Below are 230686 nucleotides of genomic sequence, written 5' to 3'. Positions count from 1 at the left end.
GAACAGATGCAAGCTGAAGGCGTGAAATTTGAAACAGGCGTTTTTGTTGAGAAAGAGGCAGTTGGTGCTGAAGTTAAGAATTACTCTTCTAAAACAGTATCGCCTGACCAGTTGATGAAAGACTTTGATGCAGTAGTCATTACAGGTGGCGCAGAGCAGCCACGTGACTTACCTGTACCAGGTCGTGAGTTGGCCGGAGTTCACTATGCGTTGGAATTCTTAATTCCTCAAAATAAAGAAAATGCTGGCGATTTTAAAAATGAGATCCGCGCAACAGATAAGCATGTTGTAGTGATTGGTGGTGGTGATACAGGCTCAGATTGTGTTGGAACTTCAAACCGTCATGGCGCTAGCAAGATCACTCAATTCGAATTGCTCCCACAACCTCCAGAACTCGAGAACAAGCCTTTGGTATGGCCTTATTGGCCTACGAAGTTGCGTACTTCCTCCTCGTATGAAGAGGGTTGCGATCGTGATTGGTCGGTTGGAACGAAGCGTTTTGAAGGTAAAAACGGCAAAGTTGAAAAACTGATTGGTTTCCGTTTGGAATGGAAAGACGGGAAAATGTCAGAAGTTCCAAACTCTGAATTTGAGATCAAGGCAGATTTAGTGCTTTTGGCAATGGGCTTTGTATCGCCAGTTCAGCAAGTTCTCAATGCTTTTGGTGTTGAAAAAGACGCGAGAGGTAACGCAAAAGCGACTGTAGAGGGTCAAAATGCCTATCAAACCAACGTTCCAAAGGTTTTTGCTGCGGGCGATATGCGCCGTGGACAGTCTTTGGTGGTTTGGGCAATTCGCGAAGGTCGTCAGTGCGCCCAAGCAGTAGACCAGTATTTAATGGGGTCATCTGTTTTACCCCGATAATATCGGGGATATGAACAGCGATCAGCCAACCTCTTTGGATGTTAATAAACCAGCTGCGGGTGAAGTTGTCGTTTCTATTCAGGACGTCGACTTTTCCTATGCGGCAGGTGAGCGGCAGATTTTGTCGGGACTCAATATGGAGTTTCGACGTGGTCAAGTGGTTGCGGTTATGGGCGGCTCTGGTTGCGGTAAAACTACCATCCTTCGTTTAATCGGCGGTCAATACTCTGCGCAATCAGGAGAAGTGCTTTTTGAAGGGCAAGACATTGGAAAAATGAATACTGACCAGTTGATGGCGGCTCGTCGACGCATGGGCATGTTATTTCAATTTGGCGCTTTGTTTACTGACCTCAGTGTTTTTGAAAATGCGGCATTTCCATTGCGTGAACATACCAACCTCAGTGAAGAGCTATTGCACTCATTAGTATTGATGAAGTTAAATGCTGTGGGCCTACGTGGCGCTCGTGATTTAATGCCATCACAAATTTCAGGTGGTATGGCAAGACGTGTTGCCTTAGCTCGAGCGATTGCATTAGATCCTCCCCTCATCATGTATGACGAGCCTTTTGCCGGCCTTGATCCAATATCACTCGGGATTACTGCGCGCTTGATTCGTGATCTCAGTGATGCTTTGGGTGCTACGAGCTTATTGGTTACACATGATGTAGAGGAAACTTTTGCTATTGCTGATTATGTGTATTTCATTGCAAATGGTCGCATTGGTGCAGAAGGAACCCCCGAAGAGTTAAGCCGCTCAACTGATCCATTTGTTAGACAGTTTTTGGACGCATCACCAGATGGACCCGTGCCATTTCACTATCCAGGAAAAAGCTTGGAAGAAGATTTTGGAATGGGGACAAAGTGATCGTGCTGCGAAAAACCTTCGACCTTATTCTGGATTTATTTGGCGATTTCGGATTCTTTGTGCGTCGCAATTTAAGTAGTCTTGGTTTGGCAGCTAGGATGTTTTTAGCAGTAATTTTGCGCTCCGGATTTTTGCTAAAAAGACCACGTTTAGTAATAGATCAAATTCTATTTGTCGGCAATCATTCATTTGTCATCATTGCCGTATCAGGGTTATTTGTCGGTTTTGTTTTGGGCTTGCAAGGTTACTACACATTGAATCGTTATGGTTCAGAGCAAGCGCTTGGCTTATTGGTTGCCCTCTCCTTAACTCGTGAGTTGGGTCCAGTGATTACCGCTTTACTTTTTGCCGGTAGAGCAGGGACTTCTTTAACAGCAGAAATTGGCTTGATGAAGGCGGGCGAACAATTGACAGCCATGGAAATGATGGCGGTTGATCCACTGGGTCGAGTGATTGCGCCGCGACTTTGGGCGGGTGTTATTTCGATGCCAATTTTGGCAACCATTTTTACGGCAGTCGGTGTTTTGGGTGGTTATCTAGTGGGCATCCCATTAATTGGAGTGGACTCAGGCGCTTTCTGGTCTCAGATGCAGGGTGGTGTTGATTTATTTTCTGATATTGGTAATGGCCTAATCAAAAGTATGGTGTTTGGCGTAGCAGTGACTTTTATCGCTTTGTATCAAGGTTACGAATCTAGACCAACCCCTGAAGGTGTGTCGCAAGCCACTACTCGTACAGTGGTGATCTCCTCTTTATCGGTTTTAGCATTAGATTTCTTGCTAACCGCGATGATGTTCTCAAATTAGAAAGAATAAACTGGGGCTCTTATGAGAAAAAGTGCAATTGATATTTGGGTCGGAATTTTTGTTGCTATAGGTTTATTGGCGGCATTGTTTCTCGCGCTTAAAGTTGGCAATATGAATGCTGTGTCATTTGCGCCAACATACAAAATTTCTGCGCGCTTTGACAACATTGGCGGCCTTAAACCTCGTGCGCCTGTGAAGAGTGCTGGTGTAGTCGTAGGTAGGATTGCCAATATTTCTTTTGATGACAAAACTTACCAAGCAACAGTAGTGATGACTATTGAAGACTCCTATAAGTTTCCAAAAGATTCTTCAGCAAAGATTTTGACATCCGGTTTGTTGGGTGAGCAATATATTGGTCTTGAGGCAGGTGGTTCTGACGATATGCTTAACAATGGTGAAAAGATTTCACAAACACAATCAGCAATTGTTTTGGAAAGTCTAATTAGTCAATTTCTCTATAACAAAGCGGCCGATAGCGGCCAAGAGAAGAGTACGGCTAAATAATGTTTTTTTATTTCAATTTTCTGAATCGGATTAAGCGCTGTGTCCTGCTGTTGATGGCTGCATTACTAGTGGGATGTGCATCAATTCCAGCTGGTGTAGAGCGATCCCCACAAGACCCTTGGGAGCCCTTCAATCGATCTGTATTTGAGTTCAACGAGGGTTTGGATGCATATTTATTGAAGCCAGTTGTTGCAGGTTATCGCTTCATATTGCCTGAATTTGTACGAGAAGGAATTTATAACTTCTTTAGTAACTACAGCGATATCTACACAGCATTATATAACCTGTTGCAAGGCAAGCCAGACTATGCCTTTAATGATTTAATGCGGGTTGCTGTTAATACGACCATGGGTTTGGGTGGCTTATTAGATTTGGCGACTCCAGGCGGACTTGAGAAGCACAAGGAAGATTGGGGTCAAACACTTGGCGTTTGGGGTGTGCCTTCAGGACCATATGTAGTGCTACCTTTTTTTGGACCTAGCAATGTACGCGATACCTTTGGTACCGTAGCTGACCTAGAGTCAGATTACTTGTTTAGGTTATTGCCAAATGTTGCATTGCAAAATAGTCTTACTGGCCTGCGTGTAGTCAATGCCCGCAACACGTATTACGAAGCAGGAGATTTATTGGATGGTGCCGCAATAGATAAGTACGGCTTTATGCGTGACGCCTACATTCAGAGGCGGGCATATCAAATTAATGAGGGTCGTGACGATGAAGAGCCACTCATGCCGGTTTACGAGAATCCATATCAATAAGCATCAACTAATGCAGGTTGAAGCGACTAAAATGAGTCTCAATTTATATAAAGATGGTGAGCAGGAGAAATATGAAAAACTTTAAAAGAATCTGCAGTTTTATTTTGGCAGGTACCTTATTTATTGCCAGCACTGTTTTTGCCCAAACTCCTGATCAATCAATACCTCCTGATGCTTTAATTAAGATGGTTGTTACAGACGTAATGACATCAGTTAAATCTGATCCTGATATTCAAAAGGGAAATATCCCAAAGATTGTGGATTTAGTTGAAAAGAAAATTGTTCCTTATACCGATATGCGTCGCACCACAGAGATGGCGATGGGTCCTAATTGGAAAAAGGCAGCGCCTGAGCAGCAAGCACAGCTTTCCATGGAATTTAAAAATTTATTGCTTCGTACTTATTCTGGCGCTTTAAGCCAATTACGCGATCAGACCGTGCAATTTAAGGCTTTGCGTGCAGCGCCAGACGATAAAGAAGTGGTTGTGAAGACGGTCGTTTTAGGTCGCGGTGACCCGGTACCTCTAGATTACCGTTTAGAAAAAACGGCTAATGGTTGGAAGGTCTACGACATGAACATTATGGGCGTTTGGTTGGTTGAGGCTTACCGCAATCAATTCTCGAACCAAATTAGTCAAAACGGCATTGAGGGCTTGGTGAAGTTTTTGCAAGACCGTAATAAACAATTAGCCACTGCTAAGCCAGGCAATTAATTGCTTGCTATAGAAAATATGCCTTTTCTTTTACCAACTATTGTTACGCAAAAAAATGCTTTGCAGTTACAAAAAGATGGATTGCTGAATTCAGTAAACCTACGATTAATTGATTGCTCAGCGCTGAAAGATTTTGATTCTTCGGTGCTTACAGTCTTATTGGCATGGCAAAAAAAACTCATGGCAGATGGTCAATCCATTTCGATTGAAGGTGCCCCAGAAAAACTAAAGGTCTTAGCTGGCGTTTATGGCGTAGCCGTATTGCTAGGCTTGCAATGACAATGCATTCAGCAATATCGATTCAAAGTATATCGAAGCAGTACGAAGCGCTTCAGGCTTTGGATGATGTTTCTTTAGTCATCGAGCCGGGCGAGTTTTTTGGCTTGCTAGGCCCCAATGGAGCAGGTAAGACCACCTTAATTTCAATTTTGGCTGGCTTAGTGAAGCCCTCCCATGGGCATGCAGCAATTATGGGTGCTGCTGATGTACAGAAGACCTTTCGTGAAGCGCGGCGCATGCTTGGGGTAGTTCCCCAGGAGCTCGTGTTCGATCCATTTTTTACTGTGCGAGAGACTTTGCAGTTTCAGTCTGGTTATTTTGGTATTCGTAATAACGAAGCATGGATCGATGAAATCATGGCCAATCTTGATCTCACTTCTAAGGCGGATAGTAATATGCGCTCTTTATCGGACGGCATGAAGCGCCGTGTCCTAGTTGCTCAGGCCTTGGTTCATTGTCCACCGGTGATTATTTTGGATGAGCCTGCTGCTGGTGTGTTGATGTTGAATTGCGTCAATCACTATGGCACTTTATTAGTCGATTGAATCAAGACGGACACACCATTGTGTTGACTACCCATTACTTGGAAGAGGCCGAAGCTTTATGTCAGCGAATTGCTATGCTTAAGCAAGGTAGGATTGTGGCTCTAGATACCACTGCTAACTTATTAAGTCTTTATGGTTCCGTAAAAAAAGATGGCGAAGGCAAAACTGATTTGGAAGAAGTCTTCGTCAACATCATGTCTGGGGGCGTTCGATGAAGCATGGTCTTAATCGACCTGCTTTGGAGTATGGTAGCGGCTTTCCCACCCTTTTATTTAAGGAAATAAAGCGCTTTTATAAGGTTGCTTTTCAGACAGTCGCAGCACCAGTTCTTACGGCAGTGCTTTATTTAATGATCTTTGGCCATGTGCTAGAGGGTAGAGAAGTTTATGGTCGTTTAAGTTACACAACCTTCTTAATCCCAGGCTTGGTAATGATGAGTGTTTTGCAGAATGCTTTTGCAAATACTTCCTCATCTTTAATTCAGTCAAAAGTCACTGGAAATTTAGTATTTGTTTTATTGGCGCCCTTAAGTCATTTTGAGTTTTATTCAGCTTATATTCTTGCGGCAGTGTTTAGAGGAATTGTTGTCGATCTAGGCGTATTGCTCATTACGATGTGGTTTGCGACACCATCTCTAGAATATCTGTTATGGGTTTTAGTATTCGCCTTCTTAGGCGCTGCAATCTTGGGAAGTCTAGGATTAATAGCGGGTATTTGGGCTGATAAATATGATCAGTTGGCTGCTTTTCAGAACTTCATCATCATGCCTGCAACTATGTTGTCGGGTGTTTTCTACTCTATTCATTCTTTACCATCAGCATGGCAAGTTGTATCCCACTTCAATCCCTTCTTTTATATGATCGATGGCTTTCGTTATGGGTTTCTTTGGTGTTTCGGATAACTCCCCTTGGGGGTAGCTTGGCAATCGTATTCTGTTTTTTTTCATAGCAGTCTCAGCTATTGCTTTGCGCCTGCTACAAAATGGCTATAAGCTCCGTTACTAATTATTCATACTGTGTTTATTAGGAGGCTCAATGCTACCAACCCCAGAACAAATAGAAAGCTACATTAAGCAAGGTATTCAATGTACTCATATTCAGGTTGAGGGCGATGGGCAACATTTTTTTGCAACCATTGTGAGTCCTGAGTTTGAAGGCAAGCGTTTAGTGCAGCGTCACCAATTGGTATATGGAGCTATGGGTGCTCGCATGAAGGTAGAGGTCCACGCCTTATCTATTAAAGCATTTACGCCTGAAGAGTTTGCACAGAATCAAGCAGCATAAGCATTGCATATTTAATTACTAAGATTTAACTGGAATCGTTTCATGGATAAATTACGAATGGTTGGCGGAACCTCGCTTAATGGAGAGGTGATTATTGCTGGCGCTAAAAATGCAGCCTTGCCAATTCTGTGTGCTTGTCTGTTAACTGATCAACCAGTGGTATTACGCAATGTTCCTGACTTGCAAGATGTTCGTACGATGCTCAAGCTTCTGCAAGAGATCGGTGTAACGGTTGATTTTCCTAACGCAGGTGATCGTAGTCACATGGTTTTATGTGCTGCAGTGATTAAAAGCTCAGAAGCTACTTATGAAATGGTGAAGACCATGCGCGCTTCCATTTTAGTTCTTGGGCCACTCTTAGCCAGAATGCATAGCGCTAAGGTTTCATTGCCGGGTGGCTGTGCTATTGGTGCGCGGCCAGTAGACCAGCATATCAAGGGTCTGAAGGCGATGGGCGCCAGCATCAAAATTAAGAGTGGCTATATACAGGCGGATACGAATGCTGAGTCTGGGCGTCTTCAGGGGGCTTCGATTCTGACCGATATGATTACTGTTACCGGCACAGAAAATTTATTGATGGCAGCCACTTTAGCATCTGGAACAACGATTTTAGAAAACGCGGCTCGCGAACCAGAAGTAGGTGATTTGGCAGAATTGCTAGTCAAGATGGGCGCTAAGATTGCTGGTATTGGAACGGATCGACTCGTGATTGATGGGGTTGAAAGACTTCACGGCGCTGAACATTCAGTTATTCCAGATCGTATCGAGGCTGGTACTTTCTTGTGTGCAGTAGCTGCAACTGGTGGTGAGATCACCGTAAAGCATTGTCGTCCTGATACTTTAGAGGCGGTGATCGTCAAGTTAAAAGAAGCGGGTCTTCAGATGGAGATTGGTCCAGATTGGATTAAGGCTTCAATGCAAGATCGTCCAAAAGCAGTTAATTTCCGAACATCTGAATATCCGGCCTTTCCAACCGATATGCAGGCGCAACTCATGACTGTGAATGCAATTGCAATGGGTAGCTCAACGATTACCGAAACCATTTTTGAGAACCGCTTTATGCATGTTCAAGAGCTCAACCGCTTGGGGGCTGACATCGCTATTGAAGGCAATACAGCGATAGCTCAGGGGGTGGAAAAGCTTTCGGGTGCAATTGTGATGGCTACGGATCTGCGGGCTTCGGCTAGCTTAGTGATTGCAGGATTAGCCGCTCAAGGCGAAACCCAAGTGGATCGTATTTACCATTTGGATCGTGGTTATGACCGTATGGAGCAGAAATTAACCCTCTTGGGTGCCAACATCGAGCGCGTGAAGTAAGGCTGATGGATAATTAGTCCATGAAATTGACTTTAGCCCTCTCCAAAGGGCGCATCTTCGAAGAGACCGCAGAAATCTTATCCAAGGTTGGCATCGTGCCGCTGGAAGATCCTGAGAAGTCACGCAAACTCATCATTGAGACTACCAATCCAGATGTGCGCTTAGTTATTGTTCGTGCATCAGATGTGCCTACCTATGTGCAATTTGGTGGGGCAGATTTTGGTGTTGCTGGTTTAGACGTGCTAATGGAAAAGGGTGCTGATGGTTTGTATGTTCCCTATGACTTAGATATTGCAAAGTGTCGTATGTCTGTTGCAGTGCGCGAGGGCTTTGATTACGCTGCTGCAGTAAAGCAGGGCTCGCGCTTAAAAGTAGCAACCAAGTACGTCAATTGTGCACGTGACCACTTTGCCAATAAAGGCGTGCATATCGACACGATTCAGCTTTATGGATCAATGGAACTTGCGCCTTTGATAGGTTTGGCAGATGCGATCGTCGACTTGGTGTCCACTGGAAATACGCTTAAAGCGAATGGTTTGATTGAGGTTGAGCCGATTGCTGATATTAGTGCTCGCTTAGTAGTCAATCAAGCCTCCTACAAACGTAAGCGCGCACAATTGCAGCTTATTTTTGACTTATTGAAATAGGCAAAAGATCGTCCTCACTTTATAAGCCATGTTCTCAGTTCGAATTAAACGCCTCAATAGCAAGGATGTGGACTTCAGAGAAATTCTGTTGTCCAGCCTTTCGTTGCCAACAGCTGATGATGAGGCAATAGATTCTGCGGTCGTTCAGATTCTGGCGGCAGTAAAAAACAAAGGCGATGAAGCGGTTTTAAGTTTTACAAACCAGTTCGATCGTTTGAATGTTGGAAGCGTTTCCGAATTAGAAATTCCTCGCAAAGATTTAGAGCAAGCCTACAGCTCATTATCTTCCGAGCAGAAAAATGCTTTAGATATCTCGGCGCAAAGAGTTCGTGCGTATCACGAGAGACAAAAGATTGAGGTGGGTTGCTATTCTTGGGAATATGAGGAGGCAGACGGTACACGCTTAGGACAAAAAGTCACTGCTTTAGATCGCGTAGGGATATATGTTCCTGGCGGAAAAGCAGCCTACTTATCTTCTGTCTTGATGAATGCGATTCCTGCAAAAGTGGCTGGTGTTGCCGAAGTCATTATGGTCGCGCCTACTCCAGATGGCGCCCGTAATCCATTAGTTTTAGCGGCAGCTTATCTTGCTGGTGTCGATCGTGTCTTCACGATTGGCGGCGCACAAGCGGTTGGAGCATTGGCTTATGGAACTCAAACAATTCCTTCAGTCGACAAAATTGTTGGACCTGGAAACGCATATGTCGCTGCTGCCAAGCGAAGGGTATTTGGCACCGTGGGTATCGATATGATTGCGGGTCCCTCAGAAATTCTAGTTCTCTGTGATGGTTCAAGTAATCCAGATTGGGTTGCGATGGATTTGTTTTCTCAGGCAGAGCATGACGAGCAAGCGCAATCGATTTTGTTATGTCCGAATTCTCTATTTATTGAGCAGGTGCAAGCAAGTATTAATAAGTTACTTCCAGAAATGCTACGAGTAAAGGTCATCGAAGCTTCTTTAAGTAACCGCGCGCTATTGATTCAAGTAGAAGATATGTCGGAAGCTTGTGACATTGCGAATGCGATTGCGGCAGAGCACTTAGAAATTTGCGCCCTTGAGCCACGCAAGTGGGCAGAGAAAATTCGTCATGCTGGTGCCATCTTTATGGGGAACTACACTAGCGAATCACTCGGTGATTATTGTGCTGGTCCAAATCACGTATTACCAACCGCTCGTACTGCACGTTTCTCATCACCCTTGGGTGTATATGGCTTTATTAAGCGTTCTAGCATGATTGAAGTAAGTGAGGCAGGCGCTCAAACGTTGGGGGCTGTTGCTAGCACTTTGGCCCATGGTGAAGGTTTACAAGCTCATGCGCGTGCCGCCGAGATGCGCTTAAAGAAGTAAGCTCAGCTTTACTTCTTTAAAACTTAATTTAAGATTTCTTTTAGGGCGGCGACAAGTTCACCGCTTTGTTCATCTGTACCAATGGTGATGCGTAAAAACTCTTCAATACGTGGTGACTTAAAGTGGCGCACGATGATGCCCAGATCACGTAAGGCTTGATAAAGCTTGGCGCCAGCATGCTGTGGATGACGCGTGAAAATAAAGTTTGCAGTTGAAGGCAAAGTTTCAAAGCCGAATGCATTGAGTTGCTCAATTAATTTTGCGCGCGTTTGAACAACTTTGGCAGATGTTTCCTCAAGATGCGCTTGATCTTCAATTGCTGCAATCGCTCCAGCCTGTGCAAGACGTCCCAGTGGATAGGAATTAAAACTGTTCTTGACTCGCTCTAAACCTTCAATTAAGTCTGGATGGCCTACAGCAAAACCAACACGTAGTCCGGCTAGGGCACGAGATTTAGAAAGTGTATGAACTACCAATAGATTTTCAGGGCATTTGTCGCCGCGCAACAAAGGAATACAAGATTCAGTGCCGTAATCTACGTAAGCTTCATCAATTACAACTACGGAATCTTTATTACACGCTAGTAAAGCTTCTATTTCTGAGCGAGGAATAGATCTGCCAGTAGGGGCATTCGGGTTCGGGAAAATAACTCCACCGTTAGGAGTCTTGTAGTCAGCAGTATTGATTTCAAACTTTTCATTTAAAGGAACAGTTTGATAGTCAATTCCAAAAAGCTTGCAGTAGACCGGATAGAAGCTATAAGTGATATCTGGAAAGTGAATAGGTTTACTTTGTTTTAGAAGACCAGCAAATATATGGGCTAAAACTTCATCTGAACCATTGCCTAAAAAACTTGCTTAGGGCCTACGTTGTGTAGTTTGGCGATTGCCTGCTTAAGGGCTGCGCCCTCTGGATCTGGGTAAAGCCGTAAATTTGCAGTATTTTGACTTTCGATCGCGGCAAGCGCTTTTGTCGAAGGACCATATGGACTTTCATTGGTGTTGAGTTTGATAAGCCGCTGCAATTGCGGTTGCTCCCCTGGAATGTAAGGGGTTAGGGTTTGAACAACAGGGCTCCAAAAACGGCTCATGAGGGTTCTCAGGTCAAAAAACGGGATAAAAGTACAGCAATATCGATATTTATATCTTCTCTAGGAATGATATTATGATGCTCCAATCAACACTTCGCCTCGCGGCGCAATGAAACATGCGGCAAGCCGCCGTTACCCGAAACACTTCGGAAACCAAAATTCAGATTTCCATCAATTTAGATGGTACCGGTAAGGCTGAGCTAGCTTCCGGCGCTCCTTTCCTAGATCATATGTTGGATCAAATTGCCCGTCACGGCATGATCGACCTCAAAGTCGTAGCCAATGGCGATACCCATATTGATGACCATCACACTGTTGAAGATGTGGGAATTACCTTGGGGCAGGCCTTTGCTAAAGCAGTTGGAGATAAAGCAGGCATAACCCGTTATGGACATTCCTATGTTCCTTTGGACGAAACCCTATCGCGTGTCGTGATTGATTTCTCTGGCCGCCCAGGTTTGGAATTTAATGTTCCCTTTACTCGTGCACGCGTTGGAGATTTCGATGTAGATCTCAGCATTGAGTTTTTTCGTGGTTTTGTGAACCACGCAGGAGTGACCTTACATATCGATAATTTGCGTGGTATTAACGCTCATCACCAGATCGAAACCGTGTTCAAGGCCTTTGGACGTGCTTTGCGTATGGCCTTGGCAGTTGATCCTCGTGCTTCTGGTTCCATTCCATCAACCAAAGGCAGCCTCTAATCTAGATCTTCTAGTTGCCCAATAGATATAAAAGCAAAGATAGGCTCAATTTTGGCGCAAACCATTGCGATCGTCGACTATGGAATGGGTAATCTCCGTTCCGTGTTTCAGGCATTTCATCATGTTGCCCCTGATGACAATATATTGATTGCTCATCAGCCAGAAGAAATTCGTTCGGCTGATCGAGTGGTTTTACCTGGTCAAGGAGCAATGCCAGATTGCATGAGGCATTTGACCGAATCGGGATTATTGGAGGCGTTGCTTGAGATATCCAAATCCAAGCCTTTCTTGGGTGTTTGTGTAGGCGAGCAAATGCTGTTTGATCAAAGCTCTGAAGTGCGTGGCAATGGGGTTGATCAATGGACGCTATGTTTGGGCTTACTGCCTGGTGAAGTTCGTCGCTTTGAATTGGCTGGCAAGAAGCAATCTGATGGGTCAGCCTATAAGGTGCCACATATGGGTTGGAATCAAGTACGCCAGGATCGTAAGCACCCCTTGTGGGATGGCATTCCTGACCTAACAAGCTTTTATTTTGTACATAGCTACTTTGTTGTGCCGCAACGCAATGAGGATGTCGTCGGCTCTACTGAATATGGCAATTGGTTTACTTCTGCTGTGGCGCGAAATAATATTTTCGTAACCCAATTTCATCCAGAAAAAAGTGCAGAATACGGATTGAAGCTTTATAAAAATTTTGTTTCTTGGCAACCTTAATATTTTTATCTTTTTGCTATGCTGCTGATTCCCGCAATTGATCTTAAAGACGGCTACTGTGTTCGACTCGAACAAGGTGATATGGATAAAGCCACTGTTTTTTCTGAAGACCCAGGTGCAATGGCGGCGCACTGGATTAGCAAAGGGGCGCGACGTCTACATTTGGTTGATCTGAATGGGGCATTTGCAGGTAAGCTCAAAAATGAGTCTGCGATTAAATCGATTCTGAAGGCAGTGGGGGACGAAATTCCAGTTCAACTCGGTGGCGGTATACGCGATTTCGAGACCATAGAGAGATTATTGGATGATGGCATCAGTACTGTCATTATTGGGACCGCAGCTGTTAAAAATCCAGGTTTTGTGCAAGACGCTTGCACTGCATTTCCAGGGCACGTCATGGTTGGCTTAGATGCGCGTGATGGTAAGGTTGCCACCGATGGTTGGAGCAAAATCATGGGTCATGAAGTGATTGATCTCGCTAAAAAGTTTGAAGACTGGGGTGTAGAGGCGGTTATTTATACCGACATTGGTCGTGATGGGATGCTAAAGGGCGTCAATATTGACGCTACTGTCAAGTTGGCTCAGGCGATACGCATTCCTGTGATTGTGAGTGGTGGGCTGTCAAATAACCAAGATATTGATGCACTATGCAAAGCGGAAGAAGAAGGTGTCATGGGCGTGATTGCTGGTCGCTCTATTTATACTGGAGATCTTGATCTGGCAGCCGCACAAAAATACGCTGATGAGTTGACGCTTAAATATCAAAAGAAAATTATCTAGTGTTAACTAAAAGAATCATTCCTTGTCTTGATGTCACTGCAGGGCGTGTAGTTAAGGGTGTGAACTTTGTAGGTCTGCGTGATGCAGGCGATCCCGTTGAGATTGCTAAACGATATGACACTCAAGGTGCAGACGAGCTGACGTTTTTGGATATTACCGCCACCTCTGACGGCCGCGATCTTATTTTGCACATCATTGAGGATGTTGCATCACAAGTATTCATTCCCTTAACGGTAGGTGGCGGAGTGCGTGCAGTTGCAGACGTGCGTCGATTACTCAATGCTGGTGCAGATAAAGTCAGCATGAATTCCTCTGCGGTAGCTAACCCAGATTTGGTATCGGATGCCGCTGCTTACTATGGCTCGCAGTGCATAGTGGTAGCGATTGATGCAAAACAAACGGATTCTGGAAATTGGGAAGTATTCACCCATGGAGGCAGAACGGCCACTGGAATGGATGTTGTGGAATGGGCTAAAGAGGTCGCCAAACGCGGAACTGGTGAAATTCTACTAACTAGTATGAACCGTGATGGCAGTAAAGATGGCTTTGACTTACCTTTGACCGCAGCAGTCAGTGATGCAGTTTCAGTTCCGGTAATCGCTTCGGGTGGTGTTGGTAACTTACAGCATTTAGTAGACGGCATTACCAAGGGTCATGCAGACGCTGTTTTAGCCGCTAGTATTTTTCACTACGGCGAATACACCGTTGGCCAAGCAAAAGAATACATGGCCGCCCAAGGGATTCCAGTACGTATTTAAGTCTTCAAAGGCTTTTTGGTGCGTTTAGGCTTATTACCTGTAAAGTTTAGGTATGAGCAAATCTCAAAGCGCCCAAAATACCTTTGCCCCTATTCAGAATCTGCAAGCTGGTTCATGGCTTGATACTGTGACTTGGAATGAGCAAGGTCTGGTACCGGTTATTACGCAGGAAGTAGGCAGCGGCCATGTATTGATGATGGCCTGGATGAATCGCGATGCCTTATTAGAAACTTTGCGCCTAGGTGAAGCTGTGTACTGGACTCGATCAAGACAGAAGCTTTGGCACAAAGGTGAAGAGTCTGGTCACGCGCAAAAGGTAAAAGAAATTCGCTTGGACTGTGATGGCGATACGATTCTGCTTTTAGTTGAGCAAAAAGATGGCATCGCATGTCATACAGGCGAACACAGCTGCTTCTTTAAGTGTTGGGACTCTGCTAATGCAGCTTGGATAGATCAGTCAGTTTCAAAAAAATAGAGAACCTAAAGTTTTTTCTTTAAAAGACATAAAATGACTAAATGACTAGTTCTGCCAATAAACCTTCAAATTTAGACTCTGCATTCGCCCATCTGGCTGATGTGGTTGATCAACGTCGCGATGCGTTTAAGGCAGATCAAATAGACCCCAAAACCTCCTATACCGCACTGCTCTTTTCAAAGGGTGACGATGGAATCTTAAAAAAAATTGGTGAAGAGGCGACAGAGGCTGTAATGGCGGCGAAAGATGCGCGCAATTCGAATTTGGCTTCCGAGCAGCAAAAGTTGCTTGTTGGGGAAATGGCTGATTTATGGTTTCACTGCTTAATTGCACTTTCTCAATTTAATTTGCGTCCAGAAGATGTTGTTGCTGAGCTTGATCGTCGCTTGGGAACTTCGGGTATTGAGGAAAAAGCCGCCAGAAAAGCTGCCGGTCAAGAATAATTAAGAGAGAAATATGTCGCACGATCCTAATTGCTTGTTTTGTAAGATTTCTCAAGGCTTAATCCCCTCACAGAAAGTCTATGAGGATGAGGAAATTTATGCTTTTAAAGATATCAACCCAGCAGCCCCTATCCATTTTTTGATGGTTCCCAAAAAGCATATTCCCATGCTGGAGTCTGCGGAAAGCATAGATGCGCCTTTGCTAGGTAGAATGATGGAATTAGCACCCCGTCTTGCCAAAGAGCAAGACTGCCGTCCAGGTAAGGATGGTGGCTTTAGATTGATGGTAAACAATGGTGCAGATGGTGGGCAGGAGGTTTATCACTTGCATTTACATGTGATGGGCGGTCCGCGCCCCTGGAAAAAATAATCCAAGGAGATTAAAGATGGGTTCATTTAGCATTTGGCATTGGTTGATAGTTTTGGTTATTGTGATGTTGGTATTCGGTACCAAAAAATTACGTAACATTGGCCAAGATTTAGGTGGTGCAGTTAAAGGGTTTAAGGACGGCATGAAAACTGGTGAAGAGCCTAAAGAGCAAATTCAGCAAAGCTCTGCTACAGCAGAAAAGACTGTTGATGTTCAAGCTAAAGACGTCAACAAGTCCTAATTGATTGCGTAGATAGAAATTCATGCAGCTTTTAAGCGACTGGTTTAAATGATTGACCTTGGAGTTTTAAAACTAGTACTGATTGCTGTAGTTGCTTTGGTTGTCGTAGGGCCAGAGCGCTTACCTAAAGTTGCGCGTATGGCTGGTAATTTATTTGGTCGAGCGCAACGTTATATGGTTGATGTCAAGTCTGAAGTTAATCGTCAGATGGAAGTCGAAGAGTTTAAAAAGTTTCGAGAAGAAACTGCTGCTACGCTCAAAGGGGTTGAAAATAGTATCGGTTCAACAGTTCAGGAAGCTGGCGCCAATCTCAGTGATCAGGCAGACATTTTTGAGATCAGCTTTGAAAAGCCACCTTTCGATGAAAAAGAAGTGCTCCGTAAATCACAGCGTCAAGGTCGTAATAGCTGGGGCGTGCGCCGTGCTGCACGACCAGTTTGGTTCAAACACTCCGCAGGCATTCGTACTCGCGTGCAATCTGGCGCAGCCAGGATGAAGCGCTTTCATCACAGTGCCAATAAGTAGAAAATAAAACAAAAAGAATATAAATATCTACGCATGACTGAAAACAATTCAACTGAAGATTCCGGATTACAGGAAACTTTTCTATCGCACCTATTTGAATTGCGTGATCGCGTCATTAAGGCCGCGTTGGCAATCATTGTTGTATTCATTTGCTTGGTGTATTGGGCGCCAGATATTTTTCATTTATTTGCGCAGCCACTATTAGAGGCATTACCAGCGGGTGGCAAGATGATCGTCACTGATGTGACAGGTTCCTTTTTTGTGCCCATGAAAGTCACGATGTTAGTGGCATTCATTATTGCTTTGCCCGTAGTGATTTATCAGCTTTGGGCTTTTATAGCCCCCGGTTTGTATCTGCATGAAAGAAAGCTCATCCTGCCCTTGGTAGTCAGTAGCTATACCTTATTCATTATTGGCGTGGCATTTGCCTACTTCTTAGTATTCCCCACGGTATTTAAGTTTATGGCTAGTTACAACGCACCTTTAGGTGCTGAAATGTCTACCGACATTGATAATTATCTGAGCTTTGCCATGACTATCTTTTTGGCATTTGGCATTACTTTTGAGGTACCTGTCGTAGTAGTCGTTTTAGTGCGCATGGGTATGGTGCCCTTAGCCAAGTTGAAGGAGATACGACCCTATGTCATCGTTGGCGCCTTCGTAATTTCTGCTGTTGTCACGCCACCGGATGTGCTCTCGCAATTACTTTTGGCAGTCCCCATGACCTTACTCTACGAGCTAGGGCTATTAATCGCGTGTTTTTATGTGCCAAACAAAGCAGACCGAAGAAGAGTCTGCAGATAATCAATCGACCTCTGCGTCTGCTTAATTTTTAGAAAATGTAGTTGTTAACCAATTGGTGACTCTATCAAAGCGATAGCATCTTTGTCGTAAGTTGCCCTCAAGTTCAATTTCAGAGCCAGCAAATGCTTTGCCAGCAGCAAGAAGCGCTCGTCTTTGTTGAATGGTTTCAATTTGAATGAGTCGTGGCAGTATCTTTGGCAATTCCCAGCGGATATCAATCACTACGCAATGCTCATGCTGCAATTGACCAACTTCGCACAATAGCAACTCTGCTTTGCTGAAATTAAATTGATTGGCAATAATGATGCGATAGCAAAGTAAAAGCCAGTCTTCATCAAGCTTGTGTTCGGCGTGATGATTGAGTGCTTGCTCAGCATATTGGGCTAATTCAAACCATTCATTACTTTTTGGTTCGGGACAACTCTCTAATATTTTGCTGAGCAATTCTTTGGCTTCAATCACACCTTGCTGATGCGCTTGCCAAACCCAATAGGAGGCTTGCAACCCACGAACCTTCTCATCTAATTTTTCACGCTTACGCCAAAGATTGGCCCCTTTACGTAATTGAGCTTCTGCATGACCTAGGTCAGCAGCACGATCAAAGCATCGATCGCTTTCCGCAGCGTTGTATCCAGAGAACTGAGGGCGACGATAAATCTCGCCTAATGCATACCAGGCATCGCGATCACCATCTTTGGCTGCTAACTCTAACCAGTGAGCTGCTTTTTTAAGTGAGGCATTTGATTTAATTCGAGGATCTTCATCTCGATTGTCTAATTGAGCAAGACGTAATCCTAAAGTTAATCTAGCAATGGTCAAGCCAAGCTCAGCCGTCTGAATGAGTGCATCTTCATTCTGTTCTTCAATCCAAACTTTCCACAATGATGTGAGTGCTTCATTTTTCGGTTGCAACTTAATTGATAGCTCTTTTGCTTTAAGGGCAAACGCAGAATTACTCTCTGCAATTTCGCTGAGACATTGCTTCGCTAATTTTTGTAGACCAACTAAATCCAGCTTTGCAATTTTTTCAGAAGTAGAGGTATGTTTCTTAAGCCACTCAGCTAACTGAGATTGCAACTCTTGATTTAGTGGGTTGATTAGTAAATTGACAATCTGCCACTTTGCGGACATGTAGGCGTCTGATTCATCGTCAGACAGCGCAAGCTTCCAAAAGGCATCCCAACCAAAAGCAAAAGCTGGTGAATTGAAGGTTTCAGCAAGTGGGACTGTAGCGATTTGGTGCAGGAGACCATCTAATTCGGGGTTGCTTGAGCATCCTGCCTCAAGCGTTTGATTTGTAAACGATAAATAGGCTTTCTCTAACCAAATCAATGCATTAGCAGGCTGGATAGGGGTTTTAAAGGCGCCTGTTAGGTACGCGTCAGCCAATCTTTGTTGTGCAGAAACATCACCTAAACGTGCTGAACTGAGGATTTTTAAAAATTCGCGGCTTGCCATATGACAATTTTGGTATCTAGAGCCCCAAAAAGACACAAAACAGGGGTCTTGTTGCCGAGATACAACGAAGAAAGCCAAAAAACTACCTTTTGACAAGCAAAAAGAGCTCCTAAATACCCTGACCCCCAGTTTAGCTGGGCAAAAGAAGCAAAATTCACAGGTCCCAGTTTTATTTGGGCATTACTTTTAATTTTTGGAGATTTAAAGAATGAAAAAATCGCTATTAGCAATTGCAGCTATGGGTGCATTTGCATCTGCTGCTCAAGCTCAGTCCAGCGTAACCGTTTACGGTATTTTGGACCTTGGTTATATTGGTTACAACACACGCGTTGCTCAGGGTAACTCTGGTGACAAGGCTGTGAACAAGACTACTGGCAATTCGTTTTCTGCAGGTGGCCAATCTACAAACCGCTTGGGCTTCAAAGGTGCTGAAGATTTAGGTGGCGGCCTGTCAGGTTTCTTCACTATTGAAACTGCTATTACTCCTAACGGTTCAACAGCTGTTAGTACTGGTGCAACCGGTAACCGTCAAACTTTTGTTGGTTTGAAGAAAAACGGTATTGGTCAATTTGCATTAGGTACTCAGTACACTGTTGTTCACAAGGCTGTTGCCGCTACTGATCCAGGCAATGCAAACAACATCTCTGGTAACTTGGTATACCCAGCAGTTTCAGAGGGCACTGGTAACAGCGCTGAAAGTTCAACTGGTGCGGCTTACACAATTCGTACAAACAACCAATTGTCTTTGAACAGCGATACATTTGCTGGTTTCCAAGGCAATGCAATGATTGTTATGAATAACAAAAACCAAAACGAAACAATCGTTACTGCTGCTGGTGTAAGCACTACAACAGGTGGTTTGAATAATCAAAATGGTTGGGGCTTGGGTGTGAATTACACATTCCAGAAGTTCTATGCAACAGCTAACTATCAGGCTTTGACATCCAAGCAGTCTGCTCAAACAACAGCTGCCAATGGTTTACCTACTACTGCTGCTGGCTTCCCACAAGTTGGTTATAGCCTTGGAGCATCTGCACCTGGCGTTAACGTGCAAGATAACCAATGGTATTTAGCTGCGACTTATGACTTCGGCATCTTGAAGGCATATGCTCAATACATTAATCGTAAGGTTTCTGCGCAACAAGCTAACAGCTATTACCTCAGCCGTTCTGCTGAGCAGATTGGTGTTCGTAGCTTCATTACTCCAACTATCGAAGCTTGGGCATCTGGTGGTTTGGGACGTTACATATCATTCGGCTCCAATGCAGCCAACCTCACTGGCTGGCAAATTGGTTCTAACTACTGGTTGAGTAAGCGTACTAACTTGTATGCAATCTATGGTCAAACTGGTACTTCAAATGCATCAGTTCCTACAGGATCATTGACAACTTCAAATGCTAACCCTGTTTCTGGAAACGTAAGCAACTACGCTATTGGCGTACGTCACACTTTCTAATTTAACGCTAGCGTGAGCTAGTTTAATTAGAGTAGACAAAGATGCAAATTAACCCACCGTGTTTACACGGTGGGTTTTTTCTTTTGTATCCATTGAATCAACCACCAATAGGGTTTTAGTAATATCAGCCCATGGATCCCAAAATAGTTCAACTTCTCCAAAAAGCGATTCAAGCAATTCAGGCAAATGAGCTTATTTCAGCATATTCACTTTTAATGCAGGTCTTGCGTATTAAAAAATCAGCCAGACGCACTGCGATTTTTGGGTGTAGTGGCCGCTCTTCAAAAGGATTGGAATGAGGCGCTACGTCTCATGGATTTGGCTATTGAAAGTAATCCTGTTGATGGAGTTGCATATAGTAACCGGGGTAACATTCTTTCCGAGTTAGGGCGTTACGAAGAGGCAGTGGTTTGTTACAACAAGGCCATCACAATCGATCCTTTGTATGCTGAGCCCATGGTAATTTAGGGAATGCGCTCCAAGCTTTGGGGCGTTATGACGATTCAATTGAACATTACAAAAAGCTATAACCTTAGAGCCTAATTATGTAGATGCTTATGCCAATCAAGGAAATGCCTATCAGGCTTTAGGTAGGTATCAAGAGGCCCTAGGTTCATATGAGAAAGCGGTAGAAGTAGACCCCAATTGCTCTCAGGCTTTTTATGGCGTATCCCGCGCCTATTTCTCTTAAGAAAACAATATGATTCTGCATTAGGTTGCTGCATACAAGCTTTAATAACCAAGCCCGGTTACCAGGAGGCCCTCTCTCTAAAGGGTGAAATCTATCTTCAAGTAAAAGACTATCAAAATGCTCTTGCAGCATATGATGAGCTTTTACAACTTAATCCTACTTCATGTGAAGCTTGGATTTTCAAGGGGCATATTTACTCCGAGATGAAGGAATTTTCTCAAGCAAAAAACTCATTTCAGAAAGCTTTTGAAATCAAGCCCGATACAGATTTCTTGTTGGGAACAATCATTCAAAATGATCTTCAAATATGTGACTGGGGGTCTTTGGATTTAGAGATGAGGCAGTTAACTGATGGAATCAAAGATGGAAAGAGGGTCGCGATACCCTATAACTTGATTTCTTTGATAGAAAGCTAATCAGGCGTTCTATTGAGATCTACGTTCAGGCTTTGCAGGGCAAGATTCAGCGAGTGATGCAAGAAAAGCGTCCATCAGGAGGAAAAATTCGACTTGGTTATTTTTCAGCTGATTTTCATAATCATCCTACTGCTTATTTGATAGCAGAATTATTTGAATGTCATGATAAAGATAAATCTGAGTTAATTGCTTTTGTATTTGGAAGAAATACACCAGATGAGATGCGAGCAAGGCTAGAGCGTTCTTTCGATCAATTTGTCGACCTTAGTGGAATGACCGACGAAGAGGCGTCCAAGTTATCTCGAGAGATGCAGATTGACATCGCAATTGATTTAAAGGGTTTTACAAAAGAGGTGCGCCACAAAATTTTTATGTATGGCGCAGCGCCAATACAGGTATCTTATTTAGCCTTTCCCGGAACAATGGGCGTACCTTGTTTTGATTACGTGATAGCCGACCCTATTCTCATTCCTGAGTCATCTCAAGATGGATTTGTTGAGAAGGTAATTTATATGCCCAATAGCTATCAAATAAATGATAGAAACAGAGTCATTTCCCCCCAATATTCCACAAAGAGAAAGCGTTGGACTTCCAGCAAACAGTTTTGTTTTTTGCTCCTTTAACAACAATTACAAAATTACTTCAACTGTCCTAGATGGGTAGGCAAAAATTTTAAGTGCAATTGAGGGTAGTGTTCTTTGGTTATATGGAGATAACCCTTACGCAATAAATAGCTTACTTAATCATCTGCAAGCCCGAAACATTGATCCTCAAAGGGTGGTAATTGCTGGACGTATGGACTCGGCAGATCATTTAGCAAGGTATAAGTTAGGGGATCTATTTCTTGATACACCCAATGCAATGCTCATACCACCGCTAGTGATGCGCTTTGGGCTGGTTTACCAGTTTTAACAATGATAGGTGAGTCATTTGGTGCGAGAGTGGCTGCGAGCTTGCTCAATGCAGTTGGTTTGCCAGATCTTGTCGTAGATTCTCAAGATGAATATATCAAGCTTGCCATTGAGATCGCTAATAATCCCCAAAAACTGAGAGAAATTAAATCTCGTTTAGAAAAGAATTTATCTACTGTTCCTCTATTCAATACCCCACTTTTTACTAAAAATTTAGAATTTGCTTACTTTGAGGCATGCGATCGACATCAAAAGGGGCTCGCGCCAGATCATATTTATGCGAAATAAGCTTCTCTCCCCCACGTTCATAGGCTAATTTTTAGGCTCAGATATTCTTATAAAACTAGCTTTAATGTGGATTAAAGTGAAAAATTCTGCTAAAAATGATGCTAGAGAAGAATCAGCTTCCCAAGGAATTGTAAAAATTTCATTGAATTACCTAGAACCCAAAGTATGAGGCACATTACATTAATATGCGTAATATGAATTCCAAACCTTTTTTATCTGTAGCCCTGAGTTTGTTGGCTGCCCCTTTGTTGCTTATTGGCTCCAATGCGCAAGCGGCTAGTGCCACAATGGATAAGATGAAGTCCTCTGGTGCTGTAACTATGGGTGTTCGCGAGAATCCTCGATTCCGATGTCCTATATCACGGGCGACAGTCGTTTTGATGGCTACCATGTGGAGATTTGTCGCATGATTTTGGGGATATCAAAGATAAGTTGGGTATGAGAGCACCTACGCATTAACTATCAGCCAGTGACTTCTCAAAACCGTGTTCCTTTGGTTCAGAATGGCACAGTTGATATTGAGTGCGGTACCACTACTAATAACGTTAACCGCGCTAAAGATGTTGGCTTTGCTAACACCCTATATGTGGAAGAGGTTCGGATCGCAGTTAAAGCCAATTCTGGAATCAAGTCAATTGCCGATTTAAACGGCAAAAAAGTCGCCACACTACAACAGGCGCTACCTCAGTTCAGTTGCTGCGTAAGCATGAAAAAGGTACTGGAGTGAATTTTGATGAGGTTTTTGGTAAAGACCACGCTGACAGCTTCTTATTACTTGAGTCAGGACGTGTAGATGCTTTTGTAATGGATGGTTCAATCTTGGCGGGTAATATTGCTAATTCTAAAAACCCAAAAGACTATAAGATTGTTGGTGAAGTGCTAAGTGCTGAGCCAATCGCCATTATGGTTAGAAAAGATGACCCTGAATTTAAGGCGGCCGTTAATGCTGCTATTGCCAAAATTGTAGCCAATGGCAAAATGCCAGGTTTATGGAATAAATGGTTTTTATCGCCAATTCCACCAAAAAATATCGTAGTTGGTCTTGAGTTGTCTCCAGCAACTAAAAATGCTTGGGACAATTTGAATGACAAACCTGCGGAAGATTACGACAAGAAATAATCCACTAAAAAGTAAGTACCTTATATGGCATTAGATTTAGGTGTTTTTTGTAAAAGCACCTTGGATGGAGAAGTGGTCGAACACTGCTTCTCCTCAATTTTTGGGCTTGGTCGAAATGCTGATCCTAGTTATCTAGATTGGCTGATGAAGGTTTGGGGATGGACTTTGGCTGTTGCCGGCCTTGCTATTGCATTGATAGTTGGGGCTGTAATGGGTACTTTAAGAACCTTACCCGACAATGGTCGCATTAGGCGCCTTCTGGTTCGGTTTTCAACTGCCTGGGTTGAGTTATTTCGGAATATTCCAGTGCTGGTGCAGGTATTTCTTTGGTATCACGTCATTCCGGCATTTGTGCTTCCCTTAAAGTCCTTTGCCTTCTTATTGGTTAGTTAGCATTGTTCTTGGCTTTTTTACTTCAGCACGAATTGCTCAACAAGTAAGAACGGGTATTCAGTCTCTTCCTAGTGGGCAAAGAGCTGCAGCAACTGCTTTAGGCCTAACTACTGCTCAGACATATCGCTACGTTATTTTGCCGGTGGCATTACGTATTGTGATTCCACCCCTTACCTCTGAGAGTATGAATGTTATTAAAAACTCCTCGGTAGCGTTTGCAGTATCTGTGCCTGAGCTCACATTATTCGCAATGCAGGCACAAGAAGAAACTTCGCATGGAGTGGAAATCTATTTAGCAGTAACTACGCTCTATGCACTTTCTGCATTTGCTGTAAATCGCGTGATGGCTTTCATTGAAAAACGTAGTCGTATACCTGGTTTTATTGCCGCATCGAATGATGCAAGTTTGGCTCATTAAATGGATGCAACATGTTGAGCTTAGATCTAAGTTTTTATAACTGGGAACTCTTCACTAATTACATTCTGAAGGGCTTGCTTTTTAGCGTCCAATTAACTGTTATTGCAACTATTGGCGGGATTGTTGTAGGCACATTTTTGGCGCTCATGAGATTGTCTGGAAAACCTGCTTTGGTATACTCAGCAACGTTCTATGTAAACACCATGCGATCAATACCTTTGGTTATGGTGATTTTGTGGTTTTTCTTATTAATTCCAATGTTGATTGGCAAGCCAATAGGTGCTGACCTATCTGCAACGATTACTTTTATTGTCTTTGAAGCTGCTTTTTTTCTGAGATCGTCAGGGCTGGCATTCAATCTGTACCTAAAGGACAAATTTATGCCGGTGAGGCTCTAGGAATGACCTATGGCCAAAATATGCGCTTAGTTGTTTTGCCGCAAGCCTTTAGAAATATGATCCCAGTGTTTATGACTCAGACCATCATCTTGTTTCAAGACACTTCTTTGGTATATGCAATTGGTGCTTATGACCTGCTCAAAGGTTTTGAGATCGCTGGAAAGAACTATGGACGTCCTATTGAAACCTATATTTTGGTTGCCGCAACATATTTCGTAATTTGTTTTTCACTTTCCAAAGTCGTGCGAACAATTCAGGCAAAAGTTGCCATCATTCGCTAACAATATTGAATACTTCCCTTATAAATATATAGATCATCATGATAGAACTTCAAAATGTTTCTAAGTGGTATGGCATTTTTCAGGTATTAACTGACTGCATAACTACCATTAATAAGGGTGAAGTGGTAATGATTTGCGGTCCTTCGGGATCCGGTAAATCTACTCTTATTAAAATCATTAACGCGTTGGAGCCATTTCGGTCGGGTGAGATTTCCGTTAACGGAAATCGCCTTCGTGACCCTAAAAACGAATTTACCAAAACTACGTTCTCATGTAGGAATGGTGTTTCAGCATTTTGAACTTTTCCCCATTTAAGCATTACTGAAAATTTAACACTTGCTCAAATTAAGGTGTTGGGACGATCAGCTGATGAGGCAAAAACCCATGGTTTGAAATACCTTGAACGAGTGGGATTAGTTGCGCAAAGGGATAAATTTCCCGGTCAATTGTCTGGCGGACAACAACAACGTGTTGCTATTGCGCGCGTATTGAGTATGGATCCGATTGTCATGTTGTTTGATGAGCCAACATCAGCGCTTGATCCTGAGATGGTTGGAGAAGTTCTTGATGTAATGGTAAAGCTTGCCAATGAAGGCATGACGATGTGCTGCGTTACTCATGAAATGGGTTTTGCTCGCAAGGTTAGTAATCGCGTCATCTTTATGGATCATGGACACATTGTTGAGGATTGCACTAAAGACGAATTCTTTGGTAATCCTGATGCCCGCTCTCCAAGAGCAAAAGATTTTTTATCAAAAATATTGGTTGGATAAATAGAGCTAGTACAACTAATTCCTAGTTTTAGGTTTTGGCCTTTTCCCAGCCTGAACCTTTAGTTCCAATTCTTTATCTTTGCGTAAAATTTTGAGCGTAGCTTCATTGCCTGGGCCGATTTGCGCTATTTGATTCAATAGCTGTCTGACATCTTTGGTGCTATTGCCATTGACTGCAATAAGGACGTCTCCAGGTTTTACTCCGCCTCTTGCTGCAGGACCACCTTCCAGTACTCCCGAAATTAGAATGCCAGTAGTAGCTGGGGGCAAACTAAGTGACTCTGAAAGTTCTTTAGAGAGGTTTTAAGGCTCAACTCCAATCCAGCTTCGTGATATACCCCGCCATTACTGATAATGGCCTCCATGACTTGTTTGGCTAAGTTCACCGGTATCGCAAATTCAATACCCACGAGCCCCCTTCTATTATTCGAATAAATTGCAGTATTGATGCCTATGAGATTGCCGCGTGTATCAATCAGGGCGCCGCCAGAATTTCCGGGATTAATTGCAGCATCAGTTTGAATAAAATTTTCAAAAGTATTGATCCAAACATGATCGCGACCCATAGCCGAAACAATTCCTGAGGTGATTGTTTGTCCAATACCAAATGGATTGCCAATTGCTAAAACCACGTCACCAACTTTTACGGATTCAATTTTTCCAAAAGTGATAGGAGTTAGAAGTTGCTTAGGATCTATCTTCAGTACTGTAATATCAGTTTCCGGGTCGCTACCAATAATTTTTGCTTTTAGTTTTCGACCATCCGTAAGTGCAACATCAATATCGTCAGCATCGCTAATAACATGATGATTAGTTAAGATGATTCCTTCTGGGCTCACCAGAACACCTGAGCCAAGACTCGAACTGGGTTCTTCATTGGGCGGCTGTTCGCCAAAAAAGAATTTAAAAAAAGATCTGCTGAATCGGTACCTTTTCTAGTTTTAGGTTTTGAAGCGACTTTACTGGTGAAGATGTTGACTATTGCTGGCATCGATTTTTTTACAGCTTCGTGATAAGAGCCGGGGTTTATTGATGAACTATCGTAGTCACCCTCTTTGATGGTGATGTTGTCCACCAGCGAATGCATGGGCGCATCGGATAGCCATGTTGGTTTGAGTGTGGCCACAATGAACCAAGCTGCTAAAAGAATGGTTACCGCTTGTGTAAATAGCAACCAAAGCCGATTCAACATATTGGTTATTTAATCTCGAGCGACATTATTTTTTTAGACTGTCCCGTATTTCCCGAAGCAAGACGATGTCTTCTGGCGTGGGGGGCGGTGGCGCATCCATTGCCCGCACCTTATTAACAACCTTGACCATTTGAAAAATAACAAAGGCTAGAAGGATAAAGTTAATAGAAATGATAATGAAATTGCCGTAAGCAAAAATTGGAACACCAGCCTTCTTTAGGGCATCAAATGTTCTTGGAATCCCCTCTGGAATACTTCCTAACACTATGAAAAGATTGGTGAAATCGATATGACCCCCAAAGAGAGGAAATAACCGGCATAAACGATGTCATTTACTAGGGAATCGACGGTTTTCCCCAAAGGCCCCGCCAATAATGACGCCGACTACTAAATCGATCACATTGCCCTTTACGGCAAAGTCGCGAAACTCCTTTAAAATGCTCATAAATGCCTTTCTTTCAATTTAGATACAGATTAACCCGAAATTAACCCCATAACTTTCTTGCTTACCCCACTTTTTACTTTAAAATCCTACCTTTAAGCAATTTCCACCCATAAATACCCTTTCTAGGAATTTTGTAAATGAGTGACAAGCTCTGTATGGACAAGGATCGCCGTAATTGGCTGATAGCCACTTCGGCGGTTGGTGGCGTAGGTGCAGCCGCAGCCCTTTACCCTTTTGTGGACAGCTTCGAGCCTTCTGAGCGCGCGAAAGCAGCCGGAGCAGCCGTTGAAATCGATATTGCTGGTATGCAGCCAGACGAGATGAGAATGGTTGAATGGCGCGGTAAGCCGGTATGGGTGGTGCGTCGCACCCCTGAGCAAGTGGCCGAGCTATCCAAGATTGATGGCGAATTAGCTGACCCAGATTCCTTGCATGATCCAGCGCAATTTACGCCTCCTTATGCCCAGAATCAGTGGCGCTCTATTAAGCCTGAGTACTTGGTAGTTGTTGGTATTTGCACCCATTTGGGCTGCTCTCCAACCCCTAAATTTGAAGCCGGTGCTCAGCCATCCTTGCCAAATACTTGGCCAGGTGGCTTCCTTTGCCCATGTCATGGTTCTACATTCGATATGGCAGGCCGTGTATTTAAGAACAAACCAGCCCCAGATAACCTTGAAGTACCGCCACATATATATTTGAGCGATACCAAGATTCTGATCGGCGACGATAAGAAGGCCTAAGGAGAGATAAATGGCATTCCACGAAAAAGAAGTCCCAGCAGACGCTCCAGTTGCACAGAAGGTCCTAGCTTGGGTTGATTCACGTTTCCCGCTCACATCCTCGATTAAAGCCCATTTAACCGAGTATTGTGCTCCTAAAAACCTCAATTTTTGGTACTTTTTTGGTTCCTTGGCGATTGTTGTGTTGGCATTGCAAATTATTACCGGTATTTTCTTGGTAATGAACTACAAGCCTGATGCTGCAAAGGCTTTTGAGTCAGTTGAGTACATCATGCGTGAAGTTCCTTGGGGATGGATGATTCGTTATCTGCATTCCACTGGCGCCTCCATGTTCTTCGTGGTGGTCTATATGCATATGTTCCGTGGTTTGATCTATGGTTCTTATCGCAAGCCACGTGAACTAATTTGGATCTTCGGTTGCGCAATTTTCTTGTGCCTGATGGGCGAAGCATTCTTCGGTTACTTGCTCCCATGGGGTCAAATGTCCTACTGGGGTGCTCAAGTGATCGTGAACTTGTTCTCCGCAATTCCATTTATTGGTCCAGACCTGTCTTTATGGTTGCGTGGTGACTATGTAGTTGGTGATGCAACCCTCAACCGCTTCTTTGCTTTCCATGTGATTGCAATTCCATTGGTGTTGATTGGTTTGGTTGCCGCTCACATCATCGCCTTGCATAAAGTTGGATCAAATAATCCTGATGGCGTTGAAATTAAGGAAAACTTGGACGCGAATGGTCATCCAGTAGATGGCATACCTTTCCATCCTTATTACACCGTTCATGACGTCTTTGGTCTCGGTGTTTTCTTAATGATTTTTGCTTGTATCGTGTTTTTTGCTCCAGAGATGGGCGGTTACTTCCTTGAAGCGAATAACTTCATTCCTGCAAATCCATTGCAAACACCTCCGCACATTGCTCCAGTTTGGTACTTCACGCCGTTCTATTCAATGTTGCGTGCAACCACTACCATCTTCCTATTGCCTTTGTGGATCTTCTTGGCAGTCATCTTGGGAATGTTCGCGAAAAGCACCCAAGACATTAAGGTTAAGGGTGTGTGCGCAGCAATCGCTGTGGTGCTGGCTGGTGGTTTCTATTTGTTTGATGCTAAGTTTTGGGGTGTTGTGATCATGGGTGGTTCAGTTGTGATTATGTTCTTCTTGCCATGGCTTGACAAATCACCTGTGAAATCGATTCGTTATCGCCCACAGTTCCATAAGTATATTTATGGTGTGTTTGTGGTGAGCTTTGTGATTTTGGGTTACTTGGGTATTCAGCCACCATCACCAGTGTTTGAAAAGATTTCTCAGGTATGCACTATTTATTATCTGGGCTTCTTCTTGGCAATGCCGTTTTGGAGCACGCTTGGCACATTCAAGCCTGTTCCAGCACGCGTTACTTTTAAGTCCCATTAATTCAGACACCAAAGAGAAACTAGGAACTAGTATGAAACGAATTCTGCAAACTTTGATGGGCGTCTGCCAAACTGCTGTTTTGGTTGCTGCCCTTGGCTTTGGTGTTGCAGCCAATGCAAATGAGGGTGGCTTTCCTTTAGATAAAGCGCCTGACCGTGTAAGTAGCAATGCTTCATTGCAAAACGGTGCCAAGATATTTGTGAACTATTGCTTAAACTGCCACGCAGCTTCAAGCATGCGTTACAACCGCTTGCGCGATATTGGTTTGACCGACCAACAAATTAAAGACAACCTGATTTTGAATGATGCTAAGGTTGGCGATTTGATGACCATCTCCATGACGCCAAAAGAAGGCAAGGCGTTCTTTGGTAAAAACCCACCAGATCTATCGGTTGAAGCACGTGCTCGAGGCACGGATTGGTTATATACCTACTTCCGTACTTTCTATAAAGACGACACTACTCAAACTGGCTGGAATAACTTGGTATACCCAAGAGTCGGCATGCCGCACGTTCTTTGGCAGCTTCAGGGTGAGCGAGCTGCAAAGTTTGAGGGGCATAAAGATCCTCATGATGAAAGCAGAATGGAAAAAGTTTTCGTTGGCTTTGAGCAGTTAACTCCAGGCACCATGAAGCCACAAGAGTACGACGACAATATCGCCGACTTAGTTGCTTTTATGTCATGGATGGCTGAGCCAGCGCAATTAGAGCGTAAGCGCCTAGGCGTAATCGTGCTCTTATTTTTGGCAATCTTTACCATTTTGGCGTGGCGTTTGAATAAGGCCTATTGGAAAGATATTCACTAATTGGATTTAATGGGCCCTAACGTTAGGGCCCATGTGTGAAAAGATTTAACGCTGTTGTGCGTTTGTTGTATTGAAGTAGAAATTTAAGGAAATAAATTTATGATGGTGTTGTACTCGGGTACTAATTGCCCATTCTCGCAACGCTGCCGTTTGGTGCTTTTTGAAAAAGGCATGGATTTTGAAATCCGTGATGTTGACTTATTTAATAAGCCTGAAGACATTTCAGTAATGAACCCATATGGGCAGGCGCCTATCTTGGTTGAGCGCGATTTAATATTGTATGAATCAAATATCATCAATGAGTACATTGATGAGCGTTTTCCTCATCCACAATTGATGCCGCCTGATCCAGTAGCCCGCGCACGTGCACGCCTCTTCCTTTTTAATTTCGAGAAAGAGTTGTTTGTGCATGTAGCTGCTTTGGAAAATGAAAAAGGCAAAGCCGCAGAAAAAGTTCATGAAAAAGCGCGTTTAGCAATTCGTGATCGCTTAACTCAGCTCGCGCCTATTTTCGTTAAAAATAAGTATATGTTGGGTGATGAGTTCTCCATGTTGGATGTTGCTATTGCGCCATTATTGTGGCGTCTGGAGCGCTATGGCATTGACCTCTCTCGTAATGCTGCGGCCCTCTTGAAATATGCTGAGCGTATTTTTAGTCGCCCTGCTTACATTGAGGCTTTAACTCCCTCTGAGAAGGTAATGCGCCGCTAAGCTTTACTAGCGGTTCTTTGCTCGTCGGCATGTTTGACGTTCCAAGTAACAAACCTTATCTAATCCGTGCTCTACATCAGTGGTGCACGGATTTTGGTTTTACGCCCTTCATAGCAGTTTTTGTGGATGCTAGGGTAGAGGTGCCGATGGAGTTTGTAAAGAACAATGAAATTGTTCTTAATCTATCCTTAGAAGCCTGCCATCAGTTGCAAATAGAGAATGACTGGATCAGCTTTCAAGCAAGATTTGGAGGGGTGCCCAGAAAGATAATGGTCCCCGTAACCCATGTTTTGGCCATTTATGCCAGAGAGAACGGGCAGGGCATGTCTTTCCCATTTGACCCTGCTCAGGCTCGTGATCTTCATGTTGCTGATTCAGATGATGTAGAGTCTGAAAAGCCAAAATCAGGAAGACCATCGTTGAAGATTGTGAAATAGGTTAAAATAAACCCCGTTGCCCCTTTAGCTCATCTGGTAGAGCAACTGATTTGTAATCAGTAGGTGGTCTGTTCGAGTCGGACAAGGGGCACCACCCATCTCTTTGCAGACCTTTGAGGCGCGTTCGTTTTATCCTCCCCCTTTAATAATTTGGTTATAGTAGGTTTGAATTGATGAATCTAGATGCCCAAATATTATTTAAAAATGCATTAGATTGCATCAGTCAAAGCAATTTAGAGGCTGCAGAAGCGCTGCTTAATAAAGCCTTGCTTGCTAACCCTAATAATGACGAAATTTTAAGATTACTGTCAGTGGTTGCGGCTCTTCGATTGGATCATTCCAAGGCCATTGAGTTAATTGACCAAGCTATTCTTGTCGCGCCGGATAATGGAATCGCCCATAGCAATAGGGGAAATGTTCTGCAAGCGCTTGGTCGTTATGAAGATGCAATTTCTAGTTTTGATCAGGCGATTAGTTTGCTTCCCGATTACGCGGAGGCTTATAACAACAAGGGAAATGCCTTGCAAGATCTTAAGCGTTTTGACGAGGCATTAGCTTGGTATGACAAGGCAATTGCTATAGAGCCCAACTATGTTGAAGCTTATTGTAACAAGGGAAACGCTTTGGAGTGGCTTCGCCGCCATAATGAGGCCATGGAAAACTTTGATAAGGCCACATCAATCAATCCTCAGTATACTGACGCCTATTGGCAAAAAGCCATGAATCAATTAGCAGGCGGTAATTTTGAATTGGGGTGGCGAAACTATGAGGCGCGCTGGGTCAAATCAAACCCCGTCATATTTCAATATTCAGATATTGCAAGACTAGAAAACACTGAAAATCTTAACGGGAAGAAAGTATTGGTGTGGGCTGAGCAAGGGCTTGGGGATACGCTTCAATTTTGTAGGTATGTGAAACTCTTATGGGTCAAAGGCGCGCAAGTAACATTGATAGTCCCTCAGGCTCTCATTAGAGTTCTCGATTCTTTACAAGAATTTTGCAGAGTAATTCCAATGGGACAAAACCTTGATGAGAGATTTGAGTTCCAAACACCACTAATGTCTCTCCCCTTGTTATTTAGTACAAATATAGATTCTATTCCGGCAGAGGTCCCTTATCTATTTCCCCCCAGGGTAATTAGTAAATCTATTCAAGACTTAGTTAAGCCATCATCCAACTTAAAAGTTGGCATTGTTTGGAGTGGTGGTTTTAGGGCTATTCATTCTGATGGGCATGCAGACTTTCATCGTCGTAATGTAGAGCTAGAGCAAATTGCGGATTTAAAAGAAATTCAAGGAATTGATTTTTATAGTTTGCAAAAAGGCGATCCGGCTGAATCTGAATTAATCGCAAAGAAGAACGAATTGTGGCCTAGTTTAATTAATTGTGCCCATCTCATACATGATTTTTCTGATACTGCCGCTTTAATTGAGTCTATGGATCTTATTATTTCTGTTGATACATCAACAGCCCATCTTGCGGGTGCGCTCGGTAAGTCCGTTTGGATTTTGAATCGTTATGATTCTTGCTGGCGTTGGTTGCTCGGTCAGGAGCAAAGCCCTTGGTATCCTACGGCCAAAATCTACCAGCAAAAGAATATAGCGAATTGGGCTGAAGTTATAGAGCGCGTTAAAGCTGACTTGTCTGATTTGGCTCAAAAATATTCCAAGACTAGGTAAATTAATTTATTGGAATCAAGAAATACATATTTGATTGTCTTTATCGGATTCTAAGGAGGGGGCTAACCCCTTTAGCTGGTCAACAAGGTATCTCTCGTTTCCGGTAAATATTTAATAGCAATTAGGGCGCTAGTGGCTAAAAAGAGAGTTGGATACCATAGTCCAGCAATGGTGTTGCCCCGGCATTGATTCACCCAAGTAACTATAAAGGGTAGAAGACCGCCAATCCAACCAGCTGCTAAGTTATGCGGGAGTGTTGCAGCACTGTTTCTGGATTTTGCTGGAAAGAACTCTGCTAGAAGTGCAGTTTGTGGCCCAACTACTAACGCTAATATTCCTGATAACCAGACGAGTGTGATGGCAATGATGATTAAAGATGTCCAGTTGCCCGACTTAGCAGCTATTCCTTGCGTTTCCATGAAATAAAATGCAGGCAAAATTGTTATTGCTCCCAATATCAAGCCGCTCAGTACTATTGGTTTTCTGCCAAATTTATCTGATAACCACCCAGCAAAAACAGTTAATGGTAGTAATGCAACAGTAGAAAAGATGCTCAATTGATCAACTAGTGTTGCTGATATTTGCACTGTAGTTTTTAAAAAGATAGATGTATAGACTTGCACGCAAAAAAATAGAACTGCACCACTTGAGGAGACGCAAAGAAAAAGTAAAAACATTCTTTTTCGAATCTCTGGATTTTTAAAGTTGTTCAGCAATTGTGATTCTGTTTGCTGATTATTTTTAATTAACTCTAAAAATACAGGCGTTTCTTCTAATGCCATACGAGCTTTAAAAGCAATCAATAGCAGCACAATAGAAATCCAAAAAGGTACACGCCATCCCCAGGACAAGAATTCTTCCGGCGATAGCGTGCTTCTCAGTAAAGCAATTTGCAGTGTGGAGAAAAGAATGCCAAGTGGACCCATAAGTTGTAGGAAACTAGTTTTAAATCCCCTATGTTCATTTCCGGCATGTTCCGTAAGGTAGACAGCGCTTCCACCGATTTCTCCACCAGCAGAAAGTCCTTGTAGTAGTCGTAGGCATACCAGTAGTGCTGGCGCCCAAATTCCAGCTTGGGCATAGGTGGGCAGAAAGCCAACGCTCACGGTTGCTATGCCCATTAGTGCGATGGTGATCATAAATACGGGCTTTCTGCCAATGCGATCACCCAGGGCTCCAAAAATGGCTGCTCCAAGAGGCCTTACAACCATCCCGACGCCAAAAGTCGCTAAGCTGGCTAAAAGGGCGGTATTTGGGTCGCTTGCATGAAAAAAGAGAGGGGCAAAAACTACGGCCAAGGTAGCAAATGTCAAGAAGTCATACCACTCTAAAAAGGTGCCAAAACAAGCCGCGATAGCGACTTTTCGATAAGAGTGGGTGCTTGAATAATTCATTAAGTTATTGATTATATTGAATTTAATTATTATTTAGGATTAAATTTGTTGCATAGCAACAAATAGTTCTTGATTTGTCATTTTCAATCAGTTATAGTTTCATGGTGCAGTGCAATATTTAAGGTATTTGAAGTTTCTGTTTCTTGAATCGCGCACTTAATTTACTAGTTGTACCACTTAAATTCTGGAGAAATACATGAACCAAGATCAAATCACCGCTAAATTGTCCCAAATTAACAGTAAAGGCCTTGAGGCTACATTTTCATTAAGCGAAGCTGCTTTAGAAAATGCTCAAAAATTGGCTGAGTTGAACTATGCGGCTTCCAAAGATGTTTTAGTAAATACTCAAGATAGCATTCAACAAGTGTTGACAGCTAAGGATCCAAAGCAAGTTACTAAATTGTTTAATGCCGAGACATTGCAATCTGCTGGCAACCAAGCTGTTGCCTACCAAAAGAAAGTAAGCAAAGTATTGCGTGATAGCAATAAAGAATTTGTAAACGTTGTTGATGCAAGTATTGACCAATTGCAAGATGGTTTCCAGGATTGGATTAATACTGTAGCCGCAAATGCTCCTGCAGGTTCTGATGCTTTCTTGTCTTCATTCAAGACTGTATACGGTAGTGCATTGCAAGGCTTTGAGCAATTCCACGCTGTTAGCAGAAGCTTTTGCAACAGCAGAAAAAATTGCTGATCAAGCAATCGAAACTGTTCAAGGTCAAATTGCTCAAGTGAAAAAAGCCGCTACTCCTGCATCACGTAGCCGTAAGTCTGCTTAATTAGAGACTTAACTTAAGTATTACGTTTTAAAAATCCCGCCTGGTGTAAACTGGGCGGGATTTTTATTTATCAAAATTTAGACGAAAGTTACTGAGTTTCTGCTAACTTATTCAAAGTCTGAAGACGATTCTAATAAGGGTGCGGCTATATTTTTATTGGGTTTCACGCCTAGCTCGCGAACCTTCTCAGCAGAACGTATAAGATTCCCTTTGCCTGTTTTTAGCTTGTTAAATGCATCGTGATAGCTAGTTTGTGCTTGATCTAGGCGTTGACCTAATTTTTCCAAGTCATCAACAAATCCTACAAACTTATCGTAGAGGTTGCCACATTGTTTAGCAATTTCTAAAGCATTACGATTTTGATGATCTTGCCGCCACAAGTGGGCAACAGTTCGCAAGGTCGCCATTAACGTACTAGGACAGACCAAAACAATATTTTTTGCCAAAGCTTCTTGATATAGATTCGGAGCGGTTTTCAATGCAAGTAAAAATGCTGGTTCTATCGGAACAAACATTAAGACAAAATCTACTGAGTTGGCGCCATAAAGAGAGCTGTAATTCTTTCCTGAGAGTCCCTGAATATGTTGGCGCAGCGAATGAATATGTGCAGCAAGTTCTTGCTCGGCAATAGCGGGGTCGGTAGTCTCAGCATGACGAGCGTAAGCAGTAATGGACACTTTGCTGTCAACCACTAGACTCTTGCCCTCAGGTAGCTTGATTACTACGTCTGGTTGGAGACGAGAGCCATCGGTTTGAGTATGACTATCTTGAACGACATATTCTTCGCCTTTACGCAAACCAGAAGATTCAAGGATTGATTCCAGTACTAGCTCGCCCCAATTACCTCGTACTTTAGAGTCACCCTTTAATGCTTGCGTTAGTGAACGCGTTTCATCAGACATGCGCAGATTCAGGTTGGCTAATCGCTCAATTTCGCTTTTGAGGGCGTGACGTTCGCGGGCTTCGTTGCCATAAGAGGTATTTACTTGCTCTTTAAATTCGGTGAGCTTGGTTTGCAATGGTTTGAGAAGGGCGTCTAGGTTGGCAGTATTTTGTTCCGTAAAGCGCTTGGATTTATCTTCCAAGATTTCATTAGCTAAATTTTTAAACTGATTCGTAAGTGCTTCTTTAGCTTCATTTAGAGATTCAATTCTTCCAAGCCCTTGTTTGCGTTCAGAGTCTAACTCTGATTCTAGTCTAATTGCATTTTGCAGTGCTTGATCGCGCTCTGTACGAAGACTTTGAGTGAGAGCGATTTCTGTCTGGACCTGCAGCTCTGCACGAGAAAGCGCGGATCGAAGATTTAGTGCGTAAACTAAAAGGCCTGCGCAAATTCCAACTGGCAGGCCAAACAGTAAAAGAGAGCTTAAATCAAAAGTCACAGAAAGCAGGTCAAGATTTATTAAGCTTTAACAAGCTTTTGGAGTTCACCTGACTGAAACATTTCAGTCATGATGTCCGAGCCACCGATAAATTCACCGTTGATATAGAGTTGCGGAATAGTAGGCCAATTGGCATATTCTTTGATACCTTGACGAATTTCAGCATCTTCTAAAACATTAACGGTATGCAGTTTTTCCACACTACTAGCACGCAAAATATTAATTGCGTTGCCTGAGAATCCACACTGTGGAAATTGTGCCGTTCCCTTCATAAACAACACAACAGGGTGGCTGGTAATAATTTCTTTAATTTGGGTTTGGGTATCCATAAATTTTTCCTAGTAAGGCGGTCTTTTTTCAAAGACAGCTGGCAAATTGGTATTGATTGATTTTAAGACTTAATGCGGAAAAAGGTTATTCCCGTCTATTTTTTTGCCAGAAGCTACACGGTAATGACCGGCAAAATCTTGATGGGTTTGGATATCGTGAAAGCCTGCCAGCTTCAAGAGGGTAACTACGGCATCGGACTGATCAAAGCCATGCTCAATGGCAATGAGACCGTTGGAATTGAGATGGCCTAAAGCCCCAGAAATAATGATTTCTATGCAAGACAGACCATTACCTTGGTCAGTAAGGGCTGAAAATGGTTCAAAACGGAGGTCGCCTTGACTTAGATGGGCATCCTGTGCCGCAATATAGGGCGGGTTACTGAGGATGATGTCAAAAGAGGCGTGAGCATCCAAGGGTTCGTACCAGCTCCCCTGAATGAACCGAACACGGGATACCATCTTTAATTGCTGAGCGTTTATTTTGGCAATGTCCAAAGCCTCGGGCGATTGATCGGTGGCAGTCACTATAGCCTGAGGTGCATCATGGGCAATAGCTAGAGCAATTGCACCTGAGCCCGTCCCCAAATCGAGAACAGTTGTTGAATTGCGAATGCGCTTAATTTCGCGTAAGCCGATTTCAACTAGCAACTCAGTTTCAGGACGCGGAATGAGAACGCCAGGGGCAACATAGAGCTCGATATTATGAAATCCTCGCTTGCCAACGAGATAGGCTATCGGCTCCCCAGCCAATCGTCTGGATTCAAGGTTTTGCCAATTCTCCATTGCTTCTGGATGCAATTGCATATTATCCCGCGATAATAGGGCAGAGCGGGGAAGTTGATAATGTTTCTCGAGAATGTAAGCCATGAGAATCTTTGCCTCAGAGGTAGCAAGCGCAGAATGATTTAATAAAGAGCGCAGGCTAAGATTTCCATTCATGGTTTAGTTATCGCCTAGTGCTGCAAGCAACTCCGCTTGATGTTCGGATGCGAGGGCGTTACATAAATCATCTATGTCGCCATCCATCATGGCATCAATCTTGTAGAGGGTCAGGTTGATGCGGTGATCAGTAATGCGTCCCTGTGGAAAGTTATAAGTACGGATGCGATCGCTGCGATCACCAGAGCCAATTAAAGATTTGCGATTCTGCGCTTCTAATTGATGCTTTTCGCGCTCACGGGCATCCATGATGCGAGAAACCAATACTTTCATCGCCTGTTCGCGGTTACGGTGCTGACTGCGATCATCTTGGCATTCAACAACTGTGCCAGTGGGTAAATGGGTGATGCGAACTGCAGAGTCAGTTTTATTAATATGCTGGCCACCAGCGCCAGATGCTCTGAAAGTATCAATACGCAGTTCTGCTGGATTGATTTTGACTGCTTCAAGTTCATCAGCCTCTGGCATCACAGCTACGGTGCAGGCGGAAGTATGAATGCGACCCTGAGTCTCCGTTTGCGGAACTCGTTGTACGCGATGGCCGCCTGATTCAAATTTAAGACGAGAGTAGACTGACTGACCAACAAGACGCAATACAACCTCTTTGTAACCGCCTAAATCAGATTCGGCGGCACTGACGACTTCCACCTTCCAGCCTTGACGTTCGGCGAAGCGGGTATACATTCGCAGGAGATCGCCGGCAAAAAGGGCGCTTTCATCGCCACCGGTCCCCGCACGAATTTCTAGGAAGACGTTTCGTTCATCGTTTTCATCTTTTGGAAGCAATAGCTTTTGTAATGTACCTTCAAGAGCCTCCATGGTGGCTAAAGCCTGTTTTTGCTCATCATCTGCAAAATCCTTCATTTCAGGATCTTTGCGCATTTCTTCTGCCGCTTGAGCATCTGCCTCAGCTTGCTTATACAAACTAAATTGCTCCACTACAGTTGCAATATCAGAATGTTCACGCGTGAGTTTCCGATAAGAATCCATATCTTTAGTGGCTTCTTCGGATGTTAAAAGGGAATTAAGTTCGGCTAAGCGTGTATCGAGGTGGTCTAGCTTAGCTCGCATGCTGGGCTTCATCTAATGGTCTTCTGGCTTTGGATGTGAGGCGAATAATTTAGGTAACAGCTTAATCAAGACGTCGCGCTCGGCACCATTAGAATGTTGCAAAGCATGGAGTGAGCCATGCAGAAATTTATTTGTTAGGCCTTGAGCCATGGCATTTAGTACCTCTTGGGGATCATCCCCACGCATCAGGCGCTTCATTGCACGTTCTAGTTCCAGTTGTCGTAGGCGCTCACCTTGTTGCTGAATATCTTGAATGAGTGGAACAGCATTGCGTGCTTGCATCCAATGCATGAAATTGCCGACGCGATCTTCGATGATGACCTCAGCTTGACTTACTGCTGTCTGACGCAAGTTGGCGCCAGTTTGAATCATGACTCCCAAGTCATCTACTGTGTAGAGATAAATATCATCCAGCCTAGAAATTTCAGGCTCGAAGTCTCTAGGTACTGCCAAATCAATCATCACCATCGGTTTGTGGCGGCGCTGTTTAAGTGCACTTTCTACCATGCCTAAGCCAATGATGGGTAATGATGATGCTGTACTAGAAACAATGATGTCGAATTCATGTAAGCGGCTCGGTAATTCAGAGAGCTTGAATGACTCAGCTTGCACGTCTTGTGCCGAAATAGAATCTGCAAGTTCTTGACCGCGTTCAATGGTGCGATTTGCGATAGCAACATTCTTCGGCTTACGTGCAACAAAATGAGTTGCACACAGGGTAATCATGTCGCCTGCACCAATGAATAAAATTCGCTGATCAGAAATTTTTTCAAAAATGCGTTCTGAGAGACGAACGGAAGCTGCTGCCATTGATATAGAGTGCGCACCAATTTCGGTAGAGCCACGGACCTCTTTAGCAACTGCAAAGGTTTTTTGGAAGAGCTGGTTCAGGTAGGTCCCTAAAACGCCAGCATCATTTGCAGTACGAACCGCATCTTTCATTTGCCCCAGAATTTGGGTTTCACCAATGACCATGGAATCTAATCCACACGCAACTCTAAATGCGTGGCGTACTGCATCAGATTGTGGCAAAGAGTAAATATGTGGCTCAAGGCTGCTTGGAGCTAATTGTTGTGTTTTAGCTAACCAATCAAAAGTAGCTTCATGGAGGAGTCCTGCGGCACTTTCATCATTGGCGGCGCAATAGAGTTCAGTTCGGTTGCAAGTCGATAAAATCGTAGCTTCTGGCAGCCCAGCGTGATTCGCGCCAACCAAATATTGGCGAAGATCGTGTAACGCTTCTTGAAGAAATTCAGGGTCAAAGGCGACTTTTTCCCGAATGGCTACCGGCGCTGTGTGATGATTGATGCCAAGGGTTAACAACTTCATAATGGCGATTATAGATTTGATGGCGGTATTAATGGGGGTATGAATGGGGTTTTTGGCTTTTCTAGTGACTGGGGGTATATCTGGGGTATCGGCTTGGATTTTTTACCCAGGATCATCCAAGGGGTCTAAGCTCGGAAAGGTTTTCATTGCCCTGCTGCTTGGGTTTATGGCTGCCGCTGTCAGCTCCTATTTAGGACAATTTTGGGGTTTTTTCCAGTCAGGTCAAATTCTGGAATGGGCTAGCGCTATTTTTGCGGCGTGCGCGGTGGGCAGTATTTTTGCTGCTTTAGCTAAATAAGTCAGTTTGTGCGTTTTTTACCCACTGAATGGGGGTCAGTTTATGACTCGTTAACCATTTGTTAGTAACCGTGAAGTGTCTACAACTATCCTTTCCTCCAGGCTGTAAAAATGGTTTATCTGTTTTGTAGACCCCCAAGCCAGATGGATGGGAGGATTGCAAAATATATTGATCTATACCGTCTTTTATTAGGGCAAGCTTTGATTGAGCGTGGCCGCCCCATAGTATCCAGACTAAATTGGGTTTTTGCTTCGCGAGAGCGCTGATTAAGAAATCAATGAAGCTCTTCCAGCCTAAATTAGTGTGACTTCCTGCTTTACCCAATTTGACACTTAAAGCCGTGTTAAGAAGTAGCACCCCTTGTTTTGCCCAATGATGCAGATCACCATGGGGCAATTGACCGAAGCCCTCCAAAGCAAGCGCCTTGCTAATGTTCCGTAGCGAGCTTGGAAATGCGCGTGAGTTAATTGCAATATCTGCTGGAATGGAAAAGGCTAGACCTTGCGCTAATCCTGGTGAGTGATACGGATCTTGTCCCAGAATAACCACCTTTACTGAATTTACCGAGCAAAGCTTTAGCGCTTTAAAAAAGTTTTGCGGCTCAGGCCTGACTAAGTTGGGGTCTGAATCTAAAACAAATTGTAAATTTCTTTCTAGTAATTGCCAGTCTGCTGACTCGAAGTAGTCACCTAATAATTCACGCCAATCACTTGGGATATCGTCCTTTGAAAATAGAGGCTTCAATTTCTCTTAAGCTTCTTTCTTAGACTTTAATTTGTATTGAGTTGGCACAGCAATTGTTTGGAGCGATACCATGCGTTCGTGTTCAAGATCATCTCGAAAGAAGGTGATATGAATGTGTGCGTTTTCGGCAAGACTGCCCAGAACTTTATCCCAGCGTGCACTCGTGACGCGCTGACCATCGATACTTACGATGAGATCTCCAGCAGCTTGGGCAATGCCGCCATCGAGTACATGGGTCACCTTGAGCCAGCCATTAGCATCGGTATGCCGCATTCCAAATCGAAGCTTTAATTTCGCTAATGCAGTCTGAGATTTTTCTTCTACAGAGATCAACTTGGTATTAAGCCATTTTTGTAGTGGTATATCTTCAACACCAAAAATGTAGCGTGCCTTGATGTCGCTCCAGATTTTATTAAAACCATTGCCGAGCAATTCAAAAACTAAATCGTCTAGACCATCTTCGGAAAGACCCTCAAAGGTAATCCCATGCTTTTTCCAAAGTAAGCGCATTAAGTCATCTAGAGATTGGTAATTTTTTGTGAATGTGCGGATTTGCAAATCTAATCCCAATGCTAGTAATGCACCTTTACCGTAATAACTGACAACTGCATTGGGAGTGTTTTCATCTATTTGGTAATACTTGGTCCAAGCATCAAAAGAGCTGTCGGCTAAGCTCTGCTTGTGCCGCCCAGGACCGCGTAAGATGGCGCTCCAATTGTCTGCAACCAGATTTAATAAATACGTTTTAAGATCAATTCGCTTGCTTCGTAATAACTGAAGGTCATCGTAGTAGCTGGTGAAGCCCTCAAATACCCAGAGTAAGCGTGTGTGGTTTCGTTTAGATAGGTCTCATAAGGCTGGAATGCTTTTGGTTGTATGCGCTTAACTAGCCATGCATGGAAGTATTCATGGCTACATAGTCCCAGAAACTCCCTATAGGCAGATTCTTCAAAAAGAATATTTTCTTGGGGAATTTGATCTCGTCTACAGAGTAATGCAGTGCTATCACGATGCTCGAGACCACCGTAGCCATTTAAAACAGCATTCGCTAAAAAAAGATATTCCTTAAAAAGAGCTTGCTTCGTTTTTGGTTCAAATAGATTAATAGTGGCTGAGCAAATTGCCTGCAAGTCCTGGGATAAACGTTTGGCATCAACAATATGGTTACATCCTTGAACTGCCATACGGTGAGGTACGCCATCACATTTCCATTGCACTAATTCAAATTCACCCATGGCTACTGGATGATCAAGTAAATCGTCATAATTTTGTGCGAGATAAAAACCAAACCCACGATTATCGGTTTTGGCTGCTCTTAATGTGGTTTGTACGGTCCAGTGATTTGCAAATGCAAGTTCTGGTGGTTGTAATGGCTAGTGAGCAAGACAAATGCTCTTGCCCCTTAACGGCAAAGCACAAACTAGTTGAATTAAAGAACGCACGTTCAGTATCAAGATAAGCTGCACGTACTGAAGAATCAAAAGCGTAAACAGTCGTTAGCATTTCCACAGGACCATTGTTTGGCGGTAAGCGCCACTGGTCATTGTCAATACGTTCGAGGGCTAATTTTTTCTTTTCACCAGAAGTTGAATAAGCCTCAATTGTCTCTATATGCTTACTGAAATCACGAATTAAATAACTGCCTTGAATCCAAGTAGGCATTTGTAGAATCTGACCGCTTGGGTCGGGATTGGCAATATGCAGCTTAACGTGAAAGCGATGGGCGTGAAGATCTGCTGGCCAGACTGTGTATTGAATTGCAGGTAAGTCTGCAGAGCGCATAGTATTTATTTCAGTGAGTTAAATTTTTTCTCGATATCAGTAATTTGTACCGCCCCATGGAATCGACTGCCATCCGTAAAAAATAAGGTAGGAGTTCCAGTGACTCCGTATGTTTTGGCAAAAGCTAAATTCTTATCAAGTGGAGTATTGCACTCACCTTTTCCACTGGGCCCAACGCCATTGACCATCCAATCAATATAGGATTTATAGGGGTCAGATGAGCACCAAATTTGTTTCGACTTTTGCGCAGAATCAGACGATAAAATTGGGATTAAATAAGTGTAGATCGTGACGTTATCTAATTGCTGCAATGATTTTTCTAGGCGCTTGCAATAGCCACAATTTGGGTCTGAAAAAATAGCTAGTTGACGGCTTCCATTGCCGTGTACATTTTTGATGGCATTCGCTGGAGTGAGATCACTCCATTTAATTCGATTTAGGTCGGCTTGTCTTTGTTCGGTAATATTTTTACCAGTAGAGAGATCAATGATTTCACCCCGAATGAGGTACCTTCCAGAAGCGTCGGTATAAAAAATATCGTTACTTACCAATGCTTCATACAGACCAGTGACGGGTGCTGGAGAAACACTTTTTACTTTGGCGTTAGTACCTAACCTCTTTTGTATTTCGGTTTTTACTTGCTGTTCTTGTTGGGCATGCAGTGAACTCATGCAAAATAAACTGGTCCCAATAAATACAATTGCAGTCATCAATTTATTCAAAACCAATTTCTCCCAAAGCGCGTTCAATTAAGCGCTGTTTTATAAAATGGCTTTTATTCACAAGATCTAGTCCCCAGTTGCGAAGTTGGCGCTTTGTATTGCTAGTCGCAGAAAATAATTTCTTTAGCTTATCGGTGACCCATAAGAGTGCGCTGGTATCTCCCTGCCGTTGTCGTTCATAACGTCGTAGCAACACTAGATCATTTGGCTGACGAAAGGATTCTCTCTTGCTCAGAGTATTTAGCAGCACCGCTACATCTCGTAGACCTAGATTCAGGCCTTGACCAGCCAGCGGATGCATGACATGTGCCGCATCTCCGATCAGCACAACTTTCGGAGAGGCTTCAGGACCAATAAAACGCTCGGCGCGAATTTTTCTTAATGGGAAGGCAATTGGAATTGAGTACAGCTTGAGTTCACCTAGCTGTTTCAGAATTGCTCCATTAGCAATAAATGCAAATTGATCTGCCCATTGTGTTTGGCTTAACTTTAATAAATCTGCCGTATTCTCAGGCGAGGTGGACCAAACCATGGAAACTTGTTTTCCAGGTAATGGCAGCATGGCAACAATATCACCACCGGGTAAGAACCATTGAAAAGCGGTCTTTAGATGAGGGTAAGCGCATGACCAATTGGCAACCACAGCACTTTGTGCATAACTCTCTTCGCTGACTGTAATCCCAAGCTCATTGCGAATTGGAGAGTTTGCGCCATCAGCTGCGATGATTAATTTCGCGCTGATTGTTCCGCCGTTTTTTAAATGCAGGGCAGTTTTTTCGGAGTCAACATTAACCTTTTTTACAACATCACTTATACGCTCTAATTTATTTTGAAAACGAGAAGCCTGATCAATGGTGTGCTCAATTAAGTCGGATTCACCAATCCAAGCAAGTTGTGGTGTGCCTGCTTCAAATGCAGACAGATGAAGGTAATCTTCTTTTCCGCCCCTGTCGCCATAGATCCGCATATCTCTGACCGTCTGTAGCCGACCATGATCTATTGCATCCCAAATTTGAAGTTGGGCTAGTAATTTTTGGGTGCTCGGTGAAAACGCGTAAATTCTCTGCCCCCAATGACTGCCCTGCGGACTGGGGATGCTTTGCCCCAAATCAGGGGCAATTTCAATAGTCTGAAGTCCTGACTGAGCAAGCCCCAGGGCACAAGCCTTACCCACAATGCCTCCGCCAACCACTACCACGTCAGCGGTCTTATTTTGGAGGGATGGGGTTAGTGGTCTGAAAGGTAGATTTGTATGAACTTCTGACATAACTCGATGATATCGAAACAAGTGCATTTATAATACAGGCATGTCTTTGAAATGTGGCATCGTTGGCCTGCCTAATGTCGGCAAATCTACCCTCTTTAATGCGCTTACCAAGGCTGGAATCGCAGCAGAAAACTATCCTTTCTGCACGATTGAGCCCAATGTAGGTGTTGTTGAGGTCCCTGACCCTCGTCTAGCCGCATTGGCTGAGATCGTGAAGCCTGAGCGCATCCTGCCGGCAGCTGTTGAGTTTGTCGACATTGCTGGCCTTGTTGCCGGAGCATCAAAAGGTGAGGGTCTTGGCAACCAGTTTTTGGCGAATATTCGCGAAACTGACGCTATTACCCATGTGGTGCGTTGTTTCGAGGATCCAAACGTCATTCACGTTGCAGGAAAAATCGATCCGATTGCGGATATCGGGGTCATTGATACTGAATTGGCCTTATCTGACTTAGCTACGGTCAAGAAAACTTTAAATCGCTCCACTAAAGCAGCTAAGTCTGGTAATGACAAAGAGGCGGCCGCCTTGGTAACTGCTCTGACTAAGATTCAAGCACATTTGGATTCCGCTTTACTAGTTCGTAGCTTAAATCTCAGTGACGATGAAAAGTTATTAATTAAGCCCTTGTGCTTGATTACCGCAAAGCCTGCCATGTATGTTGCAAACGTGAAAGAAGATGGCTTTTCTGACAATCCTCATCTTGAGGCGGTGAAGCAACATGCTGCTAAAGAGAATGCTCCAGTTGTGGCTGTTTGCGCCGCTATTGAGGCAGAAATTGCTGACTTAGATGATGCTGACAAAATTGAGTTTTTGGCAGATTTAGGTATGGATGAGCCAGGCTTAGATCGTGTTATTCGGGCGGGTTATTCCTTGCTGGGCTTGCAGATGTATTTCACCGCAGGAGTTAAAGAAGTTCGGGCATGGACTATCTGCGTAGGTGATACAGCCCCCCAAGCAGCTGGTGTCATTCATACTGACTTTGAGCGTGGCTTTATTCGTGCGCAGACAATTTCTTACGAGGACTTTGTGAAGTTCAAGGGGGAAGCGGGAGCTAAGGAGGCTGGCAAAATGCGCGCAGAAGGTAAGGAATACATCGTCAAGGATGGTGACGTCTTAAACTTCTTATTTAACGTATAAGACGACTCTTCTTAATAAACAAAAAGCCCTTTTCAGGAATTTTTGTTTATTCAATAAGGAATCATCGTAGTGCTTAAGTCGTTTTGACTGCCTCCTCTAAACACTTGGAAAGTTCTTCATAACGTTTCAGGGCCATCTTGGTGGGCAACACTTCTTTTTTGCGACTATCTGCATTCGCTGCCATTTTGATATAGCCCAGGGCGCTAAGATTTTTAAGGCGACCATGCAAGGTTGCTTGCGAGCCTAGCTCTGTGAGTGAAATCAGGTCGCCAACTAAGATAGGTTGATTGGTATGAGCGGAAGAAACTACCTTATCGAGTAAGCCCTCTTCTATGCAATCCAGCTTCTTGCCTGGATTGATTCGATCTAAGGTGTCGATTAAGTTGAGAAACTTAATATGGGAGAATTTTGCGTAATTGGCATAAGTTGTAGTAGCAATCTAATATTAGCTTTTGAGCTAACATCAGTGTATTTCTAATAGTCGCCTTTAGCAATTGACGAGCGTCAATCAAATGTAAACCTCAATAACTCCAATGTCTAAATTACTCACAATTACTTCAGAGTGGCTTATTGGTTGTGTCATTAGTCTGATGGCGTACGCACTTCTTTTTTATTTCAATAACTGGCTAACCAACCAATTGGTATTTAGTTTGGGAGTGAACTGGATTTACTTGCCCGCTGGCTTACGGTTATTTCTTACTTTGATTTTTGGTCTTCCTGGAGCGATCGGAATTGCTGCAGCTTCATTTTTAATTAGCTATTTCGGTGAATTCCCGCACGACTTAACTTTATGTATTGGCATCGGCTTAATTTCTGGATTCGCGCCTTACTTAGCTAGAATTTTTGTCTTGAGTAATCTTCGTATTGAGCCTGATTTAAGTAATCTGAATTTCCCAAAACTGATTGTTTGTATTTTAATTTATGCCTTGCTCTCAGCAGGCCTACATCAGTGGTGGTTCGCTACGATGACTTTAGAGGATACAGGTAGCGTAAGTCACTTTTTAGTGATGTTTGTAGGCGATGTGCTTGGATCGTTGCTACTCATTTCTCTTATTAAATACTGCTTAGATATATTAAAGAGATCTAAGAAAACAGCTCACTGAGCGCCTCGCCTGGATTGGCGGCGCGCATAAATGCCTCGCCCACAAGGAATGCATTTATTTGATTTTTACGCATGAGTTCTACATCTGCACGGTTCAGGATCCCGGACTCAGTTACCAAGGTTTTATTGCTTGGAATCATAGACAGAAGTGAGAGGGTGGTTTGTAGCGTTACCTCAAAGGTTTTAAGATTGCGATTATTGATTCCAAGCAGAGATGTTTTGAGTTCCAGAGCTTGCTCTAATTCTGGAGCATTGTGAACTTCTACAAGAACATCCAGGCCTAATTCGTGGGCGCATGCCTCAAGCTCCTTCATTTGATTCAGTTCTAAACAAGCCACAATTAATAAGATGGCGTCGGCACCAATTGCACGTGCTTCATAGACCTGATAAGGATCTATTGTGAAATCCTTGCGCAATGCTGGGATGTCGCATGCAGAGCGAGCTTGTTGGAGGTAGGCATTACAACCTTGGAAATAATGAACATCGGTTAAAACTGATAAACAAGCAGCACCATGTTTCTCGTAAGCTTTTGCTATCTCGGCAGGTACAAAGTTTTCACGCAAAATTCCTTTGCTTGGACTCGCCTTTTTAATTTCTGTAATGACTCCTGCTTTGCCAGCAGAAATTTTATCTTCAATTGCACGAATAAAGCCTCTTGGCTTTAGGGGGGCATCTTGATTATTGGCTTCTGCCTGCTCGTGTTGATTGGCGAGTGATAAATGCTGCAGGCAGCTAGCAATCTCAATCTTTTTGGTTGCAACAATTTTATCGAGGATATCGCTCATGAATAATGATTTATTTAGATTGAGTTGCTGCAACAAATTCGTCTACTTTATGAAGTGCTGCTCCAGAAGTAATGGCCTCTCTAGCCAACACAATACCGCTAGCAATATCTTTGGCCACACCAGCCACATATAGCGTAGCTCCGGCATTTAGGCAGACGATGTCACTTGCTGGCCCTGGCAGGCCATTGAGAACATCTAACACTATTTTTTTAGACTCCTCAGCATTAGCCACTTTAAAATTATTGGTTGGAGCTGGAGTTAAACCAAAGTCCTGAGGATGAATTTCATATTCATGTACTACGCCATCTTTGAGCTCGCCAACTAGAGTTGGGCCCTCTAGAGAAATCTCATCAAGACCATCGCGGCCGTAGACTACCAAAGCATGTTCCATTCCTAAAGCCTGCAATACCCGTGCCTGAATGCCTACTAGGTCAGGATGAAACACGCCCATCAAAATACGTTTGGCATCAGCAGGATTGGTGAGAGGGCCTAGGATATTAAATATAGTCCTAACGCCTAGCTGTTTACGGATGGGCACTACATTCTTCATCGCCGGGCGATGATTTGGGGCGAACATAAATCCTGCGCCAACAGTTAATATACAGCGAGCTACTTGATCAGCAGAAAGTGCTAGATTGACCCCTAGCGCTTCTAAAACATCGGCGCTCCCTGATTTACTGCTCACACTACGGTTACCATGTTTAGCGATCTTGGCGCCAGCACCCGCAGCAACAAACATCGCAGCTGTTGAGATGTTAAAAGTATGCGCTCCATCTCCACCAGTGCCTACGACGTCAACTAAATGACTGCGGTCATCTACATGTACTGATGTTGCAAATTCACGCATCACTTGTGCGGCAGCAGCAACTTCCCCAACAGTTTCTTTTTTGGTGCGCAATGCTACCAACAAACCGGCAACTAATTCGGGTGCCATTTCACCACTCATGATCAGACGCATCATATCTGTCATTTCGTCATGAAAGAGTTCGCGGTGTTCAATACAACGTTGTAGGGCTTCTTGAGGGGTAATTGGCATATCGTTCGTGATTAAACGGTTTAATTATTTTGCAAAAAATTCTTGAGCAGGGCATGTCCATGCTCGGAAAGAATCGATTCGGGATGAAATTGCACGCCCTCTACAGCAAGTTCGCGATGGCGTACACCCATGATTTCTCCATTGGAAGATGTTGCAGTAACTTCTAGGGAAGGGGGTAATGAGCTTTTCTCAATCGCCAATGAGTGGTAGCGAGTTACCTTGAATGGATCGGGTAAATTTTTAAATACGCCCACACCAGTGTGATGAATGCTATCTGTTTTGCCATGTATCACTTTCTGTGCGCGAATCACCCTGCCGCCGAATGCCTCGCCAATGGCTTGGTGCCCTAAGCAAACACCAAGAATCGGAATTTGACCAGCATAACGCTTGATGGTTTCAACAGAAATGCCAGCCTCAGCAGGACTGCATGGGCCTGGAGAGATGCAGATGCGAGCAGGATTGAGCTTAGCAATGTCCTCTACAGTAATTTCATCATTGCGAAAGACTTTTACCTCTTCACCTAGTTCAGCAAAATACTGTACGAGGTTATAAGTAAACGAGTCATAGTTATCAATCATTAGGAGCATCGAGTCCTCCTTGTACTAGATCGGCTGCGGTCAAAACTGCGCGCGCTTTAGCTTCCGTTTCTTTCCATTCGGCTGTTGGGTCTGAATCTGCTACTACACCAGCCCCAGCTTGAGAATGCAGTACCCCATTGCGGATAACTCCTGTACGAATAGCAATTGCTACATCCATATCTCCTGAAAATGAGAGATAACCGACTGCGCCTCCATATACACCGCGTTTCACAATTTCCATCTCATCGATAATTTCCATTGCCCGAATTTTGGGGGCACCCGATAAAGTTCCCGCTGGAAATATTGCTCGAAGTACATCCATATTGCTCATATTGTTTAAAAGATCGCCCTCAACAGAGCTAACAATATGCTGAACATGAGAGTACTTTTCAATAGACATGGAGTCCGTCACTTTGACTGAGCCAGTTTTAGCAATTCGACCTACATCGTTGCGCGCTAAATCAATCAGCATTACGTGCTCAGCGATCTCTTTGGGATCGGCTAAAAGCTCTTTAGCAAGACGCTCATCTTCCTCGGGGTTTGCACCACGGGGCCGCGTGCCTGCTAGAGGGCGTATCGTCACAATCTTCTCTGCAGCCCATTTTTCTTGACGCACTAATATCTCTGGAGATGAGCCAATGATTTGCATGTCCCCAAAGTCATAGAAGTACATATAGGGCGAAGGATTAAGTGAGCGTAATGCACGGTAGAGTGCCAATGGTGAATCGGTAAATGGCTTACTTATACGTTGACCAATCACCACTTGCATACAATCACCAGCCAAAATATATTCTTTGGTTTTTAGGACTGCTTGTTCAAAATCTGCCGCTTCAAACTTACGAATTAGATCGGTCTTGGTACTCGGTAAAGAGGGCGGCATTTGCGCTGGTTTAGCAAGGCATTTGAGTAATTCTTTTAAGCGATCTTGCGCCTTCTCAAATCCATCTGGAGTACTAGGATCTGCATAAATAATAAAGTAGATTTTTCCAGCAACGTTATCAATGACTGCCAATTCTTCCGTCAACATGAGTTGAATGTCTGGAACGCCTAATTCATCTGGCAGTTGATGATTGGCTAAGCGTGATTCTATATAACGAACCGTGTCATAACCAAAGTACCCTGCAAGACCACCACAAAAGCGTGGTATGCCAGGTTGTAACGCAACTTTAAAACGATTGAAATATGCATCTACAAAGTCGAGAGGGTTATCGGTATTGCTTTCTACGACTTTTCCATCGGTGACAACTTCATTGATTGGTGAGTTAGGAGTACCTACTGTCCTCACAATTGTTCGTGCTGGCAGGCCGATAAAGGAAAAGCGCCCAAAACGTTCTCCGCCTAATACGGATTCCAATAAGTAAGTATTTTTCTTGCCAAATGCCTGACTAAGTTTGACGTAAAGCGATAGTGGGGTTTCCAGATCTGCTAGCACTTCTTTAACAAGAGGAATGCGATTGAAGCCCTGTTTAGCTAGGGCAGTAAATTCTTCACGTTGCATTACGATCTTCCTGACTTTCCAAGTTCAGTGCGCATTCCTGCAATCACTTCCGCGTAGTTATCTTGTCCGTATATTGCTGAACCTGCAACAAAAGTATCAGCCCCTGCTTGTGCAACTGCTGCAATATTGTCAGTCTTAATGCCACCATCTACTTCTAGACGAATGTGCCGACCAGTCTCGGCTTGATAACGATCTAAGCGCTCGCGTACTTGAGCAATCTTATTGAGAGTGCTTGGAATAAATGATTGACCGCCAAATCCTGGATTGACTGACATGAGTAATACCAAATCAAGCAATTCCAAAGTGTGATCTAGATGATCGAGTGGTGTCGCTGGATTTAGTACTAAACCCGTTTGACAGCCTTGATCACGAATTAAATTCAATGTGCGATTAACGTGAGGACTCGCCTCAGGGTGAAAGCTGATTAAATCAGCTCCCGCCTTGGCAAAATCAGGAACAATCCGATCGACTGGCTCAATCATCAGGTGCACGTCAATCATGGCGGACTTACCATTTTTATTCGCATAAGGACGAATAGCCTCACAGACTAAGGGGCCAATTGTAAGATTGGGCACATAGTGGTTATCCATCACATCAAAGTGAATCCAGTCAGCCCCAGCTTGTAAAACGTCCTGAACTTCCTTGCCTAGACAGGCGAAGTCGGCAGACAAAATAGATGGAGCAATGACAAATTGACTATTTGTGGATGATTTTTGACTTTCCATCCCTAGATTCTAGCTTGCAGTTGACCTTAGGATGGAGCAGAATTCGACCATGAATCCTCACGAAATGAGCATTACGGTCAAAGCCCAGTACCTTCCGGAGCAATCCGACCCCGATAATCGCCAATTTGCCTTTGCCTATACCGTCACCATCCGGAATACAGGAACTGCCAGCATTCAGCTGATTGCACGCCATTGGTTCATTACCGATGGGGATAATGATGTCCAGGAAGTGCGAGGTTTAGGGGTGGTTGGGCAGCAACCATTGCTTCGCTCGGGAGAGCATTTTGAGTACACCGGTTGGGCTACTTTGCCTACTCCTGCCGGGACGATGCGGGGGGGGTACTTCTGCGTAACTGAAGACGCTCAGTTCTTTCAGGCTCCAATCCCAGAGTTTGCTCTAGTGATGCCTCGTACTTTGCATTAATACGAGGCTTCATAAACTCTATTTTCTGCCTTTTCCTGTCCAAAGGACGATAAATAATAAAAGCCCTAAGGCAACAGCGCCTTCAAAAGCAAACAGTAGCATTGGGTATTCATCAAGTAGATTGGCAATCATGATTTTTAAATATAAATTATTCCTAACAAGTGTATTCCTTATCCTGTTAGCTAGTTTAATTAGTGGATGCTCTGCGCCACCTACTCGGAGTGCTGGTTACCGTTCAAGCGGGTCGGGCGCCTCACCATCCAACTATAGTTCCCCTATTGCAAGTTTTAGTGCGGTTTCCTGGCAAGCATTGCCGGGATGGCAGGAAGATGACCTGACTCAGGCATGGCCAGCTTGGTTAAAAAGTTGCGATGCCTTACGCAAGAAAAATAGTGAAGTAAATTGGCGGTTGGTATGCGCTCAGGCGGGTAATGTCTCTAGTCGTGATGGGCAGTCTATCCGCAAATACTTTGAGAGTAATTTTCAGGCTTATGAAATTCGTGCTAGCTCTGGAAGTGATACTGGCTTAATTACTGGTTATTACGAGCCCGTAATGAATGGGTCGCTTACTCGAACATCTTCTTATAGCGTTCCGCTATATGGTTATCCTAATGCATGGCGCAAATCGAAACCTAATCCTGGCCCAAGCCGTGCCGACCTGATGAGCTCTGGCATTTTGCAGGGGTCTGAGATTGCGTGGGTACAAGATCCTGTCGTCGCAGCGTTTATGCAAATTCAAGGCTCTGGAAAAATTCGGCTTGAAGATGGCCGCACTTTGCGTCTTGGGTATGCAGGAACTAATGGTCAACCCTTTAAATCGTTTGCACAATGGCTATTAGATCGTAAAGAAATTACTCGTAGTGAAGCGACGATGCAGGGTATATCGCAATGGGCCAAACGTAACCCTAGTCAAGTAAATGAAATGCTCAACGCTAATCCACGATTTGTTTTCTTCAAAGCGTTACCAGGAAACGTAGCGGCGGATTTAGGTCCTAATGGAGCTCTTGGTGTTTCGCTAACAAGTGAATGCAGTATTGCAGTGGATTTACAGGCTTTGCCATTAGGGGCGCCAGTATTTTTGGCCACAACTAAACCGCTGAGCAGTCAGCCTTTGCAAAAGTTAGTCATGGCACAGGATACGGGTAAGGCAATTGTAGGTGGCGTAAGAGCAGATTACTATTGGGGATCAGGAGATTCTGCTGGGGAGATGGCTGGTCGCATGAAACAAAATGGCAGAATGTGGTTACTGCTTCCACGTTAATTCAATATTAATTACCGAAAGAAATGAATGGGCTACAAAACAATTTTGACTGAAGTAGACGGCAAGGTTGCCACAATCACTTTTTGAATCGTCCCGAAGTAGTGAATGCATTAAATGATCAGCTAATGGAAGAGCTTGGCGCCGCTTTGCTGGCTTTTGATGCGGATGACAATATTGGATGCATCATCATTACTGGTAGCGAGAAAGCATTTGCTGCCGGCGCTGATATTGCCTTGATGGCGAAATATGGATTGAAAGATGTTTATCGTGGCGACTTTATCACTCGTAATTGGGAAGAGATCAAGAAAGTTCGCAAGCCCGTAATTGCTGCTGTTTCTGGTTACGCTTTGGGTGGTGGTTGTGAGTTGGCGATGATGTGTGACACCATCATGGCTGCCGACAACGCTAAATTTGCTCAGCCTGAAGTGAAGTTAGGAATTATTCCGGGTGCTGGCGGTACGCAACGTTTATCTCGTGCAATATCAAAAGCTAAGGCAATGGACTTGGCTTTGACCAGTCGCATGATGGATGCTACCGAGGCTGAACGTTCGGGCTTGGTAGCACGCATCTTCCCACAAGCAGATTTGCTAAAAGAAGTGAAGGCAATTGCCAAAGGCAATGCAGAGATGCCTTTATTGACTGCGATGATGGTGAAAGAGAGTATTAATACTGCTTATGAAACTACCTTATCTGAAGGCATTCATTTTGAGCGTCGCCTATTTCATGCATGCCTTGGAACCAATGATCAGAAAGAGGGAATGGCTGCGTTTATGGAAAAACGTCCAGCCAAATTTACAAACTCTTAATTGAATTAAATCAAAAAGATTAGTTTTTTCTAGGAAGCGTTGAGCTAGTTTGACCCAATAACTCACACCTACTGGAATCAATGCATCATTGAAATCATAAGAAGGGTTATGTAAATGACATGGTCCCATACCGTGTCCTACCGAGCGATGATCACCATCGCCATTACCTAAAAACACATAGCAACCCGGTTTCTCTAGCAACATAAATGCAAAGTCTTCAGCGCCCATCGTAGGATCGATGGAGGCATTCACATTTTGTTTGCCAACCAATTCACTCATGACCTCAGTGGCAAACAGAACTTCATTGTCATGGTTTATCAGTGGCGGGTAGCTTCTATGGAAAGAAATTTTTGCCTGACAATCAAAAGCATTCGCAATACTGTGAGCAATTTTTCGAAGGCGTTGTTCAATCAAATCCAAGACATCTAGGGTGAATGTCCGTACTGTGCCACCGATAAAGGCGCTATCAGGAATGACATTGCTTGTTTCGCCTGTATGGAATTGAGTAATAGATAAAACGGCGGCATCTACAGGGCGTTTATTACGCGTGATGATGCTTTGTAATGCAATCACTACTTGTGCTCCGGTTAATACTGGATCGGCGCTATTGTGAGGTAAGGCTGCATGCCCACCTTTACCTTTGATGGTAATTTCAAAAGCATTGCTTGAGGCCATCATTGGACCAGGCGTTACACCAAAATGGTCTTCTGCTAAGCCCGGCCAGTTATGCAATCCAAACACTGCGTCGCATGGGAAATCTTTGAAAAGACCATCATTAATCATCTCTTTAGCGCCTGCACCGCCCTCTTCAGCCGGCTGGAAAATAAAAATCACTGTGCCTTTAAAGTCCCGATGATTGGATAAATATTGGGCGGCATCCAATAGCATTGCGGTATGACTATCGTGCCCACAAGCATGCATTTTTCCTGGATTTTTTGAAGCATGAGCAAAGTTGTTGTGTTCTTGCAATGGCAGTGCATCCATATCCGCGCGAAGGCCAATCATCTTGCCTGGGCCTAGGTCACCATCTAAGCGACCAACGACACCGGTTTTACCCATACCGCGATAAACAGTAATACCCCAGCTAGAAAGTGCTTCTGCTACTAGATCTGAAGTGCAGTTTTCTTCGAAACGCGGTTCGGGATGCGCATGAATATTGCGTCGAATTTCCTGAATGGCTTCTGTGGAATCAGTAATTTCTGGGATTAAATGCATGTCTTCATCTTATCCGAAAGTCTTTTAATTTGCCTCTTTTTTGAGGAAATTTCAATCAATTAACTCTTCGGTGGTTGAATGTGCTGTGCAGCAAAATTGAGTGCTTCAATGGAATATGGGCTATTAGGCGGCTTACGCAGTTCATTGGGCAGAGGTGGAACGCATTCTAAAAAGGGCGCGGAGATTCTATTTTTTAGGGTCTCAAGATTTTCTTCTTGCAGCAAAGACATTTCTTCGGATAAGGAGTTTGCTAGCCATCCCGCAAGCCTCAAATTACGAGCCTGAATGGCTTCATAGGTAAGGAGGGCATGATTAATGCAGCCCAATTTCATGCCCACTACTAGGATGATCGGTAAATTAATTTTCTTGGCAAAACTACCCAAATCTTCATGATCATTTATGGGAACGAGCAAGCCACCGGCACCTTCAACCACCACGCAATCTGTCAGCTTTTGAATGTTTTGAAAGGCCTCAATCATCACAGCTATTTTTAATGACAAACCTTGTTGAATAGCCACTAGATGGGGTGCTGCAGGTGTATGTAATACATAAGGACAGATATTCAATTCACCGGAATTGAGGTTTGATGCTATCCGTAATGTTTCTACATCTTCATTCAATACCTCTCCATCCGAATTGGTATAGGTGCCAGCAACTACAGGCTTAAAACCAACGGCATTGATTTCTTGTTCACGTAATTTCAGAATGAGAGCACCAGTTACCAAAGTTTTACCAACCTCGGTATCAGTGCCTGCCACAAAAAATCCCCTGGGCTTATTCATGAGTTGCTCTTTGAATGACTGCTTGCTCAATTTTTTGTAGAGTCATGATGAGTAGGCGTAAATCCGTTTCAGTATGATTAGCCGAAAATGTAATACGTAACCTAGCACTTCCTTTAGGTACTGTGGGTGGACGAATAGCGGGGATCCAATAACCGGCTTCATCCAATAACTTGGCCGCTAATAATGCATTAGCATTGCTACCCAAAATTACGGACTGAATAGCGGTGCATGAGGGTACTTTTTCCCATTGAGCAAAATGCATCTCATCCTGCCATATCTGAATTAACTGATTTAATTGGGTGCGCCGACTTATTCCTTCATGTTCATGAATGATTTCTAAACTCTTTGAAAGAGTGTGCGCTATTACTGGTGGTGTGGCTGTACTGTAAATAAAAGGACACCCTTTTTGGATTAAGCCATTCAATCAAAGTTTGCTCCGCGCAAACAAAGGCGCCGCTAACTCCAGCAGCTTTTCTAAGCGTACCGACATACACAATGCGGTCAGAGAAAACATTCTCTTGCTCTAGAATGCCGTGACCATTTTTCCCTAGTACGCTAAAACCATGCGCGTCATCTAATAGCAATGCGTCGTACTGTTGCGCTAGCTCCAATAATTGCTTAACGGGAGCTAAGTCACCATCCATACTAAAGACGCCATCGGTGACAATCATCTTTAGGGGGTTTTTATTTGCCCTAAGCGATTCATTTAATACATTGAGTTCAGCATGGTCAAATAGGTTAACGCTTGCTTTTGTCTGAGCTGCAGCCAAACGAATGTCATCAATTAGGGATGCATGATTTAGATTTGCTGAATAAATGCTAGCGGATCCTTGAGGTGCAAGTCTTGCTAAAGATGTGATGGCAGTAATATTCGCAAGGTATCCAGTACTAAAAAAGCGCGTGGATTTGAAACGTGGTTCGCCTGAAATGCTGCCAGTTTTTTTCAAGAATCTCATGGGCGATGCTGTGGCCGCTAATTAAATGGGAGGCGCCACTGCCAACTCCATATTTTTCCCCACCTTCAGCAAGAGCTGCGATTAAATCAGGATGATTCGCTAATCCAAGATAGTCGTTGCTGCAAAATGTTTTTAGTTCTCGTCCCTCAACTAAAGCTTTTGTATCACAAGGGGATTCCGTCGCTCTTAATTTTCGCTTGAGTAATTGTGAATCAAGGTCTGAAATTTGCTCTTGCGCTAACTGCAAGGCTTTAGATGGTTTTGTCATGCCAATGTTTTCTCAAGAGCGTTTTGTACTGATGTGCCCAACTGCATGGTTTCGCTAGGCGACAATATATACGGAGGCATGACATAAACGGTATTACCAATAGGCCTAATCAAAATCCCCTTTTCCAAGCAGTTGGCAAACATTTCCCGAGCAAACGTTTTAGGATTTTTTAAGAAATCAATTTTTACGTCAAATGCCAAAATCATTACTTGTTGGCGCCAATGCTCAATTCGCGCATCGCTCTTTGCCCACTCAAAAGAATTAGCTAAATCTTTAGCGCGCACAATATTTTTTTTCTAATACTTTATCGGTTTCAAAAATCTCTAAACAGGCAAGCGCAGCCGCACAAGCTAATGGATTTCCGGTGTACGAATGAGAATGTAAAAATCTTTGTTGGGTTTGATCGCCATAAAAGGCTTGGTAAATATTGTCAGTGGTAAGACAAGGTGAGAGCGGAAGATAGCCGCCGCTAATACCCTTCGAGAGAGTTAAGAAGTCTGGCCAAATGCCCGCATGTTCGCATGCAAAAAATTTACCGCTTCTACCACAGCCAACTGCAATCTCATCCGCAATGAAATGTACGTCGTAACGATTGCAAAGATCTCTTACTAGCCGAAGATGCTCAGGAGAATACATAGCCATTTGACCGGCGCATTGCACTAGTGGCTCAACAATGATGGCTGCAATATTGTGATATTCTTTTGTAAATAACTTCTCAAGTTCTTTGGCGGCATGTTTAGCAACCTCTTCGGCACTTTCACCAGGCTTTGCTTTGCGTGCATCCGGCGAAGAAATGGTAAATACATCTTGCAATAGTAAGTCGTAAGCTTCACGAAAAATAGCTACATCAGTTACCGCTAAAGCACCGAGTGTCTCACCGTGATAGCCGTTCTCCAGACATACAAATTTTTTCTTTTGTGCTTGGCCATTGAGTTGCCAATAGTGATGACTCATCTTAAGAGCAATTTCCACTGCAGACGCACCATCAGATGCGCAGAAGGCATGCCCTAAATGATGATTGGTTAGTGCAGAAAGTTTTTCAGATAGTTCTACAACTGGGGCATGAGTAAAGCCTGCCAGCATGACATGCTCAATTTTTTCTAATTGCGCAGTAATTGCTTGATTAATACGTGGATTGGAATGACCAAACAAATTAGTCCACCACGAGCTAATGGAATCGAGTAGCGCATTTCCGTTTTCGTCATACAGCCACGCACCTTTTTCTTTTGAAATAGCAACCAGCGGAAAGGACTCATGCTGTTTTATCTGCGTGCATGGATGCCACACGGCAGCGAGGCTGCGTTCGACGAGGAGGGTTGATTTAAATCAGAAATAACCTTCATGTTTGATATTTGAACACTAGTTTTTCCAAATTTAGGCCTGTATCTGTTATGTTTATGCCTTGAATCTACCTAATTTCTGGAATTTGCCCATGCAGGACGCTCAAACTGTTGAAAAACCCTTAACCCAATTCAAATCTAAAGCTGATTTGCATCAAAGTGCAAATGTAGAAATTGGGGCGCCTGGAGAGTGGTCAGTAGCTTAAATTGAGGCCTTATTTGCGCTGCCTTTCAATGAATTAATGCTTAGAGCTCAAGAAACTCATAAAAATTACTTCCCTGATGGTGATATGGAATTGGCAACTTTGCTGTCCATTAAAATGGGGGGTCCTGAGGACTGTGGTTACTGCCCTCAGGCTGCTCGCTATGACACCGATGTTAAGGCTGGAGCTCATGGGTTTAGAAGAAGTTCTGGAGGCCGCCAAAGCCGCTGGATCTAACCGTTTCTGTATGGGTGCCGCTTGGCGTGAGCCTAAAGATCGCGATATTGAAAAAGTCACCGCCATGATTAAGGGCGTTAAAGCACTAGGCCTTGAAACTTGCGCTATACTGGGGATGCTGGAGGCCGATCAGGCACAAGCATTACAAGAAGCCGGCTTAGACTTTTATAACCATAATCTTGACACTAGCGAAGACTTTTACCGCTCAGTCATCTCGACCCGGGGTTATCAAGGTCGACTTGATACGATTTCGAATGTCTGTACCGCAGGTATATCAGTTTGCTGCGGCGGAATTGTGGGTATGGGCGAATCTAGAGAGCAACGCGCTGCATTTTTGGCTCGCTTGGCGAACTTGAGTCCATACCCTGAATCAGTCCCAATCAATCGTCTAGTGCCAGTAGCGGGGACACCATTAGCCGACCAAAAGCCCTTGGATCCATTGGAATTCGTCAGAACTATTGCAGTTGCTAGAATCACTATGCCTAAAGCCCGCGTGCGTCTATCGGCCGGTCGTCAGGAGCTTGGAAGAGCAGTGCAGGCTATGCGTTTCTTGGCTGGCGTCAATTCTATTTTCTATGGTGAGCAATTACTCACTATCGGTAATCCAGAGGCAGAACAAGACCGCGAACTATTAGCGGAGCTCGGCTTAAAGACCAAACAAAGCTGTAAGGCAGAGGTTTTGGTCTAGTTTCTTTGAAATGTCTCCAATAGATCGATTTATTCTGGAGTTTGATACCGCACTTCGATCTGTGGTCGGAGGTGCCCATGCGCACAGACCAACCCCAGGTTCTGATTTTGGGGGTAGTTCGGGTTTAGATCCTGCTGAGCGTAAACATACAGCAGGGCTCATGCGTGTTAATCACGTTGGTGAAGTTTGTGCGCAGGCACTTTATCAGTCGCAAAAATTAGTCGCCCGAAATCCACAAATTCAGGAGATGTTAGACCACTCTGGTCAAGAAGAAATGGATCACTTGGCTTGGTGCGAAACTCGTCTTCAAGAACTTGGATCTCACACCAGTTATCTCAACCCAATTTGGTATGCCGGATCCTTTGCAATCGGTTTGGCAGCTGGCTTAGCGGGTGACAAGTGGAGCTTAGGTTTTGTGGCTGAAACGGAAAAGCAAGTTGAAAATCACTTGGAAAGTCATCTCGAAAAATTGCCCAAAGAAGATGAGCGTTCACGTGCCATTGTTGATCAAATGCGCATTGATGAAATTACTCATGGTCAGGCCGCAAAAAATGCTGGCGGTGTAAATTTGCCAGAACCAATTCAAAAAATAATGCAGGCAATGTCCAAGGTAATGACCACCACTGCATACAAAATTTAAAACTGAAATTCGATTTATTCCCCCAAATCTATTTTTTATTAATTTTTTGTTATATTTTTTTACCTATTACTGGTTATAAATACAGTATATTTATTGATTATCGACTCGAATAGCTAAGATCTGTTCTTAAGTATATTTTCCAAGCCATTGTTTCAAGTAGCTATTTTAATATTAGTATTTTCTGAACACATGACGCTAAGTGTTTGTAAACACTAGAGAAATTCCCAAAAAACTCCTAAAAACACTTGACCCTCTTAATGCGATCCTCTAAAGTGGGAGGAAGTGTGAAAAAGTGGGGTAAATGGTGTTTCAAGGCGCGTCAGCTCTCAATTTAGATGCAAAAGGTCGTATGTCAGTACCGGCCAAGCATCGTGGCGCCTTGATAGTTCAGGGTGAGGGTCGAATCACGCTCACAAAACACCCAGATGGATGCCTATTACTCTTTCCTAAACCAGAATGGGAAACCTTCAGATCTAGGGTTGCCCAGCTTCCCATGGACGCCCATTGGTGGCGCCGAATTTTTCTAGGTAATGCAGCCGAAATTGATCTCGATAGTGCGGGTCGAATATTGGTTAGCCCTGAATTACGCTCCGCAGCAGGAATTGAAAAAGAAGTGATGTTGCTCGGTATGGGTAGCCACCTGGAGTTGTGGGATGCAGCAACCTACGCGGCAAAAGAGCAGGCTGCCATTGCGCAAGGCATGCCCGAAGCACTCAAGCAATTTAATTTTTGATGACAGGGTGCCATGAACATAACTCATCGCCCAGTATTGCTGGCCGAGGCGGTGACAGCGCTAATTGGTGGTCCACTGATTCAACATCAAAACGAAAAAAACAAAATTTTGATAATCGATGGAACTTTTGGTCGCGGTGGTCACACCCAAGCATTACTCAAGGAGTTGAATTCTTCTGCACACATGATTTCCTTCGACAAGGATTTAGATGCGATTGCAGTAGCCAAGAACATCAACGATCCCAGATTAAAAATTGTGCACGACAGTTTTGCGCAGATGGATCAATACGCAGAACCGGAATCAGTCGATGGCATTTTGTTAGACCTGGGCATCAGTTCGCCTCAAGTGGACGAAGCACATCGAGGATTTTCATTTCGTCGCGAAGGTCCGCTCGACATGCGCATGAATATCGATCACGGTTTGACTGCAGCAGAGTGGTTGGAGAAGGCATCGCCGGAGGAAATCACCCAAGTGATTAAGACTTACGGAGAGGAGCGTTTTGCATTTCAGATCGCAAAAGCTATTGTGGCCAAGCGAGAGGAAGGCTTATCTCCAAAAACTACAACGCAGTTAGCAGATTTGGTTGCAAGCGTTGTACGCACACGTGAAGTCGGTCAAGATCCGGCAACAAGAACATTTCAAGCGCTGCGAATTTTTATAAACCGTGAGTTAGAAGACTTGGAACTTGGTTTAAAAGCGGCTTTGTGCTTATTAAAGCCTGGCGCGAGACTTGCAGTGATTAGCTTCCATTCTTTAGAAGATCGAATTGTGAAGCAATTTATGCAGTCGCATGCAAAAGTAGAAGTCCCACGTGGGTTGCCTGTGCGCGATAGAGATTTGCCTCAAAGTCCGCTTGAGATTATTGGACGTATTAAGCCAAGTGATATTGAAATTTCTGAGAATCTTCGTGCTCGCTCAGCAATTATGCGTGTAGCTCAAAAGCGCATGGGAGTAGCCGCGTGAATAGAGCCACATTCACCTTGCTCGCCTTGCTGTTAATTTGCGCTCTATCGCTAGTGGCAGCGCAGCAGCGTGCACGTAAGCTATTTATTCTGCAAGAGCGTGCACAGATTGAAGAGCGAAAATTAAATCAAGAATGGCTGCGTTTGGAATATGAACAACACAATCTTTCTAAGTCTGCAAGGATTCGCGACGTTGCTCGCAATCAATTGCATATGTCTCCCATTACTCCTGAGCGTACTTTGTATTTGAAGGAGACTAAATGAGGCCGGTCGGATTTTCTACTACGCCCAATTTAGTTTTGCGCCTGCCCATGTGGCGGTCGCGTTTAATGCTATTTCTCTTATTCTTTGTGTTCATGATGTTATTGCTACGCGCATTTTGGATTCAGGGCCTAGGAAATGCGTTCTATGAAGCAAAAGGCGTACGCGGTACTCAACGTGAATTAGAGTTGCCTGCTAGTCGTGGAAAGATTTTGGATCGCAATGGTCAAGTCATAGCTACAAGTCTCGAGGCGAAGTCAGTTATCGCTTATAACGACACGGTGCCTGATGATTTGGCTGCTGACAAAGTACACAAACTGGCCAGTCTTTTACAAATCAGTGAAGCAGAGTTGCGCAAGAAACTCAAAGAGGAGCGTAAGCAAATCTTCTTAAAGCGTCAAGTGGACCCAGCTGTCGCACAACAGATCAAGCAGTTGGAGATCCCAGGTATTAGTTTGAACAATGAATATCGTCGCTTTTACCCAGAAGGTGAAGCGATGGCTCATGTAGTTGGCTTTACAAATGTGAACGATAAGGGTCAGGAAGGCATGGAGCTTTCCCGTGAGAATGAACTTGCTGGTCATCCTGGTCAAAGGCGTGTGGTAGTTGATCGTTTGGGCCGTGTTGTTGAAGATGTTGCAATCTTGCAGTTGCCACAAAACGGTAAAGATCTCAATCTTTCTATTGATAGCAAGATTCAATTTTTAGCGTACAACGTAGTAAAAGATGCTGTTGAAAAACATCATGCTAAGGCAGGTGGTGCAGTAGTTCTCGATACGCAAACGGGTGAGATTTTGGCCTTAGCAAATTATCCGAGCTATAACCCGAATGATCGTAAGTTTTTAACAGGCGAGCAATTGCGTAATCGGGTTTTGACCGACACCTTTGAGCCTGGCTCCACAATGAAGCCTTTGACGATTGCAATTGCTCTGGAAAAAGGATTGGTCAAACCAGAGACCAATATGGTTATTGGTGCGCAATATCTAGTTGGCCCCAAGCCAATTACCGATACGCACCCATACGGTAATTTGACAGTTGCACAAATTATTCAAAAGTCTAGCAATATTGGTACTGCAAAAATTGCAATGAATAACCTTTCGCCTGAGGAGATGTGGGATTTTTATACTGCGGTTGGTCTAGGCCAAGCCCCTAAGATCGGTTTCCCAGGCGCCGTAGCGGGAACGGTTCATCCCTTCAAAAAATGGATGCCTACCGACCAAGCGCGGATTGCTTTTGGATACGGAATTTCAGCATCGCTATTCCAAGTTGCACGTGCATACACAGTCTTTGCCCGTGATGGTGAATTAGTTCCCCTAACTATTGAGCGCAGTCCAGAATTTAAGTCTGGTACCAAAGTACTTTCTCCAAAAACAGCGATTGAAATGCGCAATATGATGGAAGCAGTTACTGAGCCAGGTGGAACTGCAATTAAAGCCCAAGCTGAGGGATTTCGTGTGGGCGGTAAAACCGGTACGGCACATAAGTTGGTTGGAAAAGGATATGGCAATAAATATCGCGCTTACTTTGCCGGTCTAGCACCAATTAGCGCTCCACGAATTGTGGTGGCAGTAATGATTGATGAGCCTACCGGTGGAAGTCATTACGGAGGTGACGTTGCAGCACCAGTATTCTCCACAATCGTGAGCAAAACATTACATACCTTAAATGTTTTGCCTGATAGTAAAGTAAAGCAAATGGTATTGCAGGATAAGAGTCCAGAAGAGATTCATGCCGCTAATGCCCAACGTGTGGTTTTGAAACGATGAGGGTGGCTTTGAAAATAGACACCAATCATTTGATTGACCACCTACACACTTTAGCGAATCCATCTGCCAAAGTGTGTGCGGATAGTCGCCAGATTCAATCTGGCGATATCTTTTTTGCCTATCAAGTAGGTCATGGCAATGCATTACGTGATGGTCGTCAATTTATTGATGCTGCTTTAGCAAATGGGGCGGCCGCTGTTGTGTTTGATTCTGATGGCGTAGACAGTCAAATTGAAGATCATCCACTATGCTTTGCCGTAAAAAATCTTGCCGAAAAAGTGGGCGAATTGTGCTCTCAATGGTACGGCCATCCTAGCAAGGAATTAAATATCATTGGTGTCACTGGCACTAATGGAAAAACTAGCATTACTCAGTGGCTTGCTCAAGCATTGGATGCTAGTAATTATCGCACTGCTATTCTAGGTACGTTGGGTACTGGCTTCCCAGGAACATTAGTTCAGACTGGCTACACAACACCAGATGCTCCTAGGCTGCAAACTCAGCTAGCAGAATTGCGTAGTGCTGGTGCTAAGCAGGTGGCGATGGAAGTGTCATCACATGCATTGGATCAAGCGCGAATCGCTGGAACAGAAATTCATTGTGCAGTGTTCACTAATTTAACGCAAGATCATTTGGATTACCACGACAGTATGGCTGATTATGCTGAGGCAAAAGCTAAGTTGTTTCAACTGGCTGGTCTTCAGCATGCGGTGATCAATTTGGACGATGCCTTTGGTCGCAAGCTAGCTATGAATTTATTGGCGAAGGAAGGTCTAAAGGTCTGGGCATATGCATTGTCGCCATCAGCATTCCAAGGATTTGAAAAATTTGGCGATCGCTTGCGACGGATTCATGCAAATAACACTGTATTGAACGGTATAGGTTACAAATCTAGTTTTGTGCTTGATGGGGCGGGAAGCGCCGAATTACATATTCCATTATTAGGTGAATTCAATTTAAGTAATGCGCTTGCAGTGTGGACGGTTTTGCTTTCACAAGGCATGAGCTGTGATGTAGCTGCGCAAAAAGTAAGCCAATTAAATCCAGTGCTAGGGCGCATGGAGTTGATTCGACTTGGTAAACATAATAAGACCGATGGATTATTAGCGGTTGTTGATTATGCTCATACACCGGATGCTCTTGAGAAGACTTTGCAAGCATTACGTCCAATCGCCGATCAGCGTGGCGGAAAGATTTGGTGTGTATTTGGTTGTGGTGGCGATCGTGATGCTGGTAAGCGTCCCCTGATGGGTGCTGTAGCTGAGCGCAATGCAGAACATATTCTCATTACTAGCGACAATCCCCGTTCAGAAGATCCACAAGTCATCATGCAGATGATTCGTAGCGGTATGAGTGCTGATTCGCAAAATGTTCAAATCATTGCTGATCGGGCTGCTGCCATTATGGCTGCAATACGTCATGCAGATATTCGTGACATCGTTTTAGTTGCCGGTAAGGGTCATGAAACTACCCAAGAAATCAATGGCAAGAAATTTGATTTCTCTGATCAAGAGCATATTCGCTTGGCAGCAGGAGGATGTGTCTGATGTCTGTTATGATAACCCTTGCTCAAGCGCAGGCAATGCTGCCTGGAAGTATCTTCATTAATACTTCAGCAGAATCTGCTCAGGAGTTATCTATTACTCGGGTGGGAACAGACAGTCGTCAGATTGATCGTGATGAATTGTTTGTGGCACTGGTAGGCGAGCGTTTTGATGCGCATGATTTTTTATCGGATGTCGCTAAAGCTGGTGCTAGAGCTGCTCTCATTAGTGATGCAGATAAATGCCCAGCAGATTTACCAGCTATTTGCGTTTCAAATACACGCATCGGATTAGGTAATTTGGCTAAAGCATGGCGAGCAAGCCACCCTATTCCTCTAGCCTTAGTTACTGGTAGCAATGGTAAGACTACAGTTAAAGAAATGATCGCCTCAATTTTCAAGGCTGCTGTGGGGGAGCATCACACTTTAGTAACCAAGGGCAATCTAAATAACGATATTGGTTTGCCATTAACACTGTTGAAATTGCGTTCAACCGATCAGTTTGCTGTTATTGAGCTTGGTATGAATCATCCAGGAGAAACGGCACAGTTAGCTGCAATCGCACAAGCCAATATTGCATTGATTAATAATGCCCAACGTGAGCATCAGGAGCTCATGGCAACGGTGGAGGCAGTTGCAGAAGAGCACTCTGATGCTATTCGCTCTCTACCACAAGACGGAATTGCAGTATTTCCTGCTGACTCTGAATTTGCAAGCGTTTGGCAAAAAGCAGCTGCAGGTAGAAAAGTAATTGATTTTGTTTTGTCATCAGAGCAAACCAAGTTAACAGCTGCAGTTACTGGAAAATTATTAAGCAATGGGCAGGTACAAATTGATACTGAACAAGGTGTGATCGACGTACAGCTAAATACCTTGGGTAGCCATAATGTCCGCAATGCTCTCGCTGCTAGTGCGGTTGGTATCGCAGCTGGCATAGGCCTCGATAAGATTAAATTAGGACTCGAGTCATTCTCACCGGTCAATGGCCGAATGCAAGCAAAAGTAATCGATTTAAATCACACGCTAATTGATGACAGCTACAACGCTAACCCAGATTCAGTAAGGGCTGCTATTGATGCCTTGAAGCAATCAGATAATTTATCTTGGTTGATTTTGGGTGATATGGGCGAAGTCGGCAATCAAGGGTCAGAGTTTCATCGGGAAGTAGGTGCTTACGCTGCTGAACAGGGAGTCACTAAGTTATTTGTTTTGGGAGATCAATCCCAGTTTGCACTTCAAGGATTTGAGGCGGTGCGCAAGAATGATGGGGCGATTGCATCCACTGCAAAACATTTTGCAGATATGGATAGTTTGATCATGCAACTGAGGGGTGCACTCCATGCACAGTCAAGTGGTAGTAATCAACACTTAAATATTTTGGTAAAAGGTTCACGGTTTATGCGGATGGAGCGTGTAGTTCAGGCCTTGTTAGAGGAGGCTAAAACATGCTCTTAATGCAGGCGCAATGGTTACAAGATGACTTTGGATTCTTCCGGGTTTTTAACTACATCACTTTTAGAGCAGTGATGGCTACGGTTACTGCTTTATTAATTGGTTTGGCAGTCGGACCTTGGGTGATTCGAAAATTGGCCGCTTTGAAGATAGGGCAGGCTGTTCGAACTGATGGGCCACAAACACATTTAGTGAAATCTGGCACACCAACTATGGGCGGTGTTCTGATTTTGCTTGGCATCTTTATTTCTTGCATGCTGTGGGCTGATCTGAGCAATCGATTTATATGGATCGTGATGATTGTTACTTTTGGTTTTGGCTTAGTAGGATGGGTAGATGATTACCGTAAGGTGGTCTACAAAGATCCCAAGGGCATGGCTTCAAGAGAAAAATTCTTTTGGCAAACCTTGATTGGCCTATTCGCTGCAATCTATCTAGCATTTTCTGTCTCCGAGGTGAATAACCTCAAGGTATTGCAGTTATTTTATGAGTGGTTAAGAAGTGGATTTGCATTGGATCTACCAGCAAAAACTAATTTGCTACTGCCCTTTATAAAAGAGGTCAGCTATCCATTGGGTGTAATGGGCTTCATCATTCTGAGTTACTTGGTGATTGTTGGTAGCAGTAATGCTGTCAATTTAACTGATGGCCTTGATGGTTTAGTCATCATGCCAGTGATATTGGTAGGCGCTGCTTTAGGTGCCTTTGCTTATGTAATGGGTAATGCGATTTATGCTAAGTACTTACTCTTTCCCTATATTCCCGGCGCTGGCGAGTTAATGATTTTCTGCGGCGCGATGGGTGGCGCTGGCTTGGCATTCCTTTGGTACAACACCCATCCTGCACAGGTTTTCATGGGGGATGTTGGAGCACTTGCTTTAGGTGGTGCACTTGGAACTATTGCCGTCATTGTTCGCCAAGAAATAGTTTTATTTGTGATGGGCGGCATTTTTGTTGCCGAAACTGTTTCGGTCATGTTGCAAGTAATTTGGTTTAAGTTCACCAAGAAACATTTTGGCGAGGGTCGTCGGATTTTCAGAATGGCGCCCTTGCACCATCATTTTGAATTGGGCGGTTGGAAGGAAACACAAGTGGTAGTGCGTTTCTGGATTATCACCATTCTCTTAGTCTTAATTGGCTTATCTAGTTTGAAGTTACGGTGATCCAAAAGTAATTATGTTGATTTTAGAAAACGCTTTTGCAAATTCAGCCTTCATGAGCAATGAAGACTATCAAGCACCAAACCGATTCCTCATTTTAGGATTAGGGGAATCTGGCGTAGCCATGGCTAAGTGGTGCTTAAGGAATGGTGCTGATGTACGTTTGGCGGATACACGTGATCAATTAACATTGAATGAACGACAAAATGCTTGGTTAGAAGAGCTTTGCATAGCCGGTTTAGAGGATATTTGTTTTGGACATCTAGATGATGACTTGCTTAAAAATATTGATGTGATTGGTATCAGTCCCGGATTGTCTCCTCTTCAAGAGCCAATCCAAACTTTCTTGGCAGAGGCTGAAAAAGCGGAAATTGATGTGTGGAGCGAAATTGAATTTTTTGCGCGCGCAATTTCAGCCTTAAGTCGTATGGCGCTGACCCAGGGGTCGACTTATGCAACCGCAGTATTGGCAATTACTGGTACCAATGGCAAAACAACCACTACTGCATTAACCGGGCAATTATGTGAGCGTGCTGGTAAGAAAGTTGCTGTGGCCGGGAATATCAGTCCTGCAGCTTTAGAGAAGTTGATGAATTGCTTAGATTTAGCCGATCAAATCGAAGATATGCCAGATGTTTGGGTTTTAGAGTTATCCAGCTTTCAGCTGGTCTATACCTGTACATTCAATGCAACGGCTGCAACCGTATTAAATATTACGCAAGACCACTTGGACTGGCATGGCGATATGCAGGCTTACGCAGAGGCAAAGTCAAAAATATTTGGCGCTGATACGGTGTGCATTCTGAATCGTGATGATTCTCTAGTTATGGGTTTGCTTTCTGAAGAACAAAAGACAGAGAGGTCTATTGTGACTTTTGGCTCCAATCGACCTGATGAGCAAGGTGCTTTTGGGATTGAGCATGACTTACGAGCTGGCGGAATTGATTGGTTGGTATGGGCTGAAGTGGATGAGGATGTAGAGCCGAAACCAAAACGTCGTCGTAAATCTGCGGTTGTAGAGGATGAAGAGCCTTTACGTCTTAAGCGCTTGATTCCTGCCGATGCTTTAAGAATACGCGGTCGACATAATACTTTAAATGCTTTGGCAGCTCTTGCTTTGGCGCGTGCCGCACATTTGCCTATGAGCGTTCTCTTGCATGGCTTACGTGACTACCATGGTGAGCCACATCGTGTGCAAAGTATTGCAATCGTTAAAGACGTTGAATATGTTGATGATAGTAAAGGCACTAATGTAGGTGCCGCCGTCGCTGCCCTGAATGGACTAGGCAGTAATGAGTCCGGTAAGCGTATTTGGTTAATTGCTGGTGGTGATGGTAAGGGTCAAGATTTCAGTCCTTTGCGTGAGCCCGCTTTACGTTTTGTGAAGGGCGTATTCTTAATTGGCAAGGATGGCGTTGCGATTGGTGAAGCTTTAGGTGCTGAAATTCCAAGTGCTAATTGCGGAGATTTGGTTTCTGCAGTTCGTGCTGCGGCTGCTGAAGCAATTTCTGGGGATTTAGTTCTACTTTCTCCAGCTTGTGCAAGCCTTGATCAGTTCCGTGACTATATCGAGCGAGCTCAGGTATTTGCTGAAGAGGTAGAGGAGCTTGGAATGCGCTTTGAGGGTGCTCAGGTATGAATATAAAAGAAAAGTTATTTCCTGAAAAGCGCCTTGGCTTAAATCGCTTTTGGAATTTTTCCAGAGGCGGAATAGATAACTTCCGTAATGGTTTGCGGGATGCAGTATCGGGCGTTGAACAGACCCGGTCTCGCATGATGGATTATGACCAATTGCTCGTATGGGCAGTTCTGTCTCTGATGTTAATTGGCCTAGTGATGGTGTACTCCGCATCTATTACTTTAGCTGATGGACCAAAGTACGCTAACTACAGCAGCAATTTTTTCCTTATTCGCCACATGATCTCATTGGTAATTGCTATTGGAGTTGGGGTTTGGGTTTTTAATATTCCAACCAAAGTTTGGGATCGCTATTCTCCAGTCATTTTTGGTATTACGGTTTTATTGCTTATCGTAGTTTTAGTTCCAGGTCTAGGTAAGGGTGTGAACGGGGCCAAACGTTGGATTCGTTTGGGGCTCATGAATTTTCAGTCATCCGAGTTGATGAAATTTGCTGCAGTGATTTTTGCGGCCAGCTATACAGTTCAACGCCAAGAATATCTACACTCATTTGTTAAGGGCATGCTGCCCATGGGTACTGCAGTGGCTTTGGTTGGCGGCCTCCTCATGGCTGAGCCTGACATGGGTGCCTTCGTGGTGGTTGCGCTAATTGCATTTGGCATTCTCTTTTTAGGCGGTATCAACGCCAAATTATTTGGTGGTTTGATTGCGGTGGGTTTATTGAGTGGCGCAACTATGATTGCGCTTTCTCCATTCCGTCGTGGACGGATATTGGCTTTTATGGACCCTTGGCAAGTAGATAACGCTGCTAATAAGGGTTATCAGTTAACCCATTCACTCATGGCATTTGGGCGCGGTGAATGGTTTGGTACCGGACTTGGCGGTAGTGTTGAAAAACTGCACTACTTACCAGAGGCACATACCGATTTCATTATGGCTGTAATTGGTGAAGAGCTTGGTTTTGTGGGTGTAGTAGTCATGATCTTCCTGTTCTATTGGATAGTGCGTCGTGCATTCTTGATTGGTCGTACTGCTTTGCAATTGGATCGCAGTTTTGCTGGTCTAGCTGCTAAAGGGGTGGCGATTTGGATTGGTTGGCAAGCCTTTATCAATATGGGTGTGAATCTTGGACTGCTTCCCACTAAGGGCTTGACTTTGCCATTGGTAAGTTATGGTGGCTCAGGAATTTTGATGAATGCCGTTGCTGTAGCAATGTTATTGCGTATCGATTATGAGAATCGCATCCTCATGCGCGGAGGGAAGCTTTGACTAAACCCTCAATCTTGGTGATGGCTGGTGGCACTGGTGGGCATATATTTCCAGGACTTGCTGTCGCTGAATATTTACGGATTTGTGGATGGACTGTTTTTTGGCTGGGGAATCAGGCTGGTATGGAATATCGCCTTGTGAAGTCTTGTGATTTTCCATTTGAGGCGGTTGAGTTTGGCGGCTTACGTGGTAAAGGCTTAAAAACAAAGTTGATGCTACCCATCAACCTCATGCGAGCATGCTTCCAAAGTTGGAAGATCATGCGTCGATTAAAGCCAAATGTTGTATTAGGTATGGGTGGCTACATTACATTCCCGGGCGGCTTAGTTACTAAATTCTTAAAACGCCCATTAGTCTTGCATGAATCCAATTCAATTGCGGGCAGTGCAAATTTAGTGCTGAGCAAAATTGCTATGCGAACCCTGGCCGGCTTCCCCAACACGATGGCAAATGCAGAGTGGGTTGGTAATCCAATTCGCGAAGAATTTGATCATATGCTGGCACCTTCGGTCAGATATGAGCAGCGTCAAGGACCCTTATCTATATTAGTGGTGGGCGGTAGTCTTGGAGCCGCAGCCCTAAATGAAAATATTCCAGCCGCATTAGCATTAATGCCAGAGGAGTCACGTCCTAAAGTTGTCCATCAGGCTGGCGATAAGCATCTTGCAGATCTTCAAAAGCGATACGCTGACTTAGGTGTGACTGCAGATATTCGTCCTTTTATCGACGATATGCCAGCTGCATACTCACAAGCAGATTTGGTAATTTGTCGATCTGGCGCCATGATAGTTTCTGAAATAGCGGCATGTGGCGTTGCCTCTTGCTTGATTCCATTCCCATTTGCGATTGATGATCATCAAACTGCTAATGCACAATTTTTATCAAATGCAGATGCTGCAGTGTTGTTGCCTCAACAATTTCTGAACCCGCAAGATTTGGCTTTAATGATTCAAAATTTAAATCGCACAGACTTAAAAGAGATGGCGTTACGTGCTCATGCATTAGCTAAGCCGCATGCTACCCAACGAGTAGCTGAAATATGTGCAGATTGTGCGGGGGTAGGTATATGAAGCATATTGTTCAGCAAATTTATTTCATTGGTATCGGCGGTGCTGGTATGAGCGGTATTGCCGAGGTTCTTTTGAATTTGGGATACCAAGTCTCAGGGTCAGATCTGGCTGAGGGCGCAGTTACTAAGCGACTAAAAGATTTGGGTGCTGTGATTCACATTGGCCACGATCCTAAAAATATTGGCACTGCTGAAGCAGTTGTGATCTCTACTGCAGTTACTGGAAATAACCCAGAGGTTTTGGCCGCACGTGCAGCAAAGGTTCCAGTCATTCAGCGTGCCGTCATGTTGGGTGAATTGATGCGCCTCAAGCAGGGTATCGCGATTGCTGGGACACATGGCAAAACGACAACAACTAGCTTAGTTGCATCAGTTTTAGCTGAAGGCGGCCTTGATCCAACTTTTGTGATTGGCGGTAAGCTAAATTCTGCTGGTGCTAATGCGCGTCTAGGACGTGGTGATTTTATTGTGGTTGAAGCAGACGAATCGGATGCATCATTCTTGCAACTATTTCCAGCAATGGAGGTGGTTACCAACATTGATGCCGATCATATGGAAACATACCAGCATGATATGGCGCGCTTGAAGCAAGCATTTGTCCAGTTTATTCAGCGTATGCCATTTTATGGCGTGGCAGTCCTTTGCATTGATGATGCCAATGTACGCGACATCATTCCTTTCGTATCTCAACCTGTTCTTCGTTATGGGCTATCAGAAGATGCAGATATTCGTGCAAGCAATGTTCGTGCTGATGGCGCCCAAATGCACTTTACAGTAGACCGTCGCACGGTTCGAAGACATGGTAATAAACCAGGACTACTCAATATCACCCTGAATTTGCCAGGCATACATAACGTCCGTAATGCATTGGCTGCTATTGGAATAGCTACTGAGTTGGGTGTTGGCGATGAGGCTATTACTAAGGCGCTCTCTGAGTTTGGTGGTGTTGGGCGCCGCTTTCAGTGTCATGGAGAAATTGCATTGGTAGCAGGCGGTAGCTTTACCTTGATTGATGACTATGGACATCATCCTGTGGAGATGGCAGCAACCTTGGCCGCAGCAAGAGGGGCATATCCAGGACGTCGCTTGGTTTTAGCATTCCAGCCACACCGCTTTACAAGAACTCGTGATTGCTTCGGAGAATTTGTCCAAGTCCTTAGAAATTTTGATGCCTTAGTGTTGACTGATGTGTATCCAGCGGGCGAGGCAAAAATTCCAGGTGCAGATGGCAAGAGCTTGATGAAAGCCGCGATTGCTGAAGATAAAAACTCTAAATCATTATTAAATTCGGATGCAGTAGCATTTGCTGCAAATGTTACTGAGATGCCAGAAAAATTAAGTCAAGTTTTAAAAGATGGGGATGTGTTGATTACGATGGGCGCAGGATCAATTTCTGCTTTGCCGCATATGTTGGTGGAGGCAAAGTATGTCTAAGATGGATGCAAATTTGAGTTCTTGGGGTGAACGCGTGCAGGCTAGCTTAGCTGGCTTAGATGTGAAGTCTTTGGGTCGAGTAGGTGTTTTGCTTGGTGGAAAGTCTGGCGAGAGAGAAATCTCTCTAATGTCTGGCAATGGTGTTTTAGATGCATTACTGTCGAAGGGTATTGATGCACATGCCTTTGATACGGGCTTACGTTGCCCTACAGAATTGGCCAAAGAAAAATTTGATCGCATTTTCATTTCTCTGCATGGTCGCTTTGGTGAAGATGGAACCATTCAAGGTTTATTAGAGTTGTTAGGTTTGCCTTACACCGGCAGTGGCGTTTTGGCCTCCGCTTTAGCTATCGACAAGATTGCAACAAAACAGATCTGGATGAGCAACGGCTTATCTACTCCTGAGTATGAGGAACTAACTGCAACAAGCGATTGGAATGCAGTTGTACAGCATTTGGGTTTGCCGTTAATTGTGAAGCCCGCACATGAAGGCTCCTCTTTGGGTTTAACTAAAGTGAAATCAGTGGAAGAATTGCCCGCCGCATACAAGCTTGCTGCTGGATTGGATAATAAAGTGGTTGCAGAGACCTGCATTATTGGCGATGAATTAACTTGTCCGTTAGCTGGTTATGGGAAATCTGCTGAGGCTTTGCCAGTAATCAAAATTATTCCACCGCAAGCAAATTATGATTTTCATAATAAGTACTTTTCAGATGAAACTCAGTATTTATGCCCCACTGGGGTTGCGCCAGAAGTCAATGCAGCTGTTCAAGAGTTAGCTTTAGCTGCATATAAGGCTTTAGGATGCCGCACGTGGGGTCGTGCCGATGTGATGTTGGATAAAAAAACAGGCAAACCTTATTTGCTGGAAATGAATACTTCACCAGGCATGACTTCGCATTCTTTAGTGCCAATGGCTGCTAAAGCTGTTGGAGTTGATTACGCAGATTTAGTGCTTTGGCTATTAAGCCAAACATTGCTGCAAAGAGAGGGCGCTCCTTCATGAGCAACTTCATGGACCGATTTGGTGAAATTTTCTCTATGTTGATGGCTCCTTTTTGGGATCACTCTGATCGCATGGAGAAGCTGAGTCGTCTATTGATGCGTTGTTTCATGGTGATGTTAGTCGCGGGCATATTGGCTTGGTTAAGTCAACGACCAGTATTTGCTTTAAAACAAATTCAAATAGAACCTGTCGCTGGACAAACGTTGAAACATATTAATAAGTCGATTGTGAAGCAACAAGTATTAGAAACGGTGCAGGGTAATTTCTTCAGCGTATGCCTAGAGGATGTGAAGCGTGGCTTTGAGAGTATGTCTTGGGTACGACATGCCAATGTACGTAGGGTCTGGCCAAATGGATTGGTAGTGAGTATCGAGGAGCAGAAGCCATTTGGTACTTGGGGTGGATCAGAAAGTCACACCCTCATGAATACACATGGCGAGCTATTTTCTGGGCGCGTTTCTGATGTGAGTGAGGATATACGTCTGATCGATTTCTCAGGTCCTGCAGATGCGGGCAAAGAAGTAATGAGTCTTTATGAAAAAGCTAACAACTGGTTTAAGCCATGGGGTGCAGAAGTAACTAGTCTTGCCCTTACTGAGTGCTATGCATGGCATGTCAAGCTCTCCAATGGAATGAAGGTTGAGTTTGGGCGCGATGAGGAAAGCTCCGACAAAAATTTAACTGAGGAGCGTGTTGCACGTTTATTTAAGTATTGGCCTCAAGTGCAAGAAAAGTGGGCTAACCGAATTGATGCAGTCGATTTACGTTATGCAAATGGTTTTGCTGTTCATCTTGCCTCTGTAAGTTTGAAGAAAAATGAAGTAGATGGAAAAAAAGTGAGTTGAAACAATGAGCAAAGACAATCGAGATATTTTGGTTGGTTTAGATATTGGAACTTCCAAGGTAGTTGCCTTGGTGGCCGAATTAGCCCCTGATGGTCAATTCAATGTAGTTGGGGTTGGTCAAACAGCGTCCAAAGGTCTAAAAAAAGGTGTTGTAGTCAATATTGAAGCTACTGTTCAGTCAATTCAGAAAGCGCTTGAAGAGGCTGAAGTGATGGCTGATCGTCAGATCGTGCAAGTATTTACTGGTATTGCAGGTAATCACATTGTGAGCTTTAACTCTAGTGGCATGGTTGCAATACGAGATAAAGAAGTTGGTCCTGGCGATGTGGAGCGTGTTTTAGAAACAGCAAAAGCAATCAATATTCCAACTGATCAGCAGATCCTACATATCCTCGTTCAAGAATTCATTATTGATGGGCAAGAAGATGTACGTGAACCTATTGGTATGAGTGGTCTGCGTTTAGAGGTAAAGGTACACATTGTTACCGGAGCAGTAAGTGCTGCGCAAAATATTGTGAAGTGTGTACGTCGTTGCGGTCTTGAGGTAAATGATCTTATTTTGCAACCGTTGGCTTCAAGTCTAGCGGTATTAACTGAAGATGAGAAAGAACTTGGCGTCGTCTTAGTGGATATAGGTGGTGGCACAACAGACATTGCTATTTATTGTCATGGTTCAATTCGCCATACCGCTGTTATTCCTATCGCAGGCGATCAAATTACTAATGACATTGCCATGGCATTGCGTACGCCAACCATTGATGCGGAAGATTTGAAAATTACCTATGGCATCGCGCGTCAAGAGATGGCAGATCCAACTGCAATGATTGATGTTCCTGGTGTGGGAGATCGTGAGCCGCGCCCAATGTCTAAGCAAGCTCTCGCAGCAATTATTGAGCCTCGAGTTGAAGAATTATTTACGCTAGTAAGAGGTGTAGTTCGTGATTCTGGTTACGAAGATATGGTTTCTTCTGGAATTGTTCTGACTGGCGGTACTGCATTAATGCCAGGCATGGTGGAGTTGGCTGAGCAAGTTTTCTTAAGACCCGCTCGCGTTGGTACACTTGAATATCGCGGACATTTACATGAGGTTTTGCGTAGCCCTAGATATGCCACCAGCATTGGATTGATGATGGAAGGCCAGGTCCAGTTACTGCGTGGTCGTCGAGTTTCTCAATCGGGTGCTCTGCAAGGAGTGATCTCGCGCATGAAGGAATGGTTCGCAGGAAATTTTTAAGTTTTTTTCGTCGTCGTCAATGTAGTACGTTCTTACCTAGGAGGGTATATGGAATTTGAAATGTTAGATCAAGAAACAGCTGGCAAGACCATCATTAAAGTGGTTGGAGTCGGTGGCGCTGGTGGTAATGCTGTCCAGCATATGATCCGTCGCGGAGTGAGCGGAGTAGAGTTCATTTGCATGAACACCGATGCTGGCGCTTTACAGCGTTCTGAGGCATCTGTGAATTTGCAATTGGGCTCTAGCGGATTAGGCGCTGGGGCTAAACCAGAAATTGGTGCTGCTTCTGCTGAAGAAGCTCGCGCTCGCATTGCAGATACATTGCAAGGTGCACATATGGTATTTATCACTGCAGGTATGGGCGGTGGTACCGGAACAGGAGCAGCCCCAGTCGTAGCTCAAGTAGCAAAAGAGATGGGCATTCTTACTGTTGGTGTAATCAGTAAGCCATTTGATTTTGAGGGAGTGAAGCGATTAAAGGTGGCAGAGAACGGTGCTTCTAAACTCGAATCGTATGTAGATTCACTCATTGTTGTTCTCAATGAAAAACTTTTTGAAGTGATGGGTGAAGACGCTGAGTTTGATAAGGCATTTGCTTGTGCTGATGATGTGTTGCATAACGCTGTTTCTGGCATTGCGGAAATTATCAATGTTCAAGGTTTGATTAACGTTGACTTTGAAGACGTAAAGACGGTAATGGGCGAGCAAGGCAAAGCGATGCTGGGAACAGCAACTGTTTCTGGTATGGATCGTGCACGCTTAGCTGCTGAAGCTGCAGTTGCATCACCATTGCTGGAAGGCGTTGATTTATCTGGTGCACGTGGCGTATTGGTAAACATTACAGCTAGCCGTTCATTGAAGTTGTCTGAAACTCGTGAAGTGATGGCTGCAATCCGCGGATATGCTGCAGATGATGCAACTGTGATTTTCGGTACTGTATATGACGAAAGTTTGGGTGATGCCTTGCGTGTGACTGTTGTTGCTACTGGCTTGAATAATCCTCAGGCATGCAAAAATAATCAGCCTGAAGTGGTTTGGAGACAGGCTACTGGTACACATGATGCAATGCCAACCATGGCGGATTTAAATAGTTTTGCTCCTGCTAGCGCATCAGCGGTCATGAGTAAAGCGAATGTGGATTCCGCTTTAGATGCTAGCGCAGGAATGGCGTTAACAGGTTCTGGTATTGCGCCTGCAGCCCCAAGTCCATCAGCAAGTGGCGGGGTTGATTACAGCCAGTATGATTTACCGCGAGTTTTTCGTAGCTCTCGTGAAGCGACTCCTGCACCTACATTAGGCGCAGACAGCTCACTTCAGGCTAAATCCATGTTGGATAAAGGGGCTGATTACTATGAAATCCCAGCCTTTTTACGCAAGCAAGCAGATTAATTGACTGCTTAATACAATAGGTAATTGCAAAATGCCAGCGCGGCGCCCCTCCGGACGCCGAATCCCGCGCTAGCGTTGGCATGCTTACTAATAATTATTTACTGGAGATGTCATGATTGCTGTTGGACAAAAATTACCGAACGCTACTCTTTACGAATTTTTTGATGAAGAGAGCGAAGGGTGCTCTTTAGGGCCTAATGCTTTTGAAGTTGAGAAATTAGCTGCAGGTAAAAAGATTGTTATTTTTGCTTTACCTGGTGCATTTACGCCTACTTGTTCCGCTAAACATGTGCCTAGTTATGTTGAGCACTACGACGCTATTAAGGCAAAGGGTATTGATGAGATTTGGTGTGTTTCTGTAAACGATCCATTCGTAATGGGTGCATGGGGACGTGATCAAAAGGTAGGTAAAAAGATTCGTATGCTAGGCGATGGTAGTTGTGAGTTCACCAAAAAACTCGGCTTAGAGTTGGACTTGGTTTCTCATGGTCTAGGTGTACGTTCTGATCGGTATGCAATGATTGTTGAAGATGGCGTAGTGAAGTCATTGGATCGTGAAGCACCAGGCAAGTATGAGGTGAGTGATGCTGCCTCAATCCTCAAAAAACTGTAATTTGCATTGATTAACTGACTAAACCCTTGAATTTAGAGATGTCATCATGACGAAGCAAAGAACCATTGCAACCCCGGTTAAAACCGTGGGAATTGGCTTGCATTCTGGTCGTAAGGTGACGATTTCTATTAAGCCCGCGCCTATTAATTCGGGGGTACAGTTTGTACGAGTAGATACACCAGATCAATCTGTAGTTCCTGCCACGGCTCTTGCGGTATGTGACACAAGATTAGCTTCTGTCATACAAAAAGATGGTATTCGCGTTTCTACAGTAGAGCATTTGCTTTCAGCATGTGCAGGTCTTGGACTGGATAATTTATTGATTGAACTTGATGGCGAAGAAGTACCCATCATGGATGGTAGTGCTGCTTCATTTTTGTTTCTGATTGAATCCGCTGGCATTGCTGAGCAAAATGCACCTCGTCAATTTTTAGTGATGAAAAAACCAGTAGAGGTACGCGAGGGCGATAAGCTTGCGCGACTAGAGCCGTTCTTTGGATTCAAGTTAGATTTTACAATTGACTTTAAACATCCCGCAGTCGATAAAACCGGTCAACGCTTTATCGTCGACTTTGCAGAACATGCTTATCGTAGTGAGATTGGTCGTGCCCGCACTTTTGGTTTTGCTCATGAGGTAGAGGCATTGCGTGAAATGGGTCTAGCACGTGGTGGCAGTTTGGATAACGCCATTGTTTTAGATGAACACCGAATTTTGAATAACGAAGAACTTCGTTATGAAGATGAATTTGTGCGACACAAAATTTTAGATGCCATTGGCGACCTTTATCTCATTGGGCGCCCTATTGTGGGTGCCTATGTTGCCGAGAAGTCTGGCCATGCTCTCACTAACGCACTTTTACGTAAGCTTTTGGAGGATCCAAGTGCTTATGAAATTTGCTCTTTTGCCGAAAATAAGGCCCCAGCAGCATATTCTCAAGAAAGCCAACCCCTCTTTTTTAAGGGGTTTTTAACTACTTAGGCTTATTTTTAAGTAGTTTTTCAATAGAGGAACGCAAGCCAGAATCTGGGCCTAATCTTTCTAAAAGAGACTCCCAGGATTTTTTAGCCACTTCATTAAGTCCCCTCGGTCTTTCAAATTGCGGGTCTAAGCGGGGTTTTACCTCCCAGGCAGGTGGAGCGGGTTTTACTCTTACCTTAATCGCCCTATAAGGCATACCGGAATTAGCTAACTCATTGATTAAGCTAGGTAATATTTGCTGTAAGCGGCTAGCAATACTAGCGTTACTGACCAGTAAAAATAGCTCATCTTGGGAGCCGGAACGCCATCCAGCCTCAATTTTGGGGCTTAGGTGGCCTAAGTCAAGCTTAATCAGGGCGGCGCCAACACTGACCTTTAGTTTGGCTAGATCCTCTGTTTTTGCTAAAACTTGCCCAAGACCATTAGATTCACGTAAGTAATCCATCCAGTCGTGGGCGGTATGCTTGTGGGATGATTTAGGGGCAAAGTTCATAAAAATAGGGGTTGCGGGTGATAAACTCAAGGACTTAATTTTCTTCAATATCCCATGGCAATCGGTCTTCTTAAAACCCTGGTCGGCAGCCGAAACGACCGCCTCTTGAAACAGTATCGCAAAGTCGTTGCCAAGGTTGGCGCTTTTGAGCCAAGCCTGCAATCTTTGGATGATGCCGCGCTTGCTGCAAAAACTGCGGAATTCAAATCCCGTTTAGCAGCAGGAGAGTCAATAGACGATATCGCTGCTGAAGCTTTCGCGGTTGTTCGCGAGGCAAGTGTACGCGTTATGAAAATGCGCCATTTTGATGCCCAGATTCTTGGTGGTTTGGCTTTGCACCAAGGAAAAATTGCAGAGATGGGGACTGGTGAGGGTAAAACCTTAACTGCAACTCTTCCTGTCTATTTAAATGCACTCACTGGTAAGGGTGTGCATGTTGTTACGGTCAATGATTATTTGGCACAACGTGATGCTGAGTGGATGTCTAAGCTTTATAACTTCTTGGGTATGAAGGTGGGCGTGAACTTATCCCAGGTGGATCACACTACCAAACAGGAAGCTTACGCCGCCGACATTACTTACGGCACTAATAACGAATTTGGTTTTGATTACTTGCGCGACAACATGGTTCAGGATCTGAATCAACGTGTACAGCGCGGCTTAGCCTATGCAATTGTTGACGAAGTTGACTCCATTTTGATTGATGAAGCTCGAACTCCATTGATCATTTCTGGCCAAGCTGAAGATCACACAGATCTCTACATTAAGATAAATGCATTGCCATCTCATTTAGAACGTCAAATTGGCGAAGAGAAGGCGGATGGTACTGGCGTTGAGAAGCCAGGCGATTATTGGGTGGATGAGAAGTCTCAGCAGGTTTATTTAACAGAGCAAGGTCATGACAAGGCTGAAGCTGTATTGGTTCAGCTCGGTGCTTTGAATGATGGTGATTCTCTCTATGCGCCACAAAATATTACTTTGATGCATCATGTGTATGCAGCTCTACGTGCACATTCTTTATATCACCGTGATCAACATTATGTGGTTCAGAATGGTGAAGTCATTATTGTGGATGAATTTACTGGTCGCTTAATGCAGGGTCGACGTTGGTCGGATGGATTGCATCAAGCTGTCGAGGCAAAAGAAGGCGTGCAGATTCAGAATGAGAATCAAACCTTAGCGACGATTACTTTCCAAAATTATTTCCGCATGTATGGCAAGCTGGCCGGTATGACTGGTACTGCTGATACGGAGGCGTATGAATTCAAGGAAATTTATAACTTGGAGACGGTTGTTATTCCTCCAAATCGTATTAGTCAAAGAAAAGATAAGCAAGACCAAATCTATAGGTCTTCACGCGAACGCTACGATGCTGTCATCAAAGATATAGAAGAGTGTTTCGAGCGCGGGCAGCCGGTTTTGGTAGGTACCACATCAATTGAAAATTCTGAGTTGATCGCGAAGTTGCTTGATCAGCGCAAGTTACCGCACCAGGTATTGAATGCGAAACAGCATGCTCGTGAAGCGGAAATTATTGCTCAGGCAGGTCGTCCAAAAATGATCACGATTGCCACCAATATGGCAGGGCGCGGTACTGATATTATTTTGGGTGGTAATGTTGGCAAGCAATCTTCCTTGATTGAGGCAGATGACACAATTGCAGGGTCAGAAAAAGCGGCCAAGATTAAGCAGTTGCAAGACGAGTGGCAAAGCATTCATGACCAGGTACTCGCGGCGGGTGGTTTACATATCATCGGTACCGAGCGTCATGAGAGCCGTCGTATTGATAACCAATTACGAGGTCGTTCTGGCCGTCAAGGTGATCCTGGCTCTTCCCGTTTCTATCTTTCGCTAGATGATGCACTTCTGAGGATTTTCGCGGGTGATCGTTTGCGCGCTGTCATGGATCGTCTCAAGATGCCTGATGGTGAGCCAATTGAGGCTGGAATGGTTACGCGCTCTATTGAATCTGCGCAGCGCAAAGTGGAAGGTCGTAACTTCGACATTCGTAAGCAGTTACTTGAATATGACAACGTTGCAAATGATCAGCGCAAAGAAACATATCGCCTCAGAAACGAAGTGCTTGAGAGTAATGACATTGGCGAATTAATTGCTAACTTGCGTGAAGATGTATTGCGCTCAGTATGCGCAGTTTATGTGCCCCTTGAATCTATGGAAGAACAGTGGGATCTCATTGGATTAGAAAATGTTTTATCCAGTGAATGGGATCTTACGATAGATCTCGAGAATTGGGTTGAGGGTGCTGAGACCGTTGATGACGCAGAAATTGTTGATCGAGTTTTGCAGGCCGCTAAAGAAGCTTACGATGCGAAGATTGAACTTTGCGGTCGTGAATCTTTTGCTGGTTTTGAGCGCTCAGTTCTCTTGTATAGCTTGGATAGTCACTGGCGTGAACACTTGGCAGCTTTGGATCATTTGCGTCAGGGTATTCATTTGCGTGGTTATGCTCAGAAGGATCCAAAACAAGAATATCGTCGTGAAGCCTTCGAGTTATATGGTGAATTGCTAAATGTCATTAAGAATGTTGTAGTGAAAAGCATCATGACAGTGCAGACTAGAAGCGCGAATGAATTAGATCAAGCCTCTGAGTCGATGAATGATGACTTGGCTAAACTATCAGACGTTCAATATCAGCATGCTGACCCAGATAGAGAAGTTGCTGGCTCAACTGGTGATCGAGGTGCTGCCATTGATATTCAACCGGCTCCTCAGCGAACTGGACCAAAGGTTGGTCGCAACGATCCATGCCCATGTGGCAGTGGCAAGAAGTATAAGAATTGTTGCGGCGCCTTAGTTTAGTTAAGTAGTCACAACATACACTTTTGTGGGGGTCTTGTGCCCCCATTTCTTTTGGCTTGAAAAAGGTCATTTCAGGGGTTTCCCTAGCTATCTACGCAAATCAATTTCGATGATGATGTTCGCTAATATGCAAAAAATTGCATTTATGAGCAAAAGGAATCGTCATGCAAAAGTCCCTGCACATCAACGTAGATAAATGCACTGGCTGTCTTCAGTGTGAAATGGCCTGTAGTTATACGAGCACTATGGCGTTTTCAATACCTCTAAGTCTCGAATTAAGGTTTTTGAATTTCATAAAACTGGCAAGAAAACTCCTTATACCTGCACTCAGTGTGATGAAGCTTGGTGTCTTCAAGCCTGCCCTGTGGATGCAATTCGAGTGGATTTAGTAACGGGCGTAAAAGTCGTTTCTGACGATACATGTGTTGGTTGTAAGGTTTGCACAATCTCCTGTCCTTTTGGAACCATTAACTATGTTCAGGAGACTGGTAAAGTGCAGAAATGTGACTTGTGTGGGGGAGATCCGGCCCGTGCAACAGCATGTCCAACCCAAGCAATTACCTATATAGATGCAAATTGGACTGGTTTAGACAAAATGCGTGAATGGGCGGATAAGCTCGGCAATCAAGATAGCGCTAACTAGAAAGCATAGGAAAAATATCATGTCATGGGCTGGAAAACTTCTTCGCGTTAATTTAAGCAAGGGCACTTGCCAATCTGAACCTTTAAATATGGAATGGGCCAAAGAGTATTTGGGTTCACGTGGTTTGGCATCCAAATATTTAGTCGAAGAGATAGATCCTAAGGTGGATCCGCTATCTCCAGAAAATAAAATTATTTGGGCTACACCTGGCCCACTAACTGGCACTACCGCCTCTACAGGAGGTCGTTACACCGTCGTCACCAAGGGGGCCATTAACGGGAGGAGCGATTGCTTGCTCTAATTCTAGTGGTTATTGGGGCGCGGAGCTAAAGATGGCTGGTTGGGATATGGTGATATTTGAGGGTAAATCGCCTAAGCCGGTGTATCTCTATATAGAAAACGATAAGGCAGAGATAATCGATGCCTCTGACTTATGGGGAAGATCAGTTTGGGAAACAGAGCCTACGATCAAAATTAAGCGCCAAGATCCGCAAATACGCGTTTCTTGTATTGGGCGCGCCGGTAAAAACCAAGTGCTGTATGCAGCAATAGTGAATGATTTGCATCGTGCGGCTGGCCGCTCAGGAGTTGGCGCAGTCATGGGCAGCAAGAATTTAAAGACTATAGCAGTTCGCGGCACTAAGGGTGTTGGTAATCTAAAAAACCCTAAAGCATTTATGGAGTCAATGGCCGCGGGCAAGGCGGTTTTGGCTGGTCATGCTGTTACCGGTCAAGGCCTCTCCACCTATGGCACTCAAGTGTTGATAAACGTCATCAATGAGGTGGGTGCACTCCCTACTCGCAACCATCAAGATGTTCAGTTTGAGGGCGCTAAAGATATTTCTGCTGAGGCTATGGGGCAGAACCTCGTGGGAGTGATGGAAAAACACATTTAGTCACAAATCAAGCTTGTTTTGCTTGCACTATTGCCTGTGGACGTATTTCCAAAATTGATGACACCCATTTCTCTATTGAGAATAAACCTCAGCATATGCATGCCTCTGGCGGGCTTGAGTATGAGGCAGCTTGGGCTCTTGGTGCTGCGAATGGTGTAAATGATTTAGAGACCTTGCAATACGCAAACCAGCTATGCAACGAGCAAAGTTTAGATCCTATTTCTTTTGGCGCTGCCATTGGGGCCGTAATGGAACTATATGAAATGGGTGTTTTAACTAAGGAGCAAATTGGTATTGAAGCTCCATTTGGGTCAGCAAAAGCACTGTGTTATTTAGCTGAAATCACAACTGAAGGAATTGGGTTTGGGAAAGAAATAGGCCTTGGTTCGGCACGTCTAACCAAAAAGTATGGTTACCCAGATCTTTCAATGAGTGTTAAGGGGTAAGAATTTCCTGCTTACGATGGACGGGTAATTCAGGGTATCGGTTTGGCTTATGCCACATCAAATCGTGGTGCATGCCATCCTCGTGGTTACACCATTGTATCTGAAGTATTGGGCATTCTTGTTAAAACTGAGCCAACTGAAACAGGGGGCAAGCCGGCGCTGGTGAAGGCTTTTCAGGATGCTACAGCTGCTTTTGATTCAGCTGGAATTTGCATCTTTACAAGTTTCGCTTGGACGCTGGCTGACGTTACTCCACAGTTACAGGCTGCCTGTGGTGACGAGTTTACGGTTGAAAACTTAACAACTATTGGTGAGCGCATTTGAAATATGGAGAGAGACTTTAATAATCGTGCCGGCTTTACAAATAAAGACGATAAGTTGCCCAAGCGTTTAATGGAAGAGGCAGCAAAAACCGGTCCGGGTAAGGGTGCGGTGAGTGGCCTAGATAAGATGCTTCCTGAGTATTACGAGGTTCGTGGATGGGATGCAGAGGGTCGTCCGAGCGCTGAAACGTTGAAACGTTTAGGTCTTTGAGTCTTAAGTCATGAAGCATGTCATTTTGGGTAATGGCCCAGCAGGTGTTATTGCCGCCGAAATCATTCGTAAGCGAGTGCCTGATGATCAAATTATGATGATTAGATCTGAGGATGTGCCTCCATACTCTCGAATGGCTATTCCGTATTTACTCATGGGTAATATTCAAGAGTCTGGCACCTATCTGCGCAAGGATCCTGAGCACTTTCAAAAACTCAAGATTGAGCAGATCCACGGGAAAGTAAGTTCTGTGGATCCGAAATTAAAGAAGCTGGAGTTAGAAGACGGTCAGTCCATATCATTTGACAAGTTGCTGATTGCAACAGGATTTATTCCTGTTCAGCCACCAATTCCTGGTATCGATTTGCCTGGCGTACATCCATGCTGGACTATGGAGGATGCACGCGTAATTGCAAAATTGGCTAAACCGGGCTCACGTGTCTTGCAAATGGGAGCGGGTTTTATTGGTTGCATCATTTTGGAAGCGCTTGCAAGTAGAGGGGTAGACCTAACGGTAGTTGAAATGGGTGATCGAATGGTGCCGCGCATGATGACAACTGTCGCTGGTGGCATGATCAAAAAATGGGTTGAAGAAAAAGGTGTTCAAGTACATACCAACACCAAAGTAGATGCCATTACTAAGACTAATGCTGGTTTGACTGTAAGGCTTTCCAATGGAAAATCACTTGAGGTTGACTTAGTTATTTCTGCAACTGGCGTACGACCAAATGTTGCTTATTTAAAATCATCTGGCATTGAAATTCAAACCGAAATTTTGGTAGATGGGGTGATGCAAACTTCACAACATGATATTTATGCCGCAGGAGATGTGGCTGAGGGTATTGATTTTTCAACTGGTGAGCGAATAGTGAATGCAATTCAACCTAATGCTGCTGAGCAGGCCAGAATAGCTGCAATAGCCATGACTGGTGGTGATTGTGAGAGTTTGGGCGCACTACAAATTAATATTTTAGATACTTTAGGGCTGATTTCTTCTTCCTTTGGATTATGGTCTGGCGCTAAGGGTGGTGATCATGTTGAGCTGGTTGATTTGCCGCAGTATAAGTACCTACGTCTAGAGTTTTTGGGGGATGTCTTGATTGGCGCTACTTGTGTTGGAAGCACTGACCATATAGGTGTGCTGAGGGGTTTAATTCAAGGAAAGTTCCATTGGGTGGTTGGAAAGAGACTTTAATGGGTGACCCCTACCAAGGCCATGGATGCCTACTTGGGTGCTGGACAAGCACAATCTAGTTAGTTCAACTAAGCTTTAGTGATGAAAATCACCCTGAAATTGTTTGCCAGTTTGGCAAGTAATTTGCCGCCAAACAAAAAACAGCATTGAAGCGGATATCGAAGTTGCAGATGCCAGCACTAGTGGCGATATGATCTTTATACTCGCAGGGGTGGAGGCTAGCCCTCAAAACTAATATTGATCCCAATTCAAAGAGTACTTTTATGGCCGTTAATCTATCCCTCCCCAAAAAAGCCGAACTCAAGCCTGTTAAAGGTTTTGAGATGGGCATTGCTGAAGCTGGAATTAAGAAAGCCAATCGCAAAGATTTATTGGTGATGACTTTAGCCCCTGGTTCACAGGTAGCTGGTGTTTTTACTCTGAATCGCTTTTGCGCTGCCCCAGTCCAAGTTTGTCGCGAACATTTAGCGCAAGAGGGGTGTAATGGTGAAATTCGCGCTCTTGTAGTCAATACAGGCAATGCAAATGCTGGAACGGGCGAATCGGGCATGAGACATGCTTTAGAAACCTGCGCAGCCTTGGCAAAGGACCTAGACATTCATCCAGAGCAAATTCTTCCTTTTTCAACAGGAGTGATTCTTGAGCCACTTCCAATTGAAAAAATTATTACTGCCTTACCAAGGGCGGTAGCTAACCTTGGTGAGGATAACTGGCTTGATGCAGCTGAAGCCATCATGACTACCGATACTCAGCCTAAGGCTACTTCAACTACAGTGCAATTGCCTGCTGGTGCAGTAACCATTACTGGTATTTGTAAAGGTGCTGGCATGATTCATCCGAATATGGCAACTATGTTGGGATTTATTGCTACGGATGCTGGATTTGCGCCAGGTATTTTGGGTAACCTTACTCGTGAAATTGCTGACCTTTCCTTTAATGCCATCACCATTGATGGTGATACATCGACCAATGACTCTTTCATCATTATGGCTACTGGCCAGTCTGCGGTGCAGATTCAATCAGTCAATGATTCCAGTTATGAAGTTCTGCGTGATGCATTAATTGCCCTAGCCAAAAAGCTAGCTCAAATGATTGTCCGCGATGGAGAGGGCGCGACTAAATTAATGACGATTGAGGTTGTAGGTGGAAAAACTCCCGAGGAGTGCCGCTTAGTTGCAAAGGCGGTTGCGCACTCACCTCTAGTAAAAACGGCTTTTTTTGCGAGTGATCCAAATCTCGGTCGAATCTTAGCGGCGATTGGCTATGCCGGCATTGCAGATTTGGATGTAAGTCACGTCCAAATGTGGCTGGGCGATGTTTGGGTGGCGAAAGATGGTGGCCGCAATCCAGATTATCAGGAAGCAGATGGTCAACGCGTGATGCAGGCTTCAGAAATTACCATCAAAATTGACTTGGGTCGCGGTACGGCTAGGCAAACTTTATGGACATGCGATTTATCTCATGAGTACGTATCCATTAATGCAGACTACCGCTCATAAAAAGCGGATTAAATATGAATGAGAAATTAGACCGTCTTTTAGATCATCTCGATACTTTCCTACCTAAGCCCTTAACTGAAGAGCAATGGAAATCTTCAACAGCTTATAGATGGCGCCGCAGAGACAGTATTTTTGGCAGCATTGGATTTTTACAGCCCGTTAAGCATGTGGCCGACATCACTTTTGAAGACCTGCAGAATATTGATCGTCAGCGCGATGCAATCCGCGATAACACTAAAAATTTTATTCACAAGAAGCCAGCAAATAATATTTTGCTTACGGGCGCTCGGGGAACTGGAAAGTCCTCCTTAATTAAAGCCAGCTTGCATGAGTTTGCTAGCCAAGGATTGCGATTAGTTGAAGTGGAGAAAGAGCATTTGGCCGACTTGGCTGATATTACAGAATTGTTGGCAGATCGCCCTGAGCGCTTCATCATTTTTTGCGACGACCTATCCTTTGAAGATGGTGAATCTGGATACAAGGCTATGAAGTCAACCTTGGATGGCTCAGTATCTTCACAGGTTGATAATATTTTGATCTACGCCACATCCAACCGCCGTCACCTATTGCCGGAATATATGAAAGACAATGAAACATATGTTCATAACGACGATGGCGAAATTCATCCGGGTGAAGTGGTTGAAGAAAAGATCTCATTATCCGAACGTTTTGGTTTGTGGTTGTCGTTCTATCCGCCAAAGCAGGATGAGTACTTAGCTATCGTGGTTCATTGGCTGCAACATTTTGGTTTAAGTTCTGCGCAAATTGAGTCTGCCCGTTCTGAGGCATTAGTTTGGGCATTAGAGCGTGGCTCACGTTCGGGTCGAGTTGCTTGGCAATTTGCTAAACATTGGGCTGGTTCGCAAGCTTAAAGCGAATCACTTTGATGAATGATAACCAGCGCCCCATTACTGAAGTGGCAGCAGGAATATTGCTCGATGATAAAGGTCGTTATCTTTTGGGGCAGAGACCAGCAGGCAAGCCCTATGCTGGTTACTGGGAAGTGCCTGGCGGAAAAATTGAAAAAGGGGAGACTGTTTTTGAGGCCCTTAAACGCGAACTTCAGGAGGAGCTCGGCATCAATATTCAATCAAGCGAAGAGTTGACTGTTTTAGAACATGACTACCCGCATGCTTATGTGCGCTTACATGTCAGCATTATTCGCGAATGGAATGGCGCTCCTAAAGGCTGCGAGAATCAAGCCTTATCTTGGGAGTTGCTTGCAGCGGAAAAGCCTACTGTAGAACCTTTATTGCCAGCCGCTTGGCCAATGCTGGAAAGGCTTAGAGCCCTTTATCTTAGAGCTGACAGAGGGTTAGCTTAAAAGGGATGTCTGCATTCACCAATTGTGCTTTTTTATCTCGCTCAGACTTGAGGAAGCGCACGGATAGTAAATATTTATTAGCGCTAATCTCTGAAAACAAGGCCTCATCTTCAAGGGCAATCCGCATTAATTGATGCACCTTGCCAGAAGGCGCCTGCTGAAAAGAACCATTGTGAGCAATGACATCTTTAGCTTTGCCCGATTGACGCAATAGACGCAAAAATAATTGACATGCTTCATGCCATGGCAAGAGTGGGCTAATATATTTTTCTAGCAACTCACGACGCTCAGTGGTGGGGCTATTTTTCCAGGCGTGATAGCTGGGCAAATCGATTGGGCTAGTGCCGCCTGGAATATTTAATCTGGTGCGAATAGCGTTTAACCATTCGCTTTCCGTAATGACAGAATTCGGCCTGCCAGCGGATTGGTTAATACTGCTTACAACATTGTCAATTTCTGAAAGTGTTTGTGTAAGTGCTTCTTGGTCAACTTTCTGTGATGACTTTAATCCATTAAGCGAATATTTTTGACGTTCAAATTCTTTGAGGAGCAATGACTTAATGTCGCCACGGGCTCCAATATCTCCGAGATCAAACAAAATAGAGATAGCGTTGTGATGTAATTCGGGATCGTCAGATCGGATAAAGTGATTAAAACGGGCGAACAAATACTCCAGCCGAAGCATGCTTCGAACTAATTCATTGAAAGGGTATTCGTAAACAATCACAAGCCCATATTCTATGACGAACTGAGCCGACCTTCCTGAATCTGTAAGATTTTTTGATGCAACTTGACCACTGCTGCTTTTAAGTTCTCTAGCGAGCTTTGATTTTCAATCACTAAATCTGCGCTTGCTAGTCGCTCTTGTCTGCTAATTTGGGCTTGAAGGATTCTTTCAACCTCTTTTCGTGGTAATTTGCTGCGCTGCATCACTCGCTTAATTTGCATTTCTTTTGAGCAATCCACCACCACCAAGCAGTCAAGCAATGGCCGCCAATTACCAGACTTAAGCAATAAGGGAACCACAAAAACGATATATGGCACTTTTGTTTTTAGCAGTAGCTTGGTCTGCCGAATAGTTTCCTCACGAATTAATGGGTGAGTGATGGCCTCTAGGGTCTTTCGCGCCTCTGGATTTGAAAATACCAGGGAGCGCATTTTGTCCCTAATGAGCGCACCTTCAGAATTGATAAAGTCAGTACCAAACTGCTGTTGAATCAATGGGATGGTTATACCGTTTGGAGCGGTGATCTGGTGGGCTATTCGATCGGTGTCTATTACGCCAGCTCCCAGTTTGGATAGTTCGTCGCTAACCGCACTTTTTCCTGAGCCAATTCCACCGGTAAGGCCAACAAAGGGTATCGACCCCTTTAAAAGGGCTAAACCAGTTGTTGAAATCGAAGGGTTTGATGGGTCATTAACCATAACGGGTCAATGATGCCAGTAAAAACACTAAAAAGTACCACTCATCAAACAATCTGTCCTAAGTTAAAAATGGGCAGGTAGAGAACGATGACTAGACTGCCAATAATAATTCCAACAACAATGATTAATAAAGGCTCTAAGCTTTGGCTTAAGGTGCTTAGCTGATTGCTCAATCGAGACCCCAAAACCATGGAGCGTTTTTGCAGCATTTCAGCAAACGCACCGCTTTCGGAGGCAATTTTTAGTAACTGTAATGTTTCTAAGTCAAACAAAAGACACTTGGGATCTGCTTTAGCTATTGCGTCCCCGAGAGACCATCTACGAGTCAAATGTTTGAATATCTCAGCGCTGTAGTCGTGGCTTAGCCAGTGATTTGATGATTGGGCTGTGACCTTCAGGGCATCTAGGAGGGGTAACCCAGACCTGAGTAGGTGCCCCAAAGTTCTACACCAATAGGTCAGTGTTGCCAGCCTGAGGGGTTGGCCAATTAAAGGTATGCAGAAACTTGCTCGATCACAATACTTTTGTAATCTAGGAAGTTTGGACCATGCAAAGCCAAAAAGGGCCGTAAAGATTGATAGAGTGCAAATTATTTCAATGCAGAATTCTTCGAGCCAGGAGGATGTGTCAATCAATGCTTTAGTGGATCCAGGTAAATCTGCTTGAAAATGGTCAAAAACCTCTTTAAAGACGGGCACCACCCAAATCATCATGAGAATCGCCAAAAGGCATGCGCTTGTCAGAGTGATGAGGGGTAGTAGCTCATGGATTGCTGAATTTTTCGGTGTAACTCAATTTGAGCCTCAAGCTGCTAGCTAATCGTTTTAAGTGCCAAGCTAAAGTCACCCGTTCGTTCGCTTACTTTAATCAGATTGATGAACTCAATAGAGAATTGATTTTTTTGGTTTTGTAGGGACCGTGAAAAACTCTCCCCATTTTTGAGTTGTATATGAACATTACCTAAGCAAGATAGCCAAGCATTTGGGGCTGTGGAATGAATTAGTTCTATCGCATTTAGAAGGGGTAGACCAGCATCCAGCAGGGTTAAAAGTTGTTCGGCAAAGCGAAGTTGATCTTGCTTTTTTAATGCCATGAGCTGACTTCTGAGGCTAAAGATGCTGGAGTAATAGCGCCTGCCCGAATATGCGCTAATCCAGCTTCATGCATAGAGATGGCAGGAATAGCGGGGTCCGAAAGATGGGATTTGTCTAAGACTTCATGAATTCCAATGCGTCCAAAATAACCGGCACCATTGCATACAGGACATATCTTTCTCTGCTCGGAATTAAATTTGAAGCAGTGATGACAGATTCTGCGCACTAAACGCTGCGAGCTCACGATCAATAAGCAGGATTCAATTGCCTCCCGATCAATTCCAAGATTTTTAAGTCTAGTAATTGCACCCCGAGCATTGCGGCTATGTAATGTACTTAAAACCAGGTGCCCAGTTTGTGCTGCTTGAATTGCTAATTGCGCAGTAGCTGCATCGCGTATTTCACCAATCATGATGACATCAGGGCCTTGTCTAAGAAGGGCGCGAATAATGATTGGGAAATCTAAACCTGCTCGCGGGTGATATGCCACTTGATTGACACCCGCTAACCGAATCTCTATAGGATCTTCTATTGAACATAGATTGCGATGCTCTTGGTTGAGTTGGTGTAGGCAGCTATACAAAGTTCGAGTTTTTCCGCTGCCTGTTGGTCCCGTCACCAAAATGAGTCCATTCGATTGGGACAAAGCCTTTTGGAAGATCTCTAGTTAATAGGGCAAAAGACCAGTTTCTTTTAGATTAAGGGCATCAACACAGTTTGGCAATATGCGAATGACTGCCTTTTCGCCATACAGTGTGGGCAAAATCGATACGCGGCAATCGATATTAGGTTTGGAGAAGTCGTGACCAATACTCAAGTGTCCATCTTGGGGAAGACGCTTTTCTGCAATATCTAAACGTGCAAGAACCTTGATTCGTGTAATGAGTCGATCGTGTAGATCAATGGGGCAATGTGACTGTATTTGCAGAAGGCCATCCACCCGTATGCGGACTAGAGTGGCCTCAGTACCAGCCTCAATATGAATATCACTCGCTCTAGCATGGATGGCATGAATAGTAGTTTCATGCCAGGTCCGAATAATGAGTGAGTCATCATGAGTGTCGCTCAATCTTGATCTTGGGCCAGAGTGGTCGAACGATAAAGTTTCACTGTCTTTACGCCATGTTCATCAAATTGGACAATTTCCATGATTATTCCGGCAATGCGAATACTGACGTTGTGGTCGGGAATGGCCTCTAGCTTTTCCAAAATAAGACCGTTTAAAGTGCGCGGTCCATCCAATGGCAGATTGAGATTGAGCAATCGATTGAGATCTCGCAAGGATGCCCCGCCTGTTGCTAGGTAAGTCCCATCATTCAGCCAGCGAGGGTCCGTCGACAAGTTTGAGAAAGAGGTGGTGAATTCACCAATGAGTTCTTCAACAATATCTTCAAAGGTGATTAAGCCCAAAACCTCGCCATATTCATTCACCACCAAACTTAATCGTTGCTGGTTATCTTGGAAAAATTGCATTTGCTGCAAAACAGGGGTGCCACTAGGGATAAAGTAGGGCTCATTTAGTAAAGCTCTAAAATCTTCATGCTTTAAGTCTGTGTCGCCAAGCAGAGATAAGGCTTTTTTCACTGAAAGAATGCCAATAATACGATCTGAGTCACCGTCGCTGACGGGTAATTTATTGTGATAACAGGTTTCCAGTTGCTGTACTACTTCATCAATTGGTCTTGAGAGATCCAATACTTCTATCTTAGATCTCGGTGTCATGACGTCATCAACGATTATATTTTCTAGATTGAATAAGTTGAGCAGAATATTACGGTGATGATTAGATACAAAACGATTTGATTCCAATACCAAACTGCGTAACTCTTCCTTACTCATGGCTCTACTATCGGATGAGGATTGCAGGTCTGATACTTTCATTAATCCCGACACAAAGCTGTTGCTAAACCAGAGCAAGGGTTTTAGTGCAAAAGTGAGCGGCAAGATAAGCCAGCCAACGTTGGAGGCAATTTTTTCGGGAAACGCAGCGCCAATTACCTTGGGGGTGATCTCGCTAAAGATGATGATGAGTAAAGCTGCTACAAGGGTAGCAATTGATAGTACGAAGCCGCTGTCACCGAATACATGAAGAGCAATGCCCGTAACTAAAATTGGCAAAATTGTATTTATCAGATTATTTGAGATGAGTAGCACTGAGAGTAATGAATCAATGCGCTTTAAGAGTCTTTCAGCTAATGCTGCGCCAGCATTACCACTATTGGCCATAGCGCGGAGACGATGGCGATTGGAAGACAGCATACTGGTCTCTGCCATAGAGAAAAAGCCAGAGAGCGCAAGGAAAAATAGGACTAGAGCAACTTGGCTGTAAAACGGCCAATCGTCAAAAAAGGTGTCCATGAGGTATGCTTGAAAAAAGTGAGGATGAGCCAATATAGCAAAGTGCTATTTGGCATGCTATAGTCATAGAGTAAAGACCTGTCATCTTGACTGTTTGTTTGTGTCAGAATCATTTGCTATGGCAAGATCAAATACCCTAAAACAAGGCGAAGGTGCTAGCTATTGCGTTATTGCAGCACCTTTTGGGCGGCTTGGGATTTCGACAGAATTAGTCGATGGAAGTTTGATGTTGTCCGGGATTGATTATTTGCCGCATGATGCCAAATTAAGCCTTCCTAAGAATGCCTTGGCAAAGGAGGTTGCATTTCAATGTACAGCCTACTTTAAGGATCCTAGTTGGAGATTTGATTTACCCATCATCAAACCGTCTGGCACAGAGCATCAGAAAAAAGTGTGGGCCTGTATTCAAGAAATACCAGTTGGTAAAACCAAAACATATGGGGAAGTGGCAAAAAAAATGAAGAGTGGGGCGCGAGCTGTAGGAACGGCGTGCGGTGCAAATCCCTACCCCTTAATTGCACCATGCCATCGAGTTGTCTCTGCTCAAGGTATTGGGGGGTTTATGAAAGAGAATTCGTCTGGCCTTTACCGCCAAATTAAGTTGTGGCTTTTAAAGCACGAAGGCGCTTTGTAGGAATTGATTATTTTGCTAATGATTTGCTAAAAAGGTAGAAAAACGCTTTCATGAGAGTATCGCTTTTTACCGCAATTTTTGTAAAGCTATAAAAACTCATCACAGCTTTTCTGGAGAGTTTCACCTCATCTTTGTTGCTAAATTCTGTTCGAGTAGCAATTTTTGAAAGGGTTATGACGGCTAAGCCAAAAGCTAAAAAACAAAACCTCCTGATACCACTTTCTTGTTTGGGTATCAAAAGAATGTAATTTAGGGAGTCTTGTAATTTTTGATACGCTAGTTTTAAGAGGTCCATTTGACTACTGCCTACTGGCTTCCAAGAGACACCACGAGCCTTGTCCTCTGGCGAATCCTTCAGTATGTTGGTCATTTGTAATGCCTGCCCAAATGCAATTGCCAAATCTTCATGCCCAGCTATTCTTTCTTTAAATAGAGGGGAGTGGTTGCTAAAAATAGTGGTCAGTAGTTCTCCAACAACACCAGCCACTACGTAACAGTATTTTTCAAACTCGGGGAGATCTTGAAGGCCAGCTTGATTTTGTTTTCCATGAAAAAAAGACATTCCTTCAGACATGATGGAAACACAGCGATTTACCGCCTCTTGATCTTGGGTAGTGCGGGTATGCAAAATTCTGAGAACAGTTGGCGTATGAGAGATGAGATCTAATTCATCTTGGTTGCCATAATTCTTTAAGGCCTCTAAGCATGGGTTGACAAAAGTTTCTACTGGCGACTTTTCAAGCACGGCATTTAAAAAAAGTGCTGAGAGCAATTGCTTGGTTTGTGCACTTAAATCTCCGGCATCTTCAATGGTGTCGACAATGCGACAAAGTAAATAGGTATTGCCAACAACCTTTTCAATACTTGGAGGTAGGAGTGGGATTGTGAGCGCAAAGGTGCGGGATACCGAGCCCAGAATGGCTTTTTGGTATGCCAGATCTGCAGATGGGTTTGTGGCAGGGCTATGCTTGGATGGCTTCACCGTTGAATTATGTCAGACTGAAACGTTTTAGTGCATGCCCCAAATGGGTTGGTAATTGCCAACTGCCAAAAGTGACAAAGCCATATAATTTCATCAAATTTCTGTAGGAGCATTCAGGCGTGCTTATTTGGTTCGTCATCATTTATTGGGTTATTTCGGTTGGTATCGGCTTGTGGGCGGCTTTGCGGGTGAAAGATGCTGCTGACTTTGCTGCTGCGGGCCATAGCTTGCTTTTGCCGATTGTGACAGCCACGGTATTTGCAACTTGGTTCGGATCTGAAACGGTTTTAGGAATTCCAGCAACTTTCTTAAAGGAGGGGTTGGGAGGGGTGGTCGCTGATCCCTTTGTTTGATTTTGGCGGGACTCTTTTTTGCGCGCCATCTTTATAACCGGCGAATGCTGACTATTGGAGATTTTTTTCGCGAAAAGTATGGTCGCACAGTAGAGGTTTTAGTAACGCTATGTATCGTTGTTTCTTATTTGGGCTGGGTTGCTGCTCAAATTAAAGCCCTTGGGCTTGTATTTAATGTTGTATCTGAGGGGAGTATTTCTCAGACGGGCGGCATGTTGATAGGAGCCGGTAGTGTTCTGATTTACGCCTTATTTGGTGGCATGTGGTCAGTGGCGATTACGGACTTTATTCAGATGATCATCATTGTCGTTGGCATGTTGTACATCGGTGGCGAAATGTCTTCTCAGACTGGTGGAGTTTTTGCAGTGATTGAGCATGCAGCAGCTGCAGGTCAATTCAGTAATTTCTGGCCAGATATGAATTTAGCTTCGATCTTAGGGTTTATGGCAGCTTTGTGCACCATGATGCTGGGCTCCATTCCTCAGCAAGACGTTTTCCAACACATTACCTCTTCAAAGAACGTCAATATTGCAGTTCAAGCTGCTTTATTGGGTGGTGTCCTTTATTTTATTTTTGCGTTTGTCCCCATGTATTTGGCTTATTCGGCTACTTTAATTAGTCCTGGGCTAGTCAAAGAATATCTCACCACGGATCCGCAGATGATCTTGCCTAAACTCATTTTGAGTCATGCACCCTTAATTGCGCAGGTGATGTTTTTCGGCGCTTTGTTATCCGCTATTAAGAGTTGTGCCAGTGCAACTTTATTGGCCTCGTCGGTAACTTTTTCTGAAAATATCCTGCGAGGAATTTTTAAGCATTTATCTGACCAGGACTTATTGAAAGTCATGCGGATTACGATTCTATGTTTTGCTGTAGTGGCAACTTTCTTTGCTGTGAATTCAGAGCTATCTATTTTCAAGATGGTGGAGAGCGCTTATAAAGTCACCCTAGTGGCAGTTTTTGTACCGTTAGCATTTGGAGTCTATTGGTCAAGAGCAAACTCCTTAGGGGGCTTGTTGGCAGTGGGTAGTTTAACTATCTGGATAAGTTGCGAAATCTTGGCTCCCAATGCTATTTTGCCGCCTCAATTGGCTGGCCTATTTGCCAGCATTGCCGGCATGATTTTTGGGTAGTCTTGTCCCAAAAGATTCGTTAAAAACCGTCTAGAGTGGGGTTTGCTTAAAAATTAGGCAATTTTTTATATTGCACTGCAAAATATTCTCCTCTAAGATGTTGTTAATTAAAAATTTTTGGTTCTTATGGAGCTCTTATGAAAATCTGTGTTATCGGTGGAGGTGGCGCCATTGGGGGCTACCTAGCCGTTATGTTGGCTCGAGCGGGCAATGAAGTCACGGTTGTTGCACGTGGCGCTACATTGGCTGCAATCAAAGAGCGTGGCCTTGCATTGATATGGATGACCAACCAGAGCCTTTGGTTGCCCAAGTCAAAGCAGTAGAAAAAATTCGGGATGCCGAAACTCCAGATGTGGTGATTTTGGCAGTGAAAAGGCGCATCAAGTTGAGCCAATTATTGATGACTTAGCTGCCATCATGGGTCCTGAGACGATTCTCATACCAATGCAAAACGGCATTCCTTGGTGGTACTTCCAAAAGCTAGGTGGTGAGTATCAGGACCACTCTGTTGAAACGGTGGATGCTGGTGGCGTTGCTAAGAATGCGATTAATCCAAACAATATTATTGGTTGTGTGGTGTATCCAGCAACCTTTACTCAAGCTCCTGGCGTCATTCGTCATGTGGAGAGGAATCGCTTTCCATTGGGCGAGTTGGATGGCAAGACTACTGAGCGTATCCAGAAGATGTCAGAGATGATGGGGCTGCTGGATTTAAGTCTCCTATTTTGGACGACATCCGCTCTGAAATTTGGCTCAAGCTTTGGGGCAATAGGACTTTCAACCCAATCAGCTCATTGACACATGGAACACTCGAAGGTATTTACCAATATCCTTTGACCAAAGAATTGGCACGCAACATGATGGCTGAAGCTCAGACAATCGCCGAGAAGTTAGGGGTTACTTTCCGTGTTGATATTGAACGTCGCATTGCCGGAGCAGAAAAAGTTAGCAAGCATAAGACTTCTATATTGCAAGACTTAGAGGCTGGGCGTAGCTTAGAGATCGATGCTTTATTGGGATCAGTTATCGAGCTTGGCAAGATTACGCAAACTCCAACACCGTGCTTGAATACGGTGTTTGCTTTAACCAAATACTTTGATGAAAATGTACAAGCTTCTAAAGGAAGCTTGGCGCTGCTCTCAGTCTCGGGTTATTAATTCAATATTCAGCATTAAAAAACCCTTGCTACTCAACATAGCAAGGGTTTTATTCTTTATGAGACTCTCATTTATTCAAAGCGATTGTCGAGCTGTCCAACGCCATCAATAATGATGCTCACATTGCTGCCTGGCTTCATGGAGCCAACCCCTACTGAAAGTACCGCAGGCGATAATGTCGCCCGCCTCTAGCGGAACGTCTTGTGAAATTAAGCTCACTAATTTTGCAGGCGGGAAAATCATATCTGCGATAGGGTAGTTTTGACGCTCTTGATCGTTGAGGATCGTTTTAATCGTTAGTTTGCTTGGATCTACATCGGTAGTAATGTAAGAACCGAACACGCCAAAGGTGTTAAAGCTCTTGGCGCGAGTCCATTGTGCATAACCAGGATCACGATTCAGGATTTCGATAGCGGTCACATCATTAATACAGGTGTAACCAAAAATGGCTTGAGCAGCTTCTGTTTCGTCCACTTCATGACAACTCTTTCCAATCACAATACCAAGCTCTCCTTCGTAAACAACTTTCCCAGAATAGGACTTGGGAGTGCGAATGACTTGGTTTGCTGCCAAGAAAGAGTTATCACCCTTAAGGAAGTACAAGGGTTCTGCAGGGACTGCATGCTCAAGCTTGGTTACCAACGCATGGAAGCTGTCAACCATGGCAACCATCTTAGAAGGCGTGCATGGAATATCAATAATGACATCAGCTAACTTAAGTGTCTCGCCTGTGGCCTTAGGCGCATTGAATAAATCACCTTCGTAAACCTCAATTTCATCGCCTTTTACTTGTCCAAAACCACTTTTTCCTTGATGCTGAAATCTAAGCCACTGAGCCATAATAAGTTCCTATGAAGTTAAATATTTGATATGCAATATCTTGCAGGGATGAATTGATGTCTAAAACTTCTGAGTTCGTTTTTGCACCAGAACAGGATCAACCAGTTCGCTATATGGAGCGTACCCGAAGCTATTACTTGGGTTGGGCTATGAGAATCCTTATGTTTTGGCTCATTACATTGATGTGTCATTTAACCTGCCTAAGAAGCCACTCAATCAATCCGTATTAGGCTTAATTACTACCGTCGTTCCTTATGATCCGGATAAAGGTCCTCAAGGACCAGGCGCTCCTTACAATGCTGCGGCAAAGTTTTATCAGCCTTATCAGCAGTCAATTAAAGGAAATATTGATTTGCGCATTGCACATGTGGGCATCGATCGTAAAAATGCCAATATGGAAGACATCAATTGCTGGTTTCCGCTAGAAGCCGCTAAACGGGCGGCTACTTTAAATTTAATTCAGGAAATATCGCCGCATTTTTATGGCTTACCTACTAATCGCAGTCAACGCCACACATTAGAAGTTGATGCTCCTCAAATTTTGGAAATGCTAAGAGCGTATAGTGTGGATGTGGCGATATTGATTCCGAATTGCTCGATATGCCATCAAAGTCAAAGTTTGTTAGCGCGATTTTTAGAGGTTGCCGGAATTTCTACTGTTGTGATGGGTGCCGCTAAAGATATTGTTGAGTACTGTGGAGTCCCTAGATTTTTATTTTCTGATTTTCCTCTGGACAACCCTGCTGCAAAGCCAAACGATGTTCATGCTCAGGATTTAAATTTCTTATTAGCTTTACGTTTAATCGAGTCAGCTCCCGCGGCGCGTACAACTGTGCAGTCTCCCTTGAGGTGGTCATCTGATCCTTTATGGAAGTTAGATTATTCGAATTTAGAGAAGCTATCTCAACAGGAGATTTCTCGCTTGCGCGACGAGGCTGAGCAAGTGCGTATTACCGCACGAGAACTCAGATTAAATAGCTTGGGTACTTAAGTTTGTCTTGTAAGGGAGTAGGCACACAAGTCTTCCAGCGCTTTACTGGCTTCATTTTTGGGGAAGTCCTTCAGGTAAGAAAGGGCTAAGTCAGCCTCGCGCTTAGCAGTTGCTTGTGTGTAATCAAGAGCGCCAGAGTTTTGCACGGCCGCCAAAATTTGTGCAAATGCATCATCAGGTAGGTCTTGATTTTGCTCAATTGCTGCGCGGACTAAAAGTTGCTCTTCGTGACCGCCGTTTTCTAATAAGTAAATGAGTGGCAAAGTCGGTTTGCCCTCACGTAAATCATCCCCGGCATTTTTCCCCATCTGTGCAGCATTAGCGGTGTAATCGAGTAAATCATCCATTAACTGAAAAGCAGTGCCAATGTGTCGTCCAAATGCAGCAGCTCGCTCACGCTGAGTATCAGTAGCATTAGCCAAAATAGCGCCTAATTCCGTAGAAGCCTCGAATAACTTCGCTGTTTTGTAGCGAATGACTTGTAGATAACTATCCTCATCTACTTCGGGATCGTTCATATTGAGGAGTTGGAGCACTTCGCCTTCAGCAATCGTATTGGTTGCATCGGACAAGATTTGCATCACTCTCAGGTCATTAGGGCGCACCATCATTTGGAATGCACGGGAATATAGGAAGTCACCAACTAAGACGCTGGCAGCATTGCCAAAAGCGGCATTCGCAGTCTCACGACCTCTTCTGAGAGTAGATTCATCAACCACATCATCGTGAAGTAGGGTGGCAGTGTGAATGAATTCAACAACAGCGGATATTTCTAGGGTATGGGGTGTTTCTTTACCGTTGGCCAAGGCTTTGGCCACCAACATCAAGAGCGCTGGCCTGACCCGTTTTCCGCCTGCTTGGATGATGTAGGTTGAAATTTGGTTAATTAAGGCGACTTTTGAGGCTAAACGTTGGCGAATAACCTCATCTAAGGCCTTGAAATCTAAGGCAATTGGGGCCAGAATTTGGCTTAAGTCATTGATTTTGACAGTGCTGGGCATGCAAGATATAATAATAGGCTTAGCTAGTCCAGGGTGGATTAGCTTAAATGTAAATATTAATTGAGGTTTCAAACCATGTACGCGGTCATAAAAACCGGTGGCAAACAGTATAAAGTTGCTGCAGGCGAAAAATTGAAAATAGAACAGATACCAGCGGAAATCGGCAGCGAAATCACTCTTGACCAAGTCCTCGCCGTTGGCGAAGGCGCTTCGCTGAAATTAGGTGATCCATTAGTTAATGGTGCAGCTGTGATGGCCACCGTCGTCTCCCAAGGACGTCACGATAAAGTGACAATCTTTAAGATGCGCCGTCGCAAGCATTATCAAAAGCACCAAGGCCATCGTCAGAATTTCACTGAAATTTTGATCAACACGATTAAAGTCTAATTCACGGTAGGAGAAAGATATGGCACAGAAAAAAGGCGGCGGCTCAACACGAAATGGCCGCGACTCAGAATCGAAACGCCTAGGCGTTAAGGTATTTGGTGGCGAGCATATTAATGCTGGCAGCATCATCATTCGTCAACGTGGCACACGTGTTCATCCAGGTGCTAACGTTGGTATTGGTAAGGATCACACATTGTTCGCATTGATTGACGGACAAGTGGAATTCGGCGTTAAGGGCGCATTGAAAAAGGCCCAAGTTTCAGTCTTGCCTCGTTCATAAGGCGCCTGACTGAGACACGTTTGATTCAGATTTATTCCGAATTTAATTCTCTTAGGAACAGGCCTCGCTTAGCGAGGCCTTTTTTATTCATGAAATTTATAGACGAAGCACGTATTGAAGTAATCGCCGGGCAAGGTGGCACCGGTAGTGCCTCTATGCGCCGAGAAAAGTTCATTGAATTTGGTGGTCCAGACGGTGGCGATGGTGGCAAGGGCGGTAGCGTCTGGGCAACCGCTGACCGCAATATTAATACGTTGATTGATTACCGTTACGCAAAAACACACACTGCAAAAAATGGTGAGCCTGGTCGTGGTGCGGATTGCTATGGCCGTGCTGGTGATGATATTGAACTGCGTATGCCTGTTGGCACAATCATTTCTGATTACGAAACTGGCGAGCCTATTGCCAATTTAACTACGCACGGCGAGCGTCTTTGCTTAGCCCAAGGTGGTGTTGGTGGCTGGGGAAATATTCACTTTAAGAGTAGTACGAACAGAGCGCCACGTCAAAAGACGAATGGTAAGCCTGGTGAACGTCGTAAGTTGAAATTGGAGCTCAAGGTATTAGCCGATGTTGGTTTATTGGGGATGCCTAACGCAGGCAAGTCCACATTGATTACTGCGGTTTCTAATGCGCGTCCAAAGATCGCTGATTATCCATTTACCACTTTGCATCCAAATTTGGGTGTTGTACGTGTGGGCGCTGAGCGGAGTTTTGTTATCGCTGATATTCCTGGCTTGATTGAAGGCGCTGCAGAGGGTGCGGGTCTAGGATATCGTTTCTTGAGGCACTTACAGCGTACCGGTGTTCTATTGCATTTGGTGGATATTGCTCCATTTGATGCGAATGTCGATCCAGTAGCCGATGCTGTGGCGATCGTGAATGAGCTGCGGAAGTATGATGAAGCTTTGGTTGAGAAACCGCGTTGGTTGGTGTTCAATAAGGTCGACATGATTCCGGAAGAGGATCGCAAAAAAGTGGTTGCTGACTTTGTGAAAAAGTTTAAGTGGAAGGGTCCCGTTTTCGAGATTTCCGCTTTGACTGGTATGGGTTGCGACAAGCTTTGCTACTCATTGCAAGATTATTTAGATTCTGTGCGCCGTGATCGAGATGATGCTGATGAGCGTGCTCAAGATCCTCGATATTAAGATCAGCTAGAAGATAAAAAACCGGATTAAATAGTTAGTTGGCTCTTTGCTATGAATGCTAAAAAAACTCTACGTATTGTTGTTAAAGTGGGCTCTAGTTTGGTCACTAATAATGGTGAGGGTCTAGATCATGCTGCGATTGCGATGTGGGCCGAGCAAATGGCCAACTTATTAAAAGCTGGGCATGAAGTGTTAATGGTTAGCTCAGGCGCCATTGCTGAAGGTATGCAACGCCTGGGCTGGGCTAAACGTCCACAAGAGATCCATCAATTACAGGCTGCTGCTGCGGTTGGTCAGATGGGTTTAGTGCAGGTTTATGAGAGTTGTTTCGCTCGCTTTAATTTACGTAGTGCGCAAGTTTTATTAACCAATGCGGATTTAGCAGATAACGAACGTAATGCCAATGCTAGGGCTACTCTGGATACTTTATTGAAGTTGGGAGTGGTTCCCATCACTAATGAGAACGATACTGTCGTAACTGATGAAATTAAGTTTGGTGACAACGATAGCCTTGCTGCATTGGTGACCAATTTAATACATGCAGACCTATTAGTCATTTTGACTGATCAAGGTGGTTTATTTACTGCTGATCCTCGCCTGAATCCAGACGCAGTATTGCTAACCGACGCTACAGCTGGAGATCCTGCTTTAGAAAAAATGGCTGGTAGTGCAGCTAGCGAGCTTAGCAAGGGTGGAATGCTGACCAAGGTTCTAGCTGCTAAAGAGGCGGCTAAAACGGGAGCTAATACGATCATTGCCTCTGGGCGTGAAGATCAAGTATTAACGCGGCTAATCGAGGGCGCGCAAATTGGTACGCGTTTAATTGCTCGTCAATAACCGATTATTTGACCCATTGAGTTGCTGGGTTTAGTTCCGCCAGTAAAGCTTTTGGGATTGAGTGAATTCAAAACAGTTGCGCTGCTTTTTTCTTGAGTATTAAAGCTGCAGAAGGCTCCAGAAGCTAATACTGTCTGATAGCGATTAGTTACTTTGGGCTTAATGTCATTCCAACTGTTTAAAGGGCTTTTAACCAACTTATTATTCTCAAATGTTCCATAAAGGCGCCATTGATATGTGTCGCAGCGAATTCCCGCATACTGCACTTGCTCCCCACCACTGGGGTTGGTGATCGCTACCGTATAGCGAGTAACGCCATCAGCAGCAATTAGGATGGAGCTTGTATCAGCTGCAAACTTGAAAACAGTCCCCGGAGAAACATAGAACGGCTGCAATGTCGATTTATTGGGCCCATTTTAACGGCAACGTAGTTTCCCCCTCCTTAAAAACCATGGGTGTAAAGGGATCTAGACCGCTTTGCATGGGGTCGCCTGAACAAGCTAATTAAGCAGGATCCAATAGCAATGCTGATTACATATTTGTTGAGTTTGCCAATGGAAATATTCATTTTTGTTTATCTGATTTTTCTGAAGATTGAGAGTTTTCTTCGGTGCTGGGATAAAAAGATTGCAATAGGTCTAGTGGAGAGCCCCAGGCAAGTTGCTGCATACGCATACCACGAGAGAGATATCGTGCTAGTTCGGATAGTGCTAATTGATAGACTTCTCGCTTAAAGTCAATCACTGCATCTAGCTGTATCCAAAAAGGCACCCAGCGCCAGGCATCAAATTCAGGGTGTTCCGAGGCTCTTAACTGGATATCGCTGTCTAAACCTACTAGGCGCAAGAGAAACCAGATTTGCTTTTGGCCGCGATAGGCGGCACGATGAATGCGACTTGAGTGTTGGCGACGCAAATATTCCTCAGGGACGTCATAGCGAAGCCAGTCCCTAGTCCGTCCAATAATTTGGACATGTTCTGGTAGTAAGCCAACCTCCTCTTGCAGTTCGCGGTACATAGCCTGTTCAGGGCTTTCACCATGCTGAATCCCGCCCTGCGGGAACTGCCACGAATGCTGCCCAACGCGCTTTCCCCAGAAAACCTCGTTACAGCTGTTGAGGAGGACAATGCCGACATTCGGGCGATACCCCTCACGGTCAAGCATGATCGTGCCTCAAATCCTTTAAAATCAACGATTTGATTATAGCCATACATGAAAGCATTACAATCATTTCTCGCCACCTTAAAAGAAGCCCCCTCTGACGCTGAGGTGGTTTCGCACAAATTAATGGTGCGCGCAGGTTTAATACGCAAGCTGAGTGCAGGCATTTATAACTATTTGCCGCTCGGTTTAAAGGTCATTCGCAAGGTGGAAAACATTATTCGCGAAGAAATGAATCGTGCAGGTGCAATTGAATTATTGATGCCAATGATTCAGCCTGCTGAACTTTGGCAAGAGACTGGCCGTTGGGAAAAGATGGGGCCAGAGTTACTCCGCATTAAAGATCGCCATGATCGTGATTTCTTGATTCAGCCTACTTCAGAGGAAGTGATTACTGATTTAGCTCGCAATGAAATTCGAAGTTATAAGCAACTGCCCGTGAATTTTTATCAGATTCAAACTAAATTTCGTGATGAGCGACGCCCACGTTTTGGCATCATGCGTGGTCGTGAGTTCAGCATGAAAGATGCTTACTCTTTTGATCGAGATGCCGAAGGCCTAAAGAAGTCTTATCAAACGATGTTTGATGCTTACACGCGCATCTTTAAGCGCATGGGTCTTCAGTTCTGTGCAGTAACCGCTGACAACGGCGCCATCGGTGGTTCTGGTAGTCAAGAGTTTCATGTGATTGCAGACACTGGCGAAGATGTCATCGTATATTGCCCAAATTCTGATTACGCAGCCAATCTAGAGGCAGCTGAATCTTTGGCATTAATTGCTGCTCGCGCCGCGGCAACCGCTGTATTGGTAAAGGTACCAACACCAGATAAAACAAACTGTGCTGATGTCGCTCAGTTTTTAAATATCCCGCTTGAATCTACTGTGAAGTCCTTATTATTTGCAGTTGATCAAGAAAATGGATCAGCAAAACTCTTTATGTTGTTAGTGCGTGGTGACCATGAGCTAAATGAAGTAAAAGCATCAAAGATCCCTGGAATGGCTGAATCTCGTTTTGCTACTGAGGCTGAAATTAAGCAAGCTTGCAATGCACCTGCTGGCTATTTAGGCCCCGTTGGCATTAGCGCTGACGTGACTATAGTTGCTGATCGTACTGTCGCTAATATGGCAGATTTCGTTTGTGGTGCAAATGATGCTGGGCATCACTTGACTGGCGTGAACTGGGGCCGTGATTTGCCTGAGCCATTGGTTCTCGATATTCGTAATGCAGTCATCGGAGACCCTTCCCCGGATGGTAAAGGTGTAGTTGATATCTGTCGTGGGATTGAGGTGGGTCACGTCTTTCAGTTGGGCACACGTTATTCAGAGGCGATGGGCTGCACTTACCTAGACCAGCAAGGCAAAGCCCAGCCAATGGTGATGGGTTGCTACGGAATTGGAGTGACTCGTTTGCTCGGCGCTGCAATAGAGCAAGGTCAAGATGAGAAAGGCATTATTTGGCCAATCTCTATGGCACCATTTGAGGTGGTGATTTGTCCTATGGGTTACGAAAAATCAGAGGCTGTTAAAGCAGCATGTGATCAACTGCATGACGAGTTGTTGGCTGCTGGTATTGATGTGATTCTGGATGACCGCAATGAGCGCCCTGGAGCGATGTTTGCTGACTGGGAGTTGATTGGAGTACCATTCCGTGTGGTGATTGGTGATCGTGGTCTAGCTGATTCTCAAGTGGAATTCAAAGGCCGTATTGACGCTGAGTCTCAGAACATCCCGTTAAATGACATCAAAGCTAAAGTGATTACTGCAGTACAAACTGCAAAACAATCGTAAGCTCCACTTTCGATTTAATTATTTCTTAAAGAGTCCGCTAATACCTTTGGCGGCTCCTTTGGCAGCCATGCTGGCCATAGTGCGCGCCATCTTGCCACCCTTGAATTGCTTCATCATGGTTTGCATTTGCTCGAATTGAGCAAGTAGGCGATTTACTTCTTGCACCTCTACTCCCGACCCTGCAGCGATGCGACGCTTGCGACTCGCTTTGAGTAATTCAGGTTTTCTACGTTCTTGCGGTGTCATGCTGTCAATGATTCCGCGCATCCGCGTAGTTTGCTTGTCAGCATTACTCAGATTGGCTTTGGATGCCGCTTGGACAACTTGACTGGGCAATTTATCCATCAAACTCGCCATGCCGCCCATCCTTTGCATCTGCATGAGTTGATCACGAAAATCTTCCAGATCAAAACCGCCCTTGGAAATCTTACTGGCTAACTTTTCTGCTTTGGCAACGTCAACGTGTTGTTGCGCTTGTTTAACTAAAGCCAGAATGTCGCCCATTCCCAAAATACGGTTAGCCATGCGTTCAGCATCAAACGCTTCAAGACCATCCATCTTCTCGGCAACACCGATAAATTTGAGGGGAACACCAGTAACTTGACGAACCGAGAGTGCCGCACCACCACGTGAGTCGCCATCAAGTTTGGTCAGGATCACGCCGGTCAGCGGAAGGGCTTCATGGAAGGCCTTGGCAGTATTTACGGCATCCTGGCCGAGCATCGCGTCTACTACGAATAAGGTTTCAATTGGATTGAGGCTCGCATGCAAAGTTTTGATTTCTTGCATGAGTGCTTCGTCAATGCCGAGACGACCTGCGGTATCGACTAAGACAACATCAAAGTAATGACGACGTGCCCAGTCAAGCGCGGCAAGGGCGATGTCATTTGGCTTTTGACTAATATCGCTTGGGAAAAATTCTGCACCTACCTGCTTGGTGACGGTTTCTAATTGCTCAATCGCTGCTGGACGATAGACGTCACAAGAAACAGTCAGCACCTTCTTTTTCTTTTTCTCTTGTAACCATTTTGCTAGCTTTCCAACCGAAGTGGTCTTACCAGCACCCTGCAAACCAGCCATTAATATCACTGCGGGCGGTTGGGTTGCTAAATTGAGATCACCACTTTGGTTGGTGTCGCCCATCATTACTTGGGCAAGTTCACGCTGTACTACCCCTACAAGCGCCTGGCCAGGACTAAGGCTACCAACCACTTCTTCGCCAAGGGCTTTAAATTTAATTTGCTCCAGCAAAGATTTCACTACTGGAAGCGCTACGTCAGCCTCCAATAGGGCTAAACGGATTTCCCGTAGCATTTCTGCGGTGTTGGCTTCAGTGAGGCGGGCTTGACCCCGCATTGTTTTAACAACGCGAGATAGGCGGTCGGTGAGGTTTTCTAGCATTTATCGATTAGACTTTCCAGATGGATATTTTAGGTTACTCAAGATACGGATGGCTCCCTTCTGTACTTTATTTAGTTCTTTTGCTGGTTTTAAGCTTCAAAGCCAAGAGTGGCTTGGAGTCCAGGTCCTCAACCGTCTTGGTGCAAGCTGCTATTTTTGTGATTTTGGTGATTCATGGGGTGCAACTTCATGATTCCGTCTTCACCCCTCAAGGCTTTGTGTTTGGATTTGCGCAGGATTTGTCCTTAATTGCATGGGTTGGCTTGGCCTTTTATTGGTTTCGGTCTTGGTTTTTGCCTATCTCTAGCTTGCGATGGATGGCCTTAATGTTTGCGCTGATTTGCGCTTTTTTGCCCAGTCTTTTTCCAGGGGCAGTTATATCGCCTAAGGCTGTTTCGGATCCTTGGTTTAAGGGCCATTTTGTTGTAGCAACCGTATCCGTGGGTTTGTTGAGTTTGGCAGCCATGCATGCTATGCTGATGAGCGTTCAGGATAGGGCATTACATCGTCAACTAGCCATTATTCCCAATAGTCGATTTGCAAATTGGTTGGAAGATCTCCCCCCGTTAATGACTATGGAAAGTCTCTTATTTAGCTTGCTCTATGTTGGTTTTGCACTTCTCAGTTTGACGGTTTTTTCTGGCTTGCTTTTTTCACAGACCTTATTCGGCAAGCCGCTTGTTTTTGATCACAAAACAATCTTTGCTTTGGTGTCTTGGTTTTTGTTTGGCGGACTTTTGTTGGCTCGCTGGAGGGTTGGTCTGCGTGGTAGAGCGGCTATTCGTTGGGTTTTAAGTGCATATACAGCCTTGTTGCTTGCTTATGTTGGAAGCCAGTTTGTGCTTGAAGTTATTTTTCAGAGGTCATGATTCTTGTTTAAGTGGCTTTTATTGTTTGCTGGCGCAGGCCTTTTTTACCTTTGGATCAAAGGTAAAAAACAGGCTAAGCTTGATTCAGAAAATCCCATCGATCTCAATAAGAATAAGCCTAAGAAAGTGATTGACCCTGAAGTAATGGTGCAATGCCAATACTGTAAATTACATCTACCGGAATCAGAAGCGCTTCAGCATGACAGTCGTTTTTACTGCTCAAAAGAGCATCTTCAAGTTCTAGATTCAGAGGGTTGGATCGGGAATGCACATTGGTGTGTTTCGCCAAATCAAGATGCTAGACCAGAAAATATCTCACCTGATCTGGCGGTAATTCATCACATAAGCCTTCCCCCCGGTGAATTTAAAAATCAGACTTCAAGCCACCATATCGTTCATTTTTTTCAAAATAAGCTCGACCCAAATGGGCATCCGTATTTTGCGGAGATTGCCAACCAAAAAGTATCCAGCCATTTTTTGATTACTCGCTCTGGCCAGTTAATGCAGTTTGTATCTACTCAAAATAAGGCTTGGCATGCGGGTAAGTCTTCATTCTTTGGCAGAGATAAATGCAATGATTTTTCACTTGGGATTGAGTTGGAGGGTGATGGTGAAACACCATTTGAGGAAGTTCAGTATGAAGCCTTGAATAATCTTATTAAGAAAGTGGCAGGCGCTTACCCCCAACTACAATTTGCAGGACACAGCGATATTGCGCCCGATCGCAAAACAGACCCTGGAAAATATTTTGATTGGAAAAAGTTCCAAAAAGAGACGGGTATTTCTCCAGATAAACTGCCTTTTGGCTTAGGTTCTTGATAAGCTCTTTTTGTATGTGAGCGTACGCTTACATTCCTAGCCTTTATCTAAAAAGGGCTCAAAATTCCGCATCAAAATGACTCAAAAATAAGTGGAAAAATTAGTAAAAATACTAATAAAGAATTGTCATAAATAGCTTACCAAATACTAAATAATTCCCTATACTTAGTGCCTAATGCACTTAAAAACACTAGATGTAGTGTTTTAATCAAGCAATACCTTATTGTTTTTTAACGATATTTTGTCCAAATTATATGCAGGAGCAACATGACATACGCTAATCCACAGACAGCAAGCCAACCAACCGGGGCCAATAATCCAGGAATGAGTCCTGCGGGGGCAATCAATCAAGCTCCTTCTGCCGGTTTTGTGGCTGGTGGTGTAGGCGGAACGCAGGCAATCCAGTTATCTGATTACAAAATTATTCGCCGCAATGGTTCAGTAGTTGCTTTTGAGCCATCCAAAATTGCAATCGCCGTAATCAAAGCATTTTTAGCGGTTAATGGCGGTCAAGGTGCTGCCTCTGCACGCGTACGTGAGCAAGTTGAGCAGTTGACTCACTCTGTTGTGCGCGCTTTGTCGCGTAGCCGACCAAATGGCGGAACTTTCCATATTGAAGATATTCAAGACCAAGTTGAATTGGCTTTGATGCGTAGTGGTGAGCATAACGTTGCTCGTGCTTATGTTCTTTATCGCGAAAAGCGCAATCAAGAACGTGCAGCCCAGCAAGAAGTTTCCCAAGATGCACAAACTGCAAATCAGGCTGGTGAGTCTGGTATCAAAGTGACTGATAACGGTGTTGAGAAGTGGCTTGATATGGCCGCTCTGCGCACAGTCATTGAGGCGGCTTGTGAAGGTTTAGGTAACCATATTGACGCCACTCCAATCATCACTGAAACCATTAAGAATCTCTACGATGGCGTACCAATGGCCCAGGTATATGACTCTGCTATCTTGGCCTCCCGCACTTTGATTGAAAAAGACCCTGCATACAGCCAAGTAACAGCACGTATCTTGATGCATGTGATTCGCAAAGAAATTTTAGGTAAGGAAGTATTGCAGGGTGATATGCAAGCTGAATACAGCACTTACTTTGCGAAGTACATCAACGAAGGCATCTCTGTGGAATTACTAGATCCACGTATGCGTGAGTTCGATTTGCCACGCTTGGCCGCCGCTTTGAATGCGAGCCGGGACTTGCAGTTCAATTACCTCGGTTTGCAGACTTTGTATGACCGCTATTTCTTGCACATTGAAGACCGTCGCATTGAAATGCCGCAGGCTTTCTTTATGCGTGTCGCGATGGGCTTGTCTCTAAATGAGTTGGATCGCGAGCGTCGCGCGATTGAGTTCTATGAAATCCTCTCTACGTTTGATTTCATGTCTAGTACCCCAACATTGTTCAACTCAGCAACGACTCGTCCTCAGCTTTCCAGCTGCTACTTGACGACTGTTGATGATGATTTGGATGGCATCTATGAGGCATTGAAAGAAAACGCCTTGTTATCTAAATTTGCGGGTGGCTTGGGTAATGACTGGACTAATGTTCGTGCATTAGGAAGCCATATCAAGGGTACCAACGGTAAATCACAAGGTGTTGTGCCATTCTTGAAAGTAGTGAACGATACTGCAGTTGCTGTCAACCAAGGCGGTAAGCGTAAGGGTGCGGTTTGCGCCTACTTGGAAACATGGCACTTAGATATCGAAGAGTTCTTGGAGTTGCGCAAGAACACTGGTGACGACCGTCGTCGTACCCATGACATGAATACCTCTAACTGGATTCCTGACTTATTCATGAAGCGCGTAATGGAAGGCGGAGATTGGACATTGTTCTCACCATCCAATACCCCAGATTTGCATGACAAATACGGCAGAGCGTTTGAAGAGGCTTATGTTGCTTACGAGCAAAAGGCTGAACGCGGTGAATTGAAGCCATTCCGCTGTATTCCAGCACAACAGTTGTGGCGCAAGATGCTTGGTATGTTGTTTGAAACTGGTCATCCATGGATCACTTTTAAAGATCCTTGCAATATTCGCAGCCCGCAACAGCATATTGGCGTAGTTCACTCATCTAATCTTTGTACTGAGATCACTCTCAATACGAACGAGACTGAGATTGCAGTTTGTAACTTGGGTTCTGTGAACTTAACTGCTCACATGACTACAGATGCCAATGGCAAGATGATTTTGGATCATGAGAAGCTCCAAAGAACTGTTCGCACAGCAATGCGCATGCTGGATAACGTGATCGATATTAACTACTACGCAGTAACTAAGGCGCGTAATTCAAACTTGAAGCATCGTCCAGTCGGTATGGGCATCATGGGCTTCCAGGATTGCTTGCATATGCAACGCATCCCTTACGCCAGTGATGAGGCTGTGAAATTTGCTGACTCTTCAATGGAAGCGGTTTGCTACTACGCTTATCAGGCATCGAATGAGTTGGCTGAAGAGCGCGGTGTTTATAGCACCTATAAAGGCTCTTTATGGGATCGTGGCATCCTCCCGCAGGATTCAGTAGCGATGTTGGCGGCAGAGCGTGGAGGTTATGTAGAAGTGGATAACTCTTCCACTATGGACTGGAGTGGGTTGCGTGCACGTATTAAGCAACACGGTATGCGTAACTCCAATTGCGTAGCAATTGCGCCAACAGCAACAATTTCTAACATTATTGGTGTTTCAGCTTGTATCGAACCAACATTCCAGAACTTGTTCGTGAAATCCAACCTTTCTGGTGAATTCACAGTGGTGAACGAGTACTTGGTGCGTGATTTGAAAGATCGCGGCCTTTGGGATGAGGTGATGATTGCCGACTTGAAGTACTTTGACGGTACTTTATCGAAGATTGATCGCATTCCACAAGATCTTCGCGATTTGTATGCGACTGCTTTTGAGGTTGAGCCTAGTTGGTTGGTTGAAGCGGCTTCCCGTCGTCAAAAGTGGATCGATCAAGCTCAGTCATTAAATATCTATATGGCAGGTGCTTCCGGTAAGAAATTAGACGACACCTATAAGTTGGCTTGGTTACGCGGCTTGAAGACAACTTACTACCTCCGTACTATGGCCGCAACTCATGTTGAGAAATCCACTGTTACTAGCGGTCAATTGAACTCTGTTTCAAGTGGTGGCGGAGTAAATGGCACTGATGCAGCTGCGGCAAGTGCTGCGGGTGGAGTTGAAGCTGATGGCCCCGTTTGCACAATGCGTCCAGGCGATGCTGGTTTTGAAGAATGTGAAGCATGCCAATAAGCTTTTCGCTTATTGGCCATAATTAGAAGAATTAGGAGAGAGTTATGTTGAATTGGGAAGAGGAAGTTGCTCCAGCGCTAGCGAAAGCTGGTCTGGTACCGCAGCCGGTTGCAGTGGAGACACAACAACGTCCACAGCCAGATCAAGTGGCAATGGCACCGCAGACTGCTGCACCTGCGCCAGTAGCAGCAGCCAATTTATCTGGTGGCGCATCTTTGCGTGTAAATGCTGCTGATAAGCGTGTGATTAATGCCAAGACTGACGTTAATCAGCTGGTTCCGTTTAAATACAAATGGGCTTGGGAGAAATACCTAGCTGGTTGTGCAAACCATTGGATGCCTCAAGAGATCAATATGAATCGCGATATTGCACTTTGGAAAGACCCAAATGGTCTGACTGAAGACGAGCGTCGTATCATTAAACGTAATTTAGGTTTCTTTACAACCGCCGATTCTTTGGCTGCAAACAATATTGTTTTGGGTACTTATCGCCACATTACTGCTCCTGAGTGCCGCCAATACCTATTACGTCAGGCCTTTGAGGAGGCAATTCATACTCATGCGTACCAATATATTGTCGAGTCTTTAGGCTTAGATCAGTCAGAAATCTTCAATGCGTATCACGAGATTGACTCGATTCGCGCTAAAGATGAGTTCTTAATTCCATATATTGATGTTCTTACCAATCCAAATTTCAAGACTGGCACACTTGAAGCTGATCAAACATTACTTCGTTCGCTGATTGTTTTTGCTTGCGTGATGGAAGGTTTGTTCTTTTATGTTGGTTTTACGCAAATACTTGCAATGGGTCGTCAAAACAAAATGACGGGCGCTGCTGAGCAGTATCAATACATCCTTCGTGATGAATCTATGCACTGTAATTTTGGTATCGATTTGATTAACCAAATTAAGCTGGAGAACCCGCAGTTATGGACTTCCGCGTTCAAAGACGAGATCAAATCCATCTTCGAAAAAGCAGTTGAATTGGAGTACCGTTATGCTGAAGATACGATGCCTCGCGGAGTGCTCGGATTGAATGCTCCGATGTTCAAAGGATACCTAAGATACATTTGTAATCGCAGATGTTTGCAAATAGGACTTGACGCGATGTTCCCAAATGAAGAGAATCCATTTCCATGGATGTCAGAAATGATTGATCTGAAAAAAGAGCGAAACTTTTTTGAGACACGCGTTATTGAGTATCAAACCGGTGGTGCGCTAAGCTGGGAATAGTAAAAAAGTAAAAAAGCGCACAACTGGCTAAATAGGAGATTAGACGGTTGGATAGTTTTAGAAGTCAGCAAAACCAGACTCAAATCCGAAAACCCTTGTTCAAGGGTGCCTGGGCTACTCTCTCTGTTTTTTTAAGCATATTTAAGAAGCCGTTGTCCTTCGGGGCCACGGCTTTTTTTCCAGGATTCATTAGCGTGCAGCATCTAGCATCAAGTTGCGCGCCGATGAATGGCTCGCTCGTCAGCTCCAAACGAGTGCATAATCTAGCGGAAACGAATGGTCGGGTCTTCTTAATGTAGTTTGTACTAATCCTCACGTGAAGGAGCATTATTATGGCAACTGCCAAGAAAAAGCCTGCTGCGAAGAAAGCTGCTGCTAAAAAGCCTGCTGCTAAAAAGCCTGCTGCTAAAAAGCCTGCTGCTAAAAAGCCTGCTGCTAAAAAGCCTGCTGCGAAGAAAGCTGCTGCTAAAAAGCCTGCTGCGAAGAAAGCTGCTGCTAAAAAGCCTGCTGCGAAGAAAGCTGCTGCTAAAAAGCCTGCTGCGAAGAAAGCTGCTGCTAAAAAGCCTGCTGCTAAAAAGCCTGCTGCGAAGAAAGCTGCTGCTAAAAAGCCTGCTGCGAAGAAAGCTGCTGCTAAAAAGCCTGCTGCGAAGAAAGCTGCTGCTAAAAAGCCTGCTGCGAAGAAAGCTGCTGCTAAAAAGCCTGCTGCGAAGAAAGCTGCTGCTAAAAAGCCTGCTGCGAAGAAAGCTGCTGCTAAAAAGCCTGCTGCGAAGAAAGCTGCACCAACGTCTAGTGCGTTGAATCTTGCCACTGCTTGGCCCTTCCCAACTGGCACACGCCCTTAATGCGACGGGTGTTACTAGAAGGGGTCTCTCACGAGACCCCTTTTTATTCTTAAATTCAGTGAAAGCAGGGGGAGTGTGTTTAAGCTGGGCTCCCCAATGCAGGCTAGTAGCTAAAGCCAAATGCATTTTTAAATTGATCGGCGATCTCTTCTTTGCTTGATTGATGATTTTGTGGTCCTTGATGGGTAATTTTGATTGAACCCATTAGGCTGGCAAGGCGACCAGCTGTTTCCCAGTCCATGCCATTTTCTAATCCAAAGAGAAGTCCACCGCGAAATGCATCACCACAGCCTGTGGGATCGACTACTTTTGCTGCTGGTACCGGTGGAATGGCAATGCATTTCCCGTCAAAATAGATATCGGCGCCTTCAGCGCCCTTGGTAACAATGAGCGCTTTGACACGCTCGGCTACATTTGAAAGGCTTAGCCCCGTTCTTTGAGAAAGCATCTCTCCTTCATAATCATTTACAGCGAGGTAGCTAGCAATATCGACTAATTCCAGAAGCTCTGGACCATTAAACATCGGTAGACCTTGGCCTGGATCGAAGATAAACGGAATATTGGCTTCTGCTAGTTGATGGCAGTGCTCCCACATCCCTTGGCGACCATCGGAGGCAACAATTCCGAATTTAGTTATGTCTTTGGAGTGTTTACTGCGCTCAGCTACCACTGCAGATACTTGGTTTAGGTGTGACTCGCCCATTGCGCCTGGATGAAAGGCGGTGATTTGGTTATTAGCTTGATCGGTGGTAATCATTGCCTGTGCTGTGAATGCGTTTTCGATCTGCCGAATATGACTTGCATCGATATTGAGTTGCTCAAGCCTACTCTTGTATGGAGCAGCATCACCACCCACGGTTGCCATGATGATGGGGTCACCACCTAAAAGCTTCAGGTTATAGGCAATATTGCCTGCACAACCGCCGAATTCGCGGCGCATGGTTGGAACTAAAAAGGCGACATTCAGAATATGAATTTGCTCAGGCAGGATTTGATCGGCAAATTTGCCTTCAAAGTTCATAATGGTGTCGTAGGCAATGGAGCCACAGATCAAGCTAGCCATAAATTACTTTCTTATAAGAGGTAAATGTAGTGTTGATAAATAGAATTAGGAGTAGAGGACGCGAACACGATAGCCAGCAGTATTTTGCGTTAAGGAAATTGGCAATTCCACTTGAATGATTTCTCCCGATGGAATCCCCCTTTTTAAAAAATCTGGGTGTGACTCTTGCCGCGTTGTGGGTATCCATTCTGCTGGGGTGAATTGCAGTGATTTGATTTCACTTTCTTCTGCATCGGTTAGAGAAATTTCTAAATTCGGAGCTAATGCTGCGATAGCAAGACGATTTTGGATCTCTACCTGCAGCGTAGATGGATTTACAGCGCCTTTAAGACCCTCTCGGACGTTTTCTAGAGAAAGTTGTGGGAATTGATTTTCCATGCTGAAAAATCGCTCACAGTGCGATCTAGACATCCTAATACACTGCAGAGTTTTGTATCAATCTGTTGTAGGGCTGAAAATAAACTGATTGAAATCGAATGCGACGTTCCATCGACACGCGGTGCTAATGTGGGAAGCAAAGTATTTCTTGAGAGATATTCGCCAAAAACCAGCAACAGTAAAAATAATCCGGCGAGAAAGGCTAACTTAAGACTTTTCTTTTGAGCCAGTGCTTCAAAAGTGGCTTTGCTGTCATCATCCAATGATCCATGCAAGCAAACCCAACCTTCACTCTCTTTCCAAATGGAGAGTTTTAGCCACTGGCTGTAGGTGGCTATCACTTCATCAGCTTGGCGAGCAAGAACACCGGATAAAACTATCTGACCGCCAGGTCGCATCTTAACTAGCGCTGGAGCTAGCACTTGCAGTGGATTGGCCAAAATATTGGCCATGACGATGTCGTATTTAGTCTCTGTGGCCAGTTCAGGTGCACCTTCGTTGGGTAAGACGAAGTTGATGATGGTTTGATTAATTTCAGCATTGCTGCGGGCTGCCACCATCGCCTGTGGATCGATATCGGTACCTACCACCGGATTGCAGCCTAATTTAGCAGCTGCAATAGCCAAAATGCCTGAGCCACAACCGTAATCCAAAAGACTCTGATTATTTAAATTGGAATGCTCCTCTAACCAAAGAAGACATAAGTGTGTCGTGGGATGATTGCCAGTACCAAATGCCAGACCAGGATCTACGGCGAGGCAAATTGTATTCGGATCAGTGGGTGCATCGTGCCAAGAAGGCGCTACCCAAATGCGCTTTCCAATCTGAATGGGGAAAAATTGACTCTGAGTCAGCCTAACCCAGTCTTGCTCCTCAACAGTTTTTTCTTGTGGGGGCTTAAGTTAAAGCCGGCTTCTTTGAGAGAATTCAGGAGTTCCGGAATAAATTTCGCACTGCCAGAGGAATCAATCTCAGGATTAAAGAGTGCCGTAACAGCGGAGCGATCCCACGCTTGCACTTCTGGTGAGAGTCCTGGTTCGCCATAAAGTGGATTTTCATCGTAGCCACCCACTGCATCATCTTCAACAGTGACAGATAAAGCGCCTAATTCTAAAAGAGCATCACCAAGTGGCTCTGCAGTTTCAGCGGCTACCGTGAAAACGAGCTCACGATAAGACATGAAGTGCTCGCATCAATTAGGGTTTACCGCGACTGGCAGCTTGTTCTTCTAAGCGATGCTCCAAATAGTGAATACTGGTACCGCCTTTAATAAAGTTGGGGTCCAGCATGAGTTCACGATGGAGGGGAACATTGGTTGTAATGCCATCGATCACCATTTCTGAGAGGGCAATCTGCATACGACGAATCGCTTGCTCACGGGTATTGCCGTATGAAATCAGCTTACCAATCATGGAGTCATAGTTTGATGGAACCACGTAACCGCTATAGGCATGTGAGTCAACGCGAATGCCAGGGCCGCCAGGCATATGGAATGAACCAATTTTGCCCGGACTAGGCGTGAACTTAAATGGGTCCTCTGCATTTAGACGACATTCAATCGCATGGCCACGGAACACAATATCTTTTTGGCGATAACTTAACTTCAGGCCGGCGGCAATACGGATCTGTTCTTGAACAATATCTACACCAGTAATCATTTCAGTGACTGGATGCTCTACCTGAACACGGGTATTCATCTCAATAAAGAAGAACTCACCGTTTTCGTAAAGAAATTCGAAGGTACCTGCGCCGCGATAGCCAATTTTTCTACAGGCTTCAGCACAACGCTCACCAATCTTGGCAATTAAGCGACGATCAATTCCTGGAGCAGGCGCCTCTTCGATCACTTTTTGATGGCGACGTTGCATCGAGCAATCCCGCTCGCCTAACCAAATGGCATTGCCATGGGTATCGGCCAGAATTTGTATCTCTACATGGCGTGGTTTTTCTAAAAACTTTTCCATATAGACTTCGGGATTGCCAAAAGCACGACCTGCCTCTTCGCGAGTCATATTGACTGCGTTAATGAGCGCTGCTTCTGTATGGACTACACGCATACCGCGTCCACCACCACCACCTGCTGCTTTAATAATGACCGGGTAGCCTACTTTTTTTGCAGTTGCAATAATTTCTTTTGGATCATCCGGGAGAGCGCCCTCTGATCCAGGTACGCATGGCACACCTGCTTTAATCATGGCTCTTTTTGCTGAAACCTTATCACCCATTAGACGGATAGAGACTGCAGTGGGCCCTATAAATGCAAAGCCTGATTTCTCAACACGCTCTGCGAAGTCTGCATTTTCGGAGAGGAAGCCATAACCAGGATGAATCGCTTCTGCATCGGTTACTTCTGCTGCAGAAATAATTGCTGGCATATTCAGGTAACTGAGTGGAGACGGCGCTGGCCCAATGCAGACAGCTTCATCAGCAAGCTTTACATACTTAGCTTCCTTGTCTGCGGTTGAATACACCACAACAGTTTTTATTCCCAACTCGCGACATGCGCGTTGGATACGGAGAGCAATTTCTCCCCGATTGGCAATCAGAATCTTATCGAACATGTCGGCTCTGAGTTAAGTGTTAATAGTGAATTGAAATAGATCTAATAATGATCAAGGAAGGTAATTAACTAAGCGATCACGAAAAGTGGTTGGTCAAACTCAACACCCTGACCGTCTTCACAGAGAATTTCTTTAATAACGCCAGCTTTTTCAGACTCAATTTCATTGAGCAGCTTCATCGCCTCAATGATGCAAAGTGTTTGACCCACTTTTACGGTATCACCAACATTGACGAAATTAGGCGACTCTGGATTGGGGGCGCGATAGAAAGTTCCCACCATAGGAGACTTTGCAACAAAGCCAGCTTCAACTGCGGGCGCTTCAATAACAACAGCTGCCGGTGCAGGGGTGTTTACTGCAGGGGTGGGCTGGATATTTTGCGCAGGCGCTGGATTAGCATAGACCACTTGACCAGGCTGAGCTGGGGATCCGGCATTGATAATCCGAACACGATCTTCACCTTCGTTTACTTCCAACTCCGAAATGCCTGACTCAGAGACCAAATCGATCAAGGTTTTTAGTTTTCTCAGATCCATACGAGTGCTTCCTCTCTTGTGATTCTTTAAATAGTGTTACTTCTGTAAACGAGCAATGGCTGCTTGCAGTGCTAATTCATAACCAATTGCTCCAAGTCCACAAATCACTCCAGTCGCTATGTCAGACAAGTAGGAATGTTTGCGGAATTCTTCGCGCTGGTGAATATTGGACAAGTGGACTTCGGTAAAGGGAATGGCTACTCCAGCGAGTACATCACGCAATGCGACGCTAGTATGGGTAAATGCGCCTGGATTGATGATGATGAAATCAACCTCATCTTGCTTCGCTTTTTGAATGCGATCTATTAACTCACCTTCATGATTGCTTTGAAAGGTGCTGAGATCTACGGAGTTGGCATTAGCTTGTTCACCTAGCGTTCGATGAATATCCTCGAGGGTTGCTTTGCCATAAACATCGGGTTCACGGGTGCCTAACAGGTTTAGGTTTGGGCCTTGAACTACGAGAATTGATGCTTTTTTCGACATAGATCCCTATTTTTAAGTGCAGTTAGGCATAAATTGGTTGCTTAGGCATGGAGTCCTATAAGCATCCTCATGCTTGGTCGCTGATGGATGAAGTATACCTTTATAAAGCGCTAAAAGGTCTAAAAAAATTCTTCAAAACGCGAATTTTCAGAACTTTTAGACGATGATATTGAGAAATGTAGCGATATTTGCCTACTATTTCAGCAAATAATCATGTGATAGAAAATATTAAAATACTGCAAAAATACTTATAAAGCAGATTTAATGGCGCTTCTGATGCCTTCTTCACTTATCTTTCCTAATTTACTATAGGTAGATTTCCCTTTTGCATTAATGATGATGGTGTAAGGGAGTGCGCCCTGGGAATTTCCCAATTGCTTGGAAAGGTTGCTTCCCTCAAGACCGCCAATGACAATTGGATATGCAACGGGGGTTTTTGATAGAAATTCACGAATGTTAGATAGTGAATCGATGCCGATGCCGACAAATAAGACATTTTGCTGTAAAAACTCTTTTTGAAGTTTGTCTAAAGTAGGCATTTCTTCAACGCAGGGAGGGCACCAAGAGGCCCAAAAGTTCACAACCAGCGCTTTTCCTTGCCAATTTTGTGTATCTACCGTTTTTCCATCGGGTGATTGCCAGGGATTAGCAAAAAATGCTTTTTTTATAGCAGGTTCACTCGCCAACCCCGTTTTAGAAATCCATTGCGAAGTTATGACGCCTCCAAAGAGCGCCAAAAAGTTAATTGCGATGATGATCCATTGTCTGCGGTTCATTGCAACTCCTTTGCTAAAATTCATTAATGCATATACATATCTTGGGCATTTGCGGTACTTTCATGGGCAGTATTGCCGCAATCGCTCATCAGGCTGGACATCGTGTTACAGGTTGCGATGCCAACGTGTATCCACCAATGAGCACCCAGCTTGAAGCCTAGGGTATCGATCTCATCGAGGGATTTTTGCCAGATCAATTATCTCAGTTTGAGACCATGCCTGATTTATTCGTGATTGGTAATGTGGTTTCTCGTGGAAATCCGTTGATGGAAGCGATTCTGAATCAAGGGCTGCCATATATTTCAGGTCCTCAATGGTTGGGCGAGCAAGTTTTGTATGGCAGACACGTATTGGCGGTGGCTGGCACGCATGGCAAAACAACGACTTCAGCCATGTTGACTTGGATTTTGGAATTCAATGGCTATCAGCCGGGTTATCTCATTGGAGGAGTGCCGCTGAATTTCACTGTATCAGCCCGTTTAGGTGAGAGTAAATATTTTGTCATTGAAGCTGATGAATATGACACAGCTTTTTTGATAAGCGAAGCAAGTTTGTGCACTACCGACCACGCACCGCTTTGCTAAATAATCTAGAGTTTGATCATGCCGATATCTTTGCTGATCTTGCGGCAATTGAAACTCAATTTCATCATTTAGTGCGGACGGTTCCTAGCGATGGTTTATATTAGTGGTGAATGGTGAAGAGCTTGCTTTGGCGAGTGTAGTCACACGTGGTGCATGGGCTCCTGTAGAGCGCTTCGGTCAAGATGATGCAAATGAATGGTCTTTGATCTCGCAAGAAGCCGATGGTTTTATTGTGCGCAAGTTAGGCAATGAAGTTGCAACAGTGGAGTGGGCATCTGATTCTGGTGTGATGGGTCGATACAATCAGATGAATGCACTTGCAGCTATTGCATCCGCTAATCACATTGGGATCTTACCGGCAGATTCAGCTCGTGCGTTAGCAGAGCTTAAGAATGTAAAGCGCCGCCTAGAAATGATTGGTGTTGCAAATGGCATTACTGTATATGACGATTTTGCGCATCATCCAACAGCAATTACCACTACTGTGGATGGTTTGCGTCGTCAGGTTGGTAAAGCTCGTATCTTGGCAGTATTAGAGCCGCGCTCAAATACGATGAAACTTGGCGTCATGAAAGCACAGCTACCGAGTAGTCTTGAGAAGGCTGATAAGGTATTTGCTTATGGAGCGAGCGCTGGTAAAGAATTATTGGGTTGGGACTTGGCCGATGTTTTATCTCCTCTTAACCAACAAGAGCAAGGTAAAGCGCACGCTTTCGATGATCTCGACGCTTTGGTGAAAGCAGTAGCGCAAGAAGCCAAACCGGGCGATCACATTTTGGTGATGAGCAATGGTGGGTTTGGTGTGGCGTGTATCAAAAAATATTAAATACCATTTCCACGCAGCAGAAGTAAACCAGCAATAAAAAGAAAATACAAAAAAAGAAAGTAAAAAATGGGCAATAGATTAAAAGACAAAGTAGCCATCATTACTGGCGCTGCTAAAGGTATTGGATTTGCCACAGCCCAGCGTTTTGCGCAAGAGGGTGCGAAAGTCATCATTACTGATATCAATCAGGAAGCCGTCATTGAAGCGGTTGCACAAACACCTAATGCAGAAGGCTTCACCATGAATGTCATGGATCGCGCTAGTATTCAGGCAGCAATCGATCAGGTGATGCAAAAGCATGGGCGTATAGATATATTGATTAATAACGCTGGTATCACTCAAGATGCGCGCTTGATTAAGATGACAGAAGCGCAGTTTGATGCGGTAATTGATGTCAATTTGAAGGGTGTTTTCAATTGCACACAGCTAGTTGTTCCTCATATGCTCGAGGCTAAGTCAGGTGCAGTTGTTAATGCATCTAGTGTTGTGGGTATCTATGGCAATTTTGGTCAGACAAATTACTCTGCAACAAAATTTGGCGTCATAGGCTTTACAAAAACCTGGGCGCGGGAGCTGGGACCTAAAGGCATTCGCGTCAATGCAGTATGTCCTGGGTTTATTGCGACAGAAATGGTGAAGACTATGCCAGAAAAAATTTTGCAAGATATTAAAAGGCGCAGTTGGCTCGGGCGACTGGGTGCGCCAGCTGAAATGGCTAATGTGTATTTATTTTTAGCTAGCGATGAGGCAAGTTATATCAATGGAGTGGCATTAGAGGCCAGTGGCGGGATCTCGCTCTAAGCATGAATCTGGTATACGAAGAAGGTGGGGATATTAAGGTCGCCACAGTACAGTCTGCATCGGGTACAGGGGGCACTGAGTCTTGGCAGGCTACCAGTCTTTCTGGAAAAAAGATCAAGTTAAAGGCTAAAGAGGTTTGGTTGCGTTTTGAAAAACCAGAAGCGCAGGCGGCTATTGATGAGGCAGGTACGCTGACTGCAAAAATTGACTTGCAGCTTCTTTGGGATTGCGCGTCAGATGAAGAGTTTGGTTTAGTGGATGTTTCGCATGAATACTTTGGCGCACAGGCTGGTATTGCTCAACAACTTGCCTTAGCGATTGCCTTACAAGGAGGTGCGCCAGTATTTTTTCGTCGCAAAAGACGTGGCCGCTTTCAGAGGGCGCCTGTAGAACAATTGCAGGCAGGTTTAGCTGCTTTAGAGCGCAAGCAAAAGGAGCTCGAGCAGCAATCCATTTGGCAGCAGGAGTTGGTTAGCGGTGTTTTTCTAGAAACACTGAAGTCCTCGGCTAATTAATTGCTGTTCTCACCGGATAAAAATACTTCTGCATACAAGGCTTTAATTGCAGCTTGTACTGAGACTGGCGAATCCCCTGCTCAGCTCATGATTCGATGTGGCGCAATTGATTCACCTTTGGCTTATCACCAAGGACTATTTCTCAAAGCGCATTTCCCAAATGGTGCGACTCACGATCCAAGCATAAGCATTGATCAAGATGTTTATGCCGCTGCGCTCACCGAGCTACCGTTGGCTGAGGTACAAGCTTTTCAATTGATGATTCGGGAACTACAGAGATTGATGATGCCTTATCAGTCACAGAATTGAATGACGGTGGATATCGGATTGGGGTTCATATCGCTGCGCCAGGATTGGCAATCTCTAAGGATGATCCATTAGATCGGGTGGCGCGTAATCGCATGTCCATGGTGTACTTCCCTGGCGACAAAATTACGATGTTGCCGGATTCTGTCATTGAACAATTTTCATTGGATGAGGGTATGCTGAGGCCTGCCTTATCAATCTATGTAGATATTGATGAACAGGGTTTAGTGAATCGAAACACTTTGCTGATGCGCGCTGAATTAGTTCCGATGGCAGCCAATTTACGCTTAGAGGATATCGAGCATCTAGTAAGCGAGGCAAGTTTGCTAGATGAGAGTGCTAGTTATCCCTATCGCCAAGAATTGGCAATCTTGTGGCGGGCTGCTAAACATCTTCACGCAGGGCGCCAGGAAAAGTGGGTGGCAAATGGCCTACGCGCCGAGCAACTGGGGCCAATAGATCCTAATGCGTTAGTCAAAGACTTTCATTTTCAAATTCTAGAAGTCGATGGAGTGCTGCGAGTGGATATCGTGCCGCGTCAACGCGGATCTATTTTGGATACTATCGTCGCCGAATGGATGATTTTCTGCAATAGTGCTTCTGGACAACTGCTAGCAGATCACGGGCTGCCAGGTTTATTTAGAATTCAGAAGGATTGGGGTCCACATTGCGTACCCGCATGCAAACTACCCCAGGACCCCATGAAGGTCTTGGATTGGACTATTACGCTTGGTGCACATCTCCATTACGTCGTTATTCGGATTTAGTGAATCAATAGCAATTAATTGTGCTTGCCAAGCATGGAGTAACGGCCAAAATGGTTGCACCTTTTCCGCCACGTGATGCAACCCTCATGGGCATTGCCCCGCTGACTTTGAATCTTGCTATCAAGCGTATGGTGAATTTCAAGATCGCTTAGAAAAATATTGGTGTTTGTGTTGGATGATGCAAGATAGCGACTTCAAGACGGTTCATGTACGTCATTTGAAGGAGGGCATGTCTCGAGTCGAGTCTGTGCCTTTACATCTGCCTATACCTGAGCTTGCGGGCCATCCTCGTTTGACGCGAGCGGAAGTTGTGATTGCTGATATTGATTTATTGCAACTCAGCGCAGGGGTACGAGTGCTCGAGATTGAAGCAAAACCTGAATCTCCTGAACAGGCTCTTACCGACCCAGTTGAAGAATCGCAGCCGGCGAATAATCCTAAAGAAGATGCTGGCCCAAATAAATCGTTCGAGTTTCCGTGTTCTAGGGGGCTGAGTGAGGCTTTGCAATTCATTCGTAGCACTTGGAACCGCTACCCTTTTCGTTTTGTTCTGTGCGCCTCCATTCTGATTCATATTATTTTTTTATCTTTTCGTTGGGGTATTGGAGAAATTCAGAATCGCAGGCTTAACACTCCATTGAGCGTGGTCTTGGTAAATGCCAGCAATAAAATACCCCCTCAAAAGGCAAGTAAGTTGGCCCAAGCTGCTCTACAGGGAGGCGGAAAAACAGATAACCAAGATGCTACCACTCTACATCGTGCCAGATTAGGTGCAGAGGCCCGACTTGAGGTTTTAGAGAGGCAGCAAAAGCAGATGCTCGCCAAGCTAGAGGAACAACGTATTCGAGCTGGTGGTCAAAAGAGTGGTGATCAGCAAAAAACTACCCCGCAATTAAATGCTTTAGAAGCCGAACTAGCTAAACGGCTGCAGACCGATGGTAAGCAGCCTAAACGTAAAGTATTAACTGGTGCCAATACAAAGGCAGTGAGCTTTGCCCATTACTACGATGCCATGCGCCAAAAAATTGAAGCTTATGGCAGCGCATTTTTTCCGAGAGCAAATGGTCGTCCTATCTATGGCAGTTTAGTAATCGTGGTTAGCGTTGATAACCAAGGAAGAATTACTACAAATGCTCAGGGTAAAGATGGTCTTTCCATCGGGCGCAGTTCTGGTAACCCTGAATTAGATAGGCAGGCCCTTGCTATTGTCAGGGCTTCAGCCCCATTTGGCCCATTTCCATCAGAAATGCGCAATCAAATTGATGTTTTGGATTGGATTTCCACTTTTGAGTTCACGCGTGATGGAGTGGACCGACTTGAGTTGCATCGTTAATGCAATTTAGAAGTGCTTACAAACTGGATTGATAAATTCGCTTATTCTGTAGTCATCATGAGTTCAGTTAACACCACAACCTTGCACACTGATCCAAGCCTTTTCTCTGGTTTGGACGTTTATGCTGTAGCTGGCAATCCGATTTCTCATAGCAAATCCCCAGTAATCCATCAACGTTTTGCTGAACAAGCGAATCAGCGTATGCATTATGGTCGCCTCCAGCCAGAGGTTGATTCATTTGCGCAAGCAGCCCATTCATTTTTTGCCGCTGGCGGTAGGGGTATGAATGTCACTGTGCCGTTTAAGCTTGATGCCCAAAATTTTGCTGATGTTCTTACACTACGTGCCCAATTAGCGGGTGCCGTCAATACTTTGTGGAAGACAGAAGGAAAAATATTTGGAGACAATACCGACGGTGCAGGTCTCGTGCGTGATCTTTTGGCGCAAGGCGTTGCACTACATAGTGCTTGTATTTTGTTAGTTGGCGCCGGAGGTGCTGCGCGTGGCGTGATTGGTCCTCTGTTGGAGCAATCACCTAAATCCCTCATTATTGCTAATCGATCTAGCTCCAAAGCTGACGAGTTGGTAATGCTATTTGCTGGACTGGCTGCATCTAGAGAGGTCGCACTAGAGTCACATACATTAGCTGATTTGGAGGATCCTGCAAAAACACAATATCCATTTGATTTAGTGATCAACGCTACTGCTGCTGGTTTGACAGATGAATCTCCATTGACATCGAATGCCGTTAGCAATATTTTTGTTCCCAGCTCTTTTGCTTATGACATGGTCTATGGCAAAACAACAGCCTTCATGCAACAAGCCCTGCAGCGGGGTGCAAGAGTCAGTGATGGTCTAGGAATGTTGGTTGAACAAGCAGCTGATGCATTCTTATTATGGCGGGGCGCCCAGCTAGCGAAGGTGATTGATCCACGTGCCGTCTTAGCTGAACTATGTATTAATTAATCTAAATGCGCTGGCTTCTTTATTCAGTGAAGTGTTTGCTATCAGGATTTGTGGCAATGCGAATCTTTTTTGCGCTACAAATTGCTTTGTGGACTACCTTAGATCCCATCAGCACTGCTTTTCAGAGGGCGGAACGTTGGCGTCTTTGTTCCTGGCATTGGGATTGTTCGAAGCAGTCCAAATGGGTGCCTTATGACAAAATCTCTAGCAATCTAAAGCGTGCCGTTTTAGTGAGCGAGGACGATATTTTCTTTCAGCATAATGGTGTACGAGTTGAAGACATGCAAAAGGCTTGGCAGAAAAATCAACAAAAATCTCAAGCATGTAATAAGTCTAAAGTAGCTTTGCGAAGGGGCTCGACTATTTAATTGGCAAAAAATTTATTTCTATCGTCAGAGCAAAGCTACCTTCGTAAGGGGCAGGAGCTCATCATTACTGGCCTTTTGGAGCTAACACTTTCTAAGCAGAGATTATTTGAGATTTACCTTAATTCGGTAGAGTGGGGCGAAGATATTTTTGGAATTGGAGTTGCGTCGCAGCGCTACTATGGAGTTTCCCCTGCTGTTCTAGATCGAGAGCAGGCTGCAGCGTTAGCTTCAGCGCTACCAGCTCCAAAGTGTTTTGATAAACAGCAGTATTGTCGTCGAGGAAGTATTAATTATTCCGCTCGCCAAGAATTTATCTTGGAGAATATGGATCGAGTAGCCTTGGCGCCTTATCCAAAGAGTAGCTCGAGTAAATAATTTTTTGTTTTGCTAATCTATTTGTCTGTAGCAACACGCAAGGCATCACGCGTTGTTAGTGCTGCTGCTCTAGCGGCTTGGGCAAAATCAGACTCTGCACTTGCATACAGAATTGCCCTAGAGGAGTTGATGATCATTCCAGTTCCAGGCTTGCCGGGGATCTTTCCAGCGTTGACCGTTGCATCAATATCACCACCTTGAGCACCAATTCCTGGAATTAACAGGGGCATATCGCCAACAATTGCACGTACCTTCGCGATTTCTTCTGGAAAGGTCGCGCCGACTACTAAGCCTATTTGTCCAGAGCTATTCCATTCTTGGGCTGCTAGCTTGGCTACATGCAAATATAGAGGCTCCCCATTGGGGGAAATATTCAAAAACTGTAAATCTGATCCACCAGGATTAGATGTGCGACACAATACGATTACCCCTTTACCTGTGCGCTTGAGATAGGGCTCGATCGTGTCAAAGCCCATATAGGGATTAACAGTTATTGCATCAGCGCCATAGCGCTCAAAAGCCTCTGAAGCGTAGTGGTCAGCAGTACTACCAATATCTCCACGCTTGGAATCTAGGATTACTGGAACTTGGGGATATTTATCTTTCAGATGCCTGATCAGCTTTTCTAGTTGAGCCTCCGCTCTTTGGGAGGCAAAGTAGGCAAATTGGGGCTTAAAGGCGCATACCAAATCCGCAGTCGCATCAGCGATCTCACGGCAGAACTCGTATATAGCCTCAGACTTTCCTTGAAGCTCTAGGGGTAAGCGCTTCGGGTCTGGGTCAAAGCCAACACACAACAGGCTGCCTTGAGAAGCCCATGCAGACTGGAGTTGCTGGGTAAAGGTATTTGTGGGGGAGTTCATGGGATTTGGCTTATTTTAGTGAAACTGTCATGTTCTATAGGATAAACTAGCGCACATTCCTTAGGAGTTCACCATGATCAACTTGTTCGTCCTGCAAAATGGCCGCCTCTCTCAAGAGCAAGTCGAAGATCGCAATGAATTGTTGCAGTACGCTAATCCTATCTGGATTGACGTGGTTGATCCAGAAGAAGAGGAATTGATTTGGATTAAAGAGGCATTTGGCGTGCTTTTACCTGAGTTGGACGACTTGGGGGATCTGGAAGCTTCTGCGCGTTACTTTGAGGCTGATGACGGTCATCTGCATATCCGCACCGATTTCTTATTGGATGAAGAGGAAACTTCTCGTAACGTTCGAGTCGCTTTTGTCCTTACTAAACAAGTACTGTTTTCCATTCATGACGAAGATTTGCCAGTGTTCCGCTTGGTTCGCTTGCGCGCACGTTTGCGTCCTGGATCAGTGAGTAATGCAAAAGATGTGTTGCTCGACCTGTATTCCACTGATGCCGAGTACTCTGCGGATGCCTTGGAAGAAGTGTATGAAAATCTTGAGCAAGCTGGTAAGCGAGTTTTGCAAGATGATATTAATGATGCTGATGCCGAGCAAGTGCTCGAGACGATTGCAAAAGAGGAAGACACTAACGGACGTATTCGTCGTAATGTGATGGATACCCGGAGAGCATTGTCTTTCTTAATGCGCAGCAAGTTGCTCTCGGATGAGCAGCGAGAGGAAGCGCGTCAAATTTTGCGTGATATTGATTCTCTCGAAAACCATACAGCCTTCTTATTTGACAAGATTAACTTCTTGATGGATGCGACCGTCGGTTTCATTAACTTGAATCAATCCAAGATCATCAAGATCTTCTCGGTGGTATCTGTTGCCTTGATGCCGCCTACATTGCTCGCAAGTATTTGGGGTATGAACTACAAACACATGCCTGAATTAGATGCGACTTGGGGATACCCAATGGCGATTGGTGCAATGGTCGTTTCTGCAATCATTCCACTTTGGTATTTCCATAGCAAAGGTTGGATTAAGTAACTGAACGTAGTATTAAGGCTTTAACTTCTGAGTAGCGCTATTAATTCAGTTAATGCAAATTCGGTTGCTTGCTGTCTAATGATTTGACGATCACCATCAAAATGCATGGTCTTAGTCACAGTTTGGCTGTCCGTAGACCAGCCAAAACACACTGTACCCACGGGCTTCTCGACAGAACCACCTGTCGGTCCAGCAATGCCAGTAATGGAAATAGATACATTACTTCTAGAGTTCGCTCGAGCACCTTCAGCCATAGCCTTAGCTACCTCTTCACTGACGGCGCCGTGGATCTCAATGAGTTGGAATGGAACATCAAGACATTCTGCTTTAGATTCGTTGCTATAAGTAATGTAACCACGCTCAAACCACTCACTTGAGCCCGCTAGCTCAGTAAGTGTTGCACAGACAAGTCCACCAGTACAAGATTCGGCCAGTGAAATTGTCCAATTCTTTGCGAGCAAGATTTGAGATAAGGTTTTGGTGAGTGCGCTTGCGTTCATCATTTCATTAAGAACTGTATTAGTGCCATTACAAGAAGTGTGCAAAAAGCGGCTGCAAGATCGTCAACTGCAATGCCAAATCCACGCCAAATCATTTCTAAAAAAGTGGAGCGCCCGGAGTTATCGCTCAAGTTATTTTTAAAGTGACGATCAATCATACCAATCGGGCCTGGCTTGATTGCATCAAATAAACGGAACAGTGCAAAGGCCAGTAGTTGCATCCAAATATTGGTAGGCATGATGAAGATGAGTGCTAGCCAAAATGCAACAATTTCGTCCCAAACAATTCCACCAAAATCTTTCTTGCCTAATTCTTCACTCACATAGCCACAGATCCAGCAGCCGAGAAGAAAGCCTCCAGCAATAATCCACAGAAAATCTTCTGTACTAAAAAAATATTCGCCTATAAGAAATGCCGCCCAAGCCCAGAGCGTGCCCGCCGTACCTGGCGCTACTGGGCTTAGACCACTTCCAAAGCCGAAAGCAACAGTACGGCTTGCGGTTTGAAAGACCCACTTCAATGTTGGTTTCACTTCTGCAGATTGATCAATGCTGGTCATGATGCAAAGGGATCAAATGATTTTAAAAAAGGTTTTGCATCAACATCGCTTAGTGGATTGCCTAATGTATCAAGTAGATATATTTTTTCTTGAATATCTTTTTTTGGTAGTGTCTTACCAATTAAGGTCAAAGGCAAATTGAGGGATTCGCTTATTGCCCGAATCCTCTCGCATTGATTCGAGGGTGCAGTAAAGCAAATTTCGTAATCATCTCCACCGCATGTGGCAAATTGGTTTTGAATCAGTGCGTCTTGTTTTCTTAAAGTAGTGGACTTTGGAATTAAATCTATATGAATTTCAGCATCGACTTGGGATTGATGTAGGATGTGACCTAGATCACCGAGTAAGCCATCGGAAATATCTAGAGCGGCACTTGCCACATCTCGCAAAAGAATTCCTAGATTTATTCTTGGTGTGGGTTGGTGCATGCGGTGTTGTATCTGCTCAAGATCGTTTGAATTGAGATTGATTTCATGACGCAGTGCAGCAAGAGCTAATCTCGCATCTCCGACGGTTCCAGACACCCAAATATCCTCATGAGGTTTTGCCCCTGATCTGCGTATGGCTTTCCCATGAGGGATGGCTCCAAAGGCGGTGATCGAGATTGTGAACGGTCCAGCGGTGACATCATCCCCGATTAGTGGGCAGGAACATTCCTTAGCGGTAGCAAAAAGTCCTTTAGAAAACTCCTCTAGCCATGTCTCATCAACTGTTGGTAATGCAATTGCCAGCGTAAATCCTAATGGTTTTGCACCCATTGCTGCTAGGTCTGAAAGGTTAACCGCTAGGGCTTTACGGCCCAACAGCGCCGGATCAGCGTCTACAAAGAAATGCCTACTTTCAACCAGCATATCGCTGGTAATAGCGATTTCTTGGTCAAAGGGAGGATTGATGGGTGCACAGTCATCCCCAATATTCAAGGTAATCGCTTGATCTGAATTTTCACGCATGGAATCAGCGCCCGTTTTGAAAAAACGTTGAATAAGGCCAAATTCCCCAAGAGGGCTGGAATGAGAAGACATGCCCCATTTTATGGCTGTTGTGTGTCCAATGCCCGAGAGGAATAGAATTAGTCTCTTAACGGTCTTAGATAAAACAAAGATAGACAGAACTTAGTGAGTTAGTGAATGAGCAAAGAACATAATAAAGAGCAGCAAATTGCAGCACTAAGAGAGGCGGTCCTGCAGTACCACGAGTTTCCTACTCCCGGCAAAATTGAAATTGTCCCAACCAAGCAATTAACAAATCAACGCGATTTAGCGCTTGCATATACTCCTGGGGTTGCTGCGCCTTGTAAGGAGATTGTTAAGGATCCTGCAAACGCCTTTAAGTACACCGCACGTGGAAATCTGGTTGGCGTCATTACCAATGGAACAGCAGTATTGGGTCTAGGAAATATCGGACCTCTGGCAAGTAAGCCAGTGATGGAAGGCAAAGCAGTTCTCTTCAAAAAATTTGCTGGGATTGATGTATTCGATATCGAGGTGAATGAAAATGGCCCTGATAAGTTAGTTGAAATTATTGCGGCACTCGAACCAACTTTTGGCGGCATTAACCTAGAAGATATTAAAGCGCCAGACTGTTTTGTGGTTGAGCGCAAGCTACAAGCGCGGATGAAGATTCCAGTCTTCCATGATGATCAGCACGGTACAGCGATTGTGGTTGCTGCAGCTATCTTGAATGGATTGAAAGTAGTTGGTAAAAAAGTAGATGATGTGAAGTTAGTTACATCCGGAGCAGGCGCAGCTGCTTTAGCTTGTTTAGATCTTTTAGTTGATTTAGGTATCCAACGTAAAAATATCTGGGTGACTGACTTGGCCGGTGTTGCTTACAAAGGCCGAAAAGAGTTAATGGATCCAGAGAAGGAGCCCTTTTGCCAAGATACTGATCTACGTACACTTGATCAAGCAATAGAAGGCGCAGATATTTTCTTGGGTCTTTCTGCGGGTGGAGTATTGAAGCAAGACATGGTGAAAAAGATGGCGCCAAACCCGCTGGTCTATGCCTTGGCGAATCCAACTCCAGAAATTCTTCCTGAAGAGGTAAAAGCAGTTCGTCCAGACGCAGTGATAGCAACGGGTCGTACAGATTATCCAAACCAAGTGAATAATGTTTTATGTTTCCCATTCATCTTCCGTGGTGCATTGGATGTGGGCGCAACCACGATTACTCGCGGCATGGAAGTTGCAGCAGTGAAGGCTGTAGCAGAGCTTGCCCAGGCTGAGCAGCATGAGGTAGTGGCCTCTGTTTATGGAATCGAGAACCTGTCTTTTGGACCGGAGTATCTCATTCCAAAGCCATTCGATCCTCGCCTCATTACTGTGATTGCTCCTGCAGTAGCTAAGGCAGCAATGGACGATGGCGTAGCCTCTCGTCCTATTAAAGATTTTGAGGCGTATAGACATCAGTTGCAGCAATTTGTGTACCACTCTGGTACTTTAATGAAGCCACTCTTTAGTATTGCCAAGCGTGTACCGGAAAGTCAAAAACGCATTGTCTTTGCCGAAGGTGAAGATGAACGTGTGCTGCGTGCTGTGCAAAGCATCATTGATGAAAACTTAGCAACTCCAATTTTGATTGGTCGTCCTGCCGTTATCGAGCATCGCATCGAAAAATTTGGTCTTCGAATGAAGGCGGGCGATGACTTTGAGGTGGTCAATCCAGAAAATGATTCACGCTATCGCGACTTCTGGCAGACCTATCTTGGTCTTACAGAGCGTAAAGGGGTTACAGAGTCTTTTGCTAAGTTAGAAATGCGTCGTCGTAATAGTTTGATCGGCTCCATCATGATCAATAAGGGTATGGCTGATGGCATGATTTGCGGCACAGTTGGTAACTCTGCCACCCATCTAAAGTATGTAGATGAGGTAGTGGGCCATGAGCCCGGTGCAAATGTGTATGGTGCGATGTCTGGTTTGATTTTGCCGGGTCGCCAAGTGTTCTTGGTGGATACGCATATCAACATTGATCCGAGTGCTTGTGAATTAGCCGAGCTTACTTTGATGGCTGCTAGTGAAATGCGGAAGTTAGGTCTTGAGCCTAAGGTTGCATTGCTTTCTCACTCTAACTTTGGCTCAAGTAATGCGCCTTCTGCAGTAAAAATGCGTGAAGTACTAGCGTTGATTCAGAAGGCAGATCCAACGTTGGAAGTAGACGGCGAAATGCACGGCGATAGCGCTTTGGATGAAACCATTCGTGCGGGTGCTGTGACTTCATCCCCATTAAAAGGCGATGCAAACTTGTTAGTTTTGCCAAATATTGATGCTGCAAATATTTCTTATAACTTGCTAAAAACTGCAGCGGGTAATGGCATTGCAATTGGCCCATTGTTGTTAGGTGTTGCTAAGCCTATTCATATTTTGACCCCAACAGCAACTGTTCGCCGTATTGTGAATGTGACCACTTTGGCGGTAGTTGAAGCTGCAAGTAACGCTAGAGGCATTTCTTAAGCATTGGTAATTTATGTAAGTTAGCAATAACTTACATAAATCAGTGTGTTACATAAAATGCACTGTAATTGGGCTTGATTTGATGGCGTGTTAAGGGTAACCTAGCACCCATCATGAATAATCGCTCTGAAAACAGCAATACAGCCAGTTTTGAAGAACAAAGCCGCGCTGAAAGTTGGGACAGCAATGATCGGCTCGAATCTGAATCATCTGCTGCCAACATTTATGCTGAAGGCGGCTTATCTCGTTTACAAACCTATGCAGCAAATCAAGTTTCGGGGAAAAAAGTGACAACTTCTTGGCGTGCCGCTTTGGCCGTTCGCGATGCCGGACCGCCGGCAATGTTGCGCAGTGTGCGCCCTAACATCGTGCAATCTATCCGTGCATTCCGCACTCCTGACTTGCAGGAGGCGGCAACGGAACTGGGACAACACTTCATTTATGCCAATTGCGCTAATGCAATGACTAAAGGCGAGGTTTTGGAGTCCATTGCGATTGCTTATTCGTTTACTAAGCAGCAGGCAAAAAACTACGATCCTTTGTTGGATGCCTTAACTACTACGGTAGATAAGTCCGGTCCACAACCTGGATTTGTTGTGGTGCTTAAAGGCTTGCCTTGTACTCAAAAGTTTGACAAAGAGGCTCGCGAGACCCTTTTAGATGTTTTCCGCGATGCTGTGGATTTCTGGGCTGAGCGCCGTACGCCATATCGAGTTTTCTATTCTTTTGCTTAATAAGCTTAAAACTTCGTATTTCATTAAATCGCCTCTATTTGAGGCGATTTTGCATTTCAGGGTTCCATACGCTATGGACCGCTGTAATAGCCACCACGCTAGCTGTTTCAGTTCTTAGGACTCGTTCCCCTAGGGAGACTAATTGATAGCCTGCAGCCTCTGCTTGAACCTCCTCCTCAGGAGAGTGGCCACCTTCTGGCCCAATCATTAAGACGATATCTTGAGGATCATTTTCAATCAGGACTGAATACAGGCTTTTTGTAGCGTCAGGACCGAGAAGTAGCTTCAGGGCGGGCTTGGGACTTTCCGTTAAGTAACCCTCGAATGTTTGGATGGGCTCTAGGCTTGCAAAGACGGTCCTATCGCATTGCTCGCATGCCGCTTGAATGATGCCTTTCCAATGCCCAAGACGTTTCTGGGCGCGCTCTGAGTCGCTTGAACGCGTTAATTTCAAAATAGAGCGCTCACATTGGATGGGGGCGATATTTTGCGCACCAGTTTCAATCGCTTTTTCAACAATCCAGTCCATTTTGTCCCCGCCAGTTAGGCCTTGAGCCAAAGTAATGGCATATGGAGTCTCTCGATGGGTATCTAGACGAATGTCTGTGAGTTGAACTTGGCCGGTTTTCCCGCTCAAAGATAGGAGTTTTCCCGTGGCAACTTGACCTTTTCCATCAAATATTGGGAAGAATTCTCCAATTTGAATTCTGCGTACACGCAAATGATGAGCGAGCTCTGGGGTAAGGATATTTGGCTTTTGGGATTCCCATGGCCAGGGAAGATAAAATTGAGGCATTACTGAAATATAGCCAATTTATTTTCCTCGAGACCAAAATTACGATGTCAAACCTTCAAATTCGTATGGCTAATGCCATTCGCGCTCTATCCATGGATGCGATACAGCAGGCAAATTCAGGCCATCCTGGTATGCCAATGGGCATGGCAGATATTGCCGTTGGACTTTGGAATGAACATTTAAAACATAATCCAACCGACCCCCTTTGGATTGATCGTGATCGCTTCGTTTTATCTAATGGCCACGGCTCGATGTTGTTGTACTCACTTTTGCATCTTTCAGGCTATGACTTGCCGATTGAAGAGTTGAAGAATTTCCGTCAACTGCATAGCAAGACGCCGGGACATCCTGAATATGGAATTACTCCGGGTGTCGTGACGACCACTGGCCCACTCGGCCAGGGAATTTCGAATGCCGTCGGAATGGCATTGGCTGAGAAACTGCTTGCTGAAGAATTTAATCGCCCAGGACTCAACATCATTGATCACTACACCTATGTATTTTTAGGTGATGGTTGTTTGATGGAAGGTATTAGTCATGAAGTGTGTTCATTGGCTGGAACATTAAAACTCAATAAGTTGATTGCATTGTGGGATGACAATGGTATCTCGATTGATGGCAAAGTAGTTTCTTGGTTTAACGAAGATACGCCAAAGCGTTTTGAGGCTTATGGCTGGAATGTCATTCGTGATGTAGATGGGCACGATGCTGAGGCTGTATCGGCTGCAATTACAAGGGCTAAAAAGAGCGATAAACCAACACTGATCTGCTGTAAGACTGCCATTGGTCAAGGCTCGCCTAATATGGCTGGCAGCGATAAAGTACATGGCTCACCATTGGGTGCGTCAGAAATTGCCGCTACTCGCGTTGCCTTAAATTGGCCATACGCTCCTTTCGAGATACCAAAAGATATTTATGCTGCATGGGACTTCAAAAAACGTGGCCAAGCAGCTGAGCATGAATGGAATAAAGAATTCCAGAAATACAAGAGTAAATATCCAGAGCTAGCCTCCGAATTGCAACGTCGTATGCAAGGAGATTTATCAAAAGATTTCTCTTCTACATTAAACGCGTATTTAAAAACTTGCCAATCGAAAGCTGAAACGATTGCTACTCGTAAAGCAAGTCAAAATGCAATCGAGGCTTTAGCGCCTGCTTTACCAGAATTTATGGGGGGCTCAGCTGACTTAACGGGTTCAAACCTCACTAACTGGTCAGCATGTAAAGCTGTACGCGCTGATCAATGGGGTAATCACATTAACTACGGTGTGCGTGAATTCGGTATGAGCGCCATCATGAATGGCATTGCCTTGCATGGCGGTTATATTCCATTTGGCGGTACGTTCTTAACCTTCTCAGATTACAGTCGCAATGCATTGCGCATGGCGGCTTTAATGAAGTTGCGTAGCATTTTTGTCTTTACTCATGACTCTATTGGCTTGGGTGAAGATGGCCCAACTCATCAGTCTGTAGAGCATGTGGCGAGTTTGCGACTGATTCCGAACCTCATGGTTTGGCGTCCTTGTGACACCACGGAGAGCGCCGTAGCATGGGGTGCGGCAATTGAACGCAAAAATAGCCCTACTGCTTTGATCTTTAGTCGACAGAATTGCCCATTTGTCTCACGCACTTCAGCGCAAATGAAAGATATCGCACGCGGTGGTTATGTATTGCGCGATCCGTCTGGAAAGATTGATGCGGTCATTATTGCGACTGGCTCAGAAATTGCTCTTGCATTACAAACTGCAGAGCGTTTAAGGAGTGAAGGTTTAGGAGTTCGAGTGGTTTCGATTCCTTCAACTACCGTCTTTGATCAACAAGATGCTGCGTATAAATCAAAAGTGTTACCAGCCGACATACCGCGTATTGCAGTTGAAGCAGGTGTGAGTGATTTCTGGTGGAAGTATGGTTGTGCAGCAGTGCATGGTGTCGATACTTTTGGTGAGTCAGCTCCTGCATCTCAACTGTATGAATATTTTGGACTAACAGTCGATCAGATTGCCAAGACGGTTAAGCAGTGCATAGCAAAGAAATAAATCTAAGTACGAAATAAATTCAATATTAGTAAGGGGAAATCAATGACAATTCGTGTCGCAATTAATGGTTATGGGCGTATTGGGCGCATGGTGTTGCGTGCCTTGTATGAAGATCAAGTCAATGGCAAGCCACGCCGCGATATCAAGATCGTTGCAATTAATGCCATGGGTGATATTGCTATCAATGCTCACTTGACTCAATATGATTCTGCACATGGACGTTTTCCGGCAGAGGTTTCGGTGGATGGTGATTGCATGGTGGTTAACGGCGATCGCATCAAAATGTTTTGTACGCGCAACCCCACAGAAACGCCATGGGGTGAGTTAGGTGTTGATTTGGTTTTGGAATGTACTGGCAGGTTCACTTCAAAAGAAAAAGCCATGATTCATATTCAGCAGGGCGCAAAGAAGGTATTGATTTCTGCCCCTGGTGAAAAAGATGTAGATGCCACAATTGTTTATGGTGTCAATCAAGATGTATTAAAGCCAAGCGATGTGGTTGTCTCTAATGCAAGTTGCGCAACAAACTGCTTGGCACCATTGGTTAAGCCATTGTTAGAAAAGATTGGTATCGAGTCGGGATTGATGACTACGATTCACGCCTTTACGAATGACCAAGTACTAACGGACGTGTATCACAAGGATATGCGCCGTGCTCGCTCTGCTGTTACCAGCATGATCCCAACAAAAACTGGGGCTGCGAAAGCAGTTGGATTGGTTTTACCGGCGTTGGCAGGTCGATTTGATGGTTTTGCAATGCGCGTACCAGTGATTAACGTCTCAGTAGTGGATTTAACTTTTGCCGCTAGCCGTTCTACTAGCGTGGACGAAGTAAATTTGATTTTGAAAGCTGCCAGCGAAGGTGGGCTCAAGGGTATTTTGGGCTTCAATACACTGCCACTTGTATCTATCGACTTTAATCACGATCCTCGCCCAAGTATTTATGATGCTTCTCAAACTCGTGTTTCTGCAGATGGCAAATTGGTTAAGGTTTTGGCTTGGTATGACAATGAATGGGGTTATTCAGTTCAGATGCTTAATGCTGCAGAAGCTTTGATGGCCGTAAAGTAAGAAAAAGTGGCTAATAGTATCTAAAAGTTGTTAATTAACGCTTAAATCATCTTTTTAGGATTAATTTTGTAAAAAAGACCTCAAATTGAGGTCTTTTTTATTTCTAAGATGTCAGAAATGCTATTTTGCTTACTTATTGCGGCAAATTTTCTTCTGACAGTGGCCATACATGGCTAAAGCATGCTCTTGTAGCTTAAAACCAAGGTTTTTGGCTATATCACGCTGTCTTTTCTCGATGGCCTCATCCACAAATTCTTCAACGTGGCCACAATCAATACAAACCAAGTGGTCATGGTGCTGACCCTCATTCAGCTCATATATAGCCCTGCTATCGCCTTTGCTGGATTCAAAATGACTACGAAGGAGTAGGCCAGCACGCTCAAACTGGGTAAGGACTCGATAGACTGTTGCTAGACCGATTTCTTTATCTTCTTTGGCAAGAGCCATAAAGACATCTTCGGCGCTAAAGTGGGTTCCGCCATTTTGGTGGAAAAAATCCAAAATTTTCATTCTGGGCCCAGTCGCTTTTAGGCCGATATCACGTAAATCTTCGGGGGTACGGTTTTGGGTCATATTTATGGCATTGGGAGCTAAAATCAATGTCTTAATGATACGGCCAGCCATGCAAAATTGCCTTGAACTATTTACCTGTCCTTTGAACTCGGTTTTAAAGGGTATTTCCCTTCTTCCTCGATCGGGAATTTTGGCTGCAACTATTGCGATCTCCTTAGGTATTGCAGGTTGCACATCTGCAGTTGATGAAATTCAGCGCGCTTGGATGAATAAGATTTTTAGGCCTTATGTTCCCGACATAGTTCAGGGAAATTTTATTTCCAGTGAGCAATACGCCAAATTGCAAGTAGGCATGAGTCGTGAGCAGGTTCGTCAAATTTTGAGTGCTCCACTGTTAGCCAGTTACTTCCATGCAAATCGATGGGATTACGTTTTTGAATTTAAGCGTGAAGGTCAGCCTATTGGCAAAGAACGTCATGTCACTGTTTTTTTCAATGGCGACAAAGTGGTCAAGTTTGAGGGCGATGCTTTGCCGACAGAAGTGGAGTTAGTTGCTGAGATCGATGGTTACGCAAAAACTAAACGCTCCTTTTGGGATGTCGTTGCTGGATCAAATAAACCACCAGTGACTCCGCCATTGCAGCAGCCTGAAGTCTTGGTTCCGAGCAAAACAGATAACTTACCAGCGGGTGCAGTTATTCCTGCTGCAGAGACAAGTAGCTCATTCTGGGACTTTTTTAGTTTTTCCAAAAAGGATCCGCAAGCACAGCCTCAGCCTTTGGGTCCGGGGGCGCTTAATAATGATGTGCCAGCTAGTGAAGCTAAGTAAAAATACTTGTGTTGTTGCTGAAATCAGTTTCCTCAGCAATTTTTAATGATTAAGAAGCGAAGATACAAATGATGAAGATCGCAATTGCAGGGGCTACTGGTCGTATGGGTAAAATGTTAATTGAGGCCGTACTCAATTCGACAGATGCACAACTCGTTGGTGCTCTAGAGCATTCCTCATGTTCACAACTTGGCGAAGATGCTGGCGCATTCTTGGGTAAGAAAACGGGTGTACTCATCTCTTCTGATGTCGCACAGGTTTTAAATAATTCAGAATTTCTGATTGATTTCACTAGGCCCGAAGGCACTATGTCGCATTTAGCGGTTGCGGAAAAGATGGGTACTAAAACGATTATTGGTACAACTGGCCTGAGTCCCGATCAAATGAATAGCTTAAAAAATGCTTCTGCAAAATTAGCGATTGTGTTTGCGCCGAATATGAGTGTGGGCGTTAATGTCACATTTAAGCTTTTGGAGATTGCTGCCAAGATGCTCAATCAAGGCTATGACATTGAAATTATTGAAGCACATCACAAGCACAAGGTAGATGCCCCTTCGGGAACGGCCCTTAAGATGGGTGAAGTCATTGCGGATGCCTTAGGCGAGAAGCTCGATGATGTAGCTGTATACGCACGCGAAGGGCACACGGGTTACGCACGCGAAGGGCACACGGGTGAGCGCAAAGAGGGTTCAATTGGTTTTGCCACAATTCGTGGTGGCGATATCGTAGGTGATCACACCGTATTGTTTGCTGGTGATGGCGAACGTATTGAGATCAGCCATAAATCTTCAAGCCGCCAGTCCTATGCTCAGGGTTCTTTGCGTGCAGCACGATTCTTGCAAAACCAAAGCAACGGTTTATTTGATATGCAAGATGTTCTCGGTTTGCGTAAGTAACAAGTAATTAGCTATTCAATTAAAAATAGAAGAAAAGAGTTGTCGAAGAATGAGTAAGGATTACGACTACCGCAGTATTGAAGCGGCAGCGCAAGCTGATTGGGAAGCTGCGCAAGTCTATCGAGTGGCTGAGAATGCAGTGAATGCCCAGGGTAAGCAAAAGCCTAAGTACTATGCCTGCTCTATGTTGCCTTACCCGTCTGGGAGGTTACATATGGGCCATGTGCGTAATTACACTATTAATGATGTAATGGCTCGCCAGTTGCGGATGCAGGGTTACAACGTGCTGATGCCGATGGGGTGGGATGCCTTTGGGATGCCTGCAGAAAATGCAGCGATTCAAAATAAAGTGCCTCCAGCAAAATGGACCTACGACAACATTGCTTATATGAAAAAGCAAATGGCTGCGATGGGCTTGGCTATCGATTGGTCTCGTGAAGTAGCAACTTGTAGTCCAGATTACTATCGTTGGAATCAATGGCTCTTTTTGAAGATGTTAGAAAAGGGTATTGCCTATCGTAAAACCCAGGTCGTCAATTGGGATCCAATTGATCAAACTGTTTTAGCAAACGAGCAAGTCATTGATGGACGTGGTTGGCGTTCTGGTGCGTTGGTTGAGAAGCGTGAGATTCCGGGCTATTACTTCAATATCACCGCTTATGCAGAGCAATTACTCTCAGGTTTGGATGGTTTGGGTTGGCCTGAACGCGTTAAGACAATGCAGCAAAACTGGATTGGTAAAAGTCGGGGAGTGCGGTTTGCTTTTAAGCATGAGATCGCTGACGATCACGGTAATTTTATTCAAGATGGTCTGTTATACGTTTTCACTACGCGTGCCGATACCATTGTGGGCGTTACCTTCTGTGCGGTAGCAGCTGAACATCCGTTAGCTACTAAAGCTGCAGCGAATAACCCAGCATTAGCCTCGTTTATTGATAAATGTAAAACGGGTAGCGTGATCGAGGCTGACCTGGCTACTCAAGAAAAAGAGGGGATGTTTACTGGTCTCTATGTGACCCACCCTTTGACGCATGAACCAATTCCAGTTTGGGTTAGTAATTATGTGCTGATGTCCTACGGTGATGGCGCTGTAATGGGTGTGCCTGCACACGATGAACGTGACTTTGCTTTTGCTCTGAAATATGAATTGCCTATTAAACAGGTGATTGCGCTTAAAGATGAATCACCGATGTTTAACCCTACTCATTGGGAAGATTGGTATGCCCAAAAGGAAGGTGTAGTTTGCTTTAATAGCGCTCAGTTTGACGGATTAAGCTATGATGAAGCAGTCAGTGCCGTTGCTAAAGAATTAGAAAAGCTCGGTATTGGAGAAATAAAAACTACTTATCGATTACGTGACTGGGGTATATCCCGTCAGCGTTACTGGGGTACGCCGATTCCGATTATTCATTGCGGTGATGAAGCTAATCTAGGATGTGGTGCTGTACCAGTACCAGAGGCGGACTTGCCAGTGGTATTGCCAGAAGATTGCGTTCCAGATGGTAGCGGGAATCCATTAAATAAGCGCGCTGACTTTCTGAATGTAAAGTGTCCTCAGTGTGGCAAGCCAGCTCGTCGGGAAACTGACACCATGGATACATTCGTGGACTCTTCATGGTACTTCATGCGTTACACCGGACCCAATGCCAATACGATGGTGGATGAGCGCAATGAATATTGGATGCCAATGGACCAATACATTGGTGGTACTGAGCATGCCATTTTGCATTTGCTCTATGCGCGCTTCTGGACTAAGGTGATGCGAGATCTTAATTTGATTACCTTCGATGAGCCTTTTCAGAACTTGTTAACTCAAGGCATGGTGCTCAATGAGACTTATTACTCTGAGGATGCTTCGGGCAAAAAGACCTGGCTCAATCCATTAGATGTTGAATTAGACCTTGATGAAAAAGGTCGCCCACAAGGCGCTAAATTAATTGGTGATGCTTCAAATACGCCAGTAGTCATTGGTGGCGTTGAGAAGATGTCCAAGAGTAAGAACAATGGTGTTGATCCGCAGGCCTTAATTGATCAATATGGTGCTGACACTGCACGTTTATTTGTGATGTTTGCTGCACCTCCTGAGCAACAATTGGAGTGGTCAGGTGCTGGCGTCGATGGAGCTTCTCGTTTCTTGCGTCGGGCATGGATGTATTCAAGTAGTCAATCAAATGTATTGCGAGAGGTATCTGACAGTTTGCCTACAGATCTGAGTGATGCTGAAAAAGAATTACGCCGTGAGGTACACACTATTCTTAAGCAAGCCAATTTTGACTATCAGCGTCGCCAATATAACACGGTGGTTTCTGCAGCAATGAAAATGCTAAATATTCTTGAGCCAATCAAACTGGATCAGAATCCCGTTATCAGTGCGCCAGTCCTGCGTGAGTGTTTAAGTATCTTGTTGCGTATTCTTTATCCAGTTGTACCGCATTTGACTCACGTCTTGTGGAAAGAGGTTGGCTATGACAAGAGCTTTGGACCATTGCTGGATGCTCCATGGCCATCCGTAGATGAAGCAGCATTGGTTCAGACAGAAATCACCTTAATGCTGCAGATCAATGGTAAGTTGCGAGGTGATATTCGGGTACCAGCTGAAGCTAGCAAAGAACAAATTGAGGTCTTAGCTTTACAAAGCGAGCCAGCGCAAAAAGCTTTAAATGGCAATGTACCGAAGAAGGTAATTGTGGTGCCCGGTCGCCTAGTAAATATTGTTGCCTAACCCTTTTATAGAAAATAAAGCGATGAGCGCAAATTACCTAAGACGTTCAATAATGGGTTTTATTGCTACCGCCCCTTTGGGTGGTTTGATTGCTTGCGGCTTTCGCTTAAGAGGTATGGCGGATTTGCCTTTTAAGGTGATTGCAATTACGGGTAACCCTTCTCCCCCTTTGAGGGCAAATTTGCAAACAGCGATTTTGACAGGCACTGATGCTCAGGTAACAATTAATCCAAAAGATGCAGACCTAATATTAGAAATTACCAATGACATTAATGGTCGCGAGATATTGGCTTACAACTCTAACGGTCAAGTATCTGCATATCGTCTGAATATTCGTGTGGGCTTTAGAGCATACGATTTGGCAGGAGCTGAAATAGTACCTGAAGCCGAGATTTATATGGCTCGGGATATGGACTTTACGGTTTCCACTGTTTTGATAACTGATGTCCAAATCCAGCAGTTCCTCACTTTAATGCGCAAAGATTTGGCTATTCAAATTTTACGTCGTGTAGCCGCTCCTCCAAGAGCGCCACAAACAAAATCATTCTAGAGGCTAAAAAGGCATGGTCAAAGTAGATGCCTTGCTAGTGCACCTGAAGTCATTGAGTTCTGGTGGGGTGATGTCGCCGCTGTATATATTTTCTGGCGATGAACCACTGCTGATGATGGAAGCTGTGGATCAATTGCGAGCCGCAGCTAAAAAGCAAAACTTTACTGAGCGTGAAGTGTTGTTGCAGGAGCGTGGATTTGATTGGAGCGCGCTGTTAAATGCAGGACAGACTATGTCCCTATTTGGCGATAAGCGTTGGATCGAGTTACGCATTCCAACGGGTAAGCCGGGTCGAGACGGGGCAGATGCGCTCAAACAGTTCGCAACTCAAATTGCATCGCAGTCTGTCGGGTCAGATGGTCCAGATACGGTTGTTTGTACCGTATTGCCTCGCTTGGATGGCAAAACTAAGACGTCAGCATGGTTTAGCGCTTTAGATGATGCAGGCATGGCGATTCAGATTGATTCCTTAGATCGCAGCCACTTACCTCAATGGATTGCTGGGCGCCTTAAACGCCAAGATCAAGAGGTGGAGAGTGGACCAGAGGGTCAACGTGCACTTGAATTTATTGCCGAACAGGTCGAGGGTAATCTCATTGCAGCCCACCAAGAAATTTTGAAGTTTGGCTTGCTGTATCCCGTGGGAAAATTGACCGAGGAGCAGATTCGTTCTTCAATTTTGAAAGTGGCACGCTATAACGTTTTTGAGCTCACTGAAGCAATGCTCGCTGGTGACCTAGCTCGTCTAAATCGAATGTTGGATGGTTTAAAGGGTGAGGGCGAACCTTTGGTATTGATTCTGTGGAGCGTAACCGAGGAGCTTCGGATACTATCTAAATTAAAGGCGGCAAGCGATGCGGGTGAGTCTGTGCAGAATTTAATGCGCGCTAATCGGATTTGGGGAAATAAAGAGCGTTTATATCCAGCGGCCATAAGAAGGGTTCAGCCACTGAAGTTGCGCAGAGCGATGCAGGTTGCCGCGGGGTTAGATCGTCAGGTTAAAGGATTACATGCGGCAGATTTGCCAGCAGACCCTTGGGATGGTTTACGTTTAGTCGGAAATTTACTGCGTTAATAAGTATGTGGGATAGATTTGTATTCGGGTGTTGTAGAAGGTAATTAGAGCGTAAGAAATGAGTTCATCCATTCAAGAAATGATGCAAGACATTGGCAAGCGAGCACGTGTTGCTTCGCGTGCAATGGCGCGCGCCTCAAACGAGCAAAAGAACCAAGCCTTGTTGCATATTGCTGCTGCTGTACGTCAGCAGGCTAGTGAGATTCAGAAAGTGAATCAAGTAGATGTGGAGCGAGCCAAGACTAATGGTCAGGATGCGGCTTTTATTGATCGCCTCACGATGACATCTAAAACCATTGAAACAATAGCTTTGGGTTTAGAGCAAATTGTTTCATTGGAAGATCCGATCGGATCAATTGCTGCATTAAAGAAACAGGCGTCTGGTATTGAGCTCGGACAGATACGTGTACCACTAGGAGTAATCGGCATTATTTATGAATCTCGCCCGAACGTGACGATTGATGCGGCTGCATTGTGCTTGAAGTCTGGTAATGCTGTGATTTTGCGTGGTGGCTCCGAGGCGATTGATTCAAATACGTTGTTGGCCAAGATTATTCAAGAAGGTTTGGCTGCAGCTGATTTGCCTAAAGATGCGGTCCAAGTAGTGACCACTACCGATCGAAGTGCTGTTGGTGAAATGATCACTATGACCCAATACATTGATGTGATCGTTCCAAGGGGTGGCAAAAGCTTAATTGCCCGCTTGATGGTTGAGGCACGTGTTCCGATGATTAAGCATTTGGATGGTATTTGCCATACCTATATTGATGCTGATGCCGATGTTGCTATGGCGGTAAAGGTATGTGATAACGCCAAGACGCAACGATATGCCCCCTGCAATGCAATGGAGACATTATTGGTAAATCAGGATATTGCCCATAAAGTATTGCCAACCCTTTGTAAGATTTATCAAGATAAAGGCGTTGAGTTAAGAGTTGATGCATTAACCCGTAGAACGCTTGAGTCACATGGTTTCCAGAATTTGGTTGATGCCAAAGAAGAGGACTGGCAGACCGAATACTTGGCTCCCATTCTATCGATTAAGACGGTTGCTAATATCGATGAGGCTATGAATCATATTGAGCAATATGGTAGCAAGCATACCGATGCGATCATTACCAATAATGAGGCGCATGCTGCTCGCTTCTTACGTGAGGTCGATAGCGCTAGTGTGATGGTGAACGCAAGCACCCGATTTGCTGATGGTTTTGAATATGGCTTGGGAGCAGAGATTGGCATTTCAAATGACAAACTGCATGCGCGCGGTCCTGTTGGCCTTGACGGTTTGACCTCTCTGAAATATGTAGTCATGGGTCATGGCGAGATCCGTACCTAATTTAAATAAAGTAAATCTAATATGAGCAATGCCTACCTTTGGGTCAAAACTTTTCACATCGTATTCATTACTTCATGGTTTGCAGGTTTGTTTTACTTGCCTAGAATTTTTGTGAACTTGGCTGAAGAGCAAAATAATGAGGCATATTCTCGTCTGCTTGGTATGGCTGACCGTCTATTTCGGTTTATGATTATTTTGGCTATTCCAGCAGTTTTACTGGGATTGACGTTATGGCTCTATTTCGGCATTGGCGCTCGCGATGTCTGGATGCACGCTAAATTATTCTTTGTAATCTTGATAATTGGCTACCACCATGCTTGTTTAAGCTTGCTTAAGAAGTTTCGCAATGGAGCAAATCAGCGTTCTGGGGTTTGGTTTCGTTGGTTTAACGAGGTCCCCGTCATCTTGCTCGTGGTGATTGTGGCCTTGGTGCTCTTTAAACCGTAAATACTGAACGCTATTTTTATTTTTTGATAAGACTGTTGGCTCTATGAGATTTTTTGTTGTTTGTCCGGGTGGTTTAGAGGTTTCTCTTGCCCAAGAGTTGGCTAAGATAGCTGCGCGCCCAGAATGTAAGGCATTAGGGGCGTGGGTAATTGACCCGACACCTACTGCTAGCCCTACTGGTGGTATTAGGTTGGCTGCTCCGATATCAGCGGCTATGGCGCTGAACTTACATTCCCGCATTGCAAGTCGAGTATTGTTACAAATGGCACAGGCACCCTATAGGCAAGAGGAAGATCTGTATAAATTAGCTAGTGGTTTATCTTGGGAGGAGTGGTTTACTTTCAAACAAATATTACGAGTTGATGTCACTGCACACCGCTCGCCTTTGAAAAGTTTGAATTTTGCAACTCTTAAAATTAAGGATGCTATTGTTGATCGCTTGCGGGATGTTACTGGCGATCGTCCTAGTATTGATACCGCCTTTCCAGATGTAAGAGTGCAGGCACATTTGACGGCAACTCAGGTGACGATTTATTTGGATACCTCGGGTGAGGCATTATTTAAACGCGGCTGGCGCGATGAAAAAGGCGATGCACCGTTGAAGGAAAATTTAGCTGCTGGCATTTTAGCTATTACTTCTTGGGCGCCAGGGCAATCTTTATTTGATCCTATGTGCGGTAGTGGTACTTTTTTGATTGAGGCTGCACAGATGGCTTTGGCTATTCCGCCTGGGGCGATTCGTGCGGGAATGTATGGAGATGATGCTAAACCGAGTCGACTAGCGTACCGTCCTTTAGTCACCTCTGCTCATGGATTTGGATTTCAGAGACTCAAGCCGTATAACGAAGTAGCCGAGAAAAATCGTTGGGTGGATTTAAAAGAGGCTGCTCTGGCTTTGATGTTAGAAAAACGTAAGCAATTCCCTAGCGTTGATTCGTTGAAAATCACTGGGGGCGACATTAACGAGAAATTGGTATCGATGTTTAAGGGTAACTGGCAAAGGGCTCAATTGCCCGATCAGCCGGTAGTAAGGCAGATTGATGCTTTGGCTGCAAAGCCTCCAGACAATACCCGTGCTGGCGTCATGTTATTAAATCCACCTTATGGCGAACGTTTGGTTATCAAAGGTGGCCGTGGTCAGGATCGCGATACACGTTCTGAGGATGCGGAAGAGCCTGATAGTCGTTATGAGTTAAATCTGGAAACTGGTCGTCAGAGTGCTAAGCGTTCTAGCCGTGAATCTCTGAAAAAACTCCAAACCCAGGAAGAGCAAGATCCGAAATTTGTGGAGTTTTTGCGCCAGTTTGGACAACACCTCAAAGATGATTTCGGCGGGTGGAATATATTTGTTCTCACTGCAGATATGGCGCTTCCAGGTCAGTTGCGGATTAAAGAATCCAAGCGGACACCTTTATTTAATGGTCCTCTAGAGTGCCGTTTATTTAAATTTGAAATGCATGTTAAACGTCCAAGTTAATGCAAATCAAGATAGTAATAAAACCTTAAAATAAACCAAGAGCTTAGAAAAGCGAAAGATTAGCGGAGCGAGTAAGGCGATGGAATTTAAAACTTATATGTGCTTGATTTGCGGCTGGGTGTATGACGAAGCTGCTGGTTTGTCTGATGAGGGGATTGCGCCAGGAACTTTATGGCAGGATGTGCCGATGAATTGGACTTGTCCGGAGTGTGGGGCACGTAAAGAAGATTTTGAAATGATGGCGATTTAATTCGAAAACAATGATGACTAAAGTAGATCAGAACGAAGTTTTATTCAGTCGCGCACAAAAGACGATTCCTGGGGGTGTGAATTCTCCAGTGCGTGCGTTTCGTCAAGTGGGCGGAATTCCCCGTTTTGTCTCGAAAGCCAAAGGCGCTTATTTTTGGGATGCCAACGATCAACATTATATTGATTTAATTATGTCATGGGGCCCGATGATTGTCGGACATGCCAATCCAGAAGTAGTGGCAGCTGTGCAGCAGGCCGCTGAAACCAGTTTTAGTTATGGCGCTCCTACGAAAGGGGAGATTGAGTTAGCTGAACGTGTATGCGCTTTAATGCCAAGCGTTGAGCAAGTGCGTATGGTATCTAGTGGAACAGAAGCAACAATGAGTGCCTTGCGCTTAGCAAGGGGTTATACAGGTCGCGATTTAATTATTAAATTTGAGGGCTGCTATCACGGACATGCCGATAGTCTCTTGGTCAAGGCTGGTTCGGGATTATTAACGTTTGCTGACTCTACCCAAAATGCACCATCATCGGGTGGCGTTCCTCAGGATTTAGTGAAACATACTTTAGTCTTGCCATATAACGACGTGGCAGCCATTGAAGAAGTCTTCAAAAATCAGGGCGACCAGATTGCTGCAGTCATCATAGAGCCAATTGCTGGCAATATGAATTTGATTAAGCCGTCAAAAGAGTTTTTAGCGGCCATTCGTAATCTGACAAGCAAGTATGGTAGTGTTCTAATTTATGACGAAGTAATGACGGGCTTTAGGGTTGCTTTAGGTGGTGCTCAATCTTTACAAGGCATTACTCCGGACCTGACTTGTCTAGGTAAGGTGATGGGGGGTGGTATGCCCATGGCCGCTTTTGGTGGCAAGAAAGAAATCATGTTTAAGCTGGCTCCGCTAGGAAACGTCTATCAAGCTGGGACTCTATCCGGTAACCCAGTAGCAGTGGCTGCAGGTTTAAAGACTCTCGAGATTATTTCTCGTGAAGGTTTTTATGAATGCTTATCTGGCCAAACGGATAAATTGATGGCCGGTTTAAAACAAGCCGCTGATGAGGCAGGAATACCATTTTCAGTAGATAGTGTTGGTGGCATGTTCGGTTTTTACTTTACTGACAAAATACCCACTTCTTACGAGGCGGTTACTCAAACCAATATTGAGGCATTTAAGAAATTCTTTCATCTCATGTTGGATGAGGGCGTTTATTTTGCGCCTTCTGCTTATGAGGCTGGATTTACTTCCATAGCGCATGACAACACAGTGATAAAGGTTATTGTTACTGCCGCCCAGAATTCATTTAAAAAGCTTTAAGAAATCGTAGCTTACATGCGAAGTGGGTGGTCATAGCCGCTCACTTGAATAAGCTCAAGTCGTTTGGAGTCTTTATTGGAACTGGATATCTCAAGCGCAGTTAATTTTCCACCCCAAACGCAGCCAGTATCTAATCCGACTACATTATGTTGGCGCAACAAGCCTAAGGTAGACCAGTGTCCAAAATAAGTCAAAATATCCTGAGTTTTTCTGCTGGGGACTTTGAACCATGGAATATAGCCTTTGGGACCTTGTTCTAGACCCTCTTTACTATCAAACTCCATATGTCCAGTCGGGGTGCAAAAACGTATTCTGGTTAATGCGTTTGTGATGACTCGTAAACGTTCATTTCCTTTGAGTGAGTTTTTCCACTGATTGGGAGTATTGCCGTACACATTCGCAAGAAACTCTTTGTAAGATTTTCCGCGTAATGCTTTTTCAACTTCTTGGGCGCACTCAATTGTTTGCTGAAGGTCCCATTGGGGTAGAGCGCCTGCATGAACAGCCAAGACGTTACCATTACTCAGTGCTAAAGGTCGATTACGTACCCAATGAATAAGTTCTTTTCTATCGGGCGCAGAAAGTATTGGTTCAATGGTATCCAGACCCTTAGTCTTGCGAAGGCCAGCGTCTATTGCAAGAAGATGGAGGTCATGATTTCCAAGAATGCATTCGGCACGACCCGCTTCTTGAAGGGATTTAAGTTGACGTAAAGCGCCTAGCGAGTCTGGCCCACGATTGACTAAATCACCAAAAAAAATCATTTTTGATTTTTTGGGGAGCTTCTTTAGGAGGGATTTAAGTGAGGGAGCGCATCCTTGCACATCCCCTACCGCATAGATCTTACTCATACCCTATATTAAATCGGATCTGTAGTTACCTTGTAATTTAGTTGGAAGCATCTGTTGGTTACGCAACTTTCTTAACGACGCTATAGCGTACCAAGGTATTTTTACGCGCATCATCATGATCCACCACAGGAAGTGGGTAGTCTCGACCAAGCGTAACGCCGGCTGCCTCAAGTTCAATATGCCCAGCCTTCCAAGGAGCATGGATCGATTTTTTGATAATTTTTCTAGATGAAGTAAGTAGCGCCGAATGAACTTTCCGTCAGAGTCAAACTTTTCTGATTGGGTAATGGGATTGAAGATCCGGAAATACGGTTGCGCATCGCATCCAGATGAAGAGGCCCATTGCCACCCTCCATTATTAGAAGATAATTCAAAGTCGTTTAAATGTTCGGCAAAATAAGCCTCGCCCCAACGCCAGTCAATACCGAGATCTTTAGTTAAAAAACTAGCAACCACCATGCGTAAGCGGTTATGCATATAACCACTTTGGTTTAGTTGGTGCATAGCCGCATCAACCAAGGGATAGCCGGTTTGACCTTTACGCCAGGCACTAAACAGTTTTTTGGCATTGGTGCCGGATTCCCAAACAATATTGCCATAGTCTGGTTTAAACGATACTCCACTAGCTAGTCGTGGATGATTAGCAAGAATCATGAAATAGAAATCTCGCCATATCAGTGCGCTTAACCAAATAGTTGCGCCCATGCTGCCAGCCAACATTCGGCAATGAGCATCTCGTACTAATCCTCTGATAGATAACATTCCAAAGCGTAAGTGGGTAGATAGATAGCTGACACCTTTAGTCGCAGGGAAATCCCTGCCAATTTGGTATTGATCAATGCGTGACAGAAAATCCTCCAAAAAGGCTTGACCACCTTCAGAACCAGGAGGCAAATAAGTCTCAATGCCAGTAGCGCAAAAGCCCATAGATTCGAGCGAGGGAAATGCTTGATGAACTTTTTTGGGAATGGCTGCTAATTGTCCTGGCTTAGGATTGCATTCGTATGCAGCTAGATCTTTTTCTTGGAGAGTTTTGAGCCAATTATTTTTGTAGGGGGTAAAGATAGAAAAGACGGTATTGGAATTAGTGAGAATTTCCTTCTTCTCAAAAATCACCTGATCTTTAAAGCTCTCAAAATGAATGCCCAACTCTTCGGGGGAGGTCTTAACCGTTGCATCCCTTTCTATTGCTGAAGGCTTATAGTCATGATTGGTAAAAACTGTTTCTACACCTAGTTCTTTAGCAATTTGAGGGGATGCACACTCGGTAGGCCTGCCAAAGCGAACAATAAGACCCCCTCCTTGTTTCTGGAGCTCCTGATTTATTGTTTTAAGCCTTGCCAAATGAAGTCCACTCGACGGATCATGCTTCAAACCTTCTGCATTTAGTTCGCCTTTCAGTAGTGGCTTAAGGATATCGGTATCAAAGATAAAGGCAAGCCAAACTTGCTCACTTTCTTGAAGGGCATGATGAAGTGCTGCATGGTCATACAGGCGGAGATCACGGCGGAGCCAAACGAGAGCTTTTTGCATAACCCCTATATTAGGGCTTATTTAAGGAGAATGCAGAGGGCGGATTAGTGTTAACAGTTAAGATCCTGAGGAAATATGGATACGAATTTTTTTATTTTGTCGAAAGTAGTGCAATTTTGTATTGAGCCTCTTAATTGGGCCCTGATCTTTGTCTTACTAGCACTATTTTTTTTATCTTTGCGAAAAATGTATCTTTGCAAGAGATTTTTAGTATTAGCTTTGCTAGATTTTGCATTGATTGGTTGGTTACCTGTTTCAGAATTTTTTCTTCGGGCACTTGAAAATTCTGCGCCAAAGACAGAAATTTCTATAGTGTCGAATAAAGATCTTGGGGGAATTATTGTCTTGGGAGGCTCAATAGAGGGCGGCGAAATTATTGTTGACCGTAATGAGGTTTCTTTGAGGTCTTCTGCAGAGAGAATTACCAAAGCTTTAGAAATGATTCGCAAAAACCCAAATCTTCCGTTCGTGTTTAGCGGCTTATCAGGCCTCATTAGCCCAACAGGAATTGCAGAGGCAGACGCATTTCGGCGGTTAATTCAAGAGCAGGGCTTGGGTGAGGAATTGGCGCATTATGAGAACCGCTCTCGAAATACCTATGAAAACGTCCTTTATTCAAAACCGATGATTCTGGAATTTGGGTCAAAAGAGGAATCTGGACAATTAAAGCCATGGTTATTGATTACCTCTGCAAGTCATATGTATCGTTCGATAAAAATATTCAAAAAACAAGGATTAGATGTTCTCCCTATGCCCGTGGACTATCAAACTGCGAATAGTCTTCAATGGACGATGTTTGATTTATTGGATGGCGCAAGCAACTGGAAGATCCTCACTCATGAAATTGTTGGCCTTTTTGCCTACTGGATTACCGGAAAAATCTAGATATTCTGTAAAATAGATGCCATGACCACGGCTAAAAAAGCACCTCCTGCTTCAGAACTAGCTTCTGCATCCGAGTCATCAATTTCTATGTCGGCAGATCATCTTGCTAACCAGTTTCTGGTGGCCATGCCTGGAATGGTTGACCCCAATTTTGCAGGATCCTTAATTTATCTTTTTGAGCATACCGAGAGAGGTGCAATGGGTTTGGTGGTTAATAGGCCCACTGAAGTGGATCTTGAGACACTTTTTGAGAAGATTGAGCTCAAGTTAGAAATTGCTCCATCATTAAAGCAACCAGTCTATTTTGGTGGTCCTGTACAGATTGAGCGTGGTTTTGTTTTGCATGAAACAGAGCCTGGCACCTCTTATAGCTCTTCCCTGATTATTCCAGGCGGTCTGACGATGACTGCATCCAAAGATGTGCTTGAAGCAGTCTCAATAGGAAGTGGCCCAAAACATTTTTTAATGACCCTGGGTTACGCAGGTTGGGGTGCTGGTCAGCTTGAGGAGGAAATTACACACAATGGCTGGATGAATGTTCCGCTTGCGCGGGAACAAATGAGCGACATCATTTTTAAGACCCCATTCAGTCAACGCTATGAAAGGGCTATCAGTCATCTTGGTTTTGACTTGTCTGACCTATCTGGTGAGGTTGGGCATGCATAAGTCATTAACTATGATGGCATTTGATTATGGTGCTCGCAGGGTGGGTGTTGCAGTTGGAAACTCAATGACTAGAGTGGGGCAGGCATTGAAGACGATTGCCGCACCTAGTAGCGATGCTCTTTTTAAAGAAATTGAATCCATATTAAAAGAGTGGCAACCAGATCAATTGGTGGTTGGTAGACCAATTCATCCAGATGGTGCTCCCCATGAAATGACTGCTAAGGCGGTTCGTTTCGGGAATCAGCTTCATGGCCGTTTTCATTTGCCAGTGCACTGGGTGGATGAGCGTTATTCTTCAGTTGTTTTAGAAGGGAATGCAGACATGCATGACAATCTAGATGCGCATTCTGCAGCAACCATTTTGGACCAATTTTTTGCAGAACAAAATATTAAGACTGCAAATTAAATAATTTATTAAAAATTGAAATTTCTTAGAGCCAAGAGCAGAGAATGAATGCTGAACAGTTGTACGAAAAATTAGTAGAGAATCTTCGCAAGAGATTGCATGAGGGCTCTTTTGAGCTAGCTGGGCTTGCTATGGGAGGAGCATGGGTTGCGGAACGGCTAGCTCGCGATCTCAAACTTTCACATTTTGGAATTATTAATGTAGCCTTTCATCGAGATGATTATGCCGAAAAAGGTATGACTGCTTTGCGTACTGCCAGCACAATGACTACACATTTACCTTTTGACGTCAACGGCGCTAATGTTATTTTGATTGATGATGTTCTCTTAACGGGTAGAACGGTTCGAGCAGCTCTAAATGAGTTATTCGATTTTGGTAGACCTGCACAAGTGGAGTTAATGGTCTTGGCTGATCGAGGAAATCGTGAATTACCTGTATCGGCGAATTTTGCAGGCGAGCGAGTAGAGGTTCCAGAGAATCAAATTCTTGTTTTAGAAAAAGATGCTGCTGGTAAGTTCAGCTTTCAGTTAGAGGAACGTGAATAATGAGTCAGCTAGTAAATCAATTTAATTCGGCTGGAGAGTTAACGCACCTTTTAACGCTTGAAGGACTCCCTAAGGAACAAATTCTTCATATTTTGGATACCGCTCAGCAATTTGTCAGCGTAACAGATCCTTCCCGAGAAGTGAAGAAGGTGCCTTTACTTCGAGGTAAAAGTGTTTTCAATCTTTTCTTTGAGAATTCCACTCGAACTAGAACTACCTTCGAGATAGCAGCTAAGCGTCTATCGGCTGATGTGATTAATTTAGATATATCTACATCATCTACCGCTAAAGGTGAAAGCCTTTTGGATACGATTGATAACTTAGTGGCAATGCAAGCAGACATATTTGTTGTTCGTCATAGTGTCTCTAGAGCGCCCATTGAAATTGCCAGTCATGTGCCAGCACATGTGCACGTAGTAAACGCAGGTGATGGCAGCCATCAACATCCCACTCAAGGCTTATTGGATATGTACACCATGCGGCATTTCAAGCAAAACTTCAAAGGCTTGAAGGTGGCGATAGTGGGAGACATTGTGAATAGTCGCGTTGCTAAATCCAATATTCATGCTCTGAGCACATTAGGATGTGAGGATATTAGAGCTATTGGCCCAGAAAGCTTATTATCAAGCGATTTAGATATGCTGGGTGTGAAGGTTTTTCATACCATGGAAGAGGGCTTAAAGGATGTGGATGTTGTAATGACCTTGCGCATTCAAAAAGAGCGCATGGAAGCAGGTCAGGTTCCTGAAGGCGAAGCATTCTTTAAGCAATATGGTTTAACTCCTAACCGTTTGGCCTTGGCAAACTCAGATGCGATTGTGATGCACCCTGGTCCAATGAATCGAGGTATTGAGATTGATTCTGCTGTAGCTGATGGTCCACAATCAGTTATCTTGAATCAAGTTACCTTTGGGATTGCTGTTCGTATGGCTGTGATGTCTATAGTTGCGGGTAACTAATCCATTTCTCGCTGCCATGTCGACAGATAAAGTAACTCGGAATCGATGGTTAATTCTGTCGCATGGTTTTAATATGGATGGACGCGCGTCAAGCCAAACCATCACCGATAAGATCCCTTATTTATTAGAAGCCGGCATTAAACCCACGGTCTTTAGCGCTATCACAGGCATCAAGGATCAGCGTTTCCCTCACAACCAATTTTTGGCTTGGGGTCCCGCCGCTTTCCGTTTTGACTTTCGTCATTGGATTGCTAATCAATACGGACGAGGATTCATCTACAAGCTTTTAACTAGAACCGTTTCAATTTTATTGGCCCCGCTAATTGGCTTGGAGAAACTGTGTTTGGGATATTCAAGTCAGTGGTCTTGGTCTATTCCAGCATTTATACATGGCTATAAGTTAATTTGTGCTGGCAAAATTGATATGGTGTATTCCACGGGCGGCGCTTGGTCTGCGCATTTAGCTGGTTTATGGTTAAAAAAGGCTACGGGAATTTCATGGATAGTAGAGATTCACGATCCTTTAGTTATTCGTAAAAGTCCAATTGATGAAGGCTCAGAAATGCCCAAGCAACGTGATGCCCGATTTAGGCATTATTTGGAGAGGCAAATTATTCGTTATGCTGATTTTGCGTGGTGGTTTACTGATGGCGCAGTACATTTTGCAAAAGCACGCAATCCTAATCTCAATAGCACAGGTAGCGCACAAGGCTTCATGGTTCTTCCTGGGGCCGAACCGCCGGGTGGGTTAAGTGCTGCTAAGAGACATCTTTACACCGATACATTAAATCTTTCGCACTCTGGTTCTTTGGCTAAAGATCGATCGCTTTCTACCATTTTGAATGCATTACAGGGGCTATTTAAAAAGTATCCCGAGGCGCGCGAAAAAATTCGAGTGCATGTATATGGTGCTGCGCTTGATTCGTTAACAGTAGACGCCATTACGAAGTTGGGGTATCAAGATGTATTGATTGCCCATGGCCGTCTTGAGATGGATCCAGCTAGTGGCAAGTCTGGGCGCGAAAGAGTAGTTGAAAAGATGCAAGAGGCAGATGTATTAATTTTGTTGCATGGTAATAATGAGTGGTGCGCTGAATACATTCCCTCCAAGTTCTATGAATATCTATGGACGGGGCGTCCAATTTGGGCAATTACACACCGCAATTCTCAGTTGGATGAAATGCTGTCAATGAGAGGCGGGTATTTAAGTCATGAAGGCGATAATATTGGTATTGAAATGGCTCTTGAGAGAATTTGGTTAGACTGGCAGGAGCAAAGGCTCATAGAGCCGAAGTGGCTTCCTCTAGGAGTTGACCAAGCAGTAGAGCAGATTCTGACTGAAATTAAATATAAACACTAGGGAGACCATTGAAAGACTTTGTTCTCTATTGCAAGTCCTACCGCAATGACTTTCTGCGCCTCAAAAGATTATTGATTTCCATTGATCAATTTAATGGAGACCATTTACCTTTTTATATTTCCACCCCTATTGCTGATAAAGAGTTATTAATAGAAACTTTTGGAGGACACGGTAATTACGAGTGGGTAGCTGATGAAGAAATCGTAGCGGCAAACCCACGATCATCAATGGTGAAGTATCAGGCTATGGCCGGTGGTTTATCTCAGGCAATTATCAAGTCCGAATTTTGGCGATTAGGCTTCGCAGAAAATTATCTATGTTTAGACTCAGACTGCGTATTCATTCGTCCGTTTAATCGTTCCGATTTTATGAATGCAAATGGTGAAGTCTTTACTGTGCTTCATCAAAATAAAGAATTTTTCCAACTAGCGCGCAATCGTGGAGAAAAAAAAGTTGAGCTCAACTTACGCGCTGAAGCACAACGCGTTCAGAAACTATTTGATAGATTGGGTCCAGAGTTTTATTGCGCTCCTGCTCCATTTATTTGGTCTGCAAAGGTTTGGGAATCGCTTGATCGGGAATATTTAAATCCCAAGGAGATTTCTCTTTGGGATTTGGTTACGCCCGATTACCCCGAAACACTCATTTATGGTGAAGCTTTACTCAAATACCAAGCTATCCCGCTCATCGCAATTGAGCCGCTGTTTAGGGTGTACCACTATGATTGGCAATATTATGTGCTCAAGCGCCTCGGAGAGACTGAGGAGAATCTGAAGTCTAATTATTTAGGCATTCTCTATCAGTCAAATTGGGAATCTCATTTGAACGCTGAAGGTGATCGTAAATCGTTCCCATCTCTTCTCTTAAGACGACTAAAAAGATTTTTACGTTACATACAGAGTTACATTTAATGTCTGATATTCAAGTTGTTGTGATTTCTTTAGCTGGTTCAGATGCTCGCCAAGAAAAGGTTAGAGCGGAATTGGATAAAACAAAATTTCAGTGGCATTTTTTAGATGCTGTTCGGGGCTCTGCTTTAACCAGTACTCCAGTCGAATACAAGCCTGAAAAGGTAAAGAGCTTGTTAGGATTTGAATTAACCCCCAATGAGCTTGGCTGTTTTTTATCTCATAAAAAAGCTTGGCAAGAGTGTGTTAATAAAAATGTTTCGACAATTATTTTTGAGGATGATTTTTGCTTACTCCCCCATTTTGAGGATGCCGTTCATTTTCTAATGAATGAAAGTCCTGGTTGGGATGCTGTAAGGCTGCAAGGTTTAAATAACGTTCCTCAAATGGAAATACAGAGTAATGGGGGCTTTGCTTTAGTGAGAAATATTGGTGATGCCGTGGGCGCAACCGCCTATCTGCTGAAGCCCGGCGCTGCCAAAATTCTTATTGAAGCTTCTGAAGATATTTATGAACCGCTAGATCACTTTTTAGAACACCGCCAAAAACATCACCTAGAGTTTGTAGCAATACGTCCTTACCCAGTGGATATTACTGGTGTTCAGACGACCATTGCAGATAGGCCGGGAAGGTTGCCAATTCGTGGCTGGGCTAAGGCAAAACGATCGATTTTGCGCACAGTTGACCGTTGGTTTTCTAAAAATCCTTGGTTTCCAAGATAAATTTTCAAGTCTGAGTTAGAGGTAGAGTTTTTTCTTTAGGTTACGTAGCTTACGTTCAAAGCGATATTTCTGAATGACTACGCGATCGAGGGGAGATATTTCTATATCAGATAAATTTTTTCCGTGAATGAAAACTTCTTCAAACTTGCGCATCACTTCTTTTGATGAAAAGTTTTTTGAATACGCATCCCAGTTTTTTTCAGTTTGTATTTTTCGATTAAAGTTTTGAAAAATGGTCGCAAGGTCTTTCTTGCCTCTATATAGGATGGCCTTATTACCCAATATTTCAATATGACTGCGTTGAGGCGATAATGCATAAGTAATTACTGGCTTTCCTTTGATGGAAAATTCGCCACAGGCTAGGCCAAAACTCTCACCAATTCCCCTTGCATGTAGCATGCCATCACAGGTATTTATAAACTTGACCTTATAAATGAGGTCTGAATTACCCGGTAAAAATAAGAGTCTATCGTGATGTGCAAAAAGCTCCAAATTCATAAATAGAAAGTAAAGATCAGATCGACTTTGGACAGCCTTCAGTACTTCAGATTTTACAAAATCCAGGTTAAAGCTATCGGACCCCCCGTACCATCCCAGTACAGTAGCATTTTCAGGAATGCTTAATTCAGAACGTAGATCCTCCTTTACTTCTGGTAATTCAATCATGTGAGGCACATATGGAATTTGATAGTTGGAGTATTCCTTAGAAAGATATTGTGAAACAAAAGCGTATTTATCCCCATGGAATTCTTCTGGTTTTGTAGGGAATACAGCATGAATCAAGGTTGGAGAGCTTTCGCAAATTGCGTCATCCCGCTCGCCTGACTTAATAAAGTAAGTTAAATCAACTTTTTCTTGCTCAACAAGGTGATTTAACTCTGCTTGGCCATTATAGGGATTAAGCTTAAATTGCTTGGAAAACTTTTCATGAACCGCTTGATTTACAAGATTGTTTTGCCGATAAAAGATAACGGATTCATTGCCTAGAATTTGTTGATTTTGATATGCGTAGTCATAGAGAGCAATCTCAGTGCCCCTGAGTGATAAGCCATTAGTGTGGAATCCGATCTTCATTGCCTACGAGCTAGCATCTTCCAAAACGCCTTTTACAAAATCCCTAAAAGGTAGGATGCTGGGTGATTCGAGTAAAAGGGCTTGAGAGGCGTAGCCTTCCAATAACCGAGAATTTTGGACAATTTCTTGAAAGAGGGAAAAATTGCACCAAGACATCGGCGCTAAATTGATGAAGGCATCGGGATTAAAGTCCACTCGAACGTTTTCATCTGTCCAGGTGATCGGTAAACAATCTGCAAAAAATGCTTCTGGAATTTTCTCTGTGTAGTAGCCTGGATACATGCCATTTTCTGGACATAGATTAAAGCCAAAGTCTTGCAAAACCTCTTGTTTTAAAAATCCACTCAAATGATGATTTTTAATATCCTGATTAAAGAACGCGCCAAAGCCCCTAACTGGAATCACTTTTTGCACGGCGTCAAATAATGTCTTACGTGGTTCACGGATGTGTGAGCTCAAGAATGCTGCAGCCTTCGGCTTTTCTAGATAATGAGTGCCCAGCGGTTGCATGAGACGTTCGATGCTCATCAGTTGCCCATAACGTGGGTTTTGGTTGCCGGTGATGCCTTCATGAGACCAATCAATCATTTCCATCCAGTAAGGCAGGCGGAAATGAGTTGGTAACGTGATATTTAGGTCAAAAGAAATGCTGTAATCAGCCGGAACGAAGTCATGGCGAAGATTTTCGGCGCTATGGAAAACCCTAAGGGGGGATACTTGCCTAGTTGGGGTTAAATTCAGAATTGAGCTAACCATGGGGCGTAATGCTTTGGGGCACCACTTTAATTTCTTGGAGTTTGGTTTGATAAAAGGCCCCAATATGAGCAAATCTGCTTGTGATGGGCTGACCCAAATTAGTTGATAACCAAGGTTTTGAGCGATAATTGGGAGCAAGCCATGTGAGTAATCACTGGGGCATCCGGCGGTTGAAATTCGTAGACTTCTCATGCCTTAATACTAATTTATTTTTATGCCAGAGCTTTTAGAGCCATATTCAGTAGTCATCACTACATTTGACAAACGATTCGATGCCTTTTTGGTGCCGCTACTTTCTCAAATTAAAGGTCAACGCCCAGATATTGAGGTCATTGTCATGATCAATGGTCCAGTCAAAGGGGCATTTGATGAGGCTTACCGCTCGAATATCTTGTCATATGTATCTCAGTTCCCCAAAGTCTTTCCAAGCTTTCAGTCATTAGCGAAGTTATGGAATCGGGGGGCGTTAACTGCAAGTCATGGTCGTGCTTTGATTTTGAATGACGATTTGGAATTGAAGTCAGAAAATGGGGGTGCTTTTTTGACCATTTAGAAGCAGCTATTGTTGCCCACCCTGGCACTTTCAAAATTAATGGCAGCTTTTCACATTTCATTTTGGATAAGCAAGAACTGGTTGAGGTTGGATTTTTTGATGAGCGATTGCTTGGTCTTGGCGAAGAGGATGGTGATTTTTATTGGCGCTTTTATAAAAAATATAAAAAAGAAATTCCTAGTGCAGATATGGATTTGATTGATAACATGCAATCTGATTTGGCGGACGATGGATACGTTAAAGGAATTAGGACTGCATCTAAGTTCAATCGTGACTTTTATTCAAAACCAAAAATATAAGACTACCCTATTGGGTGGATATCGAGGCATGTTTGATAAAAGAGTAAATCAGATAATTGAAGATGAAAAACAGTACCCCTATGAAAAGTTTTATCTAGATAATAAAGAGAGGCTTTAGATATATGACTAGCACGCATAATAAAAATTTTTTATTAAATTATTCCTCCTGGGCTTGCTTAATTTCTGTAATTGCCCTGTTAGTTATATGGGTGCTTCCAAATACAATTGCTTTAAGGCATCTACTGATGGCCTCAGGACTCATTAGCTCGCTGATAATTATATTCAAGACCCATTTTTTTCTAAATCGCAGGGTTTCAGATTTACTTCCATTGGCCTTAATTGCATCCCTTTTTGTCTGGGCAATAATTCATTTTTGTTTTTTTTCGCTCAACCCTGTCATAGAGCGACAGGAGTTAACTAGCCTCTGGGCTAGATCACTAACGGTTTCAATAATTGCAATAGCCTTAAGTATTTCCTTGAGATTATATGGACAATTACGACCATATTTTTTTATCTCGCTATTTGTGGTTTCTACAATTAATTTAAGTGCTTATCTTTATTTAAGTTATATAAATGGAGCATTTATATTGCCCATTGTATTTGTTGAGGCATTTGTTTTTAAGAAACTTGCGCCAGCTTTTTTTGGAGTGATTTCTATCTCTATTGCTTGTGCTAATCTTGTCTATTTATCATCAAAAAGATTTGATCAACAAACTTTTATCACCATATTTTTTTGGTTTTTAGGGATTGCTCTGGCTCTTATTTCGGCAGTTGTGGCAAATACAAAAAATGGTGTTGCCATATCCCTTGGTTTATGTTTATTGCTTTTACTAATTTATATCTACTCTGCCTTATTCCGCAAAAATGAGAGAAAGGGTGCGTTGTTTATACCCGTGGTATTTATGGCAATCCTTTTGTTTGGCGGTTGGAAAGTTCATACACATTTCGCTGCCAAGGGTTGGGAAACTCTAATTGAAGATATAAAGATTTCATCCAGGATTGATCAGCATAATTTTTGGCGATATAGCAGTAATTATTGGAATAAAGTTGTTACTGAAACATTTCCTGTTAATAGTGATGGTGCTCCGGTTGCTGGAAATACCTATTTAAGAATCGCTTGGGCTACTCAGGGCATTAAATTAATTGCTCAATATCCCATGGGATACGGCTCGATCAATCGTTCTTTTCTGGAGTTACTGAATCAAGCTCAGATTCAGCATGAATTGGAAAGTCAATCGCATAGCGGTTGGATCGATTTTGGTTTGGCATTTGGCATACCAGGACTGATTATTTTGCTTGCAATATTTGCTTGTATATTTTGGTATGGAATTAAAAATGGTGCCCAATTTGGATACATGGCAGTCTGGTTAATTTTGGGGCTAATTCCTTTTGGGCTAGTTGCTGAAATTTCCTACAAACATAATTTTGAAATTTTGATATTTTTTATCTCCTTTGCTGCTGCCTCTGTTTGCTCTATGTACAAGGAGAAGTAAAAGATAAGGGCAATAAAAGGATTGAATAGGGGAAATTAATGATTTTGGTAACAGGTGGCGCTGGTTTTATTGGCGGTAATTTTGTTTTAGATTGGCTTGCTAATCCTAGGGCAGAGGGCATTGTTAATCTTGACAAATTAACGTATGCCGGTAACTTGGCAACCCTTTCTTCTTTAGAACACGATATCCGCCATCAATTTGTGTATGGAGATATCGGTGACACGATTTTAGTAACTAAATTATTGCAAGAATATCAACCACGTGCCATAGTGAATTTTGCAGCAGAAAGCCATGTAGATCGCTCAATACATGGCCCAGCAGAATTCATACAAACTAATATCGTAGGAACCTTTAATTTATTGGAATGCGCAAGAGAGTATTGGAGTAATCTTAATGCTGACATGAAAAAATCCTTTCGTTTTCATCATGTCTCCACGGATGAAGTTTACGGTTCATTGACTCCTAGCGCATCTGCCTTCTCCGAAACCAACCCCTATGAGCCTAATAGCCCTTATTCTGCTTCCAAGGCAGCGTCTGACCACTTGGTGCGTGCATGGTTTCATACTTATGGATTCCCGGTAGTTACTACCAATTGTTCTAATAACTATGGCCCTTATCATTTTCCAGAAAAGCTTATTCCATTGGCGATATTAAATGCACTCAATGGCAAACCTTTGCCAATTTATGGCGATGGTCAGCAAATTCGTGATTGGTTATATGTGGGCGACCATTGTTCAGCAATTCGTGAAGTGCTTTCTCGTGGAAAGTTGGGTGAGACTTATAACATTGGTGGATGGAACGAGAAGGCGAACATTGATGTCGTCAAAGCTATTTGCCTGATATTGAATGAGTTGAAGCCTCGCTCGGATGGCCGCTCTTATGTCGAGCAAATTACGTTTGTTAGAGATCGTCCTGGCCATGATCGTCGCTATGCAATTGATGCGAGTAAAGTTGAGCGTGAGCTTGGTTGGCGTCCGGCTAAGACTTTTGATACCGGAATTCGAAAAACGGTGCAGTGGTATTTGGATAATCCAGTGTGGATTGAGGGTGTGGTCAGTGGCACGTATCGTGACTGGTTGCAAAAGCAATATAGCTAATAATCTATGAATATTCTGGTTTTTGGTAAAGATGGGCAATTAGGAAGGGCCTTTAGAAGTCTTTTCAATTCCCTTTCTGTGCCTAAAGTAGTCAATATTCAATATGTCGGTCGTGCTGAATGTGATGTGAGCGATTCCAAAGAGCTAGAAGTGTTGCTCATCAATAACAAACCTAATTTTATTATTAATGCATCAGCTTATACGGCGGTGGATAAAGCCGAATCCGAGGCGGACTTGGCATATGCTATCAATGCTAAGGTCCCTGAAATTATGGCTAGGTATGCCGTTCTACATGGCGCTACCTTATTACACTACTCCACAGATTGTGTTTTTGATGGCAGCAAAGATGGTTTCTATGTGGAAGGTGATACTCGCAATCCTTTGGGTGTCTATGGGAAGAGTAAGGCTGCTGGTGAAGAGGCCGTCGAGCGGGTATTTGCTGATACCCCAAATGGACAATTTGCAATATTTCGTACTAGCTGGGTTTATGGTAATGGGGGTAATTTCATTCGTACAATTTTGCGTTTAGCAAAAGAGCGCGAAGAGCTGAAAATTATTCATGACCAACTTGGTGTCCCCACTAGTGCTGATTGGCTTGCAAAAGTCAGTTTAGATTTGACTCTTGATAGCGCGTTCCATATCCAATCATTTATATCTGGTATTTACCATGCTGTTCCTGCTGGTGAGGCTACATGGTATGGGTTGGCTAGTTTAGTGGCTAGAGTTGCGTCTGATGACGGGATTGAGCTTAAGGTTAAGCCAGAATGTATTAGGCCTATTTTGGCTGTTGAATACCCTTTACCAGCATCCAGGCCAATGAATTCTCGAATGGACCACTCTAAACTGCGTAAAGCAATTGGGCGGCGAGGGGATATGTCAAAATTAGACTCATTTAACGGGCTATGGTCAATTGCTGTAGAGGATTACGTAAAAGCATTGACAAAGAATGAGCTTATCTAAAGGGTTTAAATAGTATGGCAGGAGATCGTAAAGGCATTATCTTGGCTGGCGGTTCTGGTACTCGTCTTTATCCAGTGACACAAGCGGTATCCAAACAATTGATGCCGGTTTATGACAAGCCGATGGTGTATTACCCGCTTTCGACTCTGATGTTAGCGGGTATCCGGGATATCTTATTAATTTCAACTCCGCATGACACACCTCGTTTTTCAGAGTTGCTAGGTGGTGGTTCTCAATGGGGTCTTAATATTGAATATTGTGTGCAGCCCTCACCAGACGGGTTGGCCCAAGCATTTACTTTTGGTAGAAACTTTGTTGGCAATCACCCCAGCGCCTTAGTACTTGGCGATAATATTTTTTATGGTCACGAACTAGTTGATCAATTAAATAGTGCTGATGACAGACAGGTTGGAGCCACAGTCTTTGCATATTATGTAAATGATCCTGAGCGTTATAGCGTAGTTGAATTTGATCAAGAGTACAAAGCCCTTTCAATCGAAGAAAAGCCTTTGAAGCCCCGCAGTAACTATGCAGTTACCGGACCTATATTTTTACGACAAACAGGTGTGTGATATAGCTTCTTCAATCAAGCCAAGTGCACGCGGGGAGCTAGAAATTACTGATGTTAATCGTATCTACCTTGAAAAAATGAGCTTAGTGTAGAGATCATGGGGCGAGGATTTGCTTGGTTAGATACTGGTACGCATGATTCTTTATTAGACGCCGCAGGTTTTATTGCAACTCTTCAAAAGCGACAAGGTTTAATGGTGGCATGTCCAGAAGAGATTGCCTATCGTCAAGGATGGATTAGTGCGGAGACTGTTCAAAAGGTTGCTTCGGAATTAAGCAAGAATAGTTATGGACAGTATTTAGCTAAGATTCTGAATGAATTAAATTCCTCAGCGCAGCTCATTACACTCTCGGCGAAAAAGTCTAGAAAGTAATTATGGGCCCAAAACTAACTATTTCCCCAACAACTATTCATGATGCGTTCATCGTGGAGCCAAAAGTATTTGGAGATGAACGCGGTTGGTTTACCGAATCATTTAATGCCAAAGATTTTTCAGAAGCTATAGGGCTAAATGTTGAGTTTGTACAAGATAACCATTCTTTTTCTCGCCAGTGGACATTGCGAGGACTGCATTATCAAATGGAGCACACTCAAGGTAAGTTGGTGAGAGTAGTTGCGGGGAGCGTATTTGATGTTGTGGTAGATATTCGTACAGACTCACCAACCTATGGAAAATGGGCGGGCGTTGAATTAAGTGCAGAAAATCACAAGCAGATGTGGATTCCGGAAAAATTAGCACATGGTTTTTTAGTGTTATCTGAGAACGCAGAATTTCTTTATAAAACTACTGAGTACTATCATCCTCAAAGTGAGGCTTGTTTTGCATGGAACGATGCATCGATTGATATTAAATGGCCATTGCCTGTTGGCATACAGCCCAACATGAATGCTAAGGATGCCGCAGGTTTGCCTTGGGGCGTCGCACCTAAGTTCTAAATCCAAACAGGTATCTCAGAAAAGATAAGATAATGCTCTCATGAGCGATGTACCTGCCAATATATTAAAAAATGTTTCCCTGAGACCAAAGATCTTATTGGTGAAGCTTTCATCATTGGGTGATGTGCTTCATAACTTACCTATTGTTTGGGATTTGCGTGCTCGACTGCCTGATGCTCAAATTGATTGGGTAATGGAGGAGGGGTACGTCAATTTACTAAGACCCCTGCTCACTAACGAAAACTTTAGAGGAATAGATCGCATCATTCCATTCGGTTTGCGTCGCTGGAAAAAGAATCTTTTTAAGTTGTCATCATGGAAAGAATTTTTTTCCTTTAAGCATCAGCTTCAAGCAAGTACCTATGACATCATTATTGAAACTCAAGGGCTTTTAAAGTCCGCCTTAGTTTGTGCGCTTGCGAATAAAGAAGCGCATACAGTCATTGCCGGGCTCGCGAATAAAACAGAATTTTCAGGTTATGAGCCCATCGCAAGATATTTTTATAGCCAGCCAGTGCAGGTACCAGTGCAATGTCACACAGTAGATCGATCGCGTTGGGTGATGTGCTCGGCTTTAGGTTGGCCACTCATCGATCGGGTAAGTGCCCCGCAGTTTTATCCCGAGAGTTATGTGGACTCTTTAGAAGTGGGTTCGTCAAAAGTGACTCAGACCATGAAGAAGCCGTATGTTTTGTGCTTTCATTCAACGGCTAGAGAAGCAAAGCGTTGGTCCAATGAAAATTGGATTAGTTTGGGCAAGGAGCTTGCTAGTAGAGGCTATCAGATAGTGCTTCCTTGGGGCAATGCGGAGGAGAAGTTAGTCAGCGCCTCGATCGCTGGTCAGATACCAGGTGCAATAGTACCCGACGCCTTTTCTATTGACGAAGCTTTTTCTATCATCAAGGGAGCATCTTTGACGGTGGGGGTTGATACGGGATTAACGCATCTTGCGGCGGTATTAAATAAACCTACTATTGAAATATACTGTGATTCACCTTTGTGGAAGACGGAGGGTTATTGGTCCAGCACTATTCGCAATGTAGGGGATATGAAAAATCCTCCAACAGTAGCTCATGTTTTGCAAGCTGCATCAGAATTACTGCTCTAACTTTTATTAAGTGGTGCTTAACGAAGTAAGGTATTTATCGTAATCAAGTCTTCATCTGTCAAAGCAGCTGCGTGCGCTTTGAGCTTAATGGTATTCAAAATAGGCTTGCGATACCCGCAAGATTAAATCTTGTTGGGCCGAGAAAAAACGCATATCGGCTAGTTTTGTACTCAGATCACCTTGTTTGAAAAGCTCTAGTGCCGCAATGTTAAAAACAGGCTGCGCTAAGGTGACTGTGTAACTTTTCTGATCAAAGACTCGAGAATTTCCAGAATTATTTGAAACCACGGTGCTGCCGGTACCATGTTGGTAGTATCTGGTGCCTCCAGGTGTTGCATTCGCTTGGGGCATTAACAGCGAAAATCCTTGCCAGTACAACTCTTTACTTGCTTGGTAGTTAAAGCGGGCAGCAGTTAAGATTGGAGCGCTAAAGGCAGCCTCTTGATAAAGCTGAATTAAATCGTTTAGTTGCTCTTTGTTTTCGCTAGTTTTATTGCCAATTAAATTGGGTGGTGCGGTAACAGCAGACACTGCGGGCTTAGTTGGTGTCGGCGCAATCAGTGGTGGCTGTTCTAGGCCAATCAGAGTAGATGCGCTCATTGGGGTCGGTAAAGCAGGCCTGCTAACCCCATTGGGGCTCTGTGTGCCGCTAAAATCGAAAGACCATGTGCCAAGCCCCCGAAGTCCTTGATTTAGGATCAAACCAAATGCGGTAAGTCTAGAAAGTCTGAAACGGGTTGGTGTCATGTAATTCAGATACTTTTCAATGTGCCATGCAGTTTAAGGCTAATTTATTCAAAATGTATATTTAGGCACTATTTTGCCAAATCACCCAACTATCTCTGTATGACTATAAAATTTGGCCTATGGATCTAATTTTGTTATTAAAAGCAGTCATTCTTGGGGTTGTAGAGGGATTAACGGAGTTTTTGCCAATTTCCAGTACAGGCCACCTGATTTTGGTCGGGGATTTACTCAATTTTAATGATGATCGAGGAAAGGCTTTTGAAGTCATCATTCAGTTTGGCGCTATTTTGGCTGTTTGTTGGGAGTTTAGGCAAAAATTACTGAAGGTAGTCACCTCTTTTTTTGGAAGTACTGAGTCTCGCCGTTTTGTTCTGAACCTGGTAATTGCATCAATTCCAGCAATGGGACTAGGCCTCTTATTTGGCAAACATATTAAAGCTGCGTTGTTTTCACCAATTCCAGTGGCAAGCGCGTTTATTGTGGGTGGACTCATCATTATCTGGGTTGAGCGACGTCAACAAAATCGCGTGGATATTTCCAGCCACATTAAGACTGTTGACGACTTAAGTCCCTTGGATGCGCTGAAAGTGGGCTTAGCGCAATGCGCTGCCTTGATACCAGGAACTTCTCGATCTGGGGCTACGATTATCGGTGGCATGTTATTTGGGCTGCCTCGTGTAGTGGCGACGGAATTTTCTTTTTTCTTGGCAATACCGGTCATCGGCGGCGCGACTGCCTACGAAATTCTTAAGCTTTGGAAGGCGCCAGTAGCCTTCTCAGGAGAATTCACTTTAGCAATTATTGTCGGCTTTATTGCTGCGTTTATCTCGGCGTTTATTTGTGTGCGATGGCTCATTCATTATGTAGCTCATCACAATTTCATCCCATTTGCTTGGTATCGAATAGCTTTTGGTTTTTTGGTATTAATTACCTCCTATAGCGGCTTGATCGCTTGGTCGCATTGATATAAGTAACTAGCTTAGGATATAGCCATGGATGCATCAATAGACGCAATAACAAACAATATTCAGTTAGCATTGGCATCTGTTTTTTTACTAACTGCAGTTGCTACCTTAATTAATGCGATTTCTGGGCGTTTAGCTCGATCTGTGGATCGTATGCGAACTTATCGACACGCCTTGGATGAAGGTTTAGTCAAAGATCCAGTGCGTTTGGACCATATGAATAAAGAGGCTGAAGAAGCCAAAGGTACGTGGTCGCCTTTGTACGGTAGCGATCTTTTTTGATGTGCTGAGCGGCGTCTTTATTTTCTTGACAGTTCTTGAGTTATTTTTCTTTCAAGCAGGCGCCATTCGCTCACTCCAAACCACCTATGTGATCTGGACTTTTGTGATGGGATTAATTTTCTTTATGACATCTCTCTCAATAGTCCTAGCAGAGGTGGGCCTATGCCTACCGTTCTGCTGGCTGGAATGTTCCCAGTAGCACTCTTAAAGCTAATTTCTGTATATGAGTAGAACTGATCGAATCCGCTCTTTTGTTTTGAGGGCAGGTAGAACCACTGCGGGGCAACAACGAGCTATTGATGATCTAGGCCCTCAGTTCATGATTCCCTATGAAGCATCTACGCTTAATTTAGTAGAAGCGTTTAATGGTTCAAATAAACCTAAGATCTTGGAGATTGGCTTTGGTATGGGTGAGACAACCGCCAAGATTGCTGGATTAAGAACGGCTGATGATTTTTTGGCAGTTGAGGTTCATCTACCTGGTGTTGGCGCCTTGCTAAAGTTGATTGGTGAAAATCAGCTGAGCAATATAAGGGTGATTCGACATGATGCCGTGGAGGTTTTGGAAAATATGCTTGCACCAAATACGTTAGATGGCATTCATATTTATTTTGCAGATCCATGGCATAAGAAACGTCACCATAAGCGGCGCCTAATTCAGTCTGAGTTTGTAAGGCTTTTAGTATCTAGGTTAAAACCAGGTGCATATCTACACTTGGCTACCGATTGGCATAACTATGCTGAGCAAATGCTATTGGTATTAAATGCGGAAGCATCTTTGCAAAATTCTTCAAACGAGTTAATAAAAGTGGAAACCTTTACCAAAGAGGGTATTGCAATACCGGGAGAGTTTTCGAATGAATTTAAGCCCACACTTGAACAGCTTCATTGCGAGCAAGCAGGTTACGTAGAGAGGCCAGATTATCGACCATTAACCAAGTTTGAAAACCGTGGTCTCAAGCTTGGTCATAGTGTTTGGGAGCTGCTCTACAAGAAAAAATAAGCGATATATTGGTAAGACATCCAGATTTGTTATAAACCAACGCAAACGTATTTCATTTCTAGATACTCATCCATGCCGAAGACGCCGCCTTCACGTCCAAGACCCGATTGTTTAACGCCTCCAAAGGGCGCAACTTCATTAGAAATTAATCCAGTATTGACGCCAACCATGCCGTATTCAAGGGCTTCAGCCACCTTCCAGATGCGACCAATATCGCGGCTGTAGAAATAGGATGCCAAGCCAAATTGACTATTGTTTGCTAGTTTGATGACTTTTTCATCACTTTCAAATGGGATGATCGGAGCTACTGGGCCAAAAGCTTCCTCATAGGTAATGAGCATATCCTTAGTCACATGAGCCAAAATGGTGGGCTCATAAAAGTTTTGATCTTGGATGCTTGGCTTGCCTTCAATAATTAATTTTGCACCTTTGCTGATGGCATTTGCCACATGCTTTTCTATTTTTTCAAGCGCTGCAGCCTCAATCAGTGGTCCTTGAGTGATACCCCAGATTCCATTCCATTTCCCACTTTAATAATAGAAAGCGCTTTGGCAAATTTTTCTACAAATAAATCATGTACCTTTTTGTGAACATAAAAACGATTTGCGCAAACACAAGTTTGCCCAGAGTTTCTGAATTTAGACGCCATAGCTCCAGTAACAGCAGCATCAATGTCAGCATCTTCAAAGACAATAAATGGCGCATGACCACCAAGCTCCAACGCAAGTTTTTTGACGGTTGGAGCACATTGCTCCATGAGAATGCGACCAACTTCTGTTGAGCCTGTGAACGATAGATGACGAACAGAGGGGGAGGCGCAAAGTGTTTTACCAATGAGAATAGATTGGCTTGCATCAGCAGCGACAATATTGATCACCCCATCGGGGATGCCCGGCACGTTTTGCAAGTTCAGCCAAGGCCAAGGCTGATAAAGGAGTCAGTTCAGCAGGCTTAATGACGATAGTGCAGCCAGCTGCAAGCGCGCGGGCGATCTTGCGAGTGATCATGGCTACTGGGAAATTCCATGGGGTGATGGCTACACAGACCCCAATCGGTTGCTTTAAAACCATGAGTCGCTTATCACTCCAAGTGGTTCCAAGAATGGAGCCTTCGACGCGCTTAGCTTCCTCTGCAAACCACTCTACAAATGAGGCTCCGTAGACCACTTCACCTGCGGCTTCAGCTAGAGGCTTACCTTGCTCGAGCGTCATCAATGTCGCTAGATCCTGCGTATTTTCAATAATAAGGTCAAACCATTTACGCATAATTTGCGCGCGCTCTTTGGCTAATTTATTACGCCAAGATGGCAGAGCTTTTTCAGCCGCAGCGATGGCTAATTCAGCATCATGGGCTTCAAGGTTTGCTACAGAGGCAATGACATCATCGGTTGCGGGATTAGTCGCTAGAAATGAATTTTTAGACTTTACCCATTGACCATTAATAAAAGCATCCTCTTTGAAAAGAGTGGAGTCTTTTAATTGACTACGAATATCTACTGTATGCATGATTTTTTACCTTAATACAGAGGCAAATCATTTTATCCTTCTATGAATAAAAAAGCCTCGAAGCGTTTGGGCTTAGAGGCTTTGTCTTTTGACCGAAATTAAATCGCCATTTAGCTGGACTGAGTCTCTGCAGTACGTAACTTTTGGGCTAGAAGGTCTAAAACACCATTGACATACTTATGCCCATCCGTACCGCCAAATGTTTTAGCTAGTTCTACTGCCTCATTGATTGCTGCTTTGTAAGGTACTGAAAGATCGACAGCCAGTTCATAAGCTCCAATCAGTAAGGCAGCATGCTCTACTGGTGATAGTTCATTAATGGGACGATCTAAAGCAGGGGTGATGATGGCCTCTAATTCATCTGTGCGTGCTAATACACCATCAAAGATGCCTTGAAACAGATCTAACTGACAACGTCGAAAGGCGGGGTCTTCAGCCAGCTGTTTGGCAATCGCCGCACCATTTGGAATACTGCCAGCGCGTCGCATGACCAAGCTTTGGTAGACGCCTTGAAGTGCATATTCACGGGCGCGACGGCGTGGGGTTAGCGAGCGTTTTGGCGCCGGCTTAGCGTCTTTGCCGACTTGTGAGGTAGTTGGGTTCTGGCTAGATGTAGACATGCAATTTATTCTTCACTCAAGTTGATTTCAATGTAGTTATGAGGGGTTAGCGCTAGGCGACACTACTTTTATTGATCAAAACTCTAAACGAAAAGGGCCCATGTAAGTTGCAATTATAGTTCGACACAAAGAAAGGCTCTAGGAAGATAAGGGTCTCAGTTTGGTGCGTATAAGTGTCTAAAACTCAATTCTATAGATAAACAAAAATGGTAAAAAAATTAAAGTAAGCTTGAGCAAGAGTCTTAATCCTTATTTTTAGGCTCATTTAGAGTTTCTTTGACCGTATATTGAGGCTTACCATTGATATGAAAATATAAGTGCGGCCTAGATATTCGCCGATTGCCCCTAAGACTAATAGCTGGCAACCCCCAATAAATAGTATTAGACAAGCTAAAGAGGTCCAGCCCATAACACGGCAACCTCATGACCATTAAATAAACCTGATTGGAAAAATTTTTTCTTGGCAATAATTTCCCCAACCTCATCTACATACAGCATATTTGAGTAAATAGCTGACACCTTCGGGTACTGCTTCACAACATCCATGGCTTCAGAAATGGCATCACGATTGCCAATAAGATCATCGTGACATAGCAACATATAGTAAGGACTATCAACGTAATCTATACATAAATTAAAATACTCAAACATGGATAGCGAGCCATCCTGAAGAAATATTTCAAACTTATTATCAGTCTGCAGATTACGTAAAATTTCTACGGTACCATCGGTAGACCCATTATCACTAACAATCAATCTAATACTTTGATAGGTTTGTTTGAGAACTGAATCTATAGCAAACGTGACGTAATCTCGATCATTTCTCACGGGAATAATTACTGTTACATCAGCCATAGGTGTTAGCGCCTTTTACAACGTGTTTTATGTAGTTAAAAAATTTCAGTTGATCTAAAAAAGACGTGTAATCACTTCACCCACTTCAAATATCCATCTGAAGCAACTGTTACTAGCAACTTATTTTGAATGGATTTATCAATTTCAAATTCAGAATGGGTTTTGAGATATTCCCAAACAGCAGTTTTCGGATTATCGCCAGGACCCCAAGGTCGATCCATACATAAATCATCGGTCAGATCTTCAACAAGAGTATCAAATACTACGCAATAACTTCCTACGCTAGTAAGTGGCGCATATGCCTCTAACTCAGCCAAGACATGGTCATGCGTATGGTTGCTATCTAAGCACACCAATACTTTTTTATAACCTTTAGCGATCGACCTCACCTGATCCACTATTGCAGGATCAATACTAGATCCTTGAATCATTTCAATACGGGATGACATGGGATGCGCTTGTATTGCAGCTAAGTTGTGGGGACGGATATCAATATCTAACCCCAATACTTTGCGCTGAGAAATCTTTAGATTAATAGTCTCACCAGTTTGGATGGCATCGATCATATCAAGCAAAGCCAACATTGAGGCGCTAAAGATCAGCGAGCCACCGTGAGCAATGCCAGTCTCAATAATTAAATCTGGCTGCACGCTCCAAATAATTTCCTGCATAGCCACCATATCTTGGGGATACTGAATGATCGGACGATCTTGCCAAGAAAATTATAGGAATATTTTTTTGCAAAACTCGCTAATAGAAACTCTTTAGCCGCATTATTTAATTCAGTATCAGTAGCAACCGCATCTATGCGCATCGCCACTTCCTTGCGGAAATCAGTCATGATTAACTCCAATTTAATTCAAGAAATTCTGGGTACCGGGCCAATTTAAAACTTAGAATTCAACATCAATAACTCTATATTTGCCTGTCAAGATTTATATCTAACAAGACACATTACTTAACCCCCACAACACAGGGTGGATCAATGAGATTATCAGGCCTCGCGCCAAACTTCAGTAATTGACGGGCGCCATACTCATCTGCAATAGTTTCAGCTAATTCTCTTACCGTAATTGGCTTGCCCGAACATATATTAATTGGGCCTAATGTTTTATCAAGCGCGGATTGGACAATCATTTCTCCGGCAGAGGCTACATTCAAATAGTCTCTGATTTGCATTCCTGAGGTCAACTCTGCAACCTTACCTAACTGGAGCTTGCTTCGGATATAAGGCACTAATCTTTTTGGATTTTTACCATCGCCATAAAGATAAAACAAACGACACCATGCAAACTCTATTCCTTCTGATGAAAAATGGTTTGTAAGCGCACTAAAAGCTGCCGCTTTACAAGATGCGTATGGCGTCAAAGGATTCAAGGGAGTCTGAATAGAGAGGTAACCACCGGTCAATTTATATTCAAAGCAAGTGCCAACCCCAATAAACCTACGGATTTTTACTTGCGCAGCTCCTTTGGCCAGAGCGAGAGTGCCTTTTAGACAATCTTGATTTCTGGGGGAGAGTAAATAATCACTAGGATTTGTATACCAAGCAACATGAACAACGGTATCAACGCCTTCACACGCTTTTCCCACCACTGCTCATTCTCAGCAAAGATATTAATTGAACTAACAATCGATTCAACACATTGATACTGAGAAAATTGAGTTTCACTGCCACTACGCACTACTAAGCGCACCCCGCTTTCCAGCTCGATTCAGCGAGTTCAGGGCCTGGGCTCCCACAAAGCCAGTAGCACCGGTTAATAAGACCAGTTCACTCATAGAACAGTCAAGAGAGGTATTGCTTTTACGAACTTAGTGCCAGTCGCTACTAAATCAGCGTTCTGCTTCATCACTTCCTCAGCAATGTTCCAAGGAAGAATGACAACAAAATCAGGCTTTCGCTCGGCAAGGGCTTTGGGGGCAAGGATGGGAATGTGGCTGCCCGGTATGAATTTATTTTGCTTAGCTAAAGCAGCATCACAAACAAATGGCAATAAATCTGGCTTTACACCTGCATAATTCATCAGCGTATTACCCTTAGCTGCAGCACCATAGGCGGCGGCGACCACCTTTCCTAATTTCTTTTGCTCAATTAAGAACTCCGGGAAATCATTCTTAATGAGATCTGCCTTTTTTTGAAATTGTTGATAAGTATTCAAATCCTGCAAGCCACGCTCTTTTTCTTGGTCAAGAATTGCTTGTACTGCAGGTAGCGTCTGTCGCTGGTCTTCCTGATGACAGCCATAAATACGAAGGCTATCGCCATGAGTTGGCAACTCTTCTACGTTCCAAATTCTTAAACCTACAGACTTAAAAATCTGTGAAACCGTATATAAAGACAGATGAGAAAAATGCTCATGGTAAATAGTATCGAATTGATTGAATTCGATTAAACGCATGAGATGCGGAAATTCTAAAGTGATTGTGCCGCCGGGCTTTAATGCCGCCCTCAACCCCCCGCGTAAAGTCATTAATATCTGGTACATGTGCATAAACATTATTGCCAGCAATTAAGTCCGCTTGCAATCCATCTCGCTTTAAACGTTCGCCCAGTTGCTCACCAAAAAACTCCTGCAGTACAGAAATTCCCAATGATTCTGCTGCTTTAGCAGTAGCTCGCTGTGGGCTCAATCCCAAGGCACGGGATCTGCTTTGTAAGAAAATTCTTAAGCAAGTAACCGTCGTTTGAGGCCAACTCAATGACATGGCTACTATCATTTAATCCAAGCTCAGCAACCATCTTTTCAGCATAAAGCCTGGCGTGCTCCAACCAGCTAATTTGAGGTACTGGAAAAATAGGCGTACTCAGAATCAAACAACTCATCTGCTTGTGCATAGTCCTCTGTCTGCACCAGCCAACAGTGATTACAAACCATTACCTTCAGCGGATAATGTTTTTCTGGCTTTGCTTAAATCATCCTGCGTTAGATAGGCATTAGACGGTGGCGTAAAGCCAAGATCTAAAAAGTTATGAGTCAACTCTGTTAAACAGTGACGGCACTTCATTATTCAATCCCTTTAAATTCTGGAGTCAACAAGGGATGCATGCTATCTTTTTGCGATATTTCGGAAATCTCTAATGGCCAATTGATGTTTAACATAGGATCGGTTGGTCGCCAACCCTCCCTCCGCATCACTTTTGTAAGGCGCTGAATGCAAATACAGTAATTCGCAATCATCTGAAAGCGTTTGAAAGCCATGCGCAAAACCCTCTGGAATAAGCAAAGCGCGACAGTTTTCTGCAGAGAGCTCTTGGGCGTACCACTGCAAAAATGTAGGGAAATTTTTACGTAGATCCACTGCCACGTCTAAAATTTTGTCCTGTAAGCACGATACCAACTTCATTTCTGTATATGGAGAGCGCTGAAAATGCACCCCCCGTACGGCGCCTCTTTTTTTAGTTAATGTTTGATTAATTTGATTGACTTGTTTATGCCAACCAAATTGATTCAGCTGCTCAGCACAAAAATGCGGGACAAGAATCCTCTGCTATCCCCAATCATTCTTCGCTCTACGACATGTAGTCCTGCAATAGATGTATCGATAACAGAAAATTGACTCATGGGCGTTAAGCTAATAAAGCTTTATTAAATTTTTCAATATCCTCTTCACACAAATTAGCTGCATTTACACCTCCTTGTGTTTTTGATACCAATTCATTGTGTGTTCAATAGTGGCCAGCAAATTCCAACGTGGAGTCACTCCTAACAAATCCATAGCCTTGGCAATCTCTAAAGTTAAAATATCAGCCTCATGCGGCCCCTCATCGCCTTCACCATACGAGACAGTTCCTTGACCATAGCATTATTTTGCCAATTCAGTGACCTCTTGGACGGTAGCAGCCTCATGAGTTTGAGGCCCAATGTTATAAGCACCCGCCAAAGAGGGATCTACATGGAGCTTTTCCGCCAAAACCAGATAAGCATTCAAAGGCTCAAGAACATGTTGCCAAGGACGAATCGCCATAGGCCTACGAATCTCAAGCACGGCGCCAGTATTCCAGGCGCGTACCGCATCTGGAATGAGTCGATCATCGGACCAATCACCACCACCAATAACGTTCCCTGCACGAGCTGAGACTACCGCAACTCCCTGTTGACTTAAATAGGAATCACGATAGGAAGAAATGATAATTTCACTTCCAGCCTTGCTGGCACTATAACTATAAGGATCATGTCCACCCAGGGCATCAGTCTCACGATACGGGTGATGATGCTCTAAATTTTTATAAACCTTATCCGTAGTGATTGCCACAACTACTCGCGCAAAATCTTTTCCCCGCAATGCATCCATCACATTTGCAGTACCGATGATGTTTGTCTCAAAAGTAGTGAAGGGGTCTTTGTAGCCCGCTCTAACCAAAGCTTGCGCAGTTAAATGAAAAACAATTTCTGGCTTAACCTGATCAACGACTTTCGCTAATGCCTTCGCATCGCGAATATCGATGAAATGGCTTTTAATGCATTGATCAATTTTTGCAAGTGAAAAAAGATTGGGGGCGCTATTAGGCGGTAAGCTAATTCCTGTAGCCTTTGGCCCCCATGCGCAACAGCATTAGCGCTAACCACGCCCCTTTAAAGCCGGTATGTCCTGTCAATAAAACGCGCTTATTAGCCCAAAAATTGGGGTTAGCACTTCCTGCCAGGCTCATTTCCAGCTTTTCCAAGGCGCTTCGCCCGACAACCAAAGCTCCTCAAGACGATTTTTATTGCGCAGCAGGGGGGTGTGTCCATGGGTTGCCAGAAACCATGATGCTCAAACGCCATTAACTGCCCCTTGGAAGCAAGCTCAATTAAAGGGGAAGACTCCCAACTGGTTTGATCGCTATCGATTAAGTCTAAACATTTGGGAGAAAGCACGAAAAAGCCACTATTAATTACCGCACCATCACCCTTAGGTTTTTCAACAAAGCCTAAGACCTTGCTACCTTCACAATCCAATGCGCCATAGCGTCCTGGGGTGCGACTGCTGTTACAGTTGCAAGCTTGCCGTGCTCACGATGAAAGCGGATGGATTCTGCAATATCGATATCACTTAAACCCATCCCCATAAGTAAAACAAAATGCTTCTTCATCTTTAATAAACTCAGATACACGCTTCAATCGACCACCAGTCATAGTGCTCTCACCAGTATCAACTAGTGTTACGCGCCAAGGTTCAGCTTTCTTTTGATGAACCTCCATCGTATTTGCGCTCATATCAAACGTCACGTCGGACATGTGCAAAAAGTAATTAGCAAAATATTCTTTAATGACATATCCACGATAACCACAGCAAATAATGAAATCATTCACTCCGTGACCAGAATAGAGCTTCATAATGTGCCAAAGAATAGGCATCACCAATTTCTATCATTGGTTTTGGCTTCAGATGAGTTTCCTCAGAAATTCGAGTACCCAAACCACCAGCAAGCATGACGGCCTTCATTTTTTGATTAAATATTCCGTTAAACGCTAATGGAAGTATTCTATTCGAATAGCTACCATTAATTTTCTTCAAACCCTTTTATTTACTAGATTTATTTATCGGGTTTGGGTTAATTAAACATATTTCAAATAATAGGAAATTTGTCTAGGAAAATTGCGAGAGGGTGCAATGTATTCCTAATATATGCTCAGATAAAGCCTAGTGACTACTGATTCCGATTCTTATCTTGTTAAAAACATCAGCAATACACCCTAAAGCAAGTCCCGCTGGAAGCGAGAAGGCTCTAACTAGGGATAAAAATGCAATTTATTCTTCACTCGAGTTGATTTCAATATCGATATTAGGGGTTAATGCCAGAGCAAGATTCGCCATCTCGACTACAGCTTGAGCACATTCAGCGCCTTTTACTTGAACGCGCGCATGAGCCTGCTCATCAGTGTCGCAAGTCAACACTCCATTGGCAATTGGCAATCCCGAATCAATCGAGATGCGAGTAATGCCGGCTGCAGACTCGTTGAAGACTAATTCGAAGTGATAGGTTTCACCGCGAATCACCGCCCCAAGAGCAATCAAGCCATCAAACTCACCAGTTTCTGCTAGCTTTTGGAGTGCAAAAGGAATCTCTAGTGCCCCTGGAACCGTAACCAGCTTGATATCAGCTTGCAAAACTCCAAGAGAGATAAGTTCGTTAATACAAGAATTCGTTAATGCGACACAATGATCTTCATTAAAGCGGGCTTGTACGATACCAATGCGTAGATCCTGACCATTGAGGTCTGCTTCAAGAACGCCTACAAAATCATTAGTGGTGTTAGACATAAAAAAGTTTTCTAAAAAATGAAGAGCTGCAAGGTTTAAGGGGTATAAGGCTTATAGCCTGTCACTTCGAGCTTATAACCAGAGAGGCTCGGTACAGGACTTGGATTTGCAAGCAAGCGCATTTTGCCAACGCCAATATCTTTCAAGATTTGTGCGCCGATACCATAGCTTCTGAAGTCTGTTTTTCTGGATAACGGTTTTTTAATGTCATCTTGTGATTGATTGAGCTTCTGAAACTGAGCCAACCAATCTTGACCATTTGGGGCCGCAATACTAGAGGCATTAAGAAGCACCGCTACCCCAGCAGGTGCGGATGCAATTTGCTCAAGCGCTTTTGCAAGAGGCCAAGAATGAGTGCTCACATTGGAGTCAAGAAAATCCAATACGGTAACTGGCTCATGGACGCGCACCAGTGTTTCTTGGGACTCGGAAGGTTTGCCATGAATCAGTGCAATGTGCATACAAGAGCTCGGAGTGTCTCGATAAATAATGCCTTGGAATTTCCCCCAGGGTGTAACAAATTCGCGAGATCCTTCGCGTACAACAATGCTCTCATTTTGGCTGCGATATTGAATCAGATCGGCAATGCTGCCAATTTTTAATTGATGCTCTTTTGCAAACTCCAAAAGATCTGGAAGGCGCGCCATGCTGCCATCATCTTTCATAATTTCGCAAATCACAGAAGTGGGGGAGCATCCGGCCATTGCGGCTAAGTCACATCCTGCCTCAGTATGTCCCGAGCGAATCAATACACCACCTGGCTGAGCCATTAATGGAAAAATATGACCAGGCTGAACTAAATCATTCGGCTTGGCGTTTGGCGCAACTGCAGTTTTGATAGTTAAGGCGCGATCAGCTGCTGAGATACCTGTGGTGACGCCGCTAGCAGCTTCAATAGATGCGGTGAAATTAGTGCCCATTGAGGTGCCGTTATCTCTCACCATTAAAGGGAGATTCAATTGCTGGCAGCGCTCACGAGTTAAGGTTAAGCAGATTAGGCCACGACCATGTTTTGCCATGAAATTGACGGCCTCAGCAGTCACATGATCTGCGGATAAGACTAAATCGCCTTCGTTTTCACGATCTTCTTCATCAACGAGGATCACCATTTTGCCAGCGCGCAGGTCAGCAATAATTTCTTTGGTGGAGGCAAGGTTATTTGGCATAGCCCTCTATTTTAAGCGCAGGATCTGCTTGTTGTTCACTCCCACCCCAATATCCCAACTTTCTGACAGAAAGAGCCTCAGAGGAGAGTTTTGGTAATGGAGTCCTCCTATGAAAATAGGGCATGTCAGCTCCAAAACACCCCTGTACGAGATCCATGGCAAAAAGTAACCCAGGTTTTTCATATTGCTTGAGCTTTTTTGCTAGCAATGAGCATGATTCTGGGGGGGGCTGGATTGCGTCAGTAGGTATTTATCAGCGCCTAGCCTTAAACCTGACACAGCAAGAAATTAAAAGATCACAGCTGAGAAAGGAATTAGATGCCTTTGAAGCGCAAGAACAAGTCAGATCTAACCTCACTTTATCTGCCAAAGGTATAAGTAATGACATTGCTCGAGTGCCTAATGGGAATCGCTCTATGCGCACTACTACTCAATCCATTATTAAAGACAAGCGCTGATTTGGTCATCAAGCAAATTGAGTACGAGAAATCACAATCACTGATTTCAGAGGCGGATCGTGCTTTTGAGTTGATTGGACGTGCTATTCGGATGGCGGGATATTGTAACTTGCAAACAATAGATTTAGCTATTAACAAATTAGGCTCTAATGCATCGACCCCCGATTCTTTTCTACAGATAAATAAAGGGGCTGGCTATAACAAGTCTGATTCAATCACTATTCATCATCAACTATCAAACGGAATTGACTACGATTGTATTGGCAACGTAATCACTAAAGAGCGCACTAAAAATCTTTTAGCGCTTCAGGGATTGTTGGTAGATCATCAAGCGGGTATTCTAAAAGGGTAAAAAGTAGATGGCGGCTCTCTGATATGTCGGTCCCTTGATCGTCAAGGGCGCATTCAAAACTCCACCTTGATGAATGGAGTTGGCGGACTTTTTATAGAAGAGGTAAACCCCGCTCAATCCCAATCAATCAAAGGTCAGAAGCTCTTTAAGGTCAAATTAAAAATGACCGATGGAGGGAGGCTAAACCTAGAGTTAGAGCGTACTTTTTCAACTAGGAATCTCTGATGATTTTGGCATGGGTAATACCGCTGTTATTGCTTTGCTCCGCTCTGGTTGTTCACTTGGAGAGATTAAATGCAATACGCATCATGGAAGACAAAACATTGGTGGTAGCTCAACAACATTTTATTGCTGTAGAAAAAGCTGTACTTGATTGTGAGCAAAATATCACTACACTTTCAAATTTAAAAGAAAATAATTGCTTTATTCAATCCTCAGGAAAAAATGGCTGGCTCATCTCCAGCAAACAAACGCCAGCGATTCAGATTGGCGTTGTCATTGACGAAAAAACGGGTATTGTGAGTCGCTTAAATTGGCGCCAATCATTTGAATAAATACCAAAGTTCAAGATGGATTATTCAAGCAGGATTTAGTTTGCTAGAGTTAATGGCAGTAGTCTTAATTATTGCTATTGTGGCAATGATGACTATGCCTTTGCTATATGAGCAAATTGCAGATCGGGAGGTAGAACTATTGCCAGAAGATTTGTTGCGCATGCTCATTTTGTTCGTCAACAAGCCCTGTATCTGGGTTAGTCCGTGCATATTGTCCCAAATGCTGAAGGTCGATGAGATGCTGGATGGGTTGTTCAAAGTGGATGCGTAGGGAAATCGGTCAAAGCAGGCTGCATCAATAAACAATGGTTCTCGCAGACAAGCATTGACCCCGTGTACTTTAAGGGTGGGGGTAAGCAATTTATTGATCCAAGCTCGGGTAAGAAGGGCATCCTGTTTAATGTGGCGGGAGCGGCTAAAAGCGCTCAAGGCGGATTTGTGGTTAATCGTTTAATTTTGGGTCACATTAGAGTTCCAAGCATAGAGCGCCAAATGATTTTGAGTAGCGGGGGCGTTGGCGCATCTGTAATCCAACAACAGATACAAAGCGTAGCCATTGAATGGTTTAATAGACCCTATGTATAGCGCAGTTGACCTCCAATTTATGGGCGAGGCTTTGGCCGAGGCTCGAAAAGCACTTTATTTATCAAATCCCAATCCCAGAGTGGGCTGTGTGATTGTTAAAGATGGTCAAGTTATTGGAAAAGGATTTACTCAGAGGATAGGTGGCGCTCATGCAGAGATTCAGGCTCTAAGCCATGCAAAGGCTTTAGGGCATGATCCAGCAGGCTCAACAATGTATGTCACTCTTGAGCCATGTAGCCATACAGGACGAACGCCCCCCTGTGTTGATGCATTGATTGCCGCAAAACCTGCAAGCTGTGTTTGTAGCTATGTCAGATTCCAATCCCTTAGTTGCTGGCAAGGGCTTGGAGCGCTTAAGGACGGCTGGAATCAAGGTGGATTGTGGGCTGCTGGAAGAAGAAGCTCACTCATTAAACCTAGGATTTATCTCAAGGATGACACGCGGATTGCCATGGGTGCGGATGAAAATCGCAGCAAGCTTAGATGGCAAAACTGCTTTACCGGATGGTCGTAGTCGGTGGATTAGTGGCTCACTTGCAAGAGCAGATGGGCATCATTGGCGTGCTCAAGCCTGTGCCGTTGTTACAGGTGTGGGCACCGTTAAAGAAGATGATCCCAGTTTAAATATTCGGGATGTTTCAACTTCACGTCAACCATGGCGCGTCATCGTTGATTCCAAGCTGGAAACCCCTATAACAGCAAAAATCCTAGAAAATGCTGATCAATCTGGCGTCATGATTATTTGTGCCAATCTAGACGATCCCGAATTACAGCAAAAAGCAAAAACATTTAACGGGCGCGGGATTGAAGTCATTGCCATGAGTAATGTATTTGGCAAAGTGGATCTAACCAAATTATTCTCCTACTTAGCAAAAGAGCGCGAAATGAATGAGATTCACGTTGAAGCAGGCTTTAAGCTGAATGGCTCCCTGCTTCGAGAAAATTGCGTGGATGAACTCCTTTTGTACTACGCGCCATTTTTTATGGGCGAAGGCATTGGTATAGCCAATGTCACCCCCTTGAGTTCTTTGGATGGCAGGCAGAATTGGAAACCCATCGATCAAACTCTATTTGGGTCTGATCTACGAATCCGTTTAATTAAAAACTAAAATCATATTTATGTTTACTGGAATTATTACTGCAGTTGGTCAAATTAGAAGCGCCGAAGCAAAAGGCGATGGTTTACATTTGCTAGTTGAGTTTCCAGCAGGTTATCTGGATGATGCCGCTTTAGGTGACAGTATTGCTATCCAGGGTGCCTGTATGACTGCCACGCAACTGAATGACACTAGTTTCAGTTTAGATATTTCTCGCGAGTCTCTCAATAAAACGGTTGGTCTCGATCAGGTTGGCCCGGTCAATCTTGAAAAAGCCATGCACTTAAATGATCGCTTAGGCGGACATTTAGTGAGCGGGCACGTAGATGGTGTTGGAAAGGTTACACATTTTTCTCAAGTTGCGAATGACGAATATGGCTCCTGGTTGTTACGTATCGAGGCACCCAAAGAGCTCGCGCAATATCTGGCGTACAAGGGCTCTATAGTTGTGAACGGCGTATCGTTGACTGTGAATCAAGTTGAAGACACAGTCAACGCTTGCATTATTGACATCAACATCATTCCGCATACTTTGCAAAATACGACACTTGGTAATTTAAAGCCAGGGGATGCTATGAATCTAGAGGTGGATCTTATTGCGCGCTATGTAGCGAGGATGCTAAGTGTGCAGCCGAAGTAAGGCTAATTATTTTTAGAAGTGTTTTGATATCGCGTTGGATCACTTACATGAGCCTGCTTAAAACCCACCTGTCTTAAACGGCATGACTCACATTCCCCACATGCTTCACCTAAATCATTGGCCTGATAGCAGGAAACGGTTTGGGAATAATCCACTCCTAGAGTGGTTCCAAGTTGAATGATTTCTGCCTTAGTGAGGCTAATAATAGGAGCGTGCACCCGAAAACGATTTGAATCGTTCATAGCCTCTACGCCAGCTTTAGTGGCTAAATTAGCCATGTTCTCGAATGATGCTACATACTCTGGGCGGCGGCGGCAATCAGGATAGCCCGAATAATCCACTGCATTGGCGCCATAGAAAATATCAAGACCAACCCAAAGATTCGGCCCAGTCTAAGGCAAGAGATAACAGAATCGTATTGCGAGCCGGTACGTAGGTAATTGGAATCTCTTGATCATTGCCTGGTGTAACAGGAACGGCTATAGATGAGTCCGTTAAGGCGGATCCACCAAATCGTGTGAGATCCAAATTGACGATTTCGTGACGAGCTACCCCAATCTGTTTTGCAATATGTTTGGCTGCAGCTAACTCTGAGGAATGGCGCTGACCATATCCTACAGAGAGCGCATAAGGTGTATATTCAAGATCTTTAGCTAAGGCGAGAACGGTGGTGGAATCTAGTCCGCCGGAAAATAGAATGACCGCTGGAGCTCCGAGTTTACGAGGTGCGAGAGATTTAAAATGCAGCAGACAGTTTAGACATGAGTCAGTGGCGGATAATTACTTTGTTCCACTCATCAATTGCTGAGCTTCTTTAGCAGATTCAGTATCGGGGTATTTAGCAATAATTTCTGCAAAGGTTTTTTTGGCAGCAGCCTTGTTGCCACTTTCTAATTGAGAATTTCCCAAAGTCACCATAGCCGCTGGAATGCGTGGATGATTTGGGTAGGTCTTGATTAGACGCTGAAGTTGACTGATGGCGCCTGCATAATCCTTGCGGGCATATTTACTATTACCACCCCAATACAAAGCAAGAGGTAAATAAGGGCTGCTAGAGTATTTAGCGGTAAAGGAAGAAAAAGCTTGGTCAGCTTTTTTCAAATTACCTGCTTGAAATGCCTTTAACGCATCGTCATAGGCTTTTTTCTCACCGGGCTGTACGGTTCCAGAGATACCCTCAATGGTGATAGTGCGTGGCTCGAAATTACCTAGGCGCGTATTCAGATCTTGGTAATATGTTTTTTGGCTAGTGTTAATGTCTTCGCCTTGTTTTTCAAGCTCTTCTACCTTGCCACGTAGCACTGCATTCTCTGATTTAAGCTTATCGATTTGACCCTGTAACTCCAACTGGGTTGTTGCAAGAGACTTGCGTAAATCTAAAATAGCCTTACGAGCTTCATCGTCTGAGAAGAGTGCCCAAGCGCTACTTGAGGCACTCAAACAAATGAGGGTGGCACTTAAACAAAACGCTCGTGAGAGCGTTTGTTTGATTGGGTTTGAAGGCATCTTCATTTAGTTGGTGATGTACACAATGTCAGCACGACGATTTTCTGCCCAAGCTGCTTCATTATCACCTTCGGCTTTTGGTTTTTCTTTGCCAAAGCTGACTGCTTCCATTTGATCATCAGAAACACCCATCAAGTTCAATAATTTGCGAACAGCATCAGAACGCCGTTGTCCCAAAGCTAAGTTGTACTCAGCGGTTCCGCGTTCATCGGTATTGCCTTGAATGATGATATTCTGTTTTTGGTTGGCCTTTAAATAACTGGCGTGTGCCGATAACATTTTTTGATATTTAGTTTGAACGGTGTATTCATCAAAACCAAAGTAAACACTCTTTTCGAAGAGTGGGCTCTTAGGATCATTCCATGGCTGAGAGCCAAAGTTACCATTGCTATTACCGCTGCTATTGGCGCCATCGGTGTCATCTAGCTTAACGCTTGAGCAGGCGGCTAATAAAAGTGCCGTAACTCCAATTAAGGCAAACGATACTGCACGACGTGCGATAGAAATCTTCATGATCTTCCCTTTTTCCTACAAGCCAAATAACGAAATAAGTATTAAAGTTACTCCAGTGGAGTCAATACCCAATATTATGCCCCTAAGAACATCAAAAGTGACTTTTTGACATCTTTAAAAGGGTTTTGCTAGAAAATCGAGACCCCAAAGCCTTAGTCCATAAATGGTCCCCGGGATGGCTGACGGACGTCATAACCTGGAATGCTTAATACCTGTTTAGAGTTGCCGTCCACTGAAACAGCGGCGAGAACGCGTTTACCGCCGACTTTGGTGGAATAGAGAACATAGCGACCATTGGCAGCAAATGAGGGGGATTCATCACTAGAGCCATCGGTTAGAGCCTGAGCATCACCCGTTGCTAAATTGAGAATGTAGAGGCGGTAAGCGCCACCAATGTTCGCAATGTAAGCCAAATATTTTCCATCTGGCGAGATGCGTGGTGATGTGACAAAACCTTGTTTGAAGGTAACACGTTTAACTCCTTCTGCTTGTTCACCCTCGGCGCTCATGCGATAGATTTGGGGATTGCCGCCGCGATCACTAGTGAAATAGATGTAACGACCATCAGCAGAGTATTGAGGCTCGGTGTCGATCGTGTTACCACGTGTTAAGCGATGCAAACCTGTCCCATCTGCGTTGATGCCATAAATTTGGGTATTGCCATCTTTGGAGAGTGAGATGGCTAGTTTTTTACCATCAGGCGACCATGCTGGGGCGCTGTTATTGCCCTTTTGGTTTGATAGAGATATACGACGTCCAGTTGCCAGCTCATGCACATAAATTACTGGTTTGCGATCTTCAAAAGAAACGTAAGCCATTTTTTTACCATCAGGCGACCATGATGGAGAAATGATTGGTTCTCCACTATTCATAGCATTACGGATATTTTGGCCATCAGCATCCGAGATAACTAGGCGGTAGCGTTTGCCATCCTTGATAACGTAGGACAGGCGGGTCGAGAACACACCACGCTCACCCAGTAATTTAAGAATGATGTCATCGGCAATCTTGTGGGCAATGGCGCGTAAGTTATCCGCGCTTGAGTTGAGATTTAAGCCACCAAGACTTTGGGATTTGCGAATATCAAAAAGTTTGTAATGGATTTCAAATTGGGATCCGCCGGTTTGCACTACTGATCCCACAACCAATGCATCAGCACCACGTGCTGCCCAAGATTTATAGTTGGGGGTGCCATCATCACTTTCAACAGCATTACCGTTTTCAGTATTTTTAAAGTAACCGCTTCGCGCTAAATCCTGACGAATGATTTCTGTCACGCCAGTAGGTAATTTATTTTCATCTTTAAAACGCATCACTGCGATTGGGTAGAGTGATTGACCCACGCCTGTGATTTCAATATTCATTTGAGCAAGTACAAGTGTTGCCGTACCTGATAACAGCGTGATACATGAGGCAATAACAATCGAGCTAAAAGAGTTCAGTAGCGCTTTCAATCTTTTTGCAATTTGCAGCATGCATTAATCTTTGGGTTTAAAGGTGAGTTTTACTTCGCGTTGAGGAATTTTGCCATTGTCGTCTTTTGGCAAACTCTCTGCACGACTAAGGGCAAGTAAGACCGCACGATCCCAGCCGGCATTGCCGCTAGATGACTGAATGCTGGTGCTCAAAATAGCGCCGTCAGGTGCCAGATTAACCAGAACGACAGCAGCGGGATTTCCGCTGACTGATTCAGGGTTAAAGACAATGAGTGGCTTCACTTTTTTAATGACTTTATCGGTCCAGCCTGGAGGTGCATTACCACCACCTCCAACACCACTACCCACTGTGCCGCCACTACCACCTTCGGCGCCAGCAGCAGCACGCAATCGTGCCAATTGATCTGCACGGGCTTTTTCTGCTGCCGCATTCGCTTTAGTTTCAGCGGGAGATGGTGCTTTAGGAGTCTCAGCCTTTTTTGGTTTTTCCGGTTCCTTGGGCTTCTCCTTGGGAGGTGGCGGTTTTATTGCCTTAGGAGTTTCCTTGACCTCTTTTTTAGGAGGTTCTTTCTTTACTTCTTTTTTTTTGATGGCGATGTCAGCAGCTTCTTCTTTAACTTCTGTTTTGAGTTCGGGCTCTGGAGGCGCCTCCACTTGGGGCGCAGAGTCCCAAAGTTCCACTTCAACACCAGAAGAAGTTTTGTTATTCCAGTTAATGCCAATCATCAGTAGAGCCAGTAATCCTAAATGGGCTATGAGTGAAAAAGTAAAGGCGCGCTTAGTACTTTCTTGTTTTGTAAAGCGGCCTCTCTTGAATGGCGAGAAGCCTGGCTGAAAAGTAGGAGTGCTATTCATGAAGAATGAAGACTGACCGTCAAACCTTATTGGGTCTTCACCGCAAGGCCAACACGCTTGACACCATTCTCTTTGAGCTTGGACATGACATCCATCACAGTCTCGTATTTGATGGATTTATCGGCTGCAATCACAATGGGTTGATCAGCTGATTTTTCAGCTTGCGAACGCGCAAAGCTGCCAAGTTCAAATTTATTTAAGGTTTGTGTAGGGTCACCATCTTTGCGTACGATGACATTTTCGTTGGCATCAATGGTTAAAAAGACGGGCGGTAAAGTTTGAACTTTGGCACCACCTACTGTTGGTAAGTTGACTACACCGGGATTAACCATGGAAGCAGTGACCATGAAGATCACTAGCAATACCAACATCACATCGATGTAGGGCACTACATTGATGTCAGACATCGCCCGGCGTTTGTTTTTACGTAATGAAGATCCAGCCATAAATTTTTCGTCTATTGCTTCAATTAGCGTCCTGCAGTTTGACGCTGCAAGATATTGGTGAACTCTTCAATAAAGGTTTCAAAGCGAATGGAGAGGCGATCTACATCGGTTGCGGCACGGTTATAAGCAACAACGGCTGGAATAGCAGCAAACAAACTAATCGCTGTCGCAATGAGTGCCTCAGCAATTCCAGGGGCTACTGCAGAAAGGGTTGCGTTCTGAACATTGGCTAAGCCGCGGAACGAATGCATGATTCCCCAGACGGTGCCAAATAGGCCAATATAAGGAGAAACCGAGCCAACGGATGCTAAAAAGGGCAAATTAGCCTCTAGGAGGTCCATTTCGCGTTGATAGGTAGCCTTCATCGCCCGTCTAGCTGCATCAATCTCACGTACTTTCATGAACTCTTGCATGCCCACCTCGAAGATATGCTCTAAAACGGCATCGCTTCGGGTATTGCGTTGAGCTGCCTCTAGAAGGGTGTTGAGGTCCCCGCCAGCCCAAAAGTCACGCTCAAAGCGCTCGGTATCTTGTCTAACCCCACGCAAAACCGCTGTTTTCTTAAAAATAATGGTCCAAGAGGCGATGGATATCCCTAGTAATAACAACATTACCAACTGTACTAATAGGCTGGCATTGAGGACTAGGGAGAGGAATGAGAGGTCTTGTGTAGAGGTCATGGTGGATTTTGTATGATGTAGGTTGATTTTACTTAAGCAATCCAATTTCATCAGGATTATTACCATGTTTGACCGTCAAAATACTTTAGCTAAAACCGACCCCCAGTTATGGGAAGCTATTCAGAACGAAAATAAGCGTCAAGAAGACCATATTGAACTGATTGCTTCTGAAAACTACACCTCACCAGCTGTAATGGAAGCCCAAGGCTCCCAGTTGACCAATAAGTACGCTGAAGGTTATCCAGGTAAGCGTTATTACGGCGGTTGTGAATTCGTGGATGTTGCTGAGCAATTGGCGATCGATCGCGTTAAGGCCTTATTTGGTGCTGAGGCTGCCAACGTGCAACCTCATTGCGGAGCATCTGCTAACCAAGCTGTATTTTTGGCATTCTTAAAGCCCGGTGATACCTTTATGGGTATGAGTTTGGCTGAAGGCGGTCACTTAACTCATGGTATGGCATTGAATATGAGCGGTAAGTGGTTTAACCCTATCGCTTATGGACTCGATAAGAATGAAGAGATTGATTACGAGCAAATGGAGCGTTTGGCTCGTGAGCACAAACCCAAATTAATTATTGCTGGTGCATCTGCTTACTCTAAAAAAATAGATTTTGAGCGCATTGGCAAATTAGCCAAAGAAGTGGGCGCGATTTTTATGGTCGATATGGCCCACTATGCAGGACTAGTTGCGGCAGGCGTTTATCCAAACCCAGTATCTCATGCAGACATTGTTACTTCTACTACGCATAAGAGCTTACGCGGTCCTCGTGGTGGCATCATTTTGATGAAGGCTGAGCATGAGAAAGTCATTAACTCAGCAGTATTCCCAGGCTTACAAGGTGGTCCTTTGATGCATGTGATTGCTGCAAAAGCGGTAGCTTTCAAAGAGGCAGCAGAGCCCAGCTTTAAGGATTATCAAAAGCAAGTAGTAGCTAACGCCAAAGCACTTGCAGAGACTTTGATTGAGCGAGGACTTCGTATTGTTTCTGGTGGTACAGATTCTCATGTGATGTTGGTGGATTTGCGTGCCAAGAAAATGACCGGCAAAGAAGCCGAACGCGTCCTAGGCGAAGCGCATATCACTTGCAATAAAAATGGTATTCCGAATGATCCAGAAAAACCAATGGTGACTAGTGGTATTCGTTTGGGCTCTCCTGCAATGACCACTCGTGGCTTTAAAGAGGCCGAAGCAAAACAGGTGGCTCACTTTATTACTGATGTGTTGGATAACCCCAATGATCCAGACAATATCGCTAAAGTGCGTGCGCAAGTAGCTAAGCTCACTAAGCGTTTCCCAGTCTACGGTTAAGTAATTCATTACAAAAAAGAAAACTAATTGCGCTGCCCTTTTTGCCATAACGAAGACACCCAAGTATTGGATACTCGGGTGTCTGATGAGGGCGATACTATTCGCCGTGTCGCCGCCGTTGCGCCAAGTGCGATAAACGCTTTACGACCTATGAGCGCGTGGAATTAGTGCTACCTGCTATCGTGAAGAGAAGAACGGTAGTCGAGTAGAATACAGTCACGATAAGTTAGCTAGTTCACTCAAGCTAGCGTTGCGTGAGCGCCCAGTCTCTTCAGATTCTGTGGATGAATCCATCGCCAGAATTGAAGAGAAGCTTTTGAGTCTTGGTGAGAAAGAGATTCCGAGTGACCGCGTTGGTGAGCTTGTCATGCGGGGAACTCAAGCGCCTCGATAAAGTGGCTTATATTCGTTTTGCATCGGTGTATCGAAGCTTTGCTGATATTGAGTCTTTTGAGAGCGCTCTCAAAGAATTGAAGTAATCGGGTAAGTTCACAAAAAGAAAAGGACTGCAATGCAGTCCTTTTTCATTTAGCTAAAACTAACTAAATATAGGTTATTTTAATACAGTGAAGATCGAAGCGGTAATATCTTCAACACTACCTGTTCCGCTAACCTTGCGATATGCCGGCGCTTTTACCTTATCGGCAGGGCTGGCTTGTGCAGCCCATGACGAGTAGTACTCCACGAGCGGACGAGTTTGATCGTCATATACCTGAAGGCGCTTGCGAACAGTTTCTTCTTTGTCGTCATCGCGCTGAATCAATGGATCACCAGTCACATCATCTTTACCTTCAACCTTTGGCGGGTTGTATTTGATGTGATAAGCACGACCAGAGGCTGGGTGTACACGACGACCGCCCATGCGATCGATGATGGCATCAAATGGAACGTCAATTTCTAAAACGTAATCAATCGGAACGCCAGCATCTTTCACGGCTTGTGCTTGAGGGATAGTTCTTGGGAAACCATCAAACAAGTACCCCTTGCTGCAATCTGGTTGGGTTAAGCGATCTTTTACGAGACCGATGATGATGTCATCTGAAACGAGACCACCTGCATCCATAATTTTTTTAGCTGCAATACCGAGTTCGGTTCCTGCTTTTACAGCTGCGCGCAACATATCGCCCGTAGAAATTTGTGGAATCGCGAATTTTTCGCAAATAAACTGAGCTTGTGTGCCTTTTCCAGCACCTGGTGCACCGAGCAGAATCAGCCGCATTGTTTTCCCCTTAGAAGAGCTGACATTGTCCCGTATTTTGTTGGGATCATGGATACCTTTTGCCTAGGATTATCCCCGAGAAAGGACAAACTACTAGGACGATGGCCGATGAGCTTGGTTTTAAGCCAGAAGTTTTGACGAACTCTTTCTAGGTCTTCTTGGGTGTCCACCCCTGCTGGAGGAGCCTCTGAGGCGGTATGAACTGCTATACGATAGCCGTTCCAGAGTGCGCGCAATTGCTCTAAAGCTTCCGCTTGCTCTGGGGGAGCAGGCTCTAGGCGGGTATAGGCTTGTAAAAAGTCAGCCCTGTAGGCGTAGATGCCAAGATGACGTAAATATTCTGTTTTTTGGCTGCTTTGGGGGCCTCTGACAAAGGGAATTGTTGCCCTGGAAAAATAGAGAGCCTCTCCGGATCGATTCAGGACTACTTTCACAACATTGGGATTATTAATCTCAGATGGGTCCGTAATAGGTACAGCTACCGTAGAAATAGCGCACTCTACATGATTTGCCAAAGTACTAGCTACTTGATTGATGAGTTCGGGTGGGATGAGCGGCTCATCGCCCTGGACGTTCACAATCAAAGTGTTATTGGGAAGCTTTAATAATTGAGCAACCTCTGCAATGCGATCAGTTCCAGTTGGATGCTCTGGGCTTGTGAGTAAGCATTCAATCCGGTGCTCATCACACACTGCTTGTATTTCTGGTGAATCAGTCGCCACTACTACGCTTTGCGCAAGTGATTGTTGGGCGCGTTCAGCCACACGAATCACCATGGGTTTGCCGCCAATATCTGCTAATGGTTTACGCGGCAAGCGAGTAGATCCCAATCTTGCAGGGATGACAACTAAAAAATTTGGCGCTTGAGGGCGAGCGTTCATTGAAGAGGAGTATTCAATGGATTAAAAAATTTCATCAGGGGTGAGGCTGCGCGCTTCTTCCACCAGCATGACAGGAACATCATCACGAATAGGGTAGGCTAAGCGGTCTGCTTTGCAAATGAGTTCACCCTTATCGGCGTCTAAATGCAATGGGCTTTTGCACATAGGGCATACCAAAATATTGAGTAGTCTTTTATCCATGATTTTTGTAATAGAGCTTCTTTATAAGGTGAATACAGTGTAGTGGCATCAGTGTAGTACTAGGCATGACAAACCTACAAGTTGTAGCGATAAGGGTCAGGGCGTTGCAAAATAGATTGCAACCATTCAACCAAGCTATCAGGAAGGCTGAAAGTCATTGGTACCACCCAAACACGTTCGTCCTTAATGTCAGAGCATTTCACTGCATCTTTTTCGGTAATCAGAATGCATTGCGCATGAATCTTTTCAAAGAACTCAGGGGTATAGCTTGCATGATCTGGTAGGGGGATCGTTTTAGCGGCAATGCCTTGCTTGAGTAGATCATCAAAAAAGCGTTGGGGGTTTCCTATAGCGGCAACGGCAGTGATTTTGTTTGGTAAAAAACTGTCGGCAATTTGCACAAGAGACCGATGATTGCTCGGATTAATTAATTGATATGCGTCACCTAAATGACTGAAGAGTGAGAATCCACGCCTTCCTAAAAAATATTCATCATGAAGGTGAGTTGCACTGTCGGTAGTCGTTACTTTTTCTGTAAATAGAGTGGCATCACGTTCGCGAGTGGCTGACTCGCGCAGTGGGCCAGCAGGCAACAGGAAACGGTTCCCTTCTCCGCGACCATCACGGACCACAAATTCAATATCACGCCCTCCCTCACGAGCAGGCCAGCGAGCCAACCCACTATGTTGCAAACCATCATCACTAATGATTACATTCACATGAGGAGAGTGTTTGAGTAAAGCTCGAATACTTTGTTGACGCTTAGGAAAAACCCAAATTGGAAATTGATCGTGTGTGCGTTTTGCAATCAATACAGGCTCATCGCCTACTAATGCAGGATCAGAATTGTTGGTGACTAGTAATGGAGTATTTTGCAAGGAAGAGCCATAACCACGACTGATGATTCCAGGTTGCCAGCCCAGTTGTAGCAATCGATCCGCCAGAGCAATCACAATCGGAGTTTTGCCTGTGCCTCCAACACGAATATTGCCAACAATAATGATGGGTACAGGAACGGGTGTGGATTTAACTAAGCCAGTATCCTGAATCAGCTTGCGCATGCGCAATACCAAGCCATAAAGCCAGGAGAGCGGCCAAAGCAATAAGCTGGTAGGGCCACGTCTTTCCCAAAACTTGGGGGCTTTACGGAAAAAAGAAGAGGACATAAAAAAGAGGTTTCGTTGTTCGCAACTTACTTCTTGGCTTGGTTATTCAATTGGCTGCTAAAGACAATATTAGAGAGATTCGCATCTCTTGCTGCCTCAAGTGCTGTCATTACTACTTGATGGGGCGCCCCTAGCATCTGCATCAATATTGATCTGTAAAGAACTCGCAGCATCTTTTTGAGCGCCTTGTCCGCTAAGTTGTATTAATGCGCTACTCAATTGCGAACGCTTAGTTACCTTACCGTTAATGGCAAAGCGACCATCACGACTCACTGCAATATGAATTTGCTTAACCTCCGCTTGGCTTTCGTGGCCATTAGCTGTCGGCAGAGTAATGGCTAATTCCTGATAACGAGTAAAAGTAGTGGAGATCATTAAAAAGACTAATACGACTAACAACACATCAATAAACGGAATGAGATTAATTTCTGGTTCAACAGGTGCAACACTACTGCCGAGAGAAAATCGTTTTCTAGTTTGAGGATGTGTTTCTAACCAACTCATTTAGTGGAATCACTCGGATATAGTTTCTTATAAAGTTGGCGGGTAAATTCTTCGCACTCGCGTTGACGTTGATTTGCCATTGCCCGTAAACCACGCCATGCTGCTAACGCTGGAATAGCAATGAGTAAACCAAATGCGGTGTTGTAGAGCGCCACAGAAATACCATGTGCTAATTATTGCGGGCTGCCGGTTGAGCCATTGATGGCGCCTTGGCTGCCGAAAATTTCGATCATGCCTACCACGGTGCCAAACAGACCCAGTAAGGGGGCGATAGTGGCAATCTTGACAAGCGCACCAAGGTAGCGGTCTAATTTTTGCCAAGTTGCTTGCGCGGTCACTTGCAACTCTTCTAAGGCTGAGTCAGGGCTGTTGCCCAATAGCTTTTCTTTGAGGGTGCAGGCTAAAAGCGGGGATGATGGAGCAATGGAGGCTAATTCAGTTATTTGGAGCTCAGAAATCGCCGATTTTTCCTTAACCATCTGATTTGCAAGAGAAAAAGTAGTTTCTAGGCAGTTTTTTTGGAAAATATGCGTTTGGCGCAAAATACCAACTACGTTCAAGAACGATCGCTAAGCCCACAATAGAAATAATGAGTAGAGGCCAAATGGGCCAGCCGGCGGATAGTAAGATGGAGTACATAAGCTTAGTACTTTAGCTGAATTAAAAAGCTGATTTCAGAAAGCTAACCTGTGGATAAGTCTGTGCAAAACTTTTTTGAATGGATGCTCTAAGTCCTTGAATGATGGTGAATTCACTTTTAAGTAAGATAAATATGAATAGAATGGCTGAATTAATTATTATATAAATCAATAACTTATGTTAGATGTGTTGGATTTATGAGACGTTTTGGGTCAGTAATTACTTACTTATAGGCGTTCCATTCTAGGTTCATGAGTATCTGTGGGTATTTATTTACCCCGAAGTCAGATGGTTGCTAGATTAAAGAGAAAAAATGTCGGAGATATCAAGGAAATTCTGAGTGTTGGCGATCTTAACCGTGCCGTTGCGGCTTCCTTGGAGGACCGCTTTGATACCGTATGGGTGAGCGGGGAGATTTCCAACTTCAAGGCTTATGACAGTGGGCATTGGTATTTTTCCTTAAAGGACGCAGAGGGGCAAATCCGCTGCGTCATGTTCCGGGGACGCAATGGCCAGGTTGGCTTTATGCCGCAATCAGGAGATTTGGTTGAGGTGAGCGCTAGCTTGGGAATGTATGTTCCCCGAGGAGATATTCAGCTAACCATCCAAACTTTGCGCCGTGCTGGCATGGGTGGGCTTTACGAAGCCTTCTTAAAGCTCAAAGCCAAGTTAGCCAAAGAGGGCTTATTTGATGAAGAGCGTAAGCGTGAAATTCCGCTACATCCTCGAGTGATTGGCATCATCACTTCCCCACAAGCAGCAGCACTCAAAGATGTTCTGAGTACTTTGGCAAGAAGAGCGCCACATATTCCCCTTGTGATTTATCCAACCTTAGTACAGGGGCCTGACGCACCCGCTGGAATAATCAGTGCTCTGAAAGCTGCCGAACAGGAAAATGTAGTTGATGTCATTTTGTTAGTGCGCGGTGGAGGCAGTATTGAGGATCTCTGGGCATTTAACGATGAGCAATTGGCATACGCCATTGCACAATCCACTATTCCGATAGTCAGTGGTGTTGGGCACGAAACGGATTTCACCATCGCAGATTTTGTTGCGGATCTGCGGGCCCCTACACCAACCGGAGCTGCAGAATTGGCGGCTCCACGCCGAGATCAATTGCTACAAGAGCTTGATGCCATCACGCAGGCATTGTTACAGCGAATTAATCAACGAGTGGAATGCGAAGCTCAAACCTTAGATCAACTCGCGTTGAGATTAAGTCATGCCTTGCCCAATCCTGATCGGATGCGTGAACAAATTCAGGGTTGGCAACAAAGACTGAATCAGGCTTGGTCTGTGCGCATGGAAAATTGGAAGCGTAATCAATCGCATTACCAGTCACAACTAGAGATGCTCAATCCTCAACGAACACTAGAGCGAGGATATGCGGTGATTTTGAGTGGGGGTAAGAGTGAGCTACATGCAGTACGCAACCCTCGAGAGCTTCAAGTTAACAATATGTATCAGGTGCAATTAGCTGAAGGCAAGGCGAAAGTAGAGCTAGCAAAAGTGGAGGTAGATCTGTAGTAAGCAAAGGGCCGTTCCAAGCGCCTAAAGAGTTTGACAAAGCGTACGCTTTTGCGTGCTATAGTCATCAGAGGAAATGCTATGACTACATTAACCGCAAGCGAAGCCAGAGCAAGTCTTTACCGCCTCATAGATCAGGCGGCAGAGTCTCATCAACCCATCGTTATTTTTGGGAAGCGAGCTAAGGCAGTCTTAGTTTCTGAAGAAGACTGGAGTGCCATTCAGGAGACATTATTTCTTTTGGCGATTCCGGGTATGCGCGAATCCATTAAAGAAGGCATGGCTGAACCGCTATCCAAGAGTAAAAAGGCATTGAAGTGGTAGCTTGGAATTTGGTTTATTCCAAATACGCCTTAAAGGACGCAAAAAAGATAGTCGTAGCAGATTTAAGGGATAAAGCTCAATCTTTACTAGACGTTTTAGAGGTTGATCCTTTTCAAAATCCGCCGCCTTATGAGAAATTAGTGGGCGACCTGAGAGCGGGGCTTATTCTCGAAGAGTCAATATTCAGCATCGCTTGGTGTATGAAGTTTTCAAAAAAGAAAAAACAGTACGCATTCTGAGAATGTGGACACATTACGAATAAATCTTCAGAGGATATTGGGCTCAATCTGTAGACTGACACCAAATTCTGCGCGCACCTTGTCCTGAATACATTTCGCCAGACTGAGGATGTCTTGGGCAGTGCCTCCGCCATGATTGACTAGAACAAGCGCTTGGTTCTCGTAGACACCAACAGAACCCATGCGCTGACCCTTAAAGCCACATTGATCAATCAGCCACCCTGCAGCAAGCTTTCTTGTGCCTGGCGCATCTGGATAAGAAACTAAAGATGCATATGACTTGAGTAAGGTTTCGTGCTGTTCATTGGAAACAATCGGATTCTGAAAAAAGCTTCCGGTGTTTCCAATGACTTTTGGGTCGGGTAACTTCTGAGTGCGGATTTTGCAGACTGCTAAAAAAATATCCTCAGGACTTGGATTGCTGTTTTCCGAAAATTGTTTAGCAAGATCTGCGTAGTAAATCCGCGCTTCCCAGTCTTTAGGTATTTTAAAGACGACCTTTGTCACAATAAATCGGTTGGGATGTTGTTTAAAGTAGCTATCGCGATAAGCAAACTGGCAGTCTTCTTTCGTGAGAGTGACAAAGGTTTGTTCTTTGGAGTCATAGGCTTCGATGTAAGCAATGGACTCGCCAACCTCAACGCCGTAAGCACCAATATTTTGAATAGGTGCTGCGCCAACGGTTCCAGGAATGAGTGCTAAGTTTTCTAGGCCGGGCAGATCATTTTCTAGAGTCCAGGCAACTAGGTCATGCCAGCTCACTCCAGCTCCTACGGCCAAGAGAGTGGAATTCTCATCAGATGTGAGAATTTCTTGGCCCAATATATTCATGAGCAGCGTGGCGCCACGTAGTTTTTGCGGAAGAATGACGTTGCTACCACCCCCTAAAACACGCCAAGATGTTTTTTGATGGTTGATGTCAGCTAGCACCTCAGCAATTTGATTGGTAGAGGTGACTTCGTAGGCGAGCTCAGCAGTAGCATCAAAACCAAAGGTATTACGCATCTTTAACCCCAAGTTCGGGGTCAATTTTGCTGGTAGAGGCGCATTTGGAGCACGGTTCATGCCACAATCTTATTCGTAAAAGAATCTAGAGCAAATTTTTTGGGCATAAATCGAATAGCCGATCCCAAAATATCTAGAAAATGCAGAAATTGAGCAAAAAATTTAAGGAGCAAAAATGCCATCATTTAACGTAGTGTGTGAACCAGACATGGTTGAGTTGAAAAATGCCATCGAACAGTCCAACAAAGAAATTAGCAATCGTTTTGACTTCAAGGGTTCCGATAGTCGGATAGAGCAAAAAGACGAAGCCTTAATCCTGCTTAGTGATGATGACTTTAAATTGGGTCAGGTACGCGATGTGCTCATTAATAAGATGGCTAAGCGTAACGTGGACGTTCGTTACCTTAAAGATGACAAAACTGAAACCATTGGTGGCGATAAGCGAAAGCAGACCATGAAGATTCAAAAGGGCATTACTTCTGAGTTGGCCAAAAAGGTAGTGCGGATTATTAAGGACAGCAAAGTTAAAGTGCAGGCCAGCATTCAAGGCGATGCAGTGCGCGTCACCGGTGCTAAGCGGGATGATTTACAAGAAACCATGGCCCTCCTCAAAAAGGAAGTAACTGAAGCGCCATTGGGCTTTAACAACTTCCGTGACTAAAGATGCATTAAAGATTGTCCCAGCAAGCCAAGAAGCGATTGAGCGCTTCTGTGATGCTTGTTGGTTAGAGGATGGGCTGGCGCAAAATAGCTTATCCGCATATCGTCGTGATCTACTTCTATTAGCGCAGTGGCTTTACACAGATTCAGGTGGAGATCTCTACAGTGCCACTGAAAAAGACCTCACTGCCTATATTGCCTATCGTCGTGCAGATAAGGCAACTACTGCCAATCGGCGTTTAACTGTATTTAAGCGCTTTTATCGACATGCGCTACGAATCAATTTAGTAAAAAGCGATCCTTGCATTGGTTTGCGCGCTGCAAAGCAGGCCTTACGTTTCCCGAAAACGTTGAGCGAAGATCAAGTGATTGCCTTACTCAATACCCCTGACATTGAAACTCCTTTGGGCTTGCGTGATCGCACCATGTTGGAATTGATGTATGCGAGTGGCCTGCGCGTTTCGGAAATTGTTTCTTTAAAAACCGTTGCCTTGGGTTTAAACGAGGGCGTGGTCCGTGTGGTCAATGGCAAGGGCGGTAAAGAGCGCTTAGTGCCTTTTGGCGGTGAAGCAGGGCAGTGGTTAAGGCGCTATTTAGCTGAGGCGCGTACTCCCTTGCTAGAGGGCAAGAGTTCGGACGCAGTTTTTGTAGGGCGCCATAAGGGCACTGGTTTGACACGTCAGGCATTCTGGGCGCTGATTAAGCGTTATGCCACCTTAGCCAATATTTCGGTGGCGTTGTCTCCCCATACCCTACGGCATGCATTTGCAACCCATTTACTCAATCATGGGGCCGATTTAAGGGTGGTGCAGTTGCTTTTAGGCCATGCCGATATCTCTACCACTCAGATCTACACCCATGTGGCAAGAGAAAGACTGAAATCGATTCATCAGCAGCACCATCCGCGGGGTTCTTAGCTCCGCATCTCAACTGAATATATAAGTGTTTAAGATAGCGGTATGAACTTTACTCTAGATCTTTTGCTTATTCCGATTGCCTACTTCATTGGCTCAATATCTTTTGCGGTGGTGGTAAGCAAATGCATGCGTTTGCCAGACCCTCATTCTTACGGTTCAGGCAATCCTGGAGCAACCAACGTTTTGCGTACCGGTAATAAATTAGCTGCGGTTTTAACGTTGATTGGTGACGCTTTAAAGGGGTGCTTTGCCGTTATGCTCGCGCGAGTATTGCTTGGAGATGATTCCCTTACCTCCACCATGAATTCCTGGCTCTTGTGCGGTGTAGTGCTGGCTGTTTTCTTGGGCCATCTATTTCCAATCTTTCATGGATTTAAAGGTGGTAAAGGGGTGGCGACCGCATGTGGGATTTTGTTTGGCATTAATTGGATCTTGGGGCTAGCTACCCTAAGTACTTGGATTATTGTGGCCACATTTATGCGTTATTCATCATTAGCTGCTTTAGCTGCAGCAATATTTGGCCCAATCTATTTTGTTTTCTTATTTGGTTTTCAGCCAATGGGAATCGCACTGTTCATTGTTTGCTTGTTACTCATTTGGCGTCATCGTAGTAATATTCAAAATTTGATGAATGGTAACGAGAGCCGCATTGGTAGTAAAAAAATCCCAAAATAACTTTTCTAGGTTCACGTATATACCTTCAGTAAGGCCATTATGACCATTGCTTATGCTTGTGTTCTCTTTATGGGATTATTTCCTTATGTCGCTGCTGGAATAGCTAAAAAAGGTTTTGAGGGTTATGACAACAGTATGCCAAGACAATGGCTGGCGATGCAGACCGGTTTTAGGGCGCGCGCTAATGCCGCCCAAGCAAATTTATTTGAATCATTGCCTTTATTCTTTGCGGCTGTGATTATTGCCTCGATTGGCAATGCACCACAAATCAGAATTGATTCATTGGCCCTAGGCTTTGTGATTGCCCGCATCGCATATTTAATCTGTTATGTGGCGAATTGGTCAACAACCCGTTCGATTGTTTGGTTATGCGGCATCGTATGTGTAGTGGCTTTATTTTTTCAGATATAAACTAAATTTCATTCTTACAATTTACAAGACAAAAAATTTCAATGCTCAATAAATCCACCAAGACTGCTAAAGCAGTAAAGACGATTAATAAATCCCCAGTCAAAAAAACTGCTAGCAAGACTATTGCTAAAACTGCCAGTGGTAAAACGACTGCTATGAAAGACGATGGCGGCACGCCTCTATCAGTCATTATTCGTCGTCGAATCGAAGCTCAAAATGCTCGTTTTCATGCTAACGATAATATCTCTGCGTTCATTGAGCCGGGCGAACTGGAGGGTTTGGTTGACGAAGTAGCCGAGAAGATGCAGGCCGTCTTAGAAAGCTTGGTGATTGATACTGAAAATGATCACAACATTCAAAATACTAGTCGCCGTGTAGCAAAGATGTATGTCCAAGAGGTATTTAATGGGCGCTATGTCGGCCAACCTACTTTGACAAAATTTCCCAATGTGAGTCGCTTAAATGAGCTGATGATTATTGGGCCAATTACTGTCCGTAGCGCCTGCTCTCATCATTTATGTCCTATTATGGGGCGCATTTGGATTGGGGTATTGCCAAGCAAAGAATCAGCTTTGATTGGACTCTCTAAATACTCTCGTTTAACGGAATGGGTGATGTGTCGCCCGCAGATCCAGGAAGAGGCTGTAGTTGAATTAGCCGATATGTTGGAGAAAAAGATTAAGCCAATCGGGGTGGCGGTAGTGATGGATGCCGATCATTTTTGTATGCAATGGCGGGGCGTAAAAGACCGCGATTCCAAAATGATTAATAGTGTTATGCGTGGCGCATTTTTAAAGGATTCAAATTTACGTAGAGAGTTCCTTGCCCTCATTGACCGAAAATAAGAGAATGAATTCTCTTCTATTTCGTTTGATATGCATAAGCATGTTAGCGATACTCGCTACTGCGTGCGAGAGTTTCCCAACGGTAAACTCGGACCCGGTTAAAAATAACAAAGCGGCGTACAACAAAGACCTCAAGGAATGCAAAGAGGATTATCCCGAAATACCATCGGGAACTCATATACGTCAGTGGATAGATTGCATGAAGCTAAAGGGATGGCAGTAAGTTTTTATCTGTTTAGTTTCCTGAGAATAATTCTCATCTATATTTCTTTATAAATCATTGACTTACGTGGCCAGTAGATTGAAAAAATTTTCTCCGCTATGATCTCTTCTAGCTTTTAAATCCGCATGTTCTGTTAATGCGCCAATCCATTTTTTACCGTTTTATTTTTGGAGAATCCATGAAAAATAGTCGTCGCCAATTTATGATTTTGTCTGCTGCCGGTGCCTGTACTTTGGTATTGAACGGTAAAGTTCAAGCTCAAGCAATGGTTGCAGAAACAGATCCACAAGCTGCTGCTTTAGGTTACAAGGCAAATGCCTCTAAAGTGGATAAAGCGAAATACCCAAAGTACGCTGCTGGTCAGCAATGCGACAACTGTGCGCTCTACCAAGGTAAGGCTGGCTCTGTTTCTGGTGGCTGCTCCTTGTTTGCTGGTAAGCAAGTTGCTGGCAAAGGCTGGTGCTCTGCTTACGCTAAGAAGGCTTAAGGCCGAACTTATTAAGTCGGCAAAAACGTATTTAATTTTTTTAAATAAGATCGTGTGTGTCTAGATAGGTCGCTTTGGCGACCTATTTCTTTTATAAGATCTCCGCTAACTGATGTCTTCGCAAATTCCGGCAATTACGATAATGCATCCACAATATCGTCCAGATATTGATGGTTTAAGGGCTATAGCCGTCCTTTCGGTAGTAATCTTTCATGCCTTTCCGGATCTCATGCCAGGTGGTTTTATTGGGGTGGATATATTTTTTGTAATTTCTGGCTTCTTAATTTGCACCATCATTTTTGGTAATTTGAAACAGAACAGCTTTAGTATTATTAATTTTTATTTAAGACGTATTCGACGTATTTTTCCAGCGCTAATTATTGTTCTCATCAGCTCATGGGCCATTGCTTGGTTTGCATTGCTCCCAGAAGAATTTAAATCTTTGGGAAAATATATTTTGGGTGGCGCAGGATTTGTCTCCAACTTAGTGCTGTGGAATGAGAGCGGATATTTTGATGCTTTCTCCAACTCTAAGCCATTGCTGCATTTATGGTCCCTGGGCATTGAAGAGCAGTTTTATTTAATTTGGCCGCTTCTCATGTGGCCTGCATTGCGGATGCGCATTACATTAATTAATGTAACAGTAGCGATCCTCATTATCTCATTTACGTTCAATATTACTTTTATTAGTAGCGCTTCTATTGCCATTTTTTATTCTCCCATTACCCGAGTTTGGGAGTTATTGTTAGGCGCAGTCCTTGCTTGGTTGCTTTTATCAAAACAACAAAGTGGCAAGACTCCTGCGCAAGGATCCATCGATTCTTTAAATTTGAGGCAGAAGAATGTTTTGGCCTCTCTAGGTCTGGCTAGTAGTGCACTCTCTTTAATTCTGATTAGCGAGGCATCCGCATTTCCTGGATGGGTGGGCTCTCCTGCCTGCTGTTGGTGCAACTCTATTGCTTTTTTCAGGCCCAAACGCTTGGATTAATCAACGCATACTCTCATCAAGAGTCATGGTCTGGTTTTGGGGGTTGATTAGTTTCCCTTTGTATTTATGGCATTGGCCCTTATTGGCCTTTGCAAATGTTATTAATGGAAACCCTCCTTCAGCCTATGTTTGGCGCTAGCGTTTGTTTCCATTCTTCTGGCTGCATTAACTTACTACTTGGTGGAAAAGCCGCTACGTTTTGGAGGCTCATCTTCAAAGGCAAAGAAAAATGTTGTGTGGGCGCTTGCGTTTGTAATGGGTATAACCGCCTACATGGGTTACGCAGCTTTTATTCGAGATGGGATACCTATACAACGTATGCTATTTCGTTCTAGGAATCCGGTGCTCAACAAAATTTTGACTTACAAATTTGAGACTGGTGCTGCCTGGCAAATGGGGAATTGCTTTCTCACTGAGCATCAGCAGGCGAATGAATTTCAGGTTTGCGGAACTAATCTGGATCCTAAAAAGCCGACTATTTTTTTATGGGGCGATTCTCATGCTGCGCATTTATATCCTGGATTTAAAAAGGTATGGTGATCAATATAATCTGGTTCATCGGAGCGCTTCAGCTTGTCCTCCAATTGTGGGTCTAGATAAATCCATTAGGCCTCAGTGCAAAGCCATTAATCAAAACACCTTGGCACTTATTAAAAAGCTACCCCCTGAAGTGGTGATACTGGCTGGTAACTGGCGAGATAACCCATGGTCCGAATTAGCATCTACGATCGGCGCATTAAAAGATGTGGGGGTACCGCGAGTATTGGTGTGGTCGGTCCAGTGCCTGTTTGGGAAAATAACTTACCCAAGCAAGTTTTCCTGTATTGCAAAGCAAACACTCCTTGCGAGGTTCCAAAGTATCTGAAAATGAGTTTAATTGCCGATATCTTTGATTTGGATGAGGCCATGCGTCAGTTTTCTGGGCGTCAAAATGTGAAATATTTATCTCCAATTCGCGTGCTCTGCAAGGGAGGGCCGCGCATGTAAGGTTTTGGTGGGGGATAGAGGGGTACGATTAGTGCTTGGGATAGCGAACACTTGACAGATGTGGGTGCTGAGTATGTAGTGTCTCAGTTCGAGAATATTCGCTAGGAAGCCAATGGGATATTGACGAAGTTTGGGTGGCGCTAATGCTTTAAACGTTAAGCACTACCCCACAACACTCAAAAATTACTTCTTACTTGATTTTGCCCGCGGCAATAGAGGCTTTACAGTCTCGAATGGAATAGTTTTGGAATTTGCCAGCATTTTCTTTGCGTATCGACTGGCCGCATTCAGTAAGTGAGTTGCGCAGCTTAATCTGGGGAATATTGCTCATTTTGAAGTCTCCTTGAAAATCGTTTTAGTTTTTAGTGCTAACTAGCGTCTATTATGTGATTATCTGAATTTTAATAAATTTCTCGACTTTACTAAAGAACCTCCATATATCCTTTAGAATCAACTATTACAGACAATAACCATAAAAGCGCGCTTAACCCTACATGGCACTAGTGATTCCAGTTATTTTGTGTGGAGGCTCCGGTACACGGCTTTGGCCGTTGTCTCGAGCGGGCTTTCCAAAGCAATTTTTAGTGCTATCGGGTGACGGTAGTTCCCAAAGTCTTTTTCAGCAGGCGGTGGAACGAGTGAACTCGTTGGAAAACTCAGAAACTATGCTTGGGAACACGCTAGTAGTTACAAATGATGAGCATCGTTTCCTGGTTTTAGACCAGTTACGTGAACTCCAGAAAGTCAGCGCTACCTTAATTCTTGAGCCAACGGGCCGCAATACAGCGCCTGCGCTAAGTATGGCTGCATTTTGTGCAAACGAAATAGCCAATGAACAAGACCCAATTTTGGTGATCACACCAGCCGATCAAACTATACAAAATAAAGAGGCATTTGCTAACGCACTTCGCGACTGTATTCAGACTGTGGAATCCACAACCAATGCCATTGCTATTTTAGGTATTACACCAACAGCACCAGAAACAGGTTATGGCTATATTCAGCGTACGGGTGATAAAGATCAAAACAATGCATTTAAGGTGAATCGTTTTGTAGAGAAACCCGATGGAAAAACTGCTCAAGGTTATATAGCGGATGGTAACTATCTTTGGAATAGCGGTATGTTTGTCCTCAGAGCTAGCACTTGGCTTGCTGCTTTAAAAGAGCTCCGAGCTGATATTTATGGCGCATCCCAAAAAGCTTGGTTAGCAAGATCCGAGGATAGTTCAGCTGGATCGAGCTTTATCCGGCCAGGTAAAGCAGAATTTGAAAACATTCCAAGTGAATCAATTGACTATGCTGTGATTGAAAAATGTCCTGAATCTCAATTTCCTATCAAGATGGTGGAATTGGATGCGGGTTGGAACGATTTGGGTGCTTGGGATGCCGTTTGGCAAGTAGGTCAACAAGACCAAGATGGAAATGTCACTAGTGGGGATACCTTGCTAGCGAACTCTAAGAATTCTTTAGTGCATGCAAGCAGCCGCTTGGTAAGTGCAGTTGGGATTGACAATTTAGTAGTTATTGAAACTGCAGACGCAGTGTTGGTGGTAGATAGAAGTAATAGTCAAGATGTTAAAAAGATTGTTGCGCAATTAAAAACACAAGGGCGGGAAGAAAAAAATCTCCATCGTAAAGTTTCAAGACCATGGGGATGGTATGACAGTGTTGATGAGGGTGAGCGATTTAAAGTAAAGCGAATTCAGGTGAAGCCTGGAGCAAGCCTTTCATTGCAAATGCATCATCACCGTGCCGAGCATTGGATTGTGGTGAAAGGTACTGCTGAGATAACGAATGGCGATCAAGTGATTACTTTGACCGAGAATCAAAGCACTTATATTCCGCAGGGGCAAACTCATCGCCTAGCGAATCCTGGTCAAGGACCCTTAGAAATTATTGAAGTTCAATCTGGTAGCTACCTAGGTGAAGACGATATTGTGCGTTTTGAAGATACATATGGCAGAAATTAAAATACTTATTAAATTAATAATAGATGCCTAAAGAAAACATGAAAGAAGTAAGTATGAGTAAACAAAAAGTCGCGCTGATAACGGGTATTACTGGGCAAGACGGCTCTTACCTTGCTGAGTTTCTTCTAGAAAAGGGGTATATCGTTCACGGTATTAAGCGCCGAGCATCCTCCTTTAATACGGACCGTATAGACCATATTTATCAAGATCCACATATTGATCATCGTAATTTGATATTGCATTACGGCGACTTAACAGATACCAGCAACTTGGTTCGCATTATTCAAGAGTCACAACCAGATGAGATATATAACTTGGGCGCCCAATCACATGTAGCTGTTTCATTTGAGTCTCCTGAGTACACTGCGGATGTGGATGCTATTGGACCATTGCGTATCTTAGAAGCAATTCGGATTTTGGGTTTAGAAAAGAAAACTCGCTTTTATCAAGCATCTACTTCTGAGTTATATGGATTAGTTCAAGAAATTCCTCAAAACGAGACAACCCCATTTTATCCTCGCAGTCCTTATGCAGTTGCCAAGATGTATGCTTATTGGATTACCGTTAATTATCGCGAAGCTTATGGCATTTACGCATGTAATGGGATTCTCTTTAATCATGAATCTAAGCGTCGTGGTGAAACTTTTGTAACAAGAAAGGTGACGCGCGGACTTACAAATATTGCTCAGGGTCTCGAGAAATGTTTATATATGGGCAATATTGACGCATTGCGCGACTGGGGTCATGCCAAAGATTATGTCCGAATGCAATGGCTAATGCTGCAGCAAGAGCGGCCTGAAGATTTCGTGATTGCTACCGGTGTGCAATTTACTGTGCGTGAATTTATTATGCGAAGTGCAAAGCAGTTGGGCATCTCATTAAAGTTTGAAGGAAATGCAGAGAACGAAAAAGCCATTATTGTTGGCATAGAAGGTGATAAAGCACCAGCCCTTAAAGTTGGCGATGTGATCGTCCAAATTGATCCTCGCTATTACCGCCCTACTGAAGTCGAGACCCTTTTGGGTGACCTTACCAAGGCAAAAGCCAAGTTAGGTTGGATGCCAGAAATTACCCTTGATCAAATGATAGTAGAGATGGTTGCAAATGATCTTGACCAAGCAAAGCAACATGCATTGCTACAAAAACATGGATATTCAGTTGTTGTAGGTGCTGAAAAGTAATTTATTAAATAATAATCTCTAATGAGCCAAGATCTAAATCAAAAGATTTATGTAGCGGGTCACAGTGGTATGGTGGGTTCGGCGATTGTAAGGAGTTTGCAAGCAAAGGGTTATAGCAATATCGTTACGCGGACCCATCAAGAATTGGATTTAACCAATCAGGCCGATGTAAAGAAATTCTTTGAGCAAGAAAAACCCGACCAAGTCTACTTGGCAGCCGCGAAGGTGGGAGGTATTTATGCGAATAACACTTTCCCTGCGGAGTTCATTTATCAAAATCTGATGATGGAGGCTAACGTCATTCATCATGCCTTTTTGAGCGGCGTTCGAAAATTACTTTTTTTGGGGTCAAGTTGTATTTATCCAAAGCTTGCTGAGCAGCCGATGACTGAGAGTGCATTGCTGACCGGAAAATTAGAGTCTACTAATGAGCCTTACGCAATTGCGAAGATTGCTGGTATTAAATTGTGTGAAAGTTACAATCGTCAGTATGGCGTATCACACGGAATTGACTATCGATCCGTCATGCCAACCAATCTATATGGCCCTGGCGATAATTATCACCCCGAAAATAGCCATGTGATACCTGCTTTAATTCGCCGTTTCCATGAGGCCAAAGTTGCTCAAGTCTCCGAGGTAATTATTTGGGGTACTGGTTCACCTAAGCGTGAATTTCTATATGTTGACGATATGGCGGCTGCTTCGATATTTGTAATGGAGCTTGACAGATCAGTTTATCATAAAAATGTTGAGCCAATGGAAAGTCACCTCAACGTTGGCTATGGAAGCGATGTCACCATTTTGGAATTGGCTAAAGAAGTTGGAAAGGTTGTTGGATATCAAGGTCAGATCGGCCTGGACTTAACTAAGCCTGATGGAGCGCATCGCAAATGGATGAATTCAAACAAATTATCGCATTTGGGATGGTTTCCGAGAGTGCCATTAGAAAATGGCTTAAAAAGCGCATATCAAGATTTTTTAACAAAACATGATGATAAAATCTAGAATTTAAGCATTAACTCACAAATCTAAATATCAAATTATAAAAATGATTTCTCACGATAAAAAAATTGCCATCATCGGCCTGGGTTATGTCGGCTTGCCATTGGCGGTTGAGTTTGGGAAGAAATATCCTGTGATAGGTTTTGATATTAATCAAAAGAGAATTGATGAATTAACGAGTGGAGATGATAAAACCCTAGAAGTTTCTTCTACCGAATTGGGCTTGGCTAAAAATTTAAGATTTTCAGCTGATATTGCATCTCTTAAGGAATGCAATATTTTTATAGTAACCGTTCCGACACCGATAGATAATGCAAATCGCCCAGATCTAACTCCCTTAATAAAGGCAAGCGAAACTGTTGGTAAAGCTATTGGTTGGGGCGATATTGTTATTTATGAGTCCACGGTATACCCAGGGTGTACAGAGGAGGCCTGTGTTCCAGTATTGGAAAAATTCTCAGGATTAACTTTTAATAAAGATTTTTTCTGCGGTTACAGTCCTGAGCGAATTAATCCTGGAGATAAGATAAATACGCTAACTAAAATCAAGAAGATTACAAGCGGCTCGACTCCGGAGGTTGCAGAAATTGTTGATAGACTTTATAATTCCATCATTACCGCTGGCACACATAAGGCCTCTAGCATAAAGGTTGCTGAAGCGGCGAAAGTTATTGAGAATACACAACGAGATCTGAATATTGCGTTAATTAATGAATTAGCAGTTCTTTTTAATCGATTAAATATCGATACTTTAGAAGTATTGGAAGCTGCAGGTAGTAAGTGGAATTTCTTGCCATTCAGGCCTGGTATGGTGGGTGGACATTGTATTGGCGTGGACCCATATTACTTGACGCATAAGGCTGAAGAGGTCGGGTATCATCCGCAGATTATTTTGGCTGGTCGTCGTATGAACGACAACATGGCTCGTTATGTTGCCCGAAATACAATTAAATTGATGCTTCGTAATGGAATCGATGTCGCTCGAAGTAAAGTAGGGGTGTTGGGTATCACTTTCAAAGAAAATTGCCCTGATATCCGCAATAGTAAGGTTGTTGATTTAATTTCTGAGTTGAAAACTTGGGGTGTTGATGTTCTTGTATCCGATCCTTTTGCGGATGCCAGTGAAGTCGCGCACGAATACAAGCTAAAATTAAACCCTTTGCAAAATCTTGACTCATTAGATGCCTTGATTGTTGCTGTTGGCCATAATGAATATAGGTCTATGACGTTAAAAGAGTTGAAAAGCTTGATAAAGGGAGACAAGCCCCTTCTAGTGGATGTAAAAGCTTTGTATGATCGCGATTTAGCAAAAGAAATGGGCTTTACTGTTTTCAGGCTGTAAAAATTTATTTAGGTAATTATGAAAAATTTTGGTTTAATCGGGGCTGCTGGATACATAGCACCAAGACACATGAAGGCTATTAAAGATCTTGGTCATCGGCTCGGTATTGCTTATGATATTAACGATTCAGTTGGAATTATTGATAGCGTCTCTCCACAAAGCGAATTTTTCACTGAGTTTGAGCGCTTCTACGATAGAGCATTTCAGTTAAAAAGAATTCCTGAACTATCGCTAGATTATGTGTCTATTTGTTCGCCTAATTACTTGCATCATTCGCATATTACAGCTGGTTTACGCCTAGGCGCAGATGTAATTTGTGAAAAACCTTTAGTTCCTACCCCAGCATTATTAGACGATTTAGAATTGGTTGAGAAGGAAACTGGCAAGCGCGTTTTTAATATTCTGCAATTACGTCATCATGATGCAATTCTGAAACTACGCGATCAGGTAGCTAAAGCTCCCCTTGATAAAAAATTTGATGTAGAGCTCACTTACATCACCTCAAGAGGCAAGTGGTATTTCGAGAGCTGGAAGGGCGATCAGCGCAAATCCTTTGGGGTGGCTACTAATATTGGCGTGCATTTTTATGACATGCTGCATTTTGTATTTGGAAAATTACAAAAAAATATAGTTCACTACAGTGGTAAGGCTAAAGCTGCTGGCTATTTAGAATACGAGCGCGCAAGAGTAAGGTGGTTTCTTTCTATTGATGCTAATGATTTGCCGCAGGATGTTAAGGGTAAAAAAACAACTTTCCGAAGTATTGACATTAGTGGCGAGCAATTAGAGTTTTCAGAGGGCTTTACTGATTTGCATACTATTAGTTACCAGGAGATTCTGCAGGGTCGGGGTTATGGTTTAAGTGATGCTAGGCATTGTATCGAGACGGTAGACGTTATCAGATCTTCATCAATTGTTGCTCCTGGTAGCGATGCCCATCCTTTTGTGCGGGGGCTAACTAATTGAGCGAGAAAAGTGCAATAACCATTCACCCTACTGCTATCATTGATGAGGGTGCTCAGCTCGGTGTGGGTTCCAGAGTTTGGCATTGGGTCCATATATGTTCTGGTGCAAAGATTGGGAATGGCTGCTCTTTTGGACAAAATGTATTTGTAGGTAATGATGTTGTTATTGGTAACAATGTTAAGGTGCAAAACAATGTCAGCATTTATGATGCGGTAACACTGGAAGACGATGTTTTTTGTGGACCAAGCATGGTATTCACAAATGTATTTAACCCGAGATCAGGGGTGGTACGTAAAGATGAATATCGGCGCACTTTGGTTAAGCGAGGAAGTACTATTGGCGCAAATGCCACAATCGTCTGCGGAGTGGTTTTGGGAGAATATTCTTTTATTGCCGCAGGTGCGGTGATTAATAGGGATGTAAAGCCTTTTGCCTTGATGACAGGTCTGCCTGCTAAGCAAATTGGGTGGATGAGTAAATTTGGTGAAAAGCTAGATTTGCCATTATTGGGCAACTGTCAAGCTATCTGCCCTAACACAGGCGATAAATATCAATTAATAGAGGGTCAATGCAAGATAGTTGCAGAGTGAATGCGAAATAGACTATGGAATTTATTGATTTAAAAAAACAATACCTGAATTTAAAAAATGAAATAGATGCTGGAATTGCTCGAGTGCTGAATCATGGTCAATTTATTCTTGGGCCAGAAGTTCAGGAGTTGGAGGAAAAGTTGGCTGCATATTCCGGGGCAAAGTATTGCATTAGTGTTGCCAATGGAACCGATGCTCTGCAAATTGCTCAAATGGCAATGAACATTGGGCCGGGTGATGAGGTGATTACTCCTGGATTTACTTATATTGCTACTGCTGAGACGGTTGTATTATTGGGTGCTAAGCCGGTATATGTTGATATTGATCCTAAGACATACAACATAGATCCAGGATTAATTGAGTCCGCCATTACCCCTCGTACTAAAGCTATTATTCCAGTCAGTCTGTATGGTCAATGTGCGGACTTTGATGCCATCAATCAAATTGCTGCCCGACATAACATCCCAGTAATTGAAGATGCCGCTCAAAGTTTTGGTGCTTTATATAAAGGTCGTAAAAGCTGTAATCTGAGCACAATTTCTTGCACTAGTTTTTTCCCAAGCAAACCATTGGGTTGCTATGGTGATGGTGGAGCAATATTTACAAACGATGAAGAGCTTGCAAAAGTAATTCGACAGATTGCAAGGCATGGGCAGGATCGCAGATACCACCATATTAGAGTTGGCGTAAATAGTCGTTTAGACACTATTCAGGCAGCAATTCTTTTGCCAAAGTTAGCCATTCTGGACGAAGAGAGAAATTTACGTCAGGCTATTGCGGACAGATACGGCAAGTTATTGAGTGAAATTGGTGTTAAAAGTACGCCATTTATTGATGCTGATAATCAAAGTATTTGGGCTCAATACACTATTCAAGCAAACAATCGAGAACAGGTTCAGTCTACTCTTAAAGATGCGGGTATTCCTACGGCCGTGCATTATCCAATCCCTTTAAACCTGCAGCCTGCTGTGGCAGATCCAAAAGCGGTGCTTCCGAATGGTGATCGTATTGCGCGAGAGGTGATGAGTTTGCCAATGGGACCTTATTTGATAGAAAAAGATCAAGATTTAGTTATCGCCGCATTAAAGAAGGCTCTCAATTGATTTCTAAGTTAAAAATAATCACTGTAGTTGGGGCGCGCCCCCAATTTATAAAAGCCGCCGCAGTTTCAAGAGCGATTTCCTCTCATTTTTCTGACAAGATTGAAGAGAAAATTATTCATACGGGTCAGCATTTTGATGAAAATATGTCCCAAGTATTTTTTGACGAGTTGGGAGTGCCCAAACCGCATTACAACTTAGCCATCTCTGGAGGCAGCCATGGCGCCATGACGGGAAGGATGTTGGAGGGTATTGAGCAGGTTTTGCTTAATGAGAAGCCTGATTGGCTATTAATATATGGAGATACTAACTCTACATTAGCTGGAGCCTTAGCTGCGGCCAAGCTGCATATTCCGATTGCTCATGTAGAGGCAGGATTGCGTTCATTTAACATGCGTATGCCCGAAGAAATCAACAGAATTGTCTCTGATCGTATTTCAACATTGTTATTTTGCCCAACAGAGACGGCCGTCCAAAATTTAAAGGCAGAAGGCATAACTCGAGGCGCAATCAATGTTGGTGATGTTATGTACGATGTTGCTCTGTACTACAAGAATAGGGGCGTGCAAAGCAGTAATATTCTTGAGCGCTTAAATTTGCTAGGGAAAAACTTTATTTTGGCTACTTGCCACAGAGCCGAAAATACTGACGATATTATTCGTCTTACTAATATCATCGAGGCTTTGGCGCAATTGGCTAAGAGTAAGCCTGTAGTATTGCCTTTGCATCCACGTACAAAGAAATTGCTTGCCGATTTTGGAATGGAAAATAAACTAGGCTCAATCCTTTGTGTTGACCCTTTGCCATTTTTAGATATGGTGGCACTTGAGCAATCAGCAAAAATTATCATGACAGACTCAGGTAGCGTACAAAAGGAAGCATTCTTTTATGGTGTCCCATGCATAACAATGCGCGAAGAAACCGAATGGGTTGAAACGGTGGATTTAGGTTGGAATATCTTGGTTGGGGCGTCAAAAGAAAAAATTTTAGAGGCCGAAAATAGTTTTCTTAATGAAGATTTGAAGAAAACTATCATCCTTCCTTATGGGAATGGAGATGCCTCTATTGGCATTATTAAAAATCTTTTACAGCATTAAAAGGAAACTAAAGTAAAGAAAGTTCTGTTAACTGGCGGCTTATGCCAAATTGGGTCTCATGTGGTTGAGATGTTGCTTGATCGTGGCGATAAAGTGATTGCTATTGATAGTTTGGCGACGGGAAGAAGAGAACATCTGGCTGATCATCCCAATTTAACCGTTTTAATTGATACGATTGCTGATAAAGCAGTGGTAGATAAATTGGTCGGTGACTTTAATCCTGATGCCATTGTTCACACTGCCGCCTCTTACAAGGATCCAGATGATTGGTATAACGACACCCTGACTAATTGTGTTGGCGGTTCAAACATTGTCAATGCAGCTAAACAATTTGGTGTTGGTCGATTTATTTACTTTCAGACGGCCCTCTGCTACGGCCTAAAGCCTACCCAGTCGCCTGTTTGCTTAGACCATCCTCGCAACAACCCTGTTGGTAGTAGTTACGCGATTTCTAAAACTACTAACGAGTTTTATCTTGAATTTTCGGGGATTGATTTTGTAACCTTTAGGCTTGCAAATGTGGTTGGTCCTAGAAATGTGGTTGGTCCTAGAAATGTGGCTGGTCCTAGAAATGTGGCTGGTCCACTTCCCATCTTTTACCAGCGCTTGAAGGATGGTAAGCAATGTTTTGTTACTGAAGCACGCAGGGACTTTGTGTACGTAAAAGACCTTGCACGCGTTGTATTAAAGGCGATTGATGGCGTTGGTCACGGCGCTTATCACTTTTCCTCTGGCAAGGATATTGCAATTCAAGAGTTGTATGATGTGGTTGTCAATGCTCTGGATATTCCTGGCAAGCCCAAGGTTGAGGTAAAGCCCTTAGGTCCGGATGATGTTTTCAGTATCTTGCTAGATCCAAGTCGAACTTTTGCAGATTTTGGTGAGATTCAATTTGCTCCTTTGCAAGAAACTGTGTCTGCCGCAATGGACTACTATCAAAAACATGGTACGTTAGGTGAGTACACCCACCTCAGACTAGAAGACAAAAAGAAATAATTGATATGCGAATACTAATTACTGGTGGTGCTGGTTGTCTTGGTTCTAATTTAATTGAACACTGGTTGCCACAGGATCATCAAATATTTGTTATTGATAACTTTGCCACCGGCAAGCGCGAGGTTGTTCCTGATGTCCAGGGTTTAACCGTTTGTGAGGGCTCGATTGTAAATTTAGAATTATTAAATGAGTGTTTCGCAGCATTTAAACCTCAGGTTGTCATTCATGCAGCAGCCTCATACAAGGATTCGAATAACTGGGTAGAAGATTCAAGTACTAACGTTATTGGAAGTGCTAATGTTGCCAAAATGGCAAAGGCTCATGGAGCAGCTCGTTTGATTAATTTTCAGACTGCACTTTGCTATGGGCGACCAAAGGCTATACCAATTTCAAACACGCATCCAACAGCACCCTTTAGCTATGGAATTACAAAAACTGCAGGAGAGCACTTTATTTCTGTTAAGAAGGGTAGTAGTAACTTGGCTGAGGCTATTTCATCACTTGAAAACTTAGATTTAATTGATCGTATGGTGGATCGTGCATATCAAGATGTAATTGCCTCCGGCCGATATTCATATAAGTCATTTGTAGAAATGGTTGATCAAGAGTTAGATAAATCAATGACAAACATGGATAAAGATGGGCATCAATCTCCTTTAAAGGAGGCAATTAAAGTAGATGCTAACATTCCAACGCCAATAACTACAATGCCCATTCTCTCTCAAATAGCAAAACCATTATTTGTTAATAATGGTTTTATGCGGTTTGGAACTTATCTATGGCAATTCGCAATTCCAGAAACGCTGAAGATATATTTGCGACCCAAAATTAAATATTTTTTTAAATAAGGCCTAAACTTCATGTGCGGAATTTTCGGAATAATTTCAGGCAATTTTGTTTTCCTGGCGAGGATGGTAAATATCAATTTACTGCTATATCACCTAGGGTAATGAAGCAGCTTTGCTAGATAGCTGTCAGATACTCGTTAAAGGAAATTACAGTGGCCTTATGGAGCCTTGGAAGAATTACATTCCTATTGAGCCAGATGCGGTCTAACTGGGATGAGGTTCACTTCGCCATGCAAGGATCGTTCGTTGGTTCGGGAAATAATTATAAAGAGACAAGGTCCAAAATATTGGACACTCAAGAATTACGTGCAAAAGAAAAGTCACAAAAAATATTATTTGACTTGTCCTCCCTGCAAAACAGAAGAACCGCCAGTTCTTCTGTTGAAATGGTATGTATAGTGATTGATAAATATAAGTCTGAAATGAATCAAAAAGCTTATAACAAGGTTTGGTTAAAAAGACGACTTAGAAAGCGAATAATTGCCTCGCTGGAAGATTACCCGCGTTTGCAATTAATGGCTAAGAAGATATATAACAAAATTCGTTATGATGTTTAAACTAATCTAAAGTACTTGTCTGGTTTAAGATAAGTTCATTCAAACCTATAAAGTAGACTTTATTTATGTGTGGAATAGTTGGGGGATGGTTCGCATTTGATGGATCTCAGTTGCGAGATAGTATGAACCTAGCTTTAGAGGCTATGAGGTTGCGTGGTCCAAATGATCGTGGCGCAATATTTATTGAAGATTCTAACGGTACCGTTGCATTAGGGCATACACGTCTATCCATTATTGATTTGTCCTCCGGTGGTCATCAGCCAATGGAATCGGCTTGCGGCAGATACTCCATTATTTTTAATGGCGAGATCTATAACTATTTAGAGTTAAGGGCTGAATTAAAAGATTTAGGCGTTGTATTTATAACGAATTCAGACACTGAGGTTTTACTAGCTGCTTGGATGCAATGGGGCGCAACGAGTTTATCAAAACTTTCAGGGATGTTTGCTTTTGTTGTGCTTGATCGTGGTGAGGAAACCTTGACTTGTGTAAGAGATGCTTTTGGAATTAAACCACTTTTTTACTCCCAGGAGTCCTCTCTTTTTATATTCGCATCCGAATTGAAGGCGCTCCAATTAATTAAAGCAGAAAAATGTGAACTAAATTGGCAGACAAGTTACGATTATCTAATGTATGGGGCGTATGATAGCAACAATCAAACTTTTATTGAAAATATTGAGCATTTATTGCCGGGACATTTATTGGTTTTTGACGCCAAGAAGAGGGTTTTGTCTCAACCGGTTAAATGGTGGAATCCAGATAGATCTGCAAAAGATATTGGGTTTAAGGGTGCCACAGAAATGCTCAGAGAAATATTCCTTAAGAGCATTAGGTTACATTTGCGTAGTGATGTGCCTGTAGGAGCTGCTCTATCAGGAGGATTGGATTCATCATCTGTTGTTTGTGCTATTCGTTATTTAGATAAACAAATTCCAATCCATACTTTTAGTTATATTGCTAGGGGTAGCCCGCTGTCAGAGGAGGGATGGGTAGATCAGGTTAATCAATTTGTTGGGGCGAAATCACATAAGATTCTTGTGTCCCCAGAAGAAATGATGGCTGATTTGGACGACATGATACTTGCTCAGGGTGAACCTTTTGGCACTACCAGTATTTATGCGCAATATCGAGTTTTTAGAGAGGCCAAGAATAGCGGTGTATTGGTCACCCTAGACGGACAAGGTGCGGATGAATTATTGGCGGGCTACAGCGGATTTCCTGGTCAAAGGATCCATTCTCTTATTGACAAGGGAGAATATTTAAAAGCTTATCGATTTTTAATACATTGGAGTGCATGGCCTGGAAGAAGTTTTTCGGGCGGCTTAAAGCGTTTAGTGGGTGAGTTGACTAAGAACTCGGGTTTCTACACATATTTGCGAAAAATGAATGGTGAGGGGGCTGGTGTTTCATGGTTGAATGAGTCCATGCTTTTGGAGCATGGAGTGAAGTTGGGCTTTCCCACTAAGCAAAAGAGTGATGATTTAATTATCGGCAGAAGACTGATAGAGACTTTATATTCCTCCCTTACTTTAGATGGACTGCCATCATTACTAAGACATGCTGACAGAAATTCTATGAGATTTTCTGTGGAGAGTAGAGTTCCTTTTTTAACAACTGAAATGGCAGAATTTTTACTCTCCTTGCCTGAGAGTTATTTGGTCGATTACACCGGCGAGACTAAGCATATCTTTAGAGCTGCTATGAAAGAAATCGTTCCAGAAAATATTCTTTATCGGAAAGATAAAGTTGGATTTGAGACACCACAATCAGATTGGCTTAATATTTTAATGCCTCAATTAAAAAAGTGGGTATCTTGTGATCTGAGCATTCCATTTTTGAATCACGATTCTGTCTTGGCATATTTCGATTCCGCTATTAAAAACCCTTTATCAGATACGTCAAAAATATGGCGGCTGGTAAATTTTTATCGCTGGTATAAGCAATTTTTATTGAAATGAGGCTATCTCAGAGTCTAATAAAAGCTGGGATTTTAGGTGCGGGTGCCTGTATCGGACCAATTGCACAACTATTAGCTACCCCATTTCTAACAAGAATTTATACGCCCGCTGACTTTGGTTACTTAGCTTTATTCACGTCCATCGTAAGTGTTTTGATAGTCGTTTCATGTCTGCGTTATGAGGGGGCAATCCAAGTTGTATCCGAGAATGATTTAGGAAAAATTATTTCCTTAGCGCTACTATCTGCGCTTGGTGTCCTAGTAGTAGAGCGCTTCCTTTTATCAACGGGAATACCGCAAATTAAGTTTGAATCCCTTCATAACCTAGGATCAGACGTTAAGTTTTTACCATTTGTCTCCGCTGCCGGAGCGGCACTATTAATAATAACGAATTTCACACTCAGGCAAGGTAGGTATGTCAAAAATGCCTTTTTACGTTCTGGTACAACAATTATATTTATTGCAATAGCATTGGGATGTCCTGCATTTGGTTTGATATATGCAAATATTGCTGCAAGTATATTGATGGGAATTATTGCGCTAATTTACTTATTGCTAAATACAAAATTTGGACCTATTAATAAGGTCTTAGCGCTAGGAAAAAAATATATTGAATACCCTTTATTTTTAACGCCAACATCTTTGCTTGATACGGTTACTCTTGCATTGCCAATTCTATTTATGAGTGGATCTTATGGAATGGAAGCGGTAGGCCAGTTTACTCAAATTCAAAAACTCCTTGGCGCTCCTATCATCTTATTAGGAATAGTAACTGCTCAACTTTTCTCTAAACGATCTGGTGAATTATTTCGCTCTGGACTATCATCTAAAAAGTTGCTTTGGAAGACTGTTGGGTTACTGGCACTTGCTTCCCTTTTTACACTTTTAATTGCCTCACTTTTTGGTGAGACTCTGTCTCAATTCATATTGGGCGAGGAATGGAGGAAGGCGAGTACATTTTTTATAATCCTGGCTATAGCACCCTGTCTAGTGCGGTCAGTAGTATCGCCGGTATCATTTATATTTCTTGCATATCAAAAAATTAAATATCTTGTTTTATGGCAAGTTTTATATTTCATAGTCAGTTATTCAGCACTGTATTATGCTGCCTCTACAACAATGAATTTAGAAAGATTTATCATTTCCTATATAATTACAGAGTCATTTATGTACATGCTGTACTTGAGTATGGCCAATTATGTCTCAAAAATTCAAAATACTTCTCCACCAATGCAGTAAATTAAATTTTTTAAAATTTAATAATATTTGGCTTTTTTTGCCATTTTTAATTGTTGCATTATATGTTCCTCAAGCATGTTACGGGGCCATTGTATTTAATGGTAATACATCAAAATTGGTGCTATCAATTCTGGTATATGGATTATTTTATTATTTAATTTTTACATTATTTCTAATTAAATTTTTTAAAAAAAATAAAACAGATTTTAAAAAATTTTATAGCATTAAATTGAATCAAAATTTAATTCAATTTTCTGTTTATTTCATATACTCTATTATTATTATTTATGTTTGTGTAACAGTAGAAAAGATTGCTCTGATTGAGGCAGTCAAAGGCGCGTCTTCTGAATCTTTATCATTTGCACGTGAGTCGCTGTTTAAGTCCAGAGAAGGTCTTGAATCCTACTTGATTTATATCTATTCCATTTTAACCACTAGTCTAATCCCTTTTTTTATTGCCTTAGCGTATATTCAAAAACAAAAATATAGGCATATTATCTTAGCGTTATTTTGTGCATCTCTAATGCTAACAATGGAAAAGGCTTTAATCCTTAAAGCTTTAATGCCATTGTGCCTTCTGTCAATAAATGGTTTTATATTAAAAAAATATTTCAGGATATTATTAATTTCGGCTCTTTTGGTAATGGCATCATCATTTATTCTCAGTAAATTTGGCTCAGTTGATGCCAAAGAGGAAATTAAAGACCAAATTAATTACTTCAATATTCTAAAAAATAATCTAAACAAGTCAATCGAAGAGAACAAAAAAACAGTTGAAAAACTAAATAAAAATAACTCATCAAATGCCGATCGCAAAGATTTGAATTTCTATCAGAAACAACTTGATTTCTACCAAGGTTCGCAATTAGTACAAATCAATGAGATGATGGCCAATNTCGATGATCAATTAATTTATTATGCGAATACTGAAAAAAATATTGATAAGTATTTTGTTTTTGGATCCGGAAGAGTTCCATACTTTCTTAATAGAGTTTTATGGATTCCATATGTTACTGCTTATGATTGGTTGGCCTATTTTGAGTTGCGCCTGAATGGAGAGTACTTGCTTGGCAAAGGGAGCTCTTTTATATCCAAAATAACTGGGCAGCTTAATTTTAAAATTGAGCAAGAAGTTTTTAAGTTTCAATATGGTGGCGGTGCTCCAGCAACTGCTGCTGCGAATACAAATTTTTGGATAGATGCTTTTGTTAATTTTGGATGGTTTGGAGTTATTTTTTATTCTTTCATCGTAGCGTTAATTACAATATATGTAATCTTATTGAGTAACCCAGCTTTATTAGCGTGTTTCTATTATTTTGTTTTCCAGTTATCAATGGGTGGACTTCCCGGGGTATTGCTTAGTAATGGACTTATTTTTTTATTAATAGTTGCATATTTTTTCCCTTTAAAGCATCAGATAATAGGCCCATAGAAATTTATTAAGACTGGCAAATTCATTGAAGATCGTATTTCTCGCTCACTATTTCCCTCCACTTAATTCATCAGGCGTAAGAAGAATTCAGTCTTTTGCTCGCTACCTTTCTTTAATGGGTCACCAAATTTGCGTCATATCGTCCAAAAAATCTAGTCGCGATGGCTTGCTGACAGAAGATGTGCCTGATTATGTTCGTTTATATGAATTAAATGGCTTTGGATTAGTCTCAGCATCTCTATCTACATCCTCGGGTTTTCAGATGATTGAGGGTGCTAAAAACAATCGATCTCCAATGGGTAATTTTCTCCTTCGATTGAAGCGATCTATAGCAAGAAAGACCGGCCAATTGATTGACCATAGATTAGTTTATGCTTTTCAGTTTATGTATCCGTGGCTAGATAAAAATGTTCGGAGTGAACTAGTGAACGCAGATGTTGTAATGTCTACTAGTCCACCATGGCCCGTTCATCTGGCTGGATTGATTGTAAAAAGAAGGTTTTTAAGACCCTGGGTTGCAGATTATCGAGATCAGTTTAGCGGAAGCCATATTCAATCTGGTTCACCTTGGTTTCAAAAACAAGAGCTCTGTCTAGAGCGCTGGCTTTTAAAATCTGCAAATGCAGTTGTAACAATTTCGGCGCCAATGAAGGAGTACTACCAGCAATTTCATCCCTCGGTTTGTTGCATTGAAAATGGATATGAGGACACTCTTTTTGAGGCAACAAACGGGAATCATCTTCAAGAAATGAGTATGGCTCCTTCTTCCAAGGAAATAATCATTCGCTATTTAGGGACGATTACTCAAGACAGAATTCCTATGGGATTTTTCAGGGCTCTAGTAAAAATTAACGCCAAGCCTGGCAAGAAAATCATTGCTGAGTTTTACGGTGATTCCAGTCTTTTAGTTGAAGCAATCACTCGGCAAGTATCAGAGGTCAAACCCTATATCAAAATATGCCAACAACTTCCTTATGTTGAGGCAATAGCTGCAATGCAGCACGCTGACGCACTATTTTTCATCGAGACTTCAGATTTTTCTTCTCATAGCGCTCGCGGTGTACTGACGACTAAGCTTTTTGAATATTTGGCTGCCAATAAGCCAATTATTGCTGAGATAAATGAAAAAGCTTTGGCTGCTACCTATATTAGGCGAGCGGGGATGGATTTGGTAATTTCAGAGGAAGCAGATTCAATTGAACTAGCGTTGAATATTTTGCGAGAAGGTAATTATTGCTCTAAGAGGAATCATTCTTTTGTTCAGGGATTGTCTCGGCGCTTAAAATCAGTTGAGCTTGAAAAACTTTTACTGAAGATCGTTAACAACTCAGATCTAGGGCTAGCATGAAAATATTGGTAGTAAGCCAATATTTTTGGCCTGAAGGATTTCGAATTAATGAGCTAATCAAATCTCTAGTTGAAAGAGGTATAGAGGTCGATGTTTTAACAGGTAAACCCAACTATCCGGATGGTGATATTTTTCCAGGTTATAAAGCGAGCGGTTTCCTATCGGAGTCATGGAATGGTGCAACCATTTTTAGAGTGCCACTTTATCCTAGGGGAAAAAATAGCTCTTTAAAGCTCGCTTTAAATTATCTATCTTTTATTGTCTCGGGGGTTCTTTTTGGGCCATTACTTTTGCGCAAGCGAAAATATGATGTTGTATTCGTCTACGGCTTATCTCCGATTCTTTTAGCAATCCCCGCAGTATTTATTTCATGGCTAAAAGGCAAAAAATTAGTCATATGGGTGCAGGATCTTTGGCCTCAAAGCTTGTCTGCTACAGGGTATGTTCAGTCCCGATTAATACTGAGGTGTATAGAAATAATAGTGCGCTGGATTTATCGAACTAGCGATTTAATTTTAGTTCAATCCCATGCTTTTGAGGGCGCTGTTGCTGAGTTGGCTCTCGGTAAAGAGATAATTTATTATCCCAACTCCGTTGATTCTAGTTTTGCTCAGACGCCTGTATTTGGGGGGGGGTGGCAAAAAATTGAATCATTAGAAACCGGTTTTCCAGTGATCTTTGCCGGTAATGTTGGGGCTGCTCAAGCTGTTGAAACTATTGTGGAAGCCGCAGTATTGCTTAAAGAGGTGCCAGAAATTCGGTTTGTTATATTTGGAACCGGAAGCAAATGGGAGTGGTTGAAGAATAAAGTTACCGATCTAGGTTTGAGTAATTTATATCTTCCGGGGCGTTTTCCAGTCGAGGCTATGCCTGGATATTTGCAGAAAGCGGAAGTTTTGCTCGTTACTCTGACTAATGAGCCTATTTTTGCGCTTACTGTACCTAATAAGATTCAGGCTTATATGGCATCGGGTAAGCCAATAGTTGCATCGTTAAACGGAGAGGGTGCCAAGATAGTCGTTGAGTCAGGGTCTGGAATTTCAACTCCTGCTGAAGATCCAGTTGTGCTTGCTGGTGCAATTTTATCTTTGTATCGAATGTCTGCCCAAGAGCGGAAGCAAATCGGAGAAAATGGAAGGGTTTATTATCAAGCCCATTTTGATCATGATATTTTGGTGGATCAACTCATTAATCATTTAGAAATAATTAGCACCAAGAAAGGAAAATTATCGACATGAAGATATTAGTGTTTGGGGCTAGCGGTATGATTGGCAGCGCAATTTTTCGAGTGCTAAGTAATGAGAGTGCTTATGAGGTTTATGGCTCAATTCGTTCGGTTCGATGGAAAGAGTTCTTTAATGAAGAGCAGTTAAAGCATTTGATAGTGTGCAGTGATATTTTGGATCAAACTGCCTTGGTGCGAATATTTTCAGAAGTTCGGCCAAATGTTGTAATTAACTGTATTGGATTGACGAAACATCACAAGGAGGCGGACGATGTTTTATTAGCCGCCCCGCTGAATGCCTTGCTTCCACATCGCTTAGCCGATTTATGTAAGCTATGCAATGCTCGATTAATACATATCAGTACGGATTGTATTTTCTCTGGATCCCGCGGCAACTATGTAGAGTCTGATCATTCCGATGCAGTCGATGTTTACGGTAAAACAAAATACCTAGGTGAAGTTTTGGATTATCCAAATACAGTTACTTTGAGAACTTCTACAATAGGTCATGAGTTACAAAGTTCCTACGGGTTGCTTGAATGGTTTTTATCGCAAGAAGGTTCTTGCACTGGCTTTAAAAAGGCGGTTTTCTCTGGTTTGCCAAATATTGTTTTTGCAGAGGTCATAAGGGACTACGTAATACCTAGACCTTCTTTGCATGGCTTGTATCATGTTGGTGCGCTACCCATAGGTAAGTATGATCTATTAAGGTTAATTGCTATTGAGTACGGAAAAAATATTAAGATCATCGGTAATGATGAACTTTCTATTAATCGATCTTTAAATTCTGATCTATTTAGTAATATTACTGGTTACCGTGCGCCTAATTGGACAGAATTAATAAAGTCAATGCACAAATCTCAAGAGGTAATGCATGTTTCAAAATAAAATTTTAATGATTACGGGCGGCACTGGATCCTTTGGTCAGACCGTTTTAAAGCGCTTCCTTGAATCGGACGTGCGTGAAATTCGGATCTTTAGTCGAGATGAAAAAAAGCAAGAAGAAATGCGAATTGCTTTAAATAATCCTAAGCTCAAATTTTATATTGGCGATGTTAGAGACTACAACAGTCTTTTGTCTGCTATGAAAGGTGTTGACTATGTGTTTCATGCTGCTGCACTAAAACAGGTTCCATCCTGTGAGTTCTATCCAATTGAAGCGGTGAAAACAAATGTACTAGGAACTGAAAATGTATTAAACGCTGCAACCGCCAATCAAGCAAAGAGAGTAGTTGTGCTAAGTACCGACAAAGCAGTTTATCCAATTAATGCTATGGGTATTTCTAAAGCTATGGCAGAAAAATTAATGGTGGCTAAAGCACGTACCCAGCTTGAAAAAGAGACTGTTTTCTGTGCCACTCGTTACGGCAATGTAATGGCATCTAGGGGGTCCGTCATCCCGCTATTTGTTAGTCAAATTAAAGAAGGAAAAGCTTTAACTGTTACCGATCCTAATATGACCCGCTTTTTGATGTCTCTTGAAGAATCGGTCGATCTTGTGCTTTATGCGTTTACACATGGTGAGCAGGGGGATATTTTTGTACAAAAGGCGCCAGCATCTACAGTTGCTGATTTAGCCGAAGCAATCAGGCTGATATTTAGTGCTAAATCTCCGGTTCGTACTATAGGCACGCGCCATGGCGAAAAACTCTATGAATCGCTGATTTCTAGGGAAGAAATGGCCAAAGCCGAGGATATGGGTGATTATTATCGAATCCCTGCTGACAACAGAGATTTAAACTATGCCCAATTCTTTAGTGAGGGAGAGGAAAAGATTGCTCAGTTTGATGACTACACCTCTCACAATACTAATCAATTAAATGTTGAGCAAATAAAGAATTTATTATTAAAGTTGGATTTCATTCGGGAAGAGTTAAATGCTTAAGGTAATGACAATTGTAGGTACTAGACCTGAACTTATCAAGATGAGTAGGGTTATTGCAGAATTAGATCAGCATACGAACCATATTCTTGTTCATACTGGGCAAAATTATGATTACGAGTTAAATAACCTTTTTTTTGAAGAGCTAGGCATTCGGAAACCAGATTGCTTTTTAGAGGCTGTTGGCGATAATGCCGCACAAACGATTGCAAGAGTAATTGAAAAATCTGATGGTGTAATGGAGCTGGAAAAGCCGGATGCAGTAATGTTGTACGGAGATACCAATTCTTGCTTGGCTGTTATTTCGGCTAAGCGCCGTAAGATTCCAGTATTTCATATGGAGGCGGGCAATCGTTGTTTTGATCAACGTGTGCCCGAAGAGTTAAATCGTAAGGTCCTTGATCATTTGAGTGATATTAATTTGGTCCTGACAGAGCATGCTAGACGTTATTTGATTGCCGAGGGAATTAGGCCAGAGACAATTATTAAATCTGGCTCCCATATGCGTGAAGTGCTGGATCACTACATGCCGAAAATACAGCAGTCCAATATTTTAGAGAAGCTCGGCCTAAAGCGTAGACAGTATTTCGTTGTAAGCATGCATCGAGAAGAGAATGTCGATGACCCTCAGAATCTGATGGATATGGTTGATTCTTTAAATGGATTAGCCGAGAAATATCATTTCCCAATCATAGTATCTACCCATCCCAGAACTCAAAAACGTCTAGATGCATTGCAAAATAAACCCATGAATTCATTAATTCAATATGCAAAACCATTCGGTTTTTTTGATTACAACAAGCTTCAAACGGAGGCTTTTTGCGTAGTTTCCGACAGTGGAACTATTACAGAAGAGGGATCTTTGCTGAATCTTCCAGCTATCACGATTCGCAATGCCCATGAAAGACCGGAGGGTATGGATGTGGGAACCTTGATTATGTCTGGTCTTAAGCGCGAACGCGTTTTAGATGCTGTAAAAGTAATAACAGATCAGTATGAAGATGGCAAAAGAGCTCTTTTGCCTGTAGCGGACTATGAAGCAGGCTCGGTATCTAAGAAAATTTTGAGAATCGTAATGAGTTATACGGACCATATTAATCGTACAGTTTGGTCAAAAAGTTAGTACGATGTTTTCGTATACCAAATTACTCTTTTAATATGGTCAAGCGTGGCTTCGATTTAGCCTTGGTATTAGCGGCAACAATAATCCTGTTTGTGCCAATTTTGCTAGTAACTATCGCAGTTTATTTTACCTCGCCTGGTCCGGTAATCTATTGGTCAAAAAGATTTGGCAAAAATAATCTTTTATTTTCGATGCCCAAGTTTCGAACAATGCGTATTGATACTCCTGAGGTTGCAACTCATCTTTTAAGTGATCCATCAACTTATTTGACATCAATTGGATCCTTTTTACGTAAATCAAGCTTAGATGAATTACCTCAACTTTTTAGTATTTGGTTGGGGGATATGAGTTTTGTAGGACCTCGTCCTGCATTATTTAATCAGGAGGATTTAATTGAGTTAAGAACTCAACACGGCGTTGAAGTTCTGAGGCCCGGTCTTACGGGTTGGGCTCAGATTAACGGTCGCGATGAGTTACCCATTGCGGTAAAAGTTTCTTTAGACGCGGAGTATCTTCAGAATCAATCTTTAAGTTTTGATATAAAAATACTATGGCTAACGTTCCTTGCGGTCATTCATCAAAAAGGGGTCTCTCATTGACTATGACCATGATAAAGCAGGCAATTTATGGATTTTAAGGATCTAACAAACTTTACACTTCATTTGTCTAGAGTGGTCAAGCGTGCCATGGCTATTGCTCTTGACGCATCTCTATGTGTACTGACAGTATTACTTTCTTTTTATCTGCGAACTGGTAAGTGGATTGCTTTAACAGGGGAATCTGAGTGGGATCCGATGCCTGCAGTTTTTGTTTCTCTAATATTAGCTTTACCAATCTTTGGTGTCTTTGGCCTATACCGAGCTATTTTTAGATATTCGGGTTGGACAGCATTATTAGCAGTTGCGAAGTCTGTAATTATTTATGGCTTTTTATATTTTCTGATATTTACAGTCTATGGCGTCCTAGGTGTTCCTCGCACCATTGGAATTATTCAACCGATTTTAATTTTATTGGCTGTAGGGGCCTCTAGGGCTTTAGTAAGTTACTGGTTAGGTGGTCTGTATAAAAATAATTTTTATAGAACTAATTTGCCTAAAACTTTGATTTATGGCGCTGGAACTTCAGGGCGTCAGTTGGCTGCTGCTTTGGCTCATAGTACGGAAATGATCGTCATAGGTTTTTTGGACGATGATCGTAAAATTCAAGGGCAAACATTGAATGGCCTTCCTGTGCACAATCCTGAATGTTTGGCGCACTTAAAGCGGCGGAAAAATGTTCATAGGGTACTTTTAGCAATTCCTTCTACTTCAAGAAAAAGACGCAATGAAATTCTGAATGCCATTTTGAACCAAAGGCTATTAGTGCAGACTTTGCCTAGCATGTCGGATTTAGCCCATGGGAGGGTGACTATATCCGACTTGCGTTGGCTTGATATTGATGACTTGTTAGGAAGAGAGGCCGTTCATCCAAACTCAGAATTATTAGGTAAGAATATTACAAATAGTAAGGTGCTTATTACAGGTGCAGGTGGATCTATTGGAAGTGAGTTGACTAGACAAATCTTCTTGCTTAAACCAAAAGTTTTATTGTTGGTTGAACAAAGTGAGTTTGCTTTATACCAAATTTACGAAGAGCTTTTAAATTCTACAAATCAAGATGACGAAAACCCTATTGAAATTATTCCTCTTATTGCTTCCGTCTGCGATGAGGCAAGAATAAATTCTATATTTAGCGCATGGCATCCCAATACAGTTTTTCATGCTGCCGCCTATAAGCATGTCCCTTTAGTGGAGCATAATCCGGCTGAAGGTATAAGAAATAATATATTTGGTACATTAATTACTGCGCAGTGTGCAGCTAGGCATCAGGTCAAAAATTTTGTATTGGTCAGTACGGATAAAGCCGTACGCCCTACAAATATCATGGGGGCGACTAAGAGGCTTGCTGAGAATATCTTACAGGCCTTGTCTTCTACAGAAACTAGGACAACATTTTCTATGGTCAGGTTCGGGAACGTTTTAGATTCATCTGGGTCGGTTGTGCCAAAGTTTCGTCAGCAGATAGCTGCTGGAGGTCCCATTACGTTAACTGATACAAAAATAACACGTTATTTTATGACCATCCCTGAGGCAGCTCAATTGGTCATTCAGGCTGGCGCGATGGGTTCTGGAGGCGATGTTTTTGTATTAGATATGGGTGAACCAGTAAGAATTATGGACTTGGCTAAAAAGATGATTGAGCTATCTGGCTTTTCTGTAAAAGATGAGCTTAATATTGATGGAGACATTGAGATACAGGTCATAGGTTTGCGACCAGGTGAAAAGCTTTATGAAGAGTTGTTAATTGGAGATAACCCTATGCCCACTGGACATCCTAGAATCATGAAGGCACATGAAGACTTTATAGCATGGGGTGAGCTAGAGTCGAAACTGGTAGAGCTTAAAAGTTTCTTAGATGCTGCTGGAGACCCGGTTCAAATTCGAGATTTATTGGCGCAATTGGTGCCTGGTTATCAACCACTCGGAGGGGTTGTAGATTGGATTTATTTAAAGGGTTTAAATAATTATTCCTAGGA

The 230686-nt window shown here is 43.6% G+C and carries 224 protein-coding genes, 1 tRNA gene and 36 pseudogenes (1 of these 261 running past the window's edge); 173 read left to right on the top strand and 88 right to left on the bottom strand.

The window, feature by feature from the left end; all coding sequences use genetic code 11:
• From DXE37_RS10395 to hisD, 13 genes and pseudogenes are all read left to right on the top strand, one after another.
• A protein-coding gene (locus DXE37_RS10395; protein ID WP_114637447.1) for a glutamate synthase subunit beta crosses the window boundary here: on the top strand, positions 1–864 show its 3' portion. It extends 600 nt beyond the left edge of the window; the window shows 864 of its 1464 coding nt (coding positions 601–1464); its start codon lies off the left edge, out of view; its stop codon occupies positions 862–864.
• A 10-nt stretch (positions 865–874) separates the two neighbouring features.
• Positions 875–1729: an ABC transporter ATP-binding protein gene (locus tag DXE37_RS10390; RefSeq protein WP_114637446.1), complete on the top strand. Its 855-nt coding sequence runs from the start codon at positions 875–877 to the stop codon at positions 1727–1729.
• Between the two features lie 26 nt (positions 1730–1755).
• Positions 1756–2535 (top strand): lipid asymmetry maintenance ABC transporter permease subunit MlaE, encoded by a 780-nt coding sequence (gene mlaE / locus DXE37_RS10385; RefSeq protein ID WP_114637607.1) that lies wholly within the window; start codon positions 1756–1758, stop codon positions 2533–2535.
• 21 nt (positions 2536–2556) lie between these two features.
• Positions 2557–3039 carry an outer membrane lipid asymmetry maintenance protein MlaD gene (gene mlaD, locus DXE37_RS10380; RefSeq protein WP_114637445.1) on the top strand — a complete coding sequence of 161 codons (483 nt, stop codon included), beginning with the start codon at positions 2557–2559 and terminating at the stop codon, positions 3037–3039.
• Positions 3039–3797, top strand: coding sequence for an MlaA family lipoprotein (locus DXE37_RS10375; protein ID WP_114637444.1), 759 nt, complete (start codon positions 3039–3041; stop codon positions 3795–3797). The genes mlaD and DXE37_RS10375 overlap by 1 nt, the downstream gene beginning before the upstream one ends.
• Before the next feature lie 71 nt (positions 3798–3868).
• Positions 3869–4510: an MlaC/ttg2D family ABC transporter substrate-binding protein gene (locus DXE37_RS10370; RefSeq protein ID WP_114637443.1), complete on the top strand. Its 642-nt coding sequence runs from the start codon at positions 3869–3871 to the stop codon at positions 4508–4510.
• Positions 4511–4528: 18 nt separating this feature from the next.
• On the top strand, positions 4529–4789 hold the full coding sequence (locus DXE37_RS10365) for an STAS domain-containing protein (protein WP_114637606.1): 261 nt from the start codon (positions 4529–4531) through the stop codon (positions 4787–4789).
• A 2-nt stretch (positions 4790–4791) separates the two neighbouring features.
• Positions 4792–5480: pseudogene (locus DXE37_RS10360) on the top strand (ABC transporter ATP-binding protein); the annotation flags it as partial.
• 65 nt (positions 5481–5545) lie between these two features.
• Positions 5546–6338: pseudogene (locus DXE37_RS10355) on the top strand (ABC transporter permease).
• A gap of 30 nt (positions 6339–6368) precedes the next feature.
• Positions 6369–6617 carry a BolA family protein gene (locus DXE37_RS10350; protein ID WP_114637442.1) on the top strand — a complete coding sequence of 83 codons (249 nt, stop codon included), beginning with the start codon at positions 6369–6371 and terminating at the stop codon, positions 6615–6617.
• A gap of 42 nt (positions 6618–6659) precedes the next feature.
• Positions 6660–7934, top strand: a complete 1275-nt coding sequence (gene murA / locus DXE37_RS10345) for a UDP-N-acetylglucosamine 1-carboxyvinyltransferase (RefSeq protein ID WP_114637441.1) — start codon at positions 6660–6662, stop codon at positions 7932–7934.
• Between the two features lie 20 nt (positions 7935–7954).
• The gene (hisG, locus tag DXE37_RS10340; protein ID WP_114637440.1) at positions 7955–8581 is read left to right on the top strand and encodes an ATP phosphoribosyltransferase; all 627 of its coding nucleotides are present in this window, start codon (positions 7955–7957) and stop codon (positions 8579–8581) included.
• A 28-nt stretch (positions 8582–8609) separates the two neighbouring features.
• Entirely contained in the window at positions 8610–9929 is a 1320-nt protein-coding gene (hisD, locus tag DXE37_RS10335; protein ID WP_114637439.1) for a histidinol dehydrogenase, read from the top strand.
• 23 nt (positions 9930–9952) lie between these two features.
• Here the strand turns inward: hisD and hisC are convergent.
• Positions 9953–11019, bottom strand: a pseudogene (gene hisC, locus DXE37_RS10330) (histidinol-phosphate transaminase).
• Between the two features lie 116 nt (positions 11020–11135).
• Between hisC and hisB the strand changes: the two are divergent.
• From hisB to tatC, 10 genes are read left to right on the top strand one after another with little or no spacing between them, the layout of a single operon-like run.
• Complete coding sequence (hisB, locus tag DXE37_RS10325) at positions 11136–11723, top strand: imidazoleglycerol-phosphate dehydratase HisB (RefSeq protein ID WP_114637438.1); 588 nt, start codon at positions 11136–11138, stop codon at positions 11721–11723.
• Positions 11724–11774: 51 nt separating this feature from the next.
• On the top strand, positions 11775–12437 hold the full coding sequence (gene hisH / locus DXE37_RS10320; protein WP_114637437.1) for an imidazole glycerol phosphate synthase subunit HisH: 663 nt from the start codon (positions 11775–11777) through the stop codon (positions 12435–12437).
• An 18-nt stretch (positions 12438–12455) separates the two neighbouring features.
• Positions 12456–13217: a 1-(5-phosphoribosyl)-5-[(5-phosphoribosylamino)methylideneamino]imidazole-4-carboxamide isomerase gene (hisA, locus tag DXE37_RS10315; RefSeq protein WP_114637436.1), complete on the top strand. Its 762-nt coding sequence runs from the start codon at positions 12456–12458 to the stop codon at positions 13215–13217.
• Complete coding sequence (hisF, locus tag DXE37_RS10310) at positions 13217–13975, top strand: imidazole glycerol phosphate synthase subunit HisF (protein ID WP_114637435.1); 759 nt, start codon at positions 13217–13219, stop codon at positions 13973–13975. Before hisA ends, hisF begins: the two co-directional genes overlap by 1 nt.
• A 52-nt stretch (positions 13976–14027) precedes the next feature.
• Positions 14028–14450, top strand: coding sequence for a phosphoribosyl-AMP cyclohydrolase (gene hisI, locus DXE37_RS10305; RefSeq protein ID WP_114637434.1), 423 nt, complete (start codon positions 14028–14030; stop codon positions 14448–14450).
• Between the two features lie 41 nt (positions 14451–14491).
• Complete coding sequence (locus DXE37_RS10300; protein ID WP_114637433.1) at positions 14492–14893, top strand: phosphoribosyl-ATP diphosphatase; 402 nt, start codon at positions 14492–14494, stop codon at positions 14891–14893.
• A gap of 13 nt (positions 14894–14906) precedes the next feature.
• Complete coding sequence (locus tag DXE37_RS10295; protein ID WP_114637432.1) at positions 14907–15263, top strand: histidine triad nucleotide-binding protein; 357 nt, start codon at positions 14907–14909, stop codon at positions 15261–15263.
• 16 nt (positions 15264–15279) lie between these two features.
• Positions 15280–15504: a Sec-independent protein translocase subunit TatA gene (gene tatA, locus DXE37_RS10290; protein WP_114637431.1), complete on the top strand. Its 225-nt coding sequence runs from the start codon at positions 15280–15282 to the stop codon at positions 15502–15504.
• 48 nt (positions 15505–15552) lie between these two features.
• Positions 15553–16029 (top strand): Sec-independent protein translocase protein TatB, encoded by a 477-nt coding sequence (gene tatB / locus DXE37_RS10285; RefSeq protein WP_114637430.1) that lies wholly within the window; start codon positions 15553–15555, stop codon positions 16027–16029.
• 33 nt (positions 16030–16062) lie between these two features.
• Entirely contained in the window at positions 16063–16833 is a 771-nt protein-coding gene (gene tatC, locus DXE37_RS10280; RefSeq protein ID WP_114637429.1) for a twin-arginine translocase subunit TatC, read from the top strand.
• Positions 16834–16854: 21 nt separating this feature from the next.
• Here tatC and DXE37_RS10275 read toward each other — a convergent pair whose 3' ends face one another.
• Positions 16855–18291, bottom strand: coding sequence for a tetratricopeptide repeat protein (locus DXE37_RS10275; protein ID WP_114637428.1), 1437 nt, complete (start codon positions 18289–18291; stop codon positions 16855–16857).
• A 208-nt stretch (positions 18292–18499) separates the two neighbouring features.
• On the opposite strand from DXE37_RS10275, the gene DXE37_RS10270 reads away from it, so the two are divergent.
• The 11 genes and pseudogenes from DXE37_RS10270 to DXE37_RS10220 all read left to right on the top strand — a co-directional run bounded on the left by DXE37_RS10270 (position 18500) and on the right by DXE37_RS10220 (position 25435).
• Positions 18500–19747 carry a porin gene (locus DXE37_RS10270; protein WP_114637427.1) on the top strand — a complete coding sequence of 416 codons (1248 nt, stop codon included), beginning with the start codon at positions 18500–18502 and terminating at the stop codon, positions 19745–19747.
• A gap of 243 nt (positions 19748–19990) precedes the next feature.
• Positions 19991–20215 (top strand): annotated as a pseudogene (locus DXE37_RS10265) (tetratricopeptide repeat protein); the annotation flags it as partial.
• A gap of 17 nt (positions 20216–20232) precedes the next feature.
• Positions 20233–20277, top strand: a complete 45-nt coding sequence (locus DXE37_RS14475; protein ID WP_415067162.1) for a hypothetical protein — start codon at positions 20233–20235, stop codon at positions 20275–20277.
• A complete protein-coding gene (locus DXE37_RS14470; RefSeq protein WP_114637605.1) occupies positions 20274–20438 on the top strand; it encodes a tetratricopeptide repeat protein in 165 nt (54 codons plus the stop codon). Before DXE37_RS14475 ends, DXE37_RS14470 begins: the two co-directional genes overlap by 4 nt.
• On the top strand, positions 20393–20854 hold the full coding sequence (locus tag DXE37_RS10250) for a tetratricopeptide repeat protein (protein WP_114637425.1): 462 nt from the start codon (positions 20393–20395) through the stop codon (positions 20852–20854). The genes DXE37_RS14470 and DXE37_RS10250 overlap by 46 nt, the downstream gene beginning before the upstream one ends.
• A gap of 56 nt (positions 20855–20910) precedes the next feature.
• The gene (locus DXE37_RS10245; protein WP_231971406.1) at positions 20911–21477 is read left to right on the top strand and encodes an O-linked N-acetylglucosamine transferase family protein; all 567 of its coding nucleotides are present in this window, start codon (positions 20911–20913) and stop codon (positions 21475–21477) included.
• 246 nt (positions 21478–21723) lie between these two features.
• Positions 21724–22053 (top strand): annotated as a pseudogene (locus tag DXE37_RS10240) (O-linked N-acetylglucosamine transferase family protein); the annotation flags it as partial.
• Between the two features lie 194 nt (positions 22054–22247).
• Positions 22248–23172, top strand: a pseudogene (locus tag DXE37_RS10235) (amino acid ABC transporter substrate-binding protein).
• A gap of 24 nt (positions 23173–23196) precedes the next feature.
• A pseudogene (locus DXE37_RS10230) lies at positions 23197–23983 on the top strand (amino acid ABC transporter permease).
• 11 nt (positions 23984–23994) lie between these two features.
• Positions 23995–24662: pseudogene (locus DXE37_RS10225) on the top strand (amino acid ABC transporter permease).
• Positions 24663–24700: 38 nt separating this feature from the next.
• A pseudogene (locus DXE37_RS10220) lies at positions 24701–25435 on the top strand (amino acid ABC transporter ATP-binding protein).
• A 15-nt stretch (positions 25436–25450) separates the two neighbouring features.
• Here the strand turns inward: DXE37_RS10220 and DXE37_RS10215 are convergent.
• Both DXE37_RS10215 and mscL read right to left on the bottom strand, forming a co-directional pair.
• A pseudogene (locus DXE37_RS10215) lies at positions 25451–26627 on the bottom strand (trypsin-like peptidase domain-containing protein).
• Positions 26628–26652: 25 nt separating this feature from the next.
• A pseudogene (mscL, locus tag DXE37_RS10210) lies at positions 26653–27072 on the bottom strand (large conductance mechanosensitive channel protein MscL).
• Between the two features lie 137 nt (positions 27073–27209).
• Between mscL and petA the strand changes: the two are divergent.
• From petA to DXE37_RS10175, 7 genes are all read left to right on the top strand, one after another.
• Positions 27210–27812 carry a ubiquinol-cytochrome c reductase iron-sulfur subunit gene (petA, locus tag DXE37_RS10205; RefSeq protein ID WP_114637422.1) on the top strand — a complete coding sequence of 201 codons (603 nt, stop codon included), beginning with the start codon at positions 27210–27212 and terminating at the stop codon, positions 27810–27812.
• A gap of 10 nt (positions 27813–27822) precedes the next feature.
• Positions 27823–29223, top strand: coding sequence for a cytochrome b (locus DXE37_RS10200; RefSeq protein WP_114637421.1), 1401 nt, complete (start codon positions 27823–27825; stop codon positions 29221–29223).
• 31 nt (positions 29224–29254) lie between these two features.
• Entirely contained in the window at positions 29255–30028 is a 774-nt protein-coding gene (locus tag DXE37_RS10195; protein WP_114637420.1) for a cytochrome c1, read from the top strand.
• Between the two features lie 99 nt (positions 30029–30127).
• Positions 30128–30739 carry a glutathione S-transferase N-terminal domain-containing protein gene (locus DXE37_RS10190; RefSeq protein WP_114637419.1) on the top strand — a complete coding sequence of 204 codons (612 nt, stop codon included), beginning with the start codon at positions 30128–30130 and terminating at the stop codon, positions 30737–30739.
• A 29-nt stretch (positions 30740–30768) separates the two neighbouring features.
• The gene (locus tag DXE37_RS10185) at positions 30769–31176 is read left to right on the top strand and encodes a ClpXP protease specificity-enhancing factor (RefSeq protein WP_114637418.1); all 408 of its coding nucleotides are present in this window, start codon (positions 30769–30771) and stop codon (positions 31174–31176) included.
• Between the two features lie 18 nt (positions 31177–31194).
• Positions 31195–31270, top strand: a tRNA-Thr gene (locus DXE37_RS10180).
• Positions 31271–31349: 79 nt separating this feature from the next.
• Complete coding sequence (locus tag DXE37_RS10175; RefSeq protein ID WP_114637417.1) at positions 31350–32855, top strand: tetratricopeptide repeat protein; 1506 nt, start codon at positions 31350–31352, stop codon at positions 32853–32855.
• A 71-nt stretch (positions 32856–32926) separates the two neighbouring features.
• Here the strand turns inward: DXE37_RS10175 and DXE37_RS10170 are convergent, their stop codons facing one another.
• Positions 32927–34249 carry an MFS transporter gene (locus DXE37_RS10170; protein WP_114637416.1) on the bottom strand — a complete coding sequence of 441 codons (1323 nt, stop codon included), beginning with the start codon at positions 34247–34249 and terminating at the stop codon, positions 32927–32929.
• Between the two features lie 196 nt (positions 34250–34445).
• Here DXE37_RS10170 and DXE37_RS10165 point away from each other — a divergent pair, with 196 nt between their 5' ends.
• Complete coding sequence (locus DXE37_RS10165; protein WP_114637415.1) at positions 34446–34943, top strand: phasin family protein; 498 nt, start codon at positions 34446–34448, stop codon at positions 34941–34943.
• A gap of 192 nt (positions 34944–35135) precedes the next feature.
• On the opposite strand, the gene DXE37_RS10160 is transcribed toward DXE37_RS10165, so the two are convergent.
• The 12 genes and pseudogenes from DXE37_RS10160 to DXE37_RS10115 all read right to left on the bottom strand — a co-directional run bounded on the left by DXE37_RS10160 (position 35136) and on the right by DXE37_RS10115 (position 44891).
• Positions 35136–36410 carry a DNA recombination protein RmuC gene (locus DXE37_RS10160; protein WP_114637414.1) on the bottom strand — a complete coding sequence of 425 codons (1275 nt, stop codon included), beginning with the start codon at positions 36408–36410 and terminating at the stop codon, positions 35136–35138.
• 20 nt (positions 36411–36430) lie between these two features.
• On the bottom strand, positions 36431–36739 hold the full coding sequence (gene grxD, locus DXE37_RS10155; RefSeq protein WP_114637413.1) for a Grx4 family monothiol glutaredoxin: 309 nt from the start codon (positions 36737–36739) through the stop codon (positions 36431–36433).
• Between the two features lie 69 nt (positions 36740–36808).
• On the bottom strand, positions 36809–37678 hold the full coding sequence (gene prmC / locus DXE37_RS10150; RefSeq protein ID WP_114637412.1) for a peptide chain release factor N(5)-glutamine methyltransferase: 870 nt from the start codon (positions 37676–37678) through the stop codon (positions 36809–36811).
• 3 nt (positions 37679–37681) lie between these two features.
• Positions 37682–38761: a peptide chain release factor 1 gene (gene prfA / locus DXE37_RS10145; RefSeq protein ID WP_114637411.1), complete on the bottom strand. Its 1080-nt coding sequence runs from the start codon at positions 38759–38761 to the stop codon at positions 37682–37684.
• Positions 38762–40078 carry a glutamyl-tRNA reductase gene (hemA, locus tag DXE37_RS10140; RefSeq protein ID WP_114637410.1) on the bottom strand — a complete coding sequence of 439 codons (1317 nt, stop codon included), beginning with the start codon at positions 40076–40078 and terminating at the stop codon, positions 38762–38764.
• Between the two features lie 286 nt (positions 40079–40364).
• Positions 40365–41120, bottom strand: coding sequence for a uracil-DNA glycosylase (locus DXE37_RS10130; RefSeq protein WP_114637408.1), 756 nt, complete (start codon positions 41118–41120; stop codon positions 40365–40367).
• A 6-nt stretch (positions 41121–41126) separates the two neighbouring features.
• On the bottom strand, positions 41127–41678 hold the full coding sequence (locus DXE37_RS13155; RefSeq protein WP_231971415.1) for a M61 metallopeptidase family protein: 552 nt from the start codon (positions 41676–41678) through the stop codon (positions 41127–41129).
• Positions 41679–41753: 75 nt separating this feature from the next.
• Positions 41754–41909 (bottom strand): annotated as a pseudogene (locus tag DXE37_RS13790) (M61 family metallopeptidase); the annotation flags it as partial.
• A complete protein-coding gene (locus DXE37_RS13785) occupies positions 41852–42304 on the bottom strand; it encodes a M61 family metallopeptidase (RefSeq protein WP_269460369.1) in 453 nt (150 codons plus the stop codon). The gene DXE37_RS13785 and the pseudogene DXE37_RS13790, both read right to left, overlap by 58 nt.
• A 112-nt stretch (positions 42305–42416) precedes the next feature.
• Positions 42417–42902 carry a M61 family metallopeptidase gene (locus tag DXE37_RS13780; RefSeq protein ID WP_269460338.1) on the bottom strand — a complete coding sequence of 162 codons (486 nt, stop codon included), beginning with the start codon at positions 42900–42902 and terminating at the stop codon, positions 42417–42419.
• 5 nt (positions 42903–42907) lie between these two features.
• Complete coding sequence (locus DXE37_RS10120) at positions 42908–43573, bottom strand: DsbC family protein (protein WP_231971333.1); 666 nt, start codon at positions 43571–43573, stop codon at positions 42908–42910.
• A 43-nt stretch (positions 43574–43616) separates the two neighbouring features.
• On the bottom strand, positions 43617–44891 hold the full coding sequence (locus DXE37_RS10115) for an FAD-dependent monooxygenase (RefSeq protein ID WP_114637407.1): 1275 nt from the start codon (positions 44889–44891) through the stop codon (positions 43617–43619).
• Positions 44892–44931: 40 nt separating this feature from the next.
• On the opposite strand from DXE37_RS10115, the gene ychF reads away from it, so the two are divergent.
• Positions 44932–46026: a redox-regulated ATPase YchF gene (gene ychF, locus DXE37_RS10110; RefSeq protein ID WP_114637406.1), complete on the top strand. Its 1095-nt coding sequence runs from the start codon at positions 44932–44934 to the stop codon at positions 46024–46026.
• 73 nt (positions 46027–46099) lie between these two features.
• Here ychF and DXE37_RS13145 read toward each other — a convergent pair whose 3' ends face one another.
• Positions 46100–46255, bottom strand: coding sequence for a hypothetical protein (locus tag DXE37_RS13145; protein ID WP_231971332.1), 156 nt, complete (start codon positions 46253–46255; stop codon positions 46100–46102).
• A gap of 304 nt (positions 46256–46559) precedes the next feature.
• Here DXE37_RS13145 and DXE37_RS10100 point away from each other — a divergent pair, with 304 nt between their 5' ends.
• Positions 46560–47129 (top strand): hypothetical protein, encoded by a 570-nt coding sequence (locus DXE37_RS10100; RefSeq protein WP_114637404.1) that lies wholly within the window; start codon positions 46560–46562, stop codon positions 47127–47129.
• On the opposite strand, the gene trpC is transcribed toward DXE37_RS10100, so the two are convergent.
• From trpC to rpe, 5 genes are read right to left on the bottom strand one after another with little or no spacing between them, the layout of a single operon-like run.
• Positions 47110–47913, bottom strand: a complete 804-nt coding sequence (gene trpC / locus DXE37_RS10095) for an indole-3-glycerol phosphate synthase TrpC (RefSeq protein WP_114637603.1) — start codon at positions 47911–47913, stop codon at positions 47110–47112. The two genes, DXE37_RS10100 and trpC, sit on opposite strands and share 20 nt — an antisense overlap.
• A 10-nt stretch (positions 47914–47923) precedes the next feature.
• The gene (gene trpD, locus DXE37_RS10090) at positions 47924–48949 is read right to left on the bottom strand and encodes an anthranilate phosphoribosyltransferase (RefSeq protein ID WP_114637403.1); all 1026 of its coding nucleotides are present in this window, start codon (positions 48947–48949) and stop codon (positions 47924–47926) included.
• Positions 48950–48969: 20 nt separating this feature from the next.
• A complete protein-coding gene (locus DXE37_RS10085) occupies positions 48970–49536 on the bottom strand; it encodes an anthranilate synthase component II (RefSeq protein WP_114637402.1) in 567 nt (188 codons plus the stop codon).
• A complete protein-coding gene (gene trpE / locus DXE37_RS10080) occupies positions 49520–51025 on the bottom strand; it encodes an anthranilate synthase component I (protein WP_114637401.1) in 1506 nt (501 codons plus the stop codon). Before trpE ends, DXE37_RS10085 begins: the two co-directional genes overlap by 17 nt.
• On the bottom strand, positions 51025–51750 hold the full coding sequence (rpe, locus tag DXE37_RS10075) for a ribulose-phosphate 3-epimerase (protein ID WP_114637400.1): 726 nt from the start codon (positions 51748–51750) through the stop codon (positions 51025–51027). Before rpe ends, trpE begins: the two co-directional genes overlap by 1 nt.
• 49 nt (positions 51751–51799) lie before the next feature.
• Here rpe and apaG point away from each other — a divergent pair, with 49 nt between their 5' ends.
• From apaG to DXE37_RS10060, 3 genes and pseudogenes are all read left to right on the top strand, one after another.
• Complete coding sequence (gene apaG / locus DXE37_RS10070; RefSeq protein WP_114637602.1) at positions 51800–52174, top strand: Co2+/Mg2+ efflux protein ApaG; 375 nt, start codon at positions 51800–51802, stop codon at positions 52172–52174.
• Between the two features lie 130 nt (positions 52175–52304).
• Complete coding sequence (gene mltA, locus DXE37_RS10065; RefSeq protein WP_114637399.1) at positions 52305–53435, top strand: murein transglycosylase A; 1131 nt, start codon at positions 52305–52307, stop codon at positions 53433–53435.
• 27 nt (positions 53436–53462) lie between these two features.
• Positions 53463–54241: pseudogene (locus DXE37_RS10060) on the top strand (enoyl-CoA hydratase).
• On the opposite strand, the gene DXE37_RS10055 reads toward DXE37_RS10060, so the two are convergent.
• From DXE37_RS10055 to bioA, 5 genes and pseudogenes are all read right to left on the bottom strand, one after another.
• The gene (locus DXE37_RS10055; RefSeq protein WP_114637398.1) at positions 54152–55456 is read right to left on the bottom strand and encodes a M20 aminoacylase family protein; all 1305 of its coding nucleotides are present in this window, start codon (positions 55454–55456) and stop codon (positions 54152–54154) included. The pseudogene DXE37_RS10060 and the gene DXE37_RS10055 overlap by 90 nt on opposite strands.
• A gap of 59 nt (positions 55457–55515) precedes the next feature.
• Positions 55516–56238: a dethiobiotin synthase gene (gene bioD, locus DXE37_RS10050; protein WP_114637397.1), complete on the bottom strand. Its 723-nt coding sequence runs from the start codon at positions 56236–56238 to the stop codon at positions 55516–55518.
• Positions 56231–57194 (bottom strand): annotated as a pseudogene (locus tag DXE37_RS10045) (aminotransferase class I/II-fold pyridoxal phosphate-dependent enzyme). The gene bioD and the pseudogene DXE37_RS10045 overlap by 8 nt, the downstream one beginning before the upstream one ends.
• Positions 57127–57462, bottom strand: a complete 336-nt coding sequence (locus DXE37_RS14130) for a PLP-dependent aminotransferase family protein (RefSeq protein WP_231971331.1) — start codon at positions 57460–57462, stop codon at positions 57127–57129. Before DXE37_RS14130 ends, DXE37_RS10045 begins: the two are co-directional and overlap by 68 nt.
• A pseudogene (gene bioA, locus DXE37_RS10040) lies at positions 57459–58749 on the bottom strand (adenosylmethionine--8-amino-7-oxononanoate transaminase). The gene DXE37_RS14130 and the pseudogene bioA overlap by 4 nt, the downstream one beginning before the upstream one ends.
• A gap of 115 nt (positions 58750–58864) precedes the next feature.
• Here bioA and DXE37_RS14465 point away from each other — a divergent pair.
• The 20 genes and pseudogenes from DXE37_RS14465 (at position 58865) to lpxC (ending at position 79923) form a co-directional block, all read left to right on the top strand.
• The gene (locus DXE37_RS14465) at positions 58865–59008 is read left to right on the top strand and encodes a hypothetical protein (protein WP_415067054.1); all 144 of its coding nucleotides are present in this window, start codon (positions 58865–58867) and stop codon (positions 59006–59008) included.
• 6 nt (positions 59009–59014) lie between these two features.
• A pseudogene (gene bioB, locus DXE37_RS10035) lies at positions 59015–59930 on the top strand (biotin synthase BioB); the annotation flags it as partial.
• Positions 59931–59940: 10 nt separating this feature from the next.
• Complete coding sequence (gene coq7 / locus DXE37_RS10030; RefSeq protein ID WP_114637396.1) at positions 59941–60570, top strand: 2-polyprenyl-3-methyl-6-methoxy-1,4-benzoquinone monooxygenase; 630 nt, start codon at positions 59941–59943, stop codon at positions 60568–60570.
• Between the two features lie 304 nt (positions 60571–60874).
• Positions 60875–61303 carry a division/cell wall cluster transcriptional repressor MraZ gene (gene mraZ / locus DXE37_RS10025; RefSeq protein ID WP_114637601.1) on the top strand — a complete coding sequence of 143 codons (429 nt, stop codon included), beginning with the start codon at positions 60875–60877 and terminating at the stop codon, positions 61301–61303.
• A gap of 12 nt (positions 61304–61315) precedes the next feature.
• Positions 61316–62266: a 16S rRNA (cytosine(1402)-N(4))-methyltransferase RsmH gene (gene rsmH / locus DXE37_RS10020; protein WP_114637395.1), complete on the top strand. Its 951-nt coding sequence runs from the start codon at positions 61316–61318 to the stop codon at positions 62264–62266.
• On the top strand, positions 62263–62529 hold the full coding sequence (ftsL, locus tag DXE37_RS10015) for a cell division protein FtsL (protein ID WP_114637394.1): 267 nt from the start codon (positions 62263–62265) through the stop codon (positions 62527–62529). Before rsmH ends, ftsL begins: the two co-directional genes overlap by 4 nt.
• The gene (locus DXE37_RS10010) at positions 62526–64292 is read left to right on the top strand and encodes a peptidoglycan D,D-transpeptidase FtsI family protein (protein WP_114637393.1); all 1767 of its coding nucleotides are present in this window, start codon (positions 62526–62528) and stop codon (positions 64290–64292) included. The genes ftsL and DXE37_RS10010 overlap by 4 nt, the downstream gene beginning before the upstream one ends.
• Positions 64289–65839, top strand: a complete 1551-nt coding sequence (locus DXE37_RS10005) for a UDP-N-acetylmuramoyl-L-alanyl-D-glutamate--2,6-diaminopimelate ligase (RefSeq protein ID WP_114637392.1) — start codon at positions 64289–64291, stop codon at positions 65837–65839. Before DXE37_RS10010 ends, DXE37_RS10005 begins: the two co-directional genes overlap by 4 nt.
• Positions 65839–67290 carry a UDP-N-acetylmuramoyl-tripeptide--D-alanyl-D-alanine ligase gene (locus DXE37_RS10000; protein WP_114637391.1) on the top strand — a complete coding sequence of 484 codons (1452 nt, stop codon included), beginning with the start codon at positions 65839–65841 and terminating at the stop codon, positions 67288–67290. The genes DXE37_RS10005 and DXE37_RS10000 overlap by 1 nt, the downstream gene beginning before the upstream one ends.
• Entirely contained in the window at positions 67281–68450 is a 1170-nt protein-coding gene (mraY, locus tag DXE37_RS09995; protein WP_114637390.1) for a phospho-N-acetylmuramoyl-pentapeptide-transferase, read from the top strand. The genes DXE37_RS10000 and mraY overlap by 10 nt, the downstream gene beginning before the upstream one ends.
• A gap of 52 nt (positions 68451–68502) precedes the next feature.
• Entirely contained in the window at positions 68503–70086 is a 1584-nt protein-coding gene (gene murD, locus DXE37_RS09990; protein WP_197713237.1) for a UDP-N-acetylmuramoyl-L-alanine--D-glutamate ligase, read from the top strand.
• Positions 70083–71354, top strand: coding sequence for a putative lipid II flippase FtsW (gene ftsW / locus DXE37_RS09985; protein WP_114637388.1), 1272 nt, complete (start codon positions 70083–70085; stop codon positions 71352–71354). The genes murD and ftsW overlap by 4 nt, the downstream gene beginning before the upstream one ends.
• Entirely contained in the window at positions 71351–72424 is a 1074-nt protein-coding gene (gene murG, locus DXE37_RS09980; protein WP_114637387.1) for an undecaprenyldiphospho-muramoylpentapeptide beta-N-acetylglucosaminyltransferase, read from the top strand. Before ftsW ends, murG begins: the two co-directional genes overlap by 4 nt.
• Positions 72421–73857: a UDP-N-acetylmuramate--L-alanine ligase gene (murC, locus tag DXE37_RS09975; protein WP_114637386.1), complete on the top strand. Its 1437-nt coding sequence runs from the start codon at positions 72421–72423 to the stop codon at positions 73855–73857. The genes murG and murC overlap by 4 nt, the downstream gene beginning before the upstream one ends.
• A gap of 1 nt (position 73858) precedes the next feature.
• Positions 73859–74863, top strand: a complete 1005-nt coding sequence (locus DXE37_RS09970; RefSeq protein WP_231971404.1) for a D-alanine--D-alanine ligase — start codon at positions 73859–73861, stop codon at positions 74861–74863.
• The gene (locus DXE37_RS09965; protein ID WP_114637384.1) at positions 74860–75708 is read left to right on the top strand and encodes a cell division protein FtsQ/DivIB; all 849 of its coding nucleotides are present in this window, start codon (positions 74860–74862) and stop codon (positions 75706–75708) included. Before DXE37_RS09970 ends, DXE37_RS09965 begins: the two co-directional genes overlap by 4 nt.
• Positions 75709–75712: 4 nt before the next feature.
• Positions 75713–76942 (top strand): cell division protein FtsA, encoded by a 1230-nt coding sequence (gene ftsA / locus DXE37_RS09960; protein WP_114637383.1) that lies wholly within the window; start codon positions 75713–75715, stop codon positions 76940–76942.
• Positions 76943–76990: 48 nt separating this feature from the next.
• On the top strand, positions 76991–78331 hold the full coding sequence (gene ftsZ, locus DXE37_RS09955) for a cell division protein FtsZ (RefSeq protein WP_114637382.1): 1341 nt from the start codon (positions 76991–76993) through the stop codon (positions 78329–78331).
• A gap of 112 nt (positions 78332–78443) precedes the next feature.
• The gene (locus DXE37_RS09950; RefSeq protein ID WP_114637381.1) at positions 78444–78944 is read left to right on the top strand and encodes a peroxiredoxin; all 501 of its coding nucleotides are present in this window, start codon (positions 78444–78446) and stop codon (positions 78942–78944) included.
• A 46-nt stretch (positions 78945–78990) separates the two neighbouring features.
• Positions 78991–79923: a UDP-3-O-acyl-N-acetylglucosamine deacetylase gene (gene lpxC, locus DXE37_RS09945; RefSeq protein ID WP_114637380.1), complete on the top strand. Its 933-nt coding sequence runs from the start codon at positions 78991–78993 to the stop codon at positions 79921–79923.
• Here lpxC and DXE37_RS09940 read toward each other — a convergent pair.
• Complete coding sequence (locus tag DXE37_RS09940) at positions 79916–80446, bottom strand: hypothetical protein (protein WP_231971328.1); 531 nt, start codon at positions 80444–80446, stop codon at positions 79916–79918. The two genes, lpxC and DXE37_RS09940, sit on opposite strands and share 8 nt — an antisense overlap.
• Positions 80447–80470: 24 nt before the next feature.
• Here DXE37_RS09940 and secA point away from each other — a divergent pair, with 24 nt between their 5' ends.
• The 7 genes and pseudogenes from secA to DXE37_RS09905 all read left to right on the top strand — a co-directional run bounded on the left by secA (position 80471) and on the right by DXE37_RS09905 (position 89773).
• Complete coding sequence (secA, locus tag DXE37_RS09935; RefSeq protein ID WP_114637379.1) at positions 80471–83236, top strand: preprotein translocase subunit SecA; 2766 nt, start codon at positions 80471–80473, stop codon at positions 83234–83236.
• A 164-nt stretch (positions 83237–83400) separates the two neighbouring features.
• Positions 83401–83879, top strand: a pseudogene (locus DXE37_RS09930) (4Fe-4S dicluster domain-containing protein).
• 19 nt (positions 83880–83898) lie between these two features.
• Positions 83899–85755: pseudogene (locus DXE37_RS14460) on the top strand (aldehyde ferredoxin oxidoreductase family protein).
• A gap of 10 nt (positions 85756–85765) precedes the next feature.
• On the top strand, positions 85766–86950 hold the full coding sequence (locus tag DXE37_RS09920; RefSeq protein WP_174221038.1) for an NAD(P)/FAD-dependent oxidoreductase: 1185 nt from the start codon (positions 85766–85768) through the stop codon (positions 86948–86950).
• A gap of 263 nt (positions 86951–87213) precedes the next feature.
• Positions 87214–88449, top strand: coding sequence for a bifunctional glutamate N-acetyltransferase/amino-acid acetyltransferase ArgJ (argJ, locus tag DXE37_RS09915; protein ID WP_114637378.1), 1236 nt, complete (start codon positions 87214–87216; stop codon positions 88447–88449).
• 14 nt (positions 88450–88463) lie between these two features.
• On the top strand, positions 88464–89321 hold the full coding sequence (locus DXE37_RS09910) for an ATP-binding protein (RefSeq protein WP_114637377.1): 858 nt from the start codon (positions 88464–88466) through the stop codon (positions 89319–89321).
• Between the two features lie 14 nt (positions 89322–89335).
• Positions 89336–89773 (top strand): NUDIX domain-containing protein, encoded by a 438-nt coding sequence (locus DXE37_RS09905; protein ID WP_114637599.1) that lies wholly within the window; start codon positions 89336–89338, stop codon positions 89771–89773.
• Here DXE37_RS09905 and zapD read toward each other — a convergent pair.
• The 6 genes and pseudogenes from zapD to DXE37_RS09875 form a co-directional block, all read right to left on the bottom strand.
• The gene (gene zapD / locus DXE37_RS09900) at positions 89748–90458 is read right to left on the bottom strand and encodes a cell division protein ZapD (RefSeq protein ID WP_269460337.1); all 711 of its coding nucleotides are present in this window, start codon (positions 90456–90458) and stop codon (positions 89748–89750) included. The genes DXE37_RS09905 and zapD overlap by 26 nt on opposite strands.
• Positions 90459–90511: 53 nt before the next feature.
• On the bottom strand, positions 90512–91198 hold the full coding sequence (coaE, locus tag DXE37_RS09895) for a dephospho-CoA kinase (RefSeq protein WP_114637375.1): 687 nt from the start codon (positions 91196–91198) through the stop codon (positions 90512–90514).
• 44 nt (positions 91199–91242) lie between these two features.
• A complete protein-coding gene (locus DXE37_RS13125) occupies positions 91243–91911 on the bottom strand; it encodes a type II secretion system F family protein (RefSeq protein ID WP_114637374.1) in 669 nt (222 codons plus the stop codon).
• Positions 91912–92009: 98 nt separating this feature from the next.
• Complete coding sequence (locus tag DXE37_RS13120; protein ID WP_114637373.1) at positions 92010–92291, bottom strand: type II secretion system F family protein; 282 nt, start codon at positions 92289–92291, stop codon at positions 92010–92012.
• Positions 92282–93361 (bottom strand): annotated as a pseudogene (locus DXE37_RS13115) (GspE/PulE family protein). Before DXE37_RS13115 ends, DXE37_RS13120 begins: the two are co-directional and overlap by 10 nt.
• A complete protein-coding gene (locus DXE37_RS09875) occupies positions 93358–94650 on the bottom strand; it encodes an HlyC/CorC family transporter (protein WP_114637372.1) in 1293 nt (430 codons plus the stop codon). The pseudogene DXE37_RS13115 and the gene DXE37_RS09875 overlap by 4 nt, the downstream one beginning before the upstream one ends.
• Positions 94651–94768: 118 nt before the next feature.
• Between DXE37_RS09875 and DXE37_RS09870 the strand changes: the two genes are divergently transcribed.
• Positions 94769–95284: a methylated-DNA--[protein]-cysteine S-methyltransferase gene (locus tag DXE37_RS09870; protein ID WP_114637371.1), complete on the top strand. Its 516-nt coding sequence runs from the start codon at positions 94769–94771 to the stop codon at positions 95282–95284.
• A gap of 7 nt (positions 95285–95291) precedes the next feature.
• Here the strand turns inward: DXE37_RS09870 and DXE37_RS09865 are convergent, their stop codons facing one another.
• Positions 95292–96266 (bottom strand): squalene/phytoene synthase family protein, encoded by a 975-nt coding sequence (locus tag DXE37_RS09865; RefSeq protein ID WP_114637370.1) that lies wholly within the window; start codon positions 96264–96266, stop codon positions 95292–95294.
• A 119-nt stretch (positions 96267–96385) separates the two neighbouring features.
• On the opposite strand from DXE37_RS09865, the pseudogene DXE37_RS09860 reads away from it, so the two are divergent.
• Together DXE37_RS09860 and DXE37_RS14455 are read left to right on the top strand one after the other, a co-directional pair.
• Positions 96386–97752 (top strand): annotated as a pseudogene (locus tag DXE37_RS09860) (high affinity choline transporter 1).
• 137 nt (positions 97753–97889) lie between these two features.
• Positions 97890–98909: pseudogene (locus DXE37_RS14455) on the top strand (2-dehydropantoate 2-reductase).
• A 71-nt stretch (positions 98910–98980) separates the two neighbouring features.
• Here the strand turns inward: DXE37_RS14455 and DXE37_RS09850 are convergent.
• Positions 98981–99749, bottom strand: a pseudogene (locus DXE37_RS09850) (fumarylacetoacetate hydrolase family protein).
• Positions 99750–99891: 142 nt separating this feature from the next.
• On the opposite strand from DXE37_RS09850, the gene DXE37_RS09845 reads away from it, so the two are divergent.
• The gene (locus tag DXE37_RS09845) at positions 99892–100740 is read left to right on the top strand and encodes a hypothetical protein (RefSeq protein WP_231971322.1); all 849 of its coding nucleotides are present in this window, start codon (positions 99892–99894) and stop codon (positions 100738–100740) included.
• On the opposite strand, the gene DXE37_RS09840 is transcribed toward DXE37_RS09845, so the two are convergent.
• Positions 100737–101741 carry a polyprenyl synthetase family protein gene (locus DXE37_RS09840; protein WP_114637369.1) on the bottom strand — a complete coding sequence of 335 codons (1005 nt, stop codon included), beginning with the start codon at positions 101739–101741 and terminating at the stop codon, positions 100737–100739. The genes DXE37_RS09845 and DXE37_RS09840 overlap by 4 nt on opposite strands.
• Positions 101742–101816: 75 nt before the next feature.
• On the opposite strand from DXE37_RS09840, the gene rplU reads away from it, so the two are divergent.
• The 4 genes and pseudogenes from rplU to proB all read left to right on the top strand — a co-directional run.
• Positions 101817–102128, top strand: coding sequence for a 50S ribosomal protein L21 (rplU, locus tag DXE37_RS09835; RefSeq protein ID WP_114637368.1), 312 nt, complete (start codon positions 101817–101819; stop codon positions 102126–102128).
• Positions 102129–102147: 19 nt separating this feature from the next.
• A complete protein-coding gene (rpmA, locus tag DXE37_RS09830; protein WP_011902041.1) occupies positions 102148–102408 on the top strand; it encodes a 50S ribosomal protein L27 in 261 nt (86 codons plus the stop codon).
• Positions 102409–102497: 89 nt separating this feature from the next.
• Complete coding sequence (cgtA, locus tag DXE37_RS09825; RefSeq protein WP_114637367.1) at positions 102498–103556, top strand: Obg family GTPase CgtA; 1059 nt, start codon at positions 102498–102500, stop codon at positions 103554–103556.
• Between the two features lie 51 nt (positions 103557–103607).
• Positions 103608–104387, top strand: a pseudogene (gene proB / locus DXE37_RS09820) (glutamate 5-kinase); the annotation flags it as partial.
• On the opposite strand, the gene DXE37_RS09815 reads toward proB, so the two are convergent.
• Together DXE37_RS09815 and DXE37_RS09810 are read right to left on the bottom strand one after the other, a co-directional pair.
• Entirely contained in the window at positions 104387–104788 is a 402-nt protein-coding gene (locus DXE37_RS09815; RefSeq protein ID WP_114637365.1) for a CNP1-like family protein, read from the bottom strand. The pseudogene proB and the gene DXE37_RS09815 sit on opposite strands and share 1 nt — an antisense overlap.
• A gap of 169 nt (positions 104789–104957) precedes the next feature.
• Positions 104958–105557 (bottom strand): RNA pyrophosphohydrolase, encoded by a 600-nt coding sequence (locus tag DXE37_RS09810; protein WP_114637364.1) that lies wholly within the window; start codon positions 105555–105557, stop codon positions 104958–104960.
• 48 nt (positions 105558–105605) lie between these two features.
• Between DXE37_RS09810 and DXE37_RS09805 the strand changes: the two genes are divergently transcribed.
• Positions 105606–107342, top strand: a complete 1737-nt coding sequence (locus DXE37_RS09805; protein WP_114637363.1) for a proline--tRNA ligase — start codon at positions 105606–105608, stop codon at positions 107340–107342.
• A gap of 18 nt (positions 107343–107360) precedes the next feature.
• On the opposite strand, the gene ffh is transcribed toward DXE37_RS09805, so the two are convergent.
• Positions 107361–108743, bottom strand: a complete 1383-nt coding sequence (ffh, locus tag DXE37_RS09800; RefSeq protein WP_114637362.1) for a signal recognition particle protein — start codon at positions 108741–108743, stop codon at positions 107361–107363.
• A 113-nt stretch (positions 108744–108856) separates the two neighbouring features.
• Between ffh and DXE37_RS09795 the strand changes: the two genes are divergently transcribed.
• The 5 genes from DXE37_RS09795 to DXE37_RS09770 all read left to right on the top strand — a co-directional run bounded on the left by DXE37_RS09795 (position 108857) and on the right by DXE37_RS09770 (position 115754).
• Positions 108857–109612: a cytochrome C assembly family protein gene (locus tag DXE37_RS09795; protein ID WP_231971321.1), complete on the top strand. Its 756-nt coding sequence runs from the start codon at positions 108857–108859 to the stop codon at positions 109610–109612.
• Between the two features lie 3 nt (positions 109613–109615).
• Positions 109616–110431, top strand: a complete 816-nt coding sequence (gene ampD / locus DXE37_RS09790) for a 1,6-anhydro-N-acetylmuramyl-L-alanine amidase AmpD (protein WP_231971320.1) — start codon at positions 109616–109618, stop codon at positions 110429–110431.
• A 267-nt stretch (positions 110432–110698) separates the two neighbouring features.
• The gene (locus tag DXE37_RS09785) at positions 110699–113680 is read left to right on the top strand and encodes a ribonucleoside-diphosphate reductase subunit alpha (protein ID WP_114637360.1); all 2982 of its coding nucleotides are present in this window, start codon (positions 110699–110701) and stop codon (positions 113678–113680) included.
• A gap of 44 nt (positions 113681–113724) precedes the next feature.
• Positions 113725–114912 (top strand): ribonucleotide-diphosphate reductase subunit beta, encoded by a 1188-nt coding sequence (locus DXE37_RS09780; RefSeq protein ID WP_114637359.1) that lies wholly within the window; start codon positions 113725–113727, stop codon positions 114910–114912.
• A 332-nt stretch (positions 114913–115244) separates the two neighbouring features.
• Positions 115245–115754, top strand: a complete 510-nt coding sequence (locus tag DXE37_RS09770) for a histone H1-like DNA-binding protein (protein ID WP_114637357.1) — start codon at positions 115245–115247, stop codon at positions 115752–115754.
• Positions 115755–115857: 103 nt separating this feature from the next.
• Here DXE37_RS09770 and DXE37_RS09765 read toward each other — a convergent pair whose 3' ends face one another.
• The 7 genes and pseudogenes from DXE37_RS09765 to DXE37_RS09740 form a co-directional block, all read right to left on the bottom strand.
• Positions 115858–116817: a carbohydrate kinase family protein gene (locus tag DXE37_RS09765; RefSeq protein WP_114637356.1), complete on the bottom strand. Its 960-nt coding sequence runs from the start codon at positions 116815–116817 to the stop codon at positions 115858–115860.
• 45 nt (positions 116818–116862) lie between these two features.
• Entirely contained in the window at positions 116863–117195 is a 333-nt protein-coding gene (locus tag DXE37_RS11815; RefSeq protein ID WP_197713199.1) for a DUF3426 domain-containing protein, read from the bottom strand.
• 263 nt (positions 117196–117458) lie between these two features.
• Positions 117459–118375: pseudogene (gene prmA / locus DXE37_RS11810) on the bottom strand (50S ribosomal protein L11 methyltransferase); the annotation flags it as partial.
• Positions 118376–118391: 16 nt separating this feature from the next.
• Positions 118392–119756 carry an acetyl-CoA carboxylase biotin carboxylase subunit gene (accC, locus tag DXE37_RS09755; RefSeq protein ID WP_114637355.1) on the bottom strand — a complete coding sequence of 455 codons (1365 nt, stop codon included), beginning with the start codon at positions 119754–119756 and terminating at the stop codon, positions 118392–118394.
• Positions 119757–119824: 68 nt separating this feature from the next.
• Entirely contained in the window at positions 119825–120292 is a 468-nt protein-coding gene (gene accB, locus DXE37_RS09750; RefSeq protein WP_114637354.1) for an acetyl-CoA carboxylase biotin carboxyl carrier protein, read from the bottom strand.
• 36 nt (positions 120293–120328) lie between these two features.
• On the bottom strand, positions 120329–120778 hold the full coding sequence (gene aroQ / locus DXE37_RS09745; protein WP_114637353.1) for a type II 3-dehydroquinate dehydratase: 450 nt from the start codon (positions 120776–120778) through the stop codon (positions 120329–120331).
• A gap of 248 nt (positions 120779–121026) precedes the next feature.
• Complete coding sequence (locus DXE37_RS09740; protein WP_114637597.1) at positions 121027–121554, bottom strand: TlpA family protein disulfide reductase; 528 nt, start codon at positions 121552–121554, stop codon at positions 121027–121029.
• A gap of 26 nt (positions 121555–121580) precedes the next feature.
• Between DXE37_RS09740 and mpl the strand changes: the two are divergent.
• The 9 genes and pseudogenes from mpl (at position 121581) to mtgA (ending at position 128395) form a co-directional block, all read left to right on the top strand.
• Positions 121581–122990: pseudogene (mpl, locus tag DXE37_RS09735) on the top strand (UDP-N-acetylmuramate:L-alanyl-gamma-D-glutamyl-meso-diaminopimelate ligase).
• 40 nt (positions 122991–123030) lie between these two features.
• On the top strand, positions 123031–123765 hold the full coding sequence (fabG, locus tag DXE37_RS09730; protein WP_114637352.1) for a 3-oxoacyl-ACP reductase FabG: 735 nt from the start codon (positions 123031–123033) through the stop codon (positions 123763–123765).
• 2 nt (positions 123766–123767) lie between these two features.
• Positions 123768–124280 (top strand): hypothetical protein, encoded by a 513-nt coding sequence (locus DXE37_RS13095; RefSeq protein WP_231971319.1) that lies wholly within the window; start codon positions 123768–123770, stop codon positions 124278–124280.
• A complete protein-coding gene (locus DXE37_RS13090; protein WP_231971318.1) occupies positions 124281–124589 on the top strand; it encodes a hypothetical protein in 309 nt (102 codons plus the stop codon). It begins immediately after the preceding gene.
• Positions 124586–125179 (top strand): annotated as a pseudogene (locus DXE37_RS13085) (RNB domain-containing ribonuclease); the annotation flags it as partial. The gene DXE37_RS13090 and the pseudogene DXE37_RS13085, both read left to right, overlap by 4 nt.
• Positions 125180–125265: 86 nt before the next feature.
• Positions 125266–125364 (top strand): RNB domain-containing ribonuclease, encoded by a 99-nt coding sequence (locus DXE37_RS14450; RefSeq protein WP_415067032.1) that lies wholly within the window; start codon positions 125266–125268, stop codon positions 125362–125364.
• Positions 125365–125528: 164 nt separating this feature from the next.
• Positions 125529–126686, top strand: a complete 1158-nt coding sequence (locus tag DXE37_RS09720; protein ID WP_231971316.1) for an energy transducer TonB family protein — start codon at positions 125529–125531, stop codon at positions 126684–126686.
• Between the two features lie 57 nt (positions 126687–126743).
• Complete coding sequence (gene aroE / locus DXE37_RS09715) at positions 126744–127652, top strand: shikimate dehydrogenase (protein ID WP_114637351.1); 909 nt, start codon at positions 126744–126746, stop codon at positions 127650–127652.
• A 5-nt stretch (positions 127653–127657) separates the two neighbouring features.
• A pseudogene (gene mtgA, locus DXE37_RS09710) lies at positions 127658–128395 on the top strand (monofunctional biosynthetic peptidoglycan transglycosylase).
• A 17-nt stretch (positions 128396–128412) separates the two neighbouring features.
• Here mtgA and pyrF read toward each other — a convergent pair.
• Positions 128413–129258, bottom strand: a complete 846-nt coding sequence (gene pyrF / locus DXE37_RS09705) for an orotidine-5'-phosphate decarboxylase (protein WP_114637350.1) — start codon at positions 129256–129258, stop codon at positions 128413–128415.
• 73 nt (positions 129259–129331) lie between these two features.
• On the opposite strand from pyrF, the gene corA reads away from it, so the two are divergent.
• Positions 129332–130297 carry a magnesium/cobalt transporter CorA gene (corA, locus tag DXE37_RS09700; protein ID WP_114637349.1) on the top strand — a complete coding sequence of 322 codons (966 nt, stop codon included), beginning with the start codon at positions 129332–129334 and terminating at the stop codon, positions 130295–130297.
• Between the two features lie 20 nt (positions 130298–130317).
• On the opposite strand, the gene DXE37_RS09695 is transcribed toward corA, so the two are convergent.
• Genes DXE37_RS09695 through thiL form a run of 3 tightly spaced genes read right to left on the bottom strand, consistent with a single transcriptional unit; the run spans position 130318 to position 132379 of the window.
• The gene (locus DXE37_RS09695; protein ID WP_415067158.1) at positions 130318–130797 is read right to left on the bottom strand and encodes a CinA family protein; all 480 of its coding nucleotides are present in this window, start codon (positions 130795–130797) and stop codon (positions 130318–130320) included.
• Positions 130797–131357 (bottom strand): phosphatidylglycerophosphatase A family protein, encoded by a 561-nt coding sequence (locus DXE37_RS09690; RefSeq protein WP_114637347.1) that lies wholly within the window; start codon positions 131355–131357, stop codon positions 130797–130799. Before DXE37_RS09690 ends, DXE37_RS09695 begins: the two co-directional genes overlap by 1 nt.
• Positions 131354–132379 (bottom strand): thiamine-phosphate kinase, encoded by a 1026-nt coding sequence (thiL, locus tag DXE37_RS09685; RefSeq protein ID WP_114637346.1) that lies wholly within the window; start codon positions 132377–132379, stop codon positions 131354–131356. Before thiL ends, DXE37_RS09690 begins: the two co-directional genes overlap by 4 nt.
• Positions 132380–132484: 105 nt before the next feature.
• On the opposite strand from thiL, the gene DXE37_RS09680 reads away from it, so the two are divergent.
• Together DXE37_RS09680 and DXE37_RS09675 are read left to right on the top strand one after the other, a co-directional pair.
• Positions 132485–134806, top strand: coding sequence for an NADP-dependent malic enzyme (locus DXE37_RS09680; RefSeq protein WP_114637345.1), 2322 nt, complete (start codon positions 132485–132487; stop codon positions 134804–134806).
• 113 nt (positions 134807–134919) lie between these two features.
• A complete protein-coding gene (locus DXE37_RS09675) occupies positions 134920–135540 on the top strand; it encodes a barstar family protein (RefSeq protein ID WP_114637344.1) in 621 nt (206 codons plus the stop codon).
• A 34-nt stretch (positions 135541–135574) separates the two neighbouring features.
• Here DXE37_RS09675 and DXE37_RS09670 read toward each other — a convergent pair whose 3' ends face one another.
• Positions 135575–136336: a 16S rRNA (uracil(1498)-N(3))-methyltransferase gene (locus DXE37_RS09670; RefSeq protein WP_114637343.1), complete on the bottom strand. Its 762-nt coding sequence runs from the start codon at positions 136334–136336 to the stop codon at positions 135575–135577.
• 44 nt (positions 136337–136380) lie between these two features.
• On the opposite strand from DXE37_RS09670, the gene tkt reads away from it, so the two are divergent.
• Both tkt and gap read left to right on the top strand, forming a co-directional pair.
• Positions 136381–138372: a transketolase gene (gene tkt, locus DXE37_RS09665; protein ID WP_114637595.1), complete on the top strand. Its 1992-nt coding sequence runs from the start codon at positions 136381–136383 to the stop codon at positions 138370–138372.
• A 42-nt stretch (positions 138373–138414) separates the two neighbouring features.
• The gene (gene gap, locus DXE37_RS09660; RefSeq protein ID WP_114637342.1) at positions 138415–139443 is read left to right on the top strand and encodes a type I glyceraldehyde-3-phosphate dehydrogenase; all 1029 of its coding nucleotides are present in this window, start codon (positions 138415–138417) and stop codon (positions 139441–139443) included.
• A 129-nt stretch (positions 139444–139572) separates the two neighbouring features.
• Here gap and fur read toward each other — a convergent pair whose 3' ends face one another.
• Positions 139573–140016 (bottom strand): ferric iron uptake transcriptional regulator, encoded by a 444-nt coding sequence (fur, locus tag DXE37_RS09655; protein WP_162786261.1) that lies wholly within the window; start codon positions 140014–140016, stop codon positions 139573–139575.
• An 82-nt stretch (positions 140017–140098) separates the two neighbouring features.
• On the opposite strand from fur, the gene DXE37_RS09650 reads away from it, so the two are divergent.
• The 10 genes from DXE37_RS09650 (at position 140099) to hemL (ending at position 150853) form a co-directional block, all read left to right on the top strand.
• On the top strand, positions 140099–140785 hold the full coding sequence (locus DXE37_RS09650; RefSeq protein ID WP_197713236.1) for an outer membrane protein assembly factor BamE: 687 nt from the start codon (positions 140099–140101) through the stop codon (positions 140783–140785).
• Between the two features lie 71 nt (positions 140786–140856).
• Complete coding sequence (gene dapB / locus DXE37_RS09645) at positions 140857–141681, top strand: 4-hydroxy-tetrahydrodipicolinate reductase (RefSeq protein ID WP_114637594.1); 825 nt, start codon at positions 140857–140859, stop codon at positions 141679–141681.
• A 49-nt stretch (positions 141682–141730) separates the two neighbouring features.
• A complete protein-coding gene (leuS, locus tag DXE37_RS09640) occupies positions 141731–144403 on the top strand; it encodes a leucine--tRNA ligase (RefSeq protein ID WP_114637339.1) in 2673 nt (890 codons plus the stop codon).
• A 22-nt stretch (positions 144404–144425) separates the two neighbouring features.
• On the top strand, positions 144426–144953 hold the full coding sequence (locus DXE37_RS09635) for an LPS-assembly lipoprotein LptE (protein ID WP_114637593.1): 528 nt from the start codon (positions 144426–144428) through the stop codon (positions 144951–144953).
• 13 nt (positions 144954–144966) lie between these two features.
• On the top strand, positions 144967–146028 hold the full coding sequence (holA, locus tag DXE37_RS09630) for a DNA polymerase III subunit delta (RefSeq protein WP_114637338.1): 1062 nt from the start codon (positions 144967–144969) through the stop codon (positions 146026–146028).
• Positions 146029–146086: 58 nt separating this feature from the next.
• On the top strand, positions 146087–147364 hold the full coding sequence (locus DXE37_RS09625; RefSeq protein WP_114637337.1) for a glutamate-5-semialdehyde dehydrogenase: 1278 nt from the start codon (positions 146087–146089) through the stop codon (positions 147362–147364).
• Between the two features lie 21 nt (positions 147365–147385).
• The gene (locus tag DXE37_RS09620) at positions 147386–147811 is read left to right on the top strand and encodes a CopD family protein (protein WP_114637336.1); all 426 of its coding nucleotides are present in this window, start codon (positions 147386–147388) and stop codon (positions 147809–147811) included.
• Between the two features lie 43 nt (positions 147812–147854).
• On the top strand, positions 147855–149288 hold the full coding sequence (locus tag DXE37_RS09615; protein WP_114637335.1) for a THUMP domain-containing class I SAM-dependent RNA methyltransferase: 1434 nt from the start codon (positions 147855–147857) through the stop codon (positions 149286–149288).
• Positions 149289–149367: 79 nt separating this feature from the next.
• Positions 149368–149538, top strand: a complete 171-nt coding sequence (locus DXE37_RS09610; protein ID WP_114637334.1) for a rubredoxin — start codon at positions 149368–149370, stop codon at positions 149536–149538.
• A gap of 13 nt (positions 149539–149551) precedes the next feature.
• Entirely contained in the window at positions 149552–150853 is a 1302-nt protein-coding gene (hemL, locus tag DXE37_RS09605; RefSeq protein WP_114637592.1) for a glutamate-1-semialdehyde 2,1-aminomutase, read from the top strand.
• A gap of 11 nt (positions 150854–150864) precedes the next feature.
• Here the strand turns inward: hemL and DXE37_RS09600 are convergent, their stop codons facing one another.
• Both DXE37_RS09600 and DXE37_RS09595 read right to left on the bottom strand, forming a co-directional pair.
• Entirely contained in the window at positions 150865–151704 is an 840-nt protein-coding gene (locus tag DXE37_RS09600; protein ID WP_114637333.1) for a symmetrical bis(5'-nucleosyl)-tetraphosphatase, read from the bottom strand.
• Between the two features lie 58 nt (positions 151705–151762).
• Positions 151763–153237 (bottom strand): annotated as a pseudogene (locus DXE37_RS09595) (cryptochrome/photolyase family protein).
• Positions 153238–153471: 234 nt separating this feature from the next.
• Between DXE37_RS09595 and DXE37_RS09590 the strand changes: the two are divergent.
• The 8 genes from DXE37_RS09590 (at position 153472) to DXE37_RS09555 (ending at position 159688) form a co-directional block, all read left to right on the top strand.
• On the top strand, positions 153472–154122 hold the full coding sequence (locus DXE37_RS09590) for a YdcF family protein (RefSeq protein WP_231971315.1): 651 nt from the start codon (positions 153472–153474) through the stop codon (positions 154120–154122).
• An 81-nt stretch (positions 154123–154203) separates the two neighbouring features.
• Positions 154204–154788 (top strand): YqgE/AlgH family protein, encoded by a 585-nt coding sequence (locus tag DXE37_RS09585; RefSeq protein ID WP_162786270.1) that lies wholly within the window; start codon positions 154204–154206, stop codon positions 154786–154788.
• Positions 154781–155194, top strand: a complete 414-nt coding sequence (ruvX, locus tag DXE37_RS09580; RefSeq protein ID WP_114637330.1) for a Holliday junction resolvase RuvX — start codon at positions 154781–154783, stop codon at positions 155192–155194. Before DXE37_RS09585 ends, ruvX begins: the two co-directional genes overlap by 8 nt.
• A gap of 44 nt (positions 155195–155238) precedes the next feature.
• The gene (pyrR, locus tag DXE37_RS09575) at positions 155239–155739 is read left to right on the top strand and encodes a bifunctional pyr operon transcriptional regulator/uracil phosphoribosyltransferase PyrR (RefSeq protein ID WP_114637329.1); all 501 of its coding nucleotides are present in this window, start codon (positions 155239–155241) and stop codon (positions 155737–155739) included.
• Positions 155739–156698, top strand: coding sequence for an aspartate carbamoyltransferase catalytic subunit (locus tag DXE37_RS09570; protein ID WP_114637328.1), 960 nt, complete (start codon positions 155739–155741; stop codon positions 156696–156698). The genes pyrR and DXE37_RS09570 overlap by 1 nt, the downstream gene beginning before the upstream one ends.
• A gap of 16 nt (positions 156699–156714) precedes the next feature.
• A complete protein-coding gene (locus DXE37_RS09565) occupies positions 156715–158058 on the top strand; it encodes a glycosyltransferase family protein (RefSeq protein WP_114637591.1) in 1344 nt (447 codons plus the stop codon).
• Between the two features lie 8 nt (positions 158059–158066).
• The gene (locus DXE37_RS09560; protein WP_114637327.1) at positions 158067–158969 is read left to right on the top strand and encodes a DUF6492 family protein; all 903 of its coding nucleotides are present in this window, start codon (positions 158067–158069) and stop codon (positions 158967–158969) included.
• Positions 158969–159688, top strand: a complete 720-nt coding sequence (locus DXE37_RS09555) for a glycosyltransferase family 25 protein (protein WP_114637326.1) — start codon at positions 158969–158971, stop codon at positions 159686–159688. The genes DXE37_RS09560 and DXE37_RS09555 overlap by 1 nt, the downstream gene beginning before the upstream one ends.
• A 15-nt stretch (positions 159689–159703) precedes the next feature.
• Here DXE37_RS09555 and DXE37_RS09550 read toward each other — a convergent pair whose 3' ends face one another.
• Together DXE37_RS09550 and DXE37_RS09545 are read right to left on the bottom strand one after the other, a co-directional pair.
• Complete coding sequence (locus DXE37_RS09550) at positions 159704–160762, bottom strand: hypothetical protein (protein WP_114637325.1); 1059 nt, start codon at positions 160760–160762, stop codon at positions 159704–159706.
• A 3-nt stretch (positions 160763–160765) separates the two neighbouring features.
• Positions 160766–161656: a glycosyltransferase family 10 domain-containing protein gene (locus tag DXE37_RS09545; protein ID WP_231971314.1), complete on the bottom strand. Its 891-nt coding sequence runs from the start codon at positions 161654–161656 to the stop codon at positions 160766–160768.
• Positions 161657–161732: 76 nt separating this feature from the next.
• On the opposite strand from DXE37_RS09545, the gene DXE37_RS09540 reads away from it, so the two are divergent.
• The 8 genes and pseudogenes from DXE37_RS09540 to waaC all read left to right on the top strand — a co-directional run bounded on the left by DXE37_RS09540 (position 161733) and on the right by waaC (position 168535).
• The gene (locus DXE37_RS09540; protein ID WP_114637323.1) at positions 161733–162071 is read left to right on the top strand and encodes a glycosyltransferase family 2 protein; all 339 of its coding nucleotides are present in this window, start codon (positions 161733–161735) and stop codon (positions 162069–162071) included.
• A complete protein-coding gene (locus DXE37_RS09535; protein WP_114637322.1) occupies positions 162032–162370 on the top strand; it encodes a hypothetical protein in 339 nt (112 codons plus the stop codon). Before DXE37_RS09540 ends, DXE37_RS09535 begins: the two co-directional genes overlap by 40 nt.
• A gap of 122 nt (positions 162371–162492) precedes the next feature.
• Complete coding sequence (locus DXE37_RS09530) at positions 162493–163863, top strand: O-antigen ligase family protein (protein ID WP_114637321.1); 1371 nt, start codon at positions 162493–162495, stop codon at positions 163861–163863.
• 38 nt (positions 163864–163901) lie between these two features.
• Positions 163902–164960: a dTDP-glucose 4,6-dehydratase gene (gene rfbB, locus DXE37_RS09525; RefSeq protein ID WP_114637320.1), complete on the top strand. Its 1059-nt coding sequence runs from the start codon at positions 163902–163904 to the stop codon at positions 164958–164960.
• Positions 164961–164966: 6 nt separating this feature from the next.
• Positions 164967–165920, top strand: a complete 954-nt coding sequence (rfbD, locus tag DXE37_RS09520) for a dTDP-4-dehydrorhamnose reductase (protein WP_114637319.1) — start codon at positions 164967–164969, stop codon at positions 165918–165920.
• Between the two features lie 14 nt (positions 165921–165934).
• Positions 165935–166864 (top strand): annotated as a pseudogene (gene rfbA / locus DXE37_RS09515) (glucose-1-phosphate thymidylyltransferase RfbA).
• Between the two features lie 2 nt (positions 166865–166866).
• Complete coding sequence (gene rfbC, locus DXE37_RS09510) at positions 166867–167427, top strand: dTDP-4-dehydrorhamnose 3,5-epimerase (protein WP_114637318.1); 561 nt, start codon at positions 166867–166869, stop codon at positions 167425–167427.
• A 40-nt stretch (positions 167428–167467) separates the two neighbouring features.
• A complete protein-coding gene (gene waaC, locus DXE37_RS09505) occupies positions 167468–168535 on the top strand; it encodes a lipopolysaccharide heptosyltransferase I (RefSeq protein WP_114637317.1) in 1068 nt (355 codons plus the stop codon).
• Positions 168536–168619: 84 nt separating this feature from the next.
• Here the strand turns inward: waaC and DXE37_RS09500 are convergent, their stop codons facing one another.
• Positions 168620–169135 carry a TolC family protein gene (locus DXE37_RS09500; protein WP_231971313.1) on the bottom strand — a complete coding sequence of 172 codons (516 nt, stop codon included), beginning with the start codon at positions 169133–169135 and terminating at the stop codon, positions 168620–168622.
• A 266-nt stretch (positions 169136–169401) separates the two neighbouring features.
• Here DXE37_RS09500 and DXE37_RS09495 point away from each other — a divergent pair, with 266 nt between their 5' ends.
• The 4 genes from DXE37_RS09495 to trmB are packed head-to-tail and all read left to right on the top strand — an operon-like array spanning position 169402 to position 171532.
• Complete coding sequence (locus DXE37_RS09495; RefSeq protein WP_114637315.1) at positions 169402–170247, top strand: undecaprenyl-diphosphate phosphatase; 846 nt, start codon at positions 169402–169404, stop codon at positions 170245–170247.
• A 27-nt stretch (positions 170248–170274) separates the two neighbouring features.
• Positions 170275–170529, top strand: coding sequence for a DUF2721 domain-containing protein (locus tag DXE37_RS14445; protein ID WP_415067020.1), 255 nt, complete (start codon positions 170275–170277; stop codon positions 170527–170529).
• Between the two features lies 1 nt (position 170530).
• Complete coding sequence (locus DXE37_RS14440) at positions 170531–170728, top strand: hypothetical protein (RefSeq protein WP_415067018.1); 198 nt, start codon at positions 170531–170533, stop codon at positions 170726–170728.
• Positions 170729–170752: 24 nt separating this feature from the next.
• On the top strand, positions 170753–171532 hold the full coding sequence (gene trmB / locus DXE37_RS09485; RefSeq protein ID WP_114637314.1) for a tRNA (guanosine(46)-N7)-methyltransferase TrmB: 780 nt from the start codon (positions 170753–170755) through the stop codon (positions 171530–171532).
• A gap of 29 nt (positions 171533–171561) precedes the next feature.
• On the opposite strand, the pseudogene DXE37_RS09480 reads toward trmB, so the two are convergent.
• From DXE37_RS09480 to ribBA, 15 genes and pseudogenes are all read right to left on the bottom strand, one after another.
• Positions 171562–173037, bottom strand: a pseudogene (locus DXE37_RS09480) (NAD-dependent succinate-semialdehyde dehydrogenase).
• 110 nt (positions 173038–173147) lie between these two features.
• A complete protein-coding gene (gene nusB, locus DXE37_RS09475; RefSeq protein ID WP_114637313.1) occupies positions 173148–173657 on the bottom strand; it encodes a transcription antitermination factor NusB in 510 nt (169 codons plus the stop codon).
• A 390-nt stretch (positions 173658–174047) separates the two neighbouring features.
• A complete protein-coding gene (locus DXE37_RS09470) occupies positions 174048–174512 on the bottom strand; it encodes a glycosyltransferase family 2 protein (protein ID WP_114637312.1) in 465 nt (154 codons plus the stop codon).
• Positions 174513–174583: 71 nt separating this feature from the next.
• Complete coding sequence (locus DXE37_RS09465; protein WP_331852155.1) at positions 174584–175183, bottom strand: cephalosporin hydroxylase family protein; 600 nt, start codon at positions 175181–175183, stop codon at positions 174584–174586.
• A gap of 283 nt (positions 175184–175466) precedes the next feature.
• Positions 175467–176105 carry an NAD-dependent epimerase/dehydratase family protein gene (locus DXE37_RS09460; protein WP_231971312.1) on the bottom strand — a complete coding sequence of 213 codons (639 nt, stop codon included), beginning with the start codon at positions 176103–176105 and terminating at the stop codon, positions 175467–175469.
• The gene (locus DXE37_RS13075) at positions 176006–176209 is read right to left on the bottom strand and encodes a hypothetical protein (RefSeq protein WP_231971412.1); all 204 of its coding nucleotides are present in this window, start codon (positions 176207–176209) and stop codon (positions 176006–176008) included. The genes DXE37_RS09460 and DXE37_RS13075 overlap by 100 nt, the downstream gene beginning before the upstream one ends.
• 81 nt (positions 176210–176290) lie before the next feature.
• Positions 176291–176914 (bottom strand): methyltransferase C-terminal domain-containing protein, encoded by a 624-nt coding sequence (locus tag DXE37_RS14125; protein ID WP_331852154.1) that lies wholly within the window; start codon positions 176912–176914, stop codon positions 176291–176293.
• Positions 176871–177146 (bottom strand): hypothetical protein, encoded by a 276-nt coding sequence (locus DXE37_RS14120; RefSeq protein WP_331852153.1) that lies wholly within the window; start codon positions 177144–177146, stop codon positions 176871–176873. Before DXE37_RS14120 ends, DXE37_RS14125 begins: the two co-directional genes overlap by 44 nt.
• Positions 177147–177289: 143 nt before the next feature.
• A complete protein-coding gene (locus DXE37_RS14115) occupies positions 177290–177391 on the bottom strand; it encodes a hypothetical protein (RefSeq protein WP_331852152.1) in 102 nt (33 codons plus the stop codon).
• Positions 177381–177521, bottom strand: a complete 141-nt coding sequence (locus DXE37_RS14110; protein ID WP_331852151.1) for a hypothetical protein — start codon at positions 177519–177521, stop codon at positions 177381–177383. Before DXE37_RS14110 ends, DXE37_RS14115 begins: the two co-directional genes overlap by 11 nt.
• Positions 177522–177563: 42 nt before the next feature.
• On the bottom strand, positions 177564–177932 hold the full coding sequence (locus DXE37_RS09450) for a dTDP-4-dehydrorhamnose 3,5-epimerase family protein (protein WP_331852172.1): 369 nt from the start codon (positions 177930–177932) through the stop codon (positions 177564–177566).
• 387 nt (positions 177933–178319) lie between these two features.
• Positions 178320–179036 (bottom strand): CDP-glucose 4,6-dehydratase, encoded by a 717-nt coding sequence (gene rfbG, locus DXE37_RS09445; RefSeq protein WP_231971402.1) that lies wholly within the window; start codon positions 179034–179036, stop codon positions 178320–178322.
• Positions 179037–179162: 126 nt separating this feature from the next.
• Positions 179163–179942 (bottom strand): annotated as a pseudogene (gene rfbF / locus DXE37_RS09440) (glucose-1-phosphate cytidylyltransferase).
• Between the two features lie 306 nt (positions 179943–180248).
• Positions 180249–180761, bottom strand: coding sequence for a 6,7-dimethyl-8-ribityllumazine synthase (gene ribH / locus DXE37_RS09435; protein ID WP_114637311.1), 513 nt, complete (start codon positions 180759–180761; stop codon positions 180249–180251).
• 35 nt (positions 180762–180796) lie between these two features.
• Complete coding sequence (gene ribBA / locus DXE37_RS09430; RefSeq protein ID WP_114637310.1) at positions 180797–181927, bottom strand: bifunctional 3,4-dihydroxy-2-butanone-4-phosphate synthase/GTP cyclohydrolase II; 1131 nt, start codon at positions 181925–181927, stop codon at positions 180797–180799.
• A 155-nt stretch (positions 181928–182082) separates the two neighbouring features.
• Here ribBA and DXE37_RS10910 point away from each other — a divergent pair, with 155 nt between their 5' ends.
• The 7 genes and pseudogenes from DXE37_RS10910 (at position 182083) to DXE37_RS09400 (ending at position 185613) form a co-directional block, all read left to right on the top strand.
• Complete coding sequence (locus tag DXE37_RS10910) at positions 182083–182385, top strand: hypothetical protein (protein WP_162786259.1); 303 nt, start codon at positions 182083–182085, stop codon at positions 182383–182385.
• Positions 182330–182737 carry a hypothetical protein gene (locus tag DXE37_RS11805; protein WP_231971311.1) on the top strand — a complete coding sequence of 136 codons (408 nt, stop codon included), beginning with the start codon at positions 182330–182332 and terminating at the stop codon, positions 182735–182737. Before DXE37_RS10910 ends, DXE37_RS11805 begins: the two co-directional genes overlap by 56 nt.
• Before the next feature lie 224 nt (positions 182738–182961).
• On the top strand, positions 182962–183291 hold the full coding sequence (locus DXE37_RS09415) for a hypothetical protein (protein ID WP_114637308.1): 330 nt from the start codon (positions 182962–182964) through the stop codon (positions 183289–183291).
• Complete coding sequence (locus DXE37_RS13070) at positions 183284–183562, top strand: type IV pilin protein (RefSeq protein ID WP_231971310.1); 279 nt, start codon at positions 183284–183286, stop codon at positions 183560–183562. Before DXE37_RS09415 ends, DXE37_RS13070 begins: the two co-directional genes overlap by 8 nt.
• Before the next feature lie 62 nt (positions 183563–183624).
• Entirely contained in the window at positions 183625–183876 is a 252-nt protein-coding gene (locus tag DXE37_RS13065; RefSeq protein ID WP_231971309.1) for a hypothetical protein, read from the top strand.
• Positions 183869–184985: pseudogene (ribD, locus tag DXE37_RS09405) on the top strand (bifunctional diaminohydroxyphosphoribosylaminopyrimidine deaminase/5-amino-6-(5-phosphoribosylamino)uracil reductase RibD). The gene DXE37_RS13065 and the pseudogene ribD overlap by 8 nt, the downstream one beginning before the upstream one ends.
• Positions 184986–184995: 10 nt before the next feature.
• Positions 184996–185613, top strand: a complete 618-nt coding sequence (locus DXE37_RS09400; protein ID WP_114637307.1) for a riboflavin synthase — start codon at positions 184996–184998, stop codon at positions 185611–185613.
• Between the two features lie 2 nt (positions 185614–185615).
• Here DXE37_RS09400 and queC read toward each other — a convergent pair.
• From queC to tolQ, 7 genes and pseudogenes are all read right to left on the bottom strand, one after another.
• Positions 185616–186360 (bottom strand): annotated as a pseudogene (gene queC / locus DXE37_RS09395) (7-cyano-7-deazaguanine synthase QueC).
• A gap of 33 nt (positions 186361–186393) precedes the next feature.
• Positions 186394–187119, bottom strand: a complete 726-nt coding sequence (gene ybgF, locus DXE37_RS09390) for a tol-pal system protein YbgF (protein ID WP_231971307.1) — start codon at positions 187117–187119, stop codon at positions 186394–186396.
• Positions 187120–187125: 6 nt separating this feature from the next.
• A complete protein-coding gene (pal, locus tag DXE37_RS09385) occupies positions 187126–187632 on the bottom strand; it encodes a peptidoglycan-associated lipoprotein Pal (protein WP_114637305.1) in 507 nt (168 codons plus the stop codon).
• 152 nt (positions 187633–187784) lie between these two features.
• On the bottom strand, positions 187785–189107 hold the full coding sequence (tolB, locus tag DXE37_RS09380) for a Tol-Pal system beta propeller repeat protein TolB (RefSeq protein WP_114637304.1): 1323 nt from the start codon (positions 189105–189107) through the stop codon (positions 187785–187787).
• Positions 189108–189110: 3 nt separating this feature from the next.
• Entirely contained in the window at positions 189111–189923 is an 813-nt protein-coding gene (gene tolA / locus DXE37_RS09375; protein WP_114637303.1) for a cell envelope integrity protein TolA, read from the bottom strand.
• A gap of 26 nt (positions 189924–189949) precedes the next feature.
• Positions 189950–190369 (bottom strand): protein TolR, encoded by a 420-nt coding sequence (gene tolR, locus DXE37_RS09370; protein ID WP_114637302.1) that lies wholly within the window; start codon positions 190367–190369, stop codon positions 189950–189952.
• Between the two features lie 23 nt (positions 190370–190392).
• Complete coding sequence (gene tolQ, locus DXE37_RS09365) at positions 190393–191049, bottom strand: protein TolQ (RefSeq protein WP_114637590.1); 657 nt, start codon at positions 191047–191049, stop codon at positions 190393–190395.
• A gap of 64 nt (positions 191050–191113) precedes the next feature.
• Between tolQ and glyA the strand changes: the two genes are divergently transcribed.
• Both glyA and nrdR read left to right on the top strand, forming a co-directional pair.
• Positions 191114–192358, top strand: a complete 1245-nt coding sequence (gene glyA, locus DXE37_RS09360) for a serine hydroxymethyltransferase (protein WP_114637589.1) — start codon at positions 191114–191116, stop codon at positions 192356–192358.
• 27 nt (positions 192359–192385) lie between these two features.
• Positions 192386–192837, top strand: a pseudogene (nrdR, locus tag DXE37_RS09355) (transcriptional regulator NrdR).
• Positions 192838–192911: 74 nt separating this feature from the next.
• Here the strand turns inward: nrdR and adk are convergent.
• The 6 genes and pseudogenes from adk to DXE37_RS09325 all read right to left on the bottom strand — a co-directional run bounded on the left by adk (position 192912) and on the right by DXE37_RS09325 (position 196808).
• Positions 192912–193577: an adenylate kinase gene (gene adk, locus DXE37_RS09350; RefSeq protein WP_114637301.1), complete on the bottom strand. Its 666-nt coding sequence runs from the start codon at positions 193575–193577 to the stop codon at positions 192912–192914.
• 134 nt (positions 193578–193711) lie between these two features.
• Positions 193712–194458 (bottom strand): annotated as a pseudogene (kdsB, locus tag DXE37_RS09345) (3-deoxy-manno-octulosonate cytidylyltransferase); the annotation flags it as partial.
• A gap of 21 nt (positions 194459–194479) precedes the next feature.
• Positions 194480–194659, bottom strand: a complete 180-nt coding sequence (locus DXE37_RS09340; protein ID WP_114637299.1) for a Trm112 family protein — start codon at positions 194657–194659, stop codon at positions 194480–194482.
• A 74-nt stretch (positions 194660–194733) separates the two neighbouring features.
• Positions 194734–195825, bottom strand: coding sequence for a tetraacyldisaccharide 4'-kinase (lpxK, locus tag DXE37_RS09335; RefSeq protein WP_114637298.1), 1092 nt, complete (start codon positions 195823–195825; stop codon positions 194734–194736).
• A gap of 96 nt (positions 195826–195921) precedes the next feature.
• A complete protein-coding gene (locus DXE37_RS09330; protein ID WP_231971306.1) occupies positions 195922–196329 on the bottom strand; it encodes an ExbD/TolR family protein in 408 nt (135 codons plus the stop codon).
• A pseudogene (locus DXE37_RS09325) lies at positions 196326–196808 on the bottom strand (MotA/TolQ/ExbB proton channel family protein). Before DXE37_RS09325 ends, DXE37_RS09330 begins: the two are co-directional and overlap by 4 nt.
• 448 nt (positions 196809–197256) lie before the next feature.
• Between DXE37_RS09325 and xseA the strand changes: the two are divergent.
• The 3 genes from xseA to DXE37_RS13055 all read left to right on the top strand — a co-directional run bounded on the left by xseA (position 197257) and on the right by DXE37_RS13055 (position 199081).
• Positions 197257–198495 (top strand): exodeoxyribonuclease VII large subunit, encoded by a 1239-nt coding sequence (xseA, locus tag DXE37_RS09320; RefSeq protein ID WP_114637297.1) that lies wholly within the window; start codon positions 197257–197259, stop codon positions 198493–198495.
• An 81-nt stretch (positions 198496–198576) separates the two neighbouring features.
• Positions 198577–198819 carry a type II toxin-antitoxin system Phd/YefM family antitoxin gene (locus DXE37_RS09315; protein WP_114637296.1) on the top strand — a complete coding sequence of 81 codons (243 nt, stop codon included), beginning with the start codon at positions 198577–198579 and terminating at the stop codon, positions 198817–198819.
• Between the two features lie 196 nt (positions 198820–199015).
• Positions 199016–199081: a hypothetical protein gene (locus DXE37_RS13055; protein ID WP_231971398.1), complete on the top strand. Its 66-nt coding sequence runs from the start codon at positions 199016–199018 to the stop codon at positions 199079–199081.
• Positions 199082–199085: 4 nt separating this feature from the next.
• Here DXE37_RS13055 and murB read toward each other — a convergent pair whose 3' ends face one another.
• Positions 199086–200123 carry a UDP-N-acetylmuramate dehydrogenase gene (gene murB / locus DXE37_RS09305; protein WP_114637295.1) on the bottom strand — a complete coding sequence of 346 codons (1038 nt, stop codon included), beginning with the start codon at positions 200121–200123 and terminating at the stop codon, positions 199086–199088.
• 115 nt (positions 200124–200238) lie between these two features.
• Between murB and DXE37_RS09300 the strand changes: the two genes are divergently transcribed.
• From DXE37_RS09300 to DXE37_RS09150, 29 genes are all read left to right on the top strand, one after another.
• The gene (locus DXE37_RS09300) at positions 200239–200724 is read left to right on the top strand and encodes a YajQ family cyclic di-GMP-binding protein (protein WP_114637294.1); all 486 of its coding nucleotides are present in this window, start codon (positions 200239–200241) and stop codon (positions 200722–200724) included.
• Entirely contained in the window at positions 200717–201640 is a 924-nt protein-coding gene (xerD, locus tag DXE37_RS09295; protein WP_114637293.1) for a site-specific tyrosine recombinase XerD, read from the top strand. The genes DXE37_RS09300 and xerD overlap by 8 nt, the downstream gene beginning before the upstream one ends.
• Positions 201641–201682: 42 nt before the next feature.
• Positions 201683–202315, top strand: coding sequence for a glycerol-3-phosphate 1-O-acyltransferase PlsY (gene plsY / locus DXE37_RS09290; RefSeq protein WP_114637292.1), 633 nt, complete (start codon positions 201683–201685; stop codon positions 202313–202315).
• A gap of 39 nt (positions 202316–202354) precedes the next feature.
• Positions 202355–202726, top strand: a complete 372-nt coding sequence (locus DXE37_RS09285) for an MAPEG family protein (protein WP_114637291.1) — start codon at positions 202355–202357, stop codon at positions 202724–202726.
• Positions 202727–202881: 155 nt separating this feature from the next.
• Positions 202882–203571, top strand: coding sequence for a GTP cyclohydrolase I (folE, locus tag DXE37_RS09280; RefSeq protein WP_231971396.1), 690 nt, complete (start codon positions 202882–202884; stop codon positions 203569–203571).
• Positions 203572–203972: 401 nt separating this feature from the next.
• A complete protein-coding gene (locus tag DXE37_RS09270; RefSeq protein WP_114637587.1) occupies positions 203973–204281 on the top strand; it encodes a high-potential iron-sulfur protein in 309 nt (102 codons plus the stop codon).
• 142 nt (positions 204282–204423) lie between these two features.
• Entirely contained in the window at positions 204424–205269 is an 846-nt protein-coding gene (locus tag DXE37_RS09265; protein WP_231971304.1) for an acyltransferase family protein, read from the top strand.
• A gap of 129 nt (positions 205270–205398) precedes the next feature.
• Positions 205399–205809: an SGNH hydrolase domain-containing protein gene (locus DXE37_RS13765; RefSeq protein WP_114637288.1), complete on the top strand. Its 411-nt coding sequence runs from the start codon at positions 205399–205401 to the stop codon at positions 205807–205809.
• The gene (locus DXE37_RS14435) at positions 205700–206134 is read left to right on the top strand and encodes an SGNH hydrolase domain-containing protein (protein ID WP_415067005.1); all 435 of its coding nucleotides are present in this window, start codon (positions 205700–205702) and stop codon (positions 206132–206134) included. The genes DXE37_RS13765 and DXE37_RS14435 overlap by 110 nt, the downstream gene beginning before the upstream one ends.
• A gap of 616 nt (positions 206135–206750) precedes the next feature.
• Positions 206751–208226 (top strand): mannose-1-phosphate guanylyltransferase/mannose-6-phosphate isomerase, encoded by a 1476-nt coding sequence (locus DXE37_RS09250; protein WP_114637286.1) that lies wholly within the window; start codon positions 206751–206753, stop codon positions 208224–208226.
• Positions 208227–208279: 53 nt separating this feature from the next.
• Positions 208280–209407 carry a GDP-mannose 4,6-dehydratase gene (gene gmd / locus DXE37_RS09245; RefSeq protein ID WP_114637586.1) on the top strand — a complete coding sequence of 376 codons (1128 nt, stop codon included), beginning with the start codon at positions 208280–208282 and terminating at the stop codon, positions 209405–209407.
• A gap of 21 nt (positions 209408–209428) precedes the next feature.
• Positions 209429–210412, top strand: a complete 984-nt coding sequence (fcl, locus tag DXE37_RS09240) for a GDP-L-fucose synthase (protein WP_114637285.1) — start codon at positions 209429–209431, stop codon at positions 210410–210412.
• A gap of 43 nt (positions 210413–210455) precedes the next feature.
• Positions 210456–211751, top strand: coding sequence for a Vi polysaccharide biosynthesis UDP-N-acetylglucosamine C-6 dehydrogenase TviB (tviB, locus tag DXE37_RS09235; protein WP_114637284.1), 1296 nt, complete (start codon positions 210456–210458; stop codon positions 211749–211751).
• An 18-nt stretch (positions 211752–211769) separates the two neighbouring features.
• Positions 211770–212717, top strand: coding sequence for a Gfo/Idh/MocA family oxidoreductase (locus DXE37_RS09230; protein WP_114637283.1), 948 nt, complete (start codon positions 211770–211772; stop codon positions 212715–212717).
• A 14-nt stretch (positions 212718–212731) separates the two neighbouring features.
• Entirely contained in the window at positions 212732–213307 is a 576-nt protein-coding gene (locus DXE37_RS09225) for an N-acetyltransferase (RefSeq protein ID WP_114637585.1), read from the top strand.
• A gap of 14 nt (positions 213308–213321) precedes the next feature.
• Complete coding sequence (locus tag DXE37_RS09220) at positions 213322–214410, top strand: DegT/DnrJ/EryC1/StrS family aminotransferase (protein WP_114637282.1); 1089 nt, start codon at positions 213322–213324, stop codon at positions 214408–214410.
• Complete coding sequence (wecB, locus tag DXE37_RS09215; protein ID WP_114637281.1) at positions 214407–215504, top strand: non-hydrolyzing UDP-N-acetylglucosamine 2-epimerase; 1098 nt, start codon at positions 214407–214409, stop codon at positions 215502–215504. The genes DXE37_RS09220 and wecB (DXE37_RS09215) overlap by 4 nt, the downstream gene beginning before the upstream one ends.
• Positions 215505–215528: 24 nt before the next feature.
• Positions 215529–216500: an NAD-dependent epimerase/dehydratase family protein gene (locus DXE37_RS09210; protein WP_114637280.1), complete on the top strand. Its 972-nt coding sequence runs from the start codon at positions 215529–215531 to the stop codon at positions 216498–216500.
• A gap of 5 nt (positions 216501–216505) precedes the next feature.
• Complete coding sequence (locus DXE37_RS09205) at positions 216506–217348, top strand: NAD-dependent epimerase/dehydratase family protein (protein ID WP_114637279.1); 843 nt, start codon at positions 216506–216508, stop codon at positions 217346–217348.
• 287 nt (positions 217349–217635) lie between these two features.
• On the top strand, positions 217636–217905 hold the full coding sequence (locus tag DXE37_RS09200) for a hypothetical protein (protein WP_162786258.1): 270 nt from the start codon (positions 217636–217638) through the stop codon (positions 217903–217905).
• A gap of 65 nt (positions 217906–217970) precedes the next feature.
• Positions 217971–219863, top strand: coding sequence for an asparagine synthase (glutamine-hydrolyzing) (gene asnB, locus DXE37_RS09195; RefSeq protein ID WP_114637277.1), 1893 nt, complete (start codon positions 217971–217973; stop codon positions 219861–219863).
• Positions 219860–221101, top strand: coding sequence for a lipopolysaccharide biosynthesis protein (locus DXE37_RS09190; protein WP_114637276.1), 1242 nt, complete (start codon positions 219860–219862; stop codon positions 221099–221101). The genes asnB and DXE37_RS09190 overlap by 4 nt, the downstream gene beginning before the upstream one ends.
• 1457 nt (positions 221102–222558) lie before the next feature.
• A complete protein-coding gene (locus DXE37_RS09180) occupies positions 222559–223881 on the top strand; it encodes a glycosyltransferase (RefSeq protein WP_162786257.1) in 1323 nt (440 codons plus the stop codon).
• Positions 223878–225119, top strand: coding sequence for a glycosyltransferase family 4 protein (locus tag DXE37_RS09175; RefSeq protein WP_114637273.1), 1242 nt, complete (start codon positions 223878–223880; stop codon positions 225117–225119). The genes DXE37_RS09180 and DXE37_RS09175 overlap by 4 nt, the downstream gene beginning before the upstream one ends.
• Complete coding sequence (locus DXE37_RS09170; RefSeq protein WP_114637272.1) at positions 225116–225994, top strand: dTDP-4-dehydrorhamnose reductase family protein; 879 nt, start codon at positions 225116–225118, stop codon at positions 225992–225994. Before DXE37_RS09175 ends, DXE37_RS09170 begins: the two co-directional genes overlap by 4 nt.
• Complete coding sequence (locus DXE37_RS09165; RefSeq protein WP_114637271.1) at positions 225981–226991, top strand: polysaccharide biosynthesis protein; 1011 nt, start codon at positions 225981–225983, stop codon at positions 226989–226991. Before DXE37_RS09170 ends, DXE37_RS09165 begins: the two co-directional genes overlap by 14 nt.
• Entirely contained in the window at positions 226984–228111 is a 1128-nt protein-coding gene (gene wecB / locus DXE37_RS09160; RefSeq protein WP_114637270.1) for a non-hydrolyzing UDP-N-acetylglucosamine 2-epimerase, read from the top strand. The genes DXE37_RS09165 and wecB (DXE37_RS09160) overlap by 8 nt, the downstream gene beginning before the upstream one ends.
• A 35-nt stretch (positions 228112–228146) precedes the next feature.
• Complete coding sequence (locus DXE37_RS09155) at positions 228147–228710, top strand: sugar transferase (RefSeq protein ID WP_114637269.1); 564 nt, start codon at positions 228147–228149, stop codon at positions 228708–228710.
• A 27-nt stretch (positions 228711–228737) separates the two neighbouring features.
• The gene (locus DXE37_RS09150) at positions 228738–230684 is read left to right on the top strand and encodes a polysaccharide biosynthesis protein (RefSeq protein WP_114637268.1); all 1947 of its coding nucleotides are present in this window, start codon (positions 228738–228740) and stop codon (positions 230682–230684) included.
• The last annotated feature ends 2 nt before the right edge of the window (positions 230685–230686 follow it).

This window comes from Polynucleobacter necessarius (genome assembly GCF_900095205.1).
GTDB lineage: Bacteria > Pseudomonadota > Gammaproteobacteria > Burkholderiales > Burkholderiaceae > Polynucleobacter > Polynucleobacter necessarius_E.
This window is presented reverse-complemented; position numbering and strand designations above follow the sequence as displayed.

What these genes read in the sequence shown, in the direction of transcription:
- DXE37_RS10390 (WP_114637446.1), top strand. Translation starts at nt 875, where the DNA reads ATGAACAGCGATCAGCCAACCTCTTTGGATGTTAATAAACCAGCTGCG.
- mlaD (WP_114637445.1), top strand. Translation starts at nt 2,557, where the DNA reads ATGAGAAAAAGTGCAATTGATATTTGGGTCGGAATTTTTGTTGCTATA.
- DXE37_RS10375 (WP_114637444.1), top strand. Translation starts at nt 3,039, where the DNA reads ATGTTTTTTTATTTCAATTTTCTGAATCGGATTAAGCGCTGTGTCCTG.
- DXE37_RS10370 (WP_114637443.1), top strand. Translation starts at nt 3,869, where the DNA reads ATGAAAAACTTTAAAAGAATCTGCAGTTTTATTTTGGCAGGTACCTTA.
- DXE37_RS10365 (WP_114637606.1), top strand. Translation starts at nt 4,529, where the DNA reads ATGCCTTTTCTTTTACCAACTATTGTTACGCAAAAAAATGCTTTGCAG.
- DXE37_RS10350 (WP_114637442.1), top strand. Translation starts at nt 6,369, where the DNA reads ATGCTACCAACCCCAGAACAAATAGAAAGCTACATTAAGCAAGGTATT.
- murA (WP_114637441.1), top strand. Translation starts at nt 6,660, where the DNA reads ATGGATAAATTACGAATGGTTGGCGGAACCTCGCTTAATGGAGAGGTG.
- hisG (WP_114637440.1), top strand. Translation starts at nt 7,955, where the DNA reads ATGAAATTGACTTTAGCCCTCTCCAAAGGGCGCATCTTCGAAGAGACC.
- hisD (WP_114637439.1), top strand. Translation starts at nt 8,610, where the DNA reads ATGTTCTCAGTTCGAATTAAACGCCTCAATAGCAAGGATGTGGACTTC.
- hisB (WP_114637438.1), top strand. Translation starts at nt 11,136, where the DNA reads ATGCGGCAAGCCGCCGTTACCCGAAACACTTCGGAAACCAAAATTCAG.
- hisA (WP_114637436.1), top strand. Translation starts at nt 12,456, where the DNA reads ATGCTGCTGATTCCCGCAATTGATCTTAAAGACGGCTACTGTGTTCGA.
- hisI (WP_114637434.1), top strand. Translation starts at nt 14,028, where the DNA reads ATGAGCAAATCTCAAAGCGCCCAAAATACCTTTGCCCCTATTCAGAAT.
- DXE37_RS10300 (WP_114637433.1), top strand. Translation starts at nt 14,492, where the DNA reads ATGACTAGTTCTGCCAATAAACCTTCAAATTTAGACTCTGCATTCGCC.
- DXE37_RS10295 (WP_114637432.1), top strand. Translation starts at nt 14,907, where the DNA reads ATGTCGCACGATCCTAATTGCTTGTTTTGTAAGATTTCTCAAGGCTTA.
- tatA (WP_114637431.1), top strand. Translation starts at nt 15,280, where the DNA reads ATGGGTTCATTTAGCATTTGGCATTGGTTGATAGTTTTGGTTATTGTG.
- tatB (WP_114637430.1), top strand. Translation starts at nt 15,553, where the DNA reads ATGATTGACCTTGGAGTTTTAAAACTAGTACTGATTGCTGTAGTTGCT.
- tatC (WP_114637429.1), top strand. Translation starts at nt 16,063, where the DNA reads ATGACTGAAAACAATTCAACTGAAGATTCCGGATTACAGGAAACTTTT.
- DXE37_RS10275 (WP_114637428.1), bottom strand. Translation starts at nt 18,291, where the DNA reads ATGGCAAGCCGCGAATTTTTAAAAATCCTCAGTTCAGCACGTTTAGGT.
- DXE37_RS10270 (WP_114637427.1), top strand. Translation starts at nt 18,500, where the DNA reads ATGAAAAAATCGCTATTAGCAATTGCAGCTATGGGTGCATTTGCATCT.
- DXE37_RS10245 (WP_231971406.1), top strand. Translation starts at nt 20,911, where the DNA reads ATGCAAGAAAAGCGTCCATCAGGAGGAAAAATTCGACTTGGTTATTTT.
- petA (WP_114637422.1), top strand. Translation starts at nt 27,210, where the DNA reads ATGAGTGACAAGCTCTGTATGGACAAGGATCGCCGTAATTGGCTGATA.
- DXE37_RS10200 (WP_114637421.1), top strand. Translation starts at nt 27,823, where the DNA reads ATGGCATTCCACGAAAAAGAAGTCCCAGCAGACGCTCCAGTTGCACAG.
- DXE37_RS10195 (WP_114637420.1), top strand. Translation starts at nt 29,255, where the DNA reads ATGAAACGAATTCTGCAAACTTTGATGGGCGTCTGCCAAACTGCTGTT.
- DXE37_RS10190 (WP_114637419.1), top strand. Translation starts at nt 30,128, where the DNA reads ATGATGGTGTTGTACTCGGGTACTAATTGCCCATTCTCGCAACGCTGC.
- DXE37_RS10185 (WP_114637418.1), top strand. Translation starts at nt 30,769, where the DNA reads ATGTTTGACGTTCCAAGTAACAAACCTTATCTAATCCGTGCTCTACAT.
- DXE37_RS10175 (WP_114637417.1), top strand. Translation starts at nt 31,350, where the DNA reads ATGAATCTAGATGCCCAAATATTATTTAAAAATGCATTAGATTGCATC.
- DXE37_RS10170 (WP_114637416.1), bottom strand. Translation starts at nt 34,249, where the DNA reads ATGAATTATTCAAGCACCCACTCTTATCGAAAAGTCGCTATCGCGGCT.
- DXE37_RS10165 (WP_114637415.1), top strand. Translation starts at nt 34,446, where the DNA reads ATGAACCAAGATCAAATCACCGCTAAATTGTCCCAAATTAACAGTAAA.
- grxD (WP_114637413.1), bottom strand. Translation starts at nt 36,739, where the DNA reads ATGGATACCCAAACCCAAATTAAAGAAATTATTACCAGCCACCCTGTT.
- prmC (WP_114637412.1), bottom strand. Translation starts at nt 37,678, where the DNA reads ATGAATGGAAATCTTAGCCTGCGCTCTTTATTAAATCATTCTGCGCTT.
- prfA (WP_114637411.1), bottom strand. Translation starts at nt 38,761, where the DNA reads ATGAAGCCCAGCATGCGAGCTAAGCTAGACCACCTCGATACACGCTTA.
- hemA (WP_114637410.1), bottom strand. Translation starts at nt 40,078, where the DNA reads ATGAAGTTGTTAACCCTTGGCATCAATCATCACACAGCGCCGGTAGCC.
- DXE37_RS13785 (WP_269460369.1), bottom strand. Translation starts at nt 42,304, where the DNA reads ATGGCAGTTCAAGGATGTAACCATATTGTTGATGCCAAACGTTTATCC.
- DXE37_RS13780 (WP_269460338.1), bottom strand. Translation starts at nt 42,902, where the DNA reads ATGCGCTCTGCAGACTTACCTGCAATTCAATACACAGTCTGGCCAGCA.
- DXE37_RS10120 (WP_231971333.1), bottom strand. Translation starts at nt 43,573, where the DNA reads ATGAGTTCACTGCATGCCCAACAAGAACAGCAAGTAAAAACCGAAATA.
- DXE37_RS10115 (WP_114637407.1), bottom strand. Translation starts at nt 44,891, where the DNA reads ATGTCAGAAGTTCATACAAATCTACCTTTCAGACCACTAACCCCATCC.
- ychF (WP_114637406.1), top strand. Translation starts at nt 44,932, where the DNA reads ATGTCTTTGAAATGTGGCATCGTTGGCCTGCCTAATGTCGGCAAATCT.
- DXE37_RS10100 (WP_114637404.1), top strand. Translation starts at nt 46,560, where the DNA reads ATGTCTAAATTACTCACAATTACTTCAGAGTGGCTTATTGGTTGTGTC.
- trpC (WP_114637603.1), bottom strand. Translation starts at nt 47,913, where the DNA reads ATGAGCGATATCCTCGATAAAATTGTTGCAACCAAAAAGATTGAGATT.
- trpD (WP_114637403.1), bottom strand. Translation starts at nt 48,949, where the DNA reads ATGCCAATTACCCCTCAAGAAGCCCTACAACGTTGTATTGAACACCGC.
- DXE37_RS10085 (WP_114637402.1), bottom strand. Translation starts at nt 49,536, where the DNA reads ATGCTCCTAATGATTGATAACTATGACTCGTTTACTTATAACCTCGTA.
- trpE (WP_114637401.1), bottom strand. Translation starts at nt 51,025, where the DNA reads ATGCAACGTGAAGAATTTACTGCCCTAGCTAAACAGGGCTTCAATCGC.
- rpe (WP_114637400.1), bottom strand. Translation starts at nt 51,750, where the DNA reads ATGGAAAGTCAAAAATCATCCACAAATAGTCAATTTGTCATTGCTCCA.
- apaG (WP_114637602.1), top strand. Translation starts at nt 51,800, where the DNA reads ATGAATCCTCACGAAATGAGCATTACGGTCAAAGCCCAGTACCTTCCG.
- mltA (WP_114637399.1), top strand. Translation starts at nt 52,305, where the DNA reads ATGATTTTTAAATATAAATTATTCCTAACAAGTGTATTCCTTATCCTG.
- DXE37_RS10055 (WP_114637398.1), bottom strand. Translation starts at nt 55,456, where the DNA reads ATGCATTTAATCCCAGAAATTACTGATTCCACAGAAGCCATTCAGGAA.
- bioD (WP_114637397.1), bottom strand. Translation starts at nt 56,238, where the DNA reads ATGAATAAGCCCAGGGGATTTTTTGTGGCAGGCACTGATACCGAGGTT.
- DXE37_RS14130 (WP_231971331.1), bottom strand. Translation starts at nt 57,462, where the DNA reads ATGACAAAACCATCTAAAGCCTTGCAGTTAGCGCAAGAGCAAATTTCA.
- coq7 (WP_114637396.1), top strand. Translation starts at nt 59,941, where the DNA reads ATGTCTCCAATAGATCGATTTATTCTGGAGTTTGATACCGCACTTCGA.
- rsmH (WP_114637395.1), top strand. Translation starts at nt 61,316, where the DNA reads ATGAACATAACTCATCGCCCAGTATTGCTGGCCGAGGCGGTGACAGCG.
- DXE37_RS10010 (WP_114637393.1), top strand. Translation starts at nt 62,526, where the DNA reads ATGAGGCCGGTCGGATTTTCTACTACGCCCAATTTAGTTTTGCGCCTG.
- DXE37_RS10005 (WP_114637392.1), top strand. Translation starts at nt 64,289, where the DNA reads ATGAGGGTGGCTTTGAAAATAGACACCAATCATTTGATTGACCACCTA.
- DXE37_RS10000 (WP_114637391.1), top strand. Translation starts at nt 65,839, where the DNA reads ATGTCTGTTATGATAACCCTTGCTCAAGCGCAGGCAATGCTGCCTGGA.
- mraY (WP_114637390.1), top strand. Translation starts at nt 67,281, where the DNA reads ATGCTCTTAATGCAGGCGCAATGGTTACAAGATGACTTTGGATTCTTC.
- murD (WP_197713237.1), top strand. Translation starts at nt 68,503, where the DNA reads ATGAGCAATGAAGACTATCAAGCACCAAACCGATTCCTCATTTTAGGA.
- ftsW (WP_114637388.1), top strand. Translation starts at nt 70,083, where the DNA reads ATGAATATAAAAGAAAAGTTATTTCCTGAAAAGCGCCTTGGCTTAAAT.
- murC (WP_114637386.1), top strand. Translation starts at nt 72,421, where the DNA reads ATGAAGCATATTGTTCAGCAAATTTATTTCATTGGTATCGGCGGTGCT.
- DXE37_RS09970 (WP_231971404.1), top strand. Translation starts at nt 73,859, where the DNA reads ATGGATGCAAATTTGAGTTCTTGGGGTGAACGCGTGCAGGCTAGCTTA.
- DXE37_RS09965 (WP_114637384.1), top strand. Translation starts at nt 74,860, where the DNA reads ATGAGCAACTTCATGGACCGATTTGGTGAAATTTTCTCTATGTTGATG.
- ftsA (WP_114637383.1), top strand. Translation starts at nt 75,713, where the DNA reads ATGAGCAAAGACAATCGAGATATTTTGGTTGGTTTAGATATTGGAACT.
- ftsZ (WP_114637382.1), top strand. Translation starts at nt 76,991, where the DNA reads ATGGAATTTGAAATGTTAGATCAAGAAACAGCTGGCAAGACCATCATT.
- DXE37_RS09950 (WP_114637381.1), top strand. Translation starts at nt 78,444, where the DNA reads ATGATTGCTGTTGGACAAAAATTACCGAACGCTACTCTTTACGAATTT.
- lpxC (WP_114637380.1), top strand. Translation starts at nt 78,991, where the DNA reads ATGACGAAGCAAAGAACCATTGCAACCCCGGTTAAAACCGTGGGAATT.
- secA (WP_114637379.1), top strand. Translation starts at nt 80,471, where the DNA reads ATGGCAATCGGTCTTCTTAAAACCCTGGTCGGCAGCCGAAACGACCGC.
- DXE37_RS09920 (WP_174221038.1), top strand. Translation starts at nt 85,766, where the DNA reads ATGAAGCATGTCATTTTGGGTAATGGCCCAGCAGGTGTTATTGCCGCC.
- argJ (WP_114637378.1), top strand. Translation starts at nt 87,214, where the DNA reads ATGGCCGTTAATCTATCCCTCCCCAAAAAAGCCGAACTCAAGCCTGTT.
- DXE37_RS09910 (WP_114637377.1), top strand. Translation starts at nt 88,464, where the DNA reads ATGAATGAGAAATTAGACCGTCTTTTAGATCATCTCGATACTTTCCTA.
- DXE37_RS09905 (WP_114637599.1), top strand. Translation starts at nt 89,336, where the DNA reads ATGAATGATAACCAGCGCCCCATTACTGAAGTGGCAGCAGGAATATTG.
- zapD (WP_269460337.1), bottom strand. Translation starts at nt 90,458, where the DNA reads ATGCTTCGGCTGGAGTATTTGTTCGCCCGTTTTAATCACTTTATCCGA.
- coaE (WP_114637375.1), bottom strand. Translation starts at nt 91,198, where the DNA reads ATGGTTAATGACCCATCAAACCCTTCGATTTCAACAACTGGTTTAGCC.
- DXE37_RS13125 (WP_114637374.1), bottom strand. Translation starts at nt 91,911, where the DNA reads ATGATGATTTGGGTGGTGCCCGTCTTTAAAGAGGTTTTTGACCATTTT.
- DXE37_RS13120 (WP_114637373.1), bottom strand. Translation starts at nt 92,291, where the DNA reads ATGGCATTAAAAAAGCAAGATCAACTTCGCTTTGCCGAACAACTTTTA.
- DXE37_RS09875 (WP_114637372.1), bottom strand. Translation starts at nt 94,650, where the DNA reads ATGGACACCTTTTTTGACGATTGGCCGTTTTACAGCCAAGTTGCTCTA.
- DXE37_RS09870 (WP_114637371.1), top strand. Translation starts at nt 94,769, where the DNA reads ATGGCAAGATCAAATACCCTAAAACAAGGCGAAGGTGCTAGCTATTGC.
- DXE37_RS09840 (WP_114637369.1), bottom strand. Translation starts at nt 101,741, where the DNA reads ATGCCCAGCACTGTCAAAATCAATGACTTAAGCCAAATTCTGGCCCCA.
- rplU (WP_114637368.1), top strand. Translation starts at nt 101,817, where the DNA reads ATGTACGCGGTCATAAAAACCGGTGGCAAACAGTATAAAGTTGCTGCA.
- rpmA (WP_011902041.1), top strand. Translation starts at nt 102,148, where the DNA reads ATGGCACAGAAAAAAGGCGGCGGCTCAACACGAAATGGCCGCGACTCA.
- cgtA (WP_114637367.1), top strand. Translation starts at nt 102,498, where the DNA reads ATGAAATTTATAGACGAAGCACGTATTGAAGTAATCGCCGGGCAAGGT.
- DXE37_RS09810 (WP_114637364.1), bottom strand. Translation starts at nt 105,557, where the DNA reads ATGCTTGACCGTGAGGGGTATCGCCCGAATGTCGGCATTGTCCTCCTC.
- DXE37_RS09805 (WP_114637363.1), top strand. Translation starts at nt 105,606, where the DNA reads ATGAAAGCATTACAATCATTTCTCGCCACCTTAAAAGAAGCCCCCTCT.
- ffh (WP_114637362.1), bottom strand. Translation starts at nt 108,743, where the DNA reads ATGCTAGAAAACCTCACCGACCGCCTATCTCGCGTTGTTAAAACAATG.
- DXE37_RS09785 (WP_114637360.1), top strand. Translation starts at nt 110,699, where the DNA reads ATGACATACGCTAATCCACAGACAGCAAGCCAACCAACCGGGGCCAAT.
- DXE37_RS09780 (WP_114637359.1), top strand. Translation starts at nt 113,725, where the DNA reads ATGTTGAATTGGGAAGAGGAAGTTGCTCCAGCGCTAGCGAAAGCTGGT.
- DXE37_RS09770 (WP_114637357.1), top strand. Translation starts at nt 115,245, where the DNA reads ATGGCAACTGCCAAGAAAAAGCCTGCTGCGAAGAAAGCTGCTGCTAAA.
- DXE37_RS09765 (WP_114637356.1), bottom strand. Translation starts at nt 116,817, where the DNA reads ATGGCTAGCTTGATCTGTGGCTCCATTGCCTACGACACCATTATGAAC.
- DXE37_RS11815 (WP_197713199.1), bottom strand. Translation starts at nt 117,195, where the DNA reads ATGGAAAATCAATTCCCACAACTTTCTCTAGAAAACGTCCGAGAGGGT.
- accC (WP_114637355.1), bottom strand. Translation starts at nt 119,756, where the DNA reads ATGTTCGATAAGATTCTGATTGCCAATCGGGGAGAAATTGCTCTCCGT.
- accB (WP_114637354.1), bottom strand. Translation starts at nt 120,292, where the DNA reads ATGGATCTGAGAAAACTAAAAACCTTGATCGATTTGGTCTCTGAGTCA.
- aroQ (WP_114637353.1), bottom strand. Translation starts at nt 120,778, where the DNA reads ATGTCGAAAAAAGCATCAATTCTCGTAGTTCAAGGCCCAAACCTAAAC.
- DXE37_RS09740 (WP_114637597.1), bottom strand. Translation starts at nt 121,554, where the DNA reads ATGAACCGCAGACAATGGATCATCATCGCAATTAACTTTTTGGCGCTC.
- fabG (WP_114637352.1), top strand. Translation starts at nt 123,031, where the DNA reads ATGGGCAATAGATTAAAAGACAAAGTAGCCATCATTACTGGCGCTGCT.
- DXE37_RS13095 (WP_231971319.1), top strand. Translation starts at nt 123,768, where the DNA reads ATGAATCTGGTATACGAAGAAGGTGGGGATATTAAGGTCGCCACAGTA.
- DXE37_RS14450 (WP_415067032.1), top strand. Translation starts at nt 125,266, where the DNA reads ATGCAAACTACCCCAGGACCCCATGAAGGTCTTGGATTGGACTATTAC.
- DXE37_RS09720 (WP_231971316.1), top strand. Translation starts at nt 125,529, where the DNA reads ATGATGCAAGATAGCGACTTCAAGACGGTTCATGTACGTCATTTGAAG.
- aroE (WP_114637351.1), top strand. Translation starts at nt 126,744, where the DNA reads ATGAGTTCAGTTAACACCACAACCTTGCACACTGATCCAAGCCTTTTC.
- pyrF (WP_114637350.1), bottom strand. Translation starts at nt 129,258, where the DNA reads ATGAACTCCCCCACAAATACCTTTACCCAGCAACTCCAGTCTGCATGG.
- corA (WP_114637349.1), top strand. Translation starts at nt 129,332, where the DNA reads ATGATCAACTTGTTCGTCCTGCAAAATGGCCGCCTCTCTCAAGAGCAA.
- DXE37_RS09695 (WP_415067158.1), bottom strand. Translation starts at nt 130,797, where the DNA reads ATGAACGCAAGCGCACTCACCAAAACCTTATCTCAAATCTTGCTCGCA.
- DXE37_RS09690 (WP_114637347.1), bottom strand. Translation starts at nt 131,357, where the DNA reads ATGACCAGCATTGATCAATCTGCAGAAGTGAAACCAACATTGAAGTGG.
- thiL (WP_114637346.1), bottom strand. Translation starts at nt 132,379, where the DNA reads ATGTCTTCTCATTCCAGCCCTCTTGGGGAATTTGGCCTTATTCAACGT.
- DXE37_RS09680 (WP_114637345.1), top strand. Translation starts at nt 132,485, where the DNA reads ATGAGCAAAGAACATAATAAAGAGCAGCAAATTGCAGCACTAAGAGAG.
- DXE37_RS09675 (WP_114637344.1), top strand. Translation starts at nt 134,920, where the DNA reads ATGAATAATCGCTCTGAAAACAGCAATACAGCCAGTTTTGAAGAACAA.
- DXE37_RS09670 (WP_114637343.1), bottom strand. Translation starts at nt 136,336, where the DNA reads ATGCCTCAATTTTATCTTCCCTGGCCATGGGAATCCCAAAAGCCAAAT.
- tkt (WP_114637595.1), top strand. Translation starts at nt 136,381, where the DNA reads ATGTCAAACCTTCAAATTCGTATGGCTAATGCCATTCGCGCTCTATCC.
- gap (WP_114637342.1), top strand. Translation starts at nt 138,415, where the DNA reads ATGACAATTCGTGTCGCAATTAATGGTTATGGGCGTATTGGGCGCATG.
- fur (WP_162786261.1), bottom strand. Translation starts at nt 140,016, where the DNA reads ATGACCCAAAACCGTACCCCCGAAGATTTACGTGATATCGGCCTAAAA.
- dapB (WP_114637594.1), top strand. Translation starts at nt 140,857, where the DNA reads ATGAAGATCGCAATTGCAGGGGCTACTGGTCGTATGGGTAAAATGTTA.
- leuS (WP_114637339.1), top strand. Translation starts at nt 141,731, where the DNA reads ATGAGTAAGGATTACGACTACCGCAGTATTGAAGCGGCAGCGCAAGCT.
- DXE37_RS09635 (WP_114637593.1), top strand. Translation starts at nt 144,426, where the DNA reads ATGAGCGCAAATTACCTAAGACGTTCAATAATGGGTTTTATTGCTACC.
- holA (WP_114637338.1), top strand. Translation starts at nt 144,967, where the DNA reads ATGGTCAAAGTAGATGCCTTGCTAGTGCACCTGAAGTCATTGAGTTCT.
- DXE37_RS09625 (WP_114637337.1), top strand. Translation starts at nt 146,087, where the DNA reads ATGAGTTCATCCATTCAAGAAATGATGCAAGACATTGGCAAGCGAGCA.
- DXE37_RS09620 (WP_114637336.1), top strand. Translation starts at nt 147,386, where the DNA reads ATGAGCAATGCCTACCTTTGGGTCAAAACTTTTCACATCGTATTCATT.
- DXE37_RS09615 (WP_114637335.1), top strand. Translation starts at nt 147,855, where the DNA reads ATGAGATTTTTTGTTGTTTGTCCGGGTGGTTTAGAGGTTTCTCTTGCC.
- DXE37_RS09610 (WP_114637334.1), top strand. Translation starts at nt 149,368, where the DNA reads ATGGAATTTAAAACTTATATGTGCTTGATTTGCGGCTGGGTGTATGAC.
- hemL (WP_114637592.1), top strand. Translation starts at nt 149,552, where the DNA reads ATGACTAAAGTAGATCAGAACGAAGTTTTATTCAGTCGCGCACAAAAG.
- DXE37_RS09600 (WP_114637333.1), bottom strand. Translation starts at nt 151,704, where the DNA reads ATGAGTAAGATCTATGCGGTAGGGGATGTGCAAGGATGCGCTCCCTCA.
- ruvX (WP_114637330.1), top strand. Translation starts at nt 154,781, where the DNA reads ATGCATAAGTCATTAACTATGATGGCATTTGATTATGGTGCTCGCAGG.
- pyrR (WP_114637329.1), top strand. Translation starts at nt 155,239, where the DNA reads ATGAATGCTGAACAGTTGTACGAAAAATTAGTAGAGAATCTTCGCAAG.
- DXE37_RS09570 (WP_114637328.1), top strand. Translation starts at nt 155,739, where the DNA reads ATGAGTCAGCTAGTAAATCAATTTAATTCGGCTGGAGAGTTAACGCAC.
- DXE37_RS09565 (WP_114637591.1), top strand. Translation starts at nt 156,715, where the DNA reads ATGTCGACAGATAAAGTAACTCGGAATCGATGGTTAATTCTGTCGCAT.
- DXE37_RS09555 (WP_114637326.1), top strand. Translation starts at nt 158,969, where the DNA reads ATGTCTGATATTCAAGTTGTTGTGATTTCTTTAGCTGGTTCAGATGCT.
- DXE37_RS09550 (WP_114637325.1), bottom strand. Translation starts at nt 160,762, where the DNA reads ATGAAGATCGGATTCCACACTAATGGCTTATCACTCAGGGGCACTGAG.
- DXE37_RS09540 (WP_114637323.1), top strand. Translation starts at nt 161,733, where the DNA reads ATGCCAGAGCTTTTAGAGCCATATTCAGTAGTCATCACTACATTTGAC.
- DXE37_RS09530 (WP_114637321.1), top strand. Translation starts at nt 162,493, where the DNA reads ATGACTAGCACGCATAATAAAAATTTTTTATTAAATTATTCCTCCTGG.
- rfbB (WP_114637320.1), top strand. Translation starts at nt 163,902, where the DNA reads ATGATTTTGGTAACAGGTGGCGCTGGTTTTATTGGCGGTAATTTTGTT.
- rfbD (WP_114637319.1), top strand. Translation starts at nt 164,967, where the DNA reads ATGAATATTCTGGTTTTTGGTAAAGATGGGCAATTAGGAAGGGCCTTT.
- rfbC (WP_114637318.1), top strand. Translation starts at nt 166,867, where the DNA reads ATGGGCCCAAAACTAACTATTTCCCCAACAACTATTCATGATGCGTTC.
- waaC (WP_114637317.1), top strand. Translation starts at nt 167,468, where the DNA reads ATGAGCGATGTACCTGCCAATATATTAAAAAATGTTTCCCTGAGACCA.
- DXE37_RS09500 (WP_231971313.1), bottom strand. Translation starts at nt 169,135, where the DNA reads ATGAGCGCATCTACTCTGATTGGCCTAGAACAGCCACCACTGATTGCG.
- DXE37_RS09495 (WP_114637315.1), top strand. Translation starts at nt 169,402, where the DNA reads ATGGATCTAATTTTGTTATTAAAAGCAGTCATTCTTGGGGTTGTAGAG.
- DXE37_RS14445 (WP_415067020.1), top strand. Translation starts at nt 170,275, where the DNA reads ATGGATGCATCAATAGACGCAATAACAAACAATATTCAGTTAGCATTG.
- trmB (WP_114637314.1), top strand. Translation starts at nt 170,753, where the DNA reads ATGAGTAGAACTGATCGAATCCGCTCTTTTGTTTTGAGGGCAGGTAGA.
- nusB (WP_114637313.1), bottom strand. Translation starts at nt 173,657, where the DNA reads ATGTCTACATCTAGCCAGAACCCAACTACCTCACAAGTCGGCAAAGAC.
- DXE37_RS09470 (WP_114637312.1), bottom strand. Translation starts at nt 174,512, where the DNA reads ATGGCTGATGTAACAGTAATTATTCCCGTGAGAAATGATCGAGATTAC.
- DXE37_RS09465 (WP_331852155.1), bottom strand. Translation starts at nt 175,183, where the DNA reads ATGCAGGAAATTATTTGGAGCGTGCAGCCAGATTTAATTATTGAGACT.
- DXE37_RS14125 (WP_331852154.1), bottom strand. Translation starts at nt 176,914, where the DNA reads ATGCGTTTAATCGAATTCAATCAATTCGATACTATTTACCATGAGCAT.
- DXE37_RS14115 (WP_331852152.1), bottom strand. Translation starts at nt 177,391, where the DNA reads ATGGTTTGTAATCACTGTTGGCTGGTGCAGACAGAGGACTATGCACAA.
- DXE37_RS14110 (WP_331852151.1), bottom strand. Translation starts at nt 177,521, where the DNA reads ATGAAGTGCCGTCACTGTTTAACAGAGTTGACTCATAACTTTTTAGAT.
- ribH (WP_114637311.1), bottom strand. Translation starts at nt 180,761, where the DNA reads ATGTCTAACACCACTAATGATTTTGTAGGCGTTCTTGAAGCAGACCTC.
- ribBA (WP_114637310.1), bottom strand. Translation starts at nt 181,927, where the DNA reads ATGCCAAATAACCTTGCCTCCACCAAAGAAATTATTGCTGACCTGCGC.
- DXE37_RS10910 (WP_162786259.1), top strand. Translation starts at nt 182,083, where the DNA reads ATGGCAAAAAGTAACCCAGGTTTTTCATATTGCTTGAGCTTTTTTGCT.
- DXE37_RS11805 (WP_231971311.1), top strand. Translation starts at nt 182,330, where the DNA reads ATGGGAATCGCTCTATGCGCACTACTACTCAATCCATTATTAAAGACA.
- DXE37_RS09415 (WP_114637308.1), top strand. Translation starts at nt 182,962, where the DNA reads ATGATTTTGGCATGGGTAATACCGCTGTTATTGCTTTGCTCCGCTCTG.
- DXE37_RS09400 (WP_114637307.1), top strand. Translation starts at nt 184,996, where the DNA reads ATGTTTACTGGAATTATTACTGCAGTTGGTCAAATTAGAAGCGCCGAA.
- ybgF (WP_231971307.1), bottom strand. Translation starts at nt 187,119, where the DNA reads ATGCCTTCAAACCCAATCAAACAAACGCTCTCACGAGCGTTTTGTTTA.
- pal (WP_114637305.1), bottom strand. Translation starts at nt 187,632, where the DNA reads ATGAAGATTTCTATCGCACGTCGTGCAGTATCGTTTGCCTTAATTGGA.
- tolB (WP_114637304.1), bottom strand. Translation starts at nt 189,107, where the DNA reads ATGCTGCAAATTGCAAAAAGATTGAAAGCGCTACTGAACTCTTTTAGC.
- tolA (WP_114637303.1), bottom strand. Translation starts at nt 189,923, where the DNA reads ATGAATAGCACTCCTACTTTTCAGCCAGGCTTCTCGCCATTCAAGAGA.
- tolR (WP_114637302.1), bottom strand. Translation starts at nt 190,369, where the DNA reads ATGGCTGGATCTTCATTACGTAAAAACAAACGCCGGGCGATGTCTGAC.
- tolQ (WP_114637590.1), bottom strand. Translation starts at nt 191,049, where the DNA reads ATGACCTCTACACAAGACCTCTCATTCCTCTCCCTAGTCCTCAATGCC.
- glyA (WP_114637589.1), top strand. Translation starts at nt 191,114, where the DNA reads ATGTTTGACCGTCAAAATACTTTAGCTAAAACCGACCCCCAGTTATGG.
- adk (WP_114637301.1), bottom strand. Translation starts at nt 193,577, where the DNA reads ATGCGGCTGATTCTGCTCGGTGCACCAGGTGCTGGAAAAGGCACACAA.
- DXE37_RS09340 (WP_114637299.1), bottom strand. Translation starts at nt 194,659, where the DNA reads ATGGATAAAAGACTACTCAATATTTTGGTATGCCCTATGTGCAAAAGC.
- lpxK (WP_114637298.1), bottom strand. Translation starts at nt 195,825, where the DNA reads ATGTCCTCTTCTTTTTTCCGTAAAGCCCCCAAGTTTTGGGAAAGACGT.
- DXE37_RS09330 (WP_231971306.1), bottom strand. Translation starts at nt 196,329, where the DNA reads ATGAGTTGGTTAGAAACACATCCTCAAACTAGAAAACGATTTTCTCTC.
- xseA (WP_114637297.1), top strand. Translation starts at nt 197,257, where the DNA reads ATGGTTGCTAGATTAAAGAGAAAAAATGTCGGAGATATCAAGGAAATT.
- DXE37_RS09315 (WP_114637296.1), top strand. Translation starts at nt 198,577, where the DNA reads ATGACTACATTAACCGCAAGCGAAGCCAGAGCAAGTCTTTACCGCCTC.
- murB (WP_114637295.1), bottom strand. Translation starts at nt 200,123, where the DNA reads ATGAACCGTGCTCCAAATGCGCCTCTACCAGCAAAATTGACCCCGAAC.
- DXE37_RS09300 (WP_114637294.1), top strand. Translation starts at nt 200,239, where the DNA reads ATGCCATCATTTAACGTAGTGTGTGAACCAGACATGGTTGAGTTGAAA.
- plsY (WP_114637292.1), top strand. Translation starts at nt 201,683, where the DNA reads ATGAACTTTACTCTAGATCTTTTGCTTATTCCGATTGCCTACTTCATT.
- DXE37_RS09285 (WP_114637291.1), top strand. Translation starts at nt 202,355, where the DNA reads ATGACCATTGCTTATGCTTGTGTTCTCTTTATGGGATTATTTCCTTAT.
- folE (WP_231971396.1), top strand. Translation starts at nt 202,882, where the DNA reads ATGAAAGACGATGGCGGCACGCCTCTATCAGTCATTATTCGTCGTCGA.
- DXE37_RS09270 (WP_114637587.1), top strand. Translation starts at nt 203,973, where the DNA reads ATGAAAAATAGTCGTCGCCAATTTATGATTTTGTCTGCTGCCGGTGCC.
- DXE37_RS09265 (WP_231971304.1), top strand. Translation starts at nt 204,424, where the DNA reads ATGCATCCACAATATCGTCCAGATATTGATGGTTTAAGGGCTATAGCC.
- DXE37_RS14435 (WP_415067005.1), top strand. Translation starts at nt 205,700, where the DNA reads ATGAATTTCAGGTTTGCGGAACTAATCTGGATCCTAAAAAGCCGACTA.
- DXE37_RS09250 (WP_114637286.1), top strand. Translation starts at nt 206,751, where the DNA reads ATGGCACTAGTGATTCCAGTTATTTTGTGTGGAGGCTCCGGTACACGG.
- gmd (WP_114637586.1), top strand. Translation starts at nt 208,280, where the DNA reads ATGAGTAAACAAAAAGTCGCGCTGATAACGGGTATTACTGGGCAAGAC.
- fcl (WP_114637285.1), top strand. Translation starts at nt 209,429, where the DNA reads ATGAGCCAAGATCTAAATCAAAAGATTTATGTAGCGGGTCACAGTGGT.
- tviB (WP_114637284.1), top strand. Translation starts at nt 210,456, where the DNA reads ATGATTTCTCACGATAAAAAAATTGCCATCATCGGCCTGGGTTATGTC.
- DXE37_RS09230 (WP_114637283.1), top strand. Translation starts at nt 211,770, where the DNA reads ATGAAAAATTTTGGTTTAATCGGGGCTGCTGGATACATAGCACCAAGA.
- DXE37_RS09220 (WP_114637282.1), top strand. Translation starts at nt 213,322, where the DNA reads ATGGAATTTATTGATTTAAAAAAACAATACCTGAATTTAAAAAATGAA.
- DXE37_RS09205 (WP_114637279.1), top strand. Translation starts at nt 216,506, where the DNA reads ATGCGAATACTAATTACTGGTGGTGCTGGTTGTCTTGGTTCTAATTTA.
- asnB (WP_114637277.1), top strand. Translation starts at nt 217,971, where the DNA reads ATGTGTGGAATAGTTGGGGGATGGTTCGCATTTGATGGATCTCAGTTG.
- DXE37_RS09190 (WP_114637276.1), top strand. Translation starts at nt 219,860, where the DNA reads ATGAGGCTATCTCAGAGTCTAATAAAAGCTGGGATTTTAGGTGCGGGT.
- DXE37_RS09175 (WP_114637273.1), top strand. Translation starts at nt 223,878, where the DNA reads ATGAAAATATTGGTAGTAAGCCAATATTTTTGGCCTGAAGGATTTCGA.
- DXE37_RS09170 (WP_114637272.1), top strand. Translation starts at nt 225,116, where the DNA reads ATGAAGATATTAGTGTTTGGGGCTAGCGGTATGATTGGCAGCGCAATT.
- DXE37_RS09165 (WP_114637271.1), top strand. Translation starts at nt 225,981, where the DNA reads ATGTTTCAAAATAAAATTTTAATGATTACGGGCGGCACTGGATCCTTT.
- wecB (WP_114637270.1), top strand. Translation starts at nt 226,984, where the DNA reads ATGCTTAAGGTAATGACAATTGTAGGTACTAGACCTGAACTTATCAAG.
- DXE37_RS09155 (WP_114637269.1), top strand. Translation starts at nt 228,147, where the DNA reads ATGGTCAAGCGTGGCTTCGATTTAGCCTTGGTATTAGCGGCAACAATA.
- DXE37_RS09150 (WP_114637268.1), top strand. Translation starts at nt 228,738, where the DNA reads ATGGATTTTAAGGATCTAACAAACTTTACACTTCATTTGTCTAGAGTG.